190 protein-coding genes and 1 tRNA gene (2 of these 191 cut by a window edge) are annotated in these 230,686 nt (G+C 46.1%); 125 read left to right on the plus strand and 66 right to left on the minus strand.

The features are described from left to right. On the minus strand, positions 1–1,015 hold the 5' portion of the coding sequence (locus tag AC3WS5_RS02200) for a TonB-dependent receptor (RefSeq protein ID WP_492465558.1). Its footprint begins 1,760 nt before the window's first position; 1,015 of the gene's 2,775 nt are visible here — the first part of the coding sequence; its start codon is at positions 1,013–1,015; its stop codon lies beyond the left edge, outside the window. 262 nt (positions 1,016–1,277) lie between these two features. On the opposite strand from AC3WS5_RS02200, the gene AC3WS5_RS02205 reads away from it, so the two are divergent. From AC3WS5_RS02205 to galE, 3 genes are all read left to right on the plus strand, one after another. Continuing rightward, complete coding sequence (locus AC3WS5_RS02205; RefSeq protein WP_492465559.1) at positions 1,278–1,925, plus strand: DUF47 domain-containing protein; 648 nt, start codon at positions 1,278–1,280, stop codon at positions 1,923–1,925. Positions 1,926–2,010: 85 nt separating this feature from the next. Continuing rightward, positions 2,011–3,219 (plus strand): inorganic phosphate transporter, encoded by a 1,209-nt coding sequence (locus tag AC3WS5_RS02210; RefSeq protein WP_492465560.1) that lies wholly within the window; start codon positions 2,011–2,013, stop codon positions 3,217–3,219. A 144-nt stretch (positions 3,220–3,363) separates the two neighbouring features. Beyond that, on the plus strand, positions 3,364–4,407 hold the full coding sequence (gene galE / locus AC3WS5_RS02215; protein WP_492465561.1) for a UDP-glucose 4-epimerase GalE: 1,044 nt from the start codon (positions 3,364–3,366) through the stop codon (positions 4,405–4,407). A gap of 80 nt (positions 4,408–4,487) precedes the next feature. On the opposite strand, the gene AC3WS5_RS02220 is transcribed toward galE, so the two are convergent. Both AC3WS5_RS02220 and AC3WS5_RS02225 read right to left on the minus strand, forming a co-directional pair. Next, complete coding sequence (locus AC3WS5_RS02220; protein ID WP_492465562.1) at positions 4,488–5,735, minus strand: PSP1 domain-containing protein; 1,248 nt, start codon at positions 5,733–5,735, stop codon at positions 4,488–4,490. 259 nt (positions 5,736–5,994) lie between these two features. Continuing rightward, entirely contained in the window at positions 5,995–7,227 is a 1,233-nt protein-coding gene (locus tag AC3WS5_RS02225) for a DNA polymerase III subunit (RefSeq protein ID WP_492465563.1), read from the minus strand. Between the two features lie 118 nt (positions 7,228–7,345). On the opposite strand from AC3WS5_RS02225, the gene AC3WS5_RS02230 reads away from it, so the two are divergent. From AC3WS5_RS02230 to AC3WS5_RS02240, 3 genes are all read left to right on the plus strand, one after another. Beyond that, complete coding sequence (locus AC3WS5_RS02230) at positions 7,346–8,758, plus strand: MBL fold metallo-hydrolase (RefSeq protein WP_492465564.1); 1,413 nt, start codon at positions 7,346–7,348, stop codon at positions 8,756–8,758. A gap of 87 nt (positions 8,759–8,845) precedes the next feature. After that, positions 8,846–9,160 carry a rhodanese-like domain-containing protein gene (locus tag AC3WS5_RS02235; RefSeq protein WP_492465565.1) on the plus strand — a complete coding sequence of 105 codons (315 nt, stop codon included), beginning with the start codon at positions 8,846–8,848 and terminating at the stop codon, positions 9,158–9,160. A 2-nt stretch (positions 9,161–9,162) separates the two neighbouring features. Then, complete coding sequence (locus tag AC3WS5_RS02240; protein WP_492465566.1) at positions 9,163–9,381, plus strand: DUF6132 family protein; 219 nt, start codon at positions 9,163–9,165, stop codon at positions 9,379–9,381. A gap of 18 nt (positions 9,382–9,399) precedes the next feature. Here AC3WS5_RS02240 and AC3WS5_RS02245 read toward each other — a convergent pair whose 3' ends face one another. Both AC3WS5_RS02245 and AC3WS5_RS02250 read right to left on the minus strand, forming a co-directional pair. Then, positions 9,400–11,454, minus strand: a complete 2,055-nt coding sequence (locus AC3WS5_RS02245) for a DUF5689 domain-containing protein (protein WP_492465567.1) — start codon at positions 11,452–11,454, stop codon at positions 9,400–9,402. A 10-nt stretch (positions 11,455–11,464) separates the two neighbouring features. Next, positions 11,465–14,056, minus strand: coding sequence for a TonB-dependent receptor (locus AC3WS5_RS02250; protein ID WP_492465568.1), 2,592 nt, complete (start codon positions 14,054–14,056; stop codon positions 11,465–11,467). A 358-nt stretch (positions 14,057–14,414) separates the two neighbouring features. Between AC3WS5_RS02250 and AC3WS5_RS02255 the strand changes: the two genes are divergently transcribed. After that, the gene (locus tag AC3WS5_RS02255; RefSeq protein ID WP_492465569.1) at positions 14,415–15,494 is read left to right on the plus strand and encodes an endonuclease/exonuclease/phosphatase family protein; all 1,080 of its coding nucleotides are present in this window, start codon (positions 14,415–14,417) and stop codon (positions 15,492–15,494) included. 129 nt (positions 15,495–15,623) lie between these two features. Here the strand turns inward: AC3WS5_RS02255 and AC3WS5_RS02260 are convergent, their stop codons facing one another. The 8 genes from AC3WS5_RS02260 to AC3WS5_RS02295 form a co-directional block, all read right to left on the minus strand. After that, positions 15,624–16,547, minus strand: a complete 924-nt coding sequence (locus AC3WS5_RS02260; RefSeq protein ID WP_492465570.1) for an NAD(P)-dependent oxidoreductase — start codon at positions 16,545–16,547, stop codon at positions 15,624–15,626. 179 nt (positions 16,548–16,726) lie between these two features. Next, positions 16,727–18,373, minus strand: a complete 1,647-nt coding sequence (locus AC3WS5_RS02265) for an amidohydrolase (RefSeq protein ID WP_492465571.1) — start codon at positions 18,371–18,373, stop codon at positions 16,727–16,729. 105 nt (positions 18,374–18,478) lie between these two features. Next, positions 18,479–19,000 (minus strand): glutathione peroxidase, encoded by a 522-nt coding sequence (locus tag AC3WS5_RS02270; RefSeq protein ID WP_492465572.1) that lies wholly within the window; start codon positions 18,998–19,000, stop codon positions 18,479–18,481. Positions 19,001–19,368: 368 nt separating this feature from the next. After that, a complete protein-coding gene (locus AC3WS5_RS02275; protein WP_492465573.1) occupies positions 19,369–20,076 on the minus strand; it encodes a ComF family protein in 708 nt (235 codons plus the stop codon). A gap of 8 nt (positions 20,077–20,084) precedes the next feature. Next, the gene (locus tag AC3WS5_RS02280; RefSeq protein ID WP_492465574.1) at positions 20,085–21,314 is read right to left on the minus strand and encodes a trans-sulfuration enzyme family protein; all 1,230 of its coding nucleotides are present in this window, start codon (positions 21,312–21,314) and stop codon (positions 20,085–20,087) included. Positions 21,315–21,448: 134 nt separating this feature from the next. Then, entirely contained in the window at positions 21,449–21,976 is a 528-nt protein-coding gene (locus tag AC3WS5_RS02285) for a DUF2541 family protein (protein WP_492465575.1), read from the minus strand. 305 nt (positions 21,977–22,281) lie between these two features. Continuing rightward, entirely contained in the window at positions 22,282–23,310 is a 1,029-nt protein-coding gene (recA, locus tag AC3WS5_RS02290) for a recombinase RecA (protein WP_492465576.1), read from the minus strand. A gap of 126 nt (positions 23,311–23,436) precedes the next feature. Continuing rightward, complete coding sequence (locus AC3WS5_RS02295) at positions 23,437–24,129, minus strand: hypothetical protein (protein WP_492465577.1); 693 nt, start codon at positions 24,127–24,129, stop codon at positions 23,437–23,439. Between the two features lie 386 nt (positions 24,130–24,515). Here AC3WS5_RS02295 and AC3WS5_RS02300 point away from each other — a divergent pair, with 386 nt between their 5' ends. From AC3WS5_RS02300 to AC3WS5_RS02310, 3 genes are all read left to right on the plus strand, one after another. Then, positions 24,516–24,869, plus strand: a complete 354-nt coding sequence (locus AC3WS5_RS02300; protein WP_492465578.1) for a DUF3127 domain-containing protein — start codon at positions 24,516–24,518, stop codon at positions 24,867–24,869. Between the two features lie 72 nt (positions 24,870–24,941). Further along, positions 24,942–25,616 (plus strand): hypothetical protein, encoded by a 675-nt coding sequence (locus AC3WS5_RS02305; protein WP_492465579.1) that lies wholly within the window; start codon positions 24,942–24,944, stop codon positions 25,614–25,616. Between the two features lie 72 nt (positions 25,617–25,688). Next, positions 25,689–26,792: an ROK family protein gene (locus AC3WS5_RS02310; protein ID WP_492465580.1), complete on the plus strand. Its 1,104-nt coding sequence runs from the start codon at positions 25,689–25,691 to the stop codon at positions 26,790–26,792. A 3-nt stretch (positions 26,793–26,795) separates the two neighbouring features. Here AC3WS5_RS02310 and rpoN read toward each other — a convergent pair whose 3' ends face one another. Further along, complete coding sequence (rpoN, locus tag AC3WS5_RS02315; protein WP_492465581.1) at positions 26,796–28,289, minus strand: RNA polymerase factor sigma-54; 1,494 nt, start codon at positions 28,287–28,289, stop codon at positions 26,796–26,798. Between the two features lie 474 nt (positions 28,290–28,763). Between rpoN and AC3WS5_RS02320 the strand changes: the two genes are divergently transcribed. From AC3WS5_RS02320 to AC3WS5_RS02330, 3 genes are read left to right on the plus strand one after another with little or no spacing between them, the layout of a single operon-like run. Next, positions 28,764–31,973, plus strand: a complete 3,210-nt coding sequence (locus AC3WS5_RS02320) for a SusC/RagA family TonB-linked outer membrane protein (protein WP_492465582.1) — start codon at positions 28,764–28,766, stop codon at positions 31,971–31,973. A 12-nt stretch (positions 31,974–31,985) separates the two neighbouring features. Then, a complete protein-coding gene (locus AC3WS5_RS02325) occupies positions 31,986–33,494 on the plus strand; it encodes a RagB/SusD family nutrient uptake outer membrane protein (protein WP_492465583.1) in 1,509 nt (502 codons plus the stop codon). 18 nt (positions 33,495–33,512) lie between these two features. Further along, positions 33,513–34,388, plus strand: coding sequence for a LamG domain-containing protein (locus tag AC3WS5_RS02330; RefSeq protein ID WP_492465584.1), 876 nt, complete (start codon positions 33,513–33,515; stop codon positions 34,386–34,388). 127 nt (positions 34,389–34,515) lie between these two features. Here AC3WS5_RS02330 and AC3WS5_RS02335 read toward each other — a convergent pair whose 3' ends face one another. Together AC3WS5_RS02335 and AC3WS5_RS02340 are read right to left on the minus strand one after the other, a co-directional pair. Next, positions 34,516–34,983 (minus strand): helix-turn-helix domain-containing protein, encoded by a 468-nt coding sequence (locus tag AC3WS5_RS02335; protein ID WP_492465585.1) that lies wholly within the window; start codon positions 34,981–34,983, stop codon positions 34,516–34,518. A gap of 12 nt (positions 34,984–34,995) precedes the next feature. Then, positions 34,996–35,418 (minus strand): helix-turn-helix domain-containing protein, encoded by a 423-nt coding sequence (locus AC3WS5_RS02340; protein WP_492465586.1) that lies wholly within the window; start codon positions 35,416–35,418, stop codon positions 34,996–34,998. 409 nt (positions 35,419–35,827) lie between these two features. Here AC3WS5_RS02340 and AC3WS5_RS02345 point away from each other — a divergent pair, with 409 nt between their 5' ends. The 17 genes from AC3WS5_RS02345 (at position 35,828) to AC3WS5_RS02425 (ending at position 59,577) form a co-directional block, all read left to right on the plus strand. Further along, on the plus strand, positions 35,828–37,498 hold the full coding sequence (locus AC3WS5_RS02345) for a glucoamylase family protein (protein WP_492465587.1): 1,671 nt from the start codon (positions 35,828–35,830) through the stop codon (positions 37,496–37,498). 256 nt (positions 37,499–37,754) lie between these two features. Further along, complete coding sequence (locus AC3WS5_RS02350; protein ID WP_492465588.1) at positions 37,755–39,113, plus strand: glucoamylase family protein; 1,359 nt, start codon at positions 37,755–37,757, stop codon at positions 39,111–39,113. A gap of 128 nt (positions 39,114–39,241) precedes the next feature. Further along, entirely contained in the window at positions 39,242–40,981 is a 1,740-nt protein-coding gene (locus tag AC3WS5_RS02355; RefSeq protein WP_492465589.1) for a family 43 glycosylhydrolase, read from the plus strand. Positions 40,982–40,995: 14 nt separating this feature from the next. Further along, complete coding sequence (locus tag AC3WS5_RS02360) at positions 40,996–41,694, plus strand: GDSL-type esterase/lipase family protein (RefSeq protein WP_492465590.1); 699 nt, start codon at positions 40,996–40,998, stop codon at positions 41,692–41,694. 66 nt (positions 41,695–41,760) lie between these two features. Continuing rightward, positions 41,761–44,049, plus strand: coding sequence for a beta-glucosidase BglX (gene bglX, locus AC3WS5_RS02365; protein WP_492465591.1), 2,289 nt, complete (start codon positions 41,761–41,763; stop codon positions 44,047–44,049). 56 nt (positions 44,050–44,105) lie between these two features. Then, positions 44,106–44,714: an RNA polymerase sigma-70 factor gene (locus AC3WS5_RS02370; RefSeq protein ID WP_492465592.1), complete on the plus strand. Its 609-nt coding sequence runs from the start codon at positions 44,106–44,108 to the stop codon at positions 44,712–44,714. Positions 44,715–44,757: 43 nt separating this feature from the next. Beyond that, positions 44,758–45,864: a FecR family protein gene (locus AC3WS5_RS02375; protein ID WP_492465593.1), complete on the plus strand. Its 1,107-nt coding sequence runs from the start codon at positions 44,758–44,760 to the stop codon at positions 45,862–45,864. A gap of 108 nt (positions 45,865–45,972) precedes the next feature. Further along, positions 45,973–49,404 (plus strand): SusC/RagA family TonB-linked outer membrane protein, encoded by a 3,432-nt coding sequence (locus AC3WS5_RS02380; RefSeq protein ID WP_492465594.1) that lies wholly within the window; start codon positions 45,973–45,975, stop codon positions 49,402–49,404. Positions 49,405–49,422: 18 nt separating this feature from the next. Beyond that, entirely contained in the window at positions 49,423–50,931 is a 1,509-nt protein-coding gene (locus AC3WS5_RS02385; protein ID WP_492465595.1) for a RagB/SusD family nutrient uptake outer membrane protein, read from the plus strand. A gap of 165 nt (positions 50,932–51,096) precedes the next feature. Next, on the plus strand, positions 51,097–51,951 hold the full coding sequence (locus AC3WS5_RS02390; RefSeq protein WP_492465596.1) for a hypothetical protein: 855 nt from the start codon (positions 51,097–51,099) through the stop codon (positions 51,949–51,951). A gap of 56 nt (positions 51,952–52,007) precedes the next feature. Further along, positions 52,008–53,192 (plus strand): family 16 glycosylhydrolase, encoded by a 1,185-nt coding sequence (locus tag AC3WS5_RS02395; RefSeq protein WP_492465597.1) that lies wholly within the window; start codon positions 52,008–52,010, stop codon positions 53,190–53,192. 13 nt (positions 53,193–53,205) lie between these two features. Beyond that, on the plus strand, positions 53,206–54,645 hold the full coding sequence (locus AC3WS5_RS02400; protein ID WP_492465598.1) for a glycoside hydrolase family 30 protein: 1,440 nt from the start codon (positions 53,206–53,208) through the stop codon (positions 54,643–54,645). Between the two features lie 85 nt (positions 54,646–54,730). After that, positions 54,731–55,954 (plus strand): glycoside hydrolase family 5 protein, encoded by a 1,224-nt coding sequence (locus tag AC3WS5_RS02405; RefSeq protein WP_492465599.1) that lies wholly within the window; start codon positions 54,731–54,733, stop codon positions 55,952–55,954. Positions 55,955–56,114: 160 nt separating this feature from the next. Next, complete coding sequence (locus AC3WS5_RS02410) at positions 56,115–57,578, plus strand: glycoside hydrolase family 30 protein (RefSeq protein ID WP_492465600.1); 1,464 nt, start codon at positions 56,115–56,117, stop codon at positions 57,576–57,578. 456 nt (positions 57,579–58,034) lie between these two features. Continuing rightward, positions 58,035–58,259, plus strand: a complete 225-nt coding sequence (locus AC3WS5_RS02415) for a hypothetical protein (RefSeq protein WP_492465601.1) — start codon at positions 58,035–58,037, stop codon at positions 58,257–58,259. A 229-nt stretch (positions 58,260–58,488) separates the two neighbouring features. Next, positions 58,489–59,229, plus strand: coding sequence for an ABC transporter ATP-binding protein (locus AC3WS5_RS02420; protein WP_492465602.1), 741 nt, complete (start codon positions 58,489–58,491; stop codon positions 59,227–59,229). Between the two features lie 120 nt (positions 59,230–59,349). Then, positions 59,350–59,577, plus strand: a complete 228-nt coding sequence (locus AC3WS5_RS02425; protein ID WP_492465603.1) for a YtxH domain-containing protein — start codon at positions 59,350–59,352, stop codon at positions 59,575–59,577. 210 nt (positions 59,578–59,787) lie between these two features. Here AC3WS5_RS02425 and AC3WS5_RS02430 read toward each other — a convergent pair whose 3' ends face one another. After that, positions 59,788–60,474 carry a zinc metallopeptidase gene (locus AC3WS5_RS02430; RefSeq protein WP_492465604.1) on the minus strand — a complete coding sequence of 229 codons (687 nt, stop codon included), beginning with the start codon at positions 60,472–60,474 and terminating at the stop codon, positions 59,788–59,790. 469 nt (positions 60,475–60,943) lie between these two features. Here AC3WS5_RS02430 and radA point away from each other — a divergent pair, with 469 nt between their 5' ends. After that, entirely contained in the window at positions 60,944–62,332 is a 1,389-nt protein-coding gene (gene radA, locus AC3WS5_RS02435) for a DNA repair protein RadA (RefSeq protein ID WP_492465605.1), read from the plus strand. A 171-nt stretch (positions 62,333–62,503) separates the two neighbouring features. Here the strand turns inward: radA and AC3WS5_RS02440 are convergent, their stop codons facing one another. Continuing rightward, a complete protein-coding gene (locus tag AC3WS5_RS02440; protein ID WP_492465606.1) occupies positions 62,504–64,534 on the minus strand; it encodes a TonB-dependent receptor plug domain-containing protein in 2,031 nt (676 codons plus the stop codon). Between the two features lie 238 nt (positions 64,535–64,772). Here AC3WS5_RS02440 and AC3WS5_RS02445 point away from each other — a divergent pair, with 238 nt between their 5' ends. The 4 genes from AC3WS5_RS02445 (at position 64,773) to AC3WS5_RS02460 (ending at position 79,531) form a co-directional block, all read left to right on the plus strand. Further along, positions 64,773–73,460, plus strand: coding sequence for a GH36-type glycosyl hydrolase domain-containing protein (locus tag AC3WS5_RS02445; protein ID WP_492465607.1), 8,688 nt, complete (start codon positions 64,773–64,775; stop codon positions 73,458–73,460). 227 nt (positions 73,461–73,687) lie between these two features. Continuing rightward, positions 73,688–75,814 (plus strand): glycoside hydrolase family 97 protein, encoded by a 2,127-nt coding sequence (locus AC3WS5_RS02450; protein WP_492465608.1) that lies wholly within the window; start codon positions 73,688–73,690, stop codon positions 75,812–75,814. 116 nt (positions 75,815–75,930) lie between these two features. Further along, positions 75,931–78,129 (plus strand): alpha-galactosidase, encoded by a 2,199-nt coding sequence (locus AC3WS5_RS02455; protein ID WP_492465609.1) that lies wholly within the window; start codon positions 75,931–75,933, stop codon positions 78,127–78,129. Positions 78,130–78,292: 163 nt separating this feature from the next. Further along, positions 78,293–79,531 (plus strand): chromate transporter, encoded by a 1,239-nt coding sequence (locus AC3WS5_RS02460; protein ID WP_492465610.1) that lies wholly within the window; start codon positions 78,293–78,295, stop codon positions 79,529–79,531. A gap of 8 nt (positions 79,532–79,539) precedes the next feature. Here AC3WS5_RS02460 and nadD read toward each other — a convergent pair whose 3' ends face one another. Continuing rightward, positions 79,540–80,112, minus strand: a complete 573-nt coding sequence (nadD, locus tag AC3WS5_RS02465) for a nicotinate (nicotinamide) nucleotide adenylyltransferase (protein ID WP_492465611.1) — start codon at positions 80,110–80,112, stop codon at positions 79,540–79,542. Positions 80,113–80,127: 15 nt separating this feature from the next. Next, the gene (locus AC3WS5_RS02470; RefSeq protein ID WP_492465612.1) at positions 80,128–80,370 is read right to left on the minus strand and encodes a FeoA family protein; all 243 of its coding nucleotides are present in this window, start codon (positions 80,368–80,370) and stop codon (positions 80,128–80,130) included. A 496-nt stretch (positions 80,371–80,866) separates the two neighbouring features. Between AC3WS5_RS02470 and ybeY the strand changes: the two genes are divergently transcribed. From ybeY to mnmG, 3 genes are all read left to right on the plus strand, one after another. After that, positions 80,867–81,310 (plus strand): rRNA maturation RNase YbeY, encoded by a 444-nt coding sequence (ybeY, locus tag AC3WS5_RS02475; protein ID WP_492465613.1) that lies wholly within the window; start codon positions 80,867–80,869, stop codon positions 81,308–81,310. Positions 81,311–81,372: 62 nt separating this feature from the next. Beyond that, complete coding sequence (locus tag AC3WS5_RS02480; protein ID WP_492465614.1) at positions 81,373–82,002, plus strand: hypothetical protein; 630 nt, start codon at positions 81,373–81,375, stop codon at positions 82,000–82,002. 46 nt (positions 82,003–82,048) lie between these two features. Beyond that, the gene (gene mnmG / locus AC3WS5_RS02485) at positions 82,049–83,917 is read left to right on the plus strand and encodes a tRNA uridine-5-carboxymethylaminomethyl(34) synthesis enzyme MnmG (protein ID WP_492465615.1); all 1,869 of its coding nucleotides are present in this window, start codon (positions 82,049–82,051) and stop codon (positions 83,915–83,917) included. Positions 83,918–83,919: 2 nt separating this feature from the next. On the opposite strand, the gene AC3WS5_RS02490 is transcribed toward mnmG, so the two are convergent. Continuing rightward, on the minus strand, positions 83,920–84,609 hold the full coding sequence (locus tag AC3WS5_RS02490) for a type ISP restriction/modification enzyme (RefSeq protein ID WP_492465616.1): 690 nt from the start codon (positions 84,607–84,609) through the stop codon (positions 83,920–83,922). A 509-nt stretch (positions 84,610–85,118) separates the two neighbouring features. Between AC3WS5_RS02490 and AC3WS5_RS02495 the strand changes: the two genes are divergently transcribed. From AC3WS5_RS02495 to AC3WS5_RS02510, 4 genes are read left to right on the plus strand one after another with little or no spacing between them, the layout of a single operon-like run. After that, complete coding sequence (locus AC3WS5_RS02495) at positions 85,119–85,844, plus strand: hypothetical protein (protein WP_492465617.1); 726 nt, start codon at positions 85,119–85,121, stop codon at positions 85,842–85,844. A 12-nt stretch (positions 85,845–85,856) separates the two neighbouring features. Then, positions 85,857–88,604, plus strand: a complete 2,748-nt coding sequence (locus AC3WS5_RS02500; protein WP_492465618.1) for a TonB-dependent receptor — start codon at positions 85,857–85,859, stop codon at positions 88,602–88,604. Between the two features lie 13 nt (positions 88,605–88,617). Further along, the gene (locus tag AC3WS5_RS02505) at positions 88,618–89,775 is read left to right on the plus strand and encodes a DUF4249 domain-containing protein (RefSeq protein ID WP_492465619.1); all 1,158 of its coding nucleotides are present in this window, start codon (positions 88,618–88,620) and stop codon (positions 89,773–89,775) included. Between the two features lie 11 nt (positions 89,776–89,786). Further along, positions 89,787–92,246: a hypothetical protein gene (locus AC3WS5_RS02510; protein ID WP_492465620.1), complete on the plus strand. Its 2,460-nt coding sequence runs from the start codon at positions 89,787–89,789 to the stop codon at positions 92,244–92,246. 375 nt (positions 92,247–92,621) lie between these two features. Here AC3WS5_RS02510 and AC3WS5_RS02515 read toward each other — a convergent pair whose 3' ends face one another. Beyond that, the gene (locus AC3WS5_RS02515) at positions 92,622–94,703 is read right to left on the minus strand and encodes a hypothetical protein (protein WP_492465621.1); all 2,082 of its coding nucleotides are present in this window, start codon (positions 94,701–94,703) and stop codon (positions 92,622–92,624) included. A gap of 602 nt (positions 94,704–95,305) precedes the next feature. Here AC3WS5_RS02515 and AC3WS5_RS02520 point away from each other — a divergent pair. Further along, the gene (locus AC3WS5_RS02520; RefSeq protein ID WP_492465622.1) at positions 95,306–95,824 is read left to right on the plus strand and encodes an Xre family toxin-antitoxin system antitoxin; all 519 of its coding nucleotides are present in this window, start codon (positions 95,306–95,308) and stop codon (positions 95,822–95,824) included. 9 nt (positions 95,825–95,833) lie between these two features. Further along, the gene (locus AC3WS5_RS02525) at positions 95,834–96,295 is read left to right on the plus strand and encodes an RES family NAD+ phosphorylase (RefSeq protein ID WP_492465623.1); all 462 of its coding nucleotides are present in this window, start codon (positions 95,834–95,836) and stop codon (positions 96,293–96,295) included. A 57-nt stretch (positions 96,296–96,352) separates the two neighbouring features. On the opposite strand, the gene AC3WS5_RS02530 is transcribed toward AC3WS5_RS02525, so the two are convergent. Both AC3WS5_RS02530 and AC3WS5_RS02535 read right to left on the minus strand, forming a co-directional pair. Then, positions 96,353–96,757, minus strand: a complete 405-nt coding sequence (locus AC3WS5_RS02530; protein ID WP_492465624.1) for a type II toxin-antitoxin system HicB family antitoxin — start codon at positions 96,755–96,757, stop codon at positions 96,353–96,355. 4 nt (positions 96,758–96,761) lie between these two features. Further along, complete coding sequence (locus tag AC3WS5_RS02535; RefSeq protein WP_492465625.1) at positions 96,762–96,956, minus strand: type II toxin-antitoxin system HicA family toxin; 195 nt, start codon at positions 96,954–96,956, stop codon at positions 96,762–96,764. A 348-nt stretch (positions 96,957–97,304) separates the two neighbouring features. Here AC3WS5_RS02535 and AC3WS5_RS02540 point away from each other — a divergent pair, with 348 nt between their 5' ends. Next, positions 97,305–97,811, plus strand: coding sequence for a hypothetical protein (locus AC3WS5_RS02540; protein ID WP_492465626.1), 507 nt, complete (start codon positions 97,305–97,307; stop codon positions 97,809–97,811). Continuing rightward, on the plus strand, positions 97,801–98,490 hold the full coding sequence (locus AC3WS5_RS02545) for a nucleotidyl transferase AbiEii/AbiGii toxin family protein (RefSeq protein ID WP_492465627.1): 690 nt from the start codon (positions 97,801–97,803) through the stop codon (positions 98,488–98,490). The genes AC3WS5_RS02540 and AC3WS5_RS02545 overlap by 11 nt, the downstream gene beginning before the upstream one ends. 187 nt (positions 98,491–98,677) lie before the next feature. Here the strand turns inward: AC3WS5_RS02545 and AC3WS5_RS02550 are convergent. Together AC3WS5_RS02550 and recQ are read right to left on the minus strand one after the other, a co-directional pair. Continuing rightward, positions 98,678–98,750: transfer RNA gene (locus AC3WS5_RS02550), tRNA-Phe, on the minus strand. A gap of 95 nt (positions 98,751–98,845) precedes the next feature. Next, a complete protein-coding gene (gene recQ / locus AC3WS5_RS02555) occupies positions 98,846–101,110 on the minus strand; it encodes a DNA helicase RecQ (RefSeq protein WP_492465628.1) in 2,265 nt (754 codons plus the stop codon). A 263-nt stretch (positions 101,111–101,373) separates the two neighbouring features. On the opposite strand from recQ, the gene AC3WS5_RS02560 reads away from it, so the two are divergent. From AC3WS5_RS02560 to AC3WS5_RS02570, 3 genes are read left to right on the plus strand one after another with little or no spacing between them, the layout of a single operon-like run. Continuing rightward, positions 101,374–102,336 (plus strand): KpsF/GutQ family sugar-phosphate isomerase, encoded by a 963-nt coding sequence (locus AC3WS5_RS02560; RefSeq protein ID WP_492465629.1) that lies wholly within the window; start codon positions 101,374–101,376, stop codon positions 102,334–102,336. Positions 102,337–102,343: 7 nt separating this feature from the next. Further along, positions 102,344–103,426 (plus strand): mannose-1-phosphate guanylyltransferase, encoded by a 1,083-nt coding sequence (locus tag AC3WS5_RS02565; protein ID WP_492465630.1) that lies wholly within the window; start codon positions 102,344–102,346, stop codon positions 103,424–103,426. Positions 103,427–103,437: 11 nt separating this feature from the next. Beyond that, positions 103,438–103,770 carry an MmcQ/YjbR family DNA-binding protein gene (locus tag AC3WS5_RS02570; RefSeq protein WP_492465631.1) on the plus strand — a complete coding sequence of 111 codons (333 nt, stop codon included), beginning with the start codon at positions 103,438–103,440 and terminating at the stop codon, positions 103,768–103,770. A 44-nt stretch (positions 103,771–103,814) separates the two neighbouring features. Here AC3WS5_RS02570 and nadA read toward each other — a convergent pair whose 3' ends face one another. After that, a complete protein-coding gene (nadA, locus tag AC3WS5_RS02575; protein ID WP_492465632.1) occupies positions 103,815–104,825 on the minus strand; it encodes a quinolinate synthase NadA in 1,011 nt (336 codons plus the stop codon). Between the two features lie 536 nt (positions 104,826–105,361). On the opposite strand from nadA, the gene AC3WS5_RS02580 reads away from it, so the two are divergent. Both AC3WS5_RS02580 and AC3WS5_RS02585 read left to right on the plus strand, forming a co-directional pair. After that, positions 105,362–107,554, plus strand: a complete 2,193-nt coding sequence (locus tag AC3WS5_RS02580; RefSeq protein ID WP_492465633.1) for a S46 family peptidase — start codon at positions 105,362–105,364, stop codon at positions 107,552–107,554. A gap of 127 nt (positions 107,555–107,681) precedes the next feature. Beyond that, complete coding sequence (locus AC3WS5_RS02585; protein WP_492465634.1) at positions 107,682–108,023, plus strand: hypothetical protein; 342 nt, start codon at positions 107,682–107,684, stop codon at positions 108,021–108,023. A gap of 75 nt (positions 108,024–108,098) precedes the next feature. Here AC3WS5_RS02585 and asnS read toward each other — a convergent pair whose 3' ends face one another. Continuing rightward, complete coding sequence (gene asnS / locus AC3WS5_RS02590; protein WP_492465635.1) at positions 108,099–109,673, minus strand: asparagine--tRNA ligase; 1,575 nt, start codon at positions 109,671–109,673, stop codon at positions 108,099–108,101. Positions 109,674–109,933: 260 nt separating this feature from the next. Between asnS and rho the strand changes: the two genes are divergently transcribed. After that, a complete protein-coding gene (rho, locus tag AC3WS5_RS02595) occupies positions 109,934–111,679 on the plus strand; it encodes a transcription termination factor Rho (protein WP_492465636.1) in 1,746 nt (581 codons plus the stop codon). Between the two features lie 321 nt (positions 111,680–112,000). Here the strand turns inward: rho and AC3WS5_RS02600 are convergent, their stop codons facing one another. From AC3WS5_RS02600 to AC3WS5_RS02620, 5 genes are all read right to left on the minus strand, one after another. Next, a complete protein-coding gene (locus tag AC3WS5_RS02600) occupies positions 112,001–112,831 on the minus strand; it encodes a nucleotidyl transferase AbiEii/AbiGii toxin family protein (RefSeq protein WP_492465637.1) in 831 nt (276 codons plus the stop codon). Continuing rightward, the gene (locus AC3WS5_RS02605) at positions 112,818–113,471 is read right to left on the minus strand and encodes a type IV toxin-antitoxin system AbiEi family antitoxin domain-containing protein (RefSeq protein WP_492465638.1); all 654 of its coding nucleotides are present in this window, start codon (positions 113,469–113,471) and stop codon (positions 112,818–112,820) included. Before AC3WS5_RS02605 ends, AC3WS5_RS02600 begins: the two co-directional genes overlap by 14 nt. 271 nt (positions 113,472–113,742) lie before the next feature. Further along, positions 113,743–114,912 carry a redoxin domain-containing protein gene (locus tag AC3WS5_RS02610; protein WP_492465639.1) on the minus strand — a complete coding sequence of 390 codons (1,170 nt, stop codon included), beginning with the start codon at positions 114,910–114,912 and terminating at the stop codon, positions 113,743–113,745. 79 nt (positions 114,913–114,991) lie between these two features. Then, positions 114,992–116,437, minus strand: coding sequence for an Asp-tRNA(Asn)/Glu-tRNA(Gln) amidotransferase subunit GatB (gatB, locus tag AC3WS5_RS02615; protein WP_492465640.1), 1,446 nt, complete (start codon positions 116,435–116,437; stop codon positions 114,992–114,994). 273 nt (positions 116,438–116,710) lie between these two features. Continuing rightward, positions 116,711–117,706 (minus strand): PDZ domain-containing protein, encoded by a 996-nt coding sequence (locus AC3WS5_RS02620; protein WP_492465641.1) that lies wholly within the window; start codon positions 117,704–117,706, stop codon positions 116,711–116,713. A 710-nt stretch (positions 117,707–118,416) separates the two neighbouring features. Here AC3WS5_RS02620 and AC3WS5_RS02625 point away from each other — a divergent pair. From AC3WS5_RS02625 to AC3WS5_RS02640, 4 genes are all read left to right on the plus strand, one after another. Beyond that, complete coding sequence (locus AC3WS5_RS02625; RefSeq protein WP_492465642.1) at positions 118,417–119,643, plus strand: ORF6N domain-containing protein; 1,227 nt, start codon at positions 118,417–118,419, stop codon at positions 119,641–119,643. A gap of 52 nt (positions 119,644–119,695) precedes the next feature. Then, a complete protein-coding gene (locus AC3WS5_RS02630) occupies positions 119,696–119,881 on the plus strand; it encodes a hypothetical protein (protein WP_492465643.1) in 186 nt (61 codons plus the stop codon). Positions 119,882–120,337: 456 nt separating this feature from the next. Further along, the gene (locus tag AC3WS5_RS02635; protein WP_492465644.1) at positions 120,338–120,667 is read left to right on the plus strand and encodes a hypothetical protein; all 330 of its coding nucleotides are present in this window, start codon (positions 120,338–120,340) and stop codon (positions 120,665–120,667) included. Continuing rightward, positions 120,631–121,278, plus strand: coding sequence for a hypothetical protein (locus tag AC3WS5_RS02640; RefSeq protein ID WP_492465645.1), 648 nt, complete (start codon positions 120,631–120,633; stop codon positions 121,276–121,278). The genes AC3WS5_RS02635 and AC3WS5_RS02640 overlap by 37 nt, the downstream gene beginning before the upstream one ends. A gap of 218 nt (positions 121,279–121,496) precedes the next feature. On the opposite strand, the gene AC3WS5_RS02645 is transcribed toward AC3WS5_RS02640, so the two are convergent. Then, positions 121,497–123,254, minus strand: coding sequence for an L-lactate permease (locus tag AC3WS5_RS02645; RefSeq protein ID WP_492465646.1), 1,758 nt, complete (start codon positions 123,252–123,254; stop codon positions 121,497–121,499). A 456-nt stretch (positions 123,255–123,710) separates the two neighbouring features. Between AC3WS5_RS02645 and AC3WS5_RS02650 the strand changes: the two genes are divergently transcribed. The 7 genes from AC3WS5_RS02650 to AC3WS5_RS02680 all read left to right on the plus strand — a co-directional run bounded on the left by AC3WS5_RS02650 (position 123,711) and on the right by AC3WS5_RS02680 (position 129,407). After that, on the plus strand, positions 123,711–124,259 hold the full coding sequence (locus AC3WS5_RS02650; RefSeq protein ID WP_492465647.1) for a dihydrofolate reductase family protein: 549 nt from the start codon (positions 123,711–123,713) through the stop codon (positions 124,257–124,259). A gap of 177 nt (positions 124,260–124,436) precedes the next feature. Continuing rightward, complete coding sequence (locus AC3WS5_RS02655) at positions 124,437–125,009, plus strand: dihydrofolate reductase family protein (RefSeq protein ID WP_492465648.1); 573 nt, start codon at positions 124,437–124,439, stop codon at positions 125,007–125,009. Between the two features lie 365 nt (positions 125,010–125,374). After that, positions 125,375–125,752, plus strand: a complete 378-nt coding sequence (locus AC3WS5_RS02660; protein WP_492465649.1) for an ArsR/SmtB family transcription factor — start codon at positions 125,375–125,377, stop codon at positions 125,750–125,752. Further along, entirely contained in the window at positions 125,749–126,417 is a 669-nt protein-coding gene (merTP, locus tag AC3WS5_RS02665) for a mercuric transport protein MerTP (RefSeq protein WP_492465650.1), read from the plus strand. The genes AC3WS5_RS02660 and merTP overlap by 4 nt, the downstream gene beginning before the upstream one ends. A gap of 40 nt (positions 126,418–126,457) precedes the next feature. Beyond that, positions 126,458–128,104: a mercury(II) reductase gene (gene merA / locus AC3WS5_RS02670; RefSeq protein WP_492465651.1), complete on the plus strand. Its 1,647-nt coding sequence runs from the start codon at positions 126,458–126,460 to the stop codon at positions 128,102–128,104. A gap of 294 nt (positions 128,105–128,398) precedes the next feature. Next, positions 128,399–128,836 (plus strand): DUF6789 family protein, encoded by a 438-nt coding sequence (locus AC3WS5_RS02675; protein ID WP_492465652.1) that lies wholly within the window; start codon positions 128,399–128,401, stop codon positions 128,834–128,836. Positions 128,837–128,861: 25 nt separating this feature from the next. Further along, entirely contained in the window at positions 128,862–129,407 is a 546-nt protein-coding gene (locus AC3WS5_RS02680; RefSeq protein ID WP_492465653.1) for an RNA polymerase sigma factor, read from the plus strand. A gap of 52 nt (positions 129,408–129,459) precedes the next feature. Here AC3WS5_RS02680 and AC3WS5_RS02685 read toward each other — a convergent pair whose 3' ends face one another. Next, the gene (locus AC3WS5_RS02685; RefSeq protein ID WP_492465654.1) at positions 129,460–130,239 is read right to left on the minus strand and encodes a hypothetical protein; all 780 of its coding nucleotides are present in this window, start codon (positions 130,237–130,239) and stop codon (positions 129,460–129,462) included. 237 nt (positions 130,240–130,476) lie between these two features. On the opposite strand from AC3WS5_RS02685, the gene AC3WS5_RS02690 reads away from it, so the two are divergent. Continuing rightward, complete coding sequence (locus AC3WS5_RS02690; RefSeq protein WP_492465655.1) at positions 130,477–131,268, plus strand: UDP-2,3-diacylglucosamine diphosphatase; 792 nt, start codon at positions 130,477–130,479, stop codon at positions 131,266–131,268. Between the two features lie 246 nt (positions 131,269–131,514). Continuing rightward, positions 131,515–132,615: a mechanosensitive ion channel family protein gene (locus tag AC3WS5_RS02695; protein ID WP_492465656.1), complete on the plus strand. Its 1,101-nt coding sequence runs from the start codon at positions 131,515–131,517 to the stop codon at positions 132,613–132,615. 193 nt (positions 132,616–132,808) lie between these two features. Here the strand turns inward: AC3WS5_RS02695 and AC3WS5_RS02700 are convergent, their stop codons facing one another. Together AC3WS5_RS02700 and AC3WS5_RS02705 are read right to left on the minus strand one after the other, a co-directional pair. Further along, the gene (locus AC3WS5_RS02700; protein WP_492465657.1) at positions 132,809–133,318 is read right to left on the minus strand and encodes a thioredoxin family protein; all 510 of its coding nucleotides are present in this window, start codon (positions 133,316–133,318) and stop codon (positions 132,809–132,811) included. Positions 133,319–133,412: 94 nt separating this feature from the next. Next, positions 133,413–134,171: a MerR family transcriptional regulator gene (locus tag AC3WS5_RS02705; protein ID WP_492465658.1), complete on the minus strand. Its 759-nt coding sequence runs from the start codon at positions 134,169–134,171 to the stop codon at positions 133,413–133,415. A 402-nt stretch (positions 134,172–134,573) separates the two neighbouring features. On the opposite strand from AC3WS5_RS02705, the gene alaS reads away from it, so the two are divergent. Continuing rightward, positions 134,574–137,234, plus strand: coding sequence for an alanine--tRNA ligase (gene alaS / locus AC3WS5_RS02710; RefSeq protein WP_492465659.1), 2,661 nt, complete (start codon positions 134,574–134,576; stop codon positions 137,232–137,234). A 7-nt stretch (positions 137,235–137,241) separates the two neighbouring features. Here the strand turns inward: alaS and AC3WS5_RS02715 are convergent, their stop codons facing one another. From AC3WS5_RS02715 to rsfS, 3 genes are read right to left on the minus strand one after another with little or no spacing between them, the layout of a single operon-like run. Then, on the minus strand, positions 137,242–137,889 hold the full coding sequence (locus AC3WS5_RS02715; RefSeq protein WP_492465660.1) for a LutC/YkgG family protein: 648 nt from the start codon (positions 137,887–137,889) through the stop codon (positions 137,242–137,244). Between the two features lie 13 nt (positions 137,890–137,902). Further along, positions 137,903–139,969, minus strand: a complete 2,067-nt coding sequence (gene ftsH, locus AC3WS5_RS02720; RefSeq protein WP_492465661.1) for an ATP-dependent zinc metalloprotease FtsH — start codon at positions 139,967–139,969, stop codon at positions 137,903–137,905. A 47-nt stretch (positions 139,970–140,016) separates the two neighbouring features. Continuing rightward, complete coding sequence (gene rsfS, locus AC3WS5_RS02725; RefSeq protein WP_492465662.1) at positions 140,017–140,421, minus strand: ribosome silencing factor; 405 nt, start codon at positions 140,419–140,421, stop codon at positions 140,017–140,019. 91 nt (positions 140,422–140,512) lie between these two features. On the opposite strand from rsfS, the gene AC3WS5_RS02730 reads away from it, so the two are divergent. Beyond that, positions 140,513–141,292 carry a biotin--[acetyl-CoA-carboxylase] ligase gene (locus tag AC3WS5_RS02730; protein WP_492465663.1) on the plus strand — a complete coding sequence of 260 codons (780 nt, stop codon included), beginning with the start codon at positions 140,513–140,515 and terminating at the stop codon, positions 141,290–141,292. Positions 141,293–141,381: 89 nt separating this feature from the next. Next, entirely contained in the window at positions 141,382–142,185 is an 804-nt protein-coding gene (locus tag AC3WS5_RS02735; RefSeq protein WP_492465664.1) for an HAD family hydrolase, read from the plus strand. 62 nt (positions 142,186–142,247) lie between these two features. On the opposite strand, the gene AC3WS5_RS02740 is transcribed toward AC3WS5_RS02735, so the two are convergent. The 5 genes from AC3WS5_RS02740 to AC3WS5_RS02760 all read right to left on the minus strand — a co-directional run bounded on the left by AC3WS5_RS02740 (position 142,248) and on the right by AC3WS5_RS02760 (position 147,191). Further along, a complete protein-coding gene (locus AC3WS5_RS02740) occupies positions 142,248–142,649 on the minus strand; it encodes a hypothetical protein (protein ID WP_492465665.1) in 402 nt (133 codons plus the stop codon). Positions 142,650–142,812: 163 nt separating this feature from the next. Next, the gene (locus AC3WS5_RS02745; RefSeq protein WP_492465666.1) at positions 142,813–143,298 is read right to left on the minus strand and encodes a Spy/CpxP family protein refolding chaperone; all 486 of its coding nucleotides are present in this window, start codon (positions 143,296–143,298) and stop codon (positions 142,813–142,815) included. A 1-nt stretch (position 143,299) separates the two neighbouring features. Further along, a complete protein-coding gene (locus AC3WS5_RS02750) occupies positions 143,300–143,617 on the minus strand; it encodes a hypothetical protein (RefSeq protein WP_492465667.1) in 318 nt (105 codons plus the stop codon). A 34-nt stretch (positions 143,618–143,651) separates the two neighbouring features. After that, positions 143,652–144,248 (minus strand): RNA polymerase sigma factor, encoded by a 597-nt coding sequence (locus AC3WS5_RS02755; RefSeq protein WP_492465668.1) that lies wholly within the window; start codon positions 144,246–144,248, stop codon positions 143,652–143,654. Between the two features lie 42 nt (positions 144,249–144,290). Then, the gene (locus AC3WS5_RS02760) at positions 144,291–147,191 is read right to left on the minus strand and encodes an outer membrane beta-barrel protein (RefSeq protein ID WP_492465669.1); all 2,901 of its coding nucleotides are present in this window, start codon (positions 147,189–147,191) and stop codon (positions 144,291–144,293) included. Between the two features lie 267 nt (positions 147,192–147,458). On the opposite strand from AC3WS5_RS02760, the gene AC3WS5_RS02765 reads away from it, so the two are divergent. The 17 genes from AC3WS5_RS02765 (at position 147,459) to AC3WS5_RS02845 (ending at position 162,462) form a co-directional block, all read left to right on the plus strand. Next, positions 147,459–148,016, plus strand: a complete 558-nt coding sequence (locus tag AC3WS5_RS02765; protein WP_492465670.1) for a DUF5606 family protein — start codon at positions 147,459–147,461, stop codon at positions 148,014–148,016. After that, positions 148,017–149,744: a M3 family oligoendopeptidase gene (locus AC3WS5_RS02770; RefSeq protein ID WP_492465671.1), complete on the plus strand. Its 1,728-nt coding sequence runs from the start codon at positions 148,017–148,019 to the stop codon at positions 149,742–149,744. It abuts the gene before it with no gap. Between the two features lie 78 nt (positions 149,745–149,822). After that, positions 149,823–151,040 (plus strand): beta-ketoacyl-[acyl-carrier-protein] synthase family protein, encoded by a 1,218-nt coding sequence (locus AC3WS5_RS02775; protein WP_492465672.1) that lies wholly within the window; start codon positions 149,823–149,825, stop codon positions 151,038–151,040. A gap of 17 nt (positions 151,041–151,057) precedes the next feature. Then, on the plus strand, positions 151,058–151,309 hold the full coding sequence (locus AC3WS5_RS02780; RefSeq protein ID WP_492465673.1) for a phosphopantetheine-binding protein: 252 nt from the start codon (positions 151,058–151,060) through the stop codon (positions 151,307–151,309). An 82-nt stretch (positions 151,310–151,391) separates the two neighbouring features. Continuing rightward, positions 151,392–152,345, plus strand: a complete 954-nt coding sequence (locus AC3WS5_RS02785; RefSeq protein ID WP_492465674.1) for a lysophospholipid acyltransferase family protein — start codon at positions 151,392–151,394, stop codon at positions 152,343–152,345. 9 nt (positions 152,346–152,354) lie between these two features. Continuing rightward, the gene (locus AC3WS5_RS02790; RefSeq protein WP_492465675.1) at positions 152,355–152,780 is read left to right on the plus strand and encodes a hotdog family protein; all 426 of its coding nucleotides are present in this window, start codon (positions 152,355–152,357) and stop codon (positions 152,778–152,780) included. 13 nt (positions 152,781–152,793) lie between these two features. After that, on the plus strand, positions 152,794–153,432 hold the full coding sequence (locus AC3WS5_RS02795) for a hypothetical protein (RefSeq protein ID WP_492465676.1): 639 nt from the start codon (positions 152,794–152,796) through the stop codon (positions 153,430–153,432). Beyond that, a complete protein-coding gene (locus AC3WS5_RS02800) occupies positions 153,417–153,851 on the plus strand; it encodes an acyl-CoA thioesterase (RefSeq protein WP_492465677.1) in 435 nt (144 codons plus the stop codon). Before AC3WS5_RS02795 ends, AC3WS5_RS02800 begins: the two co-directional genes overlap by 16 nt. A gap of 241 nt (positions 153,852–154,092) precedes the next feature. After that, entirely contained in the window at positions 154,093–155,226 is a 1,134-nt protein-coding gene (locus tag AC3WS5_RS02805; protein WP_492465678.1) for a beta-ketoacyl synthase N-terminal-like domain-containing protein, read from the plus strand. Positions 155,227–155,322: 96 nt separating this feature from the next. Beyond that, positions 155,323–156,399, plus strand: a complete 1,077-nt coding sequence (locus AC3WS5_RS02810; protein ID WP_492465679.1) for a methyltransferase — start codon at positions 155,323–155,325, stop codon at positions 156,397–156,399. A 71-nt stretch (positions 156,400–156,470) separates the two neighbouring features. Further along, positions 156,471–157,730, plus strand: a complete 1,260-nt coding sequence (locus AC3WS5_RS02815; RefSeq protein WP_492465680.1) for an NAD(P)/FAD-dependent oxidoreductase — start codon at positions 156,471–156,473, stop codon at positions 157,728–157,730. 73 nt (positions 157,731–157,803) lie between these two features. Beyond that, a complete protein-coding gene (locus tag AC3WS5_RS02820) occupies positions 157,804–158,466 on the plus strand; it encodes a hypothetical protein (protein WP_492465681.1) in 663 nt (220 codons plus the stop codon). Between the two features lie 60 nt (positions 158,467–158,526). Further along, complete coding sequence (locus AC3WS5_RS02825; RefSeq protein WP_492465682.1) at positions 158,527–158,796, plus strand: phosphopantetheine-binding protein; 270 nt, start codon at positions 158,527–158,529, stop codon at positions 158,794–158,796. A 3-nt stretch (positions 158,797–158,799) separates the two neighbouring features. Beyond that, a complete protein-coding gene (locus AC3WS5_RS02830) occupies positions 158,800–159,993 on the plus strand; it encodes a beta-ketoacyl-[acyl-carrier-protein] synthase family protein (protein WP_492465683.1) in 1,194 nt (397 codons plus the stop codon). Between the two features lie 34 nt (positions 159,994–160,027). Beyond that, positions 160,028–161,116, plus strand: a complete 1,089-nt coding sequence (locus AC3WS5_RS02835; protein ID WP_492465684.1) for a beta-ketoacyl synthase chain length factor — start codon at positions 160,028–160,030, stop codon at positions 161,114–161,116. Next, the gene (locus AC3WS5_RS02840; RefSeq protein WP_492465685.1) at positions 161,110–161,886 is read left to right on the plus strand and encodes a polysaccharide deacetylase family protein; all 777 of its coding nucleotides are present in this window, start codon (positions 161,110–161,112) and stop codon (positions 161,884–161,886) included. The genes AC3WS5_RS02835 and AC3WS5_RS02840 overlap by 7 nt, the downstream gene beginning before the upstream one ends. A 207-nt stretch (positions 161,887–162,093) precedes the next feature. After that, positions 162,094–162,462 (plus strand): ApeI family dehydratase, encoded by a 369-nt coding sequence (locus AC3WS5_RS02845; protein ID WP_492465686.1) that lies wholly within the window; start codon positions 162,094–162,096, stop codon positions 162,460–162,462. A gap of 199 nt (positions 162,463–162,661) precedes the next feature. On the opposite strand, the gene AC3WS5_RS02850 is transcribed toward AC3WS5_RS02845, so the two are convergent. Further along, positions 162,662–163,249, minus strand: coding sequence for a TetR/AcrR family transcriptional regulator (locus tag AC3WS5_RS02850; RefSeq protein ID WP_492465687.1), 588 nt, complete (start codon positions 163,247–163,249; stop codon positions 162,662–162,664). Positions 163,250–163,594: 345 nt separating this feature from the next. On the opposite strand from AC3WS5_RS02850, the gene AC3WS5_RS02855 reads away from it, so the two are divergent. Both AC3WS5_RS02855 and AC3WS5_RS02860 read left to right on the plus strand, forming a co-directional pair. Continuing rightward, positions 163,595–164,542 carry a PfkB family carbohydrate kinase gene (locus AC3WS5_RS02855; RefSeq protein WP_492465688.1) on the plus strand — a complete coding sequence of 316 codons (948 nt, stop codon included), beginning with the start codon at positions 163,595–163,597 and terminating at the stop codon, positions 164,540–164,542. A gap of 370 nt (positions 164,543–164,912) precedes the next feature. Next, entirely contained in the window at positions 164,913–165,920 is a 1,008-nt protein-coding gene (locus AC3WS5_RS02860) for an aspartate-semialdehyde dehydrogenase (RefSeq protein ID WP_492465689.1), read from the plus strand. 146 nt (positions 165,921–166,066) lie between these two features. Here AC3WS5_RS02860 and AC3WS5_RS02865 read toward each other — a convergent pair whose 3' ends face one another. Continuing rightward, a complete protein-coding gene (locus AC3WS5_RS02865) occupies positions 166,067–166,876 on the minus strand; it encodes a patatin-like phospholipase family protein (protein ID WP_492465690.1) in 810 nt (269 codons plus the stop codon). A gap of 359 nt (positions 166,877–167,235) precedes the next feature. On the opposite strand from AC3WS5_RS02865, the gene AC3WS5_RS02870 reads away from it, so the two are divergent. Continuing rightward, positions 167,236–167,478 carry a hypothetical protein gene (locus AC3WS5_RS02870; RefSeq protein ID WP_492465691.1) on the plus strand — a complete coding sequence of 81 codons (243 nt, stop codon included), beginning with the start codon at positions 167,236–167,238 and terminating at the stop codon, positions 167,476–167,478. A 38-nt stretch (positions 167,479–167,516) separates the two neighbouring features. Here the strand turns inward: AC3WS5_RS02870 and AC3WS5_RS02875 are convergent, their stop codons facing one another. Beyond that, positions 167,517–167,918, minus strand: coding sequence for a MerC domain-containing protein (locus AC3WS5_RS02875; RefSeq protein ID WP_492465692.1), 402 nt, complete (start codon positions 167,916–167,918; stop codon positions 167,517–167,519). 117 nt (positions 167,919–168,035) lie between these two features. Here AC3WS5_RS02875 and AC3WS5_RS02880 point away from each other — a divergent pair, with 117 nt between their 5' ends. Both AC3WS5_RS02880 and AC3WS5_RS02885 read left to right on the plus strand, forming a co-directional pair. Beyond that, positions 168,036–168,647 carry an SCO family protein gene (locus AC3WS5_RS02880; RefSeq protein WP_492465693.1) on the plus strand — a complete coding sequence of 204 codons (612 nt, stop codon included), beginning with the start codon at positions 168,036–168,038 and terminating at the stop codon, positions 168,645–168,647. Positions 168,648–168,664: 17 nt separating this feature from the next. Next, positions 168,665–169,081: a Fur family transcriptional regulator gene (locus AC3WS5_RS02885; RefSeq protein ID WP_492465694.1), complete on the plus strand. Its 417-nt coding sequence runs from the start codon at positions 168,665–168,667 to the stop codon at positions 169,079–169,081. Positions 169,082–169,309: 228 nt separating this feature from the next. On the opposite strand, the gene AC3WS5_RS02890 is transcribed toward AC3WS5_RS02885, so the two are convergent. The 9 genes from AC3WS5_RS02890 to AC3WS5_RS02930 all read right to left on the minus strand — a co-directional run bounded on the left by AC3WS5_RS02890 (position 169,310) and on the right by AC3WS5_RS02930 (position 176,019). Then, positions 169,310–169,654 carry a phage holin family protein gene (locus AC3WS5_RS02890; RefSeq protein ID WP_492465695.1) on the minus strand — a complete coding sequence of 115 codons (345 nt, stop codon included), beginning with the start codon at positions 169,652–169,654 and terminating at the stop codon, positions 169,310–169,312. A gap of 103 nt (positions 169,655–169,757) precedes the next feature. Next, entirely contained in the window at positions 169,758–170,486 is a 729-nt protein-coding gene (flxB, locus tag AC3WS5_RS02895) for a flexirubin biosynthesis SDR family reductase FlxB (RefSeq protein WP_492465696.1), read from the minus strand. Between the two features lie 51 nt (positions 170,487–170,537). Beyond that, a complete protein-coding gene (flxA, locus tag AC3WS5_RS02900; RefSeq protein ID WP_492465697.1) occupies positions 170,538–172,079 on the minus strand; it encodes a flexirubin biosynthesis tyrosine ammonia-lyase FlxA in 1,542 nt (513 codons plus the stop codon). Positions 172,080–172,198: 119 nt separating this feature from the next. Further along, positions 172,199–173,503: a flexirubin biosynthesis putative acyl-CoA ligase FlxY gene (gene flxY / locus AC3WS5_RS02905; RefSeq protein WP_492465698.1), complete on the minus strand. Its 1,305-nt coding sequence runs from the start codon at positions 173,501–173,503 to the stop codon at positions 172,199–172,201. 13 nt (positions 173,504–173,516) lie between these two features. Beyond that, positions 173,517–173,891, minus strand: a complete 375-nt coding sequence (gene acpS, locus AC3WS5_RS02910; protein ID WP_492465699.1) for a holo-ACP synthase — start codon at positions 173,889–173,891, stop codon at positions 173,517–173,519. Positions 173,892–173,973: 82 nt separating this feature from the next. After that, on the minus strand, positions 173,974–174,213 hold the full coding sequence (yidD, locus tag AC3WS5_RS02915) for a membrane protein insertion efficiency factor YidD (RefSeq protein WP_492465700.1): 240 nt from the start codon (positions 174,211–174,213) through the stop codon (positions 173,974–173,976). Beyond that, positions 174,179–174,583 carry a ribonuclease P protein component gene (rnpA, locus tag AC3WS5_RS02920; protein ID WP_492465701.1) on the minus strand — a complete coding sequence of 135 codons (405 nt, stop codon included), beginning with the start codon at positions 174,581–174,583 and terminating at the stop codon, positions 174,179–174,181. The genes yidD and rnpA overlap by 35 nt, the downstream gene beginning before the upstream one ends. Before the next feature lie 130 nt (positions 174,584–174,713). Then, the gene (locus AC3WS5_RS02925) at positions 174,714–175,799 is read right to left on the minus strand and encodes a PDDEXK nuclease domain-containing protein (protein WP_492465702.1); all 1,086 of its coding nucleotides are present in this window, start codon (positions 175,797–175,799) and stop codon (positions 174,714–174,716) included. A gap of 49 nt (positions 175,800–175,848) precedes the next feature. After that, positions 175,849–176,019 (minus strand): hypothetical protein, encoded by a 171-nt coding sequence (locus AC3WS5_RS02930; protein ID WP_492465703.1) that lies wholly within the window; start codon positions 176,017–176,019, stop codon positions 175,849–175,851. 924 nt (positions 176,020–176,943) lie between these two features. Here AC3WS5_RS02930 and AC3WS5_RS02935 point away from each other — a divergent pair. Further along, positions 176,944–177,516: a hypothetical protein gene (locus tag AC3WS5_RS02935; protein WP_492465704.1), complete on the plus strand. Its 573-nt coding sequence runs from the start codon at positions 176,944–176,946 to the stop codon at positions 177,514–177,516. A gap of 225 nt (positions 177,517–177,741) precedes the next feature. On the opposite strand, the gene AC3WS5_RS02940 is transcribed toward AC3WS5_RS02935, so the two are convergent. The 4 genes from AC3WS5_RS02940 to purN all read right to left on the minus strand — a co-directional run bounded on the left by AC3WS5_RS02940 (position 177,742) and on the right by purN (position 181,075). Beyond that, entirely contained in the window at positions 177,742–178,797 is a 1,056-nt protein-coding gene (locus AC3WS5_RS02940; RefSeq protein ID WP_492465705.1) for a Gfo/Idh/MocA family oxidoreductase, read from the minus strand. 79 nt (positions 178,798–178,876) lie between these two features. Further along, a complete protein-coding gene (gene recR / locus AC3WS5_RS02945) occupies positions 178,877–179,494 on the minus strand; it encodes a recombination mediator RecR (RefSeq protein WP_492465706.1) in 618 nt (205 codons plus the stop codon). 176 nt (positions 179,495–179,670) lie between these two features. After that, a complete protein-coding gene (locus tag AC3WS5_RS02950) occupies positions 179,671–180,435 on the minus strand; it encodes a peptidase associated/transthyretin-like domain-containing protein (RefSeq protein ID WP_492465707.1) in 765 nt (254 codons plus the stop codon). Positions 180,436–180,478: 43 nt separating this feature from the next. Next, a complete protein-coding gene (gene purN, locus AC3WS5_RS02955; protein WP_492465708.1) occupies positions 180,479–181,075 on the minus strand; it encodes a phosphoribosylglycinamide formyltransferase in 597 nt (198 codons plus the stop codon). A 492-nt stretch (positions 181,076–181,567) separates the two neighbouring features. On the opposite strand from purN, the gene AC3WS5_RS02960 reads away from it, so the two are divergent. From AC3WS5_RS02960 to AC3WS5_RS03015, 12 genes are all read left to right on the plus strand, one after another. Further along, a complete protein-coding gene (locus tag AC3WS5_RS02960) occupies positions 181,568–182,830 on the plus strand; it encodes a c-type cytochrome (RefSeq protein WP_492465709.1) in 1,263 nt (420 codons plus the stop codon). Between the two features lie 83 nt (positions 182,831–182,913). Further along, entirely contained in the window at positions 182,914–186,096 is a 3,183-nt protein-coding gene (locus AC3WS5_RS02965) for a TAT-variant-translocated molybdopterin oxidoreductase (protein WP_492465710.1), read from the plus strand. Between the two features lie 217 nt (positions 186,097–186,313). Continuing rightward, a complete protein-coding gene (nrfD, locus tag AC3WS5_RS02970; RefSeq protein ID WP_492465711.1) occupies positions 186,314–187,759 on the plus strand; it encodes an NrfD/PsrC family molybdoenzyme membrane anchor subunit in 1,446 nt (481 codons plus the stop codon). 32 nt (positions 187,760–187,791) lie between these two features. After that, positions 187,792–188,379 (plus strand): DUF3341 domain-containing protein, encoded by a 588-nt coding sequence (locus tag AC3WS5_RS02975; RefSeq protein ID WP_492465712.1) that lies wholly within the window; start codon positions 187,792–187,794, stop codon positions 188,377–188,379. An 83-nt stretch (positions 188,380–188,462) separates the two neighbouring features. After that, complete coding sequence (locus AC3WS5_RS02980) at positions 188,463–189,080, plus strand: c-type cytochrome (RefSeq protein WP_492465713.1); 618 nt, start codon at positions 188,463–188,465, stop codon at positions 189,078–189,080. A gap of 36 nt (positions 189,081–189,116) precedes the next feature. Then, on the plus strand, positions 189,117–190,361 hold the full coding sequence (locus tag AC3WS5_RS02985) for a quinol:cytochrome C oxidoreductase (RefSeq protein ID WP_492465714.1): 1,245 nt from the start codon (positions 189,117–189,119) through the stop codon (positions 190,359–190,361). 48 nt (positions 190,362–190,409) lie between these two features. Continuing rightward, entirely contained in the window at positions 190,410–191,507 is a 1,098-nt protein-coding gene (locus AC3WS5_RS02990) for a cytochrome c oxidase subunit II (protein WP_492465715.1), read from the plus strand. Between the two features lie 39 nt (positions 191,508–191,546). Next, complete coding sequence (locus AC3WS5_RS02995; protein WP_492465717.1) at positions 191,547–193,355, plus strand: cytochrome c oxidase subunit I; 1,809 nt, start codon at positions 191,547–191,549, stop codon at positions 193,353–193,355. 82 nt (positions 193,356–193,437) lie between these two features. Then, entirely contained in the window at positions 193,438–194,334 is an 897-nt protein-coding gene (gene cyoE, locus AC3WS5_RS03000; RefSeq protein ID WP_492465718.1) for a heme o synthase, read from the plus strand. Between the two features lie 144 nt (positions 194,335–194,478). Continuing rightward, positions 194,479–195,054, plus strand: coding sequence for a cytochrome c oxidase subunit 3 (locus AC3WS5_RS03005; RefSeq protein WP_492465719.1), 576 nt, complete (start codon positions 194,479–194,481; stop codon positions 195,052–195,054). A 23-nt stretch (positions 195,055–195,077) separates the two neighbouring features. Then, a complete protein-coding gene (locus tag AC3WS5_RS03010; RefSeq protein ID WP_492465720.1) occupies positions 195,078–195,959 on the plus strand; it encodes a cytochrome c oxidase subunit 3 in 882 nt (293 codons plus the stop codon). A 64-nt stretch (positions 195,960–196,023) separates the two neighbouring features. Beyond that, positions 196,024–196,476: a cytochrome C oxidase subunit IV family protein gene (locus AC3WS5_RS03015; RefSeq protein ID WP_492465721.1), complete on the plus strand. Its 453-nt coding sequence runs from the start codon at positions 196,024–196,026 to the stop codon at positions 196,474–196,476. A 199-nt stretch (positions 196,477–196,675) separates the two neighbouring features. Here AC3WS5_RS03015 and AC3WS5_RS03020 read toward each other — a convergent pair whose 3' ends face one another. Continuing rightward, positions 196,676–197,353 (minus strand): TetR/AcrR family transcriptional regulator, encoded by a 678-nt coding sequence (locus AC3WS5_RS03020; RefSeq protein ID WP_492465722.1) that lies wholly within the window; start codon positions 197,351–197,353, stop codon positions 196,676–196,678. 142 nt (positions 197,354–197,495) lie between these two features. Beyond that, positions 197,496–198,125 (minus strand): HAD family hydrolase, encoded by a 630-nt coding sequence (locus AC3WS5_RS03025; RefSeq protein ID WP_492465723.1) that lies wholly within the window; start codon positions 198,123–198,125, stop codon positions 197,496–197,498. A 215-nt stretch (positions 198,126–198,340) separates the two neighbouring features. On the opposite strand from AC3WS5_RS03025, the gene AC3WS5_RS03030 reads away from it, so the two are divergent. From AC3WS5_RS03030 to AC3WS5_RS03040, 3 genes are all read left to right on the plus strand, one after another. After that, positions 198,341–198,778 (plus strand): SET domain-containing protein, encoded by a 438-nt coding sequence (locus AC3WS5_RS03030; protein WP_492465724.1) that lies wholly within the window; start codon positions 198,341–198,343, stop codon positions 198,776–198,778. Between the two features lie 134 nt (positions 198,779–198,912). Then, positions 198,913–199,926: a GTPase ObgE gene (obgE, locus tag AC3WS5_RS03035; RefSeq protein ID WP_492465725.1), complete on the plus strand. Its 1,014-nt coding sequence runs from the start codon at positions 198,913–198,915 to the stop codon at positions 199,924–199,926. A gap of 417 nt (positions 199,927–200,343) precedes the next feature. Next, complete coding sequence (locus tag AC3WS5_RS03040) at positions 200,344–203,076, plus strand: family 78 glycoside hydrolase catalytic domain (protein WP_492465727.1); 2,733 nt, start codon at positions 200,344–200,346, stop codon at positions 203,074–203,076. A gap of 27 nt (positions 203,077–203,103) precedes the next feature. On the opposite strand, the gene msrB is transcribed toward AC3WS5_RS03040, so the two are convergent. Then, complete coding sequence (gene msrB, locus AC3WS5_RS03045) at positions 203,104–203,670, minus strand: peptide-methionine (R)-S-oxide reductase MsrB (protein ID WP_492465728.1); 567 nt, start codon at positions 203,668–203,670, stop codon at positions 203,104–203,106. A gap of 137 nt (positions 203,671–203,807) precedes the next feature. On the opposite strand from msrB, the gene AC3WS5_RS03050 reads away from it, so the two are divergent. Continuing rightward, positions 203,808–204,413 (plus strand): adenylate kinase, encoded by a 606-nt coding sequence (locus AC3WS5_RS03050; protein ID WP_492465729.1) that lies wholly within the window; start codon positions 203,808–203,810, stop codon positions 204,411–204,413. 2 nt (positions 204,414–204,415) lie between these two features. Here AC3WS5_RS03050 and AC3WS5_RS03055 read toward each other — a convergent pair whose 3' ends face one another. Both AC3WS5_RS03055 and feoB read right to left on the minus strand, forming a co-directional pair. After that, positions 204,416–204,865: a viral A-type inclusion protein gene (locus AC3WS5_RS03055; RefSeq protein WP_492465730.1), complete on the minus strand. Its 450-nt coding sequence runs from the start codon at positions 204,863–204,865 to the stop codon at positions 204,416–204,418. A gap of 203 nt (positions 204,866–205,068) precedes the next feature. Beyond that, the gene (gene feoB / locus AC3WS5_RS03060; protein ID WP_492465731.1) at positions 205,069–207,186 is read right to left on the minus strand and encodes a ferrous iron transport protein B; all 2,118 of its coding nucleotides are present in this window, start codon (positions 207,184–207,186) and stop codon (positions 205,069–205,071) included. Between the two features lie 188 nt (positions 207,187–207,374). Between feoB and AC3WS5_RS03065 the strand changes: the two genes are divergently transcribed. The 18 genes from AC3WS5_RS03065 to AC3WS5_RS03150 form a co-directional block, all read left to right on the plus strand. Continuing rightward, entirely contained in the window at positions 207,375–207,812 is a 438-nt protein-coding gene (locus AC3WS5_RS03065; protein ID WP_492465732.1) for an IPExxxVDY family protein, read from the plus strand. A 10-nt stretch (positions 207,813–207,822) separates the two neighbouring features. Further along, complete coding sequence (locus AC3WS5_RS03070) at positions 207,823–208,059, plus strand: 4a-hydroxytetrahydrobiopterin dehydratase (RefSeq protein WP_492465734.1); 237 nt, start codon at positions 207,823–207,825, stop codon at positions 208,057–208,059. Between the two features lie 183 nt (positions 208,060–208,242). Then, positions 208,243–210,381 carry a peptidylprolyl isomerase gene (locus AC3WS5_RS03075; RefSeq protein ID WP_492465735.1) on the plus strand — a complete coding sequence of 713 codons (2,139 nt, stop codon included), beginning with the start codon at positions 208,243–208,245 and terminating at the stop codon, positions 210,379–210,381. Between the two features lie 242 nt (positions 210,382–210,623). Next, positions 210,624–211,130, plus strand: coding sequence for a DUF2480 family protein (locus AC3WS5_RS03080; RefSeq protein ID WP_492465736.1), 507 nt, complete (start codon positions 210,624–210,626; stop codon positions 211,128–211,130). Between the two features lie 358 nt (positions 211,131–211,488). Then, positions 211,489–212,007 carry an NAD(P)H-dependent oxidoreductase subunit E gene (locus tag AC3WS5_RS03085; RefSeq protein WP_492465737.1) on the plus strand — a complete coding sequence of 173 codons (519 nt, stop codon included), beginning with the start codon at positions 211,489–211,491 and terminating at the stop codon, positions 212,005–212,007. Further along, a complete protein-coding gene (locus AC3WS5_RS03090) occupies positions 211,994–213,661 on the plus strand; it encodes an NADH-ubiquinone oxidoreductase-F iron-sulfur binding region domain-containing protein (protein ID WP_492465738.1) in 1,668 nt (555 codons plus the stop codon). Before AC3WS5_RS03085 ends, AC3WS5_RS03090 begins: the two co-directional genes overlap by 14 nt. Before the next feature lie 11 nt (positions 213,662–213,672). Beyond that, a complete protein-coding gene (locus AC3WS5_RS03095; RefSeq protein WP_492465739.1) occupies positions 213,673–214,380 on the plus strand; it encodes a 2Fe-2S iron-sulfur cluster-binding protein in 708 nt (235 codons plus the stop codon). Positions 214,381–214,504: 124 nt separating this feature from the next. Next, complete coding sequence (locus AC3WS5_RS03100; protein ID WP_492465740.1) at positions 214,505–215,047, plus strand: NADH-quinone oxidoreductase subunit B family protein; 543 nt, start codon at positions 214,505–214,507, stop codon at positions 215,045–215,047. Beyond that, entirely contained in the window at positions 215,040–216,479 is a 1,440-nt protein-coding gene (locus AC3WS5_RS03105; protein ID WP_492465741.1) for a Ni/Fe hydrogenase subunit alpha, read from the plus strand. The genes AC3WS5_RS03100 and AC3WS5_RS03105 overlap by 8 nt, the downstream gene beginning before the upstream one ends. Positions 216,480–216,874: 395 nt before the next feature. Further along, entirely contained in the window at positions 216,875–218,230 is a 1,356-nt protein-coding gene (locus tag AC3WS5_RS03110; RefSeq protein ID WP_492465742.1) for an ATP-binding protein, read from the plus strand. A gap of 421 nt (positions 218,231–218,651) precedes the next feature. Beyond that, positions 218,652–219,230, plus strand: a complete 579-nt coding sequence (locus AC3WS5_RS03115; RefSeq protein WP_492466464.1) for an RNA polymerase sigma factor — start codon at positions 218,652–218,654, stop codon at positions 219,228–219,230. Positions 219,231–219,296: 66 nt separating this feature from the next. Continuing rightward, entirely contained in the window at positions 219,297–220,409 is a 1,113-nt protein-coding gene (locus tag AC3WS5_RS03120; RefSeq protein WP_492465743.1) for a FecR family protein, read from the plus strand. Positions 220,410–220,631: 222 nt separating this feature from the next. After that, the gene (locus AC3WS5_RS03125) at positions 220,632–223,991 is read left to right on the plus strand and encodes a SusC/RagA family TonB-linked outer membrane protein (protein WP_492465744.1); all 3,360 of its coding nucleotides are present in this window, start codon (positions 220,632–220,634) and stop codon (positions 223,989–223,991) included. A 22-nt stretch (positions 223,992–224,013) separates the two neighbouring features. Further along, the gene (locus AC3WS5_RS03130; protein WP_492465745.1) at positions 224,014–225,651 is read left to right on the plus strand and encodes a RagB/SusD family nutrient uptake outer membrane protein; all 1,638 of its coding nucleotides are present in this window, start codon (positions 224,014–224,016) and stop codon (positions 225,649–225,651) included. An 18-nt stretch (positions 225,652–225,669) separates the two neighbouring features. Further along, positions 225,670–226,812, plus strand: coding sequence for a SusE domain-containing protein (locus tag AC3WS5_RS03135; RefSeq protein WP_492465746.1), 1,143 nt, complete (start codon positions 225,670–225,672; stop codon positions 226,810–226,812). A 67-nt stretch (positions 226,813–226,879) separates the two neighbouring features. Next, positions 226,880–228,028 carry a glycoside hydrolase family 76 protein gene (locus tag AC3WS5_RS03140; protein WP_492465747.1) on the plus strand — a complete coding sequence of 383 codons (1,149 nt, stop codon included), beginning with the start codon at positions 226,880–226,882 and terminating at the stop codon, positions 228,026–228,028. A gap of 257 nt (positions 228,029–228,285) precedes the next feature. After that, on the plus strand, positions 228,286–230,226 hold the full coding sequence (locus tag AC3WS5_RS03145) for a glycoside hydrolase family 172 protein (RefSeq protein ID WP_492465748.1): 1,941 nt from the start codon (positions 228,286–228,288) through the stop codon (positions 230,224–230,226). Between the two features lie 115 nt (positions 230,227–230,341). Next, on the plus strand, positions 230,342–230,686 hold the beginning of the coding sequence (locus AC3WS5_RS03150; protein WP_492465749.1) for a LacI family DNA-binding transcriptional regulator. 675 nt of this gene lie beyond the right edge of the window; the window shows 345 of its 1,020 coding nt (coding positions 1–345); its start codon is at positions 230,342–230,344; the stop codon falls past the right edge of the window.

Genomic DNA, 230,686 nt, shown 5'->3' on the forward strand with positions numbered 1-230,686 from the left:
TGCTACCTGAATAGATTTTTGAATTTCCCCCGGTATAGCTTAGACTAAGATTTGGAAGGCTGGCGGACGCATCCTGATACCCATAATTATTGGGAAACATTTTGGTCGTTGAGATCTTATAATCATCGCTCTGATTGATAAAGCCGTTCCTGTATATGTAATACGCGTTAGGAATAGCTCTTGAATTATCCAGAAACCCAAGAAAGTCCATCTTCCCGTTTGGCTGTGAGTTTTTGAACGCTTTAAATGTCGTCAGTGAATTATATCCGATGGACAGTCCCAGTTCGCTCAGCTTTGAAGAAGGATATTGCTTTGTGGTGATTCTGGCTGCGCCTCCTGCAAAGTCGCCCGGGAGATCTGGTGTGGCCGACTTATATATTACAATGTTGTCAACAACCGATGCCGGAATAATATTGAACGCAAATGCTTTTTTATCAGGTTCCGTACTGGGCAGTATTGCGTTATTCAGGAGAGCAGTGTTATATCGCTCACTCAAGCCGCGAATAACTACGAATTTGTCGTCCTGAACAGATGTACCGCTTACCCGTTTTAAAACGTCTCCAGTATTCCGGTCTGGTGATTTTCTGATTACATCTGCTGAAATCCCATCCGATATGGAAGAACTCAGTTTCTGAGCCGAGTAGAGCGTTGCAACAGATTCCCTTCTGGCACTTGCCGTGACCACAACGCCCTCCAATTCTTTCGAAATCTTGTTGAGAGTAATATTTAACACGGGGGTCTCACCATTCGTGAGGTCAATATCTGTGATCTCTTTTGACTGATATGCCACTGATGATACAACGAGGGTATGCTTTTTCCCTGGGGTCAGATTGATAAAAAAATTACCGTCCACATCGGAACTAACTCCTTTGGAATCCCCCTTGATCAATATAGTTGCGCCCGAAACGGGCAATGCCGTCTCGCCGTCCAGGATCCTCCCTGAAATCCTGTCTTGAGAAAACAGATGGTTTGAAAAAATGACGAAAAAGGCAATAAAGGTCCCCTTTATATCCATGGTTTGATTTTGACGCAAAAATCAGGTTCCCGTGTTACCATATTGTTAGACAAATATTACTAAACAGTGAACTTAGTGTTAAGCAGATTTTAACCATGGGTATATTAGCTTTTACAGCAAGCCTAATGCACAGGATTAGGGCGGGAAAGATATTTTTTTTGTAAAATTTCCAAATTTTCAATATTAAGGAATTATTAATTCCGGTATATTTAGACCCTGAAGCATGTAAAGCCGGTAATTTTGCGGCCAGAAAAATACAACCATGGGATTGAACTCAATTCTTAAGATTTTTACGCCCAGCAACGCAGTTTTTTTCGAGTTGTTTGAAAAGATTGCAGATAATGTGTCCATAATGGGCGGACTCCTGAAGGAGGTAGTCACCGAGACCGACTTCAATAAGCGAAGCACCACCATTCAAAAGTTGGTGGATCTGGAACATGAGAATGACGACCTGACCCACAACGTATTTACCGAACTGGGCAGGAATTTCATCACACCTTTTGACCGGGAGGACATTCATTACCTAGCCACATCACTGGATGATATTGCTGATTATATTTACTCAGCCGCCAAAAAGATAAATCTGTACCGGATCAAACCGAACGAAATCGGAATGCTGAAGATGGCGGATCTGATTGAAGAAGCGGCTCACCAGGTACGAATTGCTGTGGTTGAGTTAAGGGATATGAAAAAGATCAGGAATATTACAGAGGCCCTTGTAAAAATCAACAGCCTGGAAAATCAGGCTGATGATGTTTTTGACCTGAGTATTGAAAAGCTGTTCGACACGGAAGCTGATGCCAAGGAAGTTATCAAAAAGAGGGATATATACCAGGTAATGGAATTGGTTACCGATAAATGCGAGGATGCCGGCAACGTGATTGAGTCTATTATTATTAAGTACGCCTGATGAACTTAGTCAAAGGAGGAAGTAATTTGCAGGCCGTTACCTTTTTTAAGGTGTCCAGGAATTTCAGTAACCCCACACCACTACCATGCTCACATACCTTATTATTATTATTGCCTTAGCGTTGGTTTTCGACTTTATCAATGGATTTCACGACGCTGCGAATTCTATTGCGACCATCGTTTCTACTAAAGTGCTGACACCTTTTCAGGCTGTCCTCTGGGCAGCGCTCTTCAATTTTGCAGCGTATTTTATTTTCAGGGATCATGGTGTCGCAAATACCATTGCCAAAACTGTCAAGGAACAATATATTGATCTCAACGTAATTTTCTCGGGGATCATTGCAGCTATCGCCTGGAACCTGTTTACCTGGTGGAGGGGGATTCCATCCTCTTCATCGCACACGCTTATTGGAGGATTTGCAGGTGCTGCCATTGCCCACTCGCAGACGATCAGCTCAGTAAATGCAGATGCCGTTTTAAAAATTGCTTCGTTTATCGTGCTGGCGCCTTTAATCGGTCTGATAATGGCGTATTTAATTTCCACCTGGTTCATGAATTCTTTCAGAAAGGGATGGAAAGTGAAACTCTTTTCGGTGGCAGTGATACTTGGTGTTCTGATATTTCTGGCCATGATCCTGGAGACCAATCCTGCCAACCTTAAATCTCATTACGAATCATATTTTCTCAAGGTGATTTTTCACTCCAGGAATTTTAAATTTATACTTTTCGGCTTCGTATTGCTCGTCATGGCCGTTTTCTCCCTGTTTTTGAGCAACCTCAACTCACACCGCGCAAATATCTGGTTTAAACGGCTCCAGTTAGTTTCTTCAGCAGCTTTCAGTATTGGGCACGGTGGTAATGACGCTCAAAAGGTAATGGGTATTATTATGGCAGCATTGGTCGCTTTCGACCCGACCCAATATTCCGTGGACCATATGGTCGTTTGGGTCCCGTTGGCCTGTTACACGTCTATGGCGTTGGGAACGATGAGCGGAGGCTGGAAAATTGTGAAAACGATGGGCACCAAGATCACAAAAGTAACACCGTTTGAGGGTGTTGCGGCTGAAACAGCCGGTGCGCTCACTTTATTTGCTACCGAGGAATTGAAGATACCCGTGAGTACTACACATACCATTGCCGGCGCTATCATGGGTGTAGGAGCCACAAAAAGATTGTCTGCAGTAAGATGGGGCGTATCGATTAACCTGATATGGGCCTGGATCCTGACCATACCCGTCAGCGCTCTTTGTGCAGGCGTTATTTATTTTGTCGTCCGATTTTTCCATCCAATGTAAAATCTTACAGTTAAATCGCGGGTTCAAAAAATCCGAATCGGACCTTTGCCATTTATCTGCTTTTCCGTTTTCAGGAGAAGTATCGCCTCACAGACCGCCAAAATTGATCTTATTTGCGCTAAATTTGCCCGCAAATAAAAGAACATGGCAAAAATTCTCGTGACAGGCGGCTGCGGATACATTGGCTCACACACTATTGTGGACTTGATTGAAAACGGCTACGAAGTTATTTCGGTCGACAATAACAGTCGTTCGAATGCTGATATATTAGACGGTGTGGAACGGATCACGGGTAAAAAAGTAAAAAATTACAAGGTAGATCTTTGTGATTTAGATGACACCCACGCCATTTTTGAAGAAAATACAGATATATCGGGGATTATACATTTCGCTGCTTATAAGGCGGTGGGAGAATCTGTTGAAAAACCTTTGATGTATTACGAAAATAACCTCGCCGCCCTGGTGAATATTCTCAAATGCGTCCAGGAATTTGATATCCCTTATTTCGTTTTCTCCTCCTCCTGTACGGTATATGGCAATCCGGATAAGATACCCGTTGTGGAATCTACACCCACAAAACCAGCCGAATCACCATACGGGGCCACCAAACAAATGGGAGAGCAGATACTTACCAGCTTATCAGCAATTTCGGACACGAAGATCATTTCGTTGAGATATTTTAATCCCGTCGGCGCCCATCCCTCCATTGAAATCGGGGAATTGCCTATCGGCAGGCCACAGAACCTGGTGCCGGCCATTACGCAGACCGCTATTGGCAAGCTCCCGAAAATGTGGGTTCACGGCGACGATTACGATACCCGCGATGGATCCTGCGTGCGGGACTACATCCATGTCAGCGATATTGCCCATGCCCACACCCTGGCCATCCAATTCCTGGAAAATAACAGGAACAAATCCAACTACGAAATTTTTAACCTGGGTACGGGAAATGGCGTGACGGTTCTTGAGGCGATACATTCTTTCGAAAAAGTGAGTGGCGTAAAACTCAATTATGAAATCGGACCGCGCAGGCCGGGAGATATCATGGCCATCTATGCAAACAATGATCATGCTGTAACGACTTTGGGCTGGGAGATCAGGTACAACCTGGATGATATGATGCGCACGGCATGGCAATGGGAGCAAAAACTCGCAACGCAAAACAAAGCAGCGGAAAAAGAGGCCTGATCTGAAACCTTGCGCTCTTTTGCCGACTGACCAACCTACAAAAATTATTTGGTGAAATAAGCCATTCCGGCAACTCCGGATCAGCTTTTCGGCCTGCCATTCTGGCCTCTGGGGGGCCTATTTTGAGGTGGTCGCTGACCCTGACCTTCCCGGCTGTTTTTTTGCTGACCAGGATTCTCGTTTCTCGCCGGCTTCCGGCTCTTATTTGCCTTCTTCTTGCGGCTCGCCCTGTCCAGGGTGTTCAGCGAAATCTGTCCTACCACATCCACAAATTCCGGCTCCACTTCGCGTGGTTTTGTTGTCACAACTTCCGCCGTTTCCATTTCTTCGGGGACAATATTCTGCCGGTTCTGCGATTTGATCCACTTCACACGCTCAATGGTCAGTGGATACTGCCGGGTACTTCCGGGCAATGAATACCACATCAGGTTCTTGAAAATATCTTTTTTTACCAGTTGGGCATTTCCTTTCGCTACCTGCAAATGGTCGCAGTCGGCCGGGAACCCCTGGAGCGCATCCAAGTAAGTATCAAGCTCGTAATTCAGACAGCATTTCAGGCGGCCACACTGACCGCTCAATTTCGTTTGATTAATAGAAAGATTCTGGTATCTCGCAACCGTCGTGTTTACAGATTTAAAATCGGTAAGCCAGGTCGAGCAACACAATTCCCGGCCACAACTCCCGATTCCACCGACTTTGCCGGCTTCCTGGCGGGCACCGATCTGACGCATTTCCACCTTTACTTTAAACTCGGAAGCATAAACTTTGATCAGTTCCCTGAAATCCACCCTGCCATCTGCGATATAAAAAAACGTGGCCTTCCGCCCGTCGGCCTGCATTTCAACCTGGCTGATCTTCATATCCAGTTTAAGCTGGCGGGCAATGGCCCTGCTGCGGATAACCATTTCCGGCTCCCGGCTTTTGTTGACCCGGGACGCATCCAAATCCCGTTCAGTGGCCACACGCAGCACCTTTTTCATATCCTGGTTGGCTTCCTTTACTCCGTATTTTTTCATCTGCAGGCGTACAATCTCACCGGTCAGGGAAATTTCACCTACATCAAAACCGCTGATCCCCTCAACCGTAACGCAATCTCCCTTTTCGAAATATTGAAGCGTATTATTCCGGAAAAAATCTTTTCGGGTTCCATTATTAAAGCTAATTTCTACAACCTTGCACGCATTATCTCCATCCGGGAGAGGCAGGTTAAGCAGCCAATCATAGGTGTTCATCCGGTTACAACCCCCGGAACTACACCCGCCATTACTCTTGCAACCCTTTGGCTTAAGCCCCGCGCCTGATGTCGTGCTACATCCTGTACAACCCATTTACCAGATTTATTACTTTAAAATACTGATTCGTACCGTCAATCCGCCCTCCTTTTGCAGGATGAACCGATCGCATTCTATTGAGGCTGTAAAAAAGATGCTTTGGCAAGTAACACAAAAATTAACGGATTTTGGGATCCATTATTTTATATATGTATTGATTATCAACGAATTGCAAACACCAAAGCTATACCATCATCACGAGTCACTTTCACTAATTTTTCATCTCACGGGTCCCTGACTCACTTTTCTATCAACCTCATTCATTCAAAAATACAATATTGTTCCGAATGATATGCTTTATTTTTATGGTCAATGCCATAAAAAGCATCCGGCCATGTGCGTTTCGCTCGATGTAGTAAGCAGCCTGATCTAACTCCTCCACAATCGCCTTTTGTTGCTCCAGGGAAGTAAACTGTTGCAATTTCCGCGCAAATCCACTTTCATTCTCAGGATATTTTTCGCCTGCGTTACTGTCGATCCACATCCTTATGGAAAGTTGCAGAATATGATTGAAATACCTCAAAAATTGCTTCTGCTCCTCTCTGCCAAGCTTTCCGATCTCATCCACCCACTTTACTTGCGCAACCGGCCCCGTGCTTTTGCTGACGATGGCATTCAGCCAGTCACGCAGCAGCGTATACATATCTTCCCCCGTCTGTCTGGCGATTTGAAGTGCCTCCCGGTAATTCCCGTCAGAAATTGCCGCAATGCGTGCCGCCCGCTGTGGTTCGATCTTATTTACTTCTATCAGGGCGTCTTTGATCTCGCTGTCTTCTGGAGACGGTACTTTAATGAGCTGGCACCGGCTCAGGATCGTAGGCAGAATCAGATTCTCATTTTCTGAGATCAGCAGAAATAGTGTATTCTCCGGTGGCTCTTCAATCAGCTTCAGGAGTTTATTACCTTCATTGCCGAGGTATTCGGGCATCCACATCACTAATATTTTGAGCCCGCCCTCAAAACTTTTGAGATTCAGCTTCCGAATGATGTCATTACATTCCGCTGCAGTGATATTCCCCTGTTTGTTTTCCGCACCAATAAACTGCAGCCAATCGTACGCGTTCCCGTAGGCGCTATTTTTCAGAAATTCCCGCCATTCGCCAATATAGTCGGTACTGACGGGGGGAGTACCTGGCTTTTTTGGTACAACCGGGTAGCTAAAATGAATATCAGGATGCATCCAGTCGGCCGACCTGAGACAAGAAGGGCATACACCACAGGCATCTTCATCAGGTACAGTTGCCAAATCTATTTGTTGAATTTCTCCTCCAAATAAGCCAGGTGCGGCAGTCCGCCCACTCCCTGGTCCGCCGTGAATGAATGATTTCCGCTCACACATAGCATATCGTGCAAAAGCTAACGCCAGCGGCAAAGCACCAGCCCCTTCTTTCCCCAGAAAAAGAATCGCATGCGCCAGCCGGTTCTCCCGTAGCAGCGCGGGGAGTTCCTTTTTTAGTGCAGACTGGCCAATTACCTGACTGAATAGCATCGCAGCAAATATAATTGTTAAAAACGGTCGTTTCTGCCTTTCCGAATCCTTTGGTGACACAAATTACACTTCGGTTGATTTGTTTTTCTGTATTTTGTTCTATGAAACGATATAAATTATGAATGTAGAACAAATTTATACCGGATGTTTGGCTCAGGGGGCTTATTATATTACTTCCGGTGAAGAAGCAGCGATCATTGACCCATTGAGGGAAGTACAGCCTTATATCGACAGAGCACAAAAAGATGGTGTAAAGATCAAATATATATTTGAAACACATTTTCACGCCGATTTTGTAAGCGGGCATGTCGACCTGGCAAAAAAAACCGGAGCAACCATCGTATTCGGTCCAACAACCGCCACGATGGGTTATGATGCCCTGATCGCTCAAGATGGACAAATCTTTGAAATCGGAGACGTGCAGATCCGGGTCCTTCATACGCCTGGGCATACCATGGAAAGTTCCTGCTACCTGCTGTCCGACGAAAAAGGAAGGGATACGGCAATTTTTACAGGCGATACCCTTTTCATCGGAGATGTAGGCCGGCCAGACCTGGCACAGAAAGTTGCCTCAGATCTGACGCGTGAAAAACTCGCGGGGCACTTGTTTGAGTCGCTGCGAAACAAGATCATTCCGTTGGCAGATGACATCATCGTCTATCCCGCTCACGGGGCTGGCAGCGCCTGCGGCAAGAACATGAGTAAGGAGACGAGCGACACACTGGGTAACCAGAAAAAAACCAATTACGCCCTTAACCTCACGCTAAACCGGGAGCAGTTCATCCAGGAGGTAACTGATGGGCTCACTGAACCGCCAAATTATTTCCCGAAGAATGTGATTATGAATATTGAGGGGTATGAGAGTATCAATGAGGTTATGGCGAGAGGTAACCGCGCACTGAGTCCCGATGCCTTTGAAGAAGCCGCCAACAGTACCGGAGCCGTGGTACTGGACACCCGAAATGCACAGGAATTCGCGAAAGAATTTGTCCCCAACGCCATTAATATTGGTATCGATGGCAGTTTTGCAGTATGGGTAGGCTCGCTGATTCCTGATTTAAAACAGGAGATCCTCATCGTAGCCGACCAGGGTCGTGAGGAAGAGGTCATCACCCGCCTGGCCAGGGTCGGATACGATTATAGCATTGGCTACCTGGAAGGTGGAATGGAAGCATGGAAAGAAGCGGGTAAAGAAACAGATCACATTCAAAGCGTAAGTGCGGAAGAACTGGCGAACGTTGAAAATTCAAATATTCTGGATGTCCGCAAATCGAGCGAATATGCCAGCGAACACGTGGTCGGCGCACAAAATATTCCCCTGGATTACATTAATCTGCATCTTTCTGAAGTTGAAAAAGAACAACCCACGTATGTACACTGTGCAGGCGGATACCGGAGTATGGCTTTCGTGTCAATCCTGAGGGCCAGGGGATATCATAACCTGATCGATGTTAAAGGAGGTTTTAAAGAAATGAAGAACAGCAACCTGTTTAATGTTTCAGATTATGTGTGTCCCACAACGATGCTGTAAAAATCAATTAATAAAATATCAATCTTAATTACTTAACGTAAGTGCCGAGGATATCAGTTCCTCGGAATCAATTTAAAACAATCAGTCATGCTAGGATTTTTGAAAAAAATTTTCAGTGGTGGAAATAATGATGGTCTCATCGACGCCATTAACAATGGCGGTTACCTCGTTGATGTGAGAACACCGGGGGAGTTTGCAAGTGGCAGCGTAAAGGGCGCTGTTAATATCCCGCTTAATACCCTACAATCCAATCTTAACAAGTTCAAAAACAGGAAATCGGTCGTTGTTTTTTGCGCCAGTGGAGCGCGAAGCAGTCAGGCCCGGGCCATTCTAACCAGGAACGGAATACAGAATGTCTGGAACGGCGGTCCGTGGTATAAGGTAAACCGTCTGAAAAATTAATCATGAAGTGGGTTCTGAAATATAAAGGATCCCTTATCGGCATCGGGTTAGGCGCCATTGCCGGGTTCCTGTACTGGCGGTATATTGGCTGCCTGAGTGGTACCTGTGTGATTACCTCAAAACCGTTGAACAGTACACTTTATGGCGGACTCCTTGGTTATCTGATGGTCGGGTTGTTTAAGACCGGAAATACAAAAAAAGAAGAGAAGCCTCCCGTTTGAGAGGCTTTCTTCCCGGGATCAATGCCTTACTTTCCCCTCAATGCGTACATTGTCTATACTAAAACTACCCCCAGCCGTTCTGGCATTAAGACCATAAAAGCGGAGAGTCACAGCATCGGCAAGTTCCCTAAGTACGGATCCAAACTCAATAGTACAGCCGTTTTGCGCTGTTGTAGCCGATTCCCGGATCTGAAAAATATTATTTCCCACTACGGTGATATTTTCATTGGCGGGTTCAATAGATGTCGGCATATTACTGGAAAAGCTGTCTATGTCTGATCGCACGATAACCTGCCGCACCCCGGTACCCGACCGTTGCACGGTAAAGTTTAGTTTGCTGATGTCAAACTTCTTTCCCTTCCCGGGGGTGATAGTCAGCTCATAATATTTACTCATGTCTGCGCTCCCGGTGAAAATATCACTACCACTGGTAGCACCGAGGGGCCAGCCGGTAAATGAAAACCTCCCACTGGCGGAGGGATTGCCGGAGGACCCGCCGACGCCAATTGCTTTGAAGGCGCTAAAGCTCAGCCCTTCGGCGACGGGTAGCGGGGTCGGGTCAGTAGATCCCGACTGAGTTGTTACTTCGGCAAAATCAAAGACTACAGAAAATGCTGTGACAGGCGGACCAAAGTTTCCGCCCCTGATGTCCTCGCGTGATCTTAAGACCAGCAGCACCGATTCCGAACTACCGGCCATATGTTGAATTGAAATATATCCGGTGATGCTTTCTGCCGACTCAGGCATAGTAAACCCTGCCCCAGACCTAACAAAGTAACCGAGCTCTCCCGTTGAATCCCTGATCAGAAACTGGTCCCCCGTCCGAATGATGGTGACATCATTGATTGTAACGAGGGTTGACTCCCATCTTTTTGAATTACTCAGGATTTCGCCAATAGTTGTACCCCGTGGTTCAATAGATCCTGAACCGATATTTCTGGAAACTTCCAGGCCTGATATCGCCAGGCCGCCATTGAAGCGACCCAATTTCAAACCACCAACATATATTGAAAGCCTTTCACCCGTTGCTGCCTTTTCCGGATACTTACCCTTGTTAAAACGTACATGTATTCCAGCCGTTGAGTCCTGCAGCCGGTAATTTCCAGGTTCTTCGATAGCCGATGAGGATATCACCACACCTTCGATATATGTCCCTGCAGGAATCACGGAGTCGCCTGCCGCGTATTTTAATACTTCGCGCAAAGACATCACTGTTTCTACCGGAGCCAGACCGCTGCAGCGGGTGCCATACATGTGCAAATCGGTCGTGTCACGTATAGTTAGTTGAATATTACTATTGAATATACCGGCGACGGCAACCAGGGATCCATTTCCGGGTGGTAATTTCTCACCGGCGAACCAGGCATAACTACTGTTTCGCAGCGTGATGCCCTGATTGTCACAGGTTTTAACGGTAAAATTTACTGCACTCTGCATCAGGCTTGTATCGGCATAGGTTTTAGCAAGGTCTGACTCCTTGAACTCCGCGCCGTCAATAGTTACCAGGGTGCTCAGCAAAGGATCGTTGATTGCTTTCGTTATCTCTGAAGGTTTGATAAGCTTTGGCTTAACTTCATTTCCGAAGGAACCTTTGAGAATATACCGGTCGAATTTCGCCTGGGGAATCCTACCGAGGTTCAGAAAGCGGCCGTCTGAAGACCTTGTGGAATCCAGACCCAACTGAATATTTCCACCGTAATCACCAAGCATAAGTCCTTTTAATCTGATAAAAACTCTTCTGCCAATCGGGTACATCGCATATACATTGTTCCCATCCAGCAAGACAGGGATGCCCCCGGTTGAGTCTTGTATGACGATCTGTTTATAAAAATTACCTGATCGGTCATCGGCGATCACAACGCCGGTTATCACCCAATCGTCGGTTATAGATTTAAACACGCCTGCCGCTACATACCTGGATTTGAGTTGCGAGATGGTCATATTGACAGCAATATCCGGATCGGCGCCGATAGGCGGCTGATCGAACTCTTTATTGCAGGCTCCCAGGATAAAGAGCAGGATTGCTAATGCAAATAGAATCCAGGGAACGGCAGTATCGGGTAATTTTTTCATATATATTTTTTTAGAACCTGAAAGTCACACTCGCGAAGTAATTCAGGCCGTACGCGTAATAATACTTTGGAGGGAATTTGTCAATATTCTTGTTTTCGTGATCAAAGCGAAGCTGTTCGTATCCTCCCGAACGAATCTGCGTATTATTCAGAAGGTTGTTGACGCTCAGGTTAATGACCAGGTAAACAGGTTTGGAGTTGATGTCAAACATTTTTGGCAGGCGCTTCGACCAGCCACCAAACAGATCAAGCGTGTACTGATCTTTGAATCGCTCCTGGCTGAGCACCCGTTCGACAACTTCGGGGAAATTGTTCAGATCTGTATCCGTCCCGCCTAATGCTTCGGCCGTGCGCCTCAGCGGATTTACGCTCAGCCACATATCGCTGAAATAATTTGCGGAAATATTCAGGAACCAAAATTTTGGGGATCGGTAAAACAACCCTGAGTGATACGCTTGATGTGGCGTGGAGGGAATTCTGTAATTCTTCATATAAACCGTCTGGTTAGCAATCACAGCGGCGCTATTGTCAACAGTTACGACCGCATGCTGCCTGCTATTGTAATAGTAACGTCCTGCAGAGGCAGCGCCGTTAAAAGACAAACCGGGGATGATTCTAATTTCCGCGCCCAGCTCACTGCCAAAATATATTTTGCCGACACCACTCAATGCGTAATTCACAAAATTCTGAAACTGGTCATGGTAAAAAGTCAGTACATCATAACCATTCCGGCTCCCGGTATAGAATCCAGTAAGGGATATTCGCGCTTTGGGTGCCTGCAACCGGTAGCCAGCCTGCACGGTTGAAATTGTTTCGCTTTTGATGTTTTCCTGTACAGTATTTCTGGTCCTCGGGGAGATATAAACATCTTCAAAATAAGGCGACCGGGAGATGCCGGCACCATTTATAAAAAAGTAATTGCGGCCATTCAGCTTAAAAGTAATACCTCCTTTGAAATGATAATTAAGGAAATCCAACTGCGGGGCATCTCCATAGGAAGCTTTTGGGAAAAGCCCATTTCGGTTAAGACCCCTGCGGTAAAAAGAATATCTGGAAATTTCACCGCCTAGATACAAATCAAATTTGCTCAGTATGAATCCTGCCTGAGTCCAGGCCGAACTCCTCATGATGTGTACCTGATAGTTGTAACCATAGGGGTCCCCCGTTTTTTTTACCTGGTTGGGTCTATCCAGGTCATACTGCATGGATTCTTTATCCTTCGGAAAGTCGCGTTCCGCAAACTGATTTATATTAACCCAGAAATCGCCTCCCAGCAAATCTTTCACCTCCTGGTAATAGTGATTGATCTGGATTTGATAATTTGCACCGAAGGTCAGTTCTATCTTGCGGTGAGGTTTAGATTGATAAATGGTACTGGCCATCATCCTATGCTGATCAGTCACTCGGTTTGAGAGAATATACAGCGACCGTTTTCCGCTGACTGCGAACCCAGGTTCACCGTTGACATCTTTGATGGTTGTAAAATTTCCCCGGTTCACGTCGTAAAGCCTCTCCCAGTTTATCTGTAACTGGTCGGGGTTGTTTCTGTACAGCGATCTAAGTGCAGCCGCCTGTTTAGGTTGGCTAATTTCATAATTGCCGGGCAGATATTTGTAATAATCAGGCCTTGGATCCGGCGCGTTATACCAGTCAAAAGAAGATGACTTTCGTTTTCCCGAGACATGGCCCAGGCTGGTAGTCCAGTTGCTGTGCAGTCCGGGCTTCAATTCATAAACGAGCAAAGAGACCGGTTGAAAAGATTCCTGTATGGATGCATTTCGTTTTCTCCCCTGCTGGTATCCCCAGGATGGGTTATAAAATACTGTTCCGGCCAGGTCCATGGCTTCCTGCACTGAGGCGCTTTGACGGCCGGTCTCGGTAGGCGCTCCAAAACTGATCAGGGAAAGCGTGCTCCTGTTCTTCCATTTTTTATCAAGGGCGGCGTAGTAGCTAAGCCCCCTGTAGTAGGTGCCGGGAATATATCCTTTATCCGCATAACGGGCGGAAAATGCCAAACTGTATGCCCAACCTTTGTGGTTAAAGCCCGAACCTTTTGCAAAATGAAGCCGGTGCCGGTAATTCCTGTTGGATATTGCATATCCCACCTGCGTCTGGGTCCATTGTGCACCCGCCCGGAGATCAATATCTGAATTAAGTCCGATTCCTCCAACTGAAAAATCAGATGGATGGGTACCGTAAACATCGCGCCGTGCGCGCGTCACACTGTTTAATCCGCCCCAAAGCCCCCAGGGAACAAAACCGTTATCAAGTCCGTTAATGCCAATACCGTTCAGGGAAACGGTGTTTTGAACGGATTCATAACCTCTGGGCCTGAATCTCACCGGGCTGAACGAAAAAGCTGAGGCCCGGAGAAATGCATCCGTTCCAGCCTGAAGCAGCGAAGAGACCCCGGTTTCTGATTCTGCTTCGGGCCCGCCATCATCCAGAAAAATGATGGGAATATCTTCCCAAAGACCCTGAGTGACATCAGGTTGTATAGTATCGCCCTGTATAGAATACCTGGCGTACAGTTCCTTTTGCTGAGCTGCTGCGAGGCACGGCAAGACACTTGACAAAAAAATCATCATGGCAACCTTCATCATGACGGGTTTAAAGGGACAATCGATAAAAATTAAAGATCGAACATATTTACATATTCATCTATGTGAATATTGCATAACGTTTCCCTGTCATAAACATTAATTTGCCGGCCGGGCTATATTGATTTCTTTAAACTTTACTATCCATGAGATGTCCATAAAAATCTTCGAGCAGATTTATACCAACGGCGATGAACCGCAAAGCGTTCATAAGCGCCAAAATAAATAGCAAATAATGCTTATAGAACTTACTATAGTAAATTTCCCGAACCCGACCGAATCAACCGATTCGGGCATGCGTGCCCGCCGAAGGAGGGTAAACCAGTAGGCGGGCGGTCATTGAAAACATAAAAACCAACACATGAGGAAAGTTTTCATATTATGCATTCTGCTATGCGGGGACATAGTGCCCATTGAAGCGCAGGAGGTCTTTAAACCGTATATCGTTGGTTTCTATAACCTGGAAAACTTCTATGATACAATCTTTCACGGGTCCTATGATGACCGTACGTTTACACCGCGCGGATCCAGGGCTTATACCAGCGCCGTATTCAATGATAAAGTTGAAAAGCTGGCGACCGTCATTTCAGGCATTGGTTTAGACATCAGCAAAGACGGGCCGGTACTACTCGGTGTTTCGGAAGTTGAAAATGCTACCGTACTGAAAACTTTACTCGAACATCCGTTGCTGGCTGGAAGAAACTACCGGTTCGTGCATTATGACTCGCGCGACTTTCGAGGCATGGATGTGGCGCTGGTGTACAACCCGGCTTATTTCAAAGTAGAGCGAAGTCGCCCTCTTTTCGTAAAGATACCAGCGGGCACGAAAGACGCTGTGTATACAAGAGACATACTCTGGGTTACCGGAAACCTGGATGGGGAAAAAATTCATGTCTTTGTCAATCACTGGCCCAGTCGCTCGGGTGGTGAAAAAAGGACCAAACCAGCCAGGATGGCGGCAGCGCTAACTGTCAGGAATATGATTGACTCTCTATGCGCTCTCGACGAGGGATTGAAGATCATAGTGATGGGTGATCTGAACGATGACCCTCCGGATGCAAGTATTGTATCTGGATTGCGTGCAAATGGTCGGGTGAAAACGCTGAAGCCCGGGCAGCTTTTCAATCCCTGGCTGAGTCCCTTCAAAAAAGGGTATGGGACCCTTGCTTACCAGGATGCCTGGAGCCTGTTTGACCAGATTCTGCTATCTCAGGACTTCCTGGATACAAACCAGACTGGTATCCATTTCCATAAGAACCAAATTTTCAGACCCAGCTACCTAATTGAAACTGTAGGTCGATATAAAAATTACCCCATGCGCAGTTATAGCGGAAATACCTACCGGGGCGGCTATAGCGACCATTTCCCGGTTTATGTTGTGTTGCTGAAGCGGTTGAATCGTCAGGGAGGGACAATTCGGAAAAAGGTGATGAGATACTAGACGATAGACGATAGGCATTATATATTAGATATATATATGATTACGAATTACAAGGAGTTGATTGAAGCCGGATAAGATTTTCTTTTTTGAAATCATTCGTAATTTATCATTGAAAATTCGTAATTTCCACTACTTATTCACCTGGCAAGTCCTGTCGTCATGCTCAAAGAAATTTACGATTTGTCTGGCAGCCGCGAAACCCGCATTATTATTGGCTTCGGCGGTTTGGGCTCCCATTTTCTTAGGCGTACAATACATCCTGTTCCCACAAACATTATCAATAGATTCTTTATTCGCAGGCTGAATATCCGTCATATACTTGAAGTCCTTGCGTTGCGCAAACATTTTCAATAAACCCTCCTCATCAATCACTTCTCTTCGGGCGGTATTAATTAGGGTTGCGCCCTCAGGCATGGATGAAAGCAGGTTGTAAGTGACACAAGCTCGTGTTTCTTCTTTGAGCGGCATGTGCAGGGAAATGTACTGGCACTTTTCAAAAAGCTCCTCCGGCGTCCGCGCCCGCTTTACATGCTCCTGGTTCAGATACTCGTCGTCCTTGGAAGGCGCATAGGCATATACGTCCATGCCCATGCCCGTCGCTGCCCTGGCCAGGCTCTTCGCTGTATTACCCAAGGCATACAGACCCAGTGTTTTCCCCATCAATTCCGTACCCGAAGTACCATTAAAATAGTTCCTGGCAGCAAATAACATCAGTCCTATGGCCAGCTCACCAACTGCATTGGAGTTCTGACCAGGTGTGTTCATAACCACAATAGATTTTTCCGTAGCCGCATCCAGGTCTATGTTATCATATCCCGCCCCGGCTCGCACGACAATCTCGAGCTGATCGCCAGCTTCCAGCACCTCCCGATCGATCTTATCGCTCCGGACGATCAGCGCATCCACACCATCCATGGCCCTCAGGAGCTGGGCTTTCTCCGTATAAGATTCAAGTAGTTTTAAATAATATCCTGACTCGGTGATTATCTTCCGAATACCTTCTACTGCACTTTTGGCAAAGGGCTTTTCAGTAGCTACCAGTACTGTTTTCATAATTAGAGCAATTGGGTTAGTTATTGAATTCCACCGCTAAGTTAACTCTAAAATTGAACAGATTACAAATTGACGTATCTAAAATCAGCTGTTATTGAATATTTTTCAATATTTCACCGCCTCTGCGGGTAATATTGTTGTCGGCTTGAACTTCGCAAATTCGTTCCCCTGTATGAGAATCATCTGTCATGCTTCGATTCATACACTTTCTCTCCTCCCAGAAAAGTTCTCAGCACCCGGGTCTGCAGGATTTCGTTTTCGGGTATTTTCATCAGGTCCTGGTCCAGGATCACAAAGTCCGCCCACTTGCCCGGTTCCAGGCTTCCTTTCTCTTTCTCTTCAAAATTCGCCCTTGCCGCCCAAATCGTCATCCCTCGGATGGCCTGTTCGCGGGTTAGCGCATTTTCCGGCTGGAATCCTGCCTCCGGTTTGCCGGCAGCATCTTTTCGGGCGATTGCTGCATAAAATGTTTTGAACGGACTAATATCCTCAACGGGGAAGTCGGTCCCCAACGGGATCCATTGATTCTGTTGCATCAGATCGCGGTAAGCATAGGCTGTTTTGATCCTCTCGGAACCCAGCCTCGTTACGGCCCAGTACATATCAGACGTGGCATGAGTAGGTTGTACGGAAGGAATAATACTGTAGTTCCCAAAAAAGTGAAAATCTGCGGGATCTACGACTTGCGCGTGTTCGATCCGCCAGCGTAAATCATTCTTTCCTTTCAGATGCGCAGCATAGATCTTCAACAATTCCCGGTTTGCACTGTCGCCAATAGCGTGCGTGCACATCTGCCAGCCATTGGCTGCAATTTCCCGTGCGGCATCGTCAAAATGAGCGGCATCGCTAAGCATAAATCCCTTCCATCCCGGCTTATCGCTGTACTCTTTCAAAAGGCAGGCGCCCCTGGACCCCAGCGCGCCATCTCCATATAATTTAATAGCTCGAACATTCAGGTGGTTGGTCTTCAATATTCCGTTTTTCTTCAGCCAATCGTAATTACTCTTTTTATCGCTGAGCATCGCGTAGAGTCTCATTTTCAGCTCACCTTTTCTTTGGAGGCTGTCGATCATTTTCACCACCGGAAAATCCAGGCCGCAATCATCAATAGTGGTCAGCCCAACGGCGAAGCAGTTATCCTGCGCCTTGGTCAGCAATTTCACGGTTTCCGTCAGGTCCGGAGCAGGAATCTGATCCGATACACGATCTTTCGCGTTGTCGATCAGCAGCCCGGTAAGTTGTCCATTTTTTTGTTCAAAAGATCCGCCAGCTACCTGGTCACCGATGGTGACTCCGGCAAGCTCAAGGGCTTTTTTATTGGCGATAGCCGCATGCCCGTCGATCCTCACCAGGTAGACAGGTCGATCAGGGAACAGCCGGCTCAGCGCTTCATTGTCCGGAAACTCTTTGAGCTCCCACTTGTTCTGATCCCACCCGCGGCCGATCAGCCATCCATCGTGACTTTGCCCGGCAGCAAATTTTTTGCACCGCTCTAATACTTCCTCCCATCCGGTGGCGCCCTCAAGGTTTACTTCGCCTAGTCCGTTTGCATAGCCCACAAAATGAGCATGGGCATCAATAAATCCGGGGTATATGAACTTCCCGCCCACATCAAGTGTCTCCGCCGGTTTATATGTAGAGCCCAGCTTCCGCCGACTACCTATGGCCAATATCTTTCCGTCCCGGATGACCAGGGCATCAGCTTTGCTGAAAGCATCATCAACCGTATAGACGGTTGCGTTGTAAACCAACAAGTCTGCCTTTTCAGCGGAAGTACAAGATTGTAATAATGTTAGAACAATCGCCATCACCAGGAAAAACCGCATGGTTTCAATTTTGTATGGCGAATGTAAATCAAAAGAACGGGTATTCCGGTTGCTCTACACTTTTTTAAAAGCTAAAACCGGTACCGTTTCTACACGAGGCTACTTTCAGTTCAGGTATTTCAGGATACTCTCGCTCATGGGCTGTGTTTTCGGGGTGAAGGTAGCCACCAGCTCACCTTTTTCATCCAGCAGGAACTTACCGAAATTCCAAGTGACAGGATTTTCCAGCCCTTTCTTTTTGGCTTCCTCTTCCAGGTATTTGTATATGGGCGCAATTTCTTTTCCCTTAACAGAGATTTTCGCGGCCATCGGGAAAGTTACCCCATAATTCTTTGTGCAGAACTCGGCAATCTCCTGATTTGAACCGGGTTCCTGTCCCAGAAAATTATTGGCGGGGAAACCTACGATCACTAATTTATCGTGATATTTTTTATAGAGTTGCTCAAGTCCTTCGTATTGGGGGGTATTTCCGCATTTGCTGGCCGTATTGACGATCAGAATTTTCTTGCCTTTAAAATCACTAAAATCGATGTTACCTCCAGTGAGTCCCTGTACTTTGAAGGAATAGATCGGGCTGGCGCCGGAAAGGGCAGCTGAAATAAACAGCGTGAGAAATAATGTTTTCATGATTGTTTCTTTTTGTTCGGTACAAACCTTTGTTGATTAACCTGCCAAAGTTACAACAGCAAATATTTGGCTTTCTATGCTAAGTATCAATGCGCTGCCGGCTATGTGCCGGCTGTTTACGGGATTACAGAGCAGACCTGATATATCTTTCGGTTTTTGCCCCGACCCCGATGCAAGATAGACAACAATTTTGAACCCGTTTGGGTTTAAAATATCCTGCTAAATTGACGATAGGTCCGGAATTTCGAAAATCGTACCCACCGAAAAAGATAAATAAAGCTGGACATGGAAGAAAATTTTGAAATCGCCAGAGAGGTGGTTTTTGACAGGTGAATCAAATCTCAACTTTTCAACACGCGTGTGTCTCCCTAAATATCGCTCGCATAACAGAGGGTCGCGACGCTGAGCCTTACTCCTTCTGCCTGTAACAGCGCTGTGGCGCAGGCTTCCAGCGTAGCCCCGGTAGTAATGACATCGTCAACCAGCAACAAATGTTTTCCCGTTATTTTGGCCGGGTTAGATAATGTAAAGTTCCCCTCCAGGTTGCGCCATCGCTCCTCCCGGCCTTTGTGCGTTTGGGAACTGGCCGCATGCGGCCGGAAAACTACGTCGCTGGCAGTTTCCACGTGAAGGATGCTTGTCATCGCTTCACACAGGACGGCAGCCTGGTTATATCCCCGTTTTCGCTCTTTTTCTTTAAACAGGGGCAAGGGAATCAAAACGTCCATTTCCTCAAACCGGCCACTATTCAATAACTGTAAACCCATCAGGGTGCCCAACTGAAAACCAAGTTCCCTGTTCCCTTTGTACTTGAACTGATGAATCATTTCTTTGACCGCCGAGTCGCCCGAAAAATAAAACTGCGAGCTAGCCTGGTAGAAACGAATTCTACCTGCCAGCATTTTCTCAACGGGGTTATCGGCGTATTTCTCGAACCCAGTCTCCGGTAGTTGTTGCAGGCAATCCAGGCAGATCCGGCTGCCGGCGGGAAGTGCATCTGTCCCGCACCCTGCGCAGATCTGCGGATACAACAAATGCAGCAGGGAGTCTTTGATATTTGCCAGTCTTGACCTCATGGCTGGCTTCAGTCACTCAGCGCCTGATCCAGGTCGTTAAGGATATCCGAAATACTTTCAATGCCTACGCTCATGCGAATCAGGCCGTCGGTAACTCCCGATTTGAGTCGTTCTTCCCGTGCCATCCCGGAATGAGACATAGAGGCAGGGTGTGAAATCAGCGTGTCAACGGTTCCCAGCGAGACTGCACGCGTACAGACTCTCAGCCGGTTGATGAATTTCTTGCCAGCTTCCAGTCCGCCTTTCAATTCGAAACTCAGAATAGCCCCGGCATGTCTCATTTGTTTTTTTGTCACTTCATATCCCGGGTGGTCTTCCAGGCCATTATAATTCACTTTTGAGACGGCAGCATGTTTATTCAGAAAGCGGGCCACTTCCATCGCATTGCTGCAGTGTTTGTCCATACGCAGCGCCAGGGTCTTGATCCCGTTCAACAACAGAAAAGCATCGAAGGGGCTGCTGTTACCACCCAGTAATTTATAAGTCTTATAAACTTTCGTCTTCATTTGTTCCAGATCGCGGCCCAGCAATACGCCGCCAATGGCATTGCCATGACCGTTCAGAAACTTGGTGGTTGAATGATAAACGAAATCCACGCCGTACTTAAAAGGTTGCTGCAGGTAAGGAGTGGCGAAAGTGTTGTCAATGCTCACTTTCACATTTTTCTGTTTCGCCAGATTGCAAACACCTTCAATATCTGTGCAGTCCATGGTAGGATTAGCCGGCGTTTCCATGTGGATGAGTCTCAGTTGAGGCGTCTCGTCCAGGATCTGTTCCACAGTATTCAGGTTGCTTAGGTCTGCGAACACCGGCCGGATTGCCAGACCGGGCAGGATATCGTGAAGAAATTCAAAAGTACCTCCATAAACAGATTCGTTGGATAACACTACATCTCCTGCCGAGAGGTTGCTTAGAAAAAGGGTCGCCATCGCGGCTTGTCCGCTGGCGTGCAGGATGGCTTTCAGCTTCAGAGGATTGCCGCTCTCATCGCTGATGCCGAAGGATTCCAGTTCTTCAATGGCTTCTTCCGCAGAGGTGGTGGTTGGATTGCCGAACCGCGAATAGATATACCCCGCTTCCTTGCCCATAAAGCGATTCATGCCTTGTTCGGCGCTGTCGAATGTAAAAGTTGATGTTGCGAACACGGGCATGATATGTGCCTTTTCGCCTTTCTGTTGATGGCCGCAATGAACGGCTGCCGATTCAAAATCGGCAAAAAACTGTTCCTTCTTACTCATGAAATGGTCTAAAGTTTTGATGATTTAACCTTTTAAAGGTAGGTAATTTCAGCCAGCCCCTAACGAGACCGACCAAAACAAAACGGACCCCTGCCGACTGACAGAGGTCCAAGAATTAAACCCTGATCAAATTATTAACGTCCGTAAACAGTGAGTCTTGTCTTAAAATGCCCTCTCGCCCGTCGACCGTAATTATAGTCGTTATTATAGTCATTATACCAAACCATGACCTCGCGAATCGTACCATTATACCTTGGCAGGTTGATGGTAGCTGACCCGTTATTCAGGCGGTCCATCCTGCCGTTATTAAATATATTTCTCGAGCTCAATTCTTCGGTCCTGCCGTTGTCGTAACGGACGGCGACACGCGAAATGCTTATTGATCTATCCAAATCAAGTCTGAGTTGCGAAATGCCCCGGCTGCGATGACCTTTCACATGGATCTTTTCATAATTATGCTTACTGGAGATCTTCCGGCTGCCCAGCTCAATCCAGTCTCGGTTATAACGGTCGTTCCCGTAATAGCCGTCATTTCTATTGTAAACGTCTCTGTCGTAAACGCCGCGATTGCGCCAGCGTCGATCGTCTTCCCTTTGGGCGTGGATGCCAGTAACACTCAATACTGCAACAAGCACTATCAACAGACTGATATATTTTTTCATAATGTTCACTTTAATGGTTAAAAATGGTTCTTACTTCCCTGGGTCAGAATGGCCATTCGATTTACCAGTTATTGTTACTATATTGACGATGCAAAATCATGATTGGACAACAGGATTTCCTAAATATTTGCAAAAAAATAGCCGCCATCTTTCGAAAGCGGCATTACTAACCCTTCTATAAAAATCTTTTCAGCTTATTCTAAAACTATCACTGGCATCACTTCTGTACCTTAGCTATATCACTTCTGTACTTCGACGACATCTTCTCTGAACCTCGATGACTTTATTCCCTAACTTCAACGACTTTACCCCCGTACCTCAGTGATCTTCTCACGGATTTTCGCTTCAATTTCATTAGACAACTCGGGGTTATCAAATAAAAGATTTTTCACAGCATCGCGTCCCTGCCCCAGCTTATCGCCGTTATAACTATACCAGGATCCGCTTTTCTGGATAATATTCATATCCACGCCCATATCGATGATCTCACCTGTTTTAGAAATACCCTCGCCAAAAATAATATCAAATTCAGCAGCCCTGAACGGGGGAGCCACCTTATTCTTCACGACCTTGACCTTTACACGGTTTCCAATGGCTTCGTCGCCATCTTTAATTTGGGAGATCCGCCTGATATCCAGCCTAACCGAGGCGTAGAATTTCAGCGCGTTTCCGCCGGTAGTCGTTTCGGGATTCCCGAACATCACGCCGATCTTCTCCCGCAATTGGTTGATGAATATACAAATGGTATTAGTCTTCGAAATGGTAGCCGTCAGCTTCCTCAGCGCCTGGCTCATGAGACGTGCATGCAGTCCCATTTTGCTATCACCCATTTCCCCTTCCAGTTCGCTCTTGGGTACCAGGGCTGCCACCGAATCAATTACGACCACATCCAGCGCTCCTGAAAGGATCAGCCTGTCGGCAATTTCCAGGGCCTGCTCTCCATAATCCGGTTGAGAGATCAGCAGGTTATCGACGTTTACTCCAAGTTTCTTTGCATAAGCATTGTCAAAAGCGTGCTCCGCGTCAATGATCGCGCACATCCCGCCTTTCTTCTGGGCCTCTGCAATTACATGGATCGCAATGGTGGTCTTACCCGAAGACTCTGGCCCATAGACCTCGACCACCCTTCCCCGGGGCAACCCGCCAATTCCGAGGGCCGTATCCAGCCCAATAGAACCAGTCGAAACCACTTCCTGCACAACGGAAGCCTTTTCATTCATCAGCATTACACTGCCTTTACCATAGTCCTTATCAATTCTTTCCATGGTAAGTTTCAACGCTTTCAACTTTTCTGCATTGATTTCCATCGTTGCGGATTTATCTGTTTTTGCCATGACCAAAATTACTATTTAGCTGTATCCACTATAATTTAATTATCAACAACAAAACTAATAGATTTAGCAATAGAAAACTAATCTATTTAGAATTTATGCTGCATTTGCATAATTTAGCGGGAGTCCTTAGGTCGTAAGATAAGCCAGCATCACGGCAATTGCTCCCGCGGCCAGTCCCCAGTAAACTTCCCGGGCTGTATGATCAGACAGGATCAGTCTGGACGTGCATACCAATCCCGTAACCAGCAATCCGATGGACACATAGACATCTCTGCCCGCTTGCAGATTAGGTGATAATCCGATTAAAAACGCCGCGGCTACTCCCAGCGCAATAGCGTGCATGCTCACCTTCATATAAATATTGAAGAGCAGTCCAATGGCTGAGGCCAGGAACACACCCAGCGAAAACACGACCAGTTCACGAGGCGTTTCTGGAAGGTTGCGCCACACATACCAGATCCAGAAATACCAGATATTGCTGATAACAAAAGGAATGATCCGATCCCTCCTTTCCTTCAGGGTGATAGACGGGATCAGGTTAAGGGCGCGCAATAAAAAAACTGATACGATCGGAAAAAAAGTATAATTCACAAAAGCCTGCATCAGCGTGAATGCCTTATCCCTGTCAGAAAACCCGGCAAACACATATGGGTGGAGGTACAGTAGGAAAAAGACCATGTACAGCGGCACAAACGCGGGATGAAAGATATACGTCAGTATTCTTGCTGCGACGCGCAATGCCGGATGAAAGACTGGCGTCTCCGGATCGGGAACTTCATGCAACTGTTCATCACCGCCCACAATAAGCTTCGTATTCATAACCTTGATTAACCTGCAAAATACGATTTTCAACGACACGTTAGACGAGATATTAGACGCTACATCCTTGCTTACCGATTTACTGCCGAAGGCAGGCAGGGATTTTACCCGCCCCACCCGAATCGACTGGTTCGATTGGGCGGGTGTACCGAACGATACGTTCGGGCGGGGACGCAAAACGAGATATTTAATGGCGAATTGAAAATTAAGAGGGCCGTTAATTTAAACAAGGTTCCTCCTATTACAGAACCTTTCGTAATTCGTCATTCGCCATTCAACTACTCCGGCCGATTACGCTTGCAATCTTTCTCCACGCGGCTGTTAAACCGTCGGCCACCTAAAATCTAAATATCTATATTTGCATCCTTAACAAAAGCAAATCAAACATGGAATTGACGGCAACCCTGGTACAGGTATTACCCTTGCAGAGAGGAACGGGAAAAAATGGTGAGTGGAAAAAACAGGACATCATCGTGCAGACGGAAGGTCAGTACCCAAAGAAGGTTTGCGTGAGTATCTGGGGTGATAAGATCAACGAGAATCTGCTGCAGACCGGGCGTCAGCTTACCATCTCCTTTGATGTTGAAAGCCGCGAATATAACGGACGCTGGTACACCGACGTGAAAGCCTGGAAGGTAGAACCTGCTAAGGGCGCCGGCGGCGACCCGCGCTATGCCGATAACCCGCCCGCCGAAGATTACAGCGACCTCCCCGAAGGCGCGGACGACCTGCCATTCTAAGTTCTTCTTTTTATTACCATTTTTTTAAAACTCGAACCAGTAACTTCATACCCTAAAACAGGTAAAAAATATATGAGAAGCGTACTCATTGTACTCCTGATGATATCCGTGTTGTACAGTTGCAAGAGCGGAAAAAATGAACCCGGTACTGGTGAAAAAGATTCAAATGCAGTTAACCTGAATGAACTGCCCGATTCACTCAAATTCAGATCAACCCCCGGAGGCGAAACTCCCATTGTAAATAAGGACTCCGTGCTGAAAGAACTGACCAAAGAGGTTTTTACACTGATCAGAGATAAAAAATATCAGGCCCTGGATTCACTGATACACCCCGAGCAGGGCGTTCGCTTTTCGCCTTATTCCTACGTCAGCCACTCCGATAAAAAATTCTCTAGGGAAGAGTTTGCCCGCTTGTTCGGGAAGAACAGGCACGTAAAAATCAACTGGGGAAACTATGACGGCAGCGGAGATCCAATTATCCTGACGGCTACGGAATATTTCAGAAGATTTGTGTACGACACCAACTACGTGCACCCCGAACATCTGATGGTCAACCAGGTCATCGGCAAAGGTAATACCACCAATAACATCCATAGTTATTACGCCGGGGCCGATTTCACTGAAAGCTTTTTTTCCGGCACGCGAAAAAACGAAGCCGTGGACTGGCGGGCCGTACGACTGGTATTTGCTGAGAAAAATGGTAAGTACTACCTGATAGGAGTGATCCACGATCAGTGGACCATCTGATCAAATCTTTGAAGATATTAGATATTATTCGATATTATTGGAAGCAGACGACAACTTAAATTCTGACTGTTTATGTATAGCAACGACAACCGTACCGTCATGACCCTCGATGCCGGCGGAACAAATTTTGTATTCTCCGCCATAAGAGGACAGGGCGAAATTATAGATCCCATCACCCTTCCTTCCTGTGCCCATGATCTGGATTTGTGCCTGGATACGATCGTTACCGGCTTCAGGCAGGTGATGAATACACTTGCCAGCCCTCCGGTGGCTATTAGTTTTGCTTTCCCCGGTCCCGCAGATTATGAGAATGGTGTTATCGGCGACCTGCTGAACCTGCCTTCATTCCGGGGCGGCATCGCACTTGGGCCATTCCTGAAGAAGACCTTCAACCTACCCGTATATATTAATAACGACGGGAACCTCTTCGCTTACGGAGAAGCACTGGCGGGCTCGCTGCCCGAGATCAATAGCAATCTCCAAGCTGCCGGCAGCCGTAAACGTTATAAGAACCTGTTAGCTGTAACCATTGGTACCGGATTTGGCGGCGGTGTGGTTATCAATAATAACCTGCTGCTTGGCGATAACGGTTGTGGAGGTGATGTGTGGCTCTCGGCTCACGTTCAGGATACCAGCCTGATTGCAGAAGAAGGTGTCAGCATCAGGGCCGTGATTCGCAGATACCGCGAATTATCCGGTTCCACAGCGGAAAATCTAACACCAAAAGATATCTACGACATTGCAGAAGGCAAAGTCGTAGGCGACCAGCAAGCTGCCATTGCCAGTTTTGAGGAACTCGGCAGGGCGGCCGGCTTTACCATTGGAGAATCGCTGAATATTGTGGATGGCCTCGTTGTAGTAGGTGGCGGTATTGCACATGCTCAGAAATATTTCCTGCCTGCATTGGTGAAGGAACTCAACGGGACCAGGAAAAGACTGGACGGACCGGTGTTTCCGAAACTGCAGATGAAAGCATTCAATTTGCTGAATGAAGAGGAGTACCGCGAGTTCACACTGGATGATTCCAGAACGGTAACTATTCCAGGAACAGAAGAGCAGGTTCCCTACCAGGTATCAAAAAAAACGGGTGTAACGGTGAGTAAACTGGGTACGAGCAAAGCTGTATCGTTAGGGGCTTATGCTTATGCTCTGGCGAGGTTGGATGCGGGAGAATGATGTTCAGACCAGTTCCTTCCTGAGCCGGGCAACAGGTATATTTAGCTGTTCGCGGTACTTAGCAACCGTGCGCCTGGCAATATTATAGCCCTTTTCCTGCAGCATGTCTGTCAGACGCTCATCACTCAGCGGGTGTCTCTTACTTTCCATGTCGATCAGGTCGGTCAGGATCTTCTTCACCTCACGGGTCGATACTTCTTCTCCGCTATCCGTACTCAGTGATTCACTAAAGAAAAATTTAAGCCGGTAGGTTCCGAATTCCGTTTGGACAAACTTACTATTTGCCACACGGCTGACGGTGGATATATCCAGGTTGGTTTTTTCGGCAATATCTTTTAGGATCATCGGGCGAAGGGTCGTCTCATCACCGGTCAGGAAAAACTCCTGCTGGTGGTTCATGATGGCGGTCATGGTATCCATCAGCGTGTGTTGCCTTTGTTTAATGGCATCAATAAACCATTTGGCCGCATCAATCTTTTGCTTGATAAACAACACCGCTTCCTTTTGCTGCCGATCTTTTTTGGGACCCCGTTCATAGTCTTTCATCATATCCCTGTAACCCTCGCTAATCCTCAGTTCGGGGGCATTGCGACTGTTCAGGGTCAGTTCTAGTTTTCCGTTGTTGTTCATGATGAAAAAATCGGGAACCACATAGCTTTCTGCCTTATTGATCGTGCCGAGATTACCTCCTGGCTTGGGATTCAGTTTTACGATCTGCATCATCACTGCCTTCAACTGTTCTTCGGTAAGGCCCAGGCCGCGTTGTATTTTTTCGTAATGCTTCTTGGTAAATTCGTCGAAATAATTCTGGAGGGCTTTGATGGCCATATCCACATCCTTACCTTCTTCTTTCTGACGCTGCAGTTGCAGGAGCAGACATTCGGTAAGGTTCCGGGCGCCTACGCCCGGTGGATCAAACTGCTGAATCATAGCAATGATCCTGTCCACTTCTGCCGGAGTGGTTTCGATGTTTTGGCGAAACGCCAGGTCGTCCACCAGCGCAGGCGTATCCCGTCGCAGGTATCCGTCTTCATCAATGCTTCCGATAATATGTGCAGCGATCTTTTTTTCCTTTTCTGAGAGGGTTAACAAACCGAGCTGACTGACCAGGGTATCGTAGAAACTGGTCTCGGTTTTTACAGGCAGTTGGCGATTATCATCATCGTCGCCATATTGATCATCCCTTACTTTGTAATCGGCAATCTCGTCATCACCATCATGAAGGTATTCGCTGACATCCACTTTATCATAATCTTCCACGCTCCCGTCCTTTTCTTCATAATCGTCATCGGTATCCGGACTTTCAAACTCATCAGCGTATTCATCTTCGTTCTTCTGACCTTCTTCATCCAGCTCCAGTGCCGGATTTTCTTCCATTTCTTCTTTAATTCGTTCTTCCAGGTTAGCCGTGGGGACCTGCAGCAGTTTCATCAGTTGAATCTGCTGTGGGGAAAGCTTTTGTAAAAGCTTTTGTTGTAAGGTTTGTCCAAGCGCCAAGGTATAAAAAATTAAAATCGGCCCTTCCCTCAAAAATCAGGCCGTAATCTTGCAAATGTACAGAATCCGACCTTTTAAAAAATTTTTTATTCCCCCTCAATTGTGCTATATTAGACAATTGTTAACAGCGAGACAATGAAGTTGCCGTTGTCCAATATAACAAGAGCGCGGTCTGCGGGGATTAAAGGCGCAGTTTGCGACCCTCCTGCAGACAATATCCGGCTGGTTTCAGCGGGCAGTATCGAATCAATAAAAAAGTGTTAAAATTTGAATTCTGATAATTGTCATATTGCATCCCGGATTCGTACACAACAAAAATCTCTTATTCGGTATCTTTGGCGCCGTCGAAACTAAAAACTAATTCGAGTATTTATCTGTCTGCAGTGAGGATAAGAACAATTCATAATTACTCGGCCATGGATGTTTTTAATTTAAATTGCAGGTAACCATTGAAAAAAATAAAAACCCATTCATATGCAAAGTTTGAAAAAGGGAACCGGCTTCCCGTTACGTAAAAGGATACAAATGCTGCCGGCGCTGCTGGTTGGCTTATCCCTGCTTTTTGCGGTTCAGGCTTTTTCTATTGGCGTCTTTCACGCCGCGGCCTGGACTGGTACGGACTTTCCGCAGGGCAAAGTTTCCCACAGTACGAATCCCTCCCCCTGGTTATTGTCGGAAATTGGCCTGAATTACCCGTGGATTAATACCGAAAACCTAAAAACAAGCACTCCATCCGTCCTGACAAAAGTTGTAGGGGTAAAAGGTTCGGTGATGGATGAAAACGGCGCCCCGCTGATGGGTGTGTCGGTTATGGTGAAGGGCAGCACCCTTGGCACCACTACCGATGCGGAGGGAAATTTCACGCTGAATGTTCCCGATGCTAACGCGACCCTCGTGTTCAGCGCTGTGGGGCACACGACAAAAGAAGAACCCTTGAACGGGAGAACAGAATTAGTCGTTGTCCTGGCCACTTCCCGGGAGACCCTTGAACAAGTGGTGGTGATTGGTTATGGTACAGCTGCCAAAAGAGACCTTGCCGGTTCCATTGCAAAAGTGGATGCCAAAGATATTGCTGATAAGCCAGCCTCAAACCCGCTCAATCTTCTGCAGGGTAAAGTATCCGGGTTACAGGTGGTTGCCTCGGGCAGGCCAGGGGCGGAACCCGATATCAGAATCAGAGGTACCAATAGTATCAACGGTGCGAAGCCGGTTTATATAGTCGATGGAATTCTTAATGATAATATTAATTTTCTGAACCCAGCAGATATCGAATCCATCGAAGTATTGAAGGATCCATCTTCGCTGGCAATTTTTGGAGTAAGAGGCGCCAACGGGGCGATTGCCATCACCACAAAAAAGGCGAAAAAAGGACAGGTAAATGTTAGTTTCAATACTTCTTTTGGCATTAAGAAAGTTCAAAAACGTATCGACGTAACTAACGGACCTCAATTTAAAATGCTCTATGATGAACAGATGGCGAACATGGGAACAACTTTTAATGACCAATTCTACAAGGCGAATACTAACTGGCAGGACGAGATTTTTCAGACGGCCAAACTGAATTACAATAACCTGAGTGTATCAGGATCTACAGAAAAAAATAAATTTTATCTGGGACTCGGATACAACAATGAGGATGGTTTGATAAAATATGAGAAATACAAGAAATACACCTTAAACTTCAGCGACGAGTTCAGCGTTTCTAAAGCACTCAAATTCGGAGCCAACTTTAATGTTTATTATGCAGAACTGCCTGTTGAGAGAAGCGTAGGAGCCGCAGTGGTTGCGGCGCCGATAGCCCCGGTTTACGATCCCGGCGGCTCTGGCTTTTTATACTCATTACCGGCATTTCAACGGGCGCAGGTATTTAACCCGATGGTAATGATTGAGTTGGGAAAATTCACCCAGATCCGGAAGGAATACAGGGGCGTGGGCAGTGTGTTTGGTGAACTGAATTTTCTAAAGGACTTTACTTTCCGGGCGCAGTTTTATGCTGATTATGGATTCAATACATCCAGAAGCTATTCTCCAATATTCGTTGTTTATAACCCGGATATCGTTGGCGCGAATAAGCTGGATTCTACAACCAGGAAAACCTCAGTCAACCAGAATCAGAATATTTATCCAAAAACACAGATGGATTACCTGCTGACTTATAAAAAGAAAACGGGGTTTCATGACATCACAGCCATGGGTGGTGTAACTACCTATTATTCGGGTTTTGAAGGAGTTGGCGCAAGTGTGCAACAAGGCAATTCAGACATTATACCCAATGAAAGCCGGTTCTGGTATGTGGATGCCGTTGGAGATGCGTCTACTAGGCTTGGGAGCGGTTCAGCTTGGGAAGATGCAACGGTTTCGTATCTGGCGCGGGTTTTATATAATTACAATAGAAAATATTTACTCAATGCCTCTTTCAGAAGGGACGGCAGCAGCCAGTTCTACAAAATCGGGAATCAATGGAAAGACTTCGGTGCTGTGGGGGCGGCTTGGGTAGTCAGTAACGAATCATTTTGGCACCGTGGAGATGTCGTAAATAATCTGAAAATTAAAGGTTCCTGGGGCGTTTTAGGTAGCAAAAATATTCCGAATGCTTTTCGTTATCCCGCATATCCGGTACTCACAAATCAAAACGCCGGAGTGTTTGGTGAAAATGTTGTAAATGCTCTACAGCCCAGTTACCAGGTTTCTCCAAACCTGAACTGGGAAACAGTACGCAGCTATGAGGCAGGACTTGAAATAGACTTGCTGGGGAATACAGTGCACTTCGAAGGCGTCTATTATAATAAGAAAACCAAGGACGTTATTACGCTCCTGGATCAGGGCGCGGGTCTATTGCCGCTTTTGGCAAACCTCGGGACCATCCAGAACTCAGGTGTGGAGCTATCTGCGTCATGGAATAAGACCTTTGAAAATGACCTGACCCTGGGCGTTAGTGGTAATTTCACTACCATAAAAAACGAAGTACTGAGTCTGAACCAAAAGGGTTTTGAAATAATAAACGGTCCATCCAGAACAACACAAGGGTATCCAATCGGATACTTTTATGGATACGTACATAATGGAATTTATCAGACAAAACAGGAAGTTGTAGAAAGCCCTGTTTCCAACCTAAAAGTTATGCCGGGTGATATCAAATACAAGGACATCAACAACGATGGGAAAATTACGCCGGATGACAGAACGATGATTGGGAACCCCACGCCAGATTTCACTTATGGGGGATCCATCAACCTGGGGTATAAAGGATTAGACCTAGGCGTTGACGTGCAAGGCGTTTACGGAAATGAAATTTACCGGGCCTGGAACCAGGGAACTTTCGCTGACTTCAACTACCTGGTCGGCAGATTGGACCGCTGGCACGGCGTAGGGACTTCTAACTGGGAACCCATTTTGAATACCGGAAGATCCAATAATTACCAAAATTCAAGTTACTGGATTGAGGACGGAAGCTTCTTTAGAATCAGAAACCTGCAATTGGGTTACAGGTTCAAACCGGAAGTTCTGCAACATGCAAGAATAAAGTCGCTGAGGATTTATCTAAATGCTCAAAACCTGGCAACTTTCTCACATAACACAGGATATACCCCTGAAATTGGTGGTTCTGCTACCAGTTTTGGTGTGGACAATGGCACATATCCGGTTCCGGCAATCTACACTGTTGGGTTAAACCTTAATTTTTAAATCGCTTTACTCATGAAAATGAAAATTTATTATATAACGTACCTGTTTGTAGCTGCTGTCACCGTCTTGTCCATTTCTTCTTGCAAGAAGAATTTCCTGGACCGGAAGCCTCTCGGTAGATATACATCAGAAGATGTAAGCGTAGGCGCACTAGATAGTAAGGTCTTTGCGATGTATGCCTACCTTAGAGCAAACGGCTTTAATGATCACTTGTATCTGGGTATCACCAGCTACCGATCCGATGAATCACAAAAAGGAAGTACGCCTTCGGATGGTGCCGTGCACGGCGCCATGTATGACGATTTTCAATATGACGCTACCAACGCCGGTTTGCAGACCTTCTGGCGAGATCACTATTTGGCTATCAATGCAGCAAACGGTATTATTAAAGACGTGGACTCTTTGGGTGCTAAAGCGGATGCATCCACGTTGATCAATAGGGCCGAAGCTAATTTTATCCGGGCCTATTGCTATTTCGATCTGGCTAGGGCCTTCGGCAGGGTGCCAAAGATTGATTTTGTGGGAACTGCAGCTCAGTTGAACATTCCGAAGGTCGCCGACGTTAGTGAAATATTCACGTTAATTGACGCTGATTTGCAGAAAGCAGCTGAAGTTTTGCCGATTACCTGGGACCCCAAATACATTGGCAGGCTAACCAAGGGCGCGGCGTTGGCACTACAGGTTCGAACATTTTTATGGCGGAAAAACTGGGGCTCAGCACTAACAGCTGCCAAGACCTTAATAGGTATGAACCGGTATAGCCTGGTTCCAAACTACCGCAGCCAGTTTACAAGAGAAGGCGAAAACGGACCTGAATCCATTTTGGAAATTCAGGCCTATTACACGCCTACTAACGATCAGGGTATTATTTACGCCAATGTGCAGGGAGTGAGGGGCTCAGGTTCCTGGGACCTTGGGTGGGGATGGAATGTACCCACCGATATCCTGGTCAATGAGTTTGAAACCGGTGATCCACGGAAGGCAGCAACTATCCTTTTCTCGGGGCAGACAGATCCCTATTACGGGGGCGCGGTCCCGGCTTATCCGGCCCCACTTGCACAACCCTACTGGAATATGAAAATATATACGAATCCTGCCGACAGATTATCATTGAATAACCGGTTTGGACGTTGGATGAATCACCGGCTGATAAGGTATGCAGATGTTCTTCTAATGGCGGCTGAAGCGGCCAACGAACTGGGAGGCCCCCAGAACACCACCGATGCCCTTTCCTATTTGGAAATGGTCAGAGCACGTGCGCGTGCTGGAAACAACTCTATTTTGCCCGCTGTTACGACTACAGACCAAAACGCTATTCGAAATGCTATACGGCATGAACGGTTTGTAGAACTAGGCATGGAAGAACAACGGTTTTGGGATATTGTGCGGTGGGGAATCGACGTTACCGTTATGCATGCTGCGGGAAAAAATGCTTACGCAATTAAACACAGGTTATTGCCTTTACCCCAGGGAGAGATTGATAAATCAGGCGGCGTGTTAAAGCAAAACCCAGATTATTAAAAAAAATTGTAACCGATTATGAAAAGGAATCTAACATATATCTTGGCTTTTCTGCTAGTTGGAATCATTTTCTCCTGCCAGAAAATGTATCGCCCCCCATTAGGAGAAATCATTAAAGATCCGGAACCTCCGGCCTACAACCCCTTAAAAAGTTTTTTCGCGTTTGAAAATAATTTGACGGATCAGGGTGAAAATAAACTTTCAGCCAGCCAGTCGAACACCTCTTATGGACCAGGGATTACAGGGCAGGCTATACAAATAGGACTCAGGGGTTACGTTCTGTTGCCTGTTGCTGGCGACACCGTAAAATATCCCAATAAGTTTATTGGAATTCCAAAGGACACCATCGAAAATATCGGGAGCGTCAGCTTTTCCTTCTGGATGAATGGTACAACCATGCCCATCGCTGGCGGTGCGCAAGGTTTGTTTTCAATTTCACATGGATCCAAATTCTGGGGAAATTTCGACTGCTTTTTAGAAAACTATTCAGATGCTACTGATCCCAGCGCAGCTTTTTTTAAATTCCACCTTTACAACAAAGATGTTGAGCAGTGGGTGGCTAACAATCAGTTTAAGATAAAAAATGTGCTTGGCAGATGGACGCATATCGTGGCCACTTATGATGGATCAAATTCAACTTTTGCCTTGTACAAGGATGCCGTGCTGGCCGGGACCGTTACATTGAAAAATGGAAGCTACGGACCATTAAAGTTCAACAACTTCAACGGTATCGTATTGGGCAGTTTCCAATTCCAGACAAATCCATCACGAACCTCCGCTGCAACAGCTCAGGATTGGGCACTATCTTTTAAGGGGAGTCTGGATCAGTTCCGAATTTACAATAAAGTCTTAAGCGCTTCGGAAGTGCAGCAACTCTTTACAGGTAAACAATAAATATTCTCTCAACCGGACTTTATGTTAGACCAGGGGGCAGGCACCAGGAGACCGGTCGCCCCCGGTCTAATTCCGTAAGAGAGCTACTTAATTGCTTTATCTTTTGGTCAACCTGGTCCTCCGAAATCTAATTTCTACTCTTTGCTCCTTTGTTTTTGACAGGACCTGTTTGCGTGGTCCCTTTTTTCGACGCAACATCTTTAAACGTTTCCCTCTCCATTTTGATCAACTCTTCAAAAAGCTTCACAGCTTGTTCAAGCGAAAAACTGTTCACGGTCTCAATCTTGCCTGTCCCAACCATACCTCCATTTGTTGCATGCACACCGCAGTTCTCATAAAAATTATTGGTGTAATAAAGAACATTTTCGGTATTGAAATTTTTTAGCCCATCGAGACTAACACCTAGTGCCACCGCCACTTTGGCCAGGCGCTCATCATCCACACGTTCTGTTTGTTCGAGCTTGGACACTGCCTGTTTAGTAACACCGAGACGCTCGGCCAGCTCCAGTTGAGTGATCCCAACCAAACGCCTGACGCTGCCAATTTTAACTCCTACATGCCGGTTCCCATCCAGGAATTTTGATTCAATTTCCATATTAGCAATATTTTAAATTCTATTTTTTGCATTTAGCAGGATTTCAATTTTTTCACGCTCACTGTTAAGCAAACGTTCATATAACTCAACCACCTTTTCCAACGGATTGATGTGTTGATGAGCAATACCGCTTCCATTATTGGCGCCGTTTATGGTGGAGTCTTTATAATGATTGATATTGTATATGGCTCTTGCCACGTCGAATTTTCTGATCAGATCCGGCGTAACCCCAAGGGCTACAGACAGCTTCTGCAACATACTATCTTCTATCACCGGTTGATTTTCTATTTGTGACAGTTGCGGTTGCGAAATCCCCAATTCCCTGGCAAGCACTTCCTGTTTTATACTATAATAGATCCGGATTCTCTGCGCATTTCTTCCCTGGTGATTTTCCTCCAGAATTTCCAGGTCTTCCCCGTTTTTTTGCTCACTCATATCAATACTTTAACCCAAATATAATAAAAGTCAACCTGGATCTGATATTAGACAACCTTATTTTTGAACCGGAAAAACTGTATAGACTTATGTTACATTAAATTCCTGCCGGTTGCAAAGCCCTACCAGCATAATATTTTATCGTTGTCTGTATATAAAGCAGCGGTTAGTACTATGCGTTATTATCTGCAAATATACGCAGGGGCCGCCCTCCTCCGTTTCAGGCGCAAACAACTTTACGATGTACAACCTTTGGTTTACCTGGTCTCCGCACGAAAGAGGTTAAAAAACTTAGCCCGATCCCCGCGTTATTCGCTAGCCCCGAATCTTTCTTACCTTTAAATGAGTAAACGGAATCTTCCTTGACTCAGAAAAATTCATTGTTTCAATTTCAGCTATCCCCCTAAGTATGATATGGTCCGGTAAATATATCGCCTGTGCGCTCGCACTTCTGTCACTGATCGCCTGTAAAAAGGAATCTAAACCGCCTCCCGCTCCACCAGCGACCATTTCCCTCGTTACATCGTCGATTAATAATATTGTCCTTGGAGATAATACAGGCATTAACAGCCAACCCGAAATTCGCCTCCGCTTTTCCCAGCCTTTGCAACCCGCTTCACTGACCTCAGGTATTGTCCTGGCAGACGGGAGCGGAACAAACGCCGCTTTTAGCAGCACCCTCAACAACGGAGACTCTGTCGTGATCCTCAGACCTTCCAGGCTCAACTTCCTCACCCGCTACGATCTTTCACTTGGAATAGGACTGGCCTCCAGAGAAGGCGGCAGATTATCGGCGCCTATATCTAAAAGTTTCTCAACGGGACTGGACTCTTCCCGGAAATTTACACCGATTAGTGATGATTCTTTACTGACCCTGGTACAGAAACAGACCTTCAAATACTTCTGGGATTTCGCGCATCCCGTTTCGGGTCTGGCGCGGGAAAGAAGCAATGGAAACAATAACCTGGTAACGTCCGGAGGTTCAGGGTTTGGCATCATGGCCCTGATCGTGGGTGCAGACCGCGGGTTCGTCACACACGCGCAAGCGCTGATCCGTGTGCAGACTATCGTTGCATTCTTGAAAAATCAGGCCCAGACTTTCCACGGCGCATTCCCCCATTGGCTCGATGGCACCACCGGCGCTGTGATTCCCTTCAGTGCTAACGACGATGGCGCCGACCTCGTAGAGACCTCTTACCTGGTACAGGGACTGCTCTGCGCACGCCAGTACTTCAACGATCCCGGCGCAACAGAAACCACCCTGCGCACAGATATCAACAGCATCGTGGGCAAGGTGGAATGGAACTGGTTCAGACAAAACAACCAGGACGTTCTTTACTGGCACTGGAGCCAGGACAAGGGCTGGGTCATGAATATGAAAATACTTGGATGGAATGAGTGCCTGATCACCTATGTGCTGGCGGCAACCTCTACAACCTACGGCATTCCGAAAGCAGTCTACGATGCCGGGTGGGCACGGAATGGCGCAATCAGAAACGGGAAGACTTTTTATGGCTATACCCTGCCGCTGGGTGAGGACTATGGCGGACCCCTCTTCTTTGAGCACTATTCCTTCCTGGGCCTCAACCCGAAAAAATTGAAAGACAGTTACGCCGACTATGCCCTCCAGACCACCAACCACACACTTATCAATTTTAACTATTGCCGATCCAACCCCAAGGGATATTACGGCTACAGCGATTCCGTATGGGGCCTCACCGCCAGCGATATAAAAGGTGGTTACACTGCGAGCTCGCCCGCCAATGACCAGGGCTATATTGCACCCACAGCAGCGATATCATCCATGCCGTACACCCCAAATGAATCGATGGCTGCACTAAAATTTTACTACTATGTCCTGGGGGATAAAATTTGGAAGGACTACGGTTTTGTAGATGCTTTTTCCCTTGACATATTAAAAAACAACGGCCCCTGGTTCGCCAATTCATACCTGGCCATCGACCAGGGCCCAATCATCGTGATGGTCGAAAACTACCGGACCGGCTTGCTTTGGAATCTGTTTATGAGCTGCCCTGAAGTTCGTTCAGGGCTCACAGGCCTGGGATTCACGGGGTTTTAATCGACTTATCCTGCTGTTTAAATTCGATAAAATACGCACTTTACCACCACAGCTTTCGGCAAACCGTAAATCAGTCCAGGAAACCGCCTCGCTCCGATCATCAGAAAAAGAAAATAACTGAAAACCACGCAGGACCAACCTGCTGCCAATGAGTCAACAGCCCGACCCGGAACCATCGGCGGAAATTGAAGATTCAAGCATAATGCGTTACTTTGTAAATTGATTTTCAAACTGGTTAACGACAAATGTTTTCGATATGTATGTGAAACAATTTCTGCTCCCACTGATCTTATTTTTGACGCTCTCTTTCCAGGCAACCGCCCAGAAGGTATCCGTAAAAAAATCAGCCTCCATTCCCTACACGCTGAAAATCGATCCCAATATTTCCGATTCAGCACTCGTGGACCTGGTTCAAAAACAAACCTTACGATATTTCTGGGACTTCGCACATCCCGTCAGCGGTATGGCCAGGGAACGAAGCAACGAATCTTTTCGCTACGGCAGAGAAGTAGTAACTACCGGCGGTACCGGTTTTGGCGTAATGGCCATCGTCACCGGTGTAAACCGCCGCTGGATCGAAAGGGATACAGCAGCCCGTTTTCTGCTTAAAATGGTGAAATGGCTGTCGAAAGCCGATTCCTACCACGGCGTATTCCCCCATTGGTACAATGGCGAGACTGGTAAAACCATCCCGTTCAGCCGTAAAGACGACGGCGCTGACCTGGTGGAATCTTCTTTCCTCCTGCAGGGACTCCTCTGTGCCCGCCAATATTTCAACCAGGATATACCTGTTGAGCGCGAACTGAGAGGTCGCATCAATTCTCTCTGGAACGATGTGGAATGGGACTGGTTCACACGAGAAGGGAGGGAAGTCCTGTATTGGCACTGGAGCCCCAATAACGGATGGGCCATGAATTTTCCGCTTCGCGGATTTAATGAATGCCTGATTACTTACGTGCTGGCCGCTTCGGCAGACCGTTACCCGGTATCCAGCCGCGTTTATACAAACGGTTGGGCACAAAGTGATTTCTTCAAAAACGGCAAAAAATTCTATAACTACACATTGCCGCTAGGGTACGACTACGGCGGACCACTTTTCTTTTCCCATTACTCATTCCTGGGACTAAGCCCAAAGGGCCTCCGGGACCGGTACGCAGACTATTGGGAACAAAACCAAAATCACACCCTCATCAATTATTCCTATTGCGTGGATAATCCCAAAGCCTTCAAAGGATATGGACCAAACGCTTGGGGTCTCACTGCCAGCGACGACCCTGACGGCTACAGCGCACATCAACCAAAAAATGACAACGGCACGATAACGCCCACCGCAGCCTTGTCCGCCTTCCCCTACACGCCCGACAAGAGCATGAAGGCATTGCGCTATTATTATAGCACCCTAGGAAATAAGATCTGGACTGAATATGGGTTTACCGATGCGTTCAATGAAACCCGCAACTGGTACGCAGGGAGCCATCTGGCCATCGACCAGGGCCCGATCGTTGTTATGATTGAGAACTACCGGACAGGCCTGCTCTGGAATCTTTTTATGAGCAGCCCGGAAGTGCAGCGCGGCCTGAAAAAACTGGGATTTGAAAGCACTTACTTTAGATAAAGGCGTGTTGGCAATCTGGATGGCGTTCGTCGAAGGGAGTTTGAATGTACCCGCTTTAGATAAAATAGGATCGCGGGACCTGGTCGGAAGAGACAGAATAATTGATGCATTTTCAAAAAAAACCGAAAATGAGAAAAAATATCTTGTTGGCCATCGTGGCACTATTTAGTTTTACCGGGATAACGGCACAGCAAAAAACTTATTGCAATCCGATCAATATCGACTACGGATACACGCCCATTCCCAATTTCGCTACCTGGGGGCGGCACCGCGCAACAGCCGATCCGGTTATTGTTAATTATAAAGGCGATTATTATTTATTTAGTACAAATCAATGGGGATACTGGTGGAGTAAAGACATGCTGAACTGGACCTTTATTTCAAAAAAATTTCTGCGGCCATGGAACACGGGTACCTACGATGAATTGTGTGCTCCCGCCGTAGGTATCGTAGGTGATACGATGCTTGTATTTGGCTCTACTTACACCCGGAATTTTACCCTGTGGATGAGTACTAATCCTAAGGAAAACCAATGGAAACCCCTCATTGATTCTTTTGAGATCGGCGGATGGGACCCTGCATTTTTTACTGATGATGACGGCAGGTTTTACATGTACAACGGCAGCAGCAACGTATACCCATTATACGGGATAGAACTCAACCGCCATACCTTCCAACCGATCGGCACCCGTAAGGAAATGTATTTCCTGCAGGGCTGGCGCTACGGATGGCAGCGTTTTGGCGAATATAATGACAACACCTTCCTGGATGCCTTCATAGAAGGCGCCTGGATGACGAAACACAACGGTAAATACTATCTCCAGTACGGCGCACCCGGCACGGAGTTCAGCGGTTACTCCGACGGTGTGGTGGTCGGCAATACGCCCCTGGGTCCGTTCACTGCGCAGTCTGACCCCTACAGTTCCAAAGTAGGCGGATTTGTGCGGGGCGCGGGGCATGGCGCTACTTTTCAAGATAATTCCGGGCAGTACTGGCATGTATCCACCACAGTGATCTCAGTAAAAAACACCTTTGAGCGCCGCATCGGGATCTGGCCCGCTGGTTTTGATAAAGACGGCGTGATGTGGTGCAATACCGCTTTCGGCGATTACCCCGCTTACCTGCCTACCGCAAACCGCGGCAAAACCGGACCGGGATGGATGCTTTTGAATTATAACAAACCGGTTCAGGTTTCTTCCACACTCGGCGGCTACCACCCAAACCAGGCGGTGGACGAACTGATCAAAACCTACTGGAGTGCGCGTACCGGCAACAAAGGCGAATGGATTCAAACCGACCTGGGCAGCGTCTCCACCGTTCATGCAGTACAGATCAATTATGCAGATCAGGATGTGGGCCAGGACCGGCTGGGAAAATTCACCAACCAGTTCCACCAGTACATCCTTTACTATTCCACCGATGGGAAGAAATGGAAAGTTTTGGTAGATAAGAGCAGGAACAAGACCGATGTTCCGCACGACTATGTAGAATTGGAAAAACCGGTGGAAGCCAGGTATATCAGACTGGAAAACATCCACATGCCTACCGGCCTGTTTGCCATCAGTGGACTGCGGGTCTTTGGAAACGGCCACGGAAACAAACCTTCGCCCGTGCAGAACTTTATCGTATTGAGAACGGAAAAGGATCCGCGCAGCGCCTATATCAAATGGCGACCTTCAGACGATGCTTATGCTTATAACATTTATTATGGCATTGCACCGGATAAACTATACAATTGCATTATGGTACATTCGAACAATGAGTATTGGATGAAGGGCATGGATTCCAAAAAAACGTATTACTATTGCATCGAAGCCATTAACGAAAATGGCGTAAGCGAAAGAACCAATATACTAAAAGTAGAATAATAACTTAAAGCAGCATGATGAAAAAACTCTTTATGATCCTGGTCAGCGCCGTTCTGACCGCCAATTCATTAACGGCACAGGAACCTTTTCCTTTTTGGAATGATATACGGAAGTTCAATACGGCTGACAGCCTGGCCTTCCCAGGCAGCGGACAAATTCTTTTTATCGGCTCGTCTTCCTTCACGATGTGGAAAGATGTAAACGAATATTTCCCAGGCTACCATATCCTGAACCGTGCCTTTGGCGGATCCACGCTTTTGGACCTCATGAGGTACCGCTACGACGTTATTTTTCCCTATCAGCCCAGGCAAATAGTTATGTACTGTGGTGAAAACGACTTCGCCGGTAATGCACAGCTTAGCCCCGCCGATGTTTTTGGCAGATTTAAAGCCCTGTTTCTGCAGATACGGGCAAGATATCCGAAAGTTCCTTTTGCCTATGTATCCATGAAACCCAGTCCCAGCCGCAGACACCTGATGCCTAAGTTCGACGAGACCAATCAAATGATCCGCCAGTATTTAAAAACACAAACCTCGGCCTCTTTCATCGATGCATATCATGCTATGTTGCAGAAAGATGGCCAGCCCAAACCTGAAATATTTTTAAAAGATAGCCTGCACATGAATCCAAAGGGGTACAAGATCTGGCAGCAACTCATGAGACCCTACCTCGACAAACGGGAGATCATGAGACCGACCCTCATAATGAAATAAAAACTTAGATTGAGCCGGTCGACACCCGTCAAAACGATCCGATTATTTATAGTAAAAAATACGCATATGAAGACTTTAAGACTTTTTTCAGTTACGACCTTGTCCTTCCTGTTCCTGCTGGTAACAGTAGAGGGCCAGGTCAGCGCCCAAAAAATGGACGCCTACGTCAGCGGGTTGATGAAAAAAATGACACTGGATGAAAAGATCGGTCAGCTCAACCTGCCTGCCGCCGGTGATATTACGACCGGACTGGCTCAGAGTTCAAATATTGCGGGAAAGATCCGGGAAGGAAAAGTGGGCGGACTATTTAACATTAAAGGGGTTGATAAAATAAAGGCTATACAGAAAGTTGCCGTTGAAGAAAGCCGGATGAAGATCCCGTTACTATTTGGGATGGATGTCATACATGGTTACGAGACTGTCTTTCCCATTCCCCTGGGACTATCGTGTAGCTGGGACATGAAAGCCATTCAGCGCAGTGCTGAGATTGCCGCCCGGGAAGCTAGCGCAGCCGGAATTAGCTGGACATTCAGTCCGATGGTGGACATATCCCGCGATCCGCGCTGGGGGCGCGTTGCAGAAGGAAGTGGAGAAGATCCCTACCTGGGCAGCCAAATAGCAAAAGCGATGGTAAGAGGCTACCAGGGAGATCTTAGCAAGAATTACAATATCATGGCCTGTGTAAAACACTATGCGTTGTACGGCGCGTCAGAAGCAGGCCGGGATTATAACACGGTCGACATGAGTCATATCCGGATGTACAACGAATACTTCCCACCTTACAAAGCAGCCGTGGATGCAGGTGTGGGTAGTGTGATGGCTTCTTTCAACGAGGTGGATGGCGTTCCTGCCACAGGGAACAAATGGCTGCTGACTGACGTGTTGAGAAAACAGTGGGGTTTTAAAGGATTTACTGTATCCGATTATACCGGTGTTAACGAAATGATTGACCACGGTATGGGTGACCTTCAAATGGTTTCGGCGCTGGCGCTGAAAGCGGGTATTGATATGGACATGGTGGGAGAAGGGTTCCTGACAACCCTCAAAAAATCCCTCAGCGAAAAGAAAGTTACGCTGCAGGAAATTGACCTGGCTTGCCGGCATGTACTTGAGGCAAAATACAAACTGGGATTATTTGAAAACCCCTATAAATACTGTGATCCGAACAGGGCAGCCAAAGAAATATTTACGGAGGCCAACCGGAAGGAGGCGAGAGCAATTGCGGCACAGAGTTTTGTGTTGTTGAAAAACCAGGGACAACTCCTGCCGCTTAAAAAATCGGGTTCCATCGCGTTGGTCGGCCCACTGGCAGATAACCGGGAAAACATGACCGGCACCTGGAGTGTGGCGGCTAACTTCTCGAAATCTGTTTCCCTAATCGATGGGATCCGTCAGGTAGCCGGCAATCAGGTGAAGATCAACTACGCACTGGGTGCCAACCTGGATGCGGAACCGGCATTTCAACAGCGTGTGACCGTCTTTGGCAAACAATTAAAAAGAGATAACCGGCCCGCCAGCGTTATCCTGGATGAGGCGCTCACCGCAGCAAAAAATTCGGATTTGGTCATTGCCGCCGTGGGTGAATCTGCAGAAATGACGGGCGAAAGTAGTAGCCGGACAGACATTGAAATTCCGCAGATACAAAAAGACATGCTGAAAGCGCTGATGAACACTGGAAAGCCGGTTGTAGTGGTGTTGTTTACCGGCAGGCCGCTGGCATTAAAATGGGAAAACGAACATATCCCCGCGATCCTGAATGTATGGTTCGGTGGGACGGAAGCCGGCAATGCGATTGCCGATGTGTTGTTTGGGAATGTGAATCCGTCGGGAAAGCTTTCTGCCACTTTCCCGCAGAATGTTGGACAAGTACCTCTGTATTATAATCATAAAAATACGGGGCGTCCACTGGCTGAAGGCAAGTGGTTCCAAAAATTCCGTGGTAACTACCTGGACGTGTCAAACGACCCGGTTTATCCCTTTGGTTACGGGCTGAGTTACACCAGATTTGATTATGGAAATTTAAACCTCAGCAGTACCAGTCTCAGAGGCAACCAGACACTCAGGGCCAGCGTGAAGCTTACGAATAGCGGTTCTTACGACGGTTCGGAGGTCGTACAGTTGTATATCCGCGATATGGTGGGTAGTGTCACGCGTCCCGTAAAAGAACTGAAAGGATTTCAGAAGGTGTGGCTGAAAGCCGGGGAATCCAAAACGGTAAGCTTCAGCATCACACCGGAGGATCTTAAATTTTACAACCAGGCACTACAATACAATTGGGAGCCCGGTGAGTTCGAGATCATGATCGGCACAAGCTCAGCCGATGTAAAGTCTGGGAAAGTGACCTGGCTTAAATAATAAATTCTGTTAATTAAATCAAAAAGTACATACCTTAGTTGCCGGATTGTTCTTCAATGGAAACATACGACTCCATACAAGAAAATAGGCTTTACCAATGGCAGTTACAAATAGCGGCGGGAGATCTCAGGGCATTCCGGCTACTCTTCGATTTTTTTGCAGAGAAACTGACTCACTTCGCCTACTCGATATCCGGCAATAAAGAAACAGCGCTGGAAATCATGGATGAGGTTTTTGTCAGGATCTGGAAAAACCGTGAAACGCTGCCCGAGATCAGGAACCTGACTACCTATCTCTACACATCCATTAAAAACACTTCTTTAAATTATCTTTCGCGCAAAACCCGCGAGCTGCTCACGGAGCCTTTCGATTTTGTCAATATTCAACTTGAACAAAACGAAACACCGGAACAGAACCTGATTTCCTCCGAAATCCTAAAAAAGATCCAAACTTCCGTAGAAAACCTTCCACCGAAGTGTAAGATCATTTTTAAACTTGTACGCGAGGATGGCTTGAAATATAAAGAAGTTGCTGAAATCCTTAACATCTCTATCCACACAGTAGATGCGCAAATGGTAAACGCCGTAAAGCGGATCAGTGAGACGGTCAGGGCCGAATTTGATTATTTTCCCAAAAAAAAGAAAAAAAAATCCGAATCCATCTAGTGTCCTCAGGTCTGTTTCTTGTCTATATAAATAACAGGCCAGCATGGAAGAAAGACTTGCTATACTACTATCTAGAAAATTCGCGGGGGAAGCCACTGTGGAAGAACTCGCTGAACTGGATGATCGGATCAAGGATGATCCGGGCAATCAATTCCTCCTGGGGGTTTTACATACCTATTGGAACGATTATACTCCCGTTTCTATTATTAATAAGAAAGCAGATCTTCATTTCGAAAATATTCTGAAAGCAGCGCAGAACGGAGAAGTCATTACACCCGATCTTAAAAGGGTGCAGGGCCCCAAACGTTCTCGGATCAGGTTCACGCTGAAAATTGCCGCTATGGCGGCCATCCTTGCCGGAGCAGTACTGCTTGGTACCTGGTTCTTTTATTTTAGCGGCAAGCCAGGTTTTGAAAACAATGCGCTGGAAACGATCGTGGCTGCAAAAGGATCCAAATCGCGCCTTTTACTCCCGGATGGGTCTAAAGTATGGCTGAATTCAAACAGCAAGCTGGTCTTTGACCGGAGGTTCGGGGGTAAACTCCGGGAGGTTACGCTGGACGGAGAAGCATTTTTCGACGTAGTGAAAGATAAGAAACGACCCTTTATCGTTCATACCACAGCTATCGACATCAGGGTCCTGGGAACCGCCTTTAACGTTAAATCCTACAAGGACGATAACACGATCGAAACCACGTTGATTCATGGATTGGTAGAAGTGACCGACAAGACCAAGCCAGAAGCGCCGAAAATCATTTTGCGGCCCAGTGAAAAACTGGTATTCTCGAAAGCAGGCAGCGTTGACGCACCCGATCCCGGTACTCCCCCCAGAAATGAGAAAGCCGTCACAACCGGAAAATCTGCCGCAACCGTACTGAACCTGCCAGATCACATCAGCGAACCAGACAGAATAGAAACGGCATGGGTACACAACCGGCTGATTTTTGAAGGGGATACCTTCCGCGAACTGGCTGCGAAAATGGAACGCTGGTATAATGTGCGTTTTAGTTTTGAAAATGAAAACCTGGCAAACTACCGCCTTCGTGGGGTATTCGAGGACGAAACCCTGGAGCAGGCATTACAGGCGCTGCAACTGATCACGCCTTTCAGGTATGAAATTGATGGAAATGTTGTGAAGATCAGGAAATAAGTACTGAAAAGCCGGAAAATGCTGCAACATTGACCGGCCCTAAGATAAACGGAAACAGACATTGAAGTAAAGGTTGTTTCCTATTGTTTAACTATTAAAATCAAAAGTATGAAAAAAAGTGAACCATTGGGAAGACTATTCCCTATACGGTCGCTTCTGAAAACACTTCTTATTATGAAGCTTGCTGTTTTTATCATCCTGCTCTCTGCTTTCCAGGTGAAAGCCTCAGAGTCAAGCGCTCAGAATATTTTCCTGAAACTCAAAAACACAGAGATCAGGAAGGTGCTGAACGCTATTGAAAAGCAGGGAAGCTATCGGTTCCTGTACAATTACGATGTCAGGACACTCAGGACGAAAGTGGATTTTAAGGCCGAAGGGGTTGGGGTAACAACTGCGCTGGACAACCTGCTTGCTGGTAATGAACTTACCTATAAACAGGTGGGAAAAAACTTATTCGTCATCATTTCAACTTCCCCAAATGCCCCCCCGGATGTACCCATTACCGGACAAGTGCTGAATGAATCCGGGATCACCATGACAGGTGTTTCCATTATTGTTCGCGGAACAAGGACAGGAACCACCACCGATGGAAACGGTCGGTTTACACTTACAGCACCCGATAATAACGCAACACTGCTCATTTCATTTGTCGGTTACGTTGACCAGGAAGTACCCTTAGCAGGTCGCTCAGAAGTTACCATACGAATGGTTCCCTCGCAGCAGGTGCTGGACCAGGTAGTGGTGGTGGGCTATGGTGTTCAAAAGAAAAGTGTGGTAACAGGTGCCATCTCAAGTGTGAAGGCCCGTGACCTGGAAAACGTCCCTAACGGACGCGTTGAACAAGCCTTGCAGGGCCGTGTATCAGGTGTGACCATCGCCCAGAATTCAGGTCAGCCAGGATCCGCTTCTACTATCAGGGTACGAGGTGTGACAACCTTTGGAGATGGAGGAAACAATCCGCTTTGGGTTGTTGACGGCGTTGTAGTTGATCAGGGCGGTATTGCCTACCTGAACCAATCGGATATTGAATCAATCGAGGTGCTGAAAGATGCAGCCTCCGCAGCTATCTACGGAACCAGGGCCGCAACCGGCGTTATCCTTATTACAACCAAAAAAGGAAAAGCAGGGAAGCTCACCGTTTCTTATAATGGATTCTATGGCATCTCCTCACCCGCCAAGAAACTGGATCTGTTGAATGCGACTCAATACGCTTCTATCCTGAATGAACGCGCAGTTAATGATGGCGCAGGGCTCCGGTTTACAGACCCCTCCAGCTTTGGAGCTGGTACAGACTGGCAAAAAGAAATCTTCAATAACAGCGCGAAGAGATCTAATCACGAGGTGAGTCTGAGTGGCGGCGGCGAGCGCTCAACTTTCTATCTCTCTTTCGGGCTCTCGGACCAGGAGGGTATCGTAGCAACCGATATTTCCAGGTATAATAAAAAGAGCCTCCGGCTGAACTCCACCCATAAGATCTCGAAAGTATTTACATTCGGAGAAGCTGTTGGATATACCCACCAGAAATCTACCGGACTGGGAAATACAAATAGTGAGTATGGCGGACCACTCAGTTCTGCCATCAATTTGGACCCGATGACCAAGCTGGTGATCACCGATCCAAAAGTGGCTGGTGCAGCGCCTTACAGCGTCAACAAAGTAATGCGCGATGCCAACGGGAACCCTTACGGGATTTCTACACTGGTGGGGCAGGAAATGACAAATCCACTGGCCTATATTCAAACCCGCCTGGGCGGATATGGCTGGTCCGATGATATTGTTGGCAATACCTACCTCGAAGCTGCCGTGACCAAAGACATCAAAGTGAGATCCACACTCGGCGGAAAGCTGTCCTATTGGGGATCACAGGCGTTTACACCCGTTTTCTATCTCGCGGCAACCCAAAAAACTGATCAGAATAATTACTATCATTCCTCGGAAAAAGCCTTTAACTGGAATATCGAAAATACCATCACCTACGCTAAACGCTTCGGCCCCCATAATTTGACCGTGCTGCTGGGACAGGGCGCGTATGTAGAAAATATTGGTAGTGGTTCCGGTGTTACACTGTATAATCTACCAATTACCAGCTACAAGGACGCTTCGCTGAACTTCGATATCCCCCAGACAAGCCGTAGTTCCTGGACTTCAGACAGGGTTGAACATAAATTATCCTCCTTGTTTGGACGGATCAACTACGATTACATGGAAAAATACCTCTTCACTGGTATCCTGCGGAGAGATGGTTCCTCCCGGTTTGGTATTAATAATAAATATGGAGTGTTCCCATCCTTCTCCATGGGATGGGCAGTAAACAAAGAAGAATTCTGGCAAGCCAACGATATTATTAACAGCCTCAAGATCCGCGGTGGATACGGGGTTGTTGGTAATGATGCTATCCGGAACTTCGGTTATGTCTCCACTGTAAACGGTGGTTTCAATTATACCATTGGCAATAACGAGGATATCACAACGGGTTATGCACCCGCATCCCTGGATAACCCGGATCTGAGATGGGAAGAAACATCACAGGCCAATATTGGTTTCGAAGCACAGCTTTTTAATAACCTGAACTTAAACTTCGATTATTATAAAAAGAAGACAACAGGTATTCTGAGACCGATTACGATACCAGGATATGTAGGCGTTTCTTCATCTCCGGTGGGTAACGTCGCAGATATGCAAAATACGGGCGTTGAAGTGGAACTGATCTACCGTAAGAGATTCGGAGAACTTAATCTTTCGGCAAATGGTAATTTCTCCTACCTGAAAAACGAAGTTACTTATGTGGCTACTGATGTCAATTTCATAGCCGGTGATGCAAGTTTCCAGACTATGGGGCCCGTAACCCGAATCCAGAAAGGCCAGTCGTATAACGCATTTTTTGGATATAAGACCAATGGTATTTTCCAGAATTATGCTGAAATAAACGCATACAGAAATAAAGACGGCCAGTTGTTGCAACCAAATGCCAAACCCGGCGATTTCAAATGGGTCGACATCAATGGTGATGGAAAGATCACTAACAACGACCTGGATAAGACCTTCCTGGGAAACAGTATACCAAAATACACATACGGGTTTACGGTAAACCTGGACTATAAGGGCTTTGATTTCTCGATGTTTACCCAGGGCGTTGCCGGCGTTAAGATATTCCAGGGTCTCAGAAGACTGGATATTATCGATGCGAATTATCAAACCAAGATCCTGGGCAGATGGACCGGCGATGGCTCCACCAATACATATCCCAGGGTCACCGCATCAGATCCAAACCGCAACTACGGGAGGATGTCTGACTTCTACCTGGAAAATGGTGATTACGCCCGCCTGAAGCTTGTTCAGGTTGGATATTCATTCCCTGCCAATTACTTCCAGCGGTTAGGCGTAAGCAAGCTCCGGCTCTATATTACAGCCGAGAACCTGTTTACTCTTACCAGGTACACGGGGTATGATCCTGAAATCGGAGGTAGTGTCTATGGCATTGACAAAGGGGTTTATCCTCAGGCAAGAACCATTCTGGGTGGTATCCAATTACAATTCTAAATTCAAATCTCTAGAAACATGAAAAAGAAAATATATATTCCCTTGCTTTTGGCTACTGTCCTTGCTACTGTGGTCTCCTGCTCCAAAAGTTTTGTGGAAATAGACCCCAAAGGCCAGTTTCTTTCGCAAAACTACTATGCGGATGAAGGCCAGGCCTATGCGGCTTTGGTTGGCGTATATGACGCCATGCGAAAGAATTCCGGCGGTTTTGAAAATATGCTGGCCCTGATGAATTCTGGGTCCGATGACCATTATGCCGGTGGCGGTGGCGCGACAGATGGTATGCAGCTTCAGTCATTTTCCAATTATACCATGACGGCAGACCTGATGGCTGAGAGCTACTGGAACGACCCTTACCAGGGAATTTTTAAAGCTAATGTCCTGCTGAGCAAAATGCCCAATATTCAAATGCCGGACGCTACAAAAAAGAGGTTTGCGGCGGAAGCTAAAACGCTGAGGGCTCTGTATTATTTCAACCTGGTCCGGTTGTTTAAGAACATTCCGCTGATCCTGGAACCCCTCACGGCCACCACGATGTACGATGTTACACAGGCTAAACCCGAAGCTGTCTATGCGCAAATAGAGAAAGACCTTAGTGAAGCCGCTCCAGACCTGCCAATCACACTGACCAGTTCAGAGCTGGGCAGGATGACCAGGGGTGGCGCGAAAGCCCTGCTGGGAAAGGTTTACCTGTTTGAAAACAAAAACCAGCTTGCGGCAGCACAACTGGCCGAAGTAAATGGCACACCTGGCGGAACCAGCGCTTACGGGTACAAACTCCTGAGCAATTTTGCCAGTCTCTGGGTGGTTGCTAATAAATTCAACACAGAATCGATCATTGAGGAAACCCACAGTGCCAAGAGCAATGCAGACTGGGGATTCTGGGGTTCAGGAAGAGATGAGGGTAACTCCTACAACGTCATGATCGGCCCGCGTAGCTATTCAAGGCCGTCAGGTTCCACCGCACCCGATCTTCCTTCCGGATGGAGCTTCAATGTATTCACCCAAAACTTCTATGACGCCATCAAAAATGATCCCAGATTTGGCGCCACGGTATTTGACTTAAAAGCGCTGAAAGCCGCCAACCAGGCTGATTATATTGAAGGATACATGAATACGGGATATTTTATCAATAAGTTCCTGCCCCGTACTTCTGACGTAACCACGGGTGGTGGTGCGAAAGAGCTGAACTACAAACAAAACACTTACGTGATCCGGCTGGCCGATACCTACCTGATGGAAGCCGAAGCCCTTGGGGCTACCGGAGCCAGGGCACAGGCCCTTTTGGATGCAGTCAGAGCAAGAGTGGGACTACCTTCCGTACCGGTAACTTTGAACGCTATCAAACTGGAACGCCGGCTGGAACTGGCCGCTGAAGGCCAACGTTGGTTTGACCTGGTAAGATGGGGCGATGCCGCATCCAAACTGGCCTCCCGCGGGTTTGTCAGCGGAAAAAGCGAAGTGTTCCCCATACCCAGTCGCGAACTCCGCGGCACAAAACTCGTGCAAAACCCAGGGTACAATTAATGATTAAAAACTGTTGAAAAGAAATCTGATCCGATGATAGCCAACAGTTAAAAAAAATTTACACATGAAATGTCCATAAAAATTTTCGAGCACATTTATACGAGCCGCGATGAAAATTTTCTATGGTAAATTCCATGTGACCATTGAAAATACAATACTCTACACATGAAATCGATAAAAATAATATCCTTCCTTTTCCTGGTAGCCGGTTTAAGCGCTTATTTTGGTTGCAGTAAACCAAAGGTTACAAACCCAGGATTAACGGAAACGTCTTTAAACGCGGCCTTCACTGTAACCCCAGTGTCTGGTAACGCCAATAGGTTTATCGCCCGGTCTGCCGACAGCTCCTATATTTTGTCTAAATGGGATTTGGGTGATGGCGCCGGTGCCGCCATCGGGCCTCCCAGCCGGGAAATATTCCTGCCTGATGCAGGTGCTTACACTATCACGCATTATGCAGTTGGAAAAGGCGGTGCCGCATTTTCTGCAACCCAGAATGTTACCGTCGCCACCTCCGACCCTGCAGCAGGAAATCTGGTTCAAGGCGGCAAATTCGCCAACGCAGCCGACTATGCCAAATGGACCCTGTTGAAGATTGGTGACACCGACCCCGCCAGTATCTGGAAATTTAATGTGGGAAGTGCCACAGTTTCGCCCAGCGGCTGGAACCAGGCAGGTCTCTACCAGGCAATTAATGTGGTGGCCAACAAAAAATACAAAATTGATATGGTGGTTTCAAGCCCCGTAGGTATTCAAGACTGCTGGTTTGAGGTTTTTGCTTCACCCACTCCGCCCGTACAGGGCAGCGATTACTCAGTCGGCGGAAAAAGACTGGCCATCAATACCTGGGCCGGTTGCGGGACCACTCCTTTCTCCGGATTACTGTCAGTTATTCAGTGCGATGGCGATGGAAAGCCTGTAAGTTTCCCAACCTCAGGCCTCATCTATCTGGTCATTAAATCGGGCAGCGGCTCTAATCCCTCCATCACCATCAAAAATGTGGAGATGAGAGGTATCTAATCCTCCAAAGCAGAAGCAAAGTGAAAAGTTCGGCCTTATATAGAATTATTTTCTCCATGCCTTTGCTTCTGCTTTTTTTTTCCTGTAGCAAAGCGAAAGACCCCAATCCGCCACCGGTAGCATCCTTACCACAAGTCACCATTACAGGCGGTAAAGAAACGCGTGCCGGCGTGGACGGTCATCTTAGATTTTATTTTGTGCTGGATAAGAGACCCTCCGGCAATGCGGTTCTGCAATACACTACGCGCGATGGCTCAGCAAAATCTCCGGCCGATTACCAGGCCGTAACCGGCACCCTGACAATTCCATCAACAGCTACAGAAGCTTATCTTGACATCGCCTTCAAGGGTAATGCCAGTTTACTGAGGGAGCCAAACAAAACCTTCACTCTTGAACTGAGCAATCCACAGGGATGCACCCTCAGTCAAAATACGCTGCAAGCAACCATCATAACCGAAGACGGTAGCTTTCTCCCCACAGATAATACAGGTTATCAGTCACCTGACTCCTACACCGGCTATGAAAAGCTCTGGAGTGATGAGTTCTCCGGGGTAGCTCCCGATCCTGCAACCTGGAATTTTGAGACCGGCAACGGAACCAACGGCTGGGGAAACCAGGAACTGGAATATTATACCAGTTCACCTAAGAATATTTTCCAGTCAAATGGCAACCTGATCATAGAAGCCCGGGAAGAGGCAGTCAGCGGATTTAAATATACTTCTGCGAGACTTACAACGCAGCAAAGGAAAACATTCACTTTTGGGAGAATAGATATCCGTGCAAAACTTCCGGTGGGAAAAGGTATCTGGCCCGCACTCTGGATGCTGGGCAGCAACATAACAACCGTTGGGTGGCCCGCCTGTGGTGAAATTGATATTATGGAGCTGGTGGGCTCACAACCTTCGACCGTTGTAGGTACAATTCACTGGGCCGGGTCCGGAGGCGCACATGCATCAAAAAGTAGCTCCTTTAAATTGGATACAGAAGACTTCTCACAGAAATTTCACGTTTTTAGCATGATCTGGAAACGCGACAGCCTGACCTGGTTGGTGGATAATCAGCCGTATTTCAGCGCTACTCCCGCCAACCTGGGCAACTACCCTGCCGCATTCAATGCCAGCCAGTTCTTTATCTTCAATGTGGCCGTGGGAGGTTCATGGCCGGGAACGCCACCCGCTACAACCGTTTTTCCACAACGTATGTTTGTAGATTATATCAGAGTCTTCAGGGAAATTATTTAAAAACTTATTTAACATGAGACTTAAAAAAGGAGCTTTGCTCTACATCATATTCACTGCATTTCTGTTCGTGAATGCTCATTGCCACAAAAATGGAAATCCTGGTCCTACTCCACCGCCGCCACCGGCTACCGGCGACGTAGAATCCTGGCAAACACTGGCGGATCAAACCGTGTTGCTGCAGAAGAAAAATACAACCATCAGCTTTAGCGCCAACAGTAATATCTATCCCTCCATTGCTGTCGACTCAACGATTCAATACCAAACGATTGATGGGTTTGGCTATGCCCTTACGGGAGGCAGCGCTATAATGATTCATCAAATGGACGCCACATCGAGGAATAATTTATTAAATGAGCTATTTGGCACGGGCGAAAACTCCATTCACGTGAGTTATCTCCGCATAAGCATCGGAGCTTCCGACCTGGATCCCGCTGTCTTTAGTTATAACGATCTGCCCGCGGGACAAACCGATGTCGATCAGACCAAATTCAACATCAGCCCGGATAAGGTCCATCTCATCCCGGTGTTGAAAGAGATCCTGGCCATCAATCCCAACATTAAAATTATGGGTTCCCCCTGGAGCCCGCCAACCTGGATGAAGGACAACAACAGTAGCATCGGCGGTAGCCTGAAACCGGAATTCTACAACTCCTACGCTACCTACTTCGTGAAATATATCCAGGCCATGCAGGCAGAAGGAATCAGGATCACAACGATCACCCCACAAAATGAACCCCTCCATCCGGGCAATAATCCCAGTATGTACATGACGGCGGAACAGGAACGCGATTTTATTAAGAACAGCCTGGGGCCTGCTTTTCAGGCGGCGGGGATCACGACTAAAATTATTATCTACGATCACAACCTCGACCGGCCTGATTACCCCATCACGGTGCTGAGCGACCCGGAAGCAGCCAAATACATCGACGGATCGGCTTTTCATTTATATGCCGGAAATGTAACGGCCATGACACAGGTACACAATGCATTCCCAAACAAAAACCTCTACTTCACGGAGCAATGGACGGGGTCTAAAGAACCCTTCGACGGAACCCTGCAGTGGCATATCAATAATGTGATCATCGGCACCATGCGAAACTGGAGCAAGCTGGCCCTGGAATGGAACCTGGCCAGTGATCCAAATTTTCAACCTCACACCCCCGGCGGTTGTACCGAGTGCAAGGGTGCGCTTACCATCAACGGATCCGTATTTACGCGAAATGTATCTTACTATATTATCGCCCATGCCTCCAAGTTTGTACCACCAGGATCGATCCGTATCAGCTCTACCCAATCTGATCTTTTTCCGAATGTCGTTTTCCTGACACCTTCGGGGAAGAAAGTAATGATCGTGCTGAATGCCGGTGGCGCCAACACGTTTAATATCGCTTACAATGGAAAGTGGGCCGTAGTTCCGATAGAGTCAAAATCAGTGATGACGCTCGTCTGGTAAGCACAGGAATGATGACTGCAAAAGCAATCACTGATAATCCGTCTCCTGCAACGATGGCCTTTTCTGACTGAAAACAAATAACATTATGATCAAAAAATTAGTCTTCCTTCTCATACTTCCAGCCCTTTTTATTTGGACTTCAACGGCCCAGTCACACTTTTTCACTACTAAGGGAAAAAATATTATTGGTCCCGATGGCAAACCATTTCTTTTGAAAGGCACCAACCTGGGCAACTGGCTGGTACCTGAAGGATATATGTTTCGTTTTGATAAAGTGAACTCGCCACGCCTGATCAACACGGCCCTTTCTGAACTGATGGGTCCAGAAAAAACCAAAGCTTTCTGGAATAAGTTTATCGATAATTATATCACCTTTGATGATATCCGGTACATTAAAAAAACCGGCGCCAATTCCATCCGCATCCCTTTTCACTACAAGCTTTTCACCCGCGAAGAATACCTGGGCAGCGACGATCCGCAACGGGGTTTCCAGATCTTCGACCGCGTGCTGGACTGGTGCCGGAAGGAAAACCTCTACGTGATCCTGGATATGCACTGTGCGCCCGGCGGACAAACCGGTGATAATATTGATGACGGTTATGGCTATCCCTTTCTTTTTGAAGACCACGCATCCCGTCAATTGCTCATTAAGATCTGGGCCGATATCGCGGCCCGGTACCGGAACGACCGGATCATCATCGGTTATGACATTCTCAATGAACCCATTGCTCATTATTTTGACGTCGCCAAATTAAATCCTTACCTGGAGCCTCTCTACAAAGAGGTTGTCTCCGCGATTAGAAAAACAGATAAGAACCACCTCATATTCCTGGGCGGCGCACAGTGGGACAGTAACTTCAAAATATTTGGCAAACCCTTTGACGATAAACTCGTGTACACTTTTCATAAATACTGGACACCCGCAACGGTGGACGTGATCCGGGATTATATCGACTTCAGCGAAAAATATCAGGTTCCCATTTATTGCGGCGAGACCGGAGAAAACACGAACGAATGGATACAACAATTTCGCCTGGTCCTGGAAAAAAATAATATCGGATGGCATTACTGGCCCTATAAAAAACTGGATAACCTCCGGGGGTTTATGAGTTTTGACAAACCCGCCGGATTCGATAGCGTAATCGCCTACACGCAGAAAAACCGCGCCAGCTTTGAAGATATCAGGAAGGCTGCGCCCCACGACCGCCAGGCGCTGATCCAGAGTCTCCATGGTTTCCTGGAAGCCTGCCGGTTTAATAATTGCAAGCCCAACGTCGGTTACATCAAAGCATTGGGCCTTAAACCCTAAAATATAAATTATGAAATGTCCATCAAAATTTTCGAGCACATTTATACGAACCGCGATGAACCGCGAAGCGCTCATAAGCGCCAAAATAAATAACAAATAATGCTTATAAAATTTTCTATGGTAAATTCCATGTGGCCATTTAAAAAAATAAAATTAACACATGAACAAATATTATCCGATCCTGATGCTCGCAGCGCTGACTGCCTGTAATAATCTGAAAGAGGGAAAGAACGGTGCAAACGCGGGTTTTGACCTAACCGGCAAATCAGCCACCGTGTTCACTACAGCCGATACAGCGAACTACCGGTTGTCACAAACCGCTAACGGACTTGCCTTCACAGAAATGGGACAGCCTAAGGAAACCGAGGTTTGTGTTTTTGTTGACCCGACCAAAACATTTCAAACCGTTCTGGGTATCGGTGGGGCCCTGACCGATGCTGCCGCAGAAACTTACGCCCGGCTTCCAAAGGAAAAACAAGACACCTTCATCAGAGCGGTCTATGATCCCACTGTCGGTATCGGTTATTCGCTGGGGAGAACAAATATGGCCAGTTGCGATTTTTCGAGCGGCAGTTACACCTTCGTTGCCGACCACGACACAACCCTGAAGACTTTTGACATCACTCATGATAAGGCTTTCAAGATTCCGTTTATCAAACAGGCAATTAAAGCAGCAGGGGGCAAACTCATATTATACGTCAGCCCTTGGAGCCCTCCCGCCTGGATGAAAGATAATAATGACCTGCTGCATGGCGGCAAATTGAAAAAAGAATTTTACCAGCCCTGGGCTATGTTTTATGTCAAGTATATCCGCGCGCTCGAAAAAGAAGGGATCCCCGTCTGGGGCCTGAGCGTGCAGAATGAACCAATGGCCACGCAAAGATGGGAGTCCTGTATTTATACTGCCGAAGATGAAGCCAACTTTATCAAAGAAGCGCTGGGACCAACCCTGCACAAAGAAGATATGGCCGACAAAAAACTGATCATCTGGGATCACAACCGCGACCTGATCTACCAGCGCGCCAGCACCACCCTGCGGGATCCCGAAGTAGCAAAATATGTCTGGGGTATCGGCTATCACTGGTACGAAACCTGGACGGGTAGCGATATGATGTTTGAAAATGTAAAAAGAACGGCAGAAACCTTCCCCGAAAAAAACCTCATTTTCACCGAGGGATGCAAAGAAAAATTTTCAATGGACAGCATCCGGAACTGGAGCCTCGGAGAAAAATACGGGTACTCTATGATCAATGATTTTAATGCCGGTACCGTAGGCTGGACCGACTGGAACATACTGCTGGATGAGACAGGCGGACCCAATCACGCGGGCAACCTATGTTTCGCGCCAGTCCATGCAGATACCCGAACCGGTGCACTATACTTTACAAACGCGTACTACTACATCGGGCACTTTTCCAAATTTGTCAGGCCCGGAGCCAGGCGCATCATAGCATCTTCTAATCGTACTGATTTACTGACAACCGCATTTTTAAACACCGATGGTAAAGTGGCCGTCATTGTCATGAATAAAGGAAACAACACGATCCCCTATCATTTGTGGGTGGCAGGGAAGTCAGCAACAATAAGCAGTCTGCCACATAGCATGGCTACCGTTATCTTTTAATAAAAAATATTTCCTGTCTCTCCGCGTGCGGTTCGATTTTTCGCAGTCGACCTTGTGCACCTTGAAGAAAACCAGAACATACCGGGGTTTCGGGTGGTTTATCTGCAACCCCGTTTTGTTTTATGACGCCAGTAGCTTTGATAGATCCAAAACTTTACGCAAATTAAAAATCTGGCTTGTAACCTTTTATCCGTTTTTATCGTCCAATAAAAATAGATCTTATACCAGGGGGAAATTGACTTAACCATTGAAGGACTATTTTGTTATTATGTGCGTAAGCAGGTTAAATTTTTCGGATTTTAAGGCAAAAGATTTAACTTTGAGTATACCCTCCGAATGCGTCTGTGTCAGAAGTTTCCTATTTAAAGACAAGATCTTTAACGCCAATTAGAACGTCGGATTCAGGGGGAGATATCTTAATTTACACCGAACGTGGATATTGAATAATAATTTTTTATGAAAAAACCGTACAGATTTGTTGGACTTGTTTTATTGGGCCTGACTGCAGCTACTGTGACAGGTGTAGTTTTCAAGGTTCGCAAGAAAAATGCGATGAAACGGTTATTTCAAGCTGCCGATGAAGGGTACGAAACGGCACATGATATTATTTATCCGGAAACCGGGCGCCCCAACCATCCGGAGCACCTGAAATACGGCCCTTATATCCCCAAATACTCCTGATCACCTTTAAAACGGCCCCGCGAGCGGATATTACACGCATTACTCCGGTATTTCAGTATTTGAACTCAAATTAATTCCACGTGGATAATGCCTGATTGCGTTCTCCTTCATTATCCCCCGAATTATTTCTCATAGGCCTTTGCCCCGAAGTGAGGAGCATCCCCCATAAAATGACCGAAAAAGGTCCAAAAATCAGCATCCCTGGATTTGTTTTGCTAAATTCGTCGCGATGGAGGCAGCAGTCAATATAGAGGGTCTTTTTTTCAATTATAAGAAACAGGCGCCCCTTTTTAAAGGCCTGGACCTGGTGATTGAAAAGGGCAGGCGGTTTGGGATTTTTGGCCCTAACGGTGCAGGAAAGACTACGCTGATGAACCTGATTTCCGGATTATTACCATATAACGGCGGATCCATCTGTATCTCCGGAATGGAGCTCCGCCTTCACAAAAAGCAAATCAACAAGATCATCGGACTGGTACCACAGGATTTTTCTTTTTATGAAGAATTAAGCCCCGGTGAGAATATGGCTTTCTTCGGGGCCTGGTATGGTATGAATGCCGCCCAGATCCGTCAGCGGACAGATGAACTACTAAACTTGATGGGCCTGTCGAACGTCGCTCAAAAGCCGGTCAGGTTGTTTTCCGGAGGAATGAAAAGAAGGGTAAACCTGGCTATCGGCGTGATGAATACCCCTGAAATCCTGATTCTTGATGAACCCACCGTAGGTGTGGATGTCCAGTCGCGCAACGCCATCCTTGATTTCCTCAAGCAGATGAACGCGGCGGGTACTACACTCATCTATACTTCTCACCAGCTTAACGAAGCTGAAGACCTATGCGATACGGCTGCGCTGATGGACGGTGGGGAGATCCTGGTCAACGGCCCACTGTCTGAACTACTGGAAACACATGGGCATCAGAACCTGGAGCGATTGTTTCTGAAACTGACCGGCAGGGCATACCGCGATTAAGCGGATAGATGGTTCAACAGGTAACCGTACGGAACTTTTAACGCAGAATAAGCTTTTTGGCAGATTATTTGTTTAACTTCATAGGCCCAATCAGCATGTAGAACTTTTAAAATATTTATTATGAACAAACTTATTACGGGTTTCACCCTCGGTCTGGTAGTCGGCGTATTATTTGCACCGGAAAGCGGGAAAGCCACCCGAAAAAAAATTGCTGAAAAAGGCAATGACCTCAAGAACCAGTTCGCCGATTTTATTGATAATATCGCCAGCAAGTTCGAAGATGATGCGGATGAAGTCGAAGACTTTGTAGAGACGAAGACCAGCGACCTGAAAGCTGAACCTATTTAAAGGATCCGCTGAATATAATTCTATCCCGCCGGTTGCGTGAAGTCTCCTGCCTCAGGAACGGCTTTCAATTCCTAATATTGACTACTCAACACATTTGTCTCCCGTGCTCAGGGAATCATGGCTGGAATTTTTGATTATTTTCGTTTATAGACTGAAAACCCCACCGTTTTTTCGACTGGTGGGGTTTTAGTATTTTTAAGAAGCGCTCGATTAATCTCTTCTTCCCATGAAGATGGAAATATATTGCAACAGCATCACTACGGCAGCCAACGCAGCGACAACATAAGTTGTAGCCGCCCACTTCAGCGCGTCTTTTGCGCCGGGATACTCGGCCGAATTGGTCACATTGGTCCTATTCAGCCAGGCGAGCGCCCGCCTACTGGCGTCAAATTCAACAGGCAGCGTGATCAGTGAGAATAATACAGTCACGGCCATCAGAATGATGCCGACCAGCAGCAGTGTATAGCTTCCGGAAGCAGCCAAAATAAGCCCAACCAGCAGAACCCAATTCACGATGGAAGAACTAAACTGTACCACCGGCACCAAGCGGCTGCGCATTTGCAACGGTGCATAAGCAGTCGCATGTTGCACGGCATGACCGGTTTCATGTGCCGCAACGGCGGCAGCAGCCACCGTTCGCCCATCATATACTTCGGGGCTCAGGTTGATCGTCTTCTTAACCGGATCATAGTGATCGGATAAAAATCCCTGCACAGAAATCACATTCACATCATAAATTCCGTTCTCACGCAGCATTTTCTCGGCTATTTCTTTACCGCTCATGCCATTGGACAGCGGCACATTGCTGTATTTGGCAAACTTGCGCTTCAAAATCATCGAAACCACCATACTGAGCACCATGAACAGTATGGAAACAAACATAATTGAAGGTGTCATTACGAATCTGTATTTAATTATTTAAGAGTTAACATCAAATCAGGCACCATTCACAAATTAATGGAAAAAACCCGACTTTTTGTCATGTAGATAACTTTTTTAACGAATTCTGAAAAACTGCTGCTTTTACAACACATTGATTTTAAATATTGTACGTATTAATATGGCGAAACGAGCCGCGAATTCACAATAATTTAATTCCGTCAGTGTCCAAATTGATTTTTTGATTTTAAGTCATAATTGTATCTTAGTACCAGAATTTAATGGGTTAGTAAGTAAAAAGAGCCAATCGACTGATTGGCCTTTTTACATTTTTGGCGGTGCTATCTCTTCAAAATCAACCCGGAATCCACGCCCCCGGCAATAAACAAATCACCAAATTTGCTTCAAATTGAAAACTGAGGACCAGGGATCTTCCGTTTTTCGGTGGGTTTCAAATTAACTGTTTCAATCGGCCTATCTTTATTCTATGAGTAAGGTTAAAAAATCTTTTTTCTGCCAAAATTGTGGTTATGAGAGTGTCAAATGGCTGGGGCAATGTCCGTCCTGCAACCAGTGGAATACATTTGTTGAAGAAGTAATTGACCAGGGTGAATACAAGGAAAACTGGTCTGAATACGATGGTAAGACGAAACGTGTTTCCAAAGCCATCCTTTTGAACGATGTAAAAAGTGCTGAAGAAAAACGACTCATCACCGGAGATGCAGAGCTGAACAGGGTGCTGGGTGGCGGTATTGTGGCGGGCAGCCTGGTGTTGGTTGCTGGTGAACCGGGAATCGGTAAAAGTACATTGTTTCTTCAAAACGGTTTGCAATTGAAAAATCAGCGGGTACTTTATATCAGCGGAGAGGAAAGTGAACAGCAGATCAAGATGCGCGCCGACAGGTTGGGCTTCAGCGAAACGATGCAGCAACCATTTTTCCTGCTTACCGAAACTTCTACGCAAACCATCTTCCAGGAAATCAAAAAATTAAAGCCACAGATTGTCATAGTAGATTCCATTCAGACCCTGCAATCCAATTCCATGGATGCATCACAGGGTAGCATATCACAGATCAGGGAGTGTGCCGCCGAATTTCAGCGGTTTGCGAAAGAGACCAATACGCCGGTCTTCCTCATTGGACATATTACGAAAGAAGGCAGTATTGCTGGCCCCAAGATCCTGGAACATATGGTGGATGTGGTTTTGCAATTTGAAGGCGATCGTCATTATGCCTACCGGATCCTGCGGACACTCAAAAATCGGTTTGGCAGCACCAGCGAATTGGGTATTTACGAAATGACGGATGCCGGTATGCGCGGCGTGACCAACCCCAGCGAAGTATTGATCACACAAAAAGAGGAACCGCTGAGCGGAATTGCAATAGCAGCGGCAATGGAAGGCGTAAGACCTTTGTTGATAGAGATCCAGGCACTGGTTACCCATTCGGTTTATGGGACGCCACAGCGGACCGTCAGTGGCTTTGACTCGCGAAGACTCCAGTTGCTTTTGGCCGTCCTCGAAAAAAGGGGCGGATTTCAACTGGGCGTGAAAGATGTGTTCCTGAATATCGCTGGTGGTATCAGGGTGGAAGATCCCTCGATCGATCTGGCAGTACTTTGCGCTTTGTTGTCCTCTTTTGAAGACGCTCCGCTGCCGCAAAATATTTGTTTCGCGGGCGAAGTAGGTCTGAGCGGTGAGATCAGGGCGGTGAATCGGATTGACCAGCGTATTGCAGAAGCGCAAAAGCTGGGGTTTGAGAAAATAATCATTTCGAGATATAATCAGTCGCTGCGCAACCAGAACAGATCGCACATTCAGATTGAAGTGGTGATGATGAGTCGCGTGGAGGAAGTCTACCGCTATTTATTTTCGTAATTAGTCCTTTGAATGGAAAGCCGAAGTTGAGAAGCCAGCTCCACGTTGAAAGGATCAGATTCCCCCAAGACTGTATGCGATCCTCCGTGCCTTCCAGAACCGATTCAACGAAAACAATATTATCACTTTATAGTGATATTCGTACGCGCCTAATACCCCGCGTCTCTGCCATCAAAACCCAAGCTGCACCGAGACCCAGAGGCTGCGGCCTACGCCGTTGATGCCTGAGCCGTGGGTTCTGTAATCTTGATTGAACAGGTTCTGCAGCCCGGCATTCACCAGCACTTTATTGAAATAGTAACCGCCATAAAAATTAAACACATTCCATCCCGGTGTTCCTCCGGCCGGAATTCGATTGTCTTCCTTGTCGCCTTTCGCCAGCCTGTCTTGCTTTTTCGCGTTCAGCCATTCTGCCCTGGCATACCATTTTTCCAGATGATAATTGACAAGCACCCGTTTATTCATTGGCGGGATCCGGCGTAGCGGTTCATCCCTGGTGATATTTTGTCCAAATGCATAAGAAGTTACAGCCGTCACATCCAGGTCCGGAATCACATTAAACCCTACTTCCACATCAGTCCCCCATATATAAGCACGATCCGTATTCACTTTTTGATACACCGGATATCCATCGATCACCTGCCCTTCAACTTTCTGGCGGGTGATCAGGTTTTTCATCTGGTTATAAAATAAAGAAATATTTGTATACACTTTAGTCGCCTTTAACTTATATCCTAACTCATAATTATTGGAAGCCTCAGGCTTCAGATCGTAAGCGGGGCGCTCATACCGAAAATCTACAATACCCAGGGTCCCCATATCATCGATATTGGGGGCTCTGAAACCCCTGTTGTAACTGGCATACAGGCTTTGCATCTCATCAATTTTCCTAAGGAGGCCCAGGTTAGCAACCAGCGCAGATGGTCGTGTTACAATTTTCCCAAGGGTTGTATCAAAGACGGTAACATCGAAACGGTTGAAGCGCGCTCCGCCTTCCAATGTCCAGTTCTCAAATCTTACATGATGCAGGCTGTAGAATGAGAGACTGGCATACTTGGAATCATCAGGGTATAGTCCCCTTAATTGTTTTGTACGTTGCGTAGAAATATCTATTTCCTTCCTGAAGCTGCCGATCTTATCAAAATAAAACTCAGCACCGGTATTCGCGCTCCAGCGTTGGCCCGACCGACTACTTACATCTACAGAAAGACCATTTGTATTTACCCGGTCCTGCTCATCGTGCAGCAGGTTACTCCCGTTCTTTTGCATGATACGCGTTTCCCTGGTGCGCTGGTTTGAAACTGTAAGCAATACTTTTGCAAAAAACGGACTGGAAGAAATCTTTTCGAGGTTCAGATAGGAGAGGTTCCGCATCTGCGGATCCATTTCATTGACGGCATAATTTTCGAGCTTGACTTTATGATAAACCGGCACGTCAGTCTGGATAAGGGTTTGATGGACTGCCTTCAGCATCCAGTTACGCGGCAATAGATATTTCATTTTTATATCAAAAGCATTCTCTCCATAACCCGATGGCGATTGCCTGCCCGTGGTATCACCTCCCCACAGATCGCCGAACTTCTTATAACTGTATCCGCCGAGTACCGCGAATCGCTGATCACCATAATTTAATTCACCTCTCAGTGATTTTTCCATATTACCGGTCATGTATTTCCCCAATACTCGCCCCGATAGCATCGGGCGATCGCTCAGCCTGGGCTCTTTAGTAAAGACCTGTATCACTCCTCCGATAGCATCACTGCCATACTGTACCGAACCGGAACCTTTAACCACTTCAATTCTATCCACAGAAAAAAGGTCAACCGTGTTCAGGTATTGGTTGGGACCGTATCGGAACGTCGAATTATTCAGGCGTATACCATCAATCAAAGTGAGCGTCTGATTTCCTGTAAGGCCACGGATAAATGGCGATCCGCCCCCATGATTGGTCTTTTGAATAAATAAACCGGGGATTCCCGTGAGAGCTTCCGGCACGGATCGGGGCATCAGCTCTTTAATGTCCTTTGGTTTAACGGTAAATGTACTGTAGGGCAGATTAATTGCCGGCACAGTTTGTCGCGTTGCCGTTACGGTCACTTCCTCCAGGCTGTCACCAACGCCTGGCTGGCCAAAAAGCCGTAGACCTTTTCCAAATAAAAAATAAACTACCAAAACGACTGCGGCTATACTGTTCCTTCTCATAATCCCTATTTCTGCGCTTAATTTGACTGCATCCCGCCAAAAATATCGAACTAAACCATACATCCCCTCACCCGTTACAAATCATATTATAAAATTAAAATACGCGCGGGAACAACCAATTACTATGTTTTACAATACGTTAACCGTTATGGGATTATGACCGGTAATAATTATATTTGTAGGTGTTCACTCCCGTTCAGTTCAGAACGGCAATCATTTTCAGCCTCATCCTTAAGTCATGAAGATCACTAAACCGGTAGAAGATATTTTGAATCAGATGCAGGACTTCTTTCTGGCAGATAACCAGCGGGGGTTCCGAAGCGAAGATCCGTTCAGATCGGAGTTGTTCAGCAAGGCCCAAATGGAGGAATATGGCCCCAGGGTGGCAGCATCTCATATCCTGGCTAAGGACCGAAGACCTGATAAAGTCCTGAAGAGACTGGATGATAATGAGGCCGTTATCTACAAAGTACACGATATCCTGGTCGAATCCATCAACCAAAAACAACCGCTTGCGCCCGCCAGCGAATGGTTCCTGGATAACTTTTACCTGATCAAGGAGCAAATAGCCCTGGGGCGTAAACACCTGCCAAAAGGATACAGCCAGACGCTACCAATTCTTGCAAAGGGTAAGTCTGCGGGGCTACCCAGGGTTTACGACATTGCCCTGGAGATCATTTCACATAATGACGGCAGGGTTGACCTGGCAAACACCACCACATTTATTCGGGCCTATCAAAGCCGGACCGTACTTACCCTGGGCGAACTTTGGGCCATTCCCATTATGCTCAGGCTTGGTATCATTGAGAATATCCGCCGGATCGCCTCTGGAATTGCCATCGACACCATGCAAAAGAATGAGGCGGCTTATTGGACGAATCAGATCCTGGAAATAGCTCAAAAATCGCCGCGGGATATCATCATAGTTCTAGCGGAAATGGCGAAGTCTGATATAGAATTGAGCGCTTCTTTCGTAGCTGAATTCACCCGGCGCCTGCAGGGAAAAGGTCAGGCACTGGCCATGCCGTTGACTTTGATGGATCAGAGACTGGCGGAAACAGGGAATACCGCCGAAGAACTCATCACCTTTGAAAATCAGCGCCAGGCAGCCGACCAGGTATCTATCCGGAACAGCATTGAAAGTATCCGGCTGATCCGCACCACAGATTGGCGGGACTTCGTGGAAAGCGTCAGTATCGTAGAAAAAATTCTGAAAGAAGATAAAGATGCCGTCTACGAACACATGGATTTTAACACCCGGGACTGGTATCGGCACGTCATTGAATTCATTAGTAAAAAAAGTGGTACTCCTGAACAGGAGGTAGCTAAGCAGGCCATAAACCTGGCTTTGGACAGCGCGAATCGGAATATGCCTGCCAGACAACAGCATGTAGGCTATTTTCTGATTGACCCGGTAGGAAGAAAAGCGCTCGCCGCGAAAGTCGGCCTCGTCCCGAAATCTGCTGAAAAATGGAAATCCTTCCTGCAAAACAACCGGTTTCTGTCCTATTCAGGAACTATTCTGCTGGTCTCTTTCCTGGCTGGAGGACTAACCGCGTGGGCAACATACGCCGCAGGTACCGGGCTCTCCTGGGCGATCATTGTTTTCCTCCTGGTTTTTACAGGGATCAGTCAACTCACCTCAGTTGTTGTCAACTGGATCGCAACCCATTCCATTAAACCGAAGCCACTTCCCAAGATGGATTTTACGGAGGGAATTCCCGATGTCTGCCGTACACTGGTGGCTGTGCCATGTATGCTTACCAGCACAAAAGGTATTGAAGAGCTGGTGGAAGAATTGGAGGTCAGGTATCTCGCGAACCCCGAACCCAACATTTACTTCTCCCTACTCACCGATTTTGGAGATGCACCCAAAGAGAAAATGCCCGAAGACGATAGGCTCCTGGCTTATGCCAAACAACTGATTGAGGGCCTGAACACAAAGTATATTTACGAACAATCCCCAAAATTTTATTTGTTTCACCGGCCCCGAAAGTGGAACCCCGCAGAAAATATCTGGATGGCCTACGAAAGAAAACGGGGTAAACTTGGAGAACTGAACAGCCTGCTGCGGGACACCGGGTATGACGATTTTTCACTTATCGTTGGGAATATCCAGGAAATTAAAGATTGTCGCTACGTTATCACGCTGGACGCAGACACCCATCTTCCGCGTGAGGCCGCGCGAAAAATGATTGCCGGCATGTATCACCCGTTAAACCGACCGGTCCTCAACGAGGGAGCCAACCGGGTCGTTGAGGGTTTCGGGATCCTGCAACCGCGGGTTGCTGTGAATTTGCCCCTGAGCGATAGCAGCATCTATACCAGGATGCATTCGAGTGATTCCGGGCTGGACCCTTATACCCAATTGGTCTCGGATGTGTACCAGGATCTTTTCAGCGAAGGTTCTTTTATTGGAAAAGGAATTTATGATATCGACGCGTTTGAAAAAGTGTTGGGTGAGGCCTTTCCGGAAAACCGGATTCTGAGTCACGACCTCCTGGAAGGTACCTATGTCCGGGCAGGCCTGCTAACCGATGTACAGTTGTTTGAAGATTATCCAGCCACATACTGGTCCGACATTGCCCGCCGGCATCGCTGGGTTAGAGGCGACTGGCAGGTCGCCAGTTGGGGGATGCCTTTTGTACCGGACAAGAAAAACAGGCTCCGACGCAACATACTCTCTGGGCTTTCCCGGTGGAAGATCATGGATAATCTCCGGCGCAGCCTTGTACCTGCAACGCTGGTCCTCCTGTTAACTATTTCCTGGCTGGTCCTTCCCAGGCCCTTGCTGTGGACCCTGGGTGTCCTGATGGTTTTTTTCCTCACGCCCATATTCAACGCCATATGGCAGTTCTTCCGGAAGCCCGCGGATATCGATCTGGTATCACATGTAAGCAGTATCATATCCGAATTTAAACAAAGTGTGACGCACCTCGCCTTTAACCTGGCATGCCTGCCCTTCGAGGCCTGGGTCAATATGGATGCTGTGTTCAGGTCAAACTGGCGTATGATTATTTCAGGAAGACATTTGCTGGAGTGGACACCATCAGCTGTTGTGAACCGGAAAAAAGACAAAAATCTGCTCGAGACCTACGACTATATGTGGTTTTCTCCATTCGTCGTACTCCTGGTAGCAGTTCTGATCCTTTACATTTCACCGAACACGATTTTCATCGCATCCCCCATTTTGCTGCTTTGGCTTTTTGCGCCTGCCTGGGCCTGGTTCATTAGCAAACCAGGGATCCAGAAACTTGAGGAACTGAGTTCTGCGAAACGGGATTTCCTGCATGTCACCGCACGCAAAACATGGAGCTTTTTCGAGGATTTTGTTACCCAGAGCGACAACTGGCTGCCTCCGGACAATTACCAGGAAAGACCGGTCGAAAGAGTGGCCCACCGGACATCGCCCACGAACATCGGGCTGGCCGTGCTTTCTGCACTTTCCGCCTACGACTTTGGATATATCACGCCAAATCAACTGATCCGTAATCTTCAGAAGACTTTTGCCACACTCAACAGCCTTGAACGCTTCAGAGGCCACTTTTACAACTGGTACGATACAGAGACGCTGGTCCCCCTGAATCCCAGGTATATCTCCACCGTTGACAGCGGCAATTTTATAGCAAGCCTCCTGACGCTGCGCCAGGGACTAGAGGAACTTCCTGATGCCAGGATCATTTCAGACAGACGGTACGAAGGGCTGACCGATACGCTCCAGGTCATTAAATCAAGTCTGGACCCAAAACTTCACGACCACCTCGGAAACATAGAGCGACTGCTCTCGGGTCTTACCACTCAACCTCCGGAATTTATACCCGAAGCAAAGGGCTCCCTCGAAATACTGCTTTCAGAATTACTAAGTCTGCAGAATAACCCCGTCCTGGCGGAAAACCGGGAATGCCTGAACTGGATCGCGAAAATGGAAAAACAAATCCGTTCAGGTATGGAAGACCTGATTGTGCTGACGCCCTGGTCCGCACGGTTACCCGTTCCGGCAAAATTCGAAAAATTAAAGGCACTGAATAAAATTTCAACAATCAGAGAAATTTATCATTTGAAACTTTCGCTGGTGCCCGAATTTAAAAGGTATTTAGCGATCTGCGAATCTCACGAGGAGACAAAATGGCTGGAAGATGTGTTGGCAGATATAAAACTGGGAGGCAGAAATGCGCTTGAACTGCTGAGTATTATAGAACAACTTACCAATGAATGTAAAGGGTTTAGCGATGTTGAATATGATTTTCTTTATGACAAGCCCAAACACCTTTTCTATATTGGATTTAACGCCTCGGATGATGTTTCGGATAAGAGCTATTACGACATGCTGGCCTCAGAAGCAAGGCTGGGAATATTTACCGCGATCGCCCAGGGTAAGGTTTCACAGGAAAGCTGGTTTGCCCTTGGCAGGCTGGTGACCAACCCTGCGAATGCGCCAGTGCTGCTCTCCTGGAGCGGTTCCATGTTTGAGTACCTGATGCCGCAACTTATGATGCCGGTTTATACCGGTACCCTACTGGAACGTACCGGAAAAGCCGCCCTTAAAAATCAAATCGAGTACGCCGCGAAAAACGACGTGCCCTGGGGTATTTCTGAATCGGCTTTCAACCTGGTCGATACCAGCATGAATTACCAGTATCAGTCCTTTGGCGTTCCGGGACTTGGATTAAAAAGAGGTTTGGGCGATGACCTGGTGATTGCACCATACGCGACTATGCTGGCTGTAATGGTAGATCCATCGGCAGCCTGTGATAATCTGCTAACACTGTTCAAAAGAGGATTCTCTGGTAAATACGGTTTCTATGAAGCCATCGATTATACACCGTCCAGGATGCCCAGGGGAGAGACCCACGTGCTGATCAAATCCTTTATGTCGCATCACCAGGGAATGGGGTTCCTGGCTTTGGCCTACTATCTGCTCGATGAAAAAATGCAAAGACGTTTTGAAAGAGAACCCGTTTTCCAGTCGGCGCTTTTGCTGCTCCAGGAAAGGGCTCCAAAAGCCACTAATTTCTATGCACACACTGAAGATCCGAGCGGCGAAAGGCTCACTACCAGCCAGGAATCTTTCATGCGGGTAGTTAGTACGCCGAACACGACAATGCCCGAGGTTCAACTCTTGTCTAATGGTAAATACCAGTTGGTTATTTCCAACGCCGGCGGCGGATATAGCCGGTGGAAAAATATCACCCTAACGCGCTGGCGCGAAGATTCAACCCAGGACAACTGGGGCCTGTTCTGTTATATTAAAGACCTTTCATCCGGTAATTATTGGTCAAACACTTACCAGCCTACGCTTCAGCGAAGCAAATCCTATCAGAGCATCTTTTCGCAGGGCCACGCGGAATTCAGACGGGTGGATGAAGGTTTCGAGACGAAAACCGAAATCGTCGTTTCCCCGGAGGATGATGTCGAAATCCGTCGAATCAGGGTCACCAACCGGAGTAGTTCTTCAAAAACGATCGAGGTGACCAGTTACAGTGAAGTCGTGCTGACCGAGCAAGCGGCTGATGAAGCACATCCCGCATTCAGTAACCTGTTTGTGCAAACCAGTATCCAGCCAGAGCTTTCTGCCATCACCTGTACGCGCAGGTCCCGGGCAAAAGATGATACACCACCCTGGATGTTCCACATGATGACACTGAACGGTGCCCAGCAAGAACAAATATCTTTCGAAACAGACAGGATGAAATTCACGGGGCGGACACGTTCCATTTCCAATCCGGCAGCTATGCAGACCGACGGGCCGCTTTCAGGGTCGCAGGGTCCCGTACTTGATCCCATCGTAGCCATTCGGTACCGAATAACTTTACGTCCGAAGCAGACTGCCACCTTCGACCTTGTGACCGGCGCCGCCGAGCACCTGGAAGCCTGCGAGGCCCTGATCGTAAAATACCAGGACCGGCATTTGAAAAACCGGGCATTTGAACTTTCATGGACGCATAGCCAGGTGCTGCTTCGTCAGATCAACGTAAATGAGTCGGATGCGCAACTATTCAACGGTATGGCAGGCTCGATCCTGTATGCAAATCCCGCACACCGTGCTGATCCTACAATCATCGCCAGTAATTTCAAAAATCAATCCGGTTTATGGAGCTATTCGATCTCAGGTGATCTGCCTATCGTGTTGCTTCGCGTACATGAAAGCGACAATATCGAACTGGCCAAATACCTGATCAAAGCCCATGCCTACTGGAGGCTGAAAGGGCTCGTAGTGGATCTCGTCATCTGGAATGAAGATTATGGTTCCTACCGGCAGGAACTCCATGATCAGATCGTGGGATATGTAAGCGCATCAGGCGGATCAGTCATTGATCAGCCGGGAGGTGTTTTCGTACGTTCCGGTGATCAGATATCCAATGAAGACCGGATTCTGTTTGAGACAGTAGCCCGACTGATTTTCGATGATAATAAAGGAACCCTGGCTGAACAATTAGCTGTACAAAAACCCGCCAGACCGCTTCCGGCTTTGTTAAAAACCTCGTCAGGCCGTTTTGCTGTTGATACTTCAAAATCGGTACAACTGCCGGATCACCTGATCTTTGAAAATGGCACGGGAGGGTTCACTGCCGATGGCAGGGAATACGTTATGATCACCAGCCAGGAAAAACCTTCACCGGCGCCATGGGTCAACATTATCGCCAACGACAGCTTCGGAACGATGATTTCTGAAAGTGGCTCATCTTACACCTGGGCGGATAACGCCAATGCTTTCAGGCTCACGCCCTGGAGGAACGATCCAGTTTCAGATGGAACCGGAGAGGCCTTTTATATCCGGGACGAAGATAGTGGCAGGTTTTGGTCACTTTCGCCGCTACCAGCTCCCAGTGGACAACAATATCTCACCCGCCACGGGTTCGGGTATACCGTTTTTGAGCATCTTTTTGACGGGATCCGTACTGAAATGTGGGTGTACGTAGATGTAGAATCTCCGGTGAAGTTTATAGTTCTGAAGATCCGTAATCTCTCGGGCCGCGACAGGAGCCTTAGCACGACAGGGTATATGGAATGGGTGCTGGGTGAGTCGGCGCCTAAAACAACCATGCACGTGGTCACTGAAAAAGACCCCGAAACCGGAATTTTGCTGGTTCGGAATCGTTATGACGCCGTTTTTGGCGAAAAGATCTGCTTTTTCGATACCAGTAACCCTGATAAAAGCTACACCTGCGACCGGGCTGAGTTCTTAGGCAGAAATGGTTCTGCCAGGAACCCGGCGGCTTTGTCACGCGAAAAACTGTCGGGGCGAATTGGAGCAGCACTCGATCCATGCACGGCAATCCAGGTGCGCATTGAACTTTCGGAAGATGAAGAAAAAGAAGTTGTCTTCAGGGTTGGCGCCGGAAAGAATGAGCATGAAGCGCGCGAACTGGCTAAGCGGTTCTGGCTGGAAGAAACCGCACACCAGGCACAGTCGAAAATACACGATCAATGGAACCAGATTTTAGGCGCTGTATTCATAAAAACACCCGATGAGGCATTTAATATAATGACCAATGGCTGGTGGGTCTACCAAACCCTGGCCTGCCGGCTATGGGGCCGAAGCGGCTTTTACCAGTCGGGTGGTGCTTTTGGCTTCCGCGACCAGTTGCAGGATGTACTCGCATTAATGCACACTCGGCCGGATCTTACAAAAAAACAAATTTTGCTGGCGGCCTCCAGGCAGTTTAAAGAAGGTGATGTGCAACACTGGTGGCATCCACCTTCAGGCCGGGGCGTGAGGACCACCTGCTCGGATGATTACCTCTGGCTGCCTTTTGTAACGGCACGTTATATACAGACAACGGGTGATATGAAAATCCTGGACGAATACGTTTCTTTTATCGAGGGTCGTGAATTGCGTCCGGATGAAGAATCCTATTACGATCTGCCGGTCTTCCTTAACCACTGGGAAACACTTTACAATCACTGTAAGGCTGCCATAAAATACGGGCTGAAATTTGGCGAGCATGGTTTACCGCTGATCGGATCGGGGGATTGGAATGACGGAATGGACAAAGTGGGTGCACAAGGCAAGGGAGAGAGTGTTTGGCTGGGTTTCTTTCTTTATGATGTCCTGGTGAAATTCGGAGCTATTGCTTCTGCATACGGCGATCAGGAATTTGAAGAAATCTGTAACCATGAAAGTGCAAAATTAAAAGACCAGATTAATGAACATGGCTGGGATGGGGAATGGTACCGTCGCGCCTATTTTGACGATGGAACACCGCTCGGATCAAAGTCCAATGAAGAGTGCAGGATCGATTCCATTTCTCAAAGCTGGTCGGTGCTGTCCGGAGCAGGCCGACCCGAAAGAACACCCCAGGCGATGGAGTCGCTTGGCAAAAACCTTGTAGACGCGGAAAGTGGTATCATCAAATTGCTGGATCCGCCTTTTGATAAATCTGATCTTAATCCGGGATACATAAAAGGATACGTGCCTGGCGTGCGTGAGAATGGCGGACAATATACGCATGCTGCTGTCTGGGCGATCATGGCTTTCGCGGTAAGTGGTAACAGGCAGAAAGTCTGGGAATTGTTCTCAATGATCAATCCGGTCAACCATGCTAAGAATGCGGCGGATAAAGAGCACTATAAGGCTGAACCTTATGTCATGGCCGCTGATGTATATGGCGCAGATCCTTATAAGGGCCGGGGTGGTTGGACCTGGTACACCGGCTCAGCCGGTTGGACCTATCAGTTGGCACTTGAATATATCCTGGGCCTTAAACGCCGGGGTCAGGAGTTGCACCTTGAACCCTGTATTCCCGATACGTGGCCGGGATTTGAAATCACTTACCGGTTTGGCGACAGTTATTATCACTTAGAGGTCAGGAATCACCGGAAAGATGGCAGTGTCCGGCTGACGCTGGATGGAAAAGTGCTTGATGTTTCTTTCCTTACGCTGGTAGATGATCAAATGCGCCATGAAGTGAAAGCAGAGATTTGATAACACCCCTTGAATGACCAAAGAACGGGCACCGGAACGTTAAGGGCCCACAAAAATTAATGTGTTTCAAGTACACATTAGTTTGTTACCCCTAATTTTGCAGTGTAGGGTAACACCGCAGGCAGGAGTTTGGTGGCTTAAACAGCTCCCACATTGCGACTGATCGGCGGGAAATGTAAAATTCCGGTTCAACCTGATTTGGTATCCAAGATCAAAATCTTTTCAACATGAAGAAATTAATTTTGCTGCTGATGCTCCTCTTAGCGCTCCCCACAGCCTGGTCACAGGAATTGAGATCTCCGGATGGTCGATTAGTATTATCCTTCGAACTGAAAGACAGTATTCCCTTCTATAACCTCCGCTTCAACGGGAAGCCCGTTATTCTGAAAAGTTCGCTTGGCATCCGTGTCGCAAATGGCCCGTCTTTTCTAAGCGGATTTGGCATTAAGGATTTTCATACCCGGACATTTCAGGAGGCCTGGAAACCAATATTGGGCGAAGTGGAGACCATCGATAATCACTATAATGAACTTCGCGTAATTCTTGCTCAGCCGGCGTTTCAGCGTGAAATGGCGATTACTTTTCGTTTGTTCAACGATGGACTTGGCTTCAGATATGAATTTCTCCAGCAGGCTAATCTGAACTATTTCGTGGTTCAGGAAGAAGAAACACAGTTTGCCCTGGCAGGCGATTTTAAAGCCTGGTGGATTACCGGCGATTATGACACCCAGGAATACAGCTATATTACTTCCCCCGTCTCAGAAATCGAAAAGCGCTGGCCAACCAGTTTCGATGGCAATGCTTCCCAGACCCCGGTAAAGAATGCCATCCAGGCACCGGTTATGATGAAAACTGCGAATGGAATCTACCTGAATATTTCAGAGGCTTCGCTGATCGGGTATCCTGCGATGCACCTGGAAGTAAATGGTAAGACCCACCTGTTGAAATCACATCTGACACCGGATGCCCAGGGAATGAAAGGTTATATCCAAACGCCGTTCAACACACCCTGGCGCACCATCATCATAACTCCCAAGGCCGAAGAAATCCTGGCATCCAAACTGATACTGAACCTCAATGAACCCACAAAATATAAAAGTACGGATTGGATAAAACCGGTAAAGTATATCGGCGTGTGGTGGGAGATGATCATGGGCAAATCTACCTGGAGTTATACCGATCTGGATAATGTACACCTGGGAATCACCGATTACTCAAAACTTACCCCAAACGGGAAACACGCCGCCAATACAAATCATGTAAAAAAATATATTGATTTCGCCGCTCAAAACGGGTTTGACGCCGTACTGGTAGAGGGATGGGATCAGGGTTGGGAAGACTGGTTTGGAAAATCCAAAGAGTTTGTCTTTGATTTCGTTACGCCCTATCCCGACTTTAATGTTAAAGAATTGAACGACTATGCCCACGCAAAAGGGGTGAAGCTGATCATGCATCACGAAACTTCAGCATCAGCTACTAACTATGAAAGATGGATGGATACTGCGTATAAATTCATGGACAAATACGGATATAACGCGGTAAAAACCGGTTATGTGGGCAACATCATCCCCCGGGGAGAACACCATTACAGCCAGTGGATGATAGAACATTATCTCCGCGTGGTGAAGAAAGCGGCTGATCATCATATTATGGTTAACTCGCATGAATCCGTTCGGCCAACCGGACTGCAAAGGACCTATCCCAACTGGATAGCGGCCGAAGCCGCCAGAGGAACTGAATACGAGGCATTTGGAGGTAACAACCCAGAACACACGACCATTCTTCCCTTTACCCGGCTGATAGGAGGGCCAATGGACTATACCCCCGGGATTTTCCAAACGCGGCTCGACTATTATTTCCCAGGAGACAAACGGTTTGTGAAAACTACGCTGATCAAGCAACTCGCCCTTTACGTGACCATGTACAGTCCGCTCCAAATGGCTGCCGATCTGATAGAAAACTACGAACGGTTCCCGGATGCTTTTCAATTTATTAAAGATGTCCCAGCTGATTGGGCGGACACCAGAATTTTACGCGCGGAACCGGGTGACTATATCCTGATAGCCCGCAAAGCAAAAGGGAAAGATGAATGGTTTGTAGGAGGTATCACGGATGAAAACGCAAGAACCCTTGAAATCGACTTCAGTTTCCTGAAACCATCAACACGCTGGGTCGCGACGATTTACGAAGATGGCAAAAACGCCGATTACATCCGGAATCCCCAGCAGTATCATATATATAAAAAAATAGTGACGTCCGCGACGAGACTTCGGCAAAAAATGGCAAGGAGCGGTGGGGTAGCCATCAGCATCAGAAAGGCTACTCCGGAAGATCTGAAGCGAAAAAGACGGTAAGCCGCGGCAACTCAGAAGAAAATCGAGTCATTTGCCCGGAAAATCTATTTTTTGCCCCTCGGGGGTTTGATAGTTTTGGAACCTGGTATATCTTGCGCTTCAAAAATAAACCCTTCATGAACTACAGACTCTTTCTGCTGTTGACAATCCTCTTTGCTGCCGTAAAAAGCTATGGACAAAAAATCACAATCCCTGTTGCTACAAGCCATTTCGTGCAGATTCTGCAAACCGATACAGAGAAAAGGCTGAGGATCATTCACGCCGGCGGAACCCTGAAAAACAACAACGAGTATGAGCTTACCGGTGCTGTTCACAGATTACGTGCGGAAGGCGCCTCATCAAACAGTAGCGCTTTCACTGTTGCGGGAATCAACAACAATTTCGTAGAGCCCGCTATTGCTGTTGTTCACAGCGATGGCAACAATTCACTTGATCTCAGATACGAGAATCATACCGTTGCCTCTACGGCCGATGGAGCCACACTCACCACTATCACGCTCAAGGATGCTGTCTATCCCTTTTATGTAGATCTTTTTTTCAAAGCCTGGTCAAAAGAAGATGTTGTGGAACAATGGACGATCATCCGGCATCGTGAAAAAGGCAAAGTGACCATGAATAAATATGCTTCTGCGAACCTCTATTTTTTCGACAGGGATTATTATCTGACCAGCTATAATGGCGCCTGGGCCCGCGAAATGCGACCCGAACAAACCCAGCTAAAACAGGGCATGCATGAGATCCAATCCAGGCTGGGCACCCGCGAAAACCTGCACACCACGCAAAACTTCATGCTCTCTTTCGACAGACCGGCCGCAGAAAATGAGGGAACCGTACTGATGGGACAACTGGCCTGGAATGGTAACTACAAACTTCAGTTTGAAACGGACGTGTACAAGAACCTTCACCTGGTGGCGGGAATCAATTCTTACCAATCCGTTTACGAACTTCAGCCCAATACGGAATTTGAAACTCCGAGGTTTATTTATACCGTTTCCTTTGAAGGAACAGGACGCGGAAGCCGCAACCTGCATAGCTGGCTGCGCAATCATACCTTGTTGGACGGAAAGGGTGAGCGACTGACCCTGCTGAATAACTGGGAGGCCACTTATTTCGATTTTAACCAGGATAAACTGACCGGTTTATTCGAGGGAGCGAAGAAAATGGGGGTAGATATGTTTCTCCTGGATGATGGTTGGTTCGGAAACAAATATCCCCGCAACAATGACAAAGCCGGATTGGGCGATTGGCAGGCGAACAAGAAGAAACTACCCGATGGCGTTCCTTACCTGGTGAAAGAAGCGGGAAAACTGGGCCTGAAGTTTGGTATTTGGATCGAACCTGAGATGGTGAATCCGAAAAGCGAACTGTACGAGAAACATCTTGATTGGGTGCTGCGTGAAGAAAAAAGGCCCGAAATCTATTTTCGCAACCAGTTAGTGCTGGACCTCACTAATCCCGAAGTTCAGAATTTTGTATTCGGGATCGTAGATAACCTGTTTACACAAAACCCTGATCTGGCCTTTATAAAATGGGATTGTAATTCACCTATTTTCAACGGGCACTCCAAATACCTGGAAAGAAAGAAAATCCCGCAGTCCCACCTATATGTAGAATATACCCGCGGCCTCGAAAAAGTGTTGAAAAGAATCAGGGCCAAATATCCTAAGGTCCCGATGATGTTATGTTCCGGCGGCGGGGGCCGCTCAGATTACAACTTGCTTCAATACTTCACTGAATTCTGGCTGAGCGATAACACCGACCCTCTGGAAAGAGTCTTCATGCAATGGGACTATTCTTATTATTACCCGGCCATTGCTATGTGTAACCACGTGACCGATTGGAGCAATAAATCGCTGAAGTACCGGGTTGACGTTGCTTCCATGGGTAAATTAGGGTTTGATATCCGGGCCAACGAGCTGAAGCCTGAAGACATGAGTTTCTGCCAGGAAGCCATCCGCAATTATAATGGATATAAAGACATCGTATGGCACGGCGATATGTACCGGGTAAAAAGTCCGTATGAAAGCGATCTCGCTTCAGTATTCTTTGTAGATCCCGCGCGTACCAAAGGCGTACTCTTCAATTATCTTACAAACTGGCGTTATATCGAAGAAGCAGCGCAAAGGCCCGTGAAATTAAGGGGGCTGGATCCTGAAAGGAAATACCGCATAAAAGAAATCAATCTTTACGGCAACAGCAAATCAACCATTGATGATCAGAAGACCTACAGTGGTGATTTTCTGATGAATGTAGGGTTGAATCCCGATGTAAACCTCAGCAGGACAAGTGTTGTAATCAGCGTAGAAGCGATTTAAAGTTTGTCTGTTTTGACTGTGTGCAGCAGGCGGAATTGTTGATAAAATACGGATTTCCAGGGGAAGAACTGTTTAGCATAAATCGGATTAATTCCATACCTTTAATCGTTACACCCTGGCTTAAGCCCGGGATATACGTAAAACAAACCGGCCTGATCATTTCATGCTGCTACGCCATGCACATTTTCTGAAGCTTGTTTTGCTTCATAGCGTCACTGCCTTTGGCGGACCTCAGGCTCACCTGGCAATGATGATGAAAACTTTTGTCAAACAAACGCCGTACATTACTGAGCGGGAGTTGATAGAGTACAATGCATTCTGCCAGTTGTTACCCGGTGCTTCTTCAACGCAAACCCTTACCCTGATTGGCTTTCAGAGGGGTGGAGTTTTTCTGGCTATCTTAACCCTGCTGGTTTGGATACTGCCTGCCTGTATCATCATGGGCGGTCTGTCCTTTCTGATTCACTATGTGGACGGGCAATCCGGCTTGTTGAACTTATTCAGGTTTGTTGTTCCGATGGCCGCCGGATTTTTGATCTATGCCTGCGTAGTTGCCTTCCCTTACTCCGTGAATAATCTTGTAACCGCAGTTATAGCCGTTGTTGCGGGTATTCTGACTTTCGTGCTTTTCGGTAAACCCTTTATCATCCCCATGCTGATCGTTTTAGGAGGGTTCGTTACTAACCTAAGCAGAAAACGGATTCCCCAGGTGGCCATAAAGCCGAGAAAGATCCGGTGGTGGAATTTCTGGCTTTTCGGGAGTATCTTCCTGCTGGCTGGATTTTTAAGTGAGACTGCACGTAAAAACGACTGGCCGAACAGGAAACCTTTGAATCTTTTTGAAAACACTTATCGTATGGGTAGTCTTGTATTTGGCGGCGGTAATGTGCTGATGCCGATCATGTACGAACAATGGAGCGTGCGCCCTGAAGCTGTTAAAGATAGAAACCCCAATGTGATCTGGATTGAAAAGAAAGACATCCTTACCGGAATTGGCCTGGTAAGAGCCGTTCCTGGTCCCGTATTCTCTGTTGCTTCATATACAGGCGGACTTGCTCTGAGAGATATGGGTCCGGCGATGCAGGCGGTTGGTGTGGTTATTGGAATGGTCGCTATCTTTTTGCCCAGCGCTCTACTGGTATTATTCTTTTTTCCTATATGGAATATGCTCAAGAAGTATTCAGCTATTTATAGATCCCTGGAAGGTATCAACGCCGCCGTGCTGGGAATTATGGTGGGTTCCACCATTTATATTATGAAGGATATTTCTTTTCTCACGATCGGCCCGCTCGGTTTTATAAATATCGCTGTTGTGGCAGGAACCGCTGCGGCGCTTATCTTCACGCGTATCCCTGCGCCGGTTGTCGTGAGTCTTTGTCTGGCCCTGGGCTATTTTTTCTAAGCCGGCATTCATTTCCGGTAATACCCACCTTTTTCAATCTCCTCTATAACTTTCTCCGGCAAAAAATATTTTACCGATTTTCTCTCTTTGATCATTTTGCGAATCCCTGAGGCAGAAAAACCCAGTAGAGGTGCATCCACAAAGATCAGTTGCGCGCCCAGGTTGTCGCTAATCTCAAATCCCGGCCGGTTATATATGATCAGTGGATAGTTTTCCAAAATAAAAGTATAATTTCTCCACTTAGTGATGTTTTGAAAACTGTCACCCCCCAGAATGACAAAAAATTCGTGCTGGGGATATTTTTCAGATAAGTGAGCCAGCGTTATCGAAGTATAAGAGGGTCGGGGCAGGTTAAACTCCACATCGGTCACCCGCATTCTCTCATCGTCTTCAACAGCGAGGGAGGTGAGATAGTAGCGTTGCTTTTCATTCAGCAGGGACTTGCTTTCTTTAAGCGGGTTATGGGGCGAGACCACAAACCATACGCGCTCGACCAATTTTTCATTCAGTATAGAACTGGCAATGATCAAGTGCCCGTGATGAATAGGGTTGAAAGATCCAAAAAATAGGCCGATTTTCATATATTATACTGATAATCAATTGATTGTATTTACCACAATTTGGCGGGCCTCATCTAGCCGCAGGCTTAAAACATAACCCGCCACCGCTATAGATACCGGATCACCGAGTGGTGCAATTTTGATAACTTCAATGCCCTCGCCAGGCAAACACCCCATTTCCATTAGCTTGAGGAATATGTCCTCTGAGGTAAACCGTACGATATTCGCTTTCAGGCCAGGCCTCAATTCCGAAAGCAAAATCTCCTTATTATTATTCATAAATGATCTCGTAGCTTTCTTATCCGCGTTGATTGAAAAAATTAGTCTGCAACCTACCAAAACCAATCTTCAAAAATCACCAATCAGCGACCTTTGATCTTTCCCACGGTACAGTAAGACTCAAAACCGGCAGACAGATCCGGGGTCCACGAAGGTAATTAATGTCTGACTGATATAATGCGCTCATTTCGAAGAGATGATGACTAGAGTCCTTTTCCCCTCCTGTGAAAGCGATTGATTTTCTTAACTAAAGGGCAAATTCCCAGAACCCAAAAATTTTGGGTCAAATATTGCATTAATGGCTGAGAATATATGCGCGTAAAGAGACGAACCAATTTCATCAGGTCAAGTCCTTGCACACTTGCCAGCCTTTTTTTGTCAGAATGAAAAACCTCACAAGAACCAAAATCAGAGGGAAGTAGCTATTTTGAAGCAAAAGAAATTATCAGCACCCAGATCCCTACCAAATTGAATTTTCTTTCCGAATTTTGGAACTATGACTGAAAGATCCTCGTTCTCTATTCAATTTTTCTCCAGAACAAATGTTCTGCTCAGAGAAAGAACGCGCCTGAAAAAATTCATCGCCCAAATGCTGGCAAATAAAGGCGGAAAGAACGGCGGTGAGGTGAATTTTATCTTTTGTACCGACCAGGAGCTGCTTTCCATAAACGAAGAATACCTAAAACACGATTTTTTCACCGATATTATCACTTTCGAACTTTCTGACCCGCACGACCCCAGGATTGAAGCCGACATATACATAAGCGTGGACCGGGTAAGAGAAAATGCCAGGATTTTCGACGAAAGGGTCAACATTGAGCTGCATCGCGTCATTTTTCATGGGATTCTTCACCTTTGTGGCTTCAAGGACAAGACCACTCAGCAAAAAGGAACGATGAGAGCCCAGGAAAACGCCGCTCTCGAAGAATATTTTCAATAAATGTTTCACGAAGAACAGTTTCACCATGAAACGGTGTCCCGTGGAACTATTATCTTTGCACTATGGCGCGAAAAAAATGGCAAAAGGTAGAAGAAGAAACCCTAACAATCCAACGGGCTAGGGAAAAAAAGAAATGGCAAATCGCCCTGAGGCGTTACGTGTTAAGTCAACAGGCAAACAGCGGGTATGCACCATACTTCGGACTGGATATAAAGCGCCTTAGAACCTGGTTTGAAGTTCAATTCCAGGAAGGACAAACCTGGGAAACCTTTGGTGAAACCTGGCAATTTGATCACCTTCTCCCGGTATCCTGCTTCAATCTATTCGACGAAGACGACAAAACCCTCTGCTGGAACTTTCTAAACCTTCGCATAACGGGAATCCCGGAAAAGCTCGATTTGGCTGGAATAATCGACCTTGCATCAATCCTAAATTCCTTCCAACAACTCCAACACAACACCAATAACCCCCTTTGTCGGCGCTATATCTCAAAAATCGAAAAACTTCAGACTCAAGCCTCCTCTTTTTCCGAAGTCCAGGAACAATTCCTCCGCGAACAAGCAGACTTCTTACAGCGCGTCAGCCATTTTACCCCCTACGAGTTCGGGCAACTCAATAAAAACGTTCCACTCACAGCCATTGAACAGGAAATTGCGCTGCTGAATCGATGGAATCCGCCAACATCGATTTAACATATGCTCTTTCCTGATAAAAACAGCGTTATCGTACCTTTGCAGAATGTTTCAAGAATATGATGTTATCGTGGTAGGTGCCGGTCACGCTGGTTGCGAGGCCGCAGCCGCCGCCGCTAACCTTGGCTCCCGGACCTTATTAATCACCATGAATCTCCAGACCATTGCGCAAATGAGCTGCAATCCAGCCATGGGCGGCATAGCAAAAGGGCAAATAGTACGAGAAATCGATGCCCTTGGCGGTTACTCCGGTATCGTTACCGACGAGACCATGATACAGTTCCGGATGCTGAATAGAAGCAAGGGTCCGGCCATGTGGAGTCCGAGGGCACAAAGCGACCGGATGCTTTTTTCAGCGAAATGGAGGTCAATGCTCGAAAACACACCGAACCTCGACTTCTACCAGGATATGGTCAACGGAATCCTGGTCAAAGACAACCAGATCCAGGGCGTCATCACCGGAATGGGTCACGAGATAAAGGCCAAAGCAGTCATCCTTACGAATGGAACATTTCTCAATGGTGTCATCCATATCGGCGAAAAGAAGTTTGGAGGCGGCCGGGTTGCAGAGAAGGCCGCTACCGGCATCACCGAACAATTGGTAAGCCTGGGATTTGAAAGTGACCGCTTAAAAACCGGAACCCCGCCACGGGTCGATGGCAGAAGTCTCGACTACAGTAAGATGGAAATACAGCCGGGCGACGATGAGATCACCGGATTTTCTTTTACAGATTCCAAAAAAATTAGTCCAAGCGAACAAAAATGTTGCTGGATAACCTATACCCACACGAAAGTCCATGATATCTTAAGAACAGGCTTTGATCGTAGCCCCATGTACACCGGGCGTATCGACGGTGTGGGACCCCGTTACTGCCCGAGCATCGAAGACAAAATCAATCGTTTTGCCGACAAGGAACGGCACCAGATCTTCGTGGAACCCGAAGGATGGAATACTGTCGAAATCTACGTGAACGGATTCTCTACCTCCCTGCCCGAAGAAGTACAATACGAAGCTCTTCGTATGATTCCGGGTTTTGAGCAAGCCAAACTATTTCGTCCGGGTTATGCCATCGAATACGACTATTTCCCTCCCACGCAGTTGAGCTACACCCTTGCAACAAAACTCATCAACAATCTCTATTTCGCTGGTCAGATCAATGGCACCACCGGCTATGAAGAAGCGGCCTGCCAGGGTCTCGTCGCCGGAATCAACGCCCACCAAAAGGTTCATGAAAAAGATCCCTTCATCTTAAAAAGAAATGACGCCTATATTGGTGTACTCATCGACGATCTCATTAACAAAGGCACGGAAGAACCCTACCGGATGTTTACCTCCAGGGCAGAATACAGAACATTGCTGAGACAGGACAATGCAGATGCGCGGCTGACTCCCATGAGCTATGCCATTGGCCTGGCTTCACAGCAACGAATGGATCGACTTAACCAAAAACTGCGAAAAGTAGCGGAACTGAAGCACTACCTCCAAACAACCACCATTAACCCACAGGAAATAAACGAATTCCTGCTACAGGAAGGCTCAGCGCTTATCTCTGAAAAACAAAAACTGGAAAAAATACTCCTCCGTCCCGAGATACAACTCCTTCAACTGTCCGAAGGCATTCCCGCACTCAGCCAAAAGTTGAGTGAGTTTTCACCACTCGAAACAGAGCAAGCTTCCATTCAAACGAAATACGATATCTATATTGAAAAAGAAAAAGAAATGGTGTCCCGCATGTCAGAAATGGAGAATCTGGCAATTCCCGAAACCTTCGACTACACCAGGTTATCGTCACTAGGCAATGAGGCAAAGGAAAAATTGAATAAAATCAGGCCCCGCACACTCGGCCAGGCTTCCCGGATCTCAGGGATCAACCCAAGCGACATCCAAATTCTCATGATCTATATGGGCAGGTGACCTCATTCAGAAAAGCGAAGATCCCCTAAAATCGAATCAACCTCCTTAACAAGCAACGCCGTTTTTTCTAAGGCAGCCAACAGGTGCAAGTAGGTCGAGGTCTCCGCCGGAGATAGCGTCCTACCCAGGCGCTCTGCCAGCCACACCTGCGCCAAATAGTTCCCACGTATATAAAAATTCCACACAGACTCAGGGACGCCGCTGATGCAACACCGATCATTCAAAACAATTTCTCCCAGATGCCCCGACACACCCGCTCCGCCATCCGGGCCCGACAACCTGAACCTCACTTCCGCCAGGCGCCAATCGCCATCACATTGTAAAATATATCCGAAACCAGGTAACGTTTTATCCGGGTTAACATGTATCCGCCACAATTCCTCCCCTACCTGGCTCAACTTCCAAAACATATTTTCACTACATGGTGATATAAATTCATCCCGCCTGAACCCACTCAAATCTCTCCCGGACTTCAGGCTTTCCGATGAATGAAACAGTCCATACAAATAGTACCCGGCATCCTCCTCCCTGAAAACCATTCTGAATTCTTCCCTCAATTCCGGGCTGTTCACGTAACAAAGATTCCCACCCTTTTCCCCCGAACCCAGAAACTGAAGTCCGGTAGCCTTTCGGATTCCTTCGCGAACAATCTCAGTCACCTCAGGAAAATTAATATGTACGATATTCTTCATCTGTTGAACAGGCCATTAACTATCAAATTTAGCAACGACGCTTCTGGCGCCCCATCTTTAAAGATACTACAAAATCCATTACTCCACCCTTTCACTATCCGCCCTATCATCGCAATCCTTCGCTACCTCCCTAACATAAAACAATCCCTACCCCTAATCTCATCCATTTCCTCGCTTTAATCCCAAATTAGTTCCCCTACCCATCGTTTTTACCTTAACCTTTTGATCGCTTCCTGATAGCACAGATAACCTGCCGGACAGCAACAACCGAAACACCTCACATCCAACCTGTCCCACTTTCACCGTCACAATCGATATTTTTCCCCGCCTGGATATAATTTCGTCAATAGAATCTTTTTCCTAAATATTCCGCATACAACAACCTACCTTTGAAAAACGAAAGAGAATCTAGAGCAGTTTTATCTATTTTCAGATACCTCTGTTGCGAAAGCTTGTAAAATTTCGTCTACAACAATAGTTCAATTTTTAAAACACGAAAACGAAACCCCTTGCTTAAACTCTTCAAGATTAGCAGCTTGTTATTCCTGAACTTGCCATTGAATGCCCAGAGCAGTATTCCTGATAGTGTCATCTTCCATAAAGCCGAGCGAAGCACCCTTCAGGTCTATCATGACTATCTGGCCGATCAGGCCGGACTATACAACGGACCACTTTATACAGACTACAGGTATACTATTTCAAATGGCATACCCTTCCTCGATACCTCACACGCAACACCAGGCTCGGTCGTGTACAATGACGTACAGTATGAAAATGTCAGGCTTTTACTTGACGTTCTAAAACAAAAACTACTTGTAACCACACCGGGGTCATCCCTGTTACAGGAATTGACTGGTGAACGTGTCAGCCGGTTTGCTCTGCTAAACCACCGCTTTATTAATTTACAGAGGCCACAAAAGGCCCACATGATGCCTAATGGATTCTATGAGATTCTGTTTGAGGGTAAGAAAAGCACCCTTTACAAAAGATATACCAAGCAACTGCTTGATGACCTGAGCACACAGCGCGTCATCAGAAACGTAGTAGATAAAAATTATTACTATATTCAGCGGGATAACACGGTTTACCAGCTAACAACCAAAAAGACATTGCTGACGGCGTATAAAAATCACCGGAGAGAAGTAAATAACTATCTGCGCAAAGCAAAAATGAATATCCGGAAAGCAGAAGATGCCGAACTGAGCGCCCTTGCCGCCCTTTACGAAGACCTTTAAAACAATATTGCATTGAGACACCGTCTTACCATTCTCCTCCTCGCTTTATCTTGTTTCCTGTTGCGCCAAACGACAGACGCCCAGTCTAGATCGTATCCCCTGGTCTCGGAAGACTTCAATCAACTAAGCACCCAACAAATCTTGTTGCAACTGGAAAAGCAGACGGGATTCAGGTTCTTCTACGATACCACCTACTTCGATACGTCAAAAGTTAATCTTTCAGTAAAAACACTACCTCTCCCGCAGGTGCTCGACAAGCTATTTTTTGACAGCAATACCGCTTACGCCATCGACGACCAAAATAACATTTTTATCACCAAGGGAACAATACTGAAAACAAAATTGCCCCGGAGTTTTTTTTCCTCCGAGGCTACTTCAATTTCCGACACCGTATCCGAGGATCATCTGGCGACCAAAGATGATGATAAAGTATATATGATAGGACAAGGGACAGACGATGCACCATCGGGAAGATATATTATAAACGGCTACATCAAAGATATAAAAACCGGAGAGCCCGTAATAGGCGCCTCCGTCCAGGTTGCGGGCTCTGCTGCCGGCTCGGCTACCGACCAGTTTGGATACTACACCCTGATGGTACCGGCGGGACCCCAAACGATCAATGTTCAAAGCATTGGTATGGAAGACGCAAGACGACGATTAATCGTCAGAGGCGATGGACGGCTCAACATCGAAATGGGATCACGGATCCTGACGCTAAAAAACGTCACCATTTCTGCCCAGAAAGTCAGCAACATCCGGAACACCCAGCTCGGTCTGCAACGAATAGACATTAAAACCATCAAACAAGTACCGGTTGTATTTGGCGAAGCCGATATCCTACGCGTCGTGCTCACAACGCCTGGAGTGAAAACCGTTGGAGAGGCAAGCACGGGACTCAATGTACGCGGCGGATCCACTGATCAAAACCTGATATTGTTCAACGATCTAAATATCTACAATCCTTCTCATTTTTTCGGTATGTTTTCGGCCTTCAATCCCGAAGTGGTCAAGGATGTGGAGCTCTATAAAGCCAGCATCCCCGCTCGCTATGGCGGGAGACTTTCTTCGGTGGTCGACATAAACAGCCGCGAGGGAAACAAGAAAACGTTTGCCGGTTCGGCAGGTATTGGTCTCCTTACCAGCAGAGTCAATATCGAAGGACCGCTTATTAAAGATAAATCATCTTTCATCCTTGGGGGTCGTACAACTTACACTAACTGGCTACTGAAAAATCTGCCCGATCAATACAAGAACAGCGAAGCCTCCTTCTATGACGTGAACCTGATCCTGAACCATGAGTTTGATAAAAAAAATACCCTGTACCTTACCGCCTATACCAGCAACGACCGCTTCAACCTCAACAGCGATACCGCTTACCGGTATAATAACAAAAATGTCTCGCTGAAGTGGAAACATTCCTTTAATAACCGTCTCTATGCAATCATATCCGGAGGATATGACCGCTACCAATATGAAATCAGTAGCGACAAAAATCCGGTGAATGCCTATTCGCTGAATTTCGACATCAACCAATCCTGGTTCCGCACGCATTTCAATTATTTCATTAACGCAAAACACTCGCTGGAATTTGGATTAAATACCAGCTATCACAAATTACACCCCGGCGACTACGGTCCCGTAGGTGAAAAGTCGCTGATTGCGCCGGTAACGATGCCTGCGGAGCAAGCGTTAGAATCCGCGCTATATCTCAGTGACAAATACAATATCTCCCCCTCGCTTACGCTCGATGCAGGAATCCGTTATTCCGTTTACAATTTTCTTGGACCGGCAAGTGTGAACAACTACCCCGCGGGCGTTCCTAAGACGATAGAAAATATTACCGGCGTAACAGATTATAAAAGAGGACAAATCATCCATACCTACCAGGGACCCGAAGTTCGGCTTGGACTCAGACAGATGCTCTCAAATACCATGTCGCTCAAGTTGGGTTACACCACCCTTCGGCAGTACATACACATGCTCTCCAATACCGCGGCCATGGCGCCCACCGACATTTGGAAGCTGAGCGATCCAAATATCCACCCGCAATTCGGGGAGCAATACTCAATGGGGTTATTTAAAAATCTCAAAGAAAACACCATTGAAATTTCACTGGAAGGATACTATAAACGCATTAAAAATTACCTCGACTTCAAAAGTGGCGCCGTGCTGCTGTTAAACCCTCATGTGGAAACAGAAGTGATGCGTACCAACGGCAAAGCATATGGCGTAGAATTCCAGGTGAAAAAACTGACGGGCAAACTCAACGGGTGGATCAGTTATACTTATAGCCGCATTTTATTAAAAGCCGATCAGGCTGCAACCGGTGAATATATTAATCAGGGCAGATTCTACCCCGCAAACTATGATAAGCCGCACGATGCTACGCTGGTGGGCAATTACCGGGTATCCCACCGCTTTAGCTTTTCGCTGAACAGCACCTACAGTACCGGGCGACCTATCACCCTCCCAATCGGGAGGTTCTATTACTCCGATGGCATGCGAACACTTTATGGAGACAGAAACGCACACCGCATTCCGGATTATTTCCGGGCGGATGCTGCAATGAACATCGAGGGCAATCATAAACTACACCAGCGAACACATAATTCCTGGACCATCGGTGTCTACAATATTACCGGAAGAAAGAATCCTTACTCGGTTTATTACACTTCCGAAAACGGTGTGGTAAATGGATATAAGCTTTCCATATTCGGCAGTGCCATCCCTTATATCAATTTTAATATCAGGTTTTAAAGTTCCATAGTAAATGAAAAAAACACGCTTTATAACAAGCCTTTTTATTCTGCTGCTTTTCGGTTGCAAAGAGATTTACGATGCGCATTTCTCTGAACCTGTAACAGGCTATCTGGTAGTCGAAGGTTTTATCAGCAACGGTGCGTCTTCCACAACCATTATGCTTTCGCGCACGACAAAACTTAAAGACAAATTCTCTATGCATCCGGAGAATGGTGCAGTCGTGCTGGTAGAAAGTGACAAGAACGAGCGCTTCCGCTTGCAACCCTCTGTTGCAGGCTCGTACAGTATTCCATCGCTAAATCTGAACCCGGGCAACAAATACCGGATCAATATCACCACAAAAGATAATAAAAATTACGTCTCAGCATTTACGCCGGTAAAAACAACCCCGCCTATCGACAGCGTAAGCTGGAAAAAGGAAAATGACGGTCTGCAATTATATGTTCATGCGCACGATGACGCTGCCAAGACAAGATTTTATCAATGGAAATACGACGAGACCTGGGAAATCCGATCCTCTTTTGTAAGCAATCTCGTTTATTACAATCCCACCCGGGAAACCATTGCCGCGACCTATAAATTTCCGGGACACGAATCTGATTACTCAATGTACAGGTGCTGGCAGTACAACAAACTCAGAAATTTACTGATCGGCTCCACTGAAAAACTGACGAGGGATATTGTCTATCTCCCATTAGCCTTTATTGAACCGCACTCCATTAAGCTCAGTGTCCTGTACAGCATAGAACTAAGGCAGTACGCACTCAGTGCAGAAGCTTACCGGTTCTACCTGCAGATGAAAAAGAACAACGAACAACTTGGTTCTATCTTTGATGCGCAGCCTTCAGAAGTAAAAGGCAATCTTGTCTGCACCACGAACCCCGATGAAATTGTCGTTGGTTTTGTGGATGTCACACAGGAGCGGGTGAAAAGAATATTCCTGAACCCGTACGATATAGGCGGCTGGAACTACCGGGAATTTTGCGAGCTAAATATCATTGAAAACATTTCAGATAGTATTAAGGAAAAAGCCGGGGACATGCTGCCCATACTTCCAACAGAGCTTTGGCCCAATGATTCGATCAAACTCTTCTCCGCAGCGCGAGCGGAATGTGTCGATTGCAAGCTTCTCGGCTCGAACTTAAAACCGCCATACTGGCCAAATTAACTTTTCATTTAATGGAAAATATACTTTCAAATATTGTCATTCCCGAATTAGAATATGCGCAGGCCGGACACTCAGGTTTTTGCACCCCGGTGAAGAAAGCCATTTGCGCTCTCCTCTTTCTTCAGATCTTGCTGATGTCGACTCCTCTGCATGCGCAAACATCACTTCACAGTGATATTACGAGCAAACTGAATGAATACGCGTCCACCGGGATTCGGGAAAAGATTTACGTGCATACTGATAAAAATTATTATCTCACAGGGGAGATACTCTGGTTAAAATTATATTATACGGATGCAGTTTCCAATAAGCCCATTAATCTGAGCAAGGTCGCGTATGTAGAAATTCTTGACAGCGCCAATGTCCCTGTGTCTCAGATAAAGACCGGGTTATACCGTGGTGAGGGAAACGCCTCTGTTCACCTCCCGACTAACATAGCATCAGGATATTATAAGTTACGCGCGTACACCAATTGGATGAAAAACTTTAGCCCGGATTATTTCTTCGAGAAAGAGATCACTATACTCAATCTGAACAAGTTCCCGACAGTCAATAAAAATCACTCACCCAAAAATATCGATGTGCAGTTCTTCCCCGAGGGTGGTGACCTGGTAAGCGGAATTCAAAGTAAGATAGGGTTCAAAGCGGTAGATTATACCGGCAAGGGCGTACCGGTGAATGGCTTGCTGCTCGAAAACGTGGACACCCTGCTTCGCTTTACTGCTAGCCACAACGGAATGGGAAATTTTATATTTACACCGCACCCGGGTTATACATATTCGGCAATTATCATATCTCCGGCTGTTGATCCCATCAGAAAAAACCTGCCGGCAATTCTGGAGAAAGGAGTGGTCATGTCGCTTTCGAAAGGCCAGGGCGGCAACATAACCGTTGCGGCAATAACCAATGATGATAATCACAAACAGCTACAACTTCTTGCCCATACCAGGTCTTCGGTGAAAGTCTCGCAAACCGCACCGGTGTTAAACGGCCGGGCAACCTTTAGCTTCAGAGAATCTGATTTGGGAGAGGGCGTTTCACAACTCACCCTTTTTAGTAGCAACAATACACCTGTAAGCGAAAGGCTATATTTCAGGCGACCCCAGAAAGACCTCGATCTTTCAATTAGTACAAACCGTGCCTCGTATGAAAAACGGAACGAGATCAACATCAGTCTTTCATCTCATCAACTGCGGGGCACAGACTCGGCAAAACTTTCCATGTCGGTATATTTACTCGACTCCCTACAGAATATCGACAACAAAAATATTCTGCATTACTTATATCTGTCATCTGACCTGAAGGGCCTGGTAGAAGATCCGTTTTATTATTTCACAGACACCAAAGAAGCAGAAGCCGCCGCCGATAACCTCATGCTAACCCAGGGCTGGCGAAGATTCAAATGGTCCGATGTGCTGGCCGGCAAAAAACTTCGGTTTGATTACCCGCCGGAAATCAGGGGGCATATTATTACAGGAAAGGTTACGCATAGTGTCACGGGACAACCCGCAGCCCAGGTGGGCACCTATATTGGCTCACCGGCTGATCTGACACAATTCAGTTCGGCAGTGAGTCACCGTGATGGAACAGTAAAATACGAGATGAACAGCTTCATTGGCGGTAATATCATCATCACACAAACAAATCCTTTAACCCAGGATAGTATCTTTAAGATACAAATAAACTCCCCCTTCAGCCAGGAATACACCCGTGCGCATGTAAGACCCTTTGTCAGGCCGGTGCAATACCCCAATACTGTGCTGAAGCGGAGTGTTGCCGTGCAGGTTCAGAATATGTATGTCTCTGATAAAATGAATCGATTTGTTTATCCACCGTCCACTGATACGGCCTCTTTCTACGTTAAGCCCGATTTTCGTTATGAGCTGGAACGCTATACTCGCTTTACAAGTATGGAAGAGATCTTGCGCGAATACGTTGTGTTGGTAAATGTCCGCAGGCGAAATGGACAAGTGGAACTTCCGATCGTTGACCCAGTTGCACAACGATATTTACCCGGACGTCCTTTGAATCTCCTCGATGGCGTACCGGTTTTCGACTTCACCAAATTCTTCGAGTTTGATCCGTTAAAGTTGAGATTACTCGAAGTGGTTGCGCAAAGATATATTTACGGCCCGATGGTCTTTGACGGCATTTTAAATTGGAAAACCTATAAACCGGCCCTCAGCAATTACAATTTGTCATCAAACGCAACGGTTGTTGAATATGAGGGATTGCAGGCTGAAAGGGAATTTTATTCTCCGGTTTATGCCAGCCCTGAGAACCTGGCGAGCCATTTACCTGACTACCGGACAACGCTCTATTGGAATCCAAACCTGACATTAACCGGAAATACATCTACAAGCTCCATATTCTACTCGTCGGACCTGACCGGCAAATTTGCTGTGGTCGTGGAGGGGCTATCGCAGCATGGAGTCGCAGGAGGCGCTGTTACAACCTTTGAGGTAAAATGAGGGTATAAAACCGACGAATCATATATCCACTTATAGAATTTTGAACTTTTTTAGGCTTGCCTGGGCCGTTCCTGATCAACTCAAAAAAAATAATACCCAACAGATGCAGTGATACAAAAAAGCAAAATCTATATCCTGTACCCACCGGATCATATGAATCACCGCCGATCTTATAACTCAACGTCGCATAAGTCAGGCACAAAACCGCATTTACTATAATATACTTCATAAGCTTCATCATAACGTAGTATGTTACAACGATACCGGCCTAAAAAAGTAGCTGGCAAGCCAAACAGCCCTCGCAGAGATACAAACCTGCAAACCCTTTCATATGAGAGTTCCTTCAACCCCAAAGAACTCACGATCCACTATCGCTCAGTATGATTCCCTCAAACTAAACGGTTCGCCGTTTCCATCGATTCCCATAACTGAAACGCGTATCCTTTTCGAAAAATCATTATTGAAAAATATGACACGAGTATTTTCGGTCTGACCATCGGAAACCAATAAATCACTCCATAATAAAACAACTCTGCTATCCTTTGAAATCGCATTGCGATATTCTGGCATTGAATAATTCAACCGAACGTTCTCAGCTTTCTCGTATCCCGCCACAGAGATGGTGTTTTTGCCGCTATTCCGATTTACTCCGACAAATTCTCCTCCGGTTTTTAAATATACCAGAATGATATGTGCGTTTAGCTTTCCCTGGATCTTGATCATAGCTACATCATTTATTAAAATCTGAGACAGGTCCTGCCTGGTCACGGGAAATTCATCTACAAAATAACTGCAAGGGTGGTAATTATCACACAACACCCTTGCCGATACAAACTGTAAGACGGATGTTGCGGTAGTCATCTGCTCTTTATTCACAAAATCATAAATCGTTTCCCGTGAATTATAAAATCTACCTGAACTAAGCTTTTCGTTTAAAGCCTGCGTCGCCGATTTCGTCTTTGTCCAAACCACAACTTCCTCCAACTCCTTTACACGCTTGTTCAATGCCGCGTCATTCCTAAGCGTGTTGATCTCATTCAAAAGCCTGGCTTCGAAACGTACATCCTTTTTAATTGCAACAAGATTATTTTTCGGCAGCATCATTTTGTAAGGATACCATTGTAGTCCCGGTGAGAACCGGATAGTAAAATATATCCTGTCGACCTTTTTATCCTGCAGAAAGTAATCTATGCTGGCTGACTCCTCAAATATCAAATCCCTTAAAACGAATTTCCCATCGTCATCGGTTTCAACTAGCAATACCTGCTTAGTTGAATCAGGATAATGAACAATGAAAGATATTTTAGCGCCGGGAAACGGTTTATCTTTGTACTCTGCCTGCCCCGAAAATGCCAGGTATCCATCATCCTGGTAAATTACTTTCGGAAAAGAACCGGATAATACTTTCTGCCAATCAAACCGCTCCCATTTTTCAGAAATCATGATGCCATCCAAAGCCTGTTTCTTATCGCGACTCACATCGTTGAAATACTGGCCAGCGTCTTTTATTTCTCTAACAAAATCAGAAGTTAGCCAAAACGAACTTACAATGTCAGGCAATGACGTCACTCTGCCATCCTCATCATCAAAAGCTGTTACGAATAAAATCGCCGATGAATCTGCTTCTATTGATACTTCGTTTTCACCTCTTGCCCTCAAATTTTTCTTGATTGTTCGAACATTTGGCGTTCCTGGAGCTTTGGGGTAGACAAAACACAATCGTTCTGCTTGCAAATTATAGGCATCATCAAATAGCGAAAGGCGCAACACCCCCGCGGGAAACTCTTTTGTAGAAACGCTTCTGCTAAAAACATCTCCCGACATTTTAATACTGGCCTTATAAACAATGATGTTATCAATCGTCCCAACTAACCGAAAAGATCTCACATCCGGCTGCCTAACCGAACTAATTAGGTAATCAATGGAGGTGTCATTTTGCAGGACGTTTAAAACTACACCGCTTTGGACCACTTGTGGCAACACTTGTTTTCTTGTCATCCCAAAAGAATCTGTTACTTCAGCTTCATAGGTATGGCCGAATAGCGGTGTAAATCGACAAACAGCGACGTTCTGATCAAGCGGGCTAAAGCCTTCTACGACGGTGTTTTCAGTTCTATCGAATAATTTAATCTTAGCAACGATAGTCGGCCGCTCCAAGTCAAAGAACCTAATCGCGAGCTTGGCTGGAACCCCGTCTAACAATTTCTCTCCTTCGGGAACAGCTCTAAAATCCCACTTTGTCAAATCAGGGGTAAATGATACGTCTGTTTTTGGATTATATATAACAATGGGTTGGGCATATTGAAACCTCTCATCAAAGTTCAACATCCATTTGGTGTATGCCCTGAGGTAGTAAACTCCGGTACTTATGGTGTCCGGTAATCTTACAACTGTTTCGGTTATCCCTTTAAAAACAGGCGAAACGCTTTTCGCGATAAGATTTTTCTGTTTATCCAATATTTCGACAAACAAATTGGAAGAAATGTCAGATAGCTGGTATCCCGCAAAAACGAACCCTTTCAAAAAAATTGACTCCCCGGATATATATTCAGCTTTATCTCGACATAAATAGATCTTCTCCTGTTGATAATTGGCTTCAAGCAAATGAATCAGGCTATCTATTCTATTTTGGGAATATATAGCATTCCACGGCTGCAACAAGCTAAACAACATAATCCATCTGGCAAAATGGGGTACTTGAGAATACAAACTCATTATGGAAAGCATTTAAATATCCAACCAACGTTAAACATCTCCAATACTCGAAATTACTAAATTTATCACCCTTTTCAACGAGACTGCGCCAAATTATAATGCGCTTGCATAAACCCTAACTAACTTGAGGAATACACATGGTTGTATTAGTCGTTGAACATCCAGGCGTTAATTCTGAAACACACCCCGACCAACATTCGATTGCATGATAACCGCCGGTATCTATTTCATATTTACACCAAACGTAAAAAGTCCCCGGCTGAGTGGCGCAAGATTCGGTCCGCCTATCGCCGCTGCATCCAGACATGTAAACAATTTTACAATCCAACGTAAATTATTTAACTTTGGATAAAAAGGTTTTTATGGGTAAAGCTCAGGATAGATCAACCAACATTTCAAAGCGTGGTAATATCAATAAACCGGCAAAAGAAAAACTATTACCATATAAAGGAAAAAGTCTGTTAAACGCTAGAAGTGAGGCTGAATATAAAACAAGTACCACCCAGGCAATTCTTAAAATCAAACGTGGTATTTCACAAAAGGAATTGCTACATCTGAAAGATGTAACCGGTTTAGAATACGAAAAAGTCGCCTTTATACTCGGTCTAACCCGGCAAACAATAACACAAAAACCCGCCACCTTTACCTACGAAGTCTCGGAAAGTGATAAGATTTACAGAATCGCCGATCTTTATTCGTACGGCTATGATGTGTTTGAAAACAGAGAAGGTTTTAACAAATGGATGAGAACTGAAAACGTTTCTTTAGGCAATAAAAAGCCCATCGATTTTTTAGACACCATGTATGGTTTTCAGGAAGTAAAGGATTTGATTGGCCGTATTGACTATGGCGTATATTCATAATCGATTGCTATGACCGTATATCGTATAACCAGGAATAAACATCTGGAAGAAGACCTCAAAGGAATTGGTGCATCCATTGCTCCGGGACGATGGAATAGCAAAGGGATATTTTGTATATACGCGGCGGAAACGAGAGCCCTCGCTCTTGTTGAAAATATGGCAAATATTACCAGGGAAAGTTACATCTATTCGAAGTTCACGATGCGGACTTTGTTCATTCCGGATGATTGCATTTTAGAAATAGAAGTCAGCAACCTGTCGTCAGACTGGAGAGATAAACCGCCTCCGGTTTCGACCCGGAATTTCGGTACGCAGCTATTGCAGAACAAACAAACGCTTGCTTATGCCTTACCCTCCTCTATCATTCCCCAGGAACTGATAGTCGTTATTGATCCTTTGCACCCCGACATAAAGAAACTTAAGATTGTCAACGACGAATTATTGGATTTTGATTTTAGGTTGAAGGGTTAGCGGGAAGCTGTAGCGGTGCGATTACAAAATGTTCTGAAAAATTTGCAAAAACGTAAGTTATGTGATCTCCAACAATTCATTACCAACTTTATGAATCCCCTCCACAATTTTCTGTCGTCTTGCCGGGCGTGGCGTTCGGTAGCCGCTCATATAGTGACCAAGCAGTTTTTCGTTGATCCCGGTAATCCGGGAGAGCGCCGCCCGCGTCAGTATTCCATCGAATCTATGCAAGAGCGCCTGGGCTGATAATTCGAACTCTAACTGATACTTCCCTTTAAAAATATCCGGGATACTGTCGCGATCTTTACGCATGCCATCCAAATGAAATTCAAGTGCAGAAGCGTAGACCTTTTTTACACCCTCAACGGTCTTATCTGTTGCCACACAACCAGGCATTGCTTCGCTGAATGCACCATAATTTTCATCCCAATCGATCAATACTTTTACTGTTTTCGCTTTCATTTCGTTAACGCCAACTGGCCTGTTTAAAAATACTATTCAATAATTCCCGGGAAAGTGTATCACTGGGTTTACCATTGACGGTTACCTTTCCCTGCTTTGCCGGATGTTTAAACTGACGATGGCTACCTTCCTGGGCACACAAAAACCAGCTATCTTCTTTTAGCATCGTCAAAACTTCTTTTACTTTCAGTTTCTTCATTTTCTCGCCCGCCTCTCAAAGATACGGTTTTTTCTATCATTATTGCGAGAAAACCGCGTTGTAAAATTTCCGCTTCCAGCAGGGTTCGCCTTTCGGATGCACGGTTATTACCGGCCACATAACCGAAAAATCGTGCCGAAGCTATATCGTGTTCTCAAAATCTGATAGTGCTGTAATAGTTAAGGATATTCAGAAGAAACGAGATAATGCGTGAAAACCAAGAGCGGTATATGCAATTAATTACTGTTTTAGAACACAAAGTCGTAAATTGCAATAAACCGCAACATTATAAATTTGAAAATCAGTCATTAAGATATGCTTATTCACAATTCGTGAATCGGGAATTTTATGAAATCGCAAGATATACTAGTCATATTAAAGGTCGTTTCTCTTAAAGGGGAGCAATTCACCCAGGCGGCGATCGCAGACTCATTACTGATAAGTCCCGCCGAAGTGTCTTCCGTCTTTGACCGCCTCATAGAGTCTGGTTTTATAAATCAAACAAAAGACCGGGTAAATAAACAAGCGCTTCGAGAGTTTTTAATTCATGGATTGAAATATGTGTTCCCGGCGAAACTTGGCCCTAAAGTGCGGGGTATCGCAACAGCTCATTCGGCACCCCCCATTAAGGATCTAATTACCGAAGGCGAAGACATTTTTGTTTGGAAGGCCGCAAGCGGAACCAGGCGCGGGTTATCCGTGGAACCCCTTTATAAAACGGTTCCAAAAATTGTGTCGACCAACTTAGCTCTTTACGAGCTCCTTGTAATTGTTGATACCTTACGAATTGGTCGGGTAAGAGAAATCGAGATTGCTATTTCAGAATTAGACAAACGATTGGAATATGTCAGCTAACACCGAGATGATCATAAAGGTCGTGGAAGGCCTCGCGCATCTTAAAGACGAAGTTGTGTTCGTTGGCGGTGCTATTGCCGAACTATATGTTGATGATCCCGCAGCTTCGGATATACGCCCCACAAAAGACATCGATTGTGTAATTGAAATAAGTTCGAGAACAGATTATTATGCCCTGGAGGATGAACTTAGAAAATTGGGATTTGTCAATGATCAGTCAAAATCTGCCCCTATTTGCCGATGGCTTTATGATAATTTAATTGTTGACATAATGCCAACGGACGAAAAAATTCTTGGATTTAGCAATCAATGGTATGACTCAGGCATCGCGAATAGGGAAATAAAATCATTGGATGATCGTGTCCAAATTTATATTTTCCCCGTAGAGTACTACCTGGCATCTAAATTTGAAGCCATGAATAGCCGTGGCGGGAAGGATTTACGTACGAGCCACGATTTTGAGGACATTATTTACCTGATGGATAACATAACCACTTTGACTGACGCAGTCGCAAACACCAGCGATAACAATCTACAAAAATACCTGGCAAGCCAATGCCAAAACCTATTGGATAATAAAAATATAAAAGAGTGTATTGTTTCAGCATTACCCTATGGAATGGAGGGGCGCTTGACTATTACTGAAGCGATTATCGAAAAAATCTCGAATTATCGGTAAATTGATGTCTCAAAATTCTCGTGGGCCCCGAAGAAGGTCGGGGCGACACAAGTATTTTCAATCTGTGGTGTGGGCCCCGATCTTTATCGGGGCGACACAAGTATTTTCAATCTCACAAATAACAAACGAAAATCATCGAAACAAAAAACCCGTACAAGTAAGAAACTCGCACGGATTTGCTAATCTGTGGTGTGGGGCGGGATCGAACCGCCGACACAAGGATTTTCAGTCCTTTGCTCTACCAACTGAGCTACCGCACCTTACCTACACCTGCACACATAAAGCCAGAACGGCTGGTCAACAGGGCTGCAAAGATAACCGAATCAATATAATAATTCAACTTTTCGGGGAATTTTTACATGCCATACTCACAAAGAAACTGTATACGCATGATCTTTAGTTGCTCAGGACTGAAATCAAAGTCCGACAACTCCCCCTGTGCCACATCAAGTGAGGAAGTCTCGCTCCCCTTGAAATAATCCATGATCTCCTCCTGCTCGGTCTCATCCAGCATCTCGTCAATGGCATAGCCCAGGTTCAGCTTGGTGCCACTGGCAGCGATCGTTTCCATTTCCTCTAACAACTCATCAATTTTCCAGCCCTTAGTCCTCGCAATGATCTCTAACGGGATCTTTTTGTCTGTTTGCTGGATAATATAAACTTTATTACCACTCTTGTTGACCACACTTTTCATAACAAAATCATCCGGGCGCTCAATCTCATTTTCTTCCACATACCTGGCGATTAGCTCAACAAACGGTTTCCCATACCGCATGGCCTTTCCCCGGCTTACCCCCTGGCATTTCTCCAGCTCGGCAATGGTGGTCGGGTACATCGTTGCCATATCCTGCAACGAGTTTTCCAGGAAGATCACAAAAGGCGGCAGGTTCTTTTTCTTTGCCTCCTTCTGCCTCAATTCCACCAGCATCTCATACAATTTGGGATCGGCTGCGCCTCCTTCGGAAGAATCGCGGCCCTCTTCATCATCGCCCTGAGCCTCATCGAAAGTGTTGTTTAACACAATCTTGAACGACTTCGGCTTTTTACTAAAGGCAATCCCTTCTTTGGTAAACTTCAACACCCCATATTCCTCGATATCCTTCTTCAGCAAACCCTCCAGCAGCATTTGCCGGATCAATGAATTCCAGAAATGGGCATCTTTATCGCGGCCGCTTCCGAAAGTCGCCAACCCCTCATGTCTGAACATCTTGATCTGGGGCGTGTTCCGGCCGATCAATATATTCACAACGTAATCTGTAGCAAAACGTTCGTCCAGGTCTTTGATTACTTTCAGCACCTGCACAACATGCGTCTTAGCCTCTATCTTTTCTTTCGGATGGAGGCAGTTATCACAATTTCCACAATTTTCTTTTTCGTAACTCTCACCAAAATAACTCAGGATCACTTTCCGTCGGCATACACCACTTTCTGCATAGGCCACCGTTTCATTGATCAGTTGGGTACCCACTTCCCTTTCACTCAGCGGTTTGTCGCGCATCAGGTGCTCCAGCTTACTCACGTCTTTGTGGGAATAATAGAGGATACACTTCCCCTCCATTCCATCGCGGCCGGCGCGCCCGGTTTCCTGATAATAGTTTTCGATCGATTTCGGAATATTATAATGGATGACAAACCGGATATCGGGTTTATCGATTCCCATCCCAAAAGCAATTGTCGCGACAATCACTTGCACATCCTCGCTCAAAAATTTGTCCTGCCTCTCCGTTCGCAGCTTGCTGTCCAGTCCGGCGTGATATGCCACAGCCTTGATCCCGTTGGCCATCAGGATACCAGCCAGCTCCTCAGTGGTTTTTCGGTTGAGGGTGTAAATAATCCCGCTTTTGTGGTGCATTCCTTTAATAAAACGCACAATACTCTCGTCCGTCTGGCCCTTCTTAATCTTTGGCTGGATCTCATAATACAGGTTCGGCCTGTTAAATGAGGAAATATAAATATTGGGTTCCCTCAGGTCTAGGTTTTTGATGATATCACTCTGCACTTTTGGCGTAGCCGTCGCTGTAAGCGCAATAACGGGCAGATCCGGATTGATCCGGTCCATCATCTCCCTTAATCTTCGATACTCCGGCCGGAAGTCATGACCCCACTCTGAAATACAGTGGGCCTCATCCACCGCAAAAAAGGAAATCTTCAAATCGCTGAAAAACGACAGGTTGTCTTCCTTGGTCAGCGTTTCAGGCGCAACATATAATAATTTGGTCTTTCCGTCCAACAGATCATCATGAACTTCGCGAATCTCTTTTTTTGTCAGGGTTGAATTTAAAAAATGAGCTACTTCGTCATTGCTATTATACCCACGTACCAGGTCAACCTGGTTTTTCATCAGAGCGATAAGTGGTGACACGATGATCGCCACCCCATCCATCACAACCCCGGGTAGCTGATAGCAAAGGCTTTTCCCTCCCCCGGTGGGCATGATCACAAAGGTGTCCTTCCCGGACATTAGTGATTCAATGATCTCTTCCTGGTTCCCTTTGAAATTTGAAAATCCAAAATTTTCTTTTAATTCCTTGCGTAAATCCAACTTACCGTTGGCTGGCTCTTTTGTATTGCTTTTTTTTGCTTTTCTGACCGGCTTAAGAGCCGCTTCTTTTCTCTGCACTTTTCTCTGTTTAAGTGTTTTAGGCATTCCCGCCAGTCATCAACTTACCTTCAATAACCGGGCACAAAAACCTGTTTTGTTCATCCATAGTGAATAAACGTTAAAAGTTACGCCAAATCCGTGATATAAAAAAATATATTTAGGTTTAGAGTCTTTAAAGATAACCAACAGCAGCCTTCTGGTAAAATATAAATGGTTAAAATTATTCTGAACGGAAACGATACTTTTGTGACCTCATCACCGTAAGGAATAAATCTAATTTTATGTCTCAGAACATTCTGGAAACGGCCCGAAAGACATTTTTGCTGGAGGCGGAAGCTATTAAATCCCTCAGCGACTCCCTGGATCAGGACTTTGAATCAGTGGTGTCTTTGATTTCGACATTGAAGGGTCGCGTGGTCATCAGTGGAATAGGCAAAAGCGCCCTGGTAGCCCAAAAAATAGTGGCTACCCTCAACTCCACCGGCACCCCCTCCCTTTTCCTGCACGCAGCCGATGCGCTGCATGGTGACCTGGGCATGGTTCAGGAAGGTGATGCCGTGATTATAATAAGTAACAGCGGCAGCAGTCCCGAGATAAAGGCACTTGTCCCGCTGATTAAGCACTTTGGCAATCCCCTGATCGCATTTGTCGGCAATACACACTCTTTTCTCGCAAAGCATGCGGATTATATTCTGAACACCATGGTGAGCCAGGAAGCCTGTCCAAATAACCTGGCTCCGACCAGCAGCACTACCGCACAGATGGTAATGGGAGATGCCCTGGCAATAAGCCTGATGGAAGTCCGGGGCTTCAGAGAGGGTGATTACGCCAAGTTTCATCCTGGCGGAACGCTTGGCAAAAAACTATATCTTCGGGTGTCGGATGTATATACGGATAACGAAAAACCCGCGGTCCTGGCTAATCAGTCCCTGAAGGAAGTTATCGTAGAAATGACCAGGAAAAGGTTGGGAGTGGCAGCCGTTGTTACAGAGGACCGCGATCTCATTGGTATCATTACGGACGGAGACCTTCGGCGAATGCTTGAACGAAATGCAGATATTGAAAATATCGCAGCCCGGGATATTATGACCCTGAACCCGAAAACGATTGGCGGTGGGGAACTGGCAGTGACAGCCCTTGACATGATGCGAAAAAATTCCATCACCCAATTAATCGTAACTGAGGAAAAAAAATACTTAGGTGTTATTCATATCCACGACTTACTGAAAGAAGGATTAATTTAAACCAAATATGAATCAGAATCATTATGTAGCTATTATGGCCGGGGGCATCGGAAGCCGGTTCTGGCCAAAGAGCCGGACAGACCATCCTAAACAGTTTTTAGATATTCTCGGGACCGGCCGGTCACTCATACAAACCACCTTCGATCGCTATCGCAAAATTGTCCCGGTAGAAAATATATTCGTAGTCACTTCTGTCGATTATATTCCATTGGTGCTTCAACACCTCCCGGATCTCAAACCCGAAAATATCGTAGCAGAACCTTTCAGAAAAAATACGGCTCCCTGCATTGCCTATATCGCCTTTAAAATTCATAAGGTGAACCCCTCAGCAGTGATGATCGCCGCCCCGGCTGATAATATGATCCAGGAAGAAGAGAAATTCAAATCTGTGATTGATAAGGCCTTTGGCTTTGCTTTACACCTGAATGCGCTCGTTACCATCGGTATCCTTCCCACGAGTCCCAATACCGGCTACGGCTATATTCAGCGTAGTCACGAAGAAGTAGCGCCAGGGATCTTTAAGGTTAAGACGTTCACAGAAAAACCAAACCTGGATCTGGCGAAAATATTTTTGAAAAGCGGGGATTTTCTGTGGAACTCTGGTATTTTCATCTGGAAAACACAAAGCATCCTCCAGGCCTTCGAACAACATTTACCAGAGATCTTTGAACTCTTCGCCGGAGAAAAAGACAAACTTAATACCAGGGATGAAAAGAAAATAATTGGAGATGTTTATGCTAAATGTCCGAGCATCTCCATCGACTTCGGCATCATGGAAAAAGCCCCCAACGTCTATGTTATTCCAGGATCATTTTTTTGGAGTGACCTGGGGTCCTGGAACAGCGCCTACCAAAACATGCCAAAGGACTACTTTGAAAATGCCGTGGTGGGCTCGGATGTGATGATCTATGATACCCACAATTGCATAGTCAATGTTCCCGATAAAAAACTGGTCTTATTGCAGGGTCTGGACGATTACATTGTGGTGGACACCAACGACGTTCTTATGATTTGCAAAAAAGAAAAAGAACAGGAAATAAAAAACTTTGTGAATGATGTGAAACGTAACAAAAACGAAAAATTTATATAATACTAGGATTCGTGACAGTGAATATTGAAGAACTCCGTGATTACTGCCTGTCCAGGCCGGGCGCAGAAGAGGATTTTCCTTTTGGTCCCGATACACTGGTGTATAAGATAAATGGAAAGATTTTTTTATTGGCAGGCTTGGATCAAAATCCCGTACAATTCAACGTCAAGTGCGATCCCGAAAAAGCTGTACAACTGAGGGAAGAATATTCCTGCATACTTCCCGGTTACCATATGAATAAAAAACACTGGAATACAATTATTGCAGACGGTTCGGTCAGCAATGACTTGCTTAAAGAATGGATTGATGAAAGTTTTGAACTTGTCGGGGTGAAAAAGAAATAATCCCTTATCGTTAGATCCCGATTTTATCCCTAAATAGTGAATATTTATAATCCAGCTCTGCTACTGATATCCAACATCCGGTCGATCGATTTTTTGGCACCGAGCCTCAGTTCTTCATCCATCGTTATCTCCGGCATTTCATACTCCATACATAAATAAACTTTTTCAAGCGTATTCCGCTTCATATGCGGACAATCATTGCAGGCACAACTATTATCGGGCGGTGCGGGTATAAATGTTTTGTAGGGACTGGCTTTTTCCATCTGGTGTAAAATTCCCGTCTCGGTAGCCACTATATATTTCATTGAATCATCCTTCTGAGTAAATTTCAGCAAACCCGTTGTAGAACCAATAAAATCGGCGACTTTCAGCACCGGTTCTTCACATTCAGGATGGGCAATGACCTTCGCATCCGGATGCTGCAATTTCAGTTTGGTGATCTTTTCCAGGCTAAAAATCTCGTGAACCATACAGGCGCCGTTCCAAAGCAGCATATCCCGGCCGGTCACTTTATTCAGATAAGCACCCAGGTTTCTATCGGGAGCAAATATTATTTTCTGATCCTTATCGTAACTATCCACAATCGCCTTCGCGTTACTGCTGGTGACGATTACATCACTCAACGCTTTGATACCGGCGCTGCAATTGATGTAGCTGACCACCACATGATCAGGATGCTCTTCCTTAAACTTTCTGAACAACGGCGGGGGACAACTGTCGCTAAGGGAACAACCGGCTTTGAAATCCGGTATCAACACTTTCTTCGTGGGATTCAGGATCTTCGCGGTCTCCGCCATGAAATGCACACCGGCAAAAACGATCATGTCCGCATCTGTTTTTTTTGCCTCCTGCGCAAGCCCCAAACTGTCGCCGATATAATCCGCGATATCCTGAATATCAGCCTCCTGGTAGTAGTGAGCCAAAACGACTGCATTCTTTTCCTTCTTCAGCCTCTCAATCTCGGCAAAGAGATCTACTTGCGGATCAACCGCTATATCCAGGAAACCATTTCCGTCAAGTTCCTGTATCGCGCTTTCTAAAATTCCGGTAGTCATAACAGATGATTTTCGAATTGCAATGATACAACTCAAACCAAACAACTCAAATTTCTTTCTGCCCGGCAGATATCAACAAGCCTAATAATTAATAATATATATTTTTATAAAAAAACCCTATTATTATTAGGACTGTGAATTCGTGGATAAATAATTCGGGCCAGAACTACAAAAGTAAAGAATTTGAGTTATTCACAAAAATCCCTGGTTTATTCACAAGCTAGTGGGTGTTTTGCAATCGATAGTTTAATGTTTTCCACAAGATTGTAAATTTCAGAGCCGGGAAAACTTTTTGATTTATATAGAATTAAACTGATGTTAATATTGGCTGGAAAAAGCCGAACTTAAATCTTGTTTTTTGATTTAGATTAAAACACAGGCAGTTATTGGCTAAGTACTATCGAGCCTGTTAACGTTCCACGGCCGATTATTAACATTACTAACGCCCAATTAACATATCTTTGGGGATAAGTTTTTCGAAAATCACACCAAAATCTTGCTTTTCTAAAACTGTTTTGTCATTAAATATCAACCGTATGCGAAAGATTCATATTCTCATTGTTTTAATGCTGATTCTGTTTCCCTTTTTTGGAAGAGCCGATGAAGGCATGTGGTTACCCCAATTACTTGAGCAACTGAATCAAAAGCGGATGAAAAGCCTGGGTATGAAAATCAACGCTTCAGATATTTATAGTATCAATAAAGGTAGTCTGAAAGATGCTATTGTCAGTTTTGGAGGTTTTTGCACCGGCGAAGTGATTTCCGAAAAAGGGTTGGTACTCACAAATCACCACTGTGGATTCAGGTCCGTCCAGTCACATTCCACCCTGGATCACAATTATATCAGGGACGGTTTCTGGGCGGGCAATACCACTAAGGAACTGGCCAATGTCGGACTTTTTGTGACGTTTATTGTGAGTATAACCGACGTTTCAGAAAAAGTGCTGAATGGAGTCAGCGATGTTATGAAAGAAAATGAACGGCAGTCACGCATAGATCATAATATTAATATATTAAAAAAAGAAACTAGAAAGGAAAGCTACCAGGATCTACTGATCCGGCCTTTTTTTGAAGGGAACCGCTATTATCTGTTTGTGACTGAAACCTATAGAGATATCAGGCTGGTTGGAGCACCACCATCCTCGATTGGCAATTTTGGACAGGATACCGATAACTGGGTCTGGCCCCGCCACACCGGCGATTTCAGTCTGTTCCGGATCTATGCGGGGAAAGACAACAAACCAGCCGATTACTCGCCGGATAATGTGCCTTATAAACCAAAAAAATCTCTGACAATATCGCTCAAGGGGATGAATAAGAACGATTTTACGATGATCTTTGGTTTTCCGGGGCGTACAACGGAATATCTTCCCAGCGAGGCGGTAGAGCAAATTGTCACTACCCTTGATCCTGCGAAAATCCTCATCCGGACGCGTGCACTTGCCGTGCTTAATAAACATATGCGGGCTAATGAAGCTGTAAAGATCCAGTACGCATCCAAATACGCGGGAGTCAGCAACGCCTGGAAAAAATGGCAGGGTGAGGTTTTAGGTCTGACAAAAACCACGGCGGTGGAAATGAAAAAAAAGAGAGAAGCGGAGTTTCTTCAGGCACTGAACCAGCAGCCATTATTAAAAGCCAAATATGAAAAGGTATTACCAGAACTCAACCAGGCATATATTACCATCAAACCCTATGCCTTGGCCAGGGATTATTACCTGGAAACGGTCAGTAAAATAGAGCTTTTTACGATCATCTCGAAGCTGGAATCGCTTCAGGAAGCCAGGCTGACATCAACGGGTAATGCGTTTTCAACATCGATTGCTGAAACGACGGAGTGGCTGAAGAATTTTTATAAAGATTTTAATACGTCGGTTGATAAGGAACAGTTTTCTGCGATGATGCAATTGTACCTCGAAAACCAGGAAGACCGATTTGTAGAGCCGATGGCAAGGCAGAAACTGGATGAAAATAAAAAGGATTACACACTATGGGCAGCGGAGCTTTATAGCCGCTCTCCTTTTGCGGATGGCAAGAAGGTGATCGATCTGCTGCAAAACAATCCGGATGACTTATTCAGGTTTTTGCAATCAGACGAGGCTGCCAGGCTTCTGCGGGCGATGGCTATACATTTCAACGACACTGTACTGCGTAGGCTGGACGAAATTCAGCCGGTCATTAATCAGTTACAGCGGGGGTACATGCAGGCCCAGATGGATGTATTGAAAAATAAAACTTTCTACCCCGATGCGAACAGCACATTGAGGGTAGCTTATGGAAAAGTAGATGGCTACCAGCCTGCAGATGGTAGATATTATGATTATTATACTTACCTGGACGGGGTCATGGAAAAGTATATTCCCGGAGATTATGAATTTGATGTCCCCAATAAACTCCGCGAGCTATATCGAAAAAAAGATTATGGCAACTATAGTAAAAACGGGAAGATGCCGGTTTGTTTTATTGCCAGCAACCACACTACCGGGGGCAATAGTGGAAGTCCGGCGCTGGACGCAAACGGTCACCTTGTTGGGCTGAATTTTGACCGCGTCTGGGAGGGGACCATGAGTGATATTTATTATGATGCATCGATCTGCCGGAATATCATGGTTGATATCCGTTATGTGCTCTTTATAATTGACAAGTTTGCAGATGCGGGTCATCTGATCAAAGAAATGAACGTCATATATCCGGCAACGCAAAAGACAAAACCGGGTGGAAAGAAGTAAATGATATGTTTCGCCTGCTAAAATCTGCTGTTCACCGCAGTTAAATTGACCATTAACCGAAACCGATTAAAAGGGTACAAAATTTGATTTAATTTTAGGAAACCTATTATAAATTAAATCATTAAAAATGGTTAGCAACAAACACATTGCCACTTTCATCCTGGGAGCATTGGCAGGACTGGCTGCGGGCAAATACGCCAGTATGAGTCCGGAGGAAAAAGAAAAAATGATGAATAACCTTAAAGAAAAGGCCAGTAACCTGAAGGGCGAGGCTCTTAAAGCAACAGACCAGGCTAAGGATTATTTTTCCGAACTAAAAACAAAAGGGTCCGAAGCGCTGAAAGAGCATTTTCCGGGCGCCGAAAAATGGATCCATGAGGTTTTTGGTAACAAAGACAACGCTACAGCCGGAACTGAAGAAGGGGAGAATACTCATGCAAATCCCCAGCCGGACCAAACCGCGGGATGATTAAGAAATTCAAAAAAGGCTGGTTATTGAGAGTAACCAGCCTTTTTTATCTTAAGACATCTAAAAAATAAAAGCTTAAAAAGCTGCGCTCTTGGGCGTCCTGGGGAAAGCAATGACATCGCGAATATTATTCATACCCGTTACAAACTGCACCATTCGCTCGAAGCCCAGCCCAAACCCTGCGTGGGGTACCGTTCCGAAGCGTCGGGTATCCAGGTACCACCAGAGTTCTTCTTCGGAGATCTGCATCGTTTTCATTTTTTCCACGAGTACATCCAGTCGTTCTTCCCGCTGAGAACCACCTACAATTTCGCCTATTCCCGGGGCCAGGATATCCATAGCCGCCACTGTGTTTCCGCGACCTTCTTCCGGGCACGCATCGTCATTGATACGCATATAAAAAGCCTTGATACTAGCGGGGTAATTCGTCAGGATAACCGGCTTTTTGAAATGCTTTTCAACCAGGTACCGTTCATGTTCGCTTTGCAGGTCCATGCCCCAACCGGTAATCGGATACTGGAATTTCTTTTTCTTATTGTAGTTGCTTTCCTGGAGGATCTTAATCGCTTCTGTATAAGTGAGACGCTGAAAATCGTTATTGAGTACGAATTCCAGCTTTTCAATCAATCCCATATCACTACGCTTATCCTGGGGTAATTGTTTTTCTTCGTCAGCCAGGCGGTGGGCCAGGAAATCCAGGTCCTCGCGGTTGTTGTCCAGGGTGTATTGAATAATATAGCGAATGAATTCTTCTGCCAGGTTTGCGTTGTCTTCCAGGTCGTAGAAGGCCATTTCCGGCTCTATCATCCAGAATTCTGCCAGGTGACGCGCCGTGTTACTGTTTTCGGCCCTGAATGTGGGTCCGAAAGTATAGATCTCACCAAATGCCATAGCTCCCGTTTCGCCTTCAAGTTGACCGCTTACGGTTAGGTTGGTAGCTCTTCCGAAGAAATCCTCCTTGAAATTCACGTCACCTTCTTCTGTGAGTGGCGGATTCACGGGGGGTAGCGTAGTCACGCGGAACATCTCCCCTGCGCCTTCTGCGTCGCTGGCAGTGATGATGGGGGTATGCAGATAAATGAATCCTTTCTCATTAAAGAACTTATGAATCGCAAACGCCAGGGAGTGCCGCACGCGAAAAACGGCTCCAAACGTATTGGTGCGGAAGCGGAGGTGGGCATTTTCCCGCAAAAACTCCAGCGAGTGTTTTTTGGGTTGTAGCGGGTAATCTTCTGCGTGGCTGTCACCCAGCACCTCGATGGTCCTGGCTTTGAGCTCCATGTTCTGACCTTTTCCGGGAGAAGGGACTGCTACCCCCGTTATTTTTAGGGAAGCTGAGGTTGTAATCCTTTTGAGAAGTGCATCGTCAAACTCGCCCAATGTAGCCACCACCTGGAGGTTTTGGTTAGTAGATCCGTCATTCAGCGCAATAAATTGGTTGTTCCGGAATGTACGTACCCAGCCCATCACGGTGATTTCCTGGCCCGTGGGCTCTTGTTTTAAAAGTTCTTTAATCTTGATCCTCTGGTTGAACATATATTGAAAATTGTCTGCAAAGATAGGATCAATGCGGTCAACAGGCTGATCCAGCCGCCTGAAATTACGAAAGGAGATCCCAGAATTTGCATCAATCAAATTTGTTTTTTCCAAAAAATAGTCGTACATTTATGAAATAATCGGGTACGAAAACGAGTTGCGCCACATATTTTTTAGTTTTCTTAAGGGTTAAATTTTTTTTGATTTAAAGAAAACCCTCTATTTTTGCATCAGAAATGACCCTAAGACTTGTGATCATCTCTATCAAATATTGATCCTCAACTCAGTATTTTTTATCCAAAAACATAAATTTCATTTACAATTCAATCTTAATCTTTAATAAGATTTAATCTGCTGATTAATCCTACGTATCTATGTATGACATTTTACAATTGAACGACATGCTCGTTCCGGAACTGTTGGATATTGCCGAACAGCTAAAGATTCCTAACGCCAAAAAACTAACGAAACAGGATTTGGTTTACAGGATTTTAGATAATCAGGCGATTGTGGGCGCCAAAGCTACCAAAACCGATGAAAAACCGAAGAGGAGAAGAATCGTGAAAGCTACGACAGCCATTAGCACCGAAGAGGCTTTTGTGGAAGACGAAGGCGATGACAATCAGGAACCTGAAGCACCGGCAAAAGAAATAAAGAAGGCCAAGGCCCCGGCTAAGAAAACAAAGGCCCCGGCTAAAAAGAAAAAAGAAAGCCCGGCTCCCGAGGCAGAAGAAAAAGAAGTTAAAAAGCCTGTTCCGGCAGCCAAAAAACAAGCTCCAAGCCTGCCCGATTCGGAAGAACCCGGCGAGGGCGAACAAAAAGAGGAGGGCGGATTCAATTTTGACGCTGCAACCGAAGCGTTCATAGCACAGGCGTTTAAGGCCACAGAGAAATATGATGCTCCGGTGCAATATGAAGAACCGGCGCCGCCCGCACCTACGACCTCCTACGAACCCAGGTATTATTCAAATAGAAAAGAACCGCAAAGCAATTTTAATATCGAATTCGACGGGATGGTCCTGAGTGAGGGCGTTTTGGAAATGATGCCCGACGGTTACGGATTCCTACGCTCTTCAGACTATAATTATTTGTCCAGTCCCGATGATGTGTATGTTTCCCCTTCCCAGATAAAACTTTTCGGTTTGAAGACCGGCGATACCGTTTATGGTGCGGTTCGTCCGCCCAAGGAAGGTGAGAAATATTTCGCACTGCTTAAAGTGGATACGATCAATGGCAAGAGTCCGGATGATGTAAGGGACCGTGTGCCTTTCGATTATCTGACTCCGCTGTTTCCGTATGAGAAGCTGAACTTGTTTACCAGGCCTTCGGATCTTTCTACACGGATCATCGACCTGTTCACACCTATTGGCAAGGGACAGCGCGGTTTGATCGTTGCCCAGCCAAAAACAGGAAAGACCATGTTGCTGAAAGCTGTGGCTAATGCGATTGCAGAAAATCACCCGGAGGTGTATCTGATGATCGTACTGGTTGATGAGAGGCCGGAAGAGGTAACGGATATGGAAAGAAGTGTGAAGGCTGAAGTCATTGCTTCCACTTTTGACGAACCGGCAGAGAAACACGTGAAGGTTTCTACGGTAGCGCTTCAGAAAGCCAAGCGTCTGGTTGAGTGTGGTCATGATGTGGTGATCCTGTTGGATTCAATCACGCGCCTTGCCCGGGCACATAATACGGTTTCACCCGCATCCGGAAAGGTGCTGAGTGGAGGTGTGGAAGCCAATGCGATGCAGAAGCCAAAACAGTTTTTTGGCGCCGCCCGGAAAATTGAGAACGGCGGTTCGCTGACCATACTCGCTACCGCCCTTATTGATACCGGTAGTAAGATGGATGAAGTGATCTTTGAGGAATTCAAAGGAACAGGAAATATGGAGCTGCAACTCGACAGGAAGCTGGCGAACAAGCGGATCTACCCTGCTATTGATCTTACAGCTTCTTCAACGCGGCGAGATGATCTGTTGCTGGATCGTGAGGTATTGCAACGCATGAACCTGCTTCGGGTGTACCTCTCTGACATGAAAACGGAAGAGGCGATGGAAGAGTTGCTGAAAAGAATGAAAGGAACCAAGAATAATTCCGAATTCCTGGCGAGCATGAATTCCTGACAGAAACATAATAGTATAAATATTTATACGGGTCGCGGTACAGCGGCCCGTTTTTTTGTGCGCGTTGGGTAAGGGAGATCAGGAAGGATAGATCCTAACCAAATGGTGATAAATTGTTACGAGACAATTTGAGCCGGACAAAGAAGCGTCTTGTTTGCTGCATCGACACCAAAGACGATCGAGTTTGAACGGTACTGTTTTTGTGACGGGCCCGCTGTGGCCGATCAACGTTGAACTATTATTTCTAATAATGAATGGCAGCTATTCCGCTACCGGAGATACTGACGGAATACAAGTGACAACCCTGATTCACGGGGCGGATCATTCAAATTTTATAAGGGGTACTAATTGAAGAAAATATTCCGTTGACCAAATATCCAGCTCTTTCTGGTTCTTAACAAATGGCCGCACGTCTGCAACAACGTTTTGAATTTGGGTCGATTCGATTTTTTTTTTCAGTAGTCTTTTAAAATCTTCCGGAGTGAACTCCTGAACCGGCATAGACTTGAACTGCCGGATACGGGCTATGAAATGATGCAGGTTCAGGGGGACATTTTTTTTAACATACCATTCAAAGTCGTACCAGTCACGCCCTTTAACTCTTCCCTGCCATTTTCTGAATATTAGTGCATGCATCTTTCCTGAAAATAAATAAGGCAATGTAAAACATCGTGTCATGAAAGAATAAGGCAGCAAAAGGAGTCGCTGTTCCGTTTCAAACCCCAGCGGGGGATTAACGTCAACCTCAATTTTTATTTTTATCTGTTTTTCGGAGCTGAATTTTACAGAATAAATCTCGGTATTATCCTTTAAGAATGCGGATTCAACATGTGTGTTTTTGGTCTTTTCCTTTCTGGTAATAGTCACCTTCCTCCCCAGCGATGAAAACTCATTTTTGATGGCATCAAAATAAGGAGTTAGTCTAAATTTTTCATTATTTTGAAGCAGAGAGAAATCCAAGTCTTCGGAAAACCTGGGCAATCCGTGAAAAATGCGCAGGCAGGTTCCGCCGTAGAAAGCAGCAGTCTTGAAAAAATCAGCCCGATATAATCCCGCCAGCGCTATTTGTTGCATGACTTCATGTAGCGCATTTTTTCGCTCATCTTCACTGGTGATCGGGTATTGATCCATCATTTGATCAAATACGCTCATACACGACAATTTGATGCAAAAAATTAAGTTCCTTTTGTTTTTTTTGTGCTTTAGCTGCACATGCAGCAATCAAATTTTTGCTGAAAGTCTTGAGAGATGACATGTCAAACCTAAGGTCATTTTCCAGAAATGATGTCATCCCTTTAGATGATTTGATACGTATTCCTTTAGTATTAAGAATAACGTCACAAAGCGCCTTTTCTGGCGAAGCAATTAGAAAACTGTATTGCTTTCCTACAGATTCAATGTTTATTCCAATCGGGTAGTAATCTTTGTGTACAGTTATATAGTCGAACTGGCCGACAGGGGTATCAAACTTTCTGGCTCTTTTTGTTGTAACGGATAGAGTCAGATACACCCTTTCCGGGATCAATCCGTAAAAGGAAAGTGCCGATTGTAACGAGACATAAGATGGGCCATATAGATGATTTGCGATTAATTCCTTCGACAGTGGCTTTTTTGCCACTCGCGGGGAGAGGACATAATAGCCCTTCTTTAGCCGTATAATATCGCCTTTGTTCTCCAGCCGTTCGATTTTATCTTCAGGCGAACGGTATGCTTCGAAAACATTGAGTAATGAATCGTGACGTACGGGAACTATTCCAAATTGGTCGAAGGTTTGCGTTGTTGACACATCCAAAGTTATCATTTTTTGCACACTTAACCGAATTTATTACGGTTATCTATGTAAAAACATACCCTGTTTAATAAACCGGCTTATTTCTTTCCTTATGAAGACTGATCCTGGGAATTAAGACCCACCAACATAAATGGTGGGGATAACTTTAATTTTTCTCACTATGGCTGAGTGTTTCTGCAATCTCCAAAAACAAAACCGGTCTGCCTCGTCGGAAGCAGACCGGTTCCGGACTCCGCAATACAGGAATCCGATAGGTGACCGGTAAGTGAAATTATTTCAAAACCTCGCCCAGCTTGGCCTCCAGATCCGAACCCCGGAGTGATTCGGCGATGACTTTTCCCTGGGGATCAATCAAAACATTATAGGGAATACCATCGAACTGATACAACGGTATCACCATCGAGTCCCAATACTTCAGGTCGCTGACCTGGTTCCAGGCAAGCTGATCTTTCCGGATAGCGCCGGTCCAGGCGTCCTTGTCTTGATCCAGCGATACCCCGAGGATCGTAAAATTTTTATTTTTATATTTTTGATAGGCCGCAACTACATTGGGGTTTTCCATGCGGCATGGCTTGCACCAACTTGCCCAGAAATCCACTAAAACATATTTTCCTTTTAATGAACTCAAAGCAAATGGTTTTCCATTTACATCCGGTAGCGTAAAATCAGGAGCCTGTTTGCCTACCCAATTTCCCGAGCCGGTTCGACTGGCCATAGATGCCAGGTTCTGCTTCAGCGCTGCAATGCCGGTATGGTTCGGGTTTTTCTTCAGCACATTGTCGATGATAGCGGTTACCTCGTTGTTCGCCAGAGCTTCAAGTCCGAAGCCAGGATTGTTGGCGGTGGACTGGTAGTAGCCGAGTTCGAACATAGTCAGCGCCGGATTGGCTGACTTGTCGATTTCCTGCAGGGTATAAGATTTGATCTCTTTACCTGTCCGGGCTATCGCCTGGGTTTTTTCATTGATCAGGCTGTCCGGACTGATCGCCTTACGAAGGCTGTCGAGCTCTCGTGAATTAACAAATATTTCCTGCAGTTTATTGTTGAAGTGGGTCATGAAGTCTTTCATCGATTGGCTGGCCGGTGAGCCCTTTACCTCATACTTTTCTGCAAACTGATTGTTTTCTTTGCTCATTTGTATATCCAGTTGCACCGAAGGCTGGTCATTGATGACTGATGCCACCGGGTACATCTGATCGTCCATGCGCACATTATAAATGGCCGACTCACCCATGGGGGTTTTCAGCGAAAAAGAACCATCCTTTTCAAGTTTTGAAGAGTCAACCAAAACAGGCCGCATGGTGCCGACGGGCACTTCTTCAAGGTATGCCATCTTTCCATTGGAATGTTCAATCTTGCCACTTACGGAAAAGGTATTCTTGTTTTGTTTACAGGAAGCCAGAACCAGTAGGCCAAATGCGATAAATAAAATTTTTCTCATCTCTGGGTGTTGTTGTTAAAGAATTTGAAGACCAGGTTGCCAGCACAAGCATGTAGCGAGTCGCTAGCCGAACCGGTGATTATCTTAGTTTGTTTAATAATATTTCGTTCGTCCTGACGGGGTCGGCCTTGCCATGGGTACGTTTCATTACTTCGCCCACGAAAAGTCCCAACAGACCTTTTTTGCCCTTTCGGTAGGCAGATACTTTATCGGGCATACTTTCCAGCACCTGGTTGATGACGGGCTCAAGCGCGGAACTGTCGGACTGTTGCAGCAGGTTGTGTTGCTCTGCAAGCCTGACCGGATCCGCATCCGGAAATTCCGAAACAAGCTGAAGTAAACGGGTGGAAGCGGTTGAAAAGCTGATTAGGCCATCGTCTACGCAGCGGATCAGATCAGCGATCCGGGCGGGAGAAACAAGGAATTCGCCAATATCGATCTTTTTATCATTCAGCCAGCTTTTGACGGGCCCGAGCATCCAATTGGCGGCAGCCTTATAATTATCGGTATGATTCAGGATCTCTTCAAAAAAATCGGAAAACGCCCTGTCTTCGGTCAGTACCTGCGCGTCGTATGCCGGTAGCTGATATCTTCCCGTGTATTCAAGGATCCTTTCTGCGGGAAGCGCCGGGATTGATTTTCTGACAGTCTCGATAAAATCATCGTCCAGATCGAAGGGTGTCAGATCGGGATCGGGGAAATAGCGGTAGTCGTCCGCATCTTCTTTGTCGCGGATCGCGTACGTTGTGCCGTTTCCTGCGTCAAATCCACGGGTTTGTTGCCGGATGGTTTCTCCCTTTTCCTGTTTTTGAATCAGTCTGTCGGCTTCGAAGTCGATCGCCCTTTTTACATTACGGATGGAGTTAAGGTTCTTCACTTCTACTTTTGTACCCAGGCGGGTATCACCTTTTTTTCGTACCGAAATATTGGCATCGCAGCGAAGGCTGCCTTCTTCCATATTGCCGTCGCAAATACCCAGGTAGCGGACGGTCTTCCTGAGTTCGGTAACAAAAGCGAATGCTTCTGCGCTGCTATGAATATCGGGTTCGGTCACAATTTCCAGTAAAGGCGTTCCTGCCCGGTTGAAATCTAATGCCGTGTTAAAATCGTCCACATCGTGCAGACTTTTCCCTGCATCTTCTTCCATGTGTATCCGGTTCAGGCGGACGGGTCTTTCGCCGGCTTCGGTCTGAATGCTGACGTAGCCTGATTTACAGATCGGGGTGGTATGTTGTGATATCTGGTAGCCCTTGGGCAGATCGGGATAGAAATAATTTTTTCGCGCGAAATAATTTTTCTTTTCGATATCGCAATGGCAAGCGATTCCGAGTTTGATGGCGTGTCGTACTGCCTCCCGGTTCATTTTGGGTAGGGTACCTGGGTGGGCCAGGGTGATGGGACTGACGTGGGTATTGGGTTCAGCGCCAAATGCGATGCTGTCTCCGCAAAAAAGCTTGCTTTTTGTAAGCAGTTGTGCGTGAACTTCCAGTCCAACGACTATTTCATACTGATCCTGGTTACCCATAAAGTATGTAAATTTAAGGGTGATTGCGGGAAATTAACGTGATTTTGGTTACACGGACCGGGCTAAACATGAAAAAGCCGAGAGTGAAGGTTCTGTTTCACAATCGGCCTTTCTCTAAACCCTAAATCACAAACTTAAAAAACTATCAAGACGTAAAACTATTAAGACTATTAACGAAAAAATAAAGCGAATGTTCTCTTGAAGTTGCCAAAAATTGTTAATAAACTGGATGCCGGAAATCCCGGAGTTGCCGGTTCGCGCAACGATTGAAAACTAGAGATTTGCGGTCTTTATTTTTTTGGTGAAAGGTACTTCCACCTGCTGGCTCTTACCGTTACGGTCGATTTTCAACTTGACTGATTTGCCGCTCATGCGGTTTTGTCTCAGCACGGGAACGGCGTCGTCCGTACTGTTTACATTCGTTCCGTCTACTTCGGTGATGATATCGCCGTCACGGAGACCGGCTTTGTAGGCATCTGACCCCTTTTCAACCTCAATCACTTTGACGCCTGATCCCGTTTCCAGGTCCTGTACCCTGAGGCCGATGCGCTGGCCCTGGGCGGCGGGGTTGTAGTTGAATAGCCGCAGGTTGTTTCCGGGCATTTGCATGCCGGGACGGTTTCTGAATTCCTGGATGTCAAAATTCTCCGGGAGGTCAAAATTGAAATTGCCGCCATCTCTTAAAGTCAGTGCGGAAGGCGCTTTCCAGGGCGTCAGATCAGCAACGGCCGTTTGTTGTTTCTTATTCCGCAGAAAGGATATGGTTACTTTATCACCCGGGTTCTTGTCTTTGATCGCTTTTGAGAGTTCGTCGGGTGTTTCAATACTTTTGTGGTCCAGTTCGATGATGATATCTCCTGCTTTGAGCCCGGCTTTTTCAGCGGCGCTCTCGTCGGATACGTTCATTACTTCTACGCCCTGCTCGGTTTTGCGGGTGGTTACGCCCAGCATTGCCTTGTTTGGTTCGGGCATCATGTTGAATTGCCGGTGGAAACGATTCATGTTACCGTTTAATCCTGGAGCCCAATCGTTATAGTTTTCCGGGTCTTTGATCCGCCTTCTGGTCACTGTGAGGTCTTCATTTTTCCCTTTACCTGCGGGCTGTCCATTTACGGTTACCTTGTCGCCATCTACGACGATATTCAGTTTTTCGTTACCTGTACCTTTTTTGGTGATTACAATTTGCTCCACTTCTTTGTTTTTGGTATCCTTTTGAGCAAGCAGGAATCCCGGTGTGAGGAGAGCGAGGAATAAATAGATCTGTTTCATGTGTTATTTTTTATATAGAATTCTTAGAAGCGGGTTAAACTTATAGCGAAGTGTTTTCCGGTTTTCCCTGCTGATCTTCTCAAGAACGACCCCGCCCGGATTTTCTACGTTAAGTTTCGTATTTCAAAGGTAGGGGAAATGATTAAATACGAAAAGTTTCGGAAATGTTAAATTGTGGGTAAGTTGTGATTTGTCGGCAGGCCGGGCGTAGGTATCACTTTTTTTGGTTTCGATTCAAGTAGACCAATCATTGGGTAAGAATTGCGGAGGTGGTTTGACGTGCATATAAAAGAAATTCACGGGTTCCAATGTTCCGGTAGGGATAACGCTGTTATGTATTCTTTGCGTTCGGCTCGCAGCGAGATTATACTTGAACACCTTCGGGATTTTTGACCGCCGTAAGTAATGGGAAACACCAACATAAAGGTTTTTTAGATATGTCTGGTTCAATATGCTCGACAGTAAAAAAGTAGGCTGTTTGTACATCGCGCAAAACTGATTGTCATTGACCGCATATGACAAAGAACCCGGATCGGATGAGAAGATTATTGTGTATTTTTAGAGGTTAAAGTTTGTCACCTTATAAAACGATAGCTATCATGCCTGAGATAAAAATAGAAGCATATTCATTACTGGAAGCGCAGTTAAAAGAAAAAACTGCACTCAATAAAATCATTGCGGCTAATCTTTCAAAAATCGAAGTTTGAGCTATGGCTGAGGCGAAAATTGAACAACATAATAACTTCCTTGAGCGGATCAAACAGACCGATGAGAAAGGTAATGAGTTTTGGAGTGCAAGAGCTTTGTCCAAAGTGTTGGAGTACTCTGAGTATAGGCATTTTATGCCCGTAATAGAACGAGCTAAAGAGGCCTGTATAAAAAGTGGTCAGCGGATGGCTGATCATTTCGAGGATGCCCTCGAAATGATCACAATTGGTAAAACAGCACAACGAACAGTCGAAAACATAAAACTTTCCCAATACGCCTGTTATCTAATTGTTCAGAATGCCGATCCGAGCAAAGAGGTTGTGGTAACGGGAAGGGCATATTTTACCAATCCAATTGGTATCTCATTGATTAGCAATAGTAAAATTAGCGATGTCATTTACACAATTAACGGGCAACAGGTTATACTTGACAGAGATTTGGCCCTGCTTTATCAAACAGACACACGAACATTAAAGCAGGCTGTAAAAAGAAATGGGGAAAGATTCCCTTCAGATTTTAGTTTTGAGCTATCCGAGAAACAAATAGACGCCATGGTATCACAACTTGTGATACCATCTAGAAGTTATTTTGGAGGGTCGAAGCCGCTTGCATTTACCGAACAGGGAGTAGCCATGCTGTCGGCAGTGCTTCGTACTACTGTCGCTGTAGAAATAAGCCTGCAAATAATTCGGGCATTTATAGAAATGCGGAAGCTAATTGCGAATAATGCCTTGATACTACAACGATTGGATCGTATAGAAGTAAAGCAAATTGAAGCCGAGCAAAAGTTTGAACGGGTTTTTCAGGCGTTAGAACAAAAAACGAACAAACCACAACAAGGTGTTTTTTATAAAGACACAGTCTTCGATGCACATCGTTTCGTCTCCGATCTAATCAGGGAAGCCAATACTTCCATTGTCTTAATTGATAACTATATTGATGATACCGTGTTAACCCTGCTCAGCAGGCGAAAAGTGGGAGTTAGCGCTACTGTATATACACCCGGCATAAACAAGCAATTGAGTTTAGACTTGAAAAAGCACAATAGCCAATATCCTGAAATAAAAATATGTGAATTTAAAGAGGCCCACGATCGCTTTCTGATTCTTGATGAAAAAGAGCTGTACCATTTTGGGGCCTCGCTCAAAGACCTGGGCAAAAAATGGTTTGCTTTTTCCAAAATGGATTCATTCGTACATGAGGTGTTGTCGAAATTGAAGAATGAGTAAATCAACCCAAAAAAATAATACTTTACCGCTAACAAAATAAAGATCGGAATCAATGAGTGAGTGGGGGGAATATAGAAAAGGCGAAATTCTACCGTTAGAATATGGTAAATCATTTCGTAACTACCATAAAGATGTTGGTTTATATGATTTATTTGGAACTAATAAAAATATTGGAGGGACAGACAGATTTTTGTTTGACAAGCCGTCTTTAATCATAGGGCGAAAAGGTGCATATTGAGAAGTGCATTTTGCAAACAAGCCATTTTTTGTTATTTATACTGCATTTTATACTGAGAATATATTTGATGAGCTTGATACAGTTTTCTTATTCTACTGTTTCAAGAATATAGATATAAATAAATCTAATGTACAGCGGTTCGGCTATTCCATCAATAAGTAGAGATGAAGTCTATGACTTGGACATCCTTCTCTCACCACTCCTCGAACTTGAGTATATTAGAAGAGCTTCGCCGGATTGCAGGTTGATGAATGCCTTGTTACAACATTTGTCACTCCGCCCCGACTAAACATCCGGGTTAATCTTACCTATTCAACAATGTGCACATCTTCACCTTTTAAGTTTATTCGAACTTGGTCGGCCAGGCTGAGCAGACTTCGATTTTCTCACCGCGGCAATAAAGGACCGCTAGTCTTACACTCGATGACGGATCAAATTAGGCCCGAAACGGGAGAAATGGGAAAAAAAGTAAGCCTAATTGCCGACATTACAGGCAACACTGTTTCACCTGTAATTGGGGCTATTTTGGGTGGACTGCTGGGCTCAGTTGCCGGAGGAGCAGTTGGAAGCTTAATAAAACACAGTTTAGAAGAATTTATCAACAGGTTTTTAACGCCAAAAGAGCAAAGGAGGGTCGAGGCCTCTGCGGAATTTATTTTAAATGGGATAAGTGCAAATTTCAACGGAGTACAAAGTCCGAAGAGGGCTATCGTTGGGTTGAAAAAATGTAAAAGCGATCATTGCAAATTATGTACAATATTACTTTACTCTCTTCATTCCATGTAAAATGCGGAAAATGTAATCCAGATGAATTGTACAAAATTATCTCTGGATTACAACCGGAAATTATTTTTGAAGAACTCCCATTTAATATTTTTGAAACGATTCACTCACCGGGTTATAAACCGGAGACAGTAGAGGCGATTGCAGTCAAAAGATATTTGCAGAAGTACCCGATCAAACACTTTCCTGTTGATACTTATCCAATAAATGAAGCCGACCTTTTAAGTGATGCACAAATAATTTGGGACAGCAGTAGTGAATACCGGGACTTATATAACCTACAATTATTGAAGATTCGTGAAGACGGCTACAATTTTTTGAACAGTAATGAATGCTCGGAAATACTGCGTAGAATAAGCAGAATTGAAGAGACTTTTTTGACAGAAACTAACAATTTGCAGCTATTAAGTGAGTACGAGAACGAACGTGTTCTTCACGATAAACGAGAAAACGAAATGCTGAGAAACGTTTACGAATACAGTAAGCAATATCCATTTGACAAAGCGATGTTTATCTGTGGTGCAGTCCACCGACAGCCATTTGTAGAAAAAATCGCGGAATACGGAATAAAGGAAAACTTGAAGTTAATTTGGGCTTTTTATAATGGTAATTGAGGAAACAAAAGTAACTAGTTTAAAACGGTACAGCGTGGGACCAAACAAATATGACATCAACAGAAAGCCAACTAAGCCGCAATCTGCATTCATGCCACTTTGCAGAGCGTGTTGATCCCGGAATAGAGGCGTGGGTGGACGTGTTTGCAAAAAAAATAAAAACTGGAAAAATTTCAAAATAAAGACCGCTGCTTTGCCCCTACGGCAGCAACCATATTTTAATTGCTGCTCTTATTCGCCGGATGAGTTCTTTTCAGAATGAATAAAAAAATTACCAAGATTAAAAACAAAAGAAGAAGGTAAACATATCCCGCCAAGCCAACAGCAGAACTTGTTTCTGTTTTCGTAGCAATAAGGCCGTATTTCGGAACCAGCCACGTAAATACATAAGATTGCAGCAGGACGATAATACTGATCACAAAGACGAGGATAAAGCTGTGTTTTACTGTAAATCTGAACAACTCGGATTCTTTGCCTATAAGATTAGTAGCGGCGGTTGCAACCGCGATCGATTGCGGTGAAATCATTTTGCCTGCAACACCGCCAGAACAATTGGCGGCAACCGAAACAACCGGGTCAATGCCCAGCGAAGTAGCGGTTGAGAATTGGAGTTTGCCAAACAAGGCATTGGAAGACGTATCTGAACCTGTAATAAATACACCCAACCATCCCAGTATTGGTGAAAAGAATGGAAATAAGAAGCCCGTACTGGCAAGGGTATCTGCTATTGTTATAGAGATCCCCGAGTTGTTTACCAAATACGCAAATCCCAATACTGCGGCGATTGTTAAAATGGGAAATCTCAATTGAATTAAAGTAGATTTAAATATTTTTAGTCCATCCGAAAATTTTAATCCGACTAAAGGAATAGAAATAATGGCTACAGCGAGAATCGCAGTGCCCGAGGTTGACAACAAATTAATTTTGAAAATTTGGGATATTGCCGTATGATCATAATTCCTAATGATCATATTATGAAGGCCCGGAAATTCAAACTTTATTAATCCAAATGAATCTAATAAGCTCTTTACGGGCTGCAATCCCCAGGTTAGAATGACCAATGTCAAAATTATGAAGGGCGACCATGCACTTAGAATTTCCTTCTTCGAGAACATTTCAGTTTTGGTTGTATCTACGGCCGGTTCCTCGTTAAATCGCCAAATTTTTTTAGGTTTCCAAAATCTTAATAGTAGCATTAAGGATGCCATTGAAACAACTCCGGCAATCACATCCGGTAGCATGGGCCCTAGATAATTGGCGGTTAGCCATTGGAAAAATGCAAACGACACACCAGCCACCAAAATTGCAGGCCAAACCTCGATGGATTTTTTGATCCCGCAGATAAGTACGACTAAATATAATGGTAAAAACAAGGATAAAACAGGCAACGTTCTTCCGATCATTTGAGAAATGGCCATTTCGGGAATACCTGAAACCTGTGAGGCAACGGTGATTGGAATACCGATACTTCCAAATGCTACTGGTGCAGTATTTGCAATTAAGCAGATCCCTGCAGCGTAAAGAGGATTATAACCTAATCCAATCAGCATCGCGGCAGAAATGGCAACCGGAGCTCCAAAACCTGCCGTTCCCTCTAAAAAAGCACCAAATGAAAAAGCAATCAGTAAGGCCTGGATGCGGCGATCGTCTGAAACCGTTGACATAAAATGTCTGATTATGTCAAACTTCCCGCTCTTTACAGTTATATTAAAGAAAAATATAACGTTGAGGATTAGCCAGCAAATTGGGAATAACCCATATAACGCGCCATGTAAAGAGGATAAGAACACGAGCTGAATGGGCATCTTGTAAATCGCGAATGCAATAACCATGGATATAACCATTGCATAAAGAATGGCTTTGTGCCCCTTCATTCTTTTTATAATCAGCGCCCAAAAAATAAAAATAATCGGGATAATTGCAACTAGTGCAGACAGAAAAATATTACCGAAGGGATTCGTAACCTGGTTCCACATGGGAGCTTTTTTAATTATCAACGAAGCTTCTGAAAACGCCTGGTACTAATATTTTCAGAATTATATCTCTAAATCAAAATTGGCACCTTCATTAATCTGAAATAACAGAAGACTTTCATTAATTTGGTTCTTAAATTTAATCGTAAGCAAGACAATCCACGATAATCCAAATTACGGATTGTTTTTAAACTCGCTTCTAAGATAATAAAAAATGTATCCGGGTGCAAAACTCTTCAATGATTGGTGGCTGGGATGGAAAGACCAGGCCCGGCACCCAACGGGTATGTTTACTGCAGATCCTGATATTACCCGGAACTATCGGAATAGCCCGATCTTATCAAGCCTCGGAATTAGGCATGTAAATTGTGCGTATTTTCGAGTCAGAGGTCATCATGGTTCAACAGCCGGAAATTTGATCCGCCGGTATAAATAGGACACGATCTTAAAAGATATTCTATGAGAAAAATAGTCGCCGCAATTAATATGACCCTGGACGGCTTTTGCGACCATACAGCCATTTCCCCTGATGACGAAATACACCAACATTATACAGACCTGCTAAGAAGTGCGGGCACCATCTTATATGGAAGGATAACCTATCAACTCATGGAATACTGGCGGGCCCTGGCAGAAAAACCTTCCGGCGAAAAGTCGATAGACGACTTTGCCATCGTGATGAACGATACCCCGAAACTTGTCTTTTCCCATACGTTGAAAGAAGTTGATTGGAAAACGGCGAAGCTGGCCAACCGGAATCTGGAGGACGAGGTTTCGGAACTCAAACAACAACCAGGAAAAGATATTCTCGTAGGTAGCCGCAGCCTTATTGTACAACTTTTAAATCTTAATCTGATTGATGAATTTCAACTCTGTGTTCATCCCGTCGTGGTGGGAAGCGGACTGCCCCTGTTTGAAAACGTGACAGACAGAACAATTTTCAAACTCACAAAAACAAAAACATTTAGCAGTGGTGCGGTAACGCTTTACTATGAACCCGCGAAATGAAGCATGGAAAATTATTCTCACATAAGGTAATGAATGTGCGAAGTTCCCTGCCTGCCTGCCTTCGGGAGACCTGCCCGCTGAACGAGGGTGAACCGACAGGCAAGCAGCCGGCAAAATCATTAACCGCCAAAGACAGTGAAACAAAAAATACACGGACGAAATAAAAGATAAAAGTATATGAGAAAGATTATTTCATTTATGCACATATCGCTCGACGGTTTTGTAGCCGGACCGAAAGGAGAAATGGACTGGATTAAAGTGGATGAAGAAATATTTGACTTTGTCGGTAAGCGAATAAGCGAAAGCGACACGGCATTATATGGACGGGTAACCTATCAGATGATGGAGGATTACTGGCCTACCGCTGGAGATAAGCCAACCGCGACCAGTCACGACATTGAACATTCAAAATGGTATGCCAAGGCCCGCAAAGTTGTTTTATCCCGAACAATGAAAAATACAGACCAGACTAACACGGTAATTATTAGCGACAGCCTCCCCGACAGGATAAATGAAATAAAACAACAGTCAGGCAGTGACATCCTGCTTTTTGGCAGCCCGACAGCCACACATGCACTGATTCAACTGGACTTAATCGACGGCTTCTGGCTATTTGTTAACCCAATTATTCTTGGACGGGGTATTCCGTTGTTCACGGACATTAAAGACAAAATAAAACTGAAACTGATAACACCTCCCAGGCAATTTACCAGCGGAGTTACTGAACTGAATTACCTGGTTGACCGCTAATAACAGCGAATCGCAGGCAAAAATCAGCTTCGCAGGACAGAAAATATGAATTATGAGTTAAGTCATCTGTGGCTGCGGAATATTGCCGGGATGATTTTTCGCCGGCAACAACAGAAATCGGGGCAAACCAATCAGCGTCAACGGACCATCAATGCACAAACGGATGTATATCAGAACAGCCTGAAATAATTTTATTCAGGGTTTGGGTGATTTTTTAGGCTGTCCGGTATAAAGTGATGGGGCAGCGCTAAAACAAGCGACAGTGGAACTGAGCGAAGGAGGAGTTTTGCACACGTATTTAAGTATTTGCTTAAATACTAAATAATATTTAATTTTGTGCTTTACACGCACTAAACAGCATAGTTATGAACGTCGGGCAATCTTGTATTAGAGTATTTGCAGATAAAGTACAGATAGAAAACTGCAGGGAAGTTCTTCAAGGCAGCAGGAACGCTTTCAATCAGTTAAGTAAGATTTTAGCATTAGCCGGGAATGATGTAAGACTGAAAATTCTTTTTCTTTTTGAGGAGGAAGGAGAACTTTGCCCATGTGACCTTTCAGATATTCTCGGAATGAGTATTCCGGCAGTTTCCCAACATTTGAGAAAACTAAAAGATGGCGATATTATAAAGTCGAGGAGAGATGGACAAACCATTTATTATTCTTTGCGACAAGAACAATTAACACTCTTGCGTCCATTTTTTAGATACCTACATAACCATTCAAAAAAAGAAACAGTATGAGCAAGAAAAGTAACGGATTTATCGGAGTAGGCGCGATATCGGCAATAGCAGCTTCACTTTGCTGCATCACGCCTGTGTTTGCACTTATTTCGGGCGTATCAGGCGCAGCATCTGCATTTAGCTGGATGGAGCCGGCAAGGCCTATTTTAATAGGCATTACCATTTTAGTATTGGGGTTTGCCTGGTATCAAAAACTCAAACCAAGAACCGACGATGAAATTCAATGTGACTGTGAAGACAAAAAGAAGCAGGGTTTTTGGCAAACAAAATTATTTCTGGGTGTAGTAACAGGCTTTTCTGTGTTGATGCTTGCTTTTCCATCTTACGCCCACGTATTCTATTCTTCAAATGAAAAGAAGGACGTTGCCGCAGTTAATTCATTAGCCATTCAGACGCTCAATATCGGTGTGCATGGAATGACCTGCGATACTTGTGCTTCGCATATTGAGAATAGTGTGAACAGATTGCCGGGCATTCTTAAAGTACACGCGAGTGATCAGAATGCAAGCGTCGAAGTACAATTTGACCCACGTAAAACAAATCCCGCTCTGATCGAAAAAACTATCTCGGAAAGCGGTTATGCCGTTTCAAAGAATGTTGCATACGGACAGAATGCTGTACTTAGAAAAGCCGGACATATTTGCGGACCGAACGGCTGTGAGTGATTATTTCCGGTAATATTTACGAATGTTATAATATAAGAAAATGGAAAAAGAAACCATAAGACTCGATATCGCTGGAATGACATGCGACCATTGTGCTGTCAGTATTGAAAAGTTATTGACCAATAAGGGGGGTGTTGAAGAGGCCAAAGTAAGTTTCCCCGAGGCCACCTGCGAATGTTCTTTTGATGCTTCTAAAATCAGTAAAGAAGAAATTATTAGTACCATTGACAGCACAAACGCCTATCGTGTAAAGGGCGAAATTCCCATAACGGGACATGTTAATATGTTTGACCTGATTATAATAGGCGGAGGATCGGCAGCTTTTTCGGCCGCAATCAAAGCAGAAAGCTTAGGGATAACGACGCTCATGGTGAACGCCGGATTGGACTTTGGCGGCACCTGCGTAAATGTTGGCTGTGTGCCTTCTAAAAATTTGGTTCGTGCAGGGGAAGCCGCATACCATGCTTCCCATTCTAATTTTAACGGTATCGTTCCCAAAGGCGTTGATATTGATTTTACCCAGGTCATAAAGGAAAAAAAGAAATTGGTAGCCTCGCTTCAAGAGGCAAAGTACATGAATGTTGTGAGCGATTTTAGATACCTTACTCTGCTGAAAGGCTGGGCGAAATTTAAAGATGAAAAAACCATTCTTGTGGATGGAAAAGCGTATAAAGCCCTTAAATTTTTGATTGCTACGGGAGCCTCAACTAATGCCCCAAATATTGAGGGATTAGACAAGATCGACTACCTGACCAACGTCTCCCTGTTCGACCTGGAAGAAAAACCCGAAAGCCTTACCATTATGGGTGCCGGATTCATAGGATTGGAAATAGCCATGGCATATAACAGATTGGGCGTAAAAGTTCGTATTATAGAATTTACCGATCGTGTCTTGAGAACACAGACACCTGATGTCACTGAGGTCTTGGAAACGCAAATGCGAGAAGAAGGCATTGAAATATTGCCCAATTTCAGGGCCGTAAAGTTTGAGAAACGAGGAAGCGAAACCATTATCGATTGCAGGCGCCCCGATGGTTCATTTACCCAAATCATCGAAAAAGGCAGAATAGTTGTTGCTACAGGAAGAAAAGCAAACACAAGCCAGTTAGCGCTGGAAAATATTGGTTTAAAACTTACTGCAAACGGGCATATTTCTGTAAACGAAAAAATGGAAACAAATTTATCGCACATTTACGCAGCGGGAGATGTAACAAACACGCCCGCGTTCGTTTACACCGGAGCATTTGAAGGGAAGATTGCCGTTGAAAATGCTTTTACCGGAACAGAGAAAGTGGCAGATTACTCAGCGTTACCCTGGGTGGTGTTTACTGATCCGCAAATTGCAGGAGTAGGATTGGATGAGCTTCAGGCAAAAGAGAGAGGCATCCAGTTCGAAGTTTCAAAATTGGAACTAAAGGACCTGCCAAGAGCCATAGTGGCAAATAATACACGCGGCTTTATTAAACTGATCCGAAATTCAGAAACTGATAAACTTATAGGAGCAAGAGTGGTGGCTACAGAGGGCGGTGAACTCATCGAGCAGCTAAGTATGGCTGTTAAATATGGCATAACAGTAAAGGAGCTGGCGGAGAGTCTTTATCCCTATTTAACATTAGGAGAGGGTATAAAGTTGGCGGCGATAGCATTCGAAAAAGATGTAGCCAAACTAAGTTGTTGCGCCAGTTGAACCTGTTTATTTTCCGACAGGAAGGAGATTTGGGTGATTTTTTGACTGCTAATGGTATTAATTCGTGTTCAGATTCCATTTTAGAATGGCATCTAAAAGGTAAAGGCTCTATCTCGTGAGTAAGTTCATCTTTTCCATATAATAATATTGGCGATAAAAAAGCAAGTATTAACAAAGACTTTATTGTCGGGCGATGGGATGTGTGACGCTCCAGTCCCGCTCGGCTTCAAAAAATGCCAGCGGCGGGAACTATTGCAGATGAGGCCAATAGTTTTAATCATTAAATTGAGAATCATGAAAAAAGTAGCAACAGCAGTTTTAGCAGGAATTATTGGCGCGGCTGTAATGTCAGTGGTCACGATGATAGGGGGAGCGATGGGAATGCCTAAAATGTCTCAGCCAAAAATGCTTTCCGGCATGATGGGATTGTCCATTGCATTAGGTTGGGTCATGCACTTCATGGTGGGAATAGTATTTGCAGTTGTTTATATCTACTTATACGACCCGCTCCTGAGAATCGCCAATACTTACCTCAAAGGAGCAATTTTTGGTATTATCGTTTTTATCTTTGCACAAGTAATGATGGCAATCATGCCGGTGCCTCCCATAGAGGGGTCAATGTTGGCAATAGTCCTGGGCGGTTTAATGGGTCATATCATTTTTGGGATGGTTGTTTCACTTACGGCAGGAAACAGTCACAGCTCGAAAGTATCTTGTAAAACCAGTCAGTAAAATGCAATGAAATACGACAAATGTAATGAGTGAGGAGATATTAAAAGATCTCAAAGGCGAAAACAATAAGGCTTTTGGGGAACTGTACAGAAAACACTTCGAAATGGTCCGCCGTTTTGTTGTTCATAATAACGGGCGAACTGATGATGCTGAGGATGTTTTCCAGGATACAATGATCGTCATGCTGGTAAAACTCCGGCAGGACAGTTTTGTGCTTACCGCCTCCCTGAAAACGTATATCATGGCGATTGCGAAAAACCTTTGGTTGAAGAGGCTAAGAACTACTTACATAAAACTGGAATTTACCGACTTAAGTGATAGTCGTTTTTTTGAGGAAATAGGTCATACCATTGAGAAGGACAGATCCTATGGAGAAAAACTGCAAAGCTACCTTACCAAAATAACAAATCACTGTAAAGGTCTCATTCATGATATGTTCTTCAAAGAAAAGTCAATAGAGCAAATCCAGGTAGAATACGGCTACAGTACAAAACACAATGCACAAAATCAGAAACATAAGTGCATGGAGCAAATCCGAAAGGTAAAAGACCAGGATACTGAGAACGTGTGAACAATATGGGAGGGAACCAGGGGGTGTCTGTCGGGCTAACCCCTGAGTCAGGTTAGTAATACTCATACCGGTAAACGAAGCCAGACTGGCTGCTATACCAGGAAAGTTCTTTGGATTGAAGCGCAACCAGGTTTTTATTGATATCAAATTCCCGCCTGATCTCCCGGAGATGCTGCAATTCTGCACCACCATAGACATCTGATTTCACATTCAGCCCTCCCTGGTAGGAATGAAGGGTATAATAAACCATGGTGTTGCCAGCCGAATACATCGTTTCTTTAACCAGATGCCCGGCCTTGTCGTATTGTTTGAGCAAATAATTCCGGAGACTGTCGTGGTGATCATAAAAATCAACTCTCGACAGCTTGTTCTTATCATAAAAATAAAGCGCGTATTCAAAAGAGCCGATCAGTGGATATTCGGAAAATTCCTTTCTCCTTCGGCCATCATCACGGTAGTAATAGGAAGTATTTTTCAGGTTGACAAACTCTGCTTTGTCGGTAAGCGAATATAATTTGATCTTTTCCAAAAGACCATTGGCGTTGTATTCATACTTGTCATAGGAAAGAATTTCCGAAACAGCACCGTCTTTGTAAAAGGGATGCGTCACCCTTCCGACCCTGCCCGCGGAATCATATTCGTACTCGGCTACAATGCTCAGCGGCAAGCGAGACGTCTGTGATTCGTAGTTCAGGACCCTTTTCAGTCTGGCATTAGGCGCGTAAACTGCATTCAATAACTTGTCCCGGGTCGTGTTGTCGTCCTTCTGACAGCCCAATAACAAGAATACCACCAGCCCGGACAACAACCACAACCGGAAATTCTTGTTCATAGTGCTTAGGGTTTTCCTCTTTAAAGATACGGACAATAATCGGTAAATACCGGAATATTAAAAGAGCCTGAACCGATTTCCGGATTATTTTGAGGAATTCTGGTTGTTTCTCATTTTTAGGTCATCTCGGGGATCCACACCTGTATCAAGTCAAAGAGGCGATATCCGGAGACATGCCATAGAGCCTTTGTCTTTTGACGAATAGTTTTGACTAAATTTACCGGCGTATTGAGCAACATGGAAGACAGATTGGATCCTTTGAAAAAAATTTACTTTATTTCCGATTTTCATCTGGGAGCACCCGATGCTGTAAAAAGCCGGGAACGGGAGAAACTCATCGTGGAATTCCTGGATAAGATCAAACACAACGCATCGGAAATTTTCCTGGTTGGCGACCTATTCGACTTCTGGTTCGAATATAAATATGTGATCCCTAAAGGCTTCTCCAGGTTGCAGGGTAAATTGGCGGAGATCTCGGACCTTGGCGTTCAACTCCATTACTTTGTCGGAAACCACGATATGTGGCTTAAGAATTATTTCCAGGATGAGATGAATATGAAAGTCTATTTTGAACCCGAGGCTTTTCATCTGCTGGGCAAAGATTTTCTGGTTGGCCACGGCGATGGCCTGGGCCCGGGTGATCATGGCTACAAAAGACTGAAGAAAATCTTCCGGAATCCGGTCTGCCAATGGCTTTTTGGTATTCTGCCGCCAACCTGGGGAATGGGATTGGCAAATTTCATGAGCCGACGCAGCCGGGCGAAGACGGGCACGCTGGAAGAAACGTTCCTGGGCGCTGACGGGGAATGGCTGATACAATATTGTAGGGAAAAACTGGCAGAGAAACATTATGACTTTTTTGTTTTTGGTCACAGGCACCTGCCGATTGATTTCAGGTTGGAAGAAAACAGCCGGTATATCAACCTGGGCGACTGGATCCATTATTATACCTACGCTGAGTTCGATGGCTCGGATCTGCACCTGAAACCCTACCTTGAGACCGGGGCAAAAATTTTCAGGAACTATTGAAAGTTCGTCTGCCAGTATTATACTAGCTGACCCGTTTGTACGTGCTGAAAAGTCAGGGAGCAGATATGTATTGTATCTCAAACTAAAAACGGCAAATCTGTCCCGAAAACCGGAGTGGCCCGTTAAGTTGGCCTCCGTATGTTTGCCGCCGCACCCGTTCATATCGGCCCGATTTTTGTCAAAAACCGGCAGATTGGACTGGCACTCCTCAGATAATTTATATTTTTGAAGCAAATCGCAATCGACATGCAAGAATTTTTAAACAGAACCATTCTCGACAATAAAATTAGCGAATACCTGATTGTAGCTGTTGCCATCCTGATTATTTTTCTTTTCAAAAAATACGCGGCTAAATACACGGCCAGCGCGGTTTTTAACCTTTTTAAACTGAAACTCAAAACGGTCGACAAAGATTCGTTTGAAAGACTTGTCGCCCGGCCTCTTGGCCTGTTCTTGTTTGTGCTGGTTACTGTCATTGCATTCGACCAGCTCCGGTTTCCGCAAGTGCTGGATTTTAAAATTTATCATATCCCGCTGAAAGAATTGGTGCGCATGATCGCGACCGGGTTCATGATTATCACGTTTTTTCGTTTTCTGGTTAAGCTGCTTGATTTTATCGTACTCGTTTATACAGATCGCTTTGTCAGCAACGAGAATATGGCTAATCACCAGCTATTATTCTTTTTCAAGGATTTTATCAAAGTACTGCTGGGAATTTTAGGTCTGTTGTTATTGCTTAAATATGTTTTTGGTTATGATATCAAAGGGCTGATAACCGGTTTGAGTATAGTGGGTGCTGCTGTTGCCCTGGCGTTAAAAGAAAGCCTGGAGAACCTGATCGCTTCTTTTGTTATTTTCTTTGATAAGCCTTTTGCTACCGGCGATTTTGTCAAGGTTAATAACGTGAAGGGCACCATCGAAAAAATAGGACTGCGCAGCACGCGCATCCGTTCGGAAGATAAGACATACATCACTGTTCCCAACAAGCAAATGGTGGACAGTGTGCTGGATAATATGTCGAGCCGCACCCAGCGAAGGGCGGATATCAGGCTCGAAATTGATCCATCCACGCCGCCGGATGCGATCCGGCAATTGCTCGATGGTACCGACAAGATACTGAAGAAGCCCGCCATCGAAAATTATAACCTGTTGCTGAATGAGATTTCGTCAAGGTCAGTGTTGATCACCGCCGACTATTATTCCGGGCCGATAGACCTAACCGAGTTTAATAATATGAGACAAACCGTGAATATGGAAGTCCTGGATCTCCTGGATAAACTCAATATTGAAATCGCGGGAACCGTGAATACAGTGAGAATTTCACCTGAAAGTGATAATAAGGGGTAGACGACAGACAATACCTGCCCGAACGTACCGTTCGGTACGGGCGGGGACGTTAGATGCTAGACATTAAATATTAAACATATAAGTGGTGCTGTGTATTTATGCCGCCCCTATCCTTCGAAAACTAGCCTGCCGACTGGTAGGTTGGCGTGATGAAACCGGTAGGTGGACCAGACCCAAAGTCCGAATTTCACGGTTACTCCTTCATCAAAATCTGCGCAAGCGTCTCATCAAATTTACCAACAGGACCGTATTCTACAACCCGGCCCTGTTCCCGGCCTCTTTTATACACGATAATCGTGGGGACATTGTCGATGTCAAAAGCTGCCGCCAGATGCAGCGAATCCCGCTTCGTCCGGTCGAGTGCGATCAGGCTGACCCGGTTTTTGTCGAAGCCCGCGGCTTCCAGTATCTTATAAAATCTGGGAATGATATAATGTGAATCCGGGCACCAGGATCCCATGAAAACAATAAAATGAACAAAATCCTTTTGCGCAGCAAAGGCCTTAACGACATCCTTCCCTGGTTTGTATTCATTATGTGCTTCACGATACCATCTGAACGCAGCCGTGTCATTCCGGAGGATACTGTCGGTAACAAACCCTCTCACCATTCTCCTTCCGTTAACATCTTTCAGATTCTCAAAAGCTTGTGCGTACACCGAACCAGCTACAAACAGCAGGCCGGCTAAAATCAATATTTTCATACTGTTAAAAAATTTTCTCTAGCGCAAATTCGCTCCATCCTGCGGAACAATTCTGCATTGGTCTGACATCATGGAATAAAATTCCCGGGGTTGGTCACAAGTTAGCTTTCAACTCCAGAAAGAAGTTTTTAATTTTTTGCAGCGATTGAATGGTTGCAAACTTCTCCTCGGCTTTTTTCTGATTTCTCAGGTATTCCCTGGCTCCTTCAATTGTAAATTTCCGCCGTCTTAGCAGGTCGTAGATCAGGTACAGGTTCTTAACATCCAAAGGGCGGAAAAAACGATCGCCCTTTCCGTTCTTTCGGGGTTTCAGGATGTCAAACTCAGACTCCCAATAACGGATGAGCGAATGGTTTTCTTTAAGCATGGCGGTCACCTCGCCCATGCTGTAATATTGTTTACTAAAAAGGACTTCGTCATCCGGTGCCGTTACCTGATCGGAGGTGAGGTCGTACTCTTTCACTGAGCGACGCCCGCGGGTGCCAGGCATTTTTTTCAACCTGGTAGGCGGTATATCCGCTGATCTTGAACCGGTCTTTTCCTTTTTATGCTTTTCCGCACCAGTAACCCTCTCCTTACTTATTGAAGGTCCTTCCTGTTCTTCGGCTAAAGGTTGCTGCCGGATTTCGACTGCAACTGGTGACTGCCCGGACTTATTTTCGGGTGTAGCGGAAATAGCTCCGGCACTGACAGCCTGCTCCTGCGGAGGTTGCGAATCTCCGGCCTCATCCCTGAGTTCCACCTGCTCCGGGGGTCTCAGGGTATTACGCTTGGGCGTCGGCAGGGGTTCGGATTTCTCTATGTCATCCAGAAAAGAAAAGGTCCCCTGCACTTTTGAAGCTGATTTTGCCATCCTTCTTACAAATCTACAAATTAAATAATGAAATAACTATAAGCAAGAAATTGCTTACGAACCCCAAATGTTTATTTAACCTATTCCCCGCCCTACCTAATCGGTGCTTCGGTAAGTTCAGGCGGACAGGCATTTGACCTCTGAAAATATAAAAATTAACACATGAAAAAAAATTTCAAACGTCGATTTCCGATAATTTATGAAAACCTTAGATAATTGATACGCGATCTGTCTGCACTGATCTGTTGGCCCCGGCGGGTCATCAACCCAAAAACCTGAGCCAGGATACCCATTTTTAATATATAAAAATTTCCAGGCTGGAATAACGCCCTATATCCTGGCTACTCTCAAATTTCCCGATACCCTGCAAAACGCAAGCCAGAACCTTTATTTTTGCACTCCATGATGACCAGCACAGAAATACGCGACACTTTTTTGGAGTTTTTCAAAAGTAAAGAGCATCAGATCGTTCCATCAGCACCAATCGTGTTGAAAAATGATCCAACCCTGATGTTCACTAACGCGGGGATGAACCAGTTCAAGGATTACTTTCTGGGGAATAAACCCGCCCCGTTCCAAAGACTTGCCGATACGCAAAAATGCCTCCGGGTGAGCGGCAAACACAATGACCTGGAAGAGGTAGGCGTAGATACCTATCACCATACCATGTTCGAAATGCTGGGGAACTGGAGCATCGGCGATCCCGCACGACCTGCCGGTGGTTATTTCAAAAAAGAAGCGATCGCCTGGGCCTGGGAACTGCTTACCGATATCTATAAGATTGATAAGGATCGTCTTTACGTAAGTGTGTTTGAAGGCGATGAGCAGGATGGGCTTCCTTATGACCAGGAAGCGTCTGATGAGTGGAAGACGCATATTGCGCCAGACCGTATCCTGAAAGGAAATAAAAAAGATAATTTCTGGGAAATGGGCGATACCGGTCCCTGCGGACCCTGCTCAGAGATCCACGTGGATTGCAGATCGGATGCTGAACGGGCAGTGATAAATGGCCAGACACTTGTCAACGCAGACCATCCCCAGGTGATAGAGATCTGGAACATTGTGTTCATACAGTTCAATCGCAAAAAAGACGGCAGCCTGGAACCATTACCCGCTAAACACGTAGATACCGGAATGGGTTTTGAACGGCTGGTGCGGGTGCTGCAAGGGAAAACCAGTAACTACGACACCGATGTCTTTTCAGAAACCCTGACTAAAACCGGAGAGCTTGTAGGAAAAGATTATCACAAACTGCAATCTTCACCGATGACCTCACAAAGCCATGAGGCTATTGCATTCAGGGTTATTGCCGATCATATCCGGGCCATTTCATTCACCATCGCGGATGGTCAGCTTCCTGCCAGTACGGGAGCGGGTTACGTCATTCGCCGTATCCTGCGCCGTGCCGTCAGGTATTACTACTCTTACCTGGATCATAAGACACCACTGCTACACCTCCTCGTACCGGTGATCGCGGACCAGTTCGAAAACGTATTCCCCGAATTAAAAAAACAAGAGGCTTTTGTAGCCAGGGTCGTACGCGAGGAAGAAGAATCATTCTTAAGAACGCTCGAAAAAGGTCTCCACCGGATAGATGATATCGTCAGAAAACCGAGCGCTCAAACGGTCAGTGGAAAAGACGCCTTCGAACTTTATGATACCTACGGGTTCCCGCTGGATCTGACCCGACTAATCGCTGCTGAAAAAAGTCTCAGCGTTGATGAAGCCGGCTTTGAGTTTGAAATGCAGCAGCAGAAAGATCGCAGTCGCGCCGCAACCGTTGTGGATACGGCAGACTGGGTCATGGTGGGAGAAGACGCCCCAGTAAATTTTGTGGGCTATGATGATCTGAATGTCGTCACCCGTATCATCAAATACAGAACAGTAAAAGCAAAGGGAAAGGAACAATATCAGGTCGTTCTGGAGACTACGCCATTCTACGGAGAAAGCGGCGGTCAGGTTGGGGATAAAGGTATACTGAAAGGCACTGAAAGTGAGGCCTATGTCCTGGATACCAAAAAGGAGAATGACCTGATCGTACATATTGTGGACAAGCTGCCCCAGCCGGTTGAGGGGGAAATAAATGCAGTCGTCAATTTCGAAGGCCGTCTGCTTACGATGAGCAACCACACCGGCACGCACTTGCTGCACGCCGCCCTTCGTCAGGTACTGGGTACGCATGTTCAGCAAAAGGGATCCCTGGTTTCACCTGAATTGCTGCGCTTTGACGTATCACATTTTTCAAAGATCACCGATACCGAATTGCGCGAAGTGGAAAACCTGGTCAACCGGAAGATCCGGGAAAATGTACCGGTGACCGTCCGGGTAATGCCAAAAGATGAAGCGCTGAAGTTAGGCGCCATGGCCCTTTTTGGAGAAAAATATGGCGACATGGTGCGAGTTGTCACGGCCGATCCAAGCTTTTCTGTGGAATTATGCGGTGGCACCCATGTTCCTCAGACCGGCATGATCGGTACCTTCGTGATCACTTCGGAGTCGGCCATTGCCGCCGGAGTCAGAAGGATTGAGGCGCTAACCGGGCCAGCGGCTCTTCACTATATCGAGAACAAGATCCTGCAGCACAAGCAGGTCAGCGAACTTCTGAAGAGTAACGATCCCCTGAAAGCCATCGAAAAACTGATGGCGGAAAAAACCGCGCTCGAAAAACGCGTAGAATCTCTGGAGGCCAGAGAACTGGTGGGTATCCGAAACCAACTATTACAAAAAGATGAGATCATCAACCAAATCAATTTTATCGGCGATATCGTAGAGGTCAGCCATGCCGATGCATTAAAAAAACTCTGCAGCGATCTGAAAAATCATTTAAACGATTACCTGATCGTGCTTTGTGCCAATATCGGGGGAAAACCTTCGGTCGCGATCTGCATTGCCGAAAACGTTGTGGCAGCCAGGGGACTGGATGCGGGACAAATCATCAAACAACAGGTGGCTCCACTGATCAAAGGCGGCGGTGGCGGACAGAAATTCATGGCTACAGCCGGGGGACAAGAAGCCGGAAATCTCAGGGAAGTTATTGAGAAGGTTAAAAGCCTGATTCAGTAAGGACCTATTACGCAAATTGTTTTTTGTCTTCCATCAGGAAAACAAAAACTTCCCTTGGGCCATGTACGCCCACGACCAGGGTCTTCTCAATATCTGCTGTCCGGCTCGGGCCGGTAGCGAAGCTGATCAGGGAGGGTAGTTTGTCGCCAAACTCATCCCGCAAACCATCCAGGGCATCTTTCAGGTCATAGACGAGTTGGCTGGTTCGGGCTATGCAAATATGCACAGGCGCATACACACTGGCGGCGCGCCCTCCTTCCCCGGCGGCGCTCAGAACCACGGAGCCGGTACGTGCAACCAGGTATTCGCAACCGGTAATGGAAGCCTCGCAACCCGGCAGGTCTGCACGATCCGCGGAGGTTTTGAAATCGGCACCCAGTAAATCACTCAATTCCTTTTCGGGGCAGTAGATCCTGGTCCATTTTTTCTGAACGACCAGCTCCTGAAGTTGAGCCAGGAGGTCCTTTTCATCAATACTATAGGCAAACTTCCCTCCAAGCTCAGTAAATCGTTCTGCAAATTCAATTTCAGCTTCCTGATCCGGTTCAAAGAAAACCTGAGACTGCCCTTCGCTTTTTGGAAAGGGAATCGGGACCGGCTGGACGAGGGCTTCCCGGATCTTTCGTAAAATATTTTCTCTGCTGCGAGAAACCATAGATAATTACTACTTAGAGTGAATGGTTGGTAACATCACTGTCGTAAGGTGGCACACCCGGCGATAGTTCTCCGGTGGGTTTGTGATCATTCTTATCGTCAAGCAGTTTCTTCTCCTCAAACGGGCGTTTGCCAATCAGGGTTTCCACATCTGCCTGAAACAGTACTTCACGCTCCAGCAGCGCTTCGGCCAGTTTTTCCACGCTATCCTTTTTTTCGACCAGCAAGTCCTTGGTGCGCACATAACATTCATCGATCAGGTTCCTCACCTCTTCATCGATGATCTTTGAGGTTTCCTCACTATAAGGTTTTGTAAATGTGGTCTCCTGATGCGGATCATAGAAACTAACATTACCCACCTTTTCATTCATCCCGTAAATGGTAACCATGGAATAAGCCATACGTGTCACCTGCTGGAGATCATTTTGCGCACCGGTTGAAATTTTTCCGAAGAAAATCTCCTCGCTTGCCCTGCCACCCAGCGTCATACAAATCTGATCCGTAAGCTGATCGGTATTGTATAGGTATTGCTCCTTAGGTGTGTATTGCGCGTAACCCAATGCTGCAGTGCCTCTCGGTACAATGGTCACTTTCAACAGAGGGTAAGCGTGTTCCAGAAACCAGCCGCAAATTGCGTGGCCGGCTTCGTGGTAAGCGATGATTCTCTTTTCATCCGGAGAGATGATCTTATTCTTTTTTTCCAAACCTCCGATCACACGATCCACTGCATCCTGAAAATCGCTCATTTCCACGGCGGTTTTTCCCTTTCTTGCGGCGATCAGGGCGGCTTCATTACATACGTTGGCGATATCAGCGCCTGCAAATCCCGGCGTTTGCTCCGCCAGTTTATGGATATCCAGCGTTTCGGCTGTTTTAATATCTTTCAGGTGTACTTTAAATATGGCCTCCCTGCCTGCCAGGTCGGGCCGGTCTATCGCGATCTGACGGTCAAATCGGCCGGGGCGCAACAGCGCAGAGTCCAGCACATCGGGCCTGTTGGTTGCTGCGAGGATAATAATTCCGGAGTCGGTGCCAAAACCATCCATTTCCACCAAAAGCTGATTCAGCGTACTTTCCCGCTCATCATTACTCATCATGGCATTTTTTCCACGCGAGCGGCCGATGGCGTCAATCTCATCGATAAATATAATACAGGGTGCTTTTTCACGGGCCTGTTTAAACAGGTCGCGAACACGGCTGGCGCCAACGCCCACAAACATTTCCACAAAATCAGATCCGCTCAGGCTGAAGAAAGGTACCTGAGCCTCACCAGCCATAGCTTTGGCGAGCAGGGTTTTTCCCGTACCGGGCGGACCCACCAGCAGGGCGCCTTTGGGGATCTTACCACCCAGGCTCGTGTATTTCTTTGGATTACGCAGGAAGTCGACAATTTCCATTACTTCAACCTTGGCCTCGTCAAGGCCCGCTACATCCGCGAAGGTGATATTTACGCGGGTTCCCTTGTCAAACAGGGTGGCTTTTGATTTTCCGATACTAAAAATCCCACCTGCACCACCACCGCCACCTGCGGCTCCGCTCATCTTCCGCATCATCAGGATCCAGATGACAATCAGGATCACGAATGGCAGGATCATGCTGATGGCTTTACCAAAAAAGTCGCTCTCGCGCTCCACATCACTCCTCACCTGGGGAACGCCGGGATTAGCTTTGTAGAAATCAGCCATTTGGGTCTGAAAATTATCACCACTGGTGATATTAAAGTACAGGTCAGGCTCGTCTTTAGACAATGAGGTTCTGGGCGGTTGATTCTTCTGTAGTTCCGGATAGCGGGAAAGGCTGTCTTTCTTAAGCCATACCCGCACGATATCCCGGTTGTCCACAATAACATATTTCTCCACATGCCCTCTCTGGACCATGGCTTTGAAATCCTGCATACTGGTGGAGGATGTGGAGGAAGACAACGGATTCAGAAACTGAAAGGCCAGCATGATCGCCAGGATAATGATAAAGGCCCAATAACTCCCGAACTTCGGCCCTTTTCGTGGCTCCTGGCTACCGTTCCGGTTGCTGTTATAGGGGTCTTTCGGCTTTTCCGGTTTATTATAGTTGTTCTGCGACATGATTTTTAATTAATATATAAGGTAAAAACTGCCCGGAAGTTCATTTTTTAATCCTGATTTGTTTCTGCCTGGGCATCATTCCACATTTCCTCAAGGTTGTAAAACTTCCGGGTACCCGGGAGCATTACGTGTACAACGATGTTTACATAATCCAGCAATACCCATTGCAAGTGTTCAAACCCCTCTTTGTGAAATACAGACTCTCCCGTTTCCTCCCTGACCCGCTCGGTCACGTTCTCCGCGATGGCCCTTACCTGAGGCTGGCTTCCCGCTTCACAGATCACGAAGAAATCTGAAACAGCCTCGGTTATATTTCTAAGGTCGAGGGTTATAATGTTTTCACCCTTTTTTTCCTTTATTGCCGCTAAGATAGTTTTGTAAAGTTTCGAATTTTTAGTGAGCCTTCTGGCACCTGAGAGTTTCCTTAATTTTAGCGATGCTAATGGTTCCAATAGAATTATTTTGTTTTAAAAGAGATGAATTTACCGGGCCCTGATACTACAGACCGGAAACTTAATTTACTTTGCTCAAAAATAATCATTATTGGTACAAAAAGACACACATTATTCACAATTCCCATCGTTCATTGAACTTGATACCGTGGATAGTACCAATAACTATGCCCGCGGCCTGATTTCTGATGCCAGCCTGACGGAGAGGCAGACGCGGCAATTGCATGCCACCGTGGTATTTACGCATATACAAACGGGTGGGAAAGGGCAGAGAGGCAGACATTGGGAAGCGCAACCACATAAGAACCTGCACTTCAGCCAGATCCTGAATCCCGGGCAGCTTGATCTCCGGCGTCAATTTCTTTTCAGCGCAGCCATCGCACTGACCGTTCGCGATTTTTTGACCCGCGAATCGGGTAAAGAAGTTCTGATAAAGTGGCCCAATGATATCTATTTTCAGGACAAAAAGGCAGGTGGGATACTGATTGAAAACATAATTACCGGCAATACCTGGCGATGGGCGATTGTGGGTATCGGACTAAACATCAACCAAACTGAATTTCCACCCGGGTTGATCAATCCTGTTTCACTGAAACAAATCACCGGTAGATCCTTTTCCTGTAAGGAACTGGCCTATGAACTCGGCTTGCGAATTCGCGAAAACCTGGAATTGGAAACCCACAACGATTTTGCAGGAGTTTTGGAACACTATAACAAGTTTTTGTATAAAGCAGGTGAGAGCCGGGAATTCCGCGCTGGGAGCAGGCTGTTTAAAGCCCGGATCATCGGTGTCTCTCCCGACGGAACCCTAAATCTGGAGCACGGGAAAAAGGAATCCTTCAGATTCGGAGAGTTGGAATGGATATTTTAGAAAGCTGATAAAAAACCTCATAATTAGCCCCCCAACCCGACCCTTTCGGCCCATTCTTCCATTCTGCCTACCTTTGCACACCAAACCTTATGACACAAGACAAGATAAAAATGATCGTGACCGACCTGGACGGCTCACTGCTAAATGATCAGAAAGAACTACCGGCAGATTTTTGGAATGTGGAAAAAACACTCCGCAATATGGGGATCGACCTGGTCATCGCCAGCGGCAGACCCCTGCATAATATCGCGAAGGAATTTGAGAAAATTCAGGATCATACCTATTTTATCAGCGACAACGGGAGTTATATCGTGTACAGGGGAGAGGAATTGCTGACCATTTCACTTGGGCAATCCATCCTGAAAGAGTTTATTGAGGTGACCCGGCAAATACCACACGCCCATCCGGTACTTTGCGGCAAACATATGGCCTTTGTGGAAGACCATGGCGAGGCTTTTCTGAAAGTTGCACTCCAGTATTACCGTGAATATGAAATTGTGGATGATCTGAATCAGGTCACCGAGCCCATTTTGAAGATATCTGTGTGTGATCTCGACAACGCGCAGACCAACAGTTACCCGTTTTTCAAGGCCTATGAGGATAAGTACAGAGTAGCAGTTTCGGGGCCAAACTGGTTGGACCTGACAGAGTTTGAAGCCGATAAAGGAAACGCAGTGAAGGTCTTGCAGGATAGACTGCAAATAAACTACAACGAAACAATGGTTTTTGGCGATTACTTAAATGACCTCGGTATGATGAAGAGCGGCAAGTTCAGCTACGCTATGCAAAACGCACGAGCCGAAGTGATCGCAGCGGCGAATTTTATCACAGATCTCGATAATAATGCGGGTGGCGTAACGGATATGATTAAAAAGATCCTGGGTATCGGGTAATTGGCAATTGCGTACGATCCGGGCGAATTCCCCTGCCCGAGTTAATGGCATTTAGCTAAAACCTACCTCTTTTTGACGTTTCGCAATGCCGGCTCAATCTCTACCTGCCATTTCTTAAAATCTTCAGGGCCTAACAGTTTCTTCAGGCGGGTATCCCTTTCCGAAATAATATTCTCATTGGACTTTCTGACACTCTGGAAATCCTGAGCCATCAGGCCCTGAACCAGCCCGGAAGACGGTGGAGCCTGAATATTGTCGCGCAGCTTATCCTGACTGGAATAAAACTGGGTAAATATTTCATCGACCCGGTTCATTTTAGTTGCATCGAAATTAAATTGTGCATCAAAAAGCTGGTGTACGGCAGCAACACGGTCTTCAAGATTCTTTTTTACCTGTGCTTCTGAAAAAAGCGGGAAGATGCAGGAACCCAGCAAAATTGATATGATAATAGTTCTGATTCTCATTATATAAAATTTTGACCGGTATTACCAAAACATAACTCCAGGCCCGATCGCTTGTATCCTATAAAAATAGGAATATCTCGCCTGAGCCTGGACTTTTCCAAAAAAATACTCAATTACCGGGTAATATTAAGAGGGAATATTCCAGTAAAAGTTGCAAGGGTGGTTATTTTTTTTCTCCCGGCGGCCGGCTGCCACGTCCCGGTCGGTTAATAATTCGTCTCATCATCGAATCATACCTGGGTTTTTGCTCGGGAGTGCAAAGGGCCCGCGTAGCCTTGAAATGCCTGTAAGAATAGATCTCAAGCTGTTTTTGCAATCTCCCTATGGAGTCGGCCATATTTTCAACGGTAGAATCAGCAACGGCACTTTGTTTTAGTAGGTCCAGGATTTCGTTTTTTATATGACGGATCTCGTCCATCTTTAACCGGGCCTCTGCCCAGTTGGTCGTCTGCAACTTTTTAAATTCCGCAACCTGGGTCTCGTTAAATCCAACTTCTTTTCGAAGATTCATGACAAACCTGTCACGGCTCTTATGGACTTGCGGTTTTCGCTGACTAAACAGAAAGTAACCAACCACAAGCAGGTTAAGTAAAAGCAGAATTAAAATAATCAGGACAAATGTCCTTTTCTGTGATCTTGTATTCATCATGTTATGGCTCGCTATAAAGAGCGTAATTATTCACCGCAAGAACAAAGTTGTTTTCCTGAAATGTTTCCGAAGTACCGCCGGATACTACAATGGCATCCTGTACTTTCTTTACCCTGTGGATGGCTACATAATTGACCACCAGGACGACCAACAGGCAGGAAACGGCTATCACCGGCCTCGTAATAAACCGCCCGCTACGCGCCCAAAAGGACTCTTCATCCTTTTTAAGACGGGCCATGATCCTGGTATGCATATAAGGTTTTGCCTCGGCTCTCTTAATTCCATCCAGGCTATGCAGTATTTTATCGATATCGTTCATAGTCCAAAATCTGGATTATTATTAATAAGACGTTTTATTTATCTTTTCCTTGTGCTGCTGCCCCCTGCTCGGCCTCTGCCGCCAGAATTTTCTTCAGGTTGTTTTTGGCGCGATGAAGCAAAGATTCTACAGAAGAAACCGACGTTTCCATGACCTCACTCACCTCCTGATAACTCAGTCCCTCAACCTTATTCAGAATAAACGCCAGTCGCTGATTCTCAGGCAGTTTATCAATTGCGCCAAACAACATCGAGGCTGCTTCCTTGTTGTCAAGTGCAACGCCCGGGTGATGAAAATCCGGGGGTTCCACTACATATTCGCTGTCAGCCCCAAAAATGCTCCTGACGAAACCAAATCTCTTTTTTCGCTTTTTTTTCCGTTCATGATCCAGTGATTTAGTGGTAGCAATCCGATAGATCCAGGTAGATAATTTGGAATCTCCCTTGAAAGAACTGATGGATTGATAGACCTGTACAAACACATCCTGTGAAAGATCCTCTGCGTCGTTTTCGTTCTTTACAATAGCCAGACAAGTATTATAAACCATATTCTGATAGGCATCTACTAATTCTTTAAATGCCCAAGCTTCTTTCTGCTTTAACTTTTCAACTAAAGTTTGTTCTTCAGTCACTATTTTGGTTTATAATAAACTTTTTGTTGGTTCCCCCAAGGGTCAAAACGCCGGCGGTCCTCCTCCCGGCCCTCCCGGCCCTCCCGGTCGATCACCGAAATGACCTCCACCATGCCACTCCCCCCGTCTGTTGTCGTCTAATCTGGATGGCGCTCTTCCCTTTCCAAAATTTTTGAGACTATACGTAAAGGTAAGCATGAAAAATTGTTGTAACACCTTATTTTGTGAGTCCTGGATATAATTATCCGCAATGGTCCGGGTGATACTCTGGTTCTGCTTGAGCAGGTCAAAAATCGATAGCTTCAATTCACCCGCCCGGTTCTTCAGAAATTTCTTGCCTGCCCCCGCGTTCCATAACCAGTAACGCTGATTATAACCCGCCGATAATCCGCTGTAATTCTGGTAGTTTACGTCGTTCTGGAGAAACCAGCCGGATTTGGACAGAAGGTTCAACTGCATGCTAAGCGATTGATTAATATATCGGTTGTTATTGCTGCTGTTTGCCGAGTTGATGGCCTGATTGAAATTGGCGTTGTAGGAGAGGTTGTAATCCACATACTCGCTGATATTGCTGGACAGGCCCAGCCCACCACTGTAGGAATAGTTGTCGGTAGTGGTTTTTTTGTAATTGATAAGACCCGGTAACCTGGAATAACTGCCTCCCGTGTTCAGGTTCAGGTTGGATTTGATGAGTTTCAGCGGAATGCTGTAGGTGATAAAGCTGCTGAAATTCCTGTATCCATTGAGGTTTACCGGTTTTGACAATTGGGAGTTCCGGTAGATCCTGACGCCTTGTTCAATGGTTGAGTCAGCCCGCAGCAGGTAGGTTGCGTTCGAAATATAATTGTCCGTCGTGCGGGCAAAAACATTCAGGAAGAAATTCCGGTTGGTTTTTGTATTGATAAAGAAATATCTCGCCGAAAGAAAATGCGAATAGGACTGCTTCAGATTGGGATTACCTACGCTTGGTCTCAGCAAATTGGTAGTAATAGGAACATCCTGTAATTGATTAATGGATGGAAAATCAGTACTGGCCCGGTAAAATAGCCTGATGTTGCTGAACTGCCCGATTTTCTTCATCCAACGGAGATTGGGCAGTACCGCGTTGAATGACTGATCAACAGATGCAGGGTTCGGTAACTGACGATCGCTCGTCAGCTGGGTATTCTGTACATCCATCCCGAATGCGAGTTGATTATCCCGGCTTTGGCCCAACCTGTAATTAATACCCCCGCTTTGGGTAATGATCTTGTTGTCAAACAGGTTAGAGAGCCTGGGATTGAAAAGGGTATAGTCCTGGCCATCGAATGTCCAGGCTTTCTGATCGGCACGGTTGTTTTGAACGGAAGGCGAATAATTGAACTCCAGCATGCCTTTGGAACCCAGCGGCTCGGTGTAGCCAATCCTGCCGCTGTACCTGCTGCCGTTAGTATTGTTTAGCGTCTTTTGATTCTGAAGGGAGTCCTTTACAAAGTTCGGGTAGAAGGTACGCGTGAATTCATCGGAGATGTTGTATCCGTCGTTTTTGTTATGGTTAGTATTTAAAGATATGTAAAAAGTCCGGCCCCTTTTGACAAATGAATGCCGGTACATCAGCATATTGCTGATATTGAACCCGTTTCTTTCTGAATGGGTGGAGCCATACGAGGTGCTGGTGGAATCATCAGGCTGCATATAAGCAAAAGAGGAATAATTTGAATTTGATTTATTACGCTGTAGGTTGACGCTCGGGATAAAAATAATCGTGTTGCTGGAGTCTATCCGGTATTCCATTCTGAGGTTCATCCGATGGTTGAAATTATCGGAACCGGAAGTCGACTGGTCGTTATTGACCAGCACGGAGTCTGGTGTGAAGGTCGTGATCCTGTTAGTCTGGGATTGGTTGTTGTTGCGACTGTTATTGCAAAAGTAGCTTCCGGTAACAGTTAGTTTCTTACCCCATTTATCGCCATAGTTAACGCCAAAAGCGTTGGTACGACTGATGCCGGGCACCTGCCCCACCATAAAATCACCGCCGCCGAAACCACCGGGTCTGCCTCCTCCAAATCCTCCCGGTCTGCCCCCGCCTCTTCCGCTGCTGGTTACGCCAAGCAGATCCTGGGAGGCGAAATTCTGCATGTTGATATTATTAAAATTCCCAATAAATGAAACCCTTCGGTCACCGTTAAAGAAACTCACGTTCCCACCGGCAGCGTAACGGTCATCGGTTCCGTAACCCGCGTAAATCCGGCCAAACTGACCGTTTTTGACACCCGATTTGGTGACGATATTGATCGCTTTCTGTGTATTTCCATCATCAAATCCTGTAAGTTGAGCCTGTTCGCTGAGCCGGTCATAGACTTGTATTTTATCTACGACCTCAGATGGCAGGTTTCTAAGGGCTGCAGTTGCGTCATCGCCAAAAAAATCTTTGCCATCAACGGTGACCTTTTTTACCTGCTCGCCCTGGGCTGTGACGGTTCCGCTTCGATCGACTGTGATACCGGGCATTTTCTTGATGAGGTCTTCGACGGTTGCATCCGGATTTACTTTAAACTGACTGGCACTGAACTGCGTTGTATCGGCTTTTTGAATCGCGTTAGGCGGATTGGCCACCACCACTACACCTTCAAGGGTCACCGTTTTTTTTGGGAGATAAAGAACGCCAAGGTCCAGTATGGGAACGGAGTCGCTGATATGTACAGGTTGTACAAGGTTTTCGAAACCAACGGAAGTTGCCTTCAGGAGATATTCACCATTTTTGAGATTCGTAAAACTGAATGCGCCATTGCGCGCGGAGGTCGCGGAAATGCGATGGCTACTGTCTGGGACTGATAGTAGGATCAGGGTAGCGGAAGGAACGTTGGTCCCTTCTACCGGGTCTTTCAGCATTCCTTTGATGGTCTGGGCCCGGGCAAACAGGGCGAACAGAAATAATCCAAGAAATAATCCTGCTTCTTTCATTCCAATTAAAATGTTAGGTTTATGATGCACGATAAGTAGCAGGATTTCGGGAATTTCCGGTCTGCTCAACTTCAGTGGTATGTCGATTCGTTATGTCAGATAAGTTGGACGCTTTATGAGGTTTAAACTTTCGCTTTTAACAATTAATTAGAGGTTTCGAACCTTGTTAAACATGTGGCTGACGTTAAAAATTTAAATGATGGAAAATCCGCCTTTCAGTCGGAGAGATTTGAAATTTCATTTATCTTGCGCCTTTAAGCAATTGATATGGATTATAGTAAATTAGTGGCCGTCAGCGGCTTGCCGGGTTTGTACGAATTAGTCAGCAGTAAAACTGACGGAGCGATCTTACGTTCACTGGAGGATAAGTCAACGCAGTTTGCAGCTTCGCGGAAACACCAGTTTTCGCAACTGGAGAGTATTGAAGTTTATACCACCGGTGAAAATATTAACCTGGCGGAGATATTTCGGGTCATGGGAGATTCGTCTGAGGCATTGCCCGATGCGAAAGATGAAAAGGCCGTGAAAGCCTATTTTCAAAAAGTATATCCCGATCTGGATCTCGAACGCGTTTATCCAAGCGACATGAAGAAAATGGTGAAATGGTTCGACGTGCTGCGGAAAAACGACATCGAAATAAAAGTATCTCAAGTCGAAGAGGATGAGCTGGAGGCACCGGAAGCACCTGAAGTAACTGAGGCGGTCGTTGAAGAAGAGACGCCCCCTGTGAAGGCGAAAGCTCCCAAAAAATCAGCAGACAAAACGGATTCAGGATCACAAGCTCCTGCCAAGAAGAGAGCGGCGAAAAAAGAGAATAAAGATTAAGTGACATCAGTGGATCACAACGCAGACATCAAACCCCTGCCCCGACATTTCCTGCCGGCAGATTTTAAAGTGTCCGACTGGCAAAGTCTGGAACCTTACTTCGAAGAATTACAGAACCGGCCATTGAATAGCCCCGAAGATCTGCAGCATTGGCTTAAAGACCTCAGCGAAATTGAAGCTGTTCTCAGCGAAGACGCCTGCTGGCGTCAGATCAACATGACCCGCAACACGGAAGATCCGCAACTGGCGCAGGCCTTCAATTTCTTTATGACGGAGATCCAGCCGAAAATGGAACCCTATGCCGATTCGCTGAACCGTAAACTGATCGATTGTCCGTTTACAAAAGAACTGACTGCACCCGAATACGGAACCTACCTCCGGAATATTAAGAAAAATATTGATCTATTCCGGGAAAGTAATATCCAATTGCAGTCTGAGGTGGCAGTAGAATCTCAGGAATTTGGCGTGATCGCGGGTAAGATGACTGTAACCGTGAACGACCATGAATACACCCTGCAGCAGGCAGCACGCTTTCTGGAGGATCCGGATCGGACACTAAGGGAAGAAGTATATCGCAAGATCGCCGAACGAAGGCTTGTCGACAACGAGGAACTGAATAGCGTATTTGACAAGCTACTTCAAAAACGTCACCAAATAGCGATAAATGCTGGTTTTGAGAACTACCGCGATTATCGTTTTAAGGAACTTGGGCGGTTCGATTACGACAAAGCCGATTGTTTTCAGTTTCATGAGGCCGTAAAGCAGCATGTCATGCCCATCGTGAACACCCTTTATCAAAAGAAAAAAGAAAAACTGGGCCTTGATACACTCCGACCGTGGGATCTGGACGCTGAGCCGGCAGGTTTATCTCCCCTGCGACCTTTCAAAGATGGCCTGGAACTTCTGGAGAAAACCATTGCATGTTTCAATCAACTGGATCCATTTTTTGCAGCCTGTCTTCAGAAAATGAATGACCTCGGCCGACTGGATCTGGAGAGCCGCAAAGGGAAGGCCCCCGGCGGTTATAACTGCCCGCTGGCCGAAACCGGCGCCCCATTTATCTTTATGAATGCCGCCGGAACACTCAACGATGTCATCACCATGGTACACGAGGGCGGACACGCGGTACATTCTTTCCTGACCCATTCACTGCCGTTGAACGGGTTTAAAGAATATCCCACCGAAATAGCTGAAGTGGCCAGCATGAGCATGGAGCTTTTCAGCATGGACGGATGGCGAGTGTTCTTTGCTGATGAACAGGAATGGACCAGGGCAAAAGAACAACAACTGGAAAGAGTGATCACCATCTTCCCCTGGATCGCTACGATCGATAAGTTTCAGCACTGGCTCTATGAAAATTCCACGCATAGCCACGAAGAACGAAAGACCGCCTGGCGCCGGATCCTGGATGAGTTCACCCCGGAAGTGTTGGACACTACAGGATTGGACGCTTACCGCGACTATAGCTGGCAAAAGCAATTGCATCTTTTTGAAGTACCTTTTTACTATATCGAATACGGCATCGCGCAACTGGGCGCGATAGGTATGTGGCAACAGTACCAGTCGGACCCCAACTCCGCGCTACAGCATTATGTGGCTGCACTCAGCCTGGGCGGTACACGCACCCTGCCCGTTTTATTCGAAACAGCGGGTCTGAAATTTGATCTGTCTCCCGGACATATCCGCAACCTCATGGAGTTTGTGAAGGGCGAAATAGCTATCAGCTAAAATCATCAATTTCTTTCCCTTATCAATACCCTATATACGTGATGGGTATTAAAAGTCAGATACCGTTACATTTGCGGCATGAACCGTGTTGTGATAACCGGGCTGGGCGTTTATTCCTGTATTGGTAAAAACCTTGATGAGGTGAGAGATTCGCTGCATCGGGGCCGATCCGGAATTGTTTATGATCCGGTCCGCAAGTCCTTTGGCTATCGCTCGGCGCTGACCGGGTGGGTAGACAGACCTTCGCTGAAAGGGCTACTGGACCGGCGTTCGCGAATCATGCTGGCAGAAGAAGGCGAGTATGCCTACGTTGCAACCATGGAGGCGCTGCGCGAGGCACGGCTGGATGAAGCAGATCTCGCAAGGCTGGAGCCGGGTATATTATATGGTAACGATAGTTCCGCCAGGGCAGTGATTGAATCCACTGATATCATCCGGGAAAAAAAAGACACGATGCTGGTGGGATCGGCTGCAGTCTTCCAGACCCTTAACTCGACCGTAACCATGAACCTGGCTACCATTTTCAAGCTGAAGGGCATCAATCTCACTGTGAGTGCCGCTTGTGCCAGCGGCTCACACGCCATCGGGCTGTCGTATATCCTGATCAAATCGGGATTACAGCAATGCATCATTGCCGGGGGAGCCCAGGAGATCAACCACCTTTCCATGGGTACGTTCGATGCACTCGGCGCGTTTTCCGTTAGGGAGGATACACCGCATAAAGCCTCCCGGCCGTTTGACCGGGACCGGGACGGACTTATTCCCAGCGGTGGCGCCGCCACGGTGATCCTCGAAAGCCTTGAATCAGCCCAAAAAAGAGGCGCCCCGATCATCGGCGAGCTCGTGGGTTACGGTTTTTCATCGAACGGTGAACATATTTCAAATCCAACGGTGGACGGTCCGGCCAAATCATTGGGCATGGCGCTGAAAGATGCAGGGATAAAGGCCAGCGACATTGACTATATCAATGCCCACGCCACCAGCACGCCCGCGGGTGATGCAAGTGAAGCACGAGCTATTGCCCAGGTTTTTGAAGGGTGCAATACCCCCGTAAGTTCAACGAAATCAATGACCGGGCATGAATGCTGGATGGCCGGAGCCAGCGAGATCGTCTATTCCAGCCTGATGATGCAACACGATTTTATCGCTCCAAATATAAATTTTGAAAACCCCGATGAGGATTCCGCAAAACTGAATATTATTCAGCAGCGTACATCCGCCGACATCCGTTTATTTTTATCGAATTCTTTTGGATTTGGCGGAACTAACTCAACGCTCATCGTCAAAAAATGGTAATTTGCATTATGATCAACATGAACGAAATTATAACGACTACAAATACGTTTCTGGTAGAGGAATTTGAGGCAGATGCGGAGCTGATGAAGCCGGAAGCCAGCCTGAGGGATGTGCTTGATCTGGATAGCCTGGATTATATTGACCTCGCTGTAGCGATTGAAAATAACTTTCATTTTAAAGTGCAACCCGGCGACTTTGTGCCACTCGTGACTTTCGGGGATTTTTATCATTATATCGCCGATCGCGTGGTCAGAAAAGAAACCGCCTGAGATAATTCCTGAGCATTTTTTGTTGCTCAGATCAATCCGTTCACAAACTTCTTTGTCCCTAACTAACACTAAACAGAAACACATGTCCTGGCTGGGTAAATCAAAGGGAAATCGGTTGGGATACGCGATTTTTATCAATCTGCTAAAAACCTGGGGTGCGCGCCCCGCATATTTCCTGCTGAGATTTGTGGCCGCTTATTACTTTCTGTTCAGCCGGGAATCGTCTGTGAATATTTTATACTTCTTTAGAAAAAGGCTGGGGTTTCCCTTATTTAAATCTATCGGAAAACTGTATCAGAATTATTATTGGTTCGGACAGGCACTGATCGACCGGGTGATCATCATGTCTGGTTTGAAAAATAAGCTTAGCTTCAGATTCGAAGGTGAAGAATATCTGCATCGAATGGTTGCGGGCGGAAAAGGCGGCTTGCTGCTGAGCGCCCACTTGGGAAACTGGGAAATTGCGGGGTATTTACTTCACCGGCTGAATACGAAGATCCATATTGTCATGTTCGACGGTGAAGACCGCGGATTGAAAGAATACCTGGAGAAGTCAAGCGGCAGACACAACGCCCATATCATCCTGCTCAAAGAGGATCTTTCCCATATTTATGAAATCATGGAGGCCCTGGGCAATAATGAAATCGTGTGTATGCATGCCGACCGTTTTCTACAGGGAAACAAGACGCTTGAAAATACATTCCTCGGAGAAACAGCCCGGTTTCCAGCAGGTCCGTTTGTGCTGGCATCCAAACTAAATGTGCCCGTTTCTTTTGTCTTTGCGCTGAAAGAAACCAACACCCATTATCATTTTTATGCCGCGCCGGAAGTGATTTATCAAAGCAGAGAGAAAGAAGATATGCCCGCTCGAATATTGAGGGATTATGTAGCCTCGCTGGAGAAAATGGTGAAACAATACCCCTGGCAATGGTATAATTATTACCCTTTTTGGGACAAGACCGAAACCGGCCCGCATTATTTGACCCATACCGCAGAGCCCGAAGAAAGCGGGATCCCTAGCCTAAAACTGTCCTGACCTTTGCAAATGAATAAATTTCCAATAGCCGATATCATCCCACTGATTCCGCAACGCGCGCCCTTTGTGATGATCGACGCGCTGGAATCCTGCGATGATGTAGGCGCCACAACCAGTTTCAGTATCCGGCAGGAAAATATTTTTGTGGAGGATAACTTGTTGAAAGAGCCGGCCCTGGTGGAAAATATGGCCCAGACGGCTGCCGCCAGGATGGGGTATATCTGTCAGCAGGAAAATAAGCCTGTTCCGGTCGGTTTTATCGGCGCGGTGCAGCAGTTGCAGATCCTGGCGTTACCGGCGGTGGGCGAGACCTTACACACCACTATCCACATTAAAAATCAGATTTTTAACGCAACGATTATAGAAGCCGCTGTTATGGTTAATGACAAGCGGATCGCTACCTGTGACATGAAGATTTTTATGTCATCACCTTAAAAAATGTTAAAAAATGAAAAAACCACTTCTCCCCGCTCTTCTCTTGCTTGCTGCTTGTTTTGTTACGCAGTCAATGCATGCCCAAACACTGAAAGATGTTCTGAACAACAAAGAAACACCCATTTACTACTTTGGGGTTGACTTTACCAAAGCGGTACTGATCGGCGATGCCAATGCCAATGCAAAAGATATTGTGGAGAGGCAGTTTGCAGGGTTGAATGACCTGTTGGTGAATGAGCCCAAAAAATACGATATTGCGGGCGCGTTCAGGAAAGCTGAAATTAATAGTGACCTGAGTTTTGTGGCCAAACGGAATGAAAAGGTCAATGAGGGGAAACTGTTATCGGCCAGTACCGAAGATTACAATCACCTGACCGAGAGCGATATTGCAACATTGGTCAGAGGATTTAACGCGGGTACCAAAAGCGGCACTGGTTTGTTGTTTGTGGTTGATGCCATGAGCAAACCAAAAAAATCGATCTCTGTGTGGGTGACGCTTTTTGATATCAAAACAAAAAAATTATTATTAGCCGATCGCGTTGAAGGCGCGGTAGGTATGGGCTTTGGCTTCAGGAACTACTGGGCAACCGGTTTCAAAAAAGTAATAGACGCCATTGACCGCAGGAAATATAAAGAGTGGGCAGCGAAATAAATACAAACAGGGTCTGTACCGTTGAGGTTCCCGTCAGATTCAATGAAGCTGATCCGTTGGGCATCGTGTGGCATGGTCATTATATCCGGTATTTTGAAGACGGACGGGAAGCTTTTGGCAGGCAGCACGGGATCAGTTACATGAATTTTTTTGAACAGGATATCGTGGTGCCGGTGGTCCATGTGGAATGTCATTTTAAAAGGCCGCTGAAGTTTGGCGATCGGGTAAGGGTTGAAGCTATCTTCGAACCCTGTGATGCCGCCAAAATGATTTTCAGGTATAATTTATATAATGCGGAAAATAATACCCTTGTAGCAACAGGAACGACGACACAGGTGTTTCTGGAAAAAGTATCACAAAATCTCATACTCATCAATCCGCCGTTCTTCGAGGAATGGAAGAAAAGAAAAGGTTTCTGACTCAAACCGAATCTTCAAAAAAGAATGAATCAGCAGTCAGATAGCCCGTCACAGTAAACGGTATTGCTTCGGTCCGCACGGCAGCCGTTTGGGAATAATTGGGCTCATGGGACACGAAAGGAAGCCCATTCCAGCTTCCCAACCGGACTGGCATCGAATGCGGTAATTAGAAGAAGCGTTAAAAAATATTTTTTTAAGAAAGCAGCATGCCAAATTATCCTTTATTTTGGGTTCGGCTTTTATGAAGGAAGTGTACGTCATAGCAGATAATATTCTCTCTCCTCTTGGTGGTACCACTGTTGAAAATTTCAACCGGATCAGCCAGGGGCAGACGGCTGTAAGACAGCATACCGACAAAGAAAAAAGCGATATTCCTTTTTTCGCTTCATTGTTTGATGTTGGCAAATTTGATGACGATGAACTCACACCTTTTGAGTTGATGCTGGTGGAATCGGTGCAGGAGGCGATTTCGCAAACAGGTATTGCCGTCAGCAGTCCTTCCACGGGACTCATCCTTTCTTCCACCAAGGGAAATATCAGCCTATTGGAAAAAGAAGCAGATTCATCGGTGCTGAGGGATCGGATCAGCCTTTGGGGGTCGGCCCGGCGGGTCGCGAAACGGCTGGGTGTTTCTTCCAGACCACAGGTGGTATCCCATGCATGTATTTCGGGAATGGTGGCTATGATCACGGCGAAACGCATGATCGAAGCCGGCATGTTTGAAAATGTGATCGTGGCCGGGGCAGACCGCATCACGAAATTTGTCCTTTCGGGTTTCCAATCCTTTCTGGCCGTAAGCGATGAGCTCTGCCGTCCGTTTGATGCTGATCGAAAAGGCATCAACCTGGGCGAGGCCGCGGCAACCGTGATACTTTCGAGAAATAAACCAATCGGTGATAATTTAATGGTACTGGCAGGCGGAGCGGTCAGTAATGACGCCAACCACATATCCGGACCTTCCCGCACTGGTGCGGAATTGTATCAGGCAATCGATTCGGCGATGAAGGAGGCCGGGGTTTTGCCTGCAGACATCGATTTTATTTCAGCGCATGGCACAGCCACCCTTTATAATGATGATATGGAGAGTCGGGCATTCACGCTGGCGAAGCTGGAGCATGTGCCGGTCAATAGCCTGAAGGGGTTTTACGGACATACGCTGGGTGCGGCGGGATTATTGGAATCAGTGATCGGTATAGAATCCCTGCGGCGGAACCTTATTATTCCCACCAAAGGATTTGAGAATCCCGGAACAGTGAAACCGGTGAATGTCTGCCGCGAACTGACCAGGATACCATTAACAACCTTTTTAAAAACCAGCTCGGGATTTGGTGGTTGCAACGCGGCACTTGTCCTGACTCAGATAAAAAACTCCTAATGCTCCGTAAAATAGTGTGGACGAATAGCCAGATGAAGAAGAAAGCCAAACGTATAGGAAAGCAGTAATAATTTAAAATAGATAGAAAATATTGAGATGATTGATTTCTACAAAAAGGATCAGATAACTGCGATTGAAGCCAAGCACCTGGCGCAGCTTATAGCCCATGGTCCCATACTTTTTCAGGTGGCACGGGTATTGCGGGACAAAGGGATCCTCGAAGTGATTGAAGAGACCAGGAACGCGGGAATTTCCATAGAGGAGATCAGCCGGAAGGTAAATATCTCGGAATATGGCGTACGGGTTCTGACCGAAGCGGGGCTGGGTATGCACCTGATTAAATATACGGCGGATGAGAAACTCGCCATCACAAAGACAGGTTATTTTATTTTGCACGATCCGCTCACCAAGGTGAATATGAATTTTGTGCAGGATATCGGTTATAAGGGCATGTTCCACCTGGAGGAAGCTATTGAGACCGGTAAACCGGCCGGGCTGAAGGAACTGGGCGATTGGCCCACTCTTTATCACGGGCTCTCGGAACTACCGCACAATATTCAGAAAAGCTGGTTCGCATATGATCATTATTTCAGCGACCTGGCATTTCCGGAAGTGATCAGGCAGGTGTATGACCTGGGGATCAAAAAGATCCTGGATGTTGGCGGTAATACCGGCAAATGGGCCTCGGCCTCTGCTACCCATGCGGAAGATATTCACGTCACTATCCTGGATCTTCCCGGTCAAGCGGAGATGGCCAGGAAAAGGATTGAAGAGCTGGGACTGGTCAATAAGGTCGATTTTTATCCATGTAATATACTGGATGAATCTGTCCCGTTTCCAACGGGTTTTGATGCCATTTGGATGAGCCAGTTTTTGGATTGTTTTTCAGAGGATGAAATCGTCTCTATCCTCCGGCGGTGCAGAAATTCCATCGATGATGATGGCTGGATACTGATCCTGGAGGCGTTTTGGGACACACAGCGTTTTGAAACTTCGGCATTTTGCCTCCAGCAATTGTCTATTTATTTCACGGCTATTGCAAATGGCAACAGCCAGATGTATGACAGCCGGGTTTTTAAAAAATGTATTGATGAAGCGGGCTTTGAGGTGGTGGAACAGATTAACGGGATAGGACTCAGTCACTCCCTGCTGAAATGCAGGAAGCGGCCGTAAACGCAGCGATCGCAGGGCTATAAAGGCGACAGTAATTTCATCATAACCTCCATCATATTAACAAAACAAATATGCGAACTGAAAAAACCGATGTATTGGTTATAGGCGCCGGCCCCGCGGGCACAGTGGCCGCCTCTTTGGTTAACAAGGCCGGATTCAAGGTAACCATGGTTGAAAAACAAAAATTTCCGAGATTCGTTATCGGGGAAAGTCTACTACCGAGGTGTTTGGAAGCCCTGGATGAAGCAGGTTTCCTCGAGGCGGTGAAAGCCCAGGGGTTTCAGCAGAAATCCGGTGCCAAATTCGTCAGCGGCAAAGAAGTTTGCGATTACTCGTTTTCTGATCAATATTCACAAGGCTGGAATTGGGCGTGGCAGGTACCACGGGCGCAGTTCGACAAAGTGCTGGCCGACACGCTTGAATCGATGGGCGTGCCCATACATTATGAAACGACCGTCACGGGTATCAAATTCAATGAAGATGGCAGCTCGTTGACCACTGCTGTGGGCAACGACGGGAACGAATACCAGATTGAAGCCCGGTTTATCATCGATGGCAGCGGGTATGGTCGCGTAATACCACGGTTATTTGGGATGGACCGGCCTTCCAACCTGCCGCCGCGCAAGGCGTTGTTTACACATGTGCAGGACGTGAACAGATCGATGGATGATGAGCCCGACCGCATCACCATCGTCGTGCACGGGGAGCAGGTCTGGGTATGGGTCATACCATTTTCATCGGGCGTCACGTCGGTTGGATTTGTAGCGAATCCGGAATTCTTCGAAAAATTCAGCGGAACGGGAGAAGAGCAGTTACGGGCCGCCATAGCCTCAGAACCCTGGATAGCTGAACGGATGAAAGATGCAAATTTCTTGTTTGAACCCCGGGTGCTGCAGTCCTGGAGTACCACTACAGACAAATTCTACGGGAACGGTTTTGTGCTTACCGGCAATGTCACAGAGTTTCTGGATCCGGTGTTTTCATCAGGCGTAACCCTGGCTGTGGTTAGCAGTCAGTTAGCCGCCGGACTAACCATCAGGCACTTAAGGGGAGAGAGCGTTGATTGGGAAAGAGAATATACGGAAGTAATGATGCAGGGTGTAAATACCTTCCGCAGTTATGTCATGGCCTGGTACGACGGCACCCTTCACACCATATTCTTTGCGAAAGATCAGGATCCCGTGATCAAAAAAATGATCTGTTCAGTTTTGGCGGGGTATGTTTGGGATACGACAAATCCCTATGTGAAGAACCACCAGGAAGCGCTTACCAGACTTTCCCGGACTATTCGTTTGAGGGATTATCTTTCGGGATATTCGCAGAATTCGTAGAGAGTTTGAACAGTTACCCTGCTCAGCACAGCGCTAAAAGTACTGGCGCGGAAAATCTATTTAATCAGTAGTTTTGAAACATAAGCTCACCGAGAAGGCGGGGCAACCAAACATGGAGGATCAGCTATTCATAACCGCTTCAGTCATCATCCGGAATAATCAGGTGCTCCGGGAAGGAAAAGTAATTTATGACTATCGGGGTAATGAAGATTTTTTGACCACGGCATATATGGCACTGGATAATGATTACCCAAAGTTCTTTAAAATGGACGTGCTGGGGAAATCGGGCATCATTGGGGTGCATGAATTGTTGAAGGGTACCGGCGTGCCGGAAGACTACCGGCCCGAAAAATTGGGTATCGTGCTCTCCAACCGGAATGCCAGCCTGAACGCAGACAGGCATTACCTGGAGACGGCCAGCACCTTTCCCAGCCCCGCGCTTTTTGTGTACACGCTGCCAAATATCGTAATTGGTGAGATCAGTATCCGGTATCACTGCAAGGGCGAGAATGCGTTTTTTATCAGTGAACAATTTGACGCTGACTGGCTTCATTTTTATGTGCACGACCTGATGCAGCGCGGATTACTGGATGCCTGTATATGCGGATGGGTGGAGGCAGACGATGAAAACCGGGATGTTTGTCTGTTTCTGGTTGAAAAGAAAAAAAACGAAAATGCCGTTACCTTTACCAGGGAAGCGTTAGATAAAATTTATTATTTGAAATCAACTATCTGAAGGCAAGATGGGGACACCCGTCTTTTAGCTGATTTCATAGCAAGCCAAACTTGAAAGAATATGGAAAGAAATGAACTCATACAACAATTAAAAGAGCAAATAATCAAACAGTTGAAACTCAGCGATAAGAAGCCCGCGGATATTGGCGATCACGACCCGCTGTTTGTGGAAGGACTGGGATTGGATTCGATTGATGCGCTGGAACTGATCGTGCTTTTACAGCAGGAGTATAATATCCGGTTAAAATCTGCTGCGGAAGGACAGGATGTCTTTCGATCTGTCAGCACGATGGCTGATTATATTTTAGAAAACGAAGGAAAAACGGCATAGCAGGTGAGCGGAGGCGTGAATATTGCAGGAATCGGGGTCATTTCGGCTATAGGAAACAATGTGGCTGAAAACCTTGAAGCGCTTAAACTGGGAAGAGCCGGAATCCGGACCATGCGGCGACTGGAATCTGTGCATAAAGATCAATTACCTGTTGCGGAGGTCCCGCTATCAAACGACGAACTTGCTGAACGTGTAAAATTACCCGCACATACCAGCCGGACAGCTCTTTTAAGCGCCGTGGCTGCGCTGGAAGCCGTAGCAGATTCAGGTGTTCCGATTCACCAGTACCGCACCGGATTTATTTCAGCAACGTCAGTTGGCGGGATGGATAAAACGGAGGAGTTTTTCCCGGACTTCCTGCAAGACGCATCAGCGGGAGACCTGAGGCAGGTCGTTCATCACGAATGCGGAGCCGTGACCGAGATCTGCGCCGATCTGTTGGGTATCAAAGATCTTGTGACGACAGTTAGCACCGCCTGCTCATCATCAGCAAACAGCATTTTTCTCGGCGCCAGGCTTATCAGGCAGGGGTTGCTGGATGTGGTGGTTGCCGGAGGAACCGATGCGCTGACGAGGTTTACGCTGAACGGTTTCAATACACTGATGATCCTGGATCAGGAACCCAGTCAGCCCTTCGATGCCAACCGCAGGGGCCTGAACCTGGGCGAAGGTGCGGGATACTTGGTGATGGTTTCCGATAAGGTATTGGGAAGTCAGTCAGGGGTGCCGCTGTGCAAGCTCAGCGGCTGGGCTAATGCCAATGATGCATTCCACCAGACTGCGTCTTCTGCCGAAGGCACCGGTAACCTTCTGGCTATGAAAGGCGCGTTGAAGAAAGCAGGGCTTAACCCGTGTGATATCGACTATATCAACCTGCATGGCACCGGCACAGCCAATAATGATATAGCAGAAGGTACGGCGATCAAAACACTTTTTGAAGACCCTTATCCGCCCATGAGTTCCACAAAATCATTTACAGGGCATACCCTGGGGGCCAGCGGGGGTATTGAAGCGGTGTATTCCGTGCTGGCAATCCGGGAGGGGCTCATTTTCCCCAGCCTGCGCTTTGAAACGAAGATGCCGGAACTGCCTTTTGAGCCGGTAGTCGAGTTGCAGCAAAAGCAACTGAATCATGTCATGAGTAATTCTTTCGGTTTTGGCGGCAATTGCAGTTCGCTGATCTTCAGCAGACAATAAAGTAACCAATCAGTGAAAATTCAGGAATCAACAGATGTCCACAATCGACCTGCATACAGATGAGCTGACAAGCACGTTTCAAAAGGAACGGGGCGAAGCAGTTTATATTCTTTCCGCGGCGGCCGTATCGCCCCAGGCTTCGTTTGAACAAATGCTTCAATCGCCGGCCGTGTACCAGGGCGAAAAATTTACCTGCATAGAACCGGATTATGGCCGGTATATTGATCCAAAGCTCATTCGGCGGATGAGCCGGATCATCAAAATGGGCATGGCGTCTTCTATGGAAAGTCTTAGCCTTGCGGGCGTTCAAATGCCTGATGCCATTATAACCGGGACAGCCTACGGTTGCCTCGCCGATACCAACGATTTTTTGACGCGAATGGTAGAGTTTAAGGAAACCCTGCTATCGCCTACTGCTTTTATCCAGTCAACCCACAATACCGTTGGCGCTCAGATCGCACTGCAATTGAGATGTCATCAGTATAACAACACTTTTGTCCATCGGGGGAGCTCGTTCGAAGCTGCTACACTGGATGCGCTATCGTTGCTGAAGGAAGGCGAGGCCGGGAATGTTCTGGTGGGAGCGGTAGATGAGATCATTGATAACAGCCACGCCATTATTCGGCGGTTTGGTGGCTACAAACCTGATGGTGACAGTGCCCGCTTGCTGCAATCCGGTACAGCCGGCACGATGGCAGGGGAAGGGGCCGCTTTTTTTGTACTGAGTTCAGAAAATTCGGGGAATGCGGTGGCCACACTGGATGCGGTGCGTTCTTATTATAAACCCGGACGTCCGGTGGCTAATCTGATCGGGAATTTTTTGATGGAAAATAATGTTGCTTCGGAGGATCTTGACCTGGTCATCCTGGGAAGTAATGGCGATACCAGGATTGATGCGCATTACGCGGATGTTGCACAGAAAGTTTTCGCGGGCTGTAAGTTGGCCGGGTTTAAAAATTATTGCGGGGAATATCCCACAGCATCAGCATTTGCGCTCTGGATGGCCGTGGAAATTATCCGGCATGGAAAACAGACTCAGCAGGCGGGTGTTCCCCGGAGGATCTTTATCTACAATAATTACAAGCTGAATTACCCATCCTTTTATTTGCTGACAGCATGCTAACCTTTAAAGGTACAACATTTTGCTTTATCGGGGCGCTGGCCCTGTATGCCATCTCCGGGTACTTTTTTGCCCTGCCTGTTTACGGTTTTGCGGTGTTGTTGGTTTGTTACCTGTTAGTGCTGTTTCTCGGAAGTTTCCGCGTAGGATCGGGATTTTATATGAAGGTCGTTTGCAGCGGTCCGCAAGATCAGAAACGGATTGCCATCACTTTTGACGATGGTCCGGATAAGGAATTAACCCCGCGGATCCTGGAGATCCTGCGGCTGCATCGGGTCAAGGCGACTTTCTTTTGCATTGGGAAAAACGCTGCTGCTAATCCGGGGCTCCTGCATCAGATTCACGATGATGGGCATGTGATCGGCAACCATTCCTATGCGCATGGGTTTTGGTTTGATTTGCTGCCGTTACACAAGATGCAGGCTGATCTGAAGCAAATGCACGCGTTGGCGCAGGAAAAAACGGGACTTCGGATGAGGTATTTCAGGCCGCCCTACGGGGTTACGAACCCCAATCTGAAAAGAGCTGTGGAGGCGCTGCAATATGAGGCAATTGGCTGGAATATCCGGTCGATGGATACGGTGTTGAAGGATCGTGAGAAACTGCTCCGTCGCATGAAACAGGCGCTTAAGCCGGGGGCTATTTATTTGTTTCACGATAGCACGGTAGCGACAGCGGATATGCTGTCAGGACTGTTAGAGTACATCCGGGAGGAAGGTTACGAAGTTGTAAGTCTGGAGACGCTCACGGGCCTGAAGCCTTATTGGGATTGATTCTATTTATTGAACAGTGATAAGCAGAATATCAGATCGCCGATTTCTAGCCCGGTTCAGATTAAATCCGATCGGTTAATTTTGTTTTGAAATAATTGATATGCTACAGGGTTCGGTATACACCATTCCGTAAACTGAACGTCAACACGGGCCTCAGCCGTATGCAGATTAAAACCGGTAAGTTAATTTTGTTTTGAAATAGATGATATGCTACAGGATTCATTATATACCATCAGTCAATGGTCCGCCGGACCAAATCGGGTTGAAGCTGAGCTGGAAATAGATGCGGCTCATCCGATCTTTAAGGGCCATTTCCCTGGCCAGCCGGTATTGCCTGGGGTGTGCATGATACAGATGGTTAAAGAAGTGATGGAAAAAGTCACTGGTGCGGGATTATTTATGCATAAAGCGGATAACTGCAAATTTCTGCAGTTGGTGGATCCTGTGAAAACCCATACATTGACAATGAGCGCGCAATTTCAGGTTGATGCCAATGAACTTAGCGTACAAGCTGTTTTGAAAAGCATTGATAGTATTTTGATGAAGATCAATTGTGGGTTCCGGATCGTGAATTAAACCTGAGGAGGGGGATTTGAGAAAGTCCGGGTGGATCGGGTGGTTAGTTGACCGGCGGATAGCAGGTGGTAAGAGAGTTCTAGAGCGGGATTTGAGAAAGTCCGGATGAATTGGGTGGTTAGTTGACCAGCGGATACCGGATAGAAAGAGAGTCGGGGAGCGTGCAGCGAGGTAGTTTAGCGAGAGCTTGGGGGGCGCATTATGCCTTCAGACCGCCGATCAGGTGGGCGACCATATTCTCTTCCATATCTTCGGCGGAATAGGTCTTGGCACTTCTTTGCCAAAATTCGAGTCCCCTGACTGCGCTCAGAATATTGAGCACCACTACGTAGGGCATCAGCGGTTTAAATTCTTTGTTCTCAATTCCCCTCCTGATAATGGCTTCCATTCTCTTTACGTATAACCGGCGCTCGGAAGTAAACTCCGCCAGCTTTTGGGGCTCGAGGTAGATCCACTCTTTGACCATGACGGAATATTCTTCAAAACGATGGGTCATCATCTGCGTGTGGAGCCTGATCAAAGCCTCTGTTTTTTGAAGGGCTGTGCCATTTGTCTGTTCCAGTTTTTTGAGGTGTTCGGTTATCTCGGTTGAGATGCCCCAGATTATTTCGGTCAGGATCTGTGATTTCGACTGAATATGGTTGTATAGGCTTGCGGCTTCTATCCCGATCGCTTCGGCCAGGTCACGCATAGAGGTTCCGGCGAAGCCTTTTTCTCTAAACATCCTTGCTGCAGTCCGGAGAATCAGTTCTTTCCTGCCGGATTTTTTACGGGTAGAAGCTGCCATCTTTCAAAACTATGTTATTTTTAGTTAAACGGGCGGGATCGGGCCTGCAAAGTTTTTGATGCTTTCCCGCAAGGGACATTGATTCGAATGTTCGGGTGAAGAATTTGTATCATTCGAAGTGGGGTGCAAGTTATGAAAGTGCTGGGGTTTGGTCCGCTTAGTTTTTCCTTTGTGCGCTATCTATTTTCAACGGCGAGGCGGATTACAGGCGTATCGACAGGATGGTTCTTCCATTTTGAGATTGCCACTTGCACCATTCAAATTTTCCCGGAAATAGAGATTTTCATCGACCGAAAACGGCATCAATCAATTAACTTTGCACGGTTCTATAAATAATTCTGATATATGTCTTTAATTACCGTGGGTACGATGGCCTTTGATGCGATTGAGACCCCTTTCGGCAAAGCGAACAAGATCGTTGGTGGTTCTGCTACCTATGTGGCTTATGCAGCCAGTTATTTTATAAAACCGGTTCAGCAAATTTCTATTGTTGGTTACGATTTCCCCGGACAGGAAATGGATGAGCTGAAAAAGCGGGGTGTAAAACTCGATGGTGTTGAAACCGTAAAAAATAAGAAGTCCTTTTTCTGGAAGGGAAGGTATCATGAGGATATGAACAGCCGGGATACCCTGGTCACTGACCTGAATGTGCTGGAGAATTTTGATCCTAAAATCCCCGACAGCTATCAGGGTGCGGAATTTCTGATGCTGGGTAACCTGATGCCGAAGCTGCAGCTTAGCGTCATTAATCAGCTTAAAAAGAAACCCCGCCTCATCGCGATGGATACCATGAACTTCTGGATGGAGACCGCAATGCCCGATCTTCAGAACGTGCTTCGGAAAGTGGATCTGCTGATGGTGAATGACGCCGAAGCCCGGGAACTGACCCATCAGTTCTCTCTGGTGAAGGCGGCCCGGACGATAATGGAGATGGGTCCTAAATTCCTGATCATCAAAAAAGGTGAGCATGGGGCGCTGCTGTTTCATCGGAACAAAGTGTTTTATGCACCTGCATTCCCGCTGGAAGATGTTTTTGATCCAACGGGTGCGGGGGACACTTTTGCCGGCGGGTTCATGGGTTATCTGGCGAAGAGCAAGAGCGTGAGCTTCGAGAATATGAAGCGTGCCATCATCATGGGATCGGTAATGGCCAGTTTCTGCGTGGAGAAGTTTGGCAGTACCAGGCTGAAAGAACTGACCAGGGCCGATATCAACAAGAGACTGAAACAGTTTAAAGAACTGACCAACTTCGAAACTACCGTCGAAGGTGTTGATTTAATTGGGGGGCGTTAGCGTAGGGAGCGGATCTGTCCGGAGTGATCGGGTCCGGAAGTCTTTTTGGTAGTCGGATCGCTGTTTGGGAATAAGGTCCATGGATCCGGGTCTGTGGTTTGAAGGAGTTTAAATGTGATTTACGGAGGACCGGCTGACCATCAACCGTAAAAGTTAAGCTGATTTTTGGTTAAAAAAAAATTGATACTTACTTTTGACAGAATGAAGATGAGGAAGAATACAAAAAATTCGAAGAAACATTCCTGAGGAAGGTTTGTATTTTTGTATTTACTTACATAAATTTTTAACAGGCCTTCCGTTTAACGGGAGGCTTTTTTGGCCGCTGTTGCGGCATGGAACAAGGGTATAAAATAAAAACAAAAATTAAAAAATGAAAGTTGCAGTTGTCGGTGCTACCGGACTTGTAGGCACCAAAATGTTACAGGTGTTGGCCGAAAGGAATTTTCCCGTATCTGAATTATTACCCGTGGCTTCAGAAAGGAGCAAAGGCAAAGAAGTTAAGTTTAAAGGTAAGCCCTATAAAGTGATCTCTGCCGATGAAGCCATCGCAGCCCGGCCTGCCGTAGCTATATTTTCTGCGGGCGGCGGTACTTCGCTGGAATGGGCGCCAAAATTTGCAGCCGCAGGAATTACTGTGATCGACAATTCTTCAGCCTGGCGGATGGATCCCGCAAAGCCATTGGTGGTTCCGGAGATCAATGCGGATGTTTTAACAACCAATGATAAGATCATCGCAAACCCCAATTGCTCTACCACGCAAATGGTGGTGGCGCTGGCGCCGTTGCATAAAACCTATAAGATCAAAAGAATTGTGGTTTCAACCTATCAGAGCGTCACGGGCACCGGAAAGAAAGCCGTTGATCAGTTGATGGGCGAAAGGAATAGTGCTGTCACGGGGAAAACAGAAGAATATCCAATGGCTTACAAGTATCCGATCGATCTGAATGTGATTCCGCAGATTGATGTTTTTACTGAAAATGGTTATACGAAGGAAGAAATGAAAATGGTCAACGAGACCAAAAAGATCCTGCGCGATGACAATATCAGGGTTACGGCAACCACGGTCCGCATTCCGGTTATGGGCGGGCATAGCGAAGCGGTAAACGTAGAGTTCGAGAAAGATTTCGACCTGGAAGAAGTAAAAAAATTACTGGAAGGTGCGCCGGGCGTGATTGTGGTGGATGACCTGTCAAACGCACAGTATCCCATGCCAAAGGATGCGCATGAAAAGGATGAAGTGTTTGTGGGCCGTCTTCGTCGCGACGAGACCCAGCCGAATACGCTGAACATGTGGATTGTGAGCGATAACCTGCGGAAAGGCGCTGCGACAAATGCGGTGCAGATTGCTGAGTACCTGGTCGCTAATAACCTGGTTTAAGTGGAAGTAGTTCGAAGATTTTACGATGTGTCTGATGATCTCTTTAACTTCTTTACCTTGGTTTAAGTGGAATTAGTTCGAATATTTTAGGGTCCCTTTGGGGACCTTTTTTGTTGGGAAATTATTCGTCCCGGAAGTGTTTCCGCTCAGCGTCTTTTTCGTTTTCCAAATAAGGTTTCTTTGAAACTCTCGCTGGCGGCCTGGTAGCCGATATCGAAAATTTCCTCCATTCGGGTTTTCTTACTTTCGAAAGTACTGTAGTGCGCCAGTTTTTCGGGGCAGATCAGCCAGTCGCACTGGGCGAATTTTGGTTGCTCTGTACGATAGGCCAGCAGTTCATAGGCCCGGACTGTGATAGATCGGATCGAGTCTAGTTGGTCGCGGGTATAGACTTGTTGCGGCGAAACATACACGCCAATCAACGGATCGCACTGCGCGCGGATCAGGTCTGCGGGGAAGTTGTTGAGGATGCCGCCGTCGCTATACAGGACTTCGTTCAGGGGGTACGGTGTGGTGATGCCGGGAAGGGCTGATGAGGCGATGACCGCATCAATGACCCGGGTTTGTTTATCGAAGATCCGCGTTGCGCCGGATACCAGGTCGGTGGAGACGATTTTTACGTCCAGGGCAAGATCGCCGATCCGGGTATCGCCAAAAAGGGGTGTGAAGTAAGGGACAAAGGCTGCTGAGTTGATGAATCCGGGACGGTTAAAGACAAAATGTTTCCATTTAAAAAAACTGACGGATTCAAAGAATTCGAGGATTTCCTTAGGTGATTTGTCAATGCCATAAAGAGCAGCAACGATTGAGCCGGCGCTTGCGCCGGCGATCACGTCGGGACGGATGTGCTTCTCTTCCAGGAACTTTAATACGCCCGCATGGGCTATTCCTTTCGTGCCACCTCCTGACAATACCAGGCCGGTACGTTTTTTTGATTTGGTTCTGAGCTTAAACATGTGACTGCAAATAAATCTGCCCTAAAAATACAAAAGCTTTGATGAGGGCGACCGGGTTGCTGGCGAAACTTGTCTTGTGGGATTCTCAACTGTGGAAATATCAAACTGATAGAATGACACTGGAGAAATTGAACTGTCTCTTATTATTTTACAATTCAACCTCAAAGAGTCAGGATCCATAGGATGGATTACTTCATTGCCTGAAGAATACTGGTGAGGGGATTTGTTTTGGATGACTAGCGATTCGTTACTCAAATGGTAGTGAGGAAAAACTGGCTTGTTGTCCTTTTGGCGGACAATAAACCGTCAAAATAGCAACTTTTGAAGAGCTGGTGTGTTATTTGTATATTCAAGTCGTAATGTCTGCACTGGGGTTCATCATATTGGCCATTTTTATTTGGGGTTTATTCAATTTCGTTACGAAATTTATTCTTCCCTTGTATCATACCACGCAGCGAATCAAACAGCAGTTCCGCGACATCCGCGACAAACAAAACCCCGGCCGGAGTGAACAGTCATCTGACGGCAACGCCACAAAACCTCCCATTTACAAAAAACCCGAAGGGGAATACATTGAGTTTGAGGAAATCAAAGAATCGTAATCCAGGTTGTTTTTGAGAGATAAACTCCTGCTCCCCGATTAATAGTGATCATGGTCGCAATCATCCGTATGGGCGTGGTTGTGAACGCGGCAATACCTGAAATTCAGGAAATGCGCCCAGACGATAAGGGTGACAGCCGGAATCAATAACAGGATATGCCAGTCTAAAAAAAACTGTTTTAAGACCAGAAAGATGATGCCCGCTGAAAACATCAGCAAGGGAAGCTTTTTATGGTGATGCCATCGATAGCCATGAGACAATGCATAGGTCCCCACGAGGAACGCCAGTATGATCATCCCGGCTTCAAAGTAGTTATTATCAATAATATTGAAGCCGAAAAGAGGCAGGCTGGCCAGGAACAAAGGAAGTATAGCACAGTGAATAGCACAGGCCAGCGAAGCCGTTACGCCCAAGGCATCCAGGTTAATCTTTATTTTCATCGCGACAAAAATACTGAATTTGCAACAATGTTGCTAATTTTGCAACAGAATATTATTTAAACGTTATCCGCGGCGTTTTGTTTAAAGATTAAGAACTTTGGATTTATACTGATAACTATGTCAAAAAAGAGAATTTTTTATATTTTGTTTTTCGTGGCTCTGGCGGTTGGATTTTATTACATTGCGTCATCCCTGATACCGGGTTACAGCACGAGACGGGTAGAGCCGGTGAGCAAAGTGCGGAATTTTGTGTTCACCAACCAGGATGGTAATGCTTTCAGCAACCGGGATGTTGACGGGCAGGTTTATGTGGCTGAATTCTTTTTTACAACCTGCCCGGGGATTTGCCCGGTCATGAATAGAAATATGAGGCAGGTGTACGACAAATACAAAGCAACACCCGGGTTCCGGATCCTGTCTTATACCTGTGATCCAGCCAATGACTCCGCGTCGCGACTCAAAGCTTATGCAGATTCTATGGGTGTGGATACCCGGAAATGGGTGTTCCTGACGGGCAGAAAAGACAGCCTGTATAATATGGCCAGGCTCAGCTATACTATCGATGATCCGGCCAATAACCTGTCGAACCCCGAAGACGATTTTTTACATACCCAGTTCTGGGCGCTGGTGGACCGGCACGGAAATGTGCGCGGAATATACGACGGGCTGAAACAGAAAGAGATCCGGAAGCTCCTAAAAGACATTGACCGGGAGCTAAAGGTTTTATAATTCAAAAATAGAAGGTTATGAAAATAGCAAGGCAATTACTGAAGGAAAATAACCTGAGCATTACTGAAGGTCGCTTGAAGATCCTGCAAATGTTCCTGAGCAATGACGAAGCGCTCTCGCACGCTGATATCGACAAAAAGGCTGGGAATCAATTCGATAGGGTGACCGTTTACCGCACCTTGCAGGCTTTCATGGAAAAAGGAATTATCCACAGCATTCCCAGTGCAGATAATTTGATCAAATATGCGCTCTGTAAAGATGATTGCACAGAAGGTCATCACCACGATCACCATATTCACCTGGTTTGTGACCATTGCCATCATACCTTTTGTCTGGAGGAAGTATCGATGCCTGCCGTTTATTTTCCGTCAGGATATCAGGTTTCCACGGTTGAAATAATTGCCAGGGGACTGTGCAGAAATTGCGCAGCATAAAAAAAAGCCCTGATGTAGAAACAACAGGACTTTTGATTAATGTTTTGATAAGAGTGCAAGATAAACTTTTTTTCCTTAACACAAATCACGACTCACATTAATATTGTAAAAAATTTGTAAAAGTTTTCAGGTGTCTGCACTTTTTAAGACTTTGACCGCGCTTACATTTTGCCAAATAATCCCCGCTTGTTCGACTATAAATAAATCTTCGTCTTTGTTCTTTCCCGTTTATTTTTTCCCACCGATCAGTGAATATAAAATTGAAGAGCCCAGCGAAAGTAATATACTGAAAATCAAAGCCCACCAAAAACCGTCTACTTCAACGCCCTTAAAAAAGTTCGCTGCCAGCATCACCATCAGCGCATTAATGATCAACAGGAAAAGCCCCAGGGAAATAATTGTCACTGGGATGGTCAGGATGACCAGGATGGGTTTTACAATCGCGTTCAACAGCGCCAGAACCAGCGCAAACAAAGCCGCAGTCTTCATGTCAGCTATTTTTACCCCCGATAGAATAGCCGGTAATAAATAAGCAATCAGACCAGTAACCAGGACTTTGAGAATAAAATTCATTGAACAATAGTCTTTAATGGATTATAAAGATAACCCAATTAGCCAAGCGGGGAAAATATGATTAACTCATATCGGCGAATGCGATTAAAATGCCGGTGAAGCCTTAAGTGTAAAGTCCTCCGTTTACTGATATGACCTGCCCCGTTACGTAAGCCGCGTCCCCGGAAGCCAGGAAAGCCACGACCGATGCCACTTCCTCAGGCGTTCCGAAACGGTTCACGGGAATGAGCTGTTTCATCTGACCTTCATCGATATCCGCGGTCATTTCCGTTTTAATAAAGCCAGGTGCTACTGCATTCACCGTAATATTCCGCTTACCCACTTCCTGGGCCAGCGCCTTGGTCGCGGCGATCACTCCACCTTTGGCGGCAGCGTAGTTGGTCTGCCCCGGCATTCCTTTGATCCCCGTCAGCGAAACCACATTGATGATCCTGCCGTAACGCTGACGCAGCATGCTGTTGACGACAATCCTTGTCACATTAAAGAAACCCCCAAGGCTGGTATTGAGCACATCATCCCACTGTTCATCTTTCATCCACATCATCAGCACATCGTCCTTGATTCCTGCGTTGTTGACCAGCACCTCGATCTTGTCGTCGGGGTGCGCATCGATCCAGCCGCCCAGCACCTCCTCCACCTGATCTCGTTTAGCCACATCAAACGGAAGCAGGATTGCTTCCCCGCCGGTTTCTTTGATCATTGAAAGCGTTTCTGCTGCTTTTGCTTCGTTTCCCTTGTAGTTGATGATGACGCCATATCCAGCCGCAGCCATCCGGAGACAGATAGCCCTGCCAATGCCCCGGGATCCTCCCGTTACCAGTGTCCAATTCATAAAACTGTCTTTATTTTATTTGAATGATCCGGAAATTCCCGCTTACCAGTCTCAGCGCCCTCCTGGCTTGCTCTTCTCCAAAAAATTCCGGACCAGGGCAAGCCTGGTGTATAAAGGCTGGTCCTCTACAAACTTAGGAAATATGTTTTTGACTGAATCGAAAACAGCCCTGGTTTTTGCAGCCATCCTGTCACGGCAATCCAGGTAATCAATGGCCTGGTTCAGCGTCATGGCCTGGATAGCCAGCACTTCAAAAGCATTTTCGATCACTTTTTTTGCCAGCAAAGCGCCATTGAATCCCATGCTCACAATATCCTGATTGTCGTTGTTGTTAGGAATACTATGCACATACATCGGGAAGGAAAGCGTTTGGTTTTCCGCGGTTGTGGATGTTGCCGTAAACTGGATGCCCTGCATTCCAAAGTTGAGGCCCAGCACGCCGAGATTCACAAAGGGCGGAAATTTTTCGTTGAGTTTGCTGTTCAGCAGGTAGTTCAACTGCCGCTCACTGAGCATGGTGAGTTTGGCAATGGCAATTTTAATCTTGTCCATTTCGAAAGACACATAGTCCCCGTGAAAATTGCCACCATGGAAAATGTTTTGATTGTCGGCATCTACCACCGGGTTATCGTTTACTGAATTCAGTTCGTTGACAACGACCTCCGTGGCGTAGTTTAGGGTATCATAGATAGGGCCCAGCACCTGGCTGACACATCGCAGCGAGTAATATTCCTGGACTTTATCCTCAAAGACATGATGCCGGATATTTTCCGGTTTATAGAGATGTTCCGACCTGCTGCGGATCATGCTGCTGCCTTCTAAATGCTCCCTGAAGACACTGGCCACGTGATTCTGACCTTTGTGTAATTTGACCTGGTTCAATTCCGCTGAAAAGTGGTCATCATAGACTTCCATGATCTCGTTAGTCATGGCCGATAGCATAATGGACCAGTCGAGCAGGTTCCGCGCATTGATCAGATTTAACAGGCCGAGGCCGGTCATGGCAGAAGTGCCGTTTAGCATGGCGATACCTTCCCGGATATGAATTTTCAGCGGTTTCAGTCCCGCTTTTTCAAATGCCAGACGGGCGGGCTGTCTTTCACCCTGGAACCACACATCGCCTTCGCCGATCATTCCAAGTGCCAAATGAGCCAGTTGAACCAGATCTCCACTGGCGCCCACGCCACCGTGTTCAAAAATACAGGGTATCAGGCTCTTGTTAATCATGGCTGTCAGCAGGGTCACGGCCTCCTGATGTACGCCGGAGTAACCCAGCATCAGGTTGTTTAGCCGGGTGACCATGACTGCTTTCCCCAATAAGGGGCCCATGATATTCCCGCCGCCGCTGCTATGGCTGCGGATGAGATTATACTGCAGCTGCAGCATATCGACATCGGGAATCTTGTACTGTGCCATCGGGCCAAACCCGGTATTGATGCCGTAAATGAGCTTGTGATCGCAGAAGTTTTTGAGGAATTCATGCCCGGTGTTTACCTTTTCGATAGCCTTGGTATCCAGTGTAACTGCCTGCCCGTCCACAAGAATTGCCTTGAAATCATCCAAGGACAACGGTCTGCCTCCAACCTGTATCATTACGCAATTAAATATTAATTAAAGAAGCTGCAAAAAAACGAAAAAATAACTTAAAAGGGATTAAAATTCGTTTTGCCGGATCAGATGCGGCGCTGCAGGATCAAATCGATCCCTTTCTTTTACGCTTGCGGTTTTCTATTATCGATAAACCTGATCGGCTTCCTCACGCCTTCCGGAAACTGGAGTTTTTGCATTTCTTCGGGGCTCAGGTACCGGATATGTGGGGTCACCCGCAGACGAGCCTGCAGGTAGGAGCGGATCTTGTGTGCTGTTTCTTCCGACAGGTCTGCCGGCAGAATATGCAGCAGGACCTCATCAGTACCGATCTCATTGCTATAGACCTCGGCCGTAAACTCTTTGATTGCGTCCATCCGGTGAATGATCTCAAAGAGAGCAGGCGCGAAGAGGGTGGTGCCTTTATATTTTATCATTTGTTTCTTTCGACCGATTACGGGCGAGAGGCGCAGGCTGTGACGGCCGCAGGCGCAGGGTTCCCGGAACGCCCGGCAAAGATCACCAGTCTTGTACCTCAATAGTGGCATGCCTTCCACACCGAGGGTCGTGATCGTTACCTCGCCGATTTCATTGTCGCCCACGGGGTTGCCGGAATCGTCCAGGAGTTCCACGATCGCCAGTTCCGGGTTCAGGTGACCACCCCTGCCCTCGCCACATTCGGTGAACGCCACCTGCATCTCCGTGGAGGCATAGGTGGAATACAGCCTGATATCCCAGTCTTCCCGGATCCTGGAGCCCAGTATATTCAGGCTCAGGTCCTCGTTGCGCAGGTTCTCACCAATACAAATGGCTTTTTGGACGGATGAGGACTTGTAATTGATGCCATTTTCTCGGGCGTACTGGATCAGCTTGACGATAAACGATGGAACCGCTACGATGGCGTTGGGTTTTAGTCGTTCGATCACTTCCCATTGCAGGGAAGGAACGCCGGGACCTACCCTGATCACGCCAGCTCCCAGTTTGCGGATACCCATGTAATACGCGATTCCGGCCATAAACTGGCGGTCAAGTGTCAGCATCAATTGATAGACATCTGAAGAGCTGCCATCGGCACAAGCGAAGGAGGAAAACTCATTGTAGGTCAGCCGCTTGAGGTCATTCTCGGTGAGGGCGATGGTCACCGGGCTGCCGATCGTTCCGGAGGTAGCCATATATTCGATGACGCCGTCGTGCGGCACGCAAAGAAAGGCGTCATTATCCGATTGCAAGTGCTCTTTTTCGGTGGGCGGGATCTGTACCAGGTCTTCGATCCTGCTGATTTTCGCGGGGTCTATGTGGTTGCGGGCGAAAAGTCTCCGGTAATAAGGAGAGTGGGTATTCAGGTGGGTCAGCAATTCTGCTAGTTTTTTTTCCTGGTAGGCTTTGATTTGCTGAGCTGGCTGAAATGCGATGGAAGGAAGTTCGTTCATATTAATAATATCGTCATTCTTCAATCACCACCACTGCGGCGGCGATATTTTTAAGATGGCTGATGGACAGGTTTACTTTGGAAAGATCCAGGTGATGCAGGGTTACGGCGGTGTTTCCTGCCAGGGAAATTTGCGGTTTCCCCTCGTCGTCGCCCAGGATCAGGATCTCGTTGAAAGCGGTACCGGGGGCCCATCCCGTGCCGAGGGCTTTCAGGAATGCTTCTTTTGCTGAAAAGCGGGCGGCATAATGTTCATATTTATGAGTCTTGGGCTCACAGTAATCGATTTCTGCCGGTGCGAAAACCAGTTCCCGGAAACCCTGTTCTTTCTCGATCTTTTCAGCCACGCGTTCCACTTCAATAACGTCTAAACCAATGCCTTTGATCATAACGGTCAGGATTTTACAGGTTGGATGTAAAATTAAGTATGTGTGGATAAATCTGTTCTAAATCTTCGGCGGCGTTGGAGGATCAGGGAACGGGATCGTATCCGTGACCTCCCCAGGGGTGGCATCTGGAGATTCTTTTGAGCGAAAGCCAGAAGCCCCTGAAGACCCCGTGTTTTCTGAAAGCTTCCAGGGCGTATTGCGAGCAGGTGGGCGTGAACCGACATTTCGGTCCCAGCCAGGGTGAAATGACCCACTGGTAGAATTTTATCAGGATGATAAAAGGGAGACTAAGTAACCTGCCTGCTTGTTGTATCCAGCGCATTTGATAATTTCTGCAAAGCTACGCCCAGATTTTCATATATGGTGGTGTAGTCGGGCAGCTCGCGGCCGGCGTAGAGAATAAACAGGGAGACTTGTTTGCCTGATGTTTCTGCGCGGTTGACCAGGTCCTGCTTCTGTAGGCGGTATGCTTCACGGAGCAATCGTTTGACGCGGTTGCGGTCCACTGCTTTTTTAAAAAAGCGACCGCTGAGGCCGACGCCGCATTTGACCCCTGGCTCACCCTCTCCGATCAGGTACCGGATCCTGATGTTCCCGGCATAGAGTTTTTTACCGCTGGCAAAGATCTGCTCCAGTGTTTTGCGGCTTTTCAGCTTTTGTTCTTTCGGGAATCTGTGATTTCTTGTCTCCAATTTCCTGTTTTCAGGGTCTAAATAAACTGCTTTTTAAAATGTATTGCAAAATTTAGTTTAAATCGGGTGAGCAGCAAATAATGTTTGGTGAATGGCCTGCATTAATTTTTGTGCTGGTTTGTTGTCCATATTACTCCATTAATTTTTTTAATGTTTCGGCATCAGGTAAGGCATTTTTAAACTGGCTGGGTATTTCCTTACTGGTTTTATAGGTGGCGACACCCATTGCTTTATTAAAATCTCTGAAGCTATATTCTACTATTTTATTTTTCCTTTCCTTACAAAGTATAATACCAATAGATGGATTTTCATGAGGTTGCCTGATAATATCGTCCAATGCGGAAAGATAAAAGTTCATTTTTCCCAAATATTCTGGTTTGAATTTTCCCGTTTTTAGTTCAAATGCAACCAGACATTGTAGCTTTCTATTGAAAAAAAGTAGGTCAATGAAATATTCCTGTTCTTCAACGATTAACCGATACTGGTTGCCTATAAAAGCAAAATCACTGCCAATAGAGAGGATGAATTTTTTAATATTCCGGACAATCTCATTTTCCAATAATCTTTCATCCGAAAAATCGCCGTCCTCAATGTTTACGAAGTCGAGCAGGTATTCATCTTTAAATGATTGAAGCGCCTTTGACCTCATATCAGAATGAGGAATAGCATGCACAAAATTATTGGGCAGTATTTCCTGCAGGAAGAATAGCCTCGCAGCTATCTGTTTTTCGAGATGACGGTAATCCCAGAATTCAGCAGCAACTTTTGAAAGATAAAAAAAAGCTTCTGTAATGTCTTCGCATTTAGATGCAATGCTGTAATGGTGCGTAAAACCAACCGAAAAAAATATGTTCGAAAAGTTTTCCGGTAATTGGTTCGGCATTGCCGAACTAATTACTTCCTGACTTTTCTCTAATTCGTTCGGCAGCTCTGAACCAATTTTAAGGTACTCATTCCAAAACTCGGCAAATACCCTCATTTTTTTGAGGTTAGACGAGGAAAACCCACGGAGTCCTGGCAGCTCATTTTGCAAGGCATTTGATATTTGGTCTAAAACCTTACTTCCCCAGGCTTCCTTATTTGCCGTGATGCTAATTTTTCTTCCAATATCAAGGTACAACAGAATAAGCTCCCTGTTTACCAATCGGGCAGCCTGATAGCGACTTTTTAGAATAGCATTTTTTAGTTCGGCAATTAAGTGTTTATCAGCGCGCATTATTTTTTAATAAAAAAACCTGAAAGGATGACTTCACATTTCTGGAATTTTACGGCATTCGTGCTTTTTCAGGAGCCACAAACCAGATCTGTTTTTCTAAGATGCGCAGCATTTGAAGCAGGTCGATTGTTTTTTCCATTTTGTTTTTCAGTACCTCTGTTTTTTTTGCTATCGTCTCGTAACTGAACCAGCATTTCACGAACACCTCTTGAAAACGCATCGTTGGAATCTGTAAAACCGTTTAAGTCCCCGAAAGATTTGTTTATCAGCCCAATTAAAATTTCCCTAAATCTAATTTCCAAGACATCATTGGATCTATGGCAAAACAATAGTTCATAAAGCCGCTCAACCGTTCCAAAGGTACCACTTTTCTTTCATTGCCGCGCCGGAATGCAACAATGACAATTCTCATGGTAAGGATGCCGTCACTCGGAGGTACAGGGTTTTGGGCCTTATGCACTAAAGCGTTGTAAATGTCTTCGTAATAATTCATGTAGTTCCCGATCCGTGAACGCGTTCGCTTGCGTGCCCTCTCGCCTTCCAAGGTTGTATGCAACAGTCTATCGTACCCTTCGGGCGTTGAGGTCTGTAGGAGTTGATTATCTTGATCAACTCAAAATTGGGAGATTTGGTTCGTTTTTGCTGGGCGGTTTATTCACTATATGTTAGACTTTAATTTAATCTGGCATTTGTCCTCTTGCCTGACATGCCTTAATATGCTGGCGCAGTTATCTTGCCTTTTATGTATCCTTATCTCTTCTAAAGCAAATAAGCAATGCCGTAGGCCTTTAAACAAATTGGAGTTCGTCATAGAGATTTCATGTGATTCTCTTTTGCACGTTGAGCCTAAAGCGGTGGTCGGGGGAAAATGAGAGACCTTCGCCCGCCTGCGATGATTAAATTTGGCTACTTTTCCAATTCAGAGACCAAGATAAACGGTGATTTTTTTGATTCCGATTGATTGGCCTTTTGCGAAATAGATTGCGTACTTTTATTTTTGTTTAAACCGTTTTCACACGACAAATAGTTTAGCGACGCTATGGAGCTTCACTTACGAATACACAAATACAGATCCGAAATTGAAAGAATTTTTATTCTCAGCATTTTTGGCACATTGTTCCTGGGAGCGTTAAATATCCTAACAATGAATAGCCTGATTCTGAGTAGAGTTGCGGTGATTTCTTTACTACTGGTGTTGATACTAGGACCGGTTTTTCTTCTTTTATTTAAAGAAACCGTTAAGACAGAAATAACTGAAAATGATTTTCAATTCTTCTTTCGCGAAAAAATTCTCATTATAAAACTTGAAAACTTAAAATCATACACAATATCTTATCCTAATAACAGAATAGTCCGGATAGTGTTCCGGTTAAGAAACGCGAATAGTCATACATTTAATATCGTTACTAATAGTTCCAATTTGGGAGAACCTTCTAATACAGGTGAAGGACCTGTAGCCGAGTTTGTAAAACGTATTCAATATAATATTAATGAGTATAACCTATCAAAAAGAGAAAATCTGATTGAACGGCGCTATTCGTTTTTTGCATCAAAATATGGTTTTATTTCAATTATTACTTTAACTGTAGTCTTGTTTTCTTTTACGCTCCTAAAAATTAATAATAAGGCGGTTAATTTTGGTTCCTTAGCATTATTTCTGTCATTTATTTTTATGGCAATACAGCAAAGAAGGAAGGAGCGTTCGGATTTGAGGTGATATTAGAAGTTGGCTTTGGAGAACGTTTTTTACTTAATTTGCCAAGATGATCTTATAAATTATTGCGTCCTCCGATATCTTGCTAGGACTTCTCATAATCATACTGTATATGATAGCGCATTTAGGAAACTTTACCGTATTATTTTAGATATCGATTCTATAAAATCTGGTGAATAAGAGCTAAGACGAGCCAGCTCATTTATATATTTTCCCTTAAATAGATCCTCATCGCTCCACCGGCACCACCTTTCTTTCTTTGCTGCTGCGGAGTGCGGCGTCAATGATTTTCATGGTGAGGATGCCGTCACTGGCGGGTACCGGGTTTTTAGCCTTATGCACTAAAGCGTTGTAAACATCTTCGTAATAATTCATGTAGTTCCCGATCTGTGAACGCGTTTGCTTGCGGACCGTCTCGCCGTCAAGCGTTGTGTGCAGCAGTCCGTCATACCCTTCTGGTGTTGGGATCCACGGGCTCGTACTTGGAATAGCCCCAGCCTGAAGTTTCTCTTCCTGGAGATCAGAGCGCTCCTGCATAAACATCCCAGTTTCTCCCCTGAGGATATATGCCGAATACTGCTCCCTTGAGAAAACGGTGCCTTTTATTCTTACCCGGAACGGGTGATTATAATAAAACAGAACTTCAAAATAATCGTTGGCGACCATATCGGGCCGCTGCGTCAGCACGTCAGCGAAAACGGCTTGGGGAAAACCAAAAAGCTGAATGGCCTGATCAATCAGGTGCGCGCCCAGGTCGTGGAGGTTTCCCGCCCCGGGCTTATCGCCTTCCTTGTGTTCTTTGCCACTATGTCCTGGCCGGTAGCGGTCGAACCGCAGTTCGGCTTCCTTCAGAGGACCTAACATATTTTCGGTGACAACATCTTTCAACGCCAGGTAATCGCCGTCATACCGGCGATTTTGATAAACGCTGAGGAACAGATTTTTCTCCTTAGCCAGTTGGTCGAGCGCGATGGCTTCTACCGCATTTACAGTGAACGGTTTTTCAACGATAACGTTTTTTCCAGCTTTCAACGCGGTGCGGGCGAATTCAAAATGGGTTTGCACCGGGCTATTAACTACGATCAGTTCAATTTGATCGTCCTGTAGCATTTCATCCACCGAACGGCAGATTCTGGCTTCGGAATATTTTTCCCTGGATTCATCCCGGTGTCTTTCCACGATAGCGCTCAATTGAAAATTGGGGTTGGCCTTCAGAAAAGGCGCGTGAAATACTTTGCCGCTCATTCCAAACGCGCAAAGACCGGTTTGAATTATCCTGCTCATTTTAAATTGATTTTTGGTGACGTAAATGTACAGAGAAGCATTGTGCTTTCCATGAAACCGCACTGCGAAAGGGCGATTGCTACCTGTTGAGGTATTTTTCAACCGGCAACCGGTTTTGCAGACTGCGCGCGAGGGTCAGTTCATCGGCATATTCCAGTTCACCGCCAAAAGCGATCCCCCTGGCAATCGTCGTGATGGACACGGGTTTTCCTGCGAGTTTTTTTTGGATATAGTAAATCGTCGTATCCCCCTGAATGGTTGGACTGAGCGCGAAGATAAGTTCCTCGGGCTGCTCATCGTCAACCCGCTGGATAAGCGGGTCGATATGCAGTTGATCCGGACCTACGCCATCCAGCGGAGAGATGACGCCCCCGAGGACGTGGTAGGTGCCGTTGTATTGCTGCGTGCTTTCTATCGCGATAACATCTCGGATCGTCTCCACCACGCAGATCGTTTTCTGCAGGCGATAGCCGTTGGAGCAAATAGAGCAAAATTCACCATCGGCCACGTTGAAGCAGCGACGGCAAAAGCGAATCCCGCTTCTCATCCGGCTGATGGTCTCGCTAAACTGCGTCACTTCCTTCTGATCCTGTTTCAACAAGTGCAATACCAGCCTGAGGGCGGTTTTCTTACCGATGCCTGGTAGTTTTGAGAATTCGTTTACCGCAGATTCGAGCAGGGATGATGAAAATTGCATCCTGCAAAGTTAACCCCAATTTTTTCTGTGTGATGCAAAAGGAAAATTGCCTGCTTACGCAACGGCCGATGGCCCCGGTATTGCAAACATGAATTGGCGTCCAATTCGCCAGAGATGAAATAACATTAAAATAAAGTCTAACATCTAGCGTCTAGAATCTAAAGTCTAGCGTCTCCTCAATAATCATCATTAATTTCCCCTTCCTTCCAGAATGGCGGCGGGCGCAGGCCCAGGACAAACCGGGCGTAGGACGCTTTGATATATTGATGAAAAGTATAATCATTGGCCCTGGCCGTAAAAAGATAGCTTGGCTGATAGGCAGCAACAAACTCGTTGATCAGGCTGTCGTTATCCATTTGGGTGATCCTCCGGATCAGCGCCTTGCTAAACCGGTGTTTCACAAATGCATCCTGTTCCTGGGTGATAAGCCTTCGCTGGAAAGACTGCAGGTTGCGCGTGCGGCGAAATCTGAATGCATTGATCAGCTCATCCAGGTCGAAACCCACGCTTCCCGATCCGGAAGCGATCGCCAGCCCGGGTTTCTGGAAATTAAAAATTTTAGCATAAGCCTCCCGGTTGAGCATGGAGTCAAGTTTGTAGTCGCGTGTCCGGGCCCTGACTTCCGGCAGGGTGTGGATAAACATCTGGATGGAAATATCGAACGCAAATGGATTGGAAATGTCTTTGACTGCAAATTTCCGGGTGGGTTTGTTCAGGTAGCTAAACCAGACAGAATCGGTTTCCCGGGTCTCCAGGCTATAATGGCCGTTCTTATCGGTTACCGCTCCGCCTCCGGAGCTGGTCATGACGGAGACGGATTGAATAGGGATCACCCCGAGGCTGTCATAGACCGTTCCTCTGAGTTTTATCTGCCCGTTAGCCTGTTGGAAAGACAGGAAGAGCAGTAGATATATAAATAGTATCGGAAAATACTTTCTCAACAACTTGTATTGGACGCCAAAACAACTAAAGAAAATGCAAAAACTATTTTAAATCCTGTTTGGCATCCGTGAGCGACAACAAAATCTTTTCTAAAACCGGTGCAAAGTGCAGATGTTCCAACCGGTGAACTTTCATAGCCAGGGAATCTGGGTCATCGCCCTGATCTATGCTACAGGATTCCTGGAAGATGATCCTGCCGTGATCATAAAGGCCATCAACATAATGAATAGTGATGCCGCTTTCTGTCTCGCCCGCCGCCAGCACCGCTTCGTGCACAAACTTCCCGTACATACCCTTGCCGCCGTATTTGGGAAGCAGGGCTGGATGGATATTGACGATTTTTCCGGGATAAGCATCCAGCAAGGTATCCGGGACTTTCCATAAAAACCCAGCCAGGACTATAAAGCTGATTCTTTTTTCCTTCAACAGACCAACATAGCCATCGCCATTTCTGAAGCGCTGCTTATCAAGGATCAGGGTTTCGATACCTGAATTCCGCGCAATGTCCAGCACACCAGCCCGGGAATTGTTGCTGACGACCAGCGTAACCTGGACAACCGGGTGATTTTTAAAGTGTTCAATGATTTTTTGTGCATTTGAGCCGGTACCGCTGGCAAAAATGGCGAGATTGATAGCCATCTGAAAGATTTGTAGTTTTAAATCCGGGTCCGGCGCGTTGAGGCGATGAAACCGGCACCAAATATTTCCAAAAATACCGGAAATGACCAAATGAAGTTGAACAACGCTCTCAAAAGGAGATCGCAGATTATTTTTTTGTCGATGAATACCAATTTTTGGCCGGTTTTGCAGGTCAAGACCGGTATGTCACAAAAGAGTAAAACCGGGAAAGTTTTCCCCGATTTTCACCGCAAAACCCATCATTTGAGACCAGACATTTCCGTGACAATTATTTTTCCGGTCCTGGAAATCAAAGCTGAAAATGAACGAAATGCAGGCGGGTTAAGGGTTTAAAAAATTTTAACAATGTTGATGTTATGTTATACGCGAACCTTATTTTTGCAAATAATCAGAGGTTTTTATCCACATTTTAGATTTCACGCGTTTATGAATAATTATAAGTATATAATTACGAGACTAACATTAATTATAATAACGCTTTTTGTCGGGTCGATGTCTTACTCATTCGCACAGGCCGATTCCGCTTCCAAGGGGGGTGGGGTCGGCGCGGGCGTTGAGGAAGGTAAGACGCTGTTTGTTTCCAAGTGCCAGGCCTGTCACTCGGGAGATATGAAAACCAACAGTACCGGACCAGCTCTCGGAGGTATTGAAGCCCAGTGGGAGGACAAAGGGAAGCTGCATGAATGGATCCGCAATAATATTAAGCTGACCGCTTCGGGTTACCCTAAAGCTGTTGAAGTTTCAAAACTGACACCGATGGTGATGAGCACGTTCGATGACCTGACCGATGCTCAGATCGATAATATCCTGGCTTATATTGATGCTAAATGGACCGGAAAACTAGAGGCTGCTGCCAAAGCGCCTGCAGCTGGAGCTGCCGCAGGCGGACCATCGGCAAGTGATACGCAGAATTCGATCATTTTCGGCATTATTTCCCTGATACTGGCATTGGTGGTGGCGATTTTGCTGTTTGTAAACCGCAACCTCAAACGCATCTCCAACGACATAGAAGGTATTCCAACGGTGCAGCCGCTTCCGTTTTATCGTAATAAAATATATATAGCTACTACAGCAATTGTGTTATTCATCATCAGCGGTTATTACTTCTCTAAAGCGGCGATCGACGTAAACCGTCAGATCAACTATGAGCCGGTGCAACCTATCTTTTATTCACATAAGGTGCATGCAGGGATTAACCAGATAAGCTGTCTGTACTGCCATGGAAACGCCTGGGAAAGTAAGACAGCGGCTATTCCATCGGTTAATGTCTGTATGAACTGCCACAAGACGATCCAGAAGTACAATGGAGCACAACTCGTGGATTCAAGGGGCATGAAAATTGACGGCACCGCGGAAATCCAGAAATTATTTAAATACGCGGGATTTGATCCTCAGAACTCAAACAACTGGAATCCTGAACAGGCCCAGCCAATTGAATGGATCAAGATCCATAATCTCCCTGATCACGTTTATTTTAACCACAGCCAGCACGTAAGGGTCGGGAATGTGCAGTGCCAGACCTGCCACGGTGAAATAACGGCGATGGACGAAGTGAAGCAAGTAAGCGAGCTGAGCATGGGATGGTGCGTGAATTGCCACAGGCAGACCAAGGTGAACTTTAATACGGACAGCACCACGGGCAATAAGTTTTACAGCATTTACGAGAAATTCCACGAGGATATCAAATCCGGGAAGATGGATAGTGTAACGGTCAAGGACATTGGCGGCATCGAATGCCAAAAATGTCACTATTAATTATAATTGTATTACCATTAGTACCCGGTCGATGCCGGTGAGAAACGGCAGGAACGGGTAACAGATCAAAATAAATCGACAGAATGAGCGAAAATAAATATTGGCAGGGTTTCGCTGAACTAAATGATTCCGAGGCTTCCCAGAAACAGAATCATGATGAGTTTCGTGAAGAGTTGCCATTTGAGGATTTCGATAGTAAGGGACTGATCGACGCAAAGGCGCCACGCAGGGACTTTCTGAAATATCTTGGCTTCAGCACTGCTGCAGCTACACTGGCCGCAAGTTGTAAGACGAAAGTGCGACAGGCTATTCCTTTTGCTTATAAACCCCAGGAGCTGATCCCGGGTGAGGCCAAATACTACGCAACTACTTATCTGCAGGATGGCGACGCCGTTCCCATCGTAGCCAAAGTGAGAGAAGGTCGCCCGATTAAAATAGAAGGCAATGATCAAGCTTACACAAGAGGCGGAACAACAGCCAGAGTACAGGCCTCGGTGCTGGATCTTTATGATAGCCACCGCCTGAGGTTTCCGCTGAAAAAATCGGGTAGCGGATTTGAAGAAAGCACATTTGATGCACTGGACAAAGCAATTACTGCTGAACTCGCAGCGGCCGCGCAGATCGTTCTCCTGACCAGTACCATCAACTCCCCAACTACGCTTGAAATTATTTCAAAGTTTCCCAAGCTAAGGCATGTGCAATATGACGCCATCAGCTACAGTGGAATGTTACAGGCCAATGAAGCCGCCGGTTTTGGAAGGGTTCTGCCCTCCTACAAGCTGGAAGCTGCAGATGTTATTGTTAGTCTGGGCGCTGATTTCCTGGGGACCTGGCTCAACCCGGTTGAGCAGGCAGCAGGTTATGCCACCAGCAGGCGGATCAATGAAAATGCTCCGAAGATGAGCAAACATTACCAGTTTGAGAGCTTCCTGAGCATGACCGGATCAAATGCAGATGAGCGATTCACCCACCGGCCTTCTCAAACCGGAGCAGTAGCAGTCGCGCTGCTTGCAGCACTCAAAGAGGGAGTAACGGCGCCTGTTATAGCAGATTCAACTTTAAAAGCGGGCATTGCCAAAGTGGCTGCAGATCTGAAGGCTGCCCACGGAAAAGCGGTGGTTTTGAGCGGCAGCAATGACGCGCATGTCCAAACGGTCATTAATGCCATCAATGATGTGATTGGGGCAAATGGCACCACCATCGACTGGGTTGCCCATAACAAGAACAGGAAAGGTATAGATAAAGAATTTTCGGATTTGCTGACGCAAATGGAATCGGGACAGGTAGGCGCCATCCTGATCCAGGGTGCTAATCCGGCATATCATTATTTTGACGCTGAAAGGTTCAAGAAAGCGCTTTCAAAGGTTGGAACATCTGTGTCCTTCGGTGAAAGATTGGATGAGACCACGGAGCTTTGCAAATATGTTCTGCCAACGAGCCACTTTCTGGAGTGCTGGGGTGATGCCGAACCTAAGGCGGGTTACTTTAGCTTTCTTCAGCCAACCATTGATCCACTGTTCAAAACCAGGCCTTATCAGGACGCCTTGCTGAAATGGAATGCCGGCGGAAATACAACAACGTCCACAGCCGGAACCTATGATGTTTATTTCCGGGAATACTGGACTGCGAAATTTGGTGGGAAGGATGCATTCAATAAGATATTACAAGAGGGTGTTTACACACAACCGGCTACCGGCAGCGTAAGCTACAACGGCGCAACCTCAGGAGCAGCCGTTGCGGCGATTGCAGCCTATCCGGTAAGTAGTCAGGATGAACTGGCACTTTATGAGAACGTAGGCATTGGGCCGGGAAGTGGTGCAATAAATCCCTGGTTGCAGGAGTTGCCGGACCCGGTTGGAAAATCCGCCTGGGGCAATTTCGCGATGATTTCGATGGCAAAAGCTAAGGAATTGGGTATTAAACTCGATACCGAATATGAATACCACCCCCAAAAGCCCGTCATCAGCATTCAAACTGCGAAGACGAAAATCGAACTTCCTGTTTTGGTCGTGCCGGGGATGAATCCGAATACCATTGCGGTAGCGGTTGGTTACGGCAGAAGCGTGAACCTGGGCAGGACCGCCGCCGGCGTTGGCCAGAATGTATATCCATTTTCATCACTATTTGGTGATAATATTAACTATTCAGCTTCCCGGGTTACAGTCGCGTCAACCGGACGCAAAGAAAAAGTAGCGCAGAGCCAGATACATAATTCGTATGAAGGCAGGGTGGAAGTACTGCGGGAAACCACGCTGGCAACTTACAAGACGTATCCGGATGAAATAAAGAACTGGAGACAGAACCTGGTTGACAAATACGCGGCATCCACCGGTGACTTCCGGAAAGAGGGAACTATGTATGGCGTTCATCCAACCCCGGGAATCAAGTGGGGTATGAACGTAGATATGAATGCCTGTGTGGGATGCGCGGCCTGTGTGGTAGCCTGCCACGCTGAAAACAATGTCCCCGTAGTGGGAAAGGCCGAAGTCCTCAGGTTTCACGATATGCACTGGTTGCGAATTGACCGTTATTTTGTGAGTGATGAAAAGAACCCCGATAATTTGAAGGGGGTAGTCTTCCAACCGATGATGTGCCAGCACTGCGACAATGCACCCTGCGAGAATGTATGTCCGGTAGCTGCCACCAACCATAGTGAGGAAGGATTGAATCAGATGGCCTATAACCGTTGCATCGGTACCCGTTATTGCGCTAATAACTGTCCGTTTAAAGTGCGCCGGTTCAACTGGGCTGATTATAACGGAGCAGATAGCTTCCCCAACAACCAGGATCAGAAAACGGTGGGTAAACTGGATCCGGTAGTATTTCAAATGAATGATCCTGTAAGCAGGATGGTACTTAATCCGGACGTTACCGTGCGCTCAAGGGGTGTGATGGAAAAATGTTCTTTCTGCGTGCAGCGCTTGCAGCACGCTAAACTCGAGGCGAAGAAAAACAATCGCCCGATGAAAGATGGCGAAGCCAAAACCGCATGCCAGCAGGCTTGTCCGACAGATGCGATCGTTTTTGGAGATGTGCACGACAAAGAAAGTGCTATTACGAAGATCAGGCTGGATAATCCGCGCAGACTGTTTTATTCGCTGGAACAACTTCACGTTTTACCCAATGTCAGCTATTTCTCAAAGATCAGAAATACAGAAGAAGTGTTGGGTTCAGAAGCGTACAAGGGCGGCGTGGAAGGAGGAAAACATAGCGCGACGATACCGTCCGCAACGGGACACAACGCTGATACATCGGCTCATCATTAATAGGGCCGGGACCCGAGAATCGTCAGGAGAAATGATGTTCAGGAGTTATTAGAACAGATCCCTGCAGATAATCCGGAGTACGGGAATGAAAAGAGGATGAGGTGTAAGTGCTGATTCCGGTCATCTGGCCGGTGTGTAAAGAAAAGACGAAAAAGTTGAATGAGGGGGATAGGGAAGAATAAGAGGAATTTATTATAAGAAATTTTTATAAACAATTATGTCATTACTCAGGTACGAATCACAATCCAGGGCGCCGTTGGTTGAAGGAGGCAAAGATTATCACCAGATCACCGAGGATATCTGTAAACCCGTAGAGGACAAGCCTTCTAGGCTTTGGTGGATCGGTTTTCTGATTGCAGTCGGACTGCTAACTTTTGGTTGCATATCTGTGACAACGGAAGTAATCTATGGTGTGGGTCAATGGAACCTGAATAAGACCATCGGTTGGGGATGGGATATCACCAACTTTGTTTGGTGGGTGGGTATTGGTCATGCGGGTACCCTGATCTCAGCGATCCTGTTGCTGTTCAGGCAGGGTTGGCGTACGGGTGTGAACCGGGCGGCAGAGGCCATGACCATCTTCGCGGTAATGTGTGCCGGTCAGTTCCCCATCTGGCACATGGGTCGTGTGTGGAATGCTTTTTTCGTAATGCCCTATCCCAATACGCGCGGTCCGCTTTGGGTCAATTTTAACTCTCCCCTGCTTTGGGACGTATTTGCCATATCAACATATTTTACCGTTTCCCTTTTGTTCTGGTACAGCGGTCTCCTGCCGGATCTGGCCACGCTACGCGACCGGGCTAAGGTAAAATGGCGGAAATGGTTTTATGGCGTTGCGGCATTCGGATGGACCGGAAGCACAAAACACTGGCAGCGGCATGAATCGCTCTCCCTGGTTTTAGCGGGTCTGAGTACGCCCCTGGTACTTTCAGTACATACGATCGTGTCGTTCGACTTTGCCACATCAGTCGTACCGGGCTGGCATACCACCATCTTCCCCCCTTACTTCGTTGCGGGTGCGGTATTCTCGGGATTTGCCATGGTGCAGACGCTGTTGCTGGTTACCAGGAAAGTGCTGAAATTGGAGGAGTATATCACTGTCGAACACATCGACGTGATGAATAAGATTATTGTGCTTACGGGTTCGATAGTGGGTATTGCATACCTGACAGAACTATTCATCGCGTGGTATAGCGCTGTAGAATATGAGCAGTTCGCTTTCATGGAAAACCGGGTTAACCTCAACAGCCCTTATGGCTGGGCTTACTATATCATGATGGGATGTAACGTGCTCTCACCGCAGATCTTCTGGATCCGGAAGATGAGAAGGAATATTCTGGTCACTTTCTTTATGAGTATATTAGTCAACATTGGAATGTGGTTTGAGCGGTTTGTGATTATTGTATCGTCCATCTACCGGGATTACCTGCCCAGTTCATGGAGTACCTATTATTCACCGAGCATTTGGGAGGTAGGTTTCTTCCTGGGTACATTCGGGTTATTCTTCACCTGCTTTTTCCTGTTTGCTAAATTCTTCCCCGTGATAGCCGTCGCTGAGATCAAGCATATCCTAAAACGCAACGGCGACAACTTTAAAGCAGGAATGGACCGTGAGGAACAACAACCGCTTGAAGCGTTTATTGAGGAAAATGCACACCATTAAAAACAGTACGCAAAAGTTAAACATCAGGAATAATGAATGTTAAGAAATTTGTAGTCGGTAATTTTTATGAAGAAAATGTCTTGTTCCCTGCAGTGACCAAGGTGCGTCAGGCAGGTTACAAAATCCATGATGTCTATACACCGTTCCCGATTCATGGATTGGATAAGGCGATGGGATTGAAAGATACCGACCTGCATATTGCCGGATTTATTTATGGCATCACGGGCACGGCCACCGCGATTAGCTTTATTGGCTGGGCGCTGGCGGTGGATTGGCAGATCAATTTTGGCGGTAAGCCCTTCTTTTCGCTGCCCGCCTGGATTCCTATCATGTTTGAGTTGACTGTACTTTTCTCAGCTGTTGGGATGGTTCTTACGTTTTGCTGGTTGTGCCAACTGGCCCCATTTGTAAAAAAGGATCATTTCAATTTGCGAAGTACCGATGATACTTTCGTGATGGCGATCGAGTGTACTGACAAAACCAACGAAGCCGAAGCTGTTTCATTTTTGCAAGGTGTGGGTGCCAGTGACGTAAAAGCGGAGTACCGAGAAGCCGACTGGTGGATTGGCAGGTACGACAGGGATACTGTCAAGTTTGGAAAACCGGTTCCCGAGGTCTAGATTATATCGGGTCGGAAAGGCGAGAAGATTTTATCAAGGCCTGGAAGTAAAAGAGATCAAAAATTCGAATATTACTGAATAAAATGAAGAAATATTTATTGATAGCAGTTGTTGGAGCGTCGGGCATGCTGGCCGGGTGTGGTGCAGGTAAGGATCCGGGGTATGCCTATATGCCGGATATGTTTTACAGCCGGGCGTATGAGACCTATGCGCCTCATGATGATTTGACCAAAGAAGGGGTTCACTATACCGGCCTACCGGTTGCCGGAACTGTTTCCCGGGACGAGGATCTTTCACTCGTCTATCCCTTCAAAAATGATTCAGCCGGCTATGCACAATCCGCCACCATTAAGAATCCCCTTGATTCCGCGGGTGCTAAAATTGATCTGAAAGAGGCGGAGCGCTTGTATCTGATCAACTGCGCGATTTGTCATGGGGCGAAATTAGATGGGAACGGTCCACTTTTCAAGGGAGGCGAAGGACCTTACACGGCTGCACCAAAGAACTTTATGGATCCTGCTGTTATCAAACTGGCGGATGGTACGATGTATCATTCTATGACCTACGGAATTCGTGCGATGGGCAGCTACGCTTCACAGTTAAATCCGCGTCAGCGCTGGGAAGTCATTGCTTATATCCGCTCCAAACAAAAAGGTGTGGCGCCGGCAGCGCCCGACAGCACAGCGACGGCTAAAAAGTAAGTATAATATTAAAAGAACACATCAAAACAAAACGGGATGTCAAATTCGGAAAGGTTCATACCGGGAAAAAAATATAATACATTTTCTTATGTGCTAATGGCCCTGGGGCTGATAGCTGTTATCATACTGTACATTTCTACACATGGAGCTGCGGCCACCCCGGAAGAAGCTGCTGCGAACCATGCCAGGTTTTGGGCGAGCCTTTTACAGAACAGTGTGTTTTTCCTGATGATGTGTAATGCGACGATGTTTTTCATGGTGGCTACAACCTTGTCCTGGGGCGGATGGCAGATAGCCTTCACGCGCGTGACAGAGGCCGTCTCCGCCATGGTACCCATTCTGGGAATTATCGCGTTTTTCATTCTGATGGCCATCACGTTTGGGGATAACCACCTGATTTATCACTGGACCGATGCAGAGCATGTGCAGCACGATCCAGTGCTGCTGCACAAATCCGGCTTTTTGAACAAAGGTTTTTTCACGACGATAACGATTCTGACTATTTGGCTTTGGTCACTGTTAGGCTGGAAAATGCGGCAAATGTCGCGCAAGACCGATGATGACCCCCCTGTATCTATTGAAGACAAAAAGAGGTACAACTTCAACAATACGGTTATTGCTTCCCTATACGCGGTGGTTTTTGCGCTGACGGTTATGTCTTCGGTTCCCTGGCTATGGCTGATGAGCATTGATTCCCATTGGTACAGTACAATGTATAGCTGGTACACTTTTGCCAGCACTTTTGTATCCGGCGTAGCCCTGATCACTCTTTTTGTGATTTTTCTGAAGAATAACGGTCTGCTTGAAATGGTAAATAAAGAGCACCTTCATGACCTGGGTAAATTCCAGTTTGCGTTTTCAATTTTTTGGGCTTACCTGTGGTTCAGCCAGTTTATGCTGATCTGGTATGCAAATATTCCCGAGGAAACTGTTTATTTTAAACCCCGGATCGAGGGGCCTTATGCCTTTATTTTTTGGACGATGTTCATCATAAATTTTATCGGGCCGCTGTTGATATTTATGAGTAGTGATGCCAAACGGAATTATACAACTGTTACGTTTGTTTCTATCCTGATCATTTTTGGGCATTGGCTTGATTTTTACCAGATGGTTTTCCCGGCCATTTCACCCGGAAAAGTGCCATTTATTCTGTATGATTTATTAATTGGACTGGGTTTTGTGGGAATAATCATGTACTTTACAGGCAGGACGCTGAGTAAATATTCCCTGGTGGCCAAGAACCACCCCTTTGTCAAAGAAAGTGTGATCCATCATACTTAAACGGATTTGAAAAGAAAAAAGCTGAATTAACACAACAGAATCACATTTATGCAAACCTTTCTAATTCTGGTCATTTTGGCCTTGGGCTTCGCTATTGTATTTCAAATATCCCGGGCCAGTGAATATGTTTCCATAGTAAGGGGCGAGGAAAAGACGTTTAAACAGGCAAACAGGATTAACGCGTTTCTTTTACTGGTGTTCCTGATCCTGGGACTGTTTGGGGTCTATTGGACGCAACATACCCTGGGCGATAAGATCCTGAAATTCGGTTCCGCGGCCTCAGATCATGGGATCCTCGTAGATCGAATGATGAAATACACCCTGATTGCTACCGGAATCGTATTTTTCATTACGCAGATACTCTTGTTCTGGTATGCTTTCCGCTACCAGGAATCCGACAAGCGGAAAACCTATTTTTATCCTCACAATAATAGCCTGGAAATCATCTGGACGGTGGTTCCCGCGATCGTGTTGACGACATTGATCGGTTTTGGGTTGGTTTATTGGTACAGGATTACGAGTGCGGCGCCTGAAAATGCCATGACGGTGGAAATCACCGGTAGCCAGTTCAAATGGGAATTCCGTTATCCCGGGAAGGATGGTATTCTCGGTAAGAAATATTACAAAAATATTGATATGGCAATGGAAAACCCGCTGGGTCAGATCTGGGACGATGTAGCCAATCACGATGATATTTATGTGAGTGGGGAGCCCATGCACCTGGTCGTGAACCGGCCGGTGAGGCTGGTTATTGGGGCGAAGGACGTCATCCATAGCGTTGGTCTGCCTCATTTCAGGCTGAAGATGGACGCTGTGCCGGGGACACCTACAACGCTCTGGTTCACCCCGATCAAGACCACAAAGCAGATGAAGCAGGAGACAGGCAACGAAAATTTCGTATATGAAATTGCCTGTGATCAGATGTGCGGTGCCGGGCATACCGGTATGCGCGGAGAGATCGTGGTGGAAACCCAGGAGGAATACGACCTGTGGATCATGCAAAAGATTCCGAAATACCTGTTTGCAAAAAAAGCGCTTGCTGAGGCAAAATTGGCCCAAAGCGGTGTAACTGTACCTGCAGGAGATTCAACTGCAGCAGTACAGGGAGGAACACCCATTTCAAAAGACAGTTCGGCGACACATTAATTTACGCTAATTATTCCCGTTGTATAATTAATTAAGACTATGAGTGATACTTTACACCCGCATCCTGAAGTAGTGACCCTGGAGCCACAGCATGGAGCACATATCATACCGCATCATAAGGAAACATTTATCACAAAATATATATTCAGCCAGGATCATAAGATGATCTCCAAGCAGTATTTGGTGACAGGAATCATCTGGGCGATCATCGGGGGGCTTTTCTCAGTGCTGTTCAGGTTGCAGCTTGGTTTCCCTAATGAAAGTTTCCCAATCCTGGAGACCATTTTTGGAAAATGGGCTGAAGGTGGAAAAATACATCCCGAGTTTTATTATGCCCTCACTACCATGCACGGGACCGTGCTGATCTTTTTCGTGCTTACTGCGGGATTGAGCGGAACCTTTGCCAATTTGCTTATACCACTTCAGTTAGGTGCCCGCGATATGGCGTCGCCTTTCCTGAACATGCTTTCCTATTGGTTCTTTTTTGCAGGAAGTGTGGTGATGTTGTCATCGCTTTTCATTCAGACAGGTCCAGCATCCGGCGGATGGACGGTGTATCCACCACTGAGTGCGTTGGGGCAGGCCACTCTTGGTTCAAAGCTGGGTATGGATTTCTGGATCTCCGCGATGGTGCTTTTTGTGATCTCTACCCTGCTTGGGGGGTTGAATTATATTTCAACTATTTTGAATATGCGGACAAAGGGGATGAGTATGACCCGGATGCCGCTCACTATCTGGGGACTTTTATTCACCGCTATTTTAGGTGTGCTCTCTTTCCCAGTGCTGCTGTCTGGTCTGATCCTGTTGTTGTTTGACCGTCACCTGGGTACGAGTTTCTATTTAAGTGATATTTATGTTGCCGGTCAGGCGCTTTCTAACGAGGGTGGCAGTGCAATCCTCTTCCAGCACCTGTTCTGGTTTTTAGGTCACCCTGAAGTTTATATTATCATTTTGCCAACGATGGGGATTGTCTCTGAGGTCATGTCCGTCAACGCCAGGAAACCCATTTTTGGATATACGGCAATGATCGGATCCCTGTTCGCAATTTGTGTCCTATCATTCCTGGTATGGGCGCACCATATGTTTGTTACAGGCTTGAACCCCTTCCTGGGGTCGGTGTTTGTATTGTTTACCTTGTTGATAGCAGTTCCTTCCGCGATCAAAGTGTTTAACTGGCTTACTACCCTGTGGCGGGGTAACATCCGGTTCACGCCCGCGATGTTGTTCGCCGTTGGATTTGTCAGCCTATTTATTTCAGGCGGTCTGACCGGAATATTCCTTGGGAACTCCACCATTGATATTCACCTGCACGATACCATGTTTGTGGTTGCCCACTTCCATATTGTGATGGGCGTTTCAGCATTCTTTGGGATGTTCGCGGGTATTTACCATTGGTATCCCAAGATGTTCGGGAGATTTATGAACAATACCCTGGCGTATATTCATTTTTGGGTTACGCTGGTTGGTGCTTATCTAATATTCTGGCCGATGCATTACCAGGGTTTTGCCGGTATGCCCAGGCGATACCTGGATAAGAGCAGTTGGGTGAGCTTCAGCCAGTTTCATGGGCTTGATGCCATGATTTCAGTGGTAACGATCATCGTATTTGCCGTGCAGTTGTTGTTTGTATTTAACTATTTTTATTCAATGTATAAGGGCCGGCCGGTTAGAACGAGGAACCCCTGGGGTGCAACTACCCTGGAGTGGACCACGCCCATTCATCCGGGTCACGGAAACTGGGAAGGTGAAATCCCTGAAGTGCAGCGCTGGCCTTATGATTACGGTAAGGATGGCCGGGACTTTATCCCGCAGACAGAACCGATTGGCGAGCAGGAAACCGTACATTAAGAAAAGCAAGAATATAAGGCCCGGCGACTTTTCACCCGTGCAGGCCCGGCCGATTTTTTAAAGAAAGAATTAACACGAAGTTTTGACAAATTCCGGAGGGGGCGTTAAGGATTTTCTACAGTTAATAAAGCCCTCGTTAAGTATAATGGTGGTATTCAGCAGTGTGATCAGCTATCTGCTGGTGCCTGGCGTAACGTACGACTGGTGGCTGATCATGTTGTTCTTTGTAGCAGGATTACTGGTAACTGGTAGCGCCAATGCCATCAACATGGTGGTGGAAAAAGATACCGATGCCCAAATGAAACGAACGGCGAAAAGACCTGTGGCCGCGGGAAGGCTAACACCTGAACAAGGCTGGGGTTTTGCGATAGTAACCGGTGCAGTGGGGATTTACCTGATGGGGAATTATTTTAACTGGACAGCGGCAGGGATCGCAGCGTTCAGTTTATTCCTGTACGCGTTTGTGTACACACCGCTGAAGAAGGTCAACTCTATCGCCGTCTTGCTTGGAGCAGTTCCGGGTGCGCTGCCTTGCCTGATCGGATGGGTTGCGGGTTTTGTACCGGGGCAGCAAATCGACTGGACCGGAGGTGCGGTAATGTTTGGCATTCAGTTTCTTTGGCAGTTTCCACATTTTTGGGCAATAGCCTGGGTAGCACATGGTGATTACAGCAGGGTGGGTTTCAAATTATTGCCAAGTGATAAGGGGCCTACAAAATTCACAGCGCTGCAGACAGTTATTTATTCGCTGTTATTACTTCCGATCACGTTGGCGCCTTTCTTTGTAGGTATCAGTTCGCCCGGGGGAATAAGGGGCGGCATAGCACTTGTACTGATTGTCCTGGCGAACCTGTTCCTGATTTTCCGGTCGGTGACCTTGTATCGTAAGATGGATGTCTCGTCGGCAAGAAAAGTGATGTTTGGGAGTTACCTGCATTTGCCTCTGGTGTTGTTGGCACTTTTGCTGGCGAAGAGTTGAGAGGCGGGTGAGTGGAACAAATAGTACAATTTTGTAACCTGTTTTTTGAGATGTAAGCGTGGAAATTAGCAGGTTCTTTTTGAAAAAGCTGAGTAGGGAAGAGTTCGGGAAAGAATACGAAGTGGCGAAGGAAAAAATTAAATTATGCATGCAGGATCGGTGACAAATGATCAACATAAAAAATTACACCCACACAAGTTTGTACTGTGGGTGGCTATAGCGAGTATTATCATGATGTTTGCGGCGCTGACGAGCGCATTCATCGTGAAAAGTAATTATACAGGCTGGAGGACCATCGTTGTGCCGGGAATATTCTGGGTTTCAACGGTCATTATTATGTCGAGCAGTTTGACGATGTATCTTGCGTCAAAGGCCTTTCGAAACAGGGAGATGAAGAAGTACCGGATGTATATGGCAGCCACCCTGGGGCTCGGGCTGTTATTCCTGCTTTGTCAGGCTACGGGGTTTATTCAATTATGGCAGGAAAACGTACGATTCCGCGGATCTTCAGGCGAGGGTCAGTTCTTTTATGCCATCGCCGGTTTACATGCGCTGCACGTAATTGGAGGTGTAATCGCCATCGCTGTCATGTTGATCAGGTCTGTGACCGGCAAGGTGAAGAGTTATGGTACTGTTCCCGTGGAAGTGATGAGCATCTACTGGCACTTTATTGATATTTTATGGGTTTATCTGATGATATTTTTCTTAATAGCAGCTTAATTTTTTAATCAGGAATTATCTATATGGCACAAACAGCAGTCCTACAAACACATCGTACCAAATGGTGGAGCGGGGGTAAGAGTCCATTTAACATTGAGTACGGGAAAATGATGATGTGGTTCTTTCTGATGAGTGATGCTTTCACCTTCGGGGCATTTCTAATTTCTTACGGAACGATTCGCTTCAGTCAAAACTATTGGCCCGATCCCAGCGTGGTTTTTAACGCATTCCCCGGCGCTGGACATGCAAACCTCCCCCTGGCATTTGTAAGCGTTATGACCTTTGCTTTGATCCTGAGTTCGGTAACGATGGTGCTGGCTGTACATGCAGGGCACAACCGGGATAAAGCGGCCGTGGAAAAGTGGCTTACCTGGACCATCATTGGCGGATTGTTTTTTCTGGGCTGCCAGGCATGGGAATGGCATCACCTGATAGCGGGGCAATTGCCAACCTTGGTGGATGGAAAAATCGAACTGTTGGGGCAGACCACCCGGCATAACCCCTGGGGTCATTTAGTGGAAGGTGCAGCACTTACCGAGGCCCTGAACAATTCATCGATGCATACGCTGGCTACAATGGCGGGCGAGTTTCATCTGACTGATCTTTCTCACGCGCAACTCTTAAATACGCCGAAAAATGAACTGGTCAGCATGCTGACGCAGGGTGGGGTTCACGTGCGCGAGGCAGGTCCGGCGGCATTTGGCGGATTTTTTTATGGTATTACCGGCTTTCACGGTTTTCACGTATTCAGCGGGATCGTCATTAATTTTATTATGCTGAGTATGACCCGGTCCAATGTGTTTGAGAAAAAAGGCCATTACCTGATGATTGAAAAAGCCGGATTGTACTGGCACTTTGTGGATCTGGTTTGGGTATTCGTATTTATGGCTTTTTACCTCGTTTAAATGATTCGGGGGGAGGGGCAAACAGGATCAGCATATCTTTTTAAATATATAAAATTATTCATACATGGAGCAGCCAGTATTATCACCGGAAGTAACTTTTGAGCATCATATGGACACCAGGTCGTTCAACAAACGAATCAAAAAAACGACGATTGTCCTGTCTGTCATAACCATTTTCGAGCTGATGCTTGGGTTAGCTATCTATCTGTTGCATAAGGGCGAAGCGCCCAATCCATACTTTGTTCATTTCCTGAAGGGTGTGATCATCATTTTTACCCTGGCCAAAGCCTATTATATTGTCTCGGTATTCATGCACCTGGGCGATGAGTTACGAGGCTTTATTATGACCATAGTACTGCCGCTTATTCTGTTTATCTGGTTTATTATTGCCTTTCTGGTTGACGGAAATTCCTACAGGAACCTCCGGAATGAATTCGACAAGTACTACCTGGAGTCAACAATGCCGAAGTCGCACCAGACTCCTGCTCCTGCACCGCCTCAGCGCGGGCTTCAATAAGGACCGGTTTATACCAGCCGATGGGAAAGCATCACGTCACCCGGGGTCAGATCTCACCCGGTGCGATTCCCGGGTGAGGTGACCAGAAAAGGCTTTGGAAACTACAAGTCCAATAATTTCAACACTGGGTGATATTTACCCGGTCGATTTGTAGCACGGGTGGCACAATCTTCAACCCGGGGCGGATAACGGGGAGTAATCATTTCTTTGCTTTCTGAAGCCGCTTTTTTGTACTTTTTGCTTCGGTGTAAGTTGAAGCCACCACGCGTTTCAGTTCGTTCATGACTTTTTCCCGGTCGGCTTCTTTGTGCAGGTTAAACCCACAGAACCCATTAGAACTAACGGCATCATTCAGGACAAGGTAATACAAGCCTGCAAGCAGAATGGCATATGTCGCCTTCATATCAATCCCTGTTTTATCAAACAGCGGCTGAGTTAGTTTAAACAAGGGCGTTTCATATTCTTCCCTTTCCTCGGATAGTTTACGCGTAAGCTTGTTTTTTTCACTGATCTGCCAGGCAAGTATCCGCTGCATTTCTTTGTTCTGAAACAAGTGTTCAAATTGAGCGGTAAGCAAATCTATTGCCTGGCCCTCACCATAGTCCGCAACGTTTTCATTGATTTCAGGCAGAACCTCTCCGGTTCCATCGGTCCAGTAGTCCTGTTGCTTAAGGTAGCTTTGAACCAGCTTGTCCACACTGCCGAAATATACATAGATCAGTTTTTTGTTGACGCCGGCGACTTCTGCGATACGGTTTACACGAAGTGCGGTGTATCCTTCTGTTCTGAGAATTTTCCCAACAGTATCTATAAACTTTTGTTTGGTCCGTTCCTTACTATAGACGGGCCCCTCGTGAATTTTTCTTCCTTTTTTCATATTGTTTGGTTTAGTATATTGTAAACTTATTATGTACGACGATCTTATGCCATATTAAAGTTAGAATATTAATAATAATTTATTGGCAAATTATTTTTTGCCGGGTACCTCAGGTACCCGAACCCGCGTATTAAGCTGCAACCTAACCCTGATTTTCGGCGACATTTTGGTAATCGAGATTTTCAATGCGGGATCCGGACTGTAACAAGTACGTTTTTATTCCAACTTGCGCTGCGTTCGGCAGGTTAATGGCTGTGTCGTCGATAAACAGTGTTTCTTCCGGTAGTATGCCAGCGTCGCTGACCACATATTCAAAAATTTCCCTTCCCGGTTTCCTTAAGTGGATCTTGTGAGAAAAATAGGGTCTAATGAACATGGTATCGACTGACGGCAGACCTTCCTCGAGAAGCTTTCTTTTGACCGACATTTCGTGGAGTTCATTTGTATTGCTTAGCAGATAAAGTTGGTACTGCTGTTTCAGTGTTCTCAGGGACTTCAGGCTGCTAATCCTCAGTGGGCCCAGCATCCGGTTCCAGGCCGAGGAGAGCTGTTCATGAGTTACCCCCGTCGCAGAAGCGTCGGCAAGGTTATTGAGAAACTCGTTTGTGCTAATAGAACCGGTTTCATAAAGTTTAAAGTTATCATCATCATGAAACCTTTTGAAGAGATCGTCAGGCATCTTAAAGCCAAGGTTTGAGAAGGCTTCCGAGCATCCTGCGGGGTCCAAGTCGATCAGAACCCCTCCGAGATCGAAGACAATATTTCTGATCATATAACGAAGTTATGGGATTTGGTTTACAGGTGTTCATTTCACGGAAAGTAGGTGGACGGCAAAGCAAGCGGCCAACGCGGGAATCAACACCGTCTTCTTCATATTTTAAAAATAGTGAAATAACATGGTGATGAACGGGGTCAGATTTTATTATTTTCGGCTGAAAGGCAAAGAGAACCCGAATTGCAATAAATTCGCTGTCTTAAAGATAAATTATGCCTATTCGCTCATCTAAAACACTCCAGGTAAAATCGTCCACGCTACCCGGGGCCGGAAAAGGTTTGTTTGCTAAGGTTGATTTTCCCAGGGGCAGTATCATTGTCGAATATGAAGGAAAACGTTGTACCTGGAAGGATGTGGAAGACGATGTTGACAATGGCTATATTTACCATATTGACGATGAAAATGTCATAGATGCGGCCAAATTCCCGGATGCTTTCGGCCGATACGCAAACGATGCGGCCGGACTTCAGAAATTATCGGGCGTTAAGAATAATGCCATTTACCATGAAGAGGGAAAGCGTGTTTTTATAAAAGCAACAAGGAGGATCCAGGCTGGTACAGAGATTTTTGTTTCTTATGGCCGCCTTTACTGGAAACAGGTCAGGGAAAATATGCGGGAAGACGGTAGGAATAGCAAAATAGTCATGTAATCAAATTTTAGCAAGGGAAGAATGCGCTTGAACTACCGGAGCTAAAGAATAGGCAGGTCAATCAGGGCCTTTTCAAGGCGATCTGTTTTCCAGGTACAATCCGGTTATCTTTGTAGCCTTCCAAATCTTTCGTATTGGATAAAAGTAATTTTGTAGATCAGATCAGGGTTTTCTGCCGCAGCGGGCACGGCGGCGCAGGCATTAAGCATTTCCTTCGGAATAAATTCACTGCGAAGGGAGGCCCGGATGGCGGCGATGGCGGTCGTGGCGCCCATATTATTTTAAGAGGTAACCGCAACCTGTGGACGCTGCTTCATTTGAGATACTATAAGAATATCCTGGCTGAAAACGGTGAAAACGGCGGACATAACAATAAAACCGGCCGTGATGGTAAAGATATTATCATTGATGTTCCGCTTGGGACAATTGCAATAGATGAAGAAACAGGGCTGACGGAAGCGGAGATTCTGGACGACGGACAGGAGGTAATTTGGTTGCCTGGCGGGAAGGGCGGTCTGGGGAACGCAAATTTTGCGACAGCTACCAATCAGGCGCCCGAATATGCGCAGCCAGGATTACCAGGCATAGAAGGATGGAAAGTACTTGAACTGAAAGTACTGGCTGATGTAGGACTGGTAGGCCTTCCAAATGCAGGTAAATCAACGCTGCTTTCGGTGATTACTGCAGCGAAACCCAAAATCGCTGATTACGCGTTTACCACGCTCACGCCCAACCTGGGAATCGTGGCCTACAGGGAAAATAAAAGTTTTTGCGTAGCGGATCTGCCAGGAATTATTGAAGGGGCTGCCGAGGGAAAAGGGCTTGGTCACCGGTTCCTGCGGCATATAGAAAGAAATCCTGTACTATTATTCCTGATACCTGCGGACAGCAGTGACCACCGTCGTGAATGGGAAATCCTGCTGAATGAACTGAAGGAATATAATCCCGAATTGCTGGACAAACAAATGGTGATTGCCATCAGCAAAAGCGATATGCTGGATGAAGAGTTGAAAGCTGCTGTGCGTAACGAAATGCCTGGTCATATTCCGTTCCTGTTTATTTCTTCGGTGACAGGCACCGGGTTAACAGAATTAAAGGATGTTTTGTGGAAGGCCCTTCAGGAAGACCCGGGACAAAAACCTGCGTGAAAAGATTATTTGTCGGCTGGTTAATCAACAGCGGGACAGAGCAGGATAGCTGATTCCGGATATGTTGTAAATTCGAAAACGCTCTGTCGGAATCTTGACATTAATTGTTTGTCACAAAATGCTTCTAAGTAGGTATACATAAGTGAACCAAACGATTTTGAAAATTACGATTCATCTGGCGGCGAAACGTTGACGAGATTTGACCGCGTGTAAGAATCTGGGATCGGGCATATGAAATGAAGGATGCAAAATTTTTCTCACACAGGTTAAGGTATCGGTGAAGTTCACCGCCCCCGTCCGAATCGTCCGCCGCGGCGGACGTCCGGGCGTGTCTGCCTACCTTTGGCAGGTAAACCGACAGGCAGGCATTCGACAAAATCATTAACCGCTAAAGGCGGGGAACTAAAAAACATAAAGATGAAAAATTGGATTGTCTTTGCCTTGTTGGCACTTTTGGCACAGCCCCTATTTTCCCAGACCAAGGTTCGGGCCTTGCTCACGGAAAACCTGGAATCACCGCTGGGATTGGATGTTGCTCAACCCAGGTTTAGCTGGCAGCTTACCAGTGAACGGAGAAACACGATGCAGCAAGCTTATGCCATCCGGGTTTTCAAAGGAAAGAATTTGGTTTGGAACAGTGGTAAAGTGATCTCCGACTCATCCGTGTATGTTACATATAAAGGTGCCCCACTTGAGAGCGGATCCCGTTACCATTGGCAGGTTCAGGTTTGGGATGATGGGGGCCGGGTTTCTCCCTGGAGCGTGCAGTCTGTTTTTGGAACCGGGTTTTTCAGCACGTCTGACTGGAAAGCCAGGTGGATCGAGCCAGGGTTCGATAATGCCGTCGAACAACCCTGCCCATTGTTCAGAAAAGATTTTTCAACAAAGAAAAAAATTAGCTCCGCCATGGTTTACATGACGGCACATGGATTATACGAAGCCTGGTTAAACGGCAAAAAAATTGGAGATGGCGTGTTGACTCCCGGCTGGACGTCGTACAACAACCGACTGCAGTATCAGGCCTATGACGTCACAGATCTTTTGCGGGAAGGAAACAATGCCATTGGCGTGGCGCTGGGTAGCGGCTGGTACAGGAGTGCGCTGGGTTGGGGAGAAAACAAGAACCATTATGGAAAAAACCTGGGTCTCCTGTTTCAATTAGAGCTCAGATATACGGATGGCAGTTCGGAAAGTATCCTGTCTGACGGAAGCTGGAAATCATCAACCGGTGAAATTATTTATTCGGAAATATATAATGGGGAGACGATTGATGCGCGGAAGGAGAAGAAAGGCTGGATGATGCCCGGGTATGCAGACGCAGACTGGAAAAATGTGGTGGTTGTACAAACGCCCTTGAAGAACCTGATCGCTACCTGGAATGAGCCCGTGAAAAGAAAAGAGGTGTTCAGGCCTGTGAAACTTATAACGACACCTGCTGGCGAAAAGGTCATTGATTTCGGCCAGAACCTGGTTGGTTGGGTAGTCATGAAAGCAAGCGGCCGTGCCGGCGATTCTGTCGTTTTATCCCATGCGGAAGTCCTGGATAAGAGCGGTAATTTTTATACTGCCAACCTGCGGGGTGCAAGGGCGAAGAATAAATATATCCTGAAAGGGGGTGGTGAAGAAATCTTTCACCCTCACTTTACCTGGCAGGGATTCAGATATTTGAAGATCGAAGGTTACCCTGGTGCTATCAACCTTGATAATTTTGAGGCGATCGCGCTCTATTCCGATATGAAACCGGTCGGAGAGTTTAGTTCCTCCAATGCCCTGATCAACCAGTTGCAGCACAATATTCAATGGGGGCAGCGGGGTAATTTCCTGGATGTACCTACTGATTGTCCGCAACGTGATGAACGTTTGGGCTGGACCGGTGATGCTCAGGCTTTTTCGAGGACGGCAACCTTTAACATGCGTGTTCATAGTTTCTTTGCCAAATGGCTCAGGGACGTCGAGGCAGATCAAATTGACGGGAAAGTACCCCACGTGATACCAAACGTTCTGGGGCCCGGCGGTACCAATAGCGCGGGGTGGGCAGACGCAGCCACTATTGTCCCTTGGAATATGTACCTGGCTTATGGCGATAAAAAGATACTCCAGACTCAGTATCCAAGCATGAAGGCTTTTGTAGAAAGCGTTCGGAAAGTGACTAAGAACGATTTGTGGAACTCGGGCTTTCATTTTGGCGACTGGTTGTTCTACCGGCCTTTTGATGATAATGACGGGAGATCCGCGGTTACCGACAAATACCTGATTGCACAGTGCTTTTATGCCAACTCGATCCGGATCCTGGCCAAAACTGCGGCGCTACTGGGGTTCAGCAATGATGAGGCAGAATACAATAACCTGGTCCAAAAGGTTGTTGCCGCGTTTCAGCGGGAGTATGTTACGGCAAGTGGCAGACTGGTCTCAGGAACCCAGACCGCTTATGTATTGGCTCTGAATTTTGATATGCTTCCGGAATCTCAACGCGCGCAGGCCGCCGAACGGTTGGCTGAAAACATCAGGAGCTATGGTAATCACCTCACCACGGGCTTTTTGGGCACACCTTACCTGTGTCACGTGCTTACCCGTTTCGGGTATGATGACCTTGCTTATACGCTGTTGTTAAAAGAGGATTACCCCTCCTGGCTGTATCCTGTTAAAATGGGTGCCACCACAATCTGGGAGCGATGGGACGGACAAAAACCTGACGGCAGTTTTCAAACGCCGGGGATGAACTCCTTCAACCATTATGCTTACGGGGCTATTGGAGATTGGATGTACCGAAAAATGGCGGGGATTGACACGTACGAGGAAGAGCCGGGATATCGTCATATTCTCATTAAACCTCATCCGGGCGGGGGTTTCAGCGATGTGAAGGCATCTTTAATGACCTATTATGGCCAAGTAAGCAGTGACTGGAAGATCAGCGGGAGTAATCTGACGCTGACACTTGAAATACCAGTTAATACACGTGCGACCGTTTATCTGCCGTCTACCGGGCTAAATGAAATCAGAGAGGGAAGCAAACTTCTGACCGGTTTAAAGGAAATCAAGAATATAAGCGTTACAGGTAATTACACGAAAGTGGATCTCGGATCCGGTAATTATCAGTTCACGATGCCGGCCGGGAACCTGGCAGCAAAAAGCGCCGAAGCACAAAAATAAAATATCGGAGTTGTCTGCGAAACCGGTCTATTTTTTTTGATAGTTCTCTGCGGCGGACTTCGCTTTTTCGAAGTCAAGGACTACACCATTAATGCAGTACCTTAACCCGGTAGGGGGAGGTCCGTCTTCAAAAACGTGACCGAGATGTGCTTTGCATCGGCCGCATTCAACTTCAGTACGAACCATGCCATGCGAACGATCTTCCAGGTAAATGATACTTTTTTTGCTTATGGGCTCAAAGAAACTCGGCCAGCCGCATCCGCTTTCGAATTTTGTGTTGCTCTTAAACAATGGATTTCCACATGCGGCGCAGTAATAGGTTCCAACTTCGTCAAATTTTTCAAATTTGCTGCTCCACGGGCGTTCTGTGCCCTTCAGCCTGGCGATTTCATATACATCTGCGGGCAGAATCTTTTTCCATTCTGCCTCAGAAACATTTACAGCCGATGGGTCGGTCCGCGAATAAACGGGGTTACCAGTATTTTTCATGTCTTTGGAATTCATATCCTGTGAATTGGAAGTCTGGGAATAACTGCATTGCTGAAACAAGGTGCAGCAAACGAGCAGAAGCCTAAATGAAAACCTGACGTCCATCTGACAAGAACAATTTTTCATAGCAAAAGTTGATCGAGCCCGCTTTTGGAGGCTATTTTCCTGATATTCGTCACGTTGGATTGAAATTGGACGCTAGCAACATATCTTTGTATGTCTCAAAAAATTCGATATTCACCATGTTTAATCTGATTTTATTTGGTGCTCCCGGGAGCGGGAAAGGTACACAAGCAGAAAAATTAGTCGATAAGTATGGTTTGGTGCACTTGTCAACCGGCGACTTGCTCAGGAGCGAGATAAACAGGAAAACTCCTCTGGGTGTGGAAGCAAAAAAATTCATCGATCGGGGCCAGCTCGTACCTGATGAGTTGGTTATCGGTATGATTGATAACTGCATAGAACACAACGCTGAAGCAAAAGGCTTTCTGTTTGACGGATTTCCCAGGACGGTTAATCAGGCCCGCGCGCTTGACAAGCTGATGAAACTCAAGAAATCAGCGATTCATTCCGTGCTTGCACTTCTGGTTGACGAAGAGGATCTGCTCAAGAGAATACTGCTCCGGGGAAAAACTTCCGGCAGGTCGGACGATCTGAATGAAGCTATAATCCGGGAACGCTTTGCCGTTTACCACCACGATACTGAACCGATCGCGCAATATTATTCGGAGAGACGAAAGTTCAAGGCGATCCCCGGAAACGGCACTATTGAAGAAACTTTCGGATTGCTTTGCTCAGAGCTGGACAGTTCTATGAAGCTCGTAAGAGAAACCGAGGAAGAGGGCTGATCTTATTTTCTCAGCAGGGAATCTGCTTTGTTGATTGCCCCCAGCACCGCATCTTTTACCTCGTTTACTTTGGTTTTCTCCCCCACAAGGTATTTGATTCGCTGCGCTTCATTGTTTTTAAACGAATCATAATTAAATTCATTCATCCATTTGTTCATTCCTGTTTCGGCCCGTTGCAGGGATGCCAGTAAGGTGTCCAGTTTTGCGCGGTAGCCCGACAGGCTCTGCCTGGCAGCAGCAGGTAATTTCTCAATTGAATCGATCGCTGCGCGGGTTTCTTTTTCCAATCTCTGCAGTTTCATCATTTTTGGCATGGCCACATCATGTCCGGCAATGACCTCATCCATCAGGCTATCGGATTTTGAATTAGTTTCATCTGACTGTTTGTCGCCCGATGCACCGCAAGCACCCAGCAGGAAAGTTAGGACTAAGAGAACGAATAGTTTTCGCATGGTAAATTTTCTTTGGTTTTACTGCAATACCAACCAAAGATAAGATGTAATTGAAAATGATGTTCTTTTCGCTGATCGTATATTTAAAGCTGAAAAGAATACCCGATGCAGTGACCGGGAACTCCGGTTCCGGTCTTTAGTGCCAGCAAATGATTCGTTGGCGATGAAGATGTGGAAACAGGTGTTTAGCCTGATGGACCGGTTCATTTCAGAAGCTGATAAGCGAGGAGCCCGAACACATAAGCCAGTCCGGTCATATACACAAGTTGCAGCATAGGCCATTTCCAGGAGCCCGTTTCTCTTTTAACGATCGCCAGCGTGCTCATACATTGCATAGCAAAAACGTAAAAGAGCATCAACGAGAGCCCGGTAGCCAGCGTAAAAACTTTGGTGCCGTCGGAAAAAGTAGCTGCTTTCATTTTCTCGCGGAGTGCAAGGTTTTCCTTGGTATCATTTTCCACGCTGTACAGGGTAGCCATGGTGCCAACAAAAACTTCACGGGCGGCGAAAGAGGTTACGATAGCAATACCAATCTTCCAGTCGTAGCCCAGCGGCCTAATTACCGGTTCGATGGATTTACCCATAATGCCTGCATAGGAGTTTTCGAGTCTTGCCGAAGCCCATTTTTCCTGGGCCGCCAGACTGTCGGTGCCAGGTTTCGCCAGCTCAGTCTCATAGTCCTGGTGAACCAGTCGCATTCTTTCTTTAGGGCCGTAAGAACTCAGAAACCAAAGTACCAGGCTGATCATCATAATAATTCGTCCCGCCTCCACGGCAAAGATCCTGGCCTTTTCGATCATCGTATGCAGGGCGTTCTTCCATCTTGGCGCTCTGTATACCGGTAGTTCCAGGATAAAGAAACTCTTTTCCTGGATATGGATGAACCATTTGGCCACATAGGAAACAATAAGAGCAAACACAGTACCCAAAAGATACAGGCCCATCATCACCAACCCCTGTACGCCAATAAATCCAAGGAGATATGTTTTGGGGATCACGAGCCCTACAAGGATAATATATACCGGTAAGCGGGCGGAACAGCTCATCAACGGTGTGATAAGGATTGTGAGCAGTCTTTCTTTCCTGTTTTCAATACTCCGGGCGCTCATAATTGCCGGTACGGCACAGGCAAACCCGCTGATCATGGGCATCACACTCTTCCCGTTCAAACCTACGCTACGCATGATCCGGTCGGTCAAAAAGCTTATCCTGGCCATGTAGCCGCTGTCTTCCAGAATAGTGATCAGCCCGAAAAGTATCATGATCTGGGGAATGAAGATGATTATCCCTCCGAGGCCGGCGAGTACGCCATTTATCAACAGGTCGGAGAAATTATTCTGTGGTAAAACCTCACTCAGCCAGCCACTGAGTGCAGCCGTTGCCGATTCAATCCAATCCATTGGATAGGAAGCCAGTAAAAATACGCTCTGAAACAGGGTAAAGAATACGAGCAGCAGAATAATATAGCCCCAAACGCGGTGTAGAAAAATGTTATCCAGCCGGTCTGTTATGATTGATTTTTTGTTCGGATCGGGGAATTTGACCGCCAGATTCATAATTTGACCGATCCGCGTGTAACGTTGCAGGATTTCCTCGGCCTGTGTGCGAACCGGGTTAAAATGATGATCTATTTCTGTTTGTTCGATTTTTTCCTGTATATCCTCCTCCAGATCAAAGGTTTCGTGGTTGATAAGGTAGTGAATGCTTTCGTATTCACTTAATCCGGCTACGATACCCCTGGTTTGTTCAATCGCTTCCGGTGCAAGGGCCGAAACATCGATGAAGTTACGTACGGCAGGTCGGTAAAGGTTGCCGCAGACCAGCTCGATGGATTTCTTTAACGCGTCAATGCCTTTGTTTTTTCTTGGGTTTACCGGCACAACCGGAACACCCAATTCTCTTTCCAGTTTCTGTATGTCGATATGGATACCTTTCTTACGTGCGATATCCATCATGGTAAGTGCTATGACCACAGGGCGTTTCAGGTCGATGACCTGGGTGCAGAACAGGAGGTTTCTTTTCAGGCTGCTGGCATCGGCCACTACAACGATTACGTCCGGCCGGATGAGCTCGTCCTGGTTCAGAATTATTTTGTACGTCACTTCCTCGTCCAGTCGCCGCGGATACAGACTGTAAGTTCCCGGTAAATCTATTAACTCAGCGTTGCAGGATCCGACTTTCACGGATCCGGTCTTTTTATCAACGGTTACGCCGGGGAAATTCCCGACTTTCTGACTCAGACCCGTGAGGCTGTTAAACAGAGAACTCTTCCCGCTATTGGGGTTGCCCACCAGGGCAATATGTAGAGATTTTGTGGTCAAAATAAATATGCAAAATTAACCTGCGCGGCCCGATTTCTATTTACGAATTTGGGAGTTTTCCACCAGTGGGCGGAAAAATTGCAGGGAAGTGACAGAAATGTGTTAATAAAACAGCCACGAGGCCGTGATAATATTAAATTATCGATCTTTGTTTGAGGTGGGATCGGAAATTTTGAAGGGTAAATACTATGTCGAAACTTACACTAAATACACAGGAGCTCACGGGCGAATTCTTTGAGGATACGCGCTTGCTGGGTATTGTTACCACCGTTAAGGATTATCGCTTCTGCTGGAATCTGAATAATATGCTGGGGCTTGATTTCCGGATCAACCATGACCTGGAGATTCAACTGAAGAAAAAGAAACGGTCTTTCTTTTTCCCGGTGTATGAATACAGAGAGCCTAACAGTGCCTTGTGCCACTATCTGTACAATAATCTCCACGACGGTGAATATTTGTTGCCGGAGGTACGGCATTTTGATTTTTTATGGCTGATGAAGCATGACCTGGTAACCGAAACCTATCTGGACAGGCTTATCCTGCTGATCAAAAGCTTGCCCGAAGTCCAGTTGGTTGCCGAACTCACCGGCGAGAAGATCAGGAACCGGGAGTATTTGATATTTTAATAAATGGTATATGTGGGAAACAAAAGACAATAAGTTGTACCGGAAGTTCACTTTCAGCAATTTTGTAGAAGCTTTTGCTTTTATGACGAAGGTGGCTTTGGAGGCCGAGAAAGCCGACCATCATCCCGAATGGAAAAATGTCTACAATTCCGTAGAAATCTGGTTATCAACTCATGACGCCGGCGACCAGATCACGGAAAAAGATGAGAAACTTGCCAGAAAAATTGATGCGATCTTGCCCGGGTAAGATAGTTAGGTGGTCTTTGGTTATGTGTACAAAGGTAGTTTTACTGCTTCCGGATGCCCCTGGCGTCCGGGCGAGGGTGTATAATTTCTGATTTTAAAGCTGTTTACCTTGTAATCAGCCCTTTCTCAGTTTGTTCATATCTTCAAAAATGCTATTTTTGCCATCCTTTTTAATGATTTAATTATGTCAATAATTCAGAAGATTCAGGACAAGTATGGGAAATTAATGGCCATTATTATTGGGATTGCACTGGTAATCTTCATTGTCATGCTTGCTTTTGAGAACGGTGGTAGCTTGTTCAAGGGTCAGTCCATGACCGTTGGGAAAGTTAATGGTGAAACGGTGGAAATTGGTCCATTTCAGCAATTAGTGGAGCAGCAAACTCAGCAGTTGGAAGCTCGTGGAATGGGTTCGGGCGAGAATGTTAGCCAACAAGCGAATGAATCTGCCTGGGATATGGAGGTTACGAAAATTCTTTTGGAGCAGGAAGCGGGGAAGCTGGGTCTCTCCATTGGGAAGAAGGAATTAAATGATTTGCTTTTTGGAGCGAACCCCCCACAGGAATTGCGGCAGGGATTTACCGATCCCCAGACAGGAAGGTATGATGGTGCAATGGCCCAGCAACAGATCAACCAGATCCGGACCCGCGGCACTGCGGAGCAGAAGAACCAGATCAATGCTTTCCTTGATCAGCTTGCATTTCAGAAGCTGGCGGAGAAATATGACGCCTTACTGACAGGGAGCATCAATTTTCCCAAATGGATGGTAGAGAAACAGAATGCTGAAAACAGCCTCTTATCAAAAGTGTCCTTCGTGAGAGAGTCCTATGCGGAGATTTCCGATTCCGCAGTAAAAGTTACCGATAGTGAAATAAGAGATTATATCAACCGCCATAAGAAAGATTTCAAACAGACTGAAAGCCGCAGCATATCTTATGTTGCCTTTAGCGCACAGCCTTCTGGTCAGGATAGCGCTCAGGCGTTGGAAAAGTTACTTTCTTTGAGGGCGGCTTTCGATACCGCGCAAAATGTGCAGGCATTCCTGGTTAATCAGGGAATTAATACATACTACAATAGTTATATCAGCGAGGATCGTATTCAGGTACCTATGAAAGACTCTATTTTCAGGGTGGGTGCCGGTCATATTTATGGTCCCTACATAGATGCACACACCTATGCACTCGCAAAAGTTATAGGCGTCAAGGCTATTCCCGATACAGTCAATATCAGGCATATTCTGATAGGCACTTCGCAACCGGATCCTCAGAGCGGCCAGATGGTGCCGATCAGGGACACGGCAAGTGCGAAAAAGCTGGCTGACAGTGTAGCGCTGGCTATCCGGAACGGAGCAAATTTTGACTCAATGGTCGTGAAGTTTTCCAATGACCCCGGTAGTGCAAACAACCAGGGCGTATATGAAAATGTGCCATCGGGTCAGATGGTCCCCGAGTTCAATGATTTTATTTTCGGAAATCCTGTGGGGTCAAAAGGGGTGGTCAAAACGAGTTATGGATACCATTACGTTGAAATACTTTCCCAGAAAGGCCATTCTACGGGGTACAAGATCGCTTACCTGACCAGGCCCATTGAAGCAAGCCAGGAAACGGATACGCGTGCCAGCAATGAAGCTTCTCAGTTTGCTTCCCAGGTGACCAACGCGAAGACATTTGATGCAGCGGCAGAAAAGCTGGCAAAAGAAAAGCAGCTCACGAAATCTGTTGCAACAGATATTCCGCCAATGGGATCTCAGATCCCGGGCGTCGGAAACTCCAGGTCCTTCGTGAAGAATATTTACAAAGGTGATTTGGGCGATATTGTTCAACCGGAGCGGGTGGGTGATTTTTATGTTGTGGCGCTGATCACTGAAATCAATAAAGAAGGGACTATGAGCCCGGCTAAGGCCAGGATGATGGTTGAGCCCCTCCTGGTGAATGATAAGAAAGCGGAACTGATCAAGAAAAAAATCGGACCAGTCACCACGCTTGAAGCGGCTGCTAAAAATTTAAACAGACAGATAGAGACTGCCGACAGCGTTCGCTTTAGCGGCCAATCCGCATCCGTACTGGGTTTTGAGCCCAAAGTGATTGGTGCAGCTTTTAATAAAGCCAATCTTAACAAGGTAGTACCCGAAGCTATTGCTGGTAATCAGGGTGTTTTTGTTGTGAAGGTGGACAATGTGATGAGTATGCCGGTGCAGGCGGTGAATGTGGACGAGATCAGGAAAATGCAGTCGATGCAGGCCAGACAGCAATCAGCATTTCAGAGTCTCCAGGTATTAAAAGAAGCTGCTAAAATAAAAGACTACCGCCGGAAGTTCTATTAGACAAACCGTCGGTATTTATACAATGCCTCAAAAAGGCACCGAAATCAACTGTATAAGCTCCGTCATACCGCGTTTTGCGGTTAAAGACGGGGCTTTCTTTTTCAGGTCACGGGTTAATCGCTTTTTATAGGCTGCCTGGGTACATTCACATTTACTTTTCCAAAACAACCTGTACTTTCAGGATGTCGGCAAATCTTTAAGTGGCTGTTTCAACAACCTGGCGTTTCCTTTGTTAAATAAACATGCAAGAAACCCTGAGAAATAAGGTTGCCGAAAGCGGGATCATTACAATGGACCTGGAGAATTTCTATCCCAAAGCGCCGGTGGTGGAGTTTGACATCAAAGACTTTCTGTTCAGAGGGCTGATTCTGAAAGAGAAGGATTTTCGTGAATCACTCAAAAACCTGGACCTGGAAGGTTTTCGCGGAAAACATATAGGGATATTTTGCAGCACCGAAGCGATTGTGCCTATGTGGGCATATATGCTGGTGGTATCCAGTCTCAATCCGGTTGCGCTCAGCATTACTATAGGAGACCGCGATGAAGTCAGAAAGAGGGTTGTGCTGAATAACCTGCAGGCAGTTCAGTATAGCGAATTCACTGACGCAAGAATTGTCATTAAGGGTTGTGGTGATGAAGAAATTGATGCATATGCCTATGCAGAGATCACCAGATTACTTTTACCGGTGGCGCGGAGTATCATGTACGGAGAGCCTTGCAGCACTGTTCCGGTTTTCAAAAGAAAATAACCTGGCGGTTAACGATTGCTGAGATAGCACTAGAAAAGTACCAATTGAACCCGGGCATGCACGGGAGCGTATTTGTTTAGCCCGCAAGAATTTTACTTTTTCAGATTCATTCATCAACCGATTTGTTATCGTGTTTTGTTGAAGGGACCGGACTCTTCATCTGCCTGCAGGCAGATGAGACGTACGTCTATTTTCCAGTATTCTTTTTAAGATGATAAAAATCACCTGCTGTTTATGATTTATATCATACAGCATGAGAACAAACCTTCCTAGTTTTGAGATCCGGAACCTGTTAAGATGTTGAAACCGTGACCGGTTGCCATATAATTCTCTGGTAAAAAACGTAAAATTAGCTTGTATGAATCTACGGAAGTCGTTGCGGGACGCAGTTTTGCCAAAAACGGATCCCCGTGTGAAATTACTTAATGCGAAGATCAAAAAAGAAGCATTCAGGCCCGATGCACTGATTGAGATCCTGCACACAGCCCAGAACAGTTATGGCTATTTACCGATGGACGTGCTGAAATATATCGCGAGGGAATTGCGACTGCCGCCATCCCGTGTTTATTCCACGGTTTCGTTTTATCATTTCTTTTCCATGCACTCTAAGGGAGAGCACACCTGCCTTGTCTGCACGGGAACAGCATGTTATGTGAAAGGCGCTCAGAAAATACTGGATGGTATTGAAAAAGAATTCGGACTTAAACAGGGACAAGTGACTGCCGACAATAAGCTGGGCATTCAAGCCGCGCGTTGTATTGGCGCTTGCGGACTGGCACCCGCGGTAATCGTGGACGAAGAAGTTCAGGCAAGGGCCATTGCTGATGATATTATTGCAAAACTCAAAGAAAAAATGGAGACGCATGAACAGGCATGATTTTAAAACCCTGGTGCATACCACCAGGCAGAACGAACTGGATAATCCCCATATCAACAAAATTTATGTCTGCTGTGGGGCCGGATGTATTTCTTCGGGTGCGGAGGAGGTTATTAAAAAACTGGAAGCTGAAATAAAGGAAAGAGGACTTGATCACGAAACAGAGATCGTTCCCACAGGTTGCATGGGGCCCTGCAACCAGGGGCCGCTGGTCAAGTGCAGACCCGGAAATTCCATTTATCAGAAAGTAGACTGCCACAACATCAGCGATATCGTGAAGAGTCAGCTTGTGGAAAAGAAACCACTGGAAGATCTGCTGTTATTTTCTGAGAGCCGGGAAAAACCCTTTGTTAATTCTGATGATGATCCGTATTTCAAGAGGCAAATGAAGATCGCACTTAAAGACTGTGGCGATGTTAATCCTGAAAGCCTGGAAGACTATATTCTTCACGATGGCTACAAAGCACTCGACAAGGTATTATTTGATATGACGCCCGAAGATGTTATCTCCGAGATCAAGCAGAGCCGGATTCGCGGGCGCGGGGGAGCAGGGTACCCAACAGGCCTGAAGTGGGAAACCGTTTATAGGTATGTAAATAATCAGAAATATGTTATCTGCAATGGTGATGAGGGTGATCCTGGCGCATTTATGGACCGAAGCATGCTGGAAGGCAATCCACACCGAATACTGGAGGGTATGGCTATAGCCGGGTATGCGATCGGCGCCAGTAAGGGGTTTGCTTATATCAGGGGTGAATATCCTCTGGCCATTAAGCGGTTTGAGGCGGCCATCAAACAGGCCAAAAAAGCCGGGTTGCTTGGGACTAATATTTTGGGGACAGAGTTTGCTTTCGATGTAGAGGTAAGGATAGGTGCGGGGGCTTTCGTGTGCGGCGAAGAAACGGCGTTGATCGCTTCTATTGAGGGCAAAAGGGGAACACCCAAGCCCAGACCTCCTTACCCTGCTGAAAGTGGCCTTTGGGGTAAGCCAACACTGATCAATAATGTGGAGACCATTGCTTGTATTGCGCCGATTATCAATAACGGCGGGGAATGGTACAGTGAAATCGGGACTCCGAAAAGTGCCGGGACCAAAGTATTTGCCCTGGCTGGGAAAATTAATCATGCAGGACTTATTGAAGTGCCCATGGGCACTACGCTTCGCGAGGTTATCTATGAGATAGGCGGGGGCATTCCGGATGGTGGTGAATTTAAAGCAGCCCAAACCGGCGGGCCGTCGGGCGGATGTATTCCGGCTGCGCATCTCGACGTAAAAATGGATTATGAAACACTGACCTCCCTCGGTTCTATCATGGGCTCTGGCGGACTGATCGTTATGGATGAACGATCTGATATGGTGGATGTAGCCCGGTTCTTTATGGAGTTTTGTGTGGACGAGAGTTGTGGTAAGTGTGTACCGTGCCGGGTAGGTACCAAGATGCTGCACGACCTGCTTCAGAAGTTTTGTGAAAATAAAGCTACGCGTCTCGACCTGGAACGGCTGGAAGAGTTGGCACAATATGTAAAAGATTGTAGTCTGTGCGGACTGGGTATGTCGGCTCCCAACCCACTCTTGAGTACGCTGCGTCATTTCCGGGAAGAATATGAAAGCCGCGTTCAGCCTAAAAGGGTATCATTACTAGTAAACGATTAAGCAAGGATATTATGAATCTGATTACAGCCATCATCGACGATAAGAAGATCACCACACAGGCAGGTAAGACCATTTTAGAGGTGTGCAGGGAACATGATATTGAGATACTCACCATGTGTCATCTAAAAGGGCTCGGGGATACGGGAGCCTGCAGGCTCTGTCTGGTTGAAATTGAAGGTATGAACCGTCTGCTGTCCGCATGTACGACACGGATTGCTGACGGCATGGTCATCCGTACGAAAACTGAGCGAATTCAGCGTTATCAGCGGATCACGACTGAATTGTTTTTTGCGGAGCGAAACCACATGTGTGCGGTATGTGTTGCAAATGGAAATTGCGAATTACAAAACCTGGGTTATAAAGTAGGGTTGGATGCTATCCGTTACCCACACCTCTTTCCACAGTGCGAAACAGATACATCACATGAGTGGTATGTAATGGATCACAACCGGTGTATTATGTGCACCAGGTGCATTCGTGCCTGCGCGGAGGTGGAAGGAGCATATAACTGGAATGTGATGGACAGAGGCTACATGGTACGTATTATTTCTGATTTTAATACTCCCTGGGGTGAGTCGGCCACCTGCACTTCCTGCGGCAAGTGCATGCATGCCTGCCCAACGGGTGCTATCTGGCCTAAATCTGTTGTACAGGGACAGTTGAAGAAGCAACCGGATATGATAGGTGAACTAATGGACAGACGGACGATGAATCTATAGAAATATTCTACCGGGGCTGGGTGCGGGAGACCAAATGATAGAGATGCGACAGGTGGAGAGAGACCCCCCGAAATCCCGCTGATGTGATGGTGAAATTAATAATAACTAAAGCATAGTTCAGAAAATGAGCAGGAAGAAATTAGCAACTGTATGGTTAGGCGGATGCTCGGGTTGCCATATGAGTCTGTTGGACATTGACGAGCGGATCCTGGAGGTCGCGAAGCTCGCGGATATTGTGAAAAGCCCCGTGGTTGACGGTAAGGAGTTCCCGGAAGTGGATATTGCCCTGGTCGAGGGCTCTGTTACCAGTGATGAGCACCTGCGGGAATTGATCCATATCAGACAAAATTCAAAGGTGCTGATCGCACTTGGCGATTGTGCAGTCATGACAAATGTCACTGGTATGAGAAATTATTTTGATCTGAAAGATGTATTTGATACTTCATACCAGTATTCTGTGAGCAATGATCATGAGGGGAAGGTGCCACGGCATCCCCAATTGCTCAACCTGAATGAGAAGGTTTACCCGCTACAGGAAGTGGTGGATGTGGATTTTATCGTACGGGGTTGCCCACCCAGTGCGGATACGATTTTTTATGTCCTGAATGAATTTTTAAACGACCGCGTTCCCGATTTGCGGCAAGCTAAAAAACTGAAGTATGGCTAATACGGAAAAAAATACGATTTTAATTTCACCGGTAACCCGTATTGAAGGGCACGCGAAAATCACCCTCCGGTTAAATGATGCCGGCGAAGTATCCGACGCATTTTTTCATGTTAATGAGTTCAGGGGGTTCGAAAAGTTCTGTGAGGGCCGGATGTACACGGAAATGCCCACCATTACGCCCCGTATTTGTGGTATTTGCCCCACGAGCCACACGCTCGCCAGTGTAAAAGCCTGTGAAATGATTCAGGGTATCCAGCCTACCTATACAGCAAATCTGTTGCGCCGGCTGATGCACATCGGGCAGAATCTTTCGTCCCATGCGTTGTCTTTCTTCCACCTGTCATCCCCGGATTTTTTGTTGGGTTACGATAGTGATCCCGCTAAGCGAAATATCCTGGGAATTGCCGAGAAGTTTCCCGATCTCGCGGTAAGAGGTATCAGGTTACGGAAGTTTGGGCAGGAATTAAGCGAAAGAATCACCGGAAAGAAAATACATATCATGGGCATCGTGCCTGGTGGTATGGCATACCCGCTGTCGGAAGACAACCGGAAGGCACTGTTGAAATGGATACCCGAAGCTTTAGAGACAGTCCGGAAAGGTATATCGCTGATCAAAAGGTTTCATGAGGATAACGAGGAGATGGTGAGAACCTTCGCCCCTTCACCTACAGCCTACCTGGGGACGGTTGGTCCAAATGGCGAACACGAACTGTACGAGGGGAAACTCCGCTGGGTAGATGAAGACGGTATCATTTTGCAGGATCAGGTGGATCCGAAAAACTATCTGAATTATATAGCGGAAAGATCCGTCGATTGGTCTTACCTCAAGTATCCTTATTACAAACCACTGGGTATTGAGAAGGGCGTGTATCGCGTAGGGCCACTGGCCCGCCTGAATGTGGCCAGCAGGATGCGCACGCCACTGGCTCAAAAAGAATTTGAAGTATATAAGAGGATGTGTAACGGGAAGCCCCTGCATGGGACATTCTACTATCACTATACCAGGCTGATTGAATGCCTGAGCGATGTGGAGACTGCTGAAATCATTCTCAATGATCCGCAGGTTACATCGCTCGACATACAGCATAAGGGCCGCCTGAATTACCAGGAAGGGATTGGCAGCTCTGAAGCGCCCAGGGGCACATTGTTTCATCACTATAAAACTGACCCTACCGGTAAGCTGACCATGGTGAACCTGCTGATCGCAACGGGACAGAATAATCCCTCTATGAACCGTTCAGTATTAGAGGTAGCCAGGCAGTATGTAAAGGGCGATCAGGTGCAGGAAGGCATGCTGAACCGGGTTGAATCCGCTATTCGCTGCTATGATCCCTGCCTATCCTGCTCTACGCACGCACTTGGGCAAATGCCGATGGAAATTGAGTTAACCGATGCCCGTGGTGAAAGAGTGAAGGTTTTAGCGCGATATTAACGTCCAATAAAAAGGTACTGTTTATAGTGCGTTGAACTGTTGAATCTATTTCAACGCCCTATCCGGCCGATGCTTTCAAGCGAATGGTTCCGGACTCGCAAGCGCGGATGAGCATGCCTGGTTATGGCTCTAAAGGTTTATTTCATTGAACCTTTCGTACAATTCAGGCCGATATTATCCGTTAAAGATTGGTTTCCAACTATTCAGAGACCCTTTCCAGGGTCTTGCGCTTCCCGATTTCCTATTGCCTGAAACCAATTGCCCTTATTCTGTTACAAAATATCACAAGAAATGGGTTTATTTTGTTACAAAAAATTGAAAAAAATGGGTTTATTTTGTTACAAAATGATGTAAATTTGTCCTTACTTTGGTATAAGAATTTCAACTTTGATGGTATGCACTTTAAGAGAACCGTTCAGGATCACCTGAATCGCTGGAAGAAGAGGGATAGGCGCAAACCCCTTATACTCAGGGGTGCGCGGCAGGTTGGCAAGACTACCCTGATACTAGATTTTGCCGCGACCTATGCGCATGCATTAATGCTCAACCTGGAGAAACCGGCCGAGCGCCGTTTTTTCGAGGATTTTGACGATGTACAGACCATTCTGGAAGCTTTATTTTTAGCGCGTAACATTCCTTCATCGGCAATTTCAGGCACCCTCTTGTTCATCGATGAAATCCAGGAGTGCCCTAAAGCCATTCAGTTACTGCGCTATTTTTACGAAGAGGTGCCTACACTTCATGTCATTAGCGCTGGATCTTTATTGGAATTCGCCATGCAGAAAGTGCCCAGTTTTCCGGTTGGCAGGGTAGAATTTTTATATCTACACCCGTTGAATTTCCAGGAATACCTGGAAGCCACTGGGAGAAATGCCTTGCTCAATCAATTGCATGACGTGCCGGTGAAAGCCATTGCGCATCAGACCCTAATGGGGGCCTTTCACCGTTATGCGATTATCGGCGGAATGCCGGAAGTCGTAAAAACTGATATTGAGAAGCAACACCTTTTTGATTTGTCTATTATTTACGAGGGAATTTTAGGGACCTACAAGAACGATGTGGAAAAATATACCTCCAACGACACAGAAAGAAAAATCATTAAACATTTACTAGATACTGCACCGTTGTACCTGGATGAACGAGTAAAATTTCAAGGCTTTGGGAATTCCAATTACCGATCGCGGGAGGTTGGAGAAGCATTCAGAACGCTTGACGATGCCAGGATCTTGCGTTTGATTTATCCAACTACGGATATCACCCCGCCGGCGAGAGCTGATTTGAAGAAATGGCCACGATTGCAGTTTTTAGATACCGGTCTGGTCAATTATTCTCTGGGCATTCAGTCTGAAATGCTCGCTATGGAAGATTTGAGTAGTGCATATAAAGGGGCGGTTATTCCACACCTGGTAACACAGGAACTTATCTCGCTCCAATCTATTTCATCAAGCAAGCCCAATTTTTGGGTAAGGGAAAAAGCACAGTCAAGCGCTGAGGTTGACCTGGTATACACTTATAAAAATTTGATTATACCTATCGAAATAAAATCGGGTGTCACGGGCGCGTTGCGATCACTTCATCAGTTTATTGAGGCTTCAGATCATCCCTACGCAATCAGGGTTTATGCTGGTGCGTTAAAGGTCGAAAAGGCTATTACCCCCAATAAAAAACCATATTTATTACTGAATTTACCTTATTACGCCGGTACGATGTTACCCCAATATGTTGAATGGTTTGTGCGACAGAAGGTTTAAAGAATTACCAATTACGAATTACGGGGCGGGAACCGAAAATAATCTGAGCATCGTGAGGTCGTGAAGATCGATCTGCCAGTAAATCTGCCAAAATAGCCAACTCGCAACTTGTACGATAAGGCCGCTTTTTACGCGTAGATTATTCAGACGCTCGACCTTCCGTGTTTAACTCATTCAAAATTGCTTTTCCGGGCAGGCAGATATACAAACCATGAAATCAACAAATGCTCTTCCTATATTCCGGGTTCCTATTCTGTTAGGAAGCTTGCTCATGTAGGTTTTCCATGCCGGCCATTTTTGATCGAATGAGAGTCCGGGATAGTGTGGCAATATTTTTCAAACCAGGCCTGCGAAACAAAAACTTGATGGTTAGCACAATCTCGAATAAAAATTCTAGTTTCGTTAGCTGGTTGTGGCTTTTATGGAAGGTCAGGAGAAAAAATATCAGGAATTAAAGCTTGTCTCACTACTTAAAAATGATAGCGAGTATGCTTTTCAATTGATTTTTGATCATTATCGGAATAATATCTACAAACTGGCGATGATATATCTCAAATCTCCAGTACTTGCACAGGAGGCCGTTCAGGATGTTTTTCTGAAACTATGGTTCTCACGAAAGAACCTGCATGCAGACACTTCTGTGGAACCATGGCTCCTGACAGTAGCCAAAAATCATTTACTCAACCAACTCAAATCAATTGCCCACCAATGGATTGAAATTGACGATGACAGGCTGTTGAAGGACCAGGCGTATAATAATGCGGAAGACGAAATAAAATTGAAAGAGTACAAAAATTGTTTACACAACGCGATTGATCGCCTTTCTGAAAAACAAAAAGAAGTTTTCTTACTTGCAAGGGAAGGTGGTTTATCACACAAACAAATCGCCGAACGGCTTAACACCTCTCCGCTGACCGTAAAAACCCATATGTCAAGGGCGCTGACTTCTGTCAGGGCATACTTAAAGGAAAATAAGATGCTATCAGTAACGTTCCTCTAATTTTTTTTACCTCCTTGTACTCCACTAAAGCCTTTTTACTGTATATACTACTGAGGGCTTGTTTCAATGACTGAAAAGGAAATTTTTTTAAATCTGCTTAGCAAATACAGGGCAGGAAATTGTACCGCCGAAGAGTACGATGCCTTTTTTTCTTTGTTGCTGAGCAACCGTTATGACGATGAGGTCAGAAGCCTGATTCTCAGTGACTATTATAGCGGGTTGCAGCATGGGGCGGATCTGCCTCCTCACGTGGCCCAGGATATTGCAAGGAGTATCATTTCCTCTGACGAAAAGGTGAAGAAATTATTCCCGGCAAAAAGAAAAAAGACAGTACTTATCAGGTGGATCGCTGCTGCCTGTTTCCTTGCCGTCCTGGCGACAGCCGCTTTTCTTTACTTTAACACAAGGACTGCTGACGAATTTTCATCGATCATTCCTCAAACTGATATTGCAAAAATGAACGATTCGGGTCTGCCAGTGAAAATGCTACTTCCTGACGGAAGTAAGATAGTTCTTCAGCCCGGGAGCCGCATCCATTATCCCGCTGTGTTCGGCGATGAGAGAAGGGAGGTGTACCTGGAGGGTGATGCCCATTTCGAAATTAGTCATAATCCCTCTAAACCGTTTTTAGTGTACTGTAACCGTATTGTTACAAAGGTTTTAGGTACCAGTTTCGACATTCAAACGAATAAAGAAAATGGTGATATAGAAGTTGCTGTGAGAACCGGCCGTGTCCAGGTGTACGAAAATGAGGCCCTGGTTAGTGTTAGAACGACTTCCAAACCCGTCATTCTTACGGCAAATGAGCGTGTTTTGTACTCCAGGGAGACGCAAAAGGTCGTTTCAACACTTGTTGAAAAACCCTTGCCAATAATAACAGAAGAACCGGTTGTGCCAGATTCCCTGCGGGTTAAAAGAGCAGCAAGACCCGGTTCGCCAAAACAGCCGGCTTTAATCTATGACCAGTCTAAATTGGAAACGGTTTTTGAAGATATACAAACGGTTTACGGTGTTGAAATGGTTGTGGAAAATTCAAACCTCAACAATTGCGTATTTACAGGTGATGTAAGAAATAAGGATCTGTTTGTTTTGCTGAAGATTATTTGCCTGTCTACCAATTCGGATTATGAGGTGCTGGGTACAAAAGTTTTAATAAAAGGAAAGGGGTGCCCCCGGTAAAAATAAAATCCAATTAAAGTTAAACGATTGAATATGAAAAACGATACTTCCTGATAACGGCGTTAACGTAACTCATTAAAAAAGGTTGATTATGCGGCTACATAACCAACCTGTAAACTCACCGAATGAGCTGCGTTTCTGCAGTGAAACCATTTTGTTAAACAGAAACCTTACTAAATTATGGAAAATAAGCACAGGTTGCTTAATTCAATTAAACGTATAATGAGAATAAGCATTACACAGATCGTTCTGACTATGGCCTTTGCGCTCAGCCTCAATGCAACAGTTGCAAAAAGTCAGGGAATACTGGATAAAACGTTTAGCATCAACGTTGAGAATACAACATTGAGCAGCGTTTTCAGGCAAGTGGAAAACCAGACCGGCGTTAAGTTTGTCTACAGCCCCAACACGATCAATGCCTCACGAAGAATAAACTACGTTGCCAATAACCAACGCGTCGCCGAATTTTTGAATGAGGGCATCAAAAATTATAATATCACCTACCGGGTTATTGACGGTCAGGTAGTCTTATACGCCGGCCAGGCGCCCGAACCCTCATCGAGAATGTTAAAGGCTGCGAACAGACTCACAAGGATTATAACCGGACGGGTGACCAACGAAAAGAACGAACCTTTACAGGGGGTAACCGTAGCAGAAAAAGGCACGAGGAACGCTGTTGCTACCAATGAGACAGGGAATTATTCTATTAATGTTGGAGATGATGCAACATTGGAGTTTACTTATGTCGGATACCTGGCGCGCGAAGTCCCGGTAGAATCCGGCAGCGTAATTAATATCGTGCTCAGCAACGTCGTACAGGATCTTAACGAAGTGGTAGTGGTTGGTTATGGTACCCAAAGGCGCGGGTCGGTTACCGGTGCGGTAGAAGCGGTAACCAGCAAGGCTCTTGAGGGAAGGCCTATCATAAATATGGCCACCGCCTTGCAGGGAACTGCAGCCAACCTCATTGTCCAACAAACGAATTTTGAGCCCGGACAGGGGCAGAGTATAAATATCAGGGGTATAAGTACGCTGGGCGATAATTCGCCGTTGGTGGTTATTGATGGTATTCCCGGTGGAAATTTAAATCTGGTCAATCCAACCGACGTAGAGAGTATTTCTGTTTTGAAAGATGCGGGTAGTGTTGCCATCTACGGCTCCCGCTCTGCAAATGGGGTCATTCTTATTACAACCAAAAAAGGTCGCAAAAACGAAAAGCCCACGGTGACTTATAATGGCATTTACGGTTTGCAGAAACCGAGGATAACGTATAAGCAGGTTGATGCCTGGGAAAATGCTTACTATAAAAATTTGTCCCTTGTCAACTCTGGATTGGCCCCGGCATACACCCCCGAAGATATTCTCCGGTTCAAAGAAAAGGGTAATGGGGATTGGACGATAGAAAATATCCTACACGATGCGCCTCAGCAAAGCCATAACATCTCAGTCAGAGGTGGGGGCGAAAGTAATACCTATATGATCTCATTTGGTTTAATGGATCAGCGCAGCAATTTTGTGGGCCCGAATTATGGATACAGAAGATACAATACCCGCATCAATCAAAGTACTGATATCGGCAAACTGAAACTGACGACTATTTTAGCGTATACAAAAGTTGATAATAAAGACCACTCTTCAAATACAGGCAACCTGATCGTTGACGCTGGCCGGGTACCTCTTTATTATAACTACCAGGACAGCCTCGGTAGATATTTGACCAACGCTGTTTCAGCCGAACTGAACCCGCTGGGCATCTTGCGTAACGGCGGATACAGAAAATATGATGATGATGAAGTGTTTGGTAGCCTCACTGCAGAATTCCAGGTTTATAAAGATCTGAAAATACGGGGCGTTGCCGGTGGGAACGTTAATGCCAACAAAAGTTATGAAGTTCAAAACCCAATTCGTTTTTATCCGTCCGGTGGTGCAGGGTTAGACAGCAGGGTCAGCGACCGCAATTTCAAAAGCTTTTTCAGCAACCTTCAGTTGATGCTTGATTATCTTAAAAAATTCGGAAAAAGTGAACTGAATTTGCTTTTCGGCGGCGCCAACGAATCTTATCATGGCGAAACAAGCCAGATCGTTAAAAGGTATACTGACCCCGACCTTCATGTTCCCGTTGATGGAACAAAAATCGATGAAGGGGCCTCGTTCAACACCGTTAACGGTACTAACGAAACCAGCCTCAATTCAATCTTAGGGCGGGCGGCTTATAATTTTGACAATAAATACTTTGCCCAGTTCGATTTCCGTAATGATGGATCTTCGAAATTTCCAGCCGACAAACGCTGGGGTTTCTTTCCGTCAGGTTCTTTAGGTTGGAGGATTTCACAAGAAAGTTTTTTTGAACCGATTAAAGACGTGGTGAATGAAATGAAGCTTCGGGCTTCGTATGGTGTGCTCGGCAACCAGAATGTTGGCGCTTATCAATATATGACAACGTTCTTTTCCTACGTTAATTCATATGCATTTAATAATAAAGCCGTTGCTGGTTCTGGCTTCAGCTTCGGTAATCCCGGCCTCACTTGGGAGAAAGCTGCAACAGCAAATATTGGTTTGGATGTAACGCTATTTAAAAGACTGAGCCTTAATCTTGATTATTTTGATAAGACAACAAGTGATATTTTGATTAGGCGGGAAGATGTGCCGCTCATTTTTGGTGCAACCTTCCCGGATTACAATTTTGCGAAAGTAAGAAACAGGGGTTGGGAGGTAAAAGCAACCTATAATATCCCCGGCAGAATCGTACAACATTCTTTCAATTTGAATCTTGCGGACAATCTTAACGAGCTGGTTTCCTTGAATGCAGGCATAAGCCAATATTCTCCCTACAATAAAGAAGAGTTTAAATTGTTGAGAAGAGTAGGTCAGCCAATCACCGTTTATTACGGTTACAAAACGGATGGCTTCTTCCAAAACTTAGACCAGGTAAATGACGTAAAGGGTTATCCCAGGTTTGCTAATTCTGTCGTTGGCCCCGGCGATCTGAAGTTTGTCGACCGGAATGGCGATGGTGTGATAACCGAAGACGACATGTATATCCTGGGTAATCCTTTCCCGCGATATACTTACGGATTGACTTATAACATGACCTGGAACGGAGTGGACCTTCAGGTCTTCATTCAGGGCGTAGGCAAACGTTCTCAGATGATCAGGGGTGAGCAGGTAGAGCCGTTCCACTTTGGTTATGGTGGAACGATGTACACGCATCAGACCGATTTCTGGACGCCCACGAATCCCAACGCGAGATGGCCAAGGTTGGCCGAGGCCGGCTCTGCGGCTAACACCAATAATTTCAGGCATGGCTCAGATATTTATCTTTTCAACGCAGCTTATGCCAGGTTGAAAAACGTTCAGATAGGCTACAACATTCCTCAGTCGGTTACAGAAAGGATCCGGATGAAGAAAGCACGGTTTTATCTGACCGGCCAGAATTTAATCACGTTATCCAAACTAGATTTCCTGGATCCGGAAATGAGCGAGTTCAATGGGAACCTCAATCCTAACAGCTCGGGGGCCAATAGTGCCAGGGCCTATTTCATGCCCAGGTTCTATGGCTTCGGTTTGGATATTACGTTTTAATTAATTTGAAATACAACGCAAAATGATCAGCAAATTTTATATAAAATATCCGGTGCTTATCCTGTTCATGCTCAGCATCGTGGCCGGGTGCAAAAAATTGGATCTGGCACCCCGCGACAGGTATTCGGATTTGACATACTGGAATACTTCTGCCAATGTAAACCTGGCACTGACCAATATTTATCATTGGCTGTACACCAGCAATTATGTTCTAATGGATGACGGACTTTCTGACAACGCTTATCGTCGCGGCGATGATGTTACCCTGATAGCGAGCGGTAATTTCACGCCGGATCTTGGCCGGTTCAGGGGCGAGTGGGGTTATTATTTTAGCGGATTAAAAGCCTGCAACCTTTTTTTGGGGAATATTGATAAAAACCAGACTCTTGACGGGGCTATTAAAGACAGGATGAAAGCTGAGGTACGTTTTATCCGCGCCTGGTTTCATTTTCAACTGACAAAAAGGTGGGGCGATGTACCGATCGTGGACAGGGAGCTATCGGTAGAAGAAGCTAAATCGATTCATCGTTCGCCGAAAGCAGATGTTGTAAAGTTTGTACTCGGTGAACTGGACGCCGCGGCCGCGGCATTACCAAAAAAAGAGGGTTACGCAGAAGCCGACCTGGGCCGGATTACCAAAGGCGCTGCACTTGCATTAAAAGCGCGGGTACTGCTGTACGAAGGCAACCGCATGGCGGAAGTAGCTACTGTTTGCGAACAACTGATGAACCAACAGGCGACCAACGGCGCATATTCGCTGGAAAGTAATTATTCAGACCTGTTTAGCAATGCAACAGTCAATAAAAAAACGAACGAATCTATTTTGTCGTTGCAGTTTGCACCGGTCGACAGAACCTGGGGAGAGTATTTTGATATGGCGCCGATTTCTGAGGGAGCCAGAACAAATGGTCTGGCCCCAACGCAGGAGCTGGTGAATAGTTATATTATGACAAATGGTAAAGCCATCAACGAAGCTGGTTCGGGATATGATGAGAACAATCCGTACATAAACCGTGATCCCCGTTTGACGGCAACGATCGTTTATAACGGATATCGATGGCAACGGCCAAACGGAACTACGACCACTATTTATATCAAACCTGGTTCTACTCCCGCGGGCGAGCCAACTTCAAACGAGTATAAAAATGATGGGCAAAGCAGCCAAACAGGGTATTATTGGCGTAAATACTGGGATCCCAAATTTACAGCACCGGGTATTAGTTCGGGACTGAACCTTCACCTGATAAGGTATGCTGAAGTCTTACTGATGTACGCTGAGGCAAAGGAAGCGCTGGGGCAGTTTACAGAGGCAGTTTGGAATCAAACGATCAAACCTCTCCGCCAGCGCGCGGGCTTTACTGATGCAGACGCTTTAAATTTTCCGGACCCCGCAAACATCAGAAATATTATTCGGAATGAACGGCGCGTGGAATTTGCTTTGGAAGGTTTGCGAATTGATGATATCCGAAGGTGGAAAATTGCTGAAACGGTACTGAGTGGCTGGGCTCATGGCGCAAAATACGGGGACCCGACCATCGACAATGGTTACATACGAGTACAGCTCCGAACATTCAATGCATCCAAACATTATTTGTGGCCCGTTCCGCCATCAGAAATTGAGCTGAATAAAAATTTATTGCCTCAAAATCCAAATTATTAATCTGTAAATCTTAAAATAATGAAATCTTATACATATTATTTAACGCTGCTTTCGGGTTTAATGCTGTTTTGGTTCACTTCCTGCGAGAAAAATGAAAAAATGAACCTCAACCTGAACCCGGTCAAAAATCTTACGGCGCCCACCAAAGGCCAGGCATACGATCTGGAGGCTTCTGCTTCAAATGAATATAAGTTCTCCTGGCAGACAACCCAGGCAGAGGATGGGGGCCTTGTATTGTACGAAGTGCTTTTTGATAAACAGGGTGGTGATTTTTCCAAGCCTTTATTTACCGTCGTATCTGACGGAAGAGGCGTTCAAAATAATTTGACGCTTACGAAAGCGCAGTTAGATGCGATTGCTGCTTTGGCTGGCGCAGTGCCGTTGAACAGCGCCAGTTTAATCTGGACAGTAAGAGCTTCCAAAGGCTGGAATGCTGTAAACGCCACTGATAACGGGTCGATTACTATAAAAAGAATGTTACCAATGCCAACGGAACTATCGGTAACAGGTTCGGGAACTGAAGCTGGCAGCAACAAAATTAAAATGACAAAATTGGCTGAGGGTGTTTTTGAGGTTTTTGTAAAAGTTAAGGCAGGTGATATGGCATTCGCTTCACAGGACAACACCCAATTCGGATTACAATTAAGCGGAACAAAGTGGAATCTTGTAGGAGGTGCGGTGCCAACGGGTTTGAGTGGTGCGCTGGAAAAAGTACTTTGGGTGAAAGTTGATTTTGGTGCAAAAAGCGGCTCGGTCGCGGAGGTTAAAAATATGTCGCTTTTTTATCCAAACGAAAACAAAACAATATTCGAACTCCCTTATGTTGGCAATGGAATCTGGAGGAAGAACGGGCAGGCAGATTTCCTGTCTCCTGCCGGATGGACATCACGTGAAGAAAGATATAAATATGTGATGCTGATTAATGATGGTACAAGTGACCGCCAGTATTGGATAAATTCGTTTATGGGCGATCCGGGAGGCCAGGATGGCGCTTACCCCAGTTCGTTGGATTACAGGTCTATTGATCTGACACGTAACAGAGGCAGCTGGGACTATGGCTGGAAGATTGATCGGAATTATATTACAGCCGGTGCCGTTGCAGATTATTGGGTACAAATGAATGCCACCGAGAAGTATAATCAAAATTATAAGAAACCTTAAAATTAATAAATGCCGGCTCGCTGGCCGGCATTTATTGCATAAATTACATGAACAAACTTTGTGAAAAATGAAAAAGTGTCAGCGTTTTTTTGTTGTGGTTTTGCTGTTTTCTTTAGCATCCTGTTTGAAGTCGAAAGATGATACGCCGTCTAAACGCGATCCGCCCAAACCATCGCCGTACCAAACTGTTTTTGAATGGAATAAGATTGCTGATTCCGCTCAGTCTTCTCTACCGTTGTTTTACAACTCCGGGGGGAAATTTTATCTGGCGAATAATAACAGCACTGGCTGGGTGCAATACTGGCCAACAGCCCATACATTAGATGTGCTCGTTGATGGTTATTTGCGCACCGGTTCTTCTGGTTATAAAACAAAAATGGATGATCTCCTGGACGGGATGTACGCGAAAAACGGAAATACCTGGATCAATCATTATTATGATGATATGGAATGGATGGGATTGGCAAGTTTACGGGCGTTTCAGGCTACAAATGATACGCGTTATAAAAACGTTGCGGATATTGTTTGGGCGGATATTAAGAACGGGTGGTCCTCAGATTTGGGTGGCGGTATCTGGTGGAACAAAGACAGAGGTTCTAAAAATGCCTGCTCAAATGGTCCCGCGGCTATTCTTGGCGCCAGGGTTTATAAACAATTTGGTACTGCGGCCGATCTGGACATGGCAAAAAACATCTATGCGTGGGAGAAGGGCAAACTTTTTAACAGTACTGTTGGTTCGGTTTATGACAACATCAGTAAAGATGGAACTGTCCAAACGAATCCCGGCTGGATCTTTACCTACAACCAGGGTACTTTTCTTGGGGCTGCGTATGAATTATACAAGGTCACCAACGATGTAAATTATTTGAATGACGCCGTTAAAGCGGCAGATTATACGATCGGGAGCCTTGTAGCAACCGGCATACTTAAAAGCGAGGGCGGTGGAGACGGAGGACTTTTTAAAGGAGTATTTGTTCGCTATCTCACGCTATTGATCATCGATGGCGGCCTTCCGGCGGATAAAAAAACGTCATATGTAGACTTTCTGAAAAAGAATGCCGAAACGATGTGGGCGAAAGGAACCAACAAGCAATATCCTTTATTTAACGCGTCATGGGATACGCCGCCAACCAATCAGACAGACCTGACAACGCAATTGAGCGGGATGATGCTGATCGAAGCGACTGCTTTGCTGAAAAAAAATAACCTGTTTTAATCGGGCATTAGCCTGGTTTTAATGTTTGAGACTCCGGCGCTGAACTTTCGCAGGAGTTTTTTTTGTTTAAAAAGGATTTGGTAGAATAAAAAACTATGCTATTTTTGCTTAAACGAATAAGCGTCATTCTGATCTCAACTTCTTATTACCTTAATGCTGTTCGTACAACACTTCAGTAACAAATTTCAGAATACCGTAAGTTGCGGATTCATATACCATAGAACTGAAACAATATTTGCTGATTATATACTAGGATAATGGATATAAAAAAAATCTTTTTTGCAGGTGTAATTTTACTGGCGGGTATTACGGGTTGGGGCCAGCAGATTATCAATACAGAGACAGAGCTGAAAAAGCTTTCGGACATTGCATTGTTGCCCCGCTATTTTGAAGGGACCTTTGTAAGGCAGGAATCCTCCTATGACCGCACGGGCGGAAATGATGATGGTTTTAGTGGTAAATATTCCTTCCTTCGTAAGAATGAAGGTGGCGGTCTGGTGATCTTCGATGCTAAAGGGCAGGGCGTGATCGAAAGGATCTGGACGCCCACGCCAACGGATGATACACTTGATTTTTATTTTGACGGGAAGAGTAAACCGGGTCTCTCCATCAAGTTTCGTGATTTGTTTAACGGAACTGTTGCCCCTTTTATTAAACCTCTTGTTGACGCCTACCTGGTGGGTGGGTATTACAGCTACGTCCCCATTCCCTATTCAAACGGTTGCAAAATCGTTTTCAGGGGTAAGAAGATCATGTTTCATCAGATACAATATAGGGAGTACGATAAGCGCTATCGCGTGCAAACGTTCAATCCGGTATTTTCTGCATCAGAAACAAAAATCTTGAAGGATGTGGCGGCGCTGTGGAAAAATAATGACAGAACCGTGTTCAATTTTTATAAGGAGGCAAAGAAAATTGAGACAACAAACCCACTACAGCCAGGCCAGTCAAAAACGATTGCAGATTTGAAACAGGGCGGCAGAATTTCAGGCATAGAGATCATGCCATCGGCTATTTTCGAAGGCGAGTATAAACAGTTGGATCTTAAAATTACCTGGGATAACGCGGCTGAGCCGGCAGTGTACGTTCCTCTTGCTGATTTTTTTGGATATTCATTTGGGGAGCGTGCAATGGAAAGCTTGTATCTTGGGGCTACTGAATCCAAATTATACAGTTATATACCCATGCCGTTTGACAAGGCTGCAAAAATTGAGATCGTATATCGTGCTAACGCTCAGATAAAAGATCAGCAGCCGGCGAATATCCGCGCTATTGTTTATTATTCCAATGTCAAACGAAATGCCATTTCCGAAGGAAAGTTTTATGCATTTTGGAAAAATAACTCACCCGATATCGGCAAACCTTATGTTTTTCTCGATGGTAAAGGCAAGGGTCATTATATCGGTACGATTCTGAATGTGCAGGCGTTAACGTATACTGATTTTACCGAGTTTTTTGAAGGTGATGATTCTACCGTAATAGACGGTATCAACAACCTGCATGGCACAGGCAGCGAAGATTATTTTAACGGCGGCTGGTACGCACAGCCCGGGGGCTGGACAGAAAGAGGTGGTGCGCCTCTCAGCGGCTGCTTAAGTTATTCCATACCCCTTAGCAGAACCGGGGGTTACAGGTTTTATATTACAGATAAACTTCCTTTTTATAAAAGCATTTATCACAGCATGGAGCATGGGCCGGTAAACAATAATCGGCCTGTTCAAAATGTGTCGGTGGCAATGTATTATGCAGAAGCGCCGGTAGAACAAAACGCAGCGCCGGTAAACGGACTCACGAAAAATCCAATACCGCCGGAGTTTACTTTTTACACCAACTTTTTAAAGCATTTGACTTATAACGGAGACATTCAGTTTCGCAACGGTAACGCGGTTATTAATGGGGCGGGTGACGCGTCTGTGGCCATTAATGTAAATGAATTGCCCGGAGGCCGGTATAAAGTGTACCTATATAAAATAATATCTGACGTGAATACTTTCGACGTGCGCATTTCAGATTCAAAACGGATTCAGGACTGGCGAACTGTAAAATTGACCGCTGATAACAGACGCGAAGACGTTTACCTGGGTGAAGTTGAACTTAATAAAATTGATATTCCTCAAATGCCGGTGAATATTTTGTTTCGCTCGAAAACATCAAATCCAAATATAGAATTTGGCCGGATAAAATTTGTAAAGCAATAATTTTCATAGACATTGAAGTTAATATGATGGCTTGCAGCCACCGGATGGTGGTTTTTATCTAGAAAAGAAATAAACTTAATTATCTTCGATACCGTAAATTTCGGAGTAGAGAACTATGGCCAAAAAGGTATTACTGAAAGATATTGCTAAAGAAGTGGGTGTATCAACGGCGCTCGTGTCTTATGTGCTAAATGGAAAAGCAAAAGAGCAAAGAGTGGGAGATGAAATGGCCAGGAGAATTAAGAAAGTAGCCAAAAAATTAAAATATCAACCTAACCTTATTGCGCGAGGTCTTAAATCCGGCCGCACCAAAACGCTTGGTCTGATTGTGGCGGACATATCCAATCCATTTTTTGCCATGCTGGCGCGAATCATTGAAAACGAAGCAGCGGGACGGGGCTATACCGTAATCATAGGCAGCAGCGATGAAAAAATAGATAAATCAAAGAAACTGATCGAT

It is taken from the genome of Niabella sp. CPT15-335-S11 (assembly GCF_058792415.1).

Bases quoted from the DNA above. Each gene is read 5' to 3' on its own strand.
- AC3WS5_RS02205 (WP_492465559.1), top strand. From the start codon at position 1,278: ATGGGATTGAACTCAATTCTTAAGATTTTTACGCCCAGCAACGCAGTT.
- AC3WS5_RS02210 (WP_492465560.1), top strand. From the start codon at position 2,011: ATGCTCACATACCTTATTATTATTATTGCCTTAGCGTTGGTTTTCGAC.
- galE (WP_492465561.1), top strand. From the start codon at position 3,364: ATGGCAAAAATTCTCGTGACAGGCGGCTGCGGATACATTGGCTCACAC.
- AC3WS5_RS02220 (WP_492465562.1), bottom strand. From the start codon at position 5,735: ATGGGTTGTACAGGATGTAGCACGACATCAGGCGCGGGGCTTAAGCCA.
- AC3WS5_RS02225 (WP_492465563.1), bottom strand. From the start codon at position 7,227: ATGCTATTCAGTCAGGTAATTGGCCAGTCTGCACTAAAAAAGGAACTC.
- AC3WS5_RS02230 (WP_492465564.1), top strand. From the start codon at position 7,346: ATGAATGTAGAACAAATTTATACCGGATGTTTGGCTCAGGGGGCTTAT.
- AC3WS5_RS02235 (WP_492465565.1), top strand. From the start codon at position 8,846: ATGCTAGGATTTTTGAAAAAAATTTTCAGTGGTGGAAATAATGATGGT.
- AC3WS5_RS02240 (WP_492465566.1), top strand. From the start codon at position 9,163: ATGAAGTGGGTTCTGAAATATAAAGGATCCCTTATCGGCATCGGGTTA.
- AC3WS5_RS02245 (WP_492465567.1), bottom strand. From the start codon at position 11,454: ATGAAAAAATTACCCGATACTGCCGTTCCCTGGATTCTATTTGCATTA.
- AC3WS5_RS02250 (WP_492465568.1), bottom strand. From the start codon at position 14,056: ATGATGAAGGTTGCCATGATGATTTTTTTGTCAAGTGTCTTGCCGTGC.
- AC3WS5_RS02255 (WP_492465569.1), top strand. From the start codon at position 14,415: ATGAGGAAAGTTTTCATATTATGCATTCTGCTATGCGGGGACATAGTG.
- AC3WS5_RS02260 (WP_492465570.1), bottom strand. From the start codon at position 16,547: ATGAAAACAGTACTGGTAGCTACTGAAAAGCCCTTTGCCAAAAGTGCA.
- AC3WS5_RS02265 (WP_492465571.1), bottom strand. From the start codon at position 18,373: ATGCGGTTTTTCCTGGTGATGGCGATTGTTCTAACATTATTACAATCT.
- AC3WS5_RS02270 (WP_492465572.1), bottom strand. From the start codon at position 19,000: ATGAAAACATTATTTCTCACGCTGTTTATTTCAGCTGCCCTTTCCGGC.
- AC3WS5_RS02275 (WP_492465573.1), bottom strand. From the start codon at position 20,076: ATGAGGTCAAGACTGGCAAATATCAAAGACTCCCTGCTGCATTTGTTG.
- AC3WS5_RS02280 (WP_492465574.1), bottom strand. From the start codon at position 21,314: ATGAGTAAGAAGGAACAGTTTTTTGCCGATTTTGAATCGGCAGCCGTT.
- AC3WS5_RS02285 (WP_492465575.1), bottom strand. From the start codon at position 21,976: ATGAAAAAATATATCAGTCTGTTGATAGTGCTTGTTGCAGTATTGAGT.
- recA (WP_492465576.1), bottom strand. From the start codon at position 23,310: ATGGCAAAAACAGATAAATCCGCAACGATGGAAATCAATGCAGAAAAG.
- AC3WS5_RS02295 (WP_492465577.1), bottom strand. From the start codon at position 24,129: ATGAATACGAAGCTTATTGTGGGCGGTGATGAACAGTTGCATGAAGTT.
- AC3WS5_RS02300 (WP_492465578.1), top strand. From the start codon at position 24,516: ATGGAATTGACGGCAACCCTGGTACAGGTATTACCCTTGCAGAGAGGA.
- AC3WS5_RS02305 (WP_492465579.1), top strand. From the start codon at position 24,942: ATGAGAAGCGTACTCATTGTACTCCTGATGATATCCGTGTTGTACAGT.
- AC3WS5_RS02310 (WP_492465580.1), top strand. From the start codon at position 25,689: ATGTATAGCAACGACAACCGTACCGTCATGACCCTCGATGCCGGCGGA.
- AC3WS5_RS02320 (WP_492465582.1), top strand. From the start codon at position 28,764: ATGCAAAGTTTGAAAAAGGGAACCGGCTTCCCGTTACGTAAAAGGATA.
- AC3WS5_RS02325 (WP_492465583.1), top strand. From the start codon at position 31,986: ATGAAAATGAAAATTTATTATATAACGTACCTGTTTGTAGCTGCTGTC.
- AC3WS5_RS02330 (WP_492465584.1), top strand. From the start codon at position 33,513: ATGAAAAGGAATCTAACATATATCTTGGCTTTTCTGCTAGTTGGAATC.
- AC3WS5_RS02335 (WP_492465585.1), bottom strand. From the start codon at position 34,983: ATGGAAATTGAATCAAAATTCCTGGATGGGAACCGGCATGTAGGAGTT.
- AC3WS5_RS02340 (WP_492465586.1), bottom strand. From the start codon at position 35,418: ATGAGTGAGCAAAAAAACGGGGAAGACCTGGAAATTCTGGAGGAAAAT.
- AC3WS5_RS02345 (WP_492465587.1), top strand. From the start codon at position 35,828: ATGATATGGTCCGGTAAATATATCGCCTGTGCGCTCGCACTTCTGTCA.
- AC3WS5_RS02350 (WP_492465588.1), top strand. From the start codon at position 37,755: ATGTATGTGAAACAATTTCTGCTCCCACTGATCTTATTTTTGACGCTC.
- AC3WS5_RS02355 (WP_492465589.1), top strand. From the start codon at position 39,242: ATGAGAAAAAATATCTTGTTGGCCATCGTGGCACTATTTAGTTTTACC.
- AC3WS5_RS02360 (WP_492465590.1), top strand. From the start codon at position 40,996: ATGATGAAAAAACTCTTTATGATCCTGGTCAGCGCCGTTCTGACCGCC.
- bglX (WP_492465591.1), top strand. From the start codon at position 41,761: ATGAAGACTTTAAGACTTTTTTCAGTTACGACCTTGTCCTTCCTGTTC.
- AC3WS5_RS02370 (WP_492465592.1), top strand. From the start codon at position 44,106: ATGGAAACATACGACTCCATACAAGAAAATAGGCTTTACCAATGGCAG.
- AC3WS5_RS02375 (WP_492465593.1), top strand. From the start codon at position 44,758: ATGGAAGAAAGACTTGCTATACTACTATCTAGAAAATTCGCGGGGGAA.
- AC3WS5_RS02380 (WP_492465594.1), top strand. From the start codon at position 45,973: ATGAAAAAAAGTGAACCATTGGGAAGACTATTCCCTATACGGTCGCTT.
- AC3WS5_RS02385 (WP_492465595.1), top strand. From the start codon at position 49,423: ATGAAAAAGAAAATATATATTCCCTTGCTTTTGGCTACTGTCCTTGCT.
- AC3WS5_RS02390 (WP_492465596.1), top strand. From the start codon at position 51,097: ATGAAATCGATAAAAATAATATCCTTCCTTTTCCTGGTAGCCGGTTTA.
- AC3WS5_RS02395 (WP_492465597.1), top strand. From the start codon at position 52,008: ATGCCTTTGCTTCTGCTTTTTTTTTCCTGTAGCAAAGCGAAAGACCCC.
- AC3WS5_RS02400 (WP_492465598.1), top strand. From the start codon at position 53,206: ATGAGACTTAAAAAAGGAGCTTTGCTCTACATCATATTCACTGCATTT.
- AC3WS5_RS02405 (WP_492465599.1), top strand. From the start codon at position 54,731: ATGATCAAAAAATTAGTCTTCCTTCTCATACTTCCAGCCCTTTTTATT.
- AC3WS5_RS02410 (WP_492465600.1), top strand. From the start codon at position 56,115: ATGAACAAATATTATCCGATCCTGATGCTCGCAGCGCTGACTGCCTGT.
- AC3WS5_RS02415 (WP_492465601.1), top strand. From the start codon at position 58,035: ATGAAAAAACCGTACAGATTTGTTGGACTTGTTTTATTGGGCCTGACT.
- AC3WS5_RS02420 (WP_492465602.1), top strand. From the start codon at position 58,489: ATGGAGGCAGCAGTCAATATAGAGGGTCTTTTTTTCAATTATAAGAAA.
- AC3WS5_RS02425 (WP_492465603.1), top strand. From the start codon at position 59,350: ATGAACAAACTTATTACGGGTTTCACCCTCGGTCTGGTAGTCGGCGTA.
- AC3WS5_RS02430 (WP_492465604.1), bottom strand. From the start codon at position 60,474: ATGACACCTTCAATTATGTTTGTTTCCATACTGTTCATGGTGCTCAGT.
- radA (WP_492465605.1), top strand. From the start codon at position 60,944: ATGAGTAAGGTTAAAAAATCTTTTTTCTGCCAAAATTGTGGTTATGAG.
- AC3WS5_RS02440 (WP_492465606.1), bottom strand. From the start codon at position 64,534: ATGAGAAGGAACAGTATAGCCGCAGTCGTTTTGGTAGTTTATTTTTTA.
- AC3WS5_RS02445 (WP_492465607.1), top strand. From the start codon at position 64,773: ATGAAGATCACTAAACCGGTAGAAGATATTTTGAATCAGATGCAGGAC.
- AC3WS5_RS02450 (WP_492465608.1), top strand. From the start codon at position 73,688: ATGAAGAAATTAATTTTGCTGCTGATGCTCCTCTTAGCGCTCCCCACA.
- AC3WS5_RS02455 (WP_492465609.1), top strand. From the start codon at position 75,931: ATGAACTACAGACTCTTTCTGCTGTTGACAATCCTCTTTGCTGCCGTA.
- AC3WS5_RS02460 (WP_492465610.1), top strand. From the start codon at position 78,293: ATGCTGCTACGCCATGCACATTTTCTGAAGCTTGTTTTGCTTCATAGC.
- nadD (WP_492465611.1), bottom strand. From the start codon at position 80,112: ATGAAAATCGGCCTATTTTTTGGATCTTTCAACCCTATTCATCACGGG.
- AC3WS5_RS02470 (WP_492465612.1), bottom strand. From the start codon at position 80,370: ATGAATAATAATAAGGAGATTTTGCTTTCGGAATTGAGGCCTGGCCTG.
- ybeY (WP_492465613.1), top strand. From the start codon at position 80,867: ATGACTGAAAGATCCTCGTTCTCTATTCAATTTTTCTCCAGAACAAAT.
- AC3WS5_RS02480 (WP_492465614.1), top strand. From the start codon at position 81,373: ATGGCGCGAAAAAAATGGCAAAAGGTAGAAGAAGAAACCCTAACAATC.
- mnmG (WP_492465615.1), top strand. From the start codon at position 82,049: ATGTTTCAAGAATATGATGTTATCGTGGTAGGTGCCGGTCACGCTGGT.
- AC3WS5_RS02490 (WP_492465616.1), bottom strand. From the start codon at position 84,609: ATGAAGAATATCGTACATATTAATTTTCCTGAGGTGACTGAGATTGTT.
- AC3WS5_RS02505 (WP_492465619.1), top strand. From the start codon at position 88,618: ATGAAAAAAACACGCTTTATAACAAGCCTTTTTATTCTGCTGCTTTTC.
- AC3WS5_RS02510 (WP_492465620.1), top strand. From the start codon at position 89,787: ATGGAAAATATACTTTCAAATATTGTCATTCCCGAATTAGAATATGCG.
- AC3WS5_RS02525 (WP_492465623.1), top strand. From the start codon at position 95,834: ATGACCGTATATCGTATAACCAGGAATAAACATCTGGAAGAAGACCTC.
- AC3WS5_RS02530 (WP_492465624.1), bottom strand. From the start codon at position 96,757: ATGAAAGCGAAAACAGTAAAAGTATTGATCGATTGGGATGAAAATTAT.
- AC3WS5_RS02535 (WP_492465625.1), bottom strand. From the start codon at position 96,956: ATGAAGAAACTGAAAGTAAAAGAAGTTTTGACGATGCTAAAAGAAGAT.
- AC3WS5_RS02540 (WP_492465626.1), top strand. From the start codon at position 97,305: ATGAAATCGCAAGATATACTAGTCATATTAAAGGTCGTTTCTCTTAAA.
- AC3WS5_RS02545 (WP_492465627.1), top strand. From the start codon at position 97,801: ATGTCAGCTAACACCGAGATGATCATAAAGGTCGTGGAAGGCCTCGCG.
- AC3WS5_RS02560 (WP_492465629.1), top strand. From the start codon at position 101,374: ATGTCTCAGAACATTCTGGAAACGGCCCGAAAGACATTTTTGCTGGAG.
- AC3WS5_RS02565 (WP_492465630.1), top strand. From the start codon at position 102,344: ATGAATCAGAATCATTATGTAGCTATTATGGCCGGGGGCATCGGAAGC.
- nadA (WP_492465632.1), bottom strand. From the start codon at position 104,825: ATGACTACCGGAATTTTAGAAAGCGCGATACAGGAACTTGACGGAAAT.
- AC3WS5_RS02580 (WP_492465633.1), top strand. From the start codon at position 105,362: ATGCGAAAGATTCATATTCTCATTGTTTTAATGCTGATTCTGTTTCCC.
- AC3WS5_RS02585 (WP_492465634.1), top strand. From the start codon at position 107,682: ATGGTTAGCAACAAACACATTGCCACTTTCATCCTGGGAGCATTGGCA.
- rho (WP_492465636.1), top strand. From the start codon at position 109,934: ATGTATGACATTTTACAATTGAACGACATGCTCGTTCCGGAACTGTTG.
- AC3WS5_RS02600 (WP_492465637.1), bottom strand. From the start codon at position 112,831: ATGAGCGTATTTGATCAAATGATGGATCAATACCCGATCACCAGTGAA.
- AC3WS5_RS02610 (WP_492465639.1), bottom strand. From the start codon at position 114,912: ATGAGAAAAATTTTATTTATCGCATTTGGCCTACTGGTTCTGGCTTCC.
- gatB (WP_492465640.1), bottom strand. From the start codon at position 116,437: ATGGGTAACCAGGATCAGTATGAAATAGTCGTTGGACTGGAAGTTCAC.
- AC3WS5_RS02620 (WP_492465641.1), bottom strand. From the start codon at position 117,706: ATGAAACAGATCTATTTATTCCTCGCTCTCCTCACACCGGGATTCCTG.
- AC3WS5_RS02625 (WP_492465642.1), top strand. From the start codon at position 118,417: ATGGCTGAGGCGAAAATTGAACAACATAATAACTTCCTTGAGCGGATC.
- AC3WS5_RS02630 (WP_492465643.1), top strand. From the start codon at position 119,696: ATGAGTGAGTGGGGGGAATATAGAAAAGGCGAAATTCTACCGTTAGAA.
- AC3WS5_RS02635 (WP_492465644.1), top strand. From the start codon at position 120,338: ATGGGAAAAAAAGTAAGCCTAATTGCCGACATTACAGGCAACACTGTT.
- AC3WS5_RS02640 (WP_492465645.1), top strand. From the start codon at position 120,631: ATGTACAATATTACTTTACTCTCTTCATTCCATGTAAAATGCGGAAAA.
- AC3WS5_RS02645 (WP_492465646.1), bottom strand. From the start codon at position 123,254: ATGTGGAACCAGGTTACGAATCCCTTCGGTAATATTTTTCTGTCTGCA.
- AC3WS5_RS02650 (WP_492465647.1), top strand. From the start codon at position 123,711: ATGAGAAAAATAGTCGCCGCAATTAATATGACCCTGGACGGCTTTTGC.
- AC3WS5_RS02655 (WP_492465648.1), top strand. From the start codon at position 124,437: ATGAGAAAGATTATTTCATTTATGCACATATCGCTCGACGGTTTTGTA.
- AC3WS5_RS02660 (WP_492465649.1), top strand. From the start codon at position 125,375: ATGAACGTCGGGCAATCTTGTATTAGAGTATTTGCAGATAAAGTACAG.
- merTP (WP_492465650.1), top strand. From the start codon at position 125,749: ATGAGCAAGAAAAGTAACGGATTTATCGGAGTAGGCGCGATATCGGCA.
- merA (WP_492465651.1), top strand. From the start codon at position 126,458: ATGGAAAAAGAAACCATAAGACTCGATATCGCTGGAATGACATGCGAC.
- AC3WS5_RS02675 (WP_492465652.1), top strand. From the start codon at position 128,399: ATGAAAAAAGTAGCAACAGCAGTTTTAGCAGGAATTATTGGCGCGGCT.
- AC3WS5_RS02680 (WP_492465653.1), top strand. From the start codon at position 128,862: ATGAGTGAGGAGATATTAAAAGATCTCAAAGGCGAAAACAATAAGGCT.
- AC3WS5_RS02685 (WP_492465654.1), bottom strand. From the start codon at position 130,239: ATGAACAAGAATTTCCGGTTGTGGTTGTTGTCCGGGCTGGTGGTATTC.
- AC3WS5_RS02690 (WP_492465655.1), top strand. From the start codon at position 130,477: ATGGAAGACAGATTGGATCCTTTGAAAAAAATTTACTTTATTTCCGAT.
- AC3WS5_RS02695 (WP_492465656.1), top strand. From the start codon at position 131,515: ATGCAAGAATTTTTAAACAGAACCATTCTCGACAATAAAATTAGCGAA.
- AC3WS5_RS02700 (WP_492465657.1), bottom strand. From the start codon at position 133,318: ATGAAAATATTGATTTTAGCCGGCCTGCTGTTTGTAGCTGGTTCGGTG.
- AC3WS5_RS02705 (WP_492465658.1), bottom strand. From the start codon at position 134,171: ATGGCAAAATCAGCTTCAAAAGTGCAGGGGACCTTTTCTTTTCTGGAT.
- alaS (WP_492465659.1), top strand. From the start codon at position 134,574: ATGATGACCAGCACAGAAATACGCGACACTTTTTTGGAGTTTTTCAAA.
- AC3WS5_RS02715 (WP_492465660.1), bottom strand. From the start codon at position 137,889: ATGGTTTCTCGCAGCAGAGAAAATATTTTACGAAAGATCCGGGAAGCC.
- ftsH (WP_492465661.1), bottom strand. From the start codon at position 139,969: ATGTCGCAGAACAACTATAATAAACCGGAAAAGCCGAAAGACCCCTAT.
- AC3WS5_RS02735 (WP_492465664.1), top strand. From the start codon at position 141,382: ATGACACAAGACAAGATAAAAATGATCGTGACCGACCTGGACGGCTCA.
- AC3WS5_RS02740 (WP_492465665.1), bottom strand. From the start codon at position 142,649: ATGAGAATCAGAACTATTATCATATCAATTTTGCTGGGTTCCTGCATC.
- AC3WS5_RS02745 (WP_492465666.1), bottom strand. From the start codon at position 143,298: ATGATGAATACAAGATCACAGAAAAGGACATTTGTCCTGATTATTTTA.
- AC3WS5_RS02750 (WP_492465667.1), bottom strand. From the start codon at position 143,617: ATGAACGATATCGATAAAATACTGCATAGCCTGGATGGAATTAAGAGA.
- AC3WS5_RS02760 (WP_492465669.1), bottom strand. From the start codon at position 147,191: ATGAAAGAAGCAGGATTATTTCTTGGATTATTTCTGTTCGCCCTGTTT.
- AC3WS5_RS02765 (WP_492465670.1), top strand. From the start codon at position 147,459: ATGGATTATAGTAAATTAGTGGCCGTCAGCGGCTTGCCGGGTTTGTAC.
- AC3WS5_RS02775 (WP_492465672.1), top strand. From the start codon at position 149,823: ATGAACCGTGTTGTGATAACCGGGCTGGGCGTTTATTCCTGTATTGGT.
- AC3WS5_RS02780 (WP_492465673.1), top strand. From the start codon at position 151,058: ATGAACGAAATTATAACGACTACAAATACGTTTCTGGTAGAGGAATTT.
- AC3WS5_RS02785 (WP_492465674.1), top strand. From the start codon at position 151,392: ATGTCCTGGCTGGGTAAATCAAAGGGAAATCGGTTGGGATACGCGATT.
- AC3WS5_RS02790 (WP_492465675.1), top strand. From the start codon at position 152,355: ATGAATAAATTTCCAATAGCCGATATCATCCCACTGATTCCGCAACGC.
- AC3WS5_RS02795 (WP_492465676.1), top strand. From the start codon at position 152,794: ATGAAAAAACCACTTCTCCCCGCTCTTCTCTTGCTTGCTGCTTGTTTT.
- AC3WS5_RS02805 (WP_492465678.1), top strand. From the start codon at position 154,093: ATGAAGGAAGTGTACGTCATAGCAGATAATATTCTCTCTCCTCTTGGT.
- AC3WS5_RS02810 (WP_492465679.1), top strand. From the start codon at position 155,323: ATGATTGATTTCTACAAAAAGGATCAGATAACTGCGATTGAAGCCAAG.
- AC3WS5_RS02815 (WP_492465680.1), top strand. From the start codon at position 156,471: ATGCGAACTGAAAAAACCGATGTATTGGTTATAGGCGCCGGCCCCGCG.
- AC3WS5_RS02825 (WP_492465682.1), top strand. From the start codon at position 158,527: ATGGAAAGAAATGAACTCATACAACAATTAAAAGAGCAAATAATCAAA.
- AC3WS5_RS02835 (WP_492465684.1), top strand. From the start codon at position 160,028: ATGTCCACAATCGACCTGCATACAGATGAGCTGACAAGCACGTTTCAA.
- AC3WS5_RS02840 (WP_492465685.1), top strand. From the start codon at position 161,110: ATGCTAACCTTTAAAGGTACAACATTTTGCTTTATCGGGGCGCTGGCC.
- AC3WS5_RS02845 (WP_492465686.1), top strand. From the start codon at position 162,094: ATGCTACAGGATTCATTATATACCATCAGTCAATGGTCCGCCGGACCA.
- AC3WS5_RS02850 (WP_492465687.1), bottom strand. From the start codon at position 163,249: ATGGCAGCTTCTACCCGTAAAAAATCCGGCAGGAAAGAACTGATTCTC.
- AC3WS5_RS02855 (WP_492465688.1), top strand. From the start codon at position 163,595: ATGTCTTTAATTACCGTGGGTACGATGGCCTTTGATGCGATTGAGACC.
- AC3WS5_RS02860 (WP_492465689.1), top strand. From the start codon at position 164,913: ATGAAAGTTGCAGTTGTCGGTGCTACCGGACTTGTAGGCACCAAAATG.
- AC3WS5_RS02865 (WP_492465690.1), bottom strand. From the start codon at position 166,876: ATGTTTAAGCTCAGAACCAAATCAAAAAAACGTACCGGCCTGGTATTG.
- AC3WS5_RS02870 (WP_492465691.1), top strand. From the start codon at position 167,236: ATGTCTGCACTGGGGTTCATCATATTGGCCATTTTTATTTGGGGTTTA.
- AC3WS5_RS02875 (WP_492465692.1), bottom strand. From the start codon at position 167,918: ATGAAAATAAAGATTAACCTGGATGCCTTGGGCGTAACGGCTTCGCTG.
- AC3WS5_RS02880 (WP_492465693.1), top strand. From the start codon at position 168,036: ATGTCAAAAAAGAGAATTTTTTATATTTTGTTTTTCGTGGCTCTGGCG.
- AC3WS5_RS02885 (WP_492465694.1), top strand. From the start codon at position 168,665: ATGAAAATAGCAAGGCAATTACTGAAGGAAAATAACCTGAGCATTACT.
- AC3WS5_RS02890 (WP_492465695.1), bottom strand. From the start codon at position 169,654: ATGAATTTTATTCTCAAAGTCCTGGTTACTGGTCTGATTGCTTATTTA.
- flxB (WP_492465696.1), bottom strand. From the start codon at position 170,486: ATGAATTGGACACTGGTAACGGGAGGATCCCGGGGCATTGGCAGGGCT.
- flxA (WP_492465697.1), bottom strand. From the start codon at position 172,079: ATGATACAGGTTGGAGGCAGACCGTTGTCCTTGGATGATTTCAAGGCA.
- flxY (WP_492465698.1), bottom strand. From the start codon at position 173,503: ATGAACGAACTTCCTTCCATCGCATTTCAGCCAGCTCAGCAAATCAAA.
- acpS (WP_492465699.1), bottom strand. From the start codon at position 173,891: ATGATCAAAGGCATTGGTTTAGACGTTATTGAAGTGGAACGCGTGGCT.
- yidD (WP_492465700.1), bottom strand. From the start codon at position 174,213: ATGCGCTGGATACAACAAGCAGGCAGGTTACTTAGTCTCCCTTTTATC.
- AC3WS5_RS02925 (WP_492465702.1), bottom strand. From the start codon at position 175,799: ATGCGCGCTGATAAACACTTAATTGCCGAACTAAAAAATGCTATTCTA.
- AC3WS5_RS02930 (WP_492465703.1), bottom strand. From the start codon at position 176,019: ATGCGTTTTCAAGAGGTGTTCGTGAAATGCTGGTTCAGTTACGAGACG.
- AC3WS5_RS02935 (WP_492465704.1), top strand. From the start codon at position 176,944: ATGAATAGCCTGATTCTGAGTAGAGTTGCGGTGATTTCTTTACTACTG.
- AC3WS5_RS02940 (WP_492465705.1), bottom strand. From the start codon at position 178,797: ATGAGCAGGATAATTCAAACCGGTCTTTGCGCGTTTGGAATGAGCGGC.
- recR (WP_492465706.1), bottom strand. From the start codon at position 179,494: ATGCAATTTTCATCATCCCTGCTCGAATCTGCGGTAAACGAATTCTCA.
- purN (WP_492465708.1), bottom strand. From the start codon at position 181,075: ATGGCTATCAATCTCGCCATTTTTGCCAGCGGTACCGGCTCAAATGCA.
- AC3WS5_RS02960 (WP_492465709.1), top strand. From the start codon at position 181,568: ATGTCTTACTCATTCGCACAGGCCGATTCCGCTTCCAAGGGGGGTGGG.
- AC3WS5_RS02965 (WP_492465710.1), top strand. From the start codon at position 182,914: ATGAGCGAAAATAAATATTGGCAGGGTTTCGCTGAACTAAATGATTCC.
- nrfD (WP_492465711.1), top strand. From the start codon at position 186,314: ATGTCATTACTCAGGTACGAATCACAATCCAGGGCGCCGTTGGTTGAA.
- AC3WS5_RS02975 (WP_492465712.1), top strand. From the start codon at position 187,792: ATGAATGTTAAGAAATTTGTAGTCGGTAATTTTTATGAAGAAAATGTC.
- AC3WS5_RS02980 (WP_492465713.1), top strand. From the start codon at position 188,463: ATGAAGAAATATTTATTGATAGCAGTTGTTGGAGCGTCGGGCATGCTG.
- AC3WS5_RS02985 (WP_492465714.1), top strand. From the start codon at position 189,117: ATGTCAAATTCGGAAAGGTTCATACCGGGAAAAAAATATAATACATTT.
- AC3WS5_RS02990 (WP_492465715.1), top strand. From the start codon at position 190,410: ATGCAAACCTTTCTAATTCTGGTCATTTTGGCCTTGGGCTTCGCTATT.
- AC3WS5_RS02995 (WP_492465717.1), top strand. From the start codon at position 191,547: ATGAGTGATACTTTACACCCGCATCCTGAAGTAGTGACCCTGGAGCCA.
- AC3WS5_RS03005 (WP_492465719.1), top strand. From the start codon at position 194,479: ATGCATGCAGGATCGGTGACAAATGATCAACATAAAAAATTACACCCA.
- AC3WS5_RS03010 (WP_492465720.1), top strand. From the start codon at position 195,078: ATGGCACAAACAGCAGTCCTACAAACACATCGTACCAAATGGTGGAGC.
- AC3WS5_RS03015 (WP_492465721.1), top strand. From the start codon at position 196,024: ATGGAGCAGCCAGTATTATCACCGGAAGTAACTTTTGAGCATCATATG.
- AC3WS5_RS03020 (WP_492465722.1), bottom strand. From the start codon at position 197,353: ATGAAAAAAGGAAGAAAAATTCACGAGGGGCCCGTCTATAGTAAGGAA.
- AC3WS5_RS03025 (WP_492465723.1), bottom strand. From the start codon at position 198,125: ATGATCAGAAATATTGTCTTCGATCTCGGAGGGGTTCTGATCGACTTG.
- AC3WS5_RS03030 (WP_492465724.1), top strand. From the start codon at position 198,341: ATGCCTATTCGCTCATCTAAAACACTCCAGGTAAAATCGTCCACGCTA.
- AC3WS5_RS03040 (WP_492465727.1), top strand. From the start codon at position 200,344: ATGAAAAATTGGATTGTCTTTGCCTTGTTGGCACTTTTGGCACAGCCC.
- msrB (WP_492465728.1), bottom strand. From the start codon at position 203,670: ATGGACGTCAGGTTTTCATTTAGGCTTCTGCTCGTTTGCTGCACCTTG.
- AC3WS5_RS03050 (WP_492465729.1), top strand. From the start codon at position 203,808: ATGTTTAATCTGATTTTATTTGGTGCTCCCGGGAGCGGGAAAGGTACA.
- AC3WS5_RS03055 (WP_492465730.1), bottom strand. From the start codon at position 204,865: ATGCGAAAACTATTCGTTCTCTTAGTCCTAACTTTCCTGCTGGGTGCT.
- AC3WS5_RS03065 (WP_492465732.1), top strand. From the start codon at position 207,375: ATGTCGAAACTTACACTAAATACACAGGAGCTCACGGGCGAATTCTTT.
- AC3WS5_RS03070 (WP_492465734.1), top strand. From the start codon at position 207,823: ATGTGGGAAACAAAAGACAATAAGTTGTACCGGAAGTTCACTTTCAGC.
- AC3WS5_RS03075 (WP_492465735.1), top strand. From the start codon at position 208,243: ATGTCAATAATTCAGAAGATTCAGGACAAGTATGGGAAATTAATGGCC.
- AC3WS5_RS03080 (WP_492465736.1), top strand. From the start codon at position 210,624: ATGCAAGAAACCCTGAGAAATAAGGTTGCCGAAAGCGGGATCATTACA.
- AC3WS5_RS03085 (WP_492465737.1), top strand. From the start codon at position 211,489: ATGAATCTACGGAAGTCGTTGCGGGACGCAGTTTTGCCAAAAACGGAT.
- AC3WS5_RS03090 (WP_492465738.1), top strand. From the start codon at position 211,994: ATGAACAGGCATGATTTTAAAACCCTGGTGCATACCACCAGGCAGAAC.
- AC3WS5_RS03095 (WP_492465739.1), top strand. From the start codon at position 213,673: ATGAATCTGATTACAGCCATCATCGACGATAAGAAGATCACCACACAG.
- AC3WS5_RS03100 (WP_492465740.1), top strand. From the start codon at position 214,505: ATGAGCAGGAAGAAATTAGCAACTGTATGGTTAGGCGGATGCTCGGGT.
- AC3WS5_RS03105 (WP_492465741.1), top strand. From the start codon at position 215,040: ATGGCTAATACGGAAAAAAATACGATTTTAATTTCACCGGTAACCCGT.
- AC3WS5_RS03110 (WP_492465742.1), top strand. From the start codon at position 216,875: ATGCACTTTAAGAGAACCGTTCAGGATCACCTGAATCGCTGGAAGAAG.
- AC3WS5_RS03115 (WP_492466464.1), top strand. From the start codon at position 218,652: ATGGAAGGTCAGGAGAAAAAATATCAGGAATTAAAGCTTGTCTCACTA.
- AC3WS5_RS03120 (WP_492465743.1), top strand. From the start codon at position 219,297: ATGACTGAAAAGGAAATTTTTTTAAATCTGCTTAGCAAATACAGGGCA.
- AC3WS5_RS03125 (WP_492465744.1), top strand. From the start codon at position 220,632: ATGAGAATAAGCATTACACAGATCGTTCTGACTATGGCCTTTGCGCTC.
- AC3WS5_RS03130 (WP_492465745.1), top strand. From the start codon at position 224,014: ATGATCAGCAAATTTTATATAAAATATCCGGTGCTTATCCTGTTCATG.
- AC3WS5_RS03135 (WP_492465746.1), top strand. From the start codon at position 225,670: ATGAAATCTTATACATATTATTTAACGCTGCTTTCGGGTTTAATGCTG.
- AC3WS5_RS03140 (WP_492465747.1), top strand. From the start codon at position 226,880: ATGAAAAAGTGTCAGCGTTTTTTTGTTGTGGTTTTGCTGTTTTCTTTA.
- AC3WS5_RS03145 (WP_492465748.1), top strand. From the start codon at position 228,286: ATGGATATAAAAAAAATCTTTTTTGCAGGTGTAATTTTACTGGCGGGT.